This is a genomic window from Parapedobacter sp. ISTM3, from assembly GCF_016533505.1.
GTDB classification, from domain to species: domain Bacteria; phylum Bacteroidota; class Bacteroidia; order Sphingobacteriales; family Sphingobacteriaceae; genus Parapedobacter; species Parapedobacter luteus.
Map to the genome: position 1 here is coordinate 461,371 of NZ_JAENGN010000001.1, position 214,222 is coordinate 675,592.

Here is a 214,222-nt window from a genome sequence, read left to right on the forward strand (position 1 = left end):
GGATTAATAGCCATTATTTCTACGTTCGTGGGCGCTGTAATGACCATGCAGATTGCCTTCCAGCTGGTCTCGGACTTGATTCCGAACTCGGTCATCGGGCAGATCAATCGTGATTCGAGCATATTGGAACTGAGCCCTACGATCACGGCGTTGGTGCTTGCAGGGAAGGTCGGTTCGTCCATCTCATCGCAAATCGGATCCATGCGCGTGACCGAGCAAATCGATGCACTGGAAATCATGGGTATCAATGCACCGGGATACCTGATTCTGCCTAAAATTTTGGCTGGTATCACCATGATTCCGGTGTTGGTTATTATATCTATTTTTCTCGCGTTGACGGGCGGTTTGGTAGGGGGCGCGTTGTCCGGCGCAGTCACGCCGGCCGATTATATCAGTGGGATCACAGACGGATTTATCGGTTATACGGTAGCCGTGGCCCTGGTTAAGGCATTTGTGTTCGGATTTGTCATCACCTCGGTATCCGCATTTAAAGGGTTTTATGTGCGCGGAGGCGCGTTGGAAGTGGGGCAAGCCAGCACCCGGGGGGTAGTCATCAGTTGTATCGCTATTTTGGTGATGGACTATATCGTTACGGCCTTGATGCTTTAACCAATTATCCAGTTATGTTATATGATTGAAGTTCAGAATATCCACAAGTCGTTCGGCGACAACCACGTCCTGAGGGGGATAGATGCCAAATTCGAAGCAGGAAAAATCAGCCTGATCATCGGGGGGTCCGGCTCAGGCAAAAGTACACTGTTGAAATGTATGGTGGGGTTGCACAGCCCCGAACAGGGGAAGGTGCTTTATCAAGACCAGGATTTTACACGGATGAATTTCGAAGATCGCATACCGATTCGAAAAGAAATCGGCATGCTGTTTCAGAATTCTGCCTTGTTTGATTCTATGACCGTCGAGCAGAACATCATCTTCCCGTTGGAGATGTTTACCGATATGAGCCGGGCGGAGAAGATCGAGCGGGCAAATTTTTGCTTGGAGCGCGTCAACCTTGCCGGCCGCAACAAGCTGTACCCTGCGGAGCTGTCCGGAGGGATGAAAAAACGTGTGGGGATTGCCCGTGCCATCAGTATGAGTCCGAAATATCTTTTTGTGGACGAACCCAACTCAGGGCTTGATCCCGAAACAGCCATTCTCATTGATGAGCTGATAGCTGAACTTACGGAGGAATATCAATGCACAACCGTCGTGGTTACGCATGACATGAACTCCGTGATGGGCATTGGAGATTATATCCTCTTCTTGTATAAAGGCCAAAAATGGTGGGAGGGGTCAAATAAGGAAATTGCCCATTCGGACGTGGAAGAACTAAATAATTTTGTTTTCGCTAGCCCATTTATGAAGGTGGCCAAAGAGCGGTTTTAATCGTTATCTTTGCAGCAAAAATTTTTACCTTGTCTGTAAACAGCATCCAACTCCTGACCCCGCAACATTGGGAAGACTACGAGCTTATTGATTGCGGCGATTTTGAAAAGCTCGAACGTTTTGGCAATATGATATTGATTAGGCCGGAGCCCCAGGCCGTATGGCCCAAGGGGCTGCCGGAAGCGGAATGGACTCGGCGACACGACATCCGTTTCAAGGGTCGGTCCGCCACGAGCGGCGACTGGCATAAGAAACGCCCCGGATTGCCCGACCGCTGGCATGTCAGCTATCGGAATAACGATGTGGCCGTCAAGTTTCGGCTGGGGCTTACCTCATTCAAGCACGTAGGGATTTTTCCCGAGCAGGCGGTCAACTGGGACTACGTCGCTGATACCATCAGGGCATTCCAGACCAAGCAGCCCAAAGTGCTCAACCTGTTTGCCTATACCGGCGGTGCCTCGCTGGTAGCCCGTGCCGCGGGAGCTGATACAACGCACGTAGATTCCATCAAGCAAGTGGTTACCTGGGCAAATGAAAACCAGGAACTGTCGGGGCTGTCAAATATCCGCTGGGTCGTAGAGGATGCGCTGAAATTTGTGAAGCGGGAACTGAAACGGGGCAACCGCTATCATGGTATCATCCTTGACCCCCCGGCTTATGGCCATGGCCCGAAAGGAGAAAAGTGGAAACTGGAAGATCACATTGCCGAGATGATGCGCGATGTGGTTGGCCTTTTGGATCCGAATGAGCACTTCCTGATTTTAAACACCTACTCGTTGGGCTTCTCCTCCGTAATCGTAGAAAATCTGATCAAATCGGCGATGCCGACTGTACAAAATCTAGAAACCGGCGAACTGTATTTACAAGCGACCGCCGGCAGTAAGCTGCCCTTGGGTGTTTTTGGTAAATTCCGGACCGTGGGCTAACGATACCGGCGCGGTTTCAAGGGCATGTGGTTTCTTTCGATTGGATGAATGCGCATTGCAGTTTAGCCTGTTCCAGATGGCGGTGCATAGCTGGTGAAAAGACAGCGGTGATGTTTCCGGCATAGTCAAACAGCTTTTCATAATAAGCAATCCCTTCGTTTAGCCGAGCTTTGAATCTTGCCACATATTGTTCTTTTTTGCCAGTTATGTCATGGCAGTTGTCTTCAATGAATTTTTTAATATGCTGGATATAGAGATTCAGTTCATTGATGAAGAGGTTGGGGCGCTGCGGCGCATGTTCGAGCAGATTTGTACGCCCATAAATGTGGTTAATCATTTCCTCCAGCGTATACGTGCGGTTGAACCAGGCAAGGTTTGGCCCAGGGCAGATCGCAACGGCACTGTTTTCCCTGGGTTTAAGCAGGTTGTTTTTGACGTATGCACTGGCGGCAAGACCGTCACAGAGGCAGGTTTTTTCCATCACGGCATCTAATTGGCGGATGTATTCGCCAGGTGGGAGGTCCATCGCCTTCAATTGTTTTATTTTTCTGCTTTGATATTGCCTCGATGCGGTGCAGATGGGCCTGTCGGTAAATTCGGTATTGGATACCAGGTACTTTTTCGTGCAGGGGCTACCCGGACGATTGACCGCTATGCGCTCCATGCGCAGCTGTTCGGCTGGGCTTTTCCTGAAATTATTGAAGGGGACACCTAACGGGGAAGCCCCGCTGACGTAAAAATCTTCATGGTCTGCCTGCACCAGTTTAGCCAGCGTGTCGTCATCGACGGTTGTAGCTTCAGGTACCAGCAGGAAGGGGCTCCCCCATCCAGCGCCATCCAGTTCGTAATAGTGCAACAGGAAATGGTGTTCTGCCGCCGTGCCAATGCCCCCCTGTACCGTAAAACGTGTTGGGGGAACCCCTTGGTGCTGTTTGCCGAGGGCGGAGATACGCTCGGTATACAGTTCAGCCAGTTCGGCGAGGAGCTGTTCTTTTTTCGCTTTAAACTCTTCCAGTATCGGACCTAAGAGAAAACCTTCGGTCGCAAAGGCATGTCCGCCGCAGTTGAGCCCAGACTCAATACGAAACTCCGAGACCCACAGGCCTTTCTTGGCAAGAAATTTGGCCTGTATCAGTGCCGATCGATAGTCACTTACTTTAAGGATAATCCGCTTTTTCAATTTTCCCGTCTTGTCGGGCATGAAATCGGGAAATTCGCTCAAGTATGTATAGAGCTTTGGATTCATTCCCGCCGAAAGTACCACCGAGGTGCACAGTTTGCTGTTGGCCGCTCCCCGTAAGGCTGCCATCGCATCCGTATATTTTTCATCCAAGGGGTAGCCATTATCTGCGAAGTTTAATTTGTCGACCTTGGCCATGATGTTGACGTCCACGGCACCCGGCTTCACGTACGCGCGCAGCACCTCCTGCAGCTGTTTTTTCTGCCGCTCATCTTGTTCCCGAAGCATGGCACGGTAGACCGTTTTAAGTTTGGAGTGATTCGGCAGCCACGTGAAATACCGCTGGATATCCGTGCCGTCTTCGAAAGATTGCTGTTTTACTAAATTCGTACGGCGAGTAACCAAGTCGTCGATTAAGTCAAGGTATGCCGTAATACGTAGCGCCCGCGAATCAGGCGTCTTTTTATTGATGGCGAGATAGGGTATTCCGGATTGTTGGCAGTGGAACCGCCGCATCCGTTCGATAAGTTCGTCGTCAACGATGGAAACCACGGAAGAAATACCATAATGGGCCACCTTAAGTGGGGTGTCGATGGAAAAAGCCAGTCCCAGTACGGGAATATGGAAGGAATGCGTCATGAGTGTTACCTATACAGCGGCAAAGTACACGATATTCTGGTTGCCTTTTCGTAATTAGCGTAATAGAAAAAAGTGACTGCTATTATTTTTTTGGGGGAGCTTACACGGATTTATTCGAATACCACTGTTTTATTGCCCGTGATGATCACGCGATCTTCGATGACCAGTGCAAGCGCTTTGCTTAATACTGATTTTTCCACTTCTTTCCCCGCCCTTACCATATCCTTTACGGTATGGCTGTGATTGACAGGCTTGATGTCCTGCGCGATGATGGGGCCTTCATCCAAGTCATTTGTAACGAAGTGGGCTGTTGCCCCGATAAGTTTGACGCCGCGTGCGTGCGCTTGCTTGTAGGGATTAGCTCCGATGAATGCAGGCAGGAAAGAGTGGTGGATGTTGATGATCCGGCCGGGGTACCGGGCCACAAATTCCGGCGAGAGGATACGCATGAATTTCGCGAGTACGACATAGTCGGGCTGATAACGCTCAAGCGTATGGGCGATTTCAGCTTCAAACTGTTCTTTGCTTTTCCCTTCATGGCTTACATGATGGAAAGGGATGCCAAAGCGTTCGGTAAATGTGCTGAGGTCGTTGTAATTGCCTGCCACGCAGCAGACTTCGGCGCCCAGGGTGCCGAAGAAATGCCGGACAATGATATCGCCAAGGCAATGGTGTTCTTTGGTGACCAGTACGGCCAGCCGTTTTTGTTGCGGAGGGTTTACGGTCACGGTGGCCCCTTGTGGCAACGCGGCCGTTAAGTCGTACGCCAGTTGCTCATTATCATTGGCTTTTCCAGCGCATACAATGCGCACGTAAAAACGATTGGCTGCCTCGTCCACGTATTCGCGCATGGTTACGATATTGAGCTGATGCTCCGCTACCGTATTGGCAATGAGTGCCACCAGCCCAACAGCATCACGGCATTGAATGAGGATGAGGGTTTGATTTGTCATTTCCGTTTCAGGCCACCAATTCCGCTGCAGCTGTTTTCTGCTCTTCGGCAATATCTATCTCGATGCGCAGGTTGTCTACAATATGGCGCTGCCTGTCCGGCGTGTTTTTGCCCATGTAGTATTCAAGCAACTGGATTATCTTCTGGTCTTTCGAAAGGATGACGGGATCGAGCCGCATATCCTTGCCGATAAACAGCCCAAACTCCACCGGTGAAATTTCCCCTAATCCTTTGAAACGGGTGATTTCCGGCTTGCCGCCCAATTTTAAGATAGCACGCTGGCGTTCTTCATCGCTGTAGCAATAGATGGTTTCCTTCTTGTTGCGCACCCGGAATAGCGGTGTCTGCAAAATGGATACATGCCCTGACTTAACCAAATCAGGGAAAAACTGCAAGAAGAAGGTCATCAGCAGCAAGCGGATATGCATACCATCTACATCGGCATCGGTCGCAATGACGATGTTGTTATACCGCAGGCCATCCAGTCCATCTTCGATGTTAAGCGCATGTTGCAGCAGGTTGAACTCTTCGTTTTCATACACAACCTTCTTGGTGAGGCCAAAGGCGTTTAAGGGTTTGCCCTTGAGACTGAATACCGCCTGGGTGAGCACATCACGCGATTTGGTAATGGATCCACTGGCTGAATCACCCTCGGTGATGAATAAGGTCGTTTCCTGTGCGAGTTCGTGTTTGTCGCCGTAATGGATTTTGCAGTCCCGTAGTTTGCGATTGTGCAAGGATGCTTTCTTTGCCCGTTCATTAGCCAGCTTTTTGATACCGGCGATGTCTTTGCGTTCGCGCTCAGATTGCAGGATACGTTTCAGCAGCGCATCAGCGGTGTCGGGCGATTTATGCAAGTAATCGTCAAGCGCCTTCTTGACAAAGTCGTTGATGAATGTCCGTACGCTCGGACCTTCAGGTCCGATATTCTGCGAACCGAGTTTGGTCTTCGTTTGCGATTCAAAAACAGGCTCCTGCACTTTAATCGCGATGGCACCGATGATGGATGCGCGGATGTCGGATGCGTCGAAATCCTTTTTATAAAACTCGCGCACGGTCTTCACGACCGCCTCCCGGAATGCCGCCTGGTGGGTGCCGCCTTGCGTCGTGTGCTGTCCATTGACAAAGGAATAATATTCCTCTCCATACTGCTGGCCGTGTGTGAGTGCTATTTCGATGTCGTCTCCCCGGAGGTGGATGATGGGATAGCGCATCGATTCGGCATCGATATTACGTTCAAGGAGATCCTTAAGGCCATTTTCCGAGACGAATTTTTTGCCGTTGAAGTTGATGGTCAACCCCGAATTAAGGAAAACATAATTCCAGATCATGTTTTCTACAAACTCCAGCCGGTAGTGGTAATGCCTGAAGATGCTATCGTCCGGATAGAAAGTCACTGCCGTACCATTGCGTTGGGTAGTGGTTTTTTCCTCGTCCTTAAGAAGCTCGCCCTTGCTGAATTCGGCAATGCGTGTTTTTCCGTCCCGGTAAGATTGGACCGTGAATGACGTAGACAGGGCATTCACTGCCTTCGTGCCTACACCGTTGAGGCCCACTGATTTTTGGAAAGCTTTGCTGTCATATTTGCCGCCGGTGTTGATCTTCGAGACCACATCCACCACGGATCCCAGTGGGATACCCCGGCCATAGTCGCGCACAGCCACTTTGTGTTCATTGACGGAAATTTCGATCGTCCTTCCCGCACCCATCACAAATTCGTCAATGGAGTTATCTACTACCTCCTTGAGCAGTACGTAGATGCCATCATCATATGCTGAGCCGTCGCCCAGTTTACCGATATACATGCCGGGCCGCAGCCGGATGTGTTCCTTCCAGTCTAGCGAGCGTATGCTGTCTTCGTTGTATGCTGTCATAAGTGAGTACTTCCTACGTAGCCATTAATCATGTTGATTACGCATTGCAATATTACGCAATTTTTGTTTATCCCGCCACCTGTCACTCACCGGTCACCTGTACCCGTATCCCCGCACTGTGACTGCCGAATTCCGGTGCATATAAGCATTGTATCGTGCTGACGCCGTTGGAAAAATCACCGGCTTGTGATACCACCACCGGGTATTCAAACACATAAGTGCCTTTCCGGAGGTAGTCGAAGAAAAAGTTGGTTGCCACATCGCGCGTGCTTTCGTAGTACCCCAATCCAGCTTGGTATCGGTGTCCGCTCAGCACATTGGCGGGCTCAAAACAAGCAGCCCGCATATCTTTCAGGTGCACATAAGCCATGTCCCGGTCTACACGAAGCTCAATGCGCACGTTGACCTTGTCGCCTACGCGCAACATATTGGTTTCGTTTATTTCCTCCAACACCGGGCCATGGGCCGTATTCCGTTCAATGAAAAGCTGTTTACGGAGACTTAGTGGCGTCCCCGCCTCCTGAGCGTTGGCAGTGGCGCTTATTTTATCGAGATCTTCGAAATATTGCCAGTACACCGCACCCCATGCCACGCCTTCGTTCGTTGCCTTGTTTACCGTTGCGGTTATTTTGCCCATATCCGGCGTTATGGCATCGCCATCGAAGCGTTTTTTGAAATAGCCCGTGCCGGTCTCGGTGTTGACATCAGCGGTACGGATAGTCTCTTTGCCAAGGGCGATGGTCACCGCTGGCTCATTCACCAGCCAATCGCTGCCTTGGAGCAATAAGGCATAGATGGCGTCAGCGGTTGCCTTGGTGGTATTCCAGTGCTGTGTTTGTTTTTGCTTGAGCAGCCACACCTTCAGGTCGTCCACGGTTTTCGTGTCACGGTCTACCTCCCCAAAAGCTTCGATAAGCAACGCCTGTGCTTCTATCGGAGCTTCATGCCACCAGTATCCGCGAGGCATGGATTTCCAGTACATGCCGAGTTCGGGGTGGTTTATCGCTGTTTCGCGGAGGGACGTGATGATCTCGGCTGCGGCTCCAGCGTTGTCACGACGGCTCAGCACAAGGGCCACTTGGCCTTTTAAGTAGGGATTGAACTGCGGCCAGTACGTCACGGCCTGTGACGCATAGTAGCCGTATGCCGCCTGGCTTTCGGTAGGGATCGCAAGGTCGCTGAGCAGGCTCCGTAAATAGAGCTGCTGAATGTGGATAGGGGCAATGTGCTGGCTTTCCAGGTTGGCTTTTTTTGCCAGCAACGTGTCGTAGTTAGCCTTGAGTTGCCGATCAAGGAAACCTACCGCGCGGGTAAGTATTCCATCAACCACCTCCGATTGCGCAGCAGCTATACCGAGGTGCCGAAGGCGGGCAATTCCCGTGGCGATGTACTGCGTGATGTAGCGGTCGCTCTGCATACCGCGGAACCATGGGAAGCTGCCATCGGGCAGCTGCATGTCGGCCAGCTTAACGGCATTTTGCTGCAGCCCCTGCGCCAATTGGTGGCTGTCGAATAACTGTGCGATGCGCCGCTTTTGTTCGCCTTCGTCCTTCGCCTCCATGACCCACGGTGTCTCCTCAAGCAATGCCGATTTCAGCTCCTGGTTTTTCTCCAGGTTGGAAAGCAGGGCAGTCGTATCGCTTCCTTTCCATTGGTCAAAGATAGCCTTCACCCGCGGTGCCTGGGCCACGATGTGGGCCGCCAGCGCATTTGCATAGAGCCGGTTGAAGACCTGCTCGGCACATTCCAGCGGATAATCCATCAAGTAGGGGAGCGCCTGTATGGCATACCAAGCGGGGTTGCCCGTAAATTCCACGGTCAACGCATGGTTTGTGTGCGTGTCGCTTGCAGGCTGTTGCAGCTTTTCCAGTTCAAAAGTCCGGCTTTCATTGCCTCGGATGGGCAACGGCAATGTTTCGGTTACCAACATGCGATTCGTAAGGACCGGTAAGGTATGTTCCTCGCCGTCCGTGAAATTGCCCGCCTTCGCGGTGACGCGTACGACTATCGGGTTGAAAAGGTCTGCCGGGATGTGCAGCATCCAATCTGCTGTACTGCTTTGATTGGCGTTCACAACGAAGTCCTTTGGCGGGATAGTATCGCTCAAGCCCGTTATCGGCTCAAAGGTCGTGGCGTCCAGGAGCACGAGGCTGGCTGTGCCTTTGAGGTCCGCAGCGCTGACATTGCTTATTTTTGCGCTGATGCGGACGGCATCGCCCTGCCGGACGAAGCGAGGTAAATTGGGCATCACCATTAAATCTTTCTGGGTTTTTACCTTTCCTTCGAGGTAACCGGTTTTCCAATCGGCGGTATGGGCAAAAGCCATCAGTTTCCATTCGGTGAGTGCCTCGGGCATGGTGAATTTGAAGGACACATTACCTTCAGCATCGGTCTGCAAGTGCGGGAAAAAGAAGGCAGTTTCCTGGAGGTTCGCGCGCAGTGGAATCGCTTCAGCCTGCGGAGAGGGAGAAGCTTCGCCAGGAATGCTGTCGCTATAGCCGATGGTGTGCTCTTGGCCGGCTGCTGCTACTTCTTCGACAGCTACGCCGTCAGCCGCTTTTGACTGCAGTGCAGGCGCCGCCGCCATTTCAAAGGCGCCGGCCATACCGCGCAAGGCCATTCGTCCACCAGGATAAATGGAGCGTGCCAGGCCGTCAAGCTCATCATAGCGCTTGGTATATCCGTCGGGAAGGGGGGCTTGCAGGTCGTTCTGCCAGCTGGAACCCAACGATTGGCCGAATCCTGAACTGGTATTCCAATAGCTGGTTAAAAACGTCGTTTCCCTCAGTGTGTTCCAATGCCATTGATGGTGATTTAATGCATCAAGTGAGGCGTCATAAAGTCCGGCCAGCAGTTCCGCTGCTACCTGTTCCTTTTTATCGCCCTTAATCGTCAGGTGCCATTCTTCCGCTTCACCGGGCAGCAGCTTGTCCCGGTGGGTGGCCCATTCCAGGTGGAGGTCGCGATCGGACCAGGGCACCATAATCTGCTGAGACGCCGTGTATACGCGGTTATTGTATACATAGAGCCAGGAGAATGCTATGCCGCCCCGATCTTTTTCCGAAATCCGGCGGTCGATGAGCCTTGAAGTGGAGAAAGCCGTAATCGCCGGGGCAGTGTCCGTACCGGTCTCCAACACGTAAGTGCTGTCGCTACCTGTCTTTACGGCTATCCGCAATGACTCTCCAGGTTTCAGCGACGTCTTATTGCTAAACACCAACAGGTTGGCCTGTGTCCGAGCTTGCTTGCCGGTGTCGACCGCGTAGATGTACTTCTTTTCGGTGATGGCATTGCCCAGGGGATCAGACGTTGTCAGTTCAATGACATGCCAACCCTCCTGTTTCCAAATCTTGGCGGGCAATTCCACCATATTCGTCTTTTCGGTATTTAACGAAGCCGACCACAACGTATCACCGGGCGCCCATTGCAGGTAGTCGGCTTCATCGTTATATTCATCATCGGGAAAGGCAGCGCGAAATTCCGCTTCGCTCATGAGGTGCTGGTCTGGTTTTTCCCAGAGCCGTTTGCGATACAGCTTCCCCGGAAAGCGCAGCGGCCGGACGGCGATGGCCACTTCTGCCGGAGCAGGAATCCCATTGAGGTTTTGGGTATGAATGTGCAGTTGCTGCTGCTGATGCAGGTCCAGCTGCTCATCGATCGAAGCCGTCAATTGCAGGGATCGGTAGCCCGCGTTCACACCGATGGAGCTGCGCTGTGTCTCGCCGTTGATATCCGTCACATCGGCATATACCGTGTAGGTAAATACCGGGAATGTCTCCGGATTAAGCTGCTTATCGGGTATCGTGGTGAAAGCCACGTCAAAAGTTCCTTCTGCATCGGTAGTCGATGTCCCGCTGGCAATCTCCATATCAGGCGAATGTGGTTGCCCCCAACGGTAAAATGTCCAGAAGTAAGGGAAGCGGGCGCGCCGCACCACCCGATAGCGGACTTCGGCCCCGCTTACGGCGTTCCCGGCATATGCCTGAGCCTTGCCGCTCACCATAACCTCCTGATTAAGGGCTATACCGGTCTTCAATGTATCGAATGAGACTTTAAATCTTGGCCGTTTGTATTCTTCAACGGCAAAATAGGCCGAGCCCTGATCGTTTCCCAGACGCATCTGGCCGGTGAGGCCATGTTCAGGCGCGGTGAAATGGCCTGAAAAAGAGCCGTAGTCATTCGTCGTTACATCCAATGTTGTTACTTCCTGCCCGTTTACATCGTAAAGGGTCACCTTGGCTTGCTTATTGGGTAAGACATTAGAAATCTTCTTTGCGGTATTATATGCTACCAAAATTCCTTTGAAGTAAATGGACTGTCCTGGGCGGTATATTGATCGGTCGGTGAAGAAAAACGCATGTTCACGGTTTTCAGGCTGTTTGTTGTTGTCTCTGGTGAAGTGATAATAGCCTGGCAGCTGGAGCGAGTCTGCGTGATGGATGAGTGAAATCCCCGTCACCCGTGTATGGCTTGCGCCGTATGGTGCAGCTTGCTTTGTCCCCGCATCGGGTATCGCAGCTTTGCCGGTATCGTCCGTCGTGGTTTCCCCCAGCTTCGTATGTTGGTAAGCTTTGCGCTCGTTGTTCCAGTTGCTTGTCCAATAGACTACCTTGGCACCATGCAGCGGCATGCCCGATTTGCGGTGTAGGGCAAACAACCAATTGCCGTCCGCACCGGTGTTGGTGACCGCACTTAGTGACGACACCTGGAATGGAGCCGCATGTACGATGTTTTTCGAGGTTTGCGATATCGGTGTGGCCGAAGCTACCAACACATACGAGCCGGCGGGCAGGGGTTCGATTTTCAACTCCGCGCGATGTTCATCGTGGTCGGCTGCTGCTGGCAAGGCTTGCTCCCATGATCGTAATGGCTGTTTCTGGCGTATTTCGGCTTGTTCGGCATCACTCAACTGGCGCTGGTTCGCGTCTATCGGTGGGGTGATGCTATACAGATTAAAGTAGACCTTATCGAGGTTCCGATAGGTTATCAACGCTTTACTATTTTCTGCGGGCAATACCACTTCTTCGGTTTGTAGACTTAGGGAAGGCGTGGTCAGTTCATGGCGTAGCCTGGTCGCGTTCACGGCGCCCTCCGAGCCGGGGAAACGAGCAATCAGCGTGCCTAATCTTCTGTTGAGTACGCGCAAATCCGTTGTTTCTTCAGTATGGCGAAGCCGGTTGTTGTACAGCCATTGTATGATTGAAAAGGACGCTTGCGCGGCCGCAGGGTTGTTCGGATAGCGCTGTTCCAACAACGTCAGCGCGCGTAAGTATAAGCTGTCTTTTTGAGGATGTACGGAATATCGGTGCACAAAAGCCAGCCGATGAAGGTCGGCGTCGATGAGTGCATCGGGCTGTTCGTCATGCCGATGAAAATCGAGCACTTGTTGATAAGTGTGTAATGCGCGGAAATGCAAGGAAGCTGGTTGCGCGGGGTTTACTTTGACCTCGGCAAAGCGGTCAACCGGTTCGAACCACAGTGTGCCGTCAATCTGGAATTGATATGCCGGTTGAGTAATGTCTTTTTCTTCGTTTTCAAAAAAAGCGATCGCGCGGAACGCGAGGAAATCATACAGCGTCGGCCGCAGATGCCGTGTATTTTCGCCTTCGGCAATGAGCGGCACATATTGCGCTATCGGTATAGCTTTCAGTGGTTCGCTGTCCAGGATCGACGCTTGGTACAAGTCGCTCGCTTTGGCGATAAATGTACCTGCATCCCATACGGAGATATCTGCCGGCGGAGCTCCGGCAATGGGTGTGCGGCCAAGAATGGTCCAGCGGTTGCGTTGATAATATTGCCAATACAATTCGGCATTGATGCTTTGCCAGATTGCTTTTTCGGCGCCCTCGCTGATCCGGATGATAGAATCAATACGCTGGATATTACGAATGGTGGAATTTTCCTGAATACGCTCATCCGCGCCCATCAAGAAGAGCTGTGCTTTAATGGCATGAGGGGCGAGGCCTTCCTTTTGTGCTTCGGTCAAGATTTTCCGCGCAATTGCCGCTGCCGATTCCGGCCGGCCTTTTTGCACAAGGCTATCGATTTGTTGCCATTTTTGCTGGATTGACGTGGTTTCGGGGGGGCGTTGTGCCATGCTGGCCATGGTAGAAAAAAGTAGGAATGACAAGAATATGCTACGAATCATGATACTGGAATTAGAGTCCCTCATTGCTTTGCAAACTTAGCGATAACGTGTGATATGTTGTAATGACGCGTTGTGATACACAGATGCTACAAGCATGCCAAATCCATAAGTCTTTTCGCGCCGGTCTGCGCCGGTAATTTGGCGGCGAAAAAAAATGAATTGCATAAGATTCAATATTTGGCACAAATAATGCATACATTCGCCATTATTTAATTTTATTTTTAGATTACCCATGCAAGAAGGTGTAGTAAAATTCTTCAATGAGACCAAAGGTTTCGGATTTATCACTCCCATAGGTGGAGGTGAGGATGTTTTCGTTCATGTATCTGGTCTGATTGACAAGATCCGCGAGAAAGACGATGTGTCTTTTGAGATCGCTAAAGGCAAAAAAGGCCCCAACGCAGTGAATGTCAGGCTTATCTAACGGAAATTCCAGCAAATCAATTCGATTGGTTTTCGTTGAAGCTGCCCCTCAAGGCAGCTTTTTTTATGGGCGAATACGTAGAACAAGACCGCCGTGAACCGGAAACACCACGGCGAAAACCGAAATGTGTCTGCGCCACGGCCTGGCGGATAATGTCGAATAAATTTTGTATTATTGAAGGCTAAAATAAAGTGATCAGCTATTATGAATCGTAGAGCGGCAGTTCGTACATTGTTATATATTGCCGGAGGCACGATGGTCCTTCCAGCGTGCTTCCGTGAATCGCGCAAGGCCAGCATAGCATTGGCTAACCTTTCGATCAGTGAAGCCGATGAAGGGCTGTTGGAGGAATTGGTGGAAACATTGGTTCCGGCCACGGACAATCCGGGAGGGAAAGACCTGTTATTGCACTTTTTTGTCCTCAAGATGGTCGACGATTGCCACAGTCCCGACGATCAGCAGGCGTTTACCAAGGGCTTAGCGGCATTTAGAAATTGGTCGCAAAAAGAATTGGGGAAGCCTTTTGCCGAGGCCGATCTTGAACAACGTACGGCGCTGTTAAGCAAGGTGGCTGATAGTGGCGACGACGAGCTCACATCTTTTTATGGCATGGTCAAACGCAGAACCATCCAAGGATATATGAACTCCCAATACGTCATGACCAATCTGGTAAAATACGAGCTGATCCCCGGTAGGTATAATGGATATTTCCCGGTGTGACACCAAACCAAACTAAACAACTGAAATAACACATGGCTAATATAGCGATAGATAGTGTGAAGGACCGGACATTTGATGCCATCGTCATCGGATCCGGAGCCAGCGGCGGATGGGCCGCCAAGGAATTTACTGAGAAAGGCTTGAAGACCTTAGTGTTGGAGCGGGGGCGTGACGTCGTGCATGTCAAGGATTATCCCACGACCAACCTTTACCCGTATGAGCTTGAGCATCGGGGGGAAATGACTTTTCAGGATAGGCAACGGAATCCCATAGCCAACCGTTGTTATGCCTACCGTGAAGATTCGGCGCATTTTTTTGTGAAGGATGATGAACACCCCTATATCCAGGATAAAGAATTTGATTGGCTACGGGGATATCAAGTAGGTGGAAAATCGCTGCTCTGGGCGCGCCAGACGCAACGATGGAGCGAGTATGACTTCGAGGGGCCGGCCCGTGATGGCTTTGCGGTCGATTGGCCGATACGTTACGCCGATATTGCGCCCTGGTATAGCTATGTCGAGCGGTTTGTTGGCATAGCGGGCAATAAGGACGGGGTGGCCACATTGCCCGATGGCGAGTTTTTGCCACCTTACCCGCTTAATGCTGCAGAAGACCATTTTCGGAAAACCGTAGATAACCGCTATAAAGGACGCCATGTTATCAGTGCCCGGTGCGCCCACCTGTCCCAGCCACAGCCTATTCATATTCAGCAAGGCCGCGTACAGTGCCAAAATCGTACTTTATGCCAGCGCGGGTGCCCCTTTGGCGGGTATTTCAGCACCAATTCGTCTACCTTGCCCTGGGCACAGAAAACAGGTAACCTTACCTTGAGGCCCTTTTCGGTTGTGCATTCCATCCTGTATGATAAGGAAACAGGCAGAGCTACCGGCGTGAAAGTAGTCGATACCAATACCAAGGACGAACTGGAGTTCTATGCCCAGGTCATTTTTGTCAATGCTTCAACCTTAAACACCAATTTGATATTGCTGAATTCCGTTTCCGAACGTTTCCCCAACGGGTTGGGAAATGACAACGGGTTGCTGGGCAAGTATATTGCCTTTCACAATTATACGGCCCGGATCAGTGCCGAGTACGACGGGCTGTTGCAATACAAGACCGACGGCCGGAATCCGGCGGGCGGCGGTTACATCCCGAATTTCAGGAATGTAACGCGGCAGGAAACGGACTTCTTACGCGGGTGGGCTGCTGCCTTCGGCGCAAGCAGGCAAGAACTGCGGGATACCGGCGGTGTTGGCACGAACCTTAAAGACGGTCTGTTGCAGCCAACGCTCAGCAACTGGCGGATTCACTCGCACATGATGGCGGAGACCATCCCCAAGGAAAGCAACCGCGTGTGGCTCGATAACAATAAGAAAGACGCCTGGGGTGTGCCGCTTTTGCACATCTCGGTAGCCTACGATGACAGCGATTGGCAGCGCCGCCAAGACTACTACGATCAGATGAGTGAGATGTATGAAGCGGCCGGCTTTACTAATATCCAAACGGCAGACGACAATCGCCGGCCCGGCAACGACATCCACGAAATGGGTGGGGTACGCATGGGTCACGATCCGAAGACCTCGCTGTTAAACAAATGGCATCAGTTGCATCTGTGCAAAAATGTCTACGTGACCGACGGCGCTTGCATGACCTCTACAGCCACCCAAAACCCAACACTTACCTATATGGCGTTCACGGCGCGAGCGGTTGATCACGCCGTGAACGAGTTGAAAAAGGGAAACTTATAGATCCAGCGATGTCAACGATTCATTTTGCCATGCAATGCAGGTACTTACAACGTAAGGTGTTATGGGCTGTGGTGTTGGTTGTTGGCTGCATAAGCCTGTCCAAGGCGCAGACCTATGGAGATAGCATCCTTACGCTGCGGAAAAACCGCGTGGCCGCTTTTCTGAAGGATCCATCCACACCGCTAAACGAAGGGGATGCTCAGCATCTCCACCATTACAAACCGGATGCCGCATATCGCGTACATGCGGCGGTAGAGCTTCTCCATAGCGAGCAGCCGTTTAGGATGCCTACATCCGACGGCACGAGTAAAGCTTATGTGCGTTACGGTAAGGCCCGCTTTGAGATAAACGGCGAGCCGCTTGAATTGACAATGTATCGAAGTGCCGATCTGTTTGTCAGTCCCGCCTATCGGAATCAGCTGTTTTTGCCCTTTACCGATGCAACGAATGGCGATGGTACCTATGGTGGCGGGCGGTACCTTGATTTGTCAGTTTCGGATATAGACGGCGGTTATATCATTATCGACTTTAATCTTGCCTACAACCCTTACTGCGCATATAGCAGCGGCTATCGCTGTCCGGTACCTCCCAAAGCGAACAACCTGCCGGTACCCATTCCCGCAGGCGAAAAAAAATACACTGGCCCCATGAAGCAACGACCACGCCCCGATAGCCCGCCGAACCCCTTGACGGAAGCCGAGCGAAACCTGATTCTCTCCGGAGACACCGCCCAACTGTTGCGCGTCATTCAGGATACCGTGCCCGATGAGGGGCGTATACTCAAGGCCCTATCGGATGATATCGATCCGCAGGACGGGTTAGTGCCGTTATTGGCTAAGCGGATGTACCAGGCAGTGAGAGATTCGACGCATCCTGGTGTGGGCATTGCAGCGCCGCAGGTTGGGATAAACCGAAATCTGATTTGGGTGCAGCGCTTCGACAAGGCAGGCGAGCCATTCGAACTCTACCTGAATCCCAAAATCACGTGGCGGTCCAAATTGCTGCGAAAGGGGCTGGAAGGGTGCCTCTCCATCCCGGATACCATGGGTCAGGTATTGCGCAACTACGCCATACGCCTCACTTACCAGGACATCGATGGAGCTGAGCATGAGGAAATGGTAGAAGGCTTTACAGCTGTTATTTTCCAGCATGAAACCGACCACCTTTATGGTATCCTTTTTACCGATCGATTGGCCGAGCAGGCAGCCGCGACCTACCACCGTGTCAACGAGGAGGTCGAACTATACGTGGAGCAAGCGCACTAACCTGCCTTATCTTCCAAAATCGTCCTGTACCCTTACAATATCGTCTTCGTCCGACGGATTGGAAGCATCCGTATGCTGCCAGATTTCAGCCAGTACCCCCCATTCATCAAGTCCTACGAGGCGATGGCGCTCTCCCTGGTCGAGCCGGATGACGTCTCCTGGATTCAGGATTTGCAATTCGTGCTCTTCATCGGTGTCACTGGTCACCACGCCGACGATACCGCGTACCACCTGCCAGATTTCGGCGCGGCGGTGATGGTACTGCCAGGAAAGGCGCTTTCCGGGGGCTACGATGAGGATTTTGGGGCTGAGCTTTCCCGAGATCTTGAGCTCCTGCACGTCAAGCCCATTGAAATAGGTATTCGCAAATTCCTGGGCTTGGGATTCCTCAATCACGAAAAAACCACCCCACGGACGCGTCTGGTCCTGTTGTACGATTTGGAATCCTTGGCCTGTAAGGACCCCTGCTATCTCGTTGAAAAGTTCTTCCTTCGTTTGGTAAGTCATTGGTTTTTTTTATTTGAAGCGGCTAATATAATAGAAACCCGACAGGTTTTCAATATCCTATTCGGTTTTCAGCGCTTTTGTTTTCTCACTAAATTCGCACCCGCACCCTTTTGAGCACCCCTTGTTTCCATTGAAGGAGCGTCTGGTTCGCCGAATCAGGTAAACCAGTGCTGCTAAAAACAGCGCACTAATGGCTAGGTATTGAATCGTAATCGCATCCATTGATCATTTCAAAAGTTGGTATGCCATCAAAGCTGCAAGATACGCAAATCCGGTCATAAATGTCAATTGTATCAATGTCCATTTCCACGAATTTGTCTCTCTTCTGACAATAGCGATGGTACTCATGCATTGCATGGCAAACGCATAAAATAATAATAACGATATACCCGAGGCAAAATTGTAGGCCGGACGGCCCGTGTTGGGATTGATTTCACTCGCCATACGCTCGCGAATGGTCAGCTCATCATCCGTGCCACCCAAGCTGTAAACGGTAGCCATGGTACTGACAAATACCTCGCGGGCCGCAAACGAAGATATCAGGCCAATACCCATCTTCCAGTCGTAGCCCAAGGGCGTTATTGCCGGCTCGATGAACCGGCCCATTGTACCAAGGAACGAATATTCCAGCTGCTGCGACTGTACTTCATTTTCAAGGGCTTCATCACTGAGCTCCGGACGCTCGGTACGTACAATATCTTCGGCATTGGTAAACCGATCGTCTACCCCAAACGAGCCCAATACCCACAGGATAACGCTGATGGCCAAAATGATCTTGCCTGCACCCAGTATAAAGCCCATGGTTTTGTCCCATACGTTCAGCAGTACGTTGCGTACCACGGGATATTTATAGGTGGGCATTTCGAGGATCAGAAAGCTCTTATAGTCGGTTTTCATCAATTGTTTCAGCACCCAGGCACTTCCTAAGGCCGCTAATATGCCCAATACATACATACCAAAGAGCACCAGTCCTTGTAAGTCCAATCCCCAGAAACGCTCTTGGGGGATGACCAAGCCGATGATGATGATGTAAATGGGCAGCCGCGCGGAGCAAGTCATAAACGGTGTGACCAGTATCGTGATCAATCGCTCTTTATCGTTTTCAATGGTGCGGGCAGACATCACCGCCGGAATGGCGCAGGCTGCGCCCGACATGAGGGGTACGGCACTTTTACCACTGAGCCCGAAGGGGCGTAGCCACCGGTCCATCAGGTAGACTACCCGGCTCATGTAGCCGGATTCCTCCATCAGGGAAATAAACACAAATAAGATGGCAATCTGCGGGATGAAAATGACGATGCCGCCGATACCGGCGATGATGCCGTCCGTCAGCAAGCCATTAAGCGGGCCGTCCGGCAATCGTTCGCCGGCACTGGCTGCCAGCCACGCGAAGGCGTTATCTATGGCATCCATGAAGGGGCCCGACCATGTGTATATGGCCTGGAAAATCAGCATGAGCAAAGCGAAGAAGACAACATACCCCCAAACCGGGTGGATCAGCAAGTCGTCAAGGCGAGCCGTGAGGTTTTCACGCTTTTTGGCTGGATCCTTCAGCACATTGGCCAGCTGGCGATCCAGCGTGCTGTGCCTTGCCATCGTTTCGTGTATTTGCAGCCGATGATAATTAATCTGGTTTTCTTGCCGGATGGCGCTGATTTCGGAAGACGCTGTGGCATCCAAGTGTTTGCTGCGTTTTTGCGACAAATACAACCATGCGATGTAATCGTTGGCAGGTGCCAGCTGCTCCTTCACCTGTTGGGTGACAGCGGCATACTCATCCGGAATGCTGAATGCGGGAGTGTAGCCGTTGGGTTTGTATTGCAGGGCGGCTTTCAGCAAATCAATGCCTTTGCCCGAGCGCGCATCCGTAAGCACAACCTTGGTCGAAAGCACCTTTTCGAGCCGGTCTACATCAATGGAAATTCCTGCCCGTTCGGCCTCATCAATCATATTCACCACAAAAATGGCCGGTAATCCGATCTCCCGTATTTGCTGATAAAGCAGGGCCGAGCGCTTCAGGTTGAACGGGTCGCCCACAACGACCACCAGCTCGGGGTGGTTCGGATTGTTTTTATCAACGAGTACCTCATAAACGATTTCCTCGTCCAGCGAAGAGGGGTGAATGCCATAGGCTCCGGGGAGATCAATCAGCTGATATTTGGTATGCTGATAAGTAAAGCTTCCCGTTTTCTTTTCCACAGTGATGCCCGGATAGTTGCCCGCCTTCTGGCGCAGGCCAGTCAGTTTATTGAATACCGTGGATTTACCTACATTGGGGTTGCCCACCAAGGCGATTTTTGTCTCGGTCATGTTTTTATGATAGGGTTTCGATTAAAATAAGGGCTGCCTCAGACCGGCGCAACGCTATGGCATTGGGGTTGTCCCGGATATGGATGCAAACCGGTCCATTGAATGGCGCCTGCCGTTTCAAGGTTAGCACGACCCCAGGTAATAATCCCATTTCGTAGATTTTAATGGGTATCTCATCGGCGAGGTATCCAACGATGGTTGCTGTTTCTCCCTTTCTTAATTGGTTAATGGATTGATGTTGTGACATTACATGGACTTTGCTAACAAGGGTACAAAGGTACTAATTATAATGAATCTAAACATCAGGAAATTGTTTCGGTGTATAAACGGCAGCTGGAGACAACCGGAAGTTTATCGTATACACCGGCCGCAACTATCCAAAAAAATAGTACTTTTGTTTGTTTACCTGCTGTTTAACATTGACAGTAAACCTTCTTCAGCATTATGGCCGAACTAGACGTGCAAAATACGGCATTCATGCAAGCCGTATCGTTTGTGAACCAGACGAACCGCAACATTTTCCTTACCGGTAAAGCCGGCACGGGGAAAACAACGTTTCTCAGGTATATCCGGCAGCATAGTTATAAGAAAATGGCTGTTGCCGCGCCAACGGGCGTGGCAGCCATGAACGCAGGCGGCACGACACTGCATTCGTTGTTTTGGTTGCCCTTCGGTCTGTATATCGAAGAGTATGAGCTCGCGTGGAACGATGATGATAGCCATATATACAACCGCCGCCGGCTATTCGGGAAAGTGAAGCTGACCAAGCAGCGGCGAGCCCTCCTCCAGGAAATCGATTTGCTGGTGATTGATGAGGTATCCATGCTGAGGGCCGACACGCTGGATGCCATTGATGCCATCCTGAAATCGGTACGGCGTGATGCCCGTCCCTTCGGCGGTCTACAAGTGTTATTTATCGGCGATATGTACCAGCTGCCGCCGGTGGTGAAAGAGCGGGAGTGGGCGATCATGAGCCAGTATTATCCGACTCCCTTTTTCTTCGATGCAAAGGTGTTGCGAGCGCATCCACCGCTATTGCTGGAGCTCAAGAAGATTTATCGGCAAAGCGAACAGCTTTTTATTGATATCCTCAACGATATCCGCAACAACTGTTGTTCGCCTGCACAGCTGGAGTTGCTCAATCGTTATTACCGCCCCGATTTCCTGCCATCCAGCGATGAGCCTTACATCACGCTGACGACCCACAATCACCGGGCCGATGCCATCAACCGGAGAGAGCTTGACGCGCTTCCGGGCAAACCCATCGCATTGAAGGCTAAGGTGTCAAACGATTTTCCCGAAAGCCTGTATCCCGCGGAAGTGGAGCTGGAACTGAAAATCGGTGCGCAAGTCATGTTTATCCGTAACGACAGCGGGGATGAACGGCGCTATTACAACGGCAAAATTGGTTATGTTAAGCATATCGACGCTTCGGGGGATGCGTTGATCGTTGATTTCACCGACGGCAGCGACGCGGTGGAGGTGAAACGCGAAGCTTGGGAAAATATCCGGTATCGTTATGACAAAGCGGAAGATAAAATTGAGGAGGAGGTGTTAGGCACCTTTGCCCAGTTCCCCTTGCGGTTGGCATGGGCGATTACCATCCACAAAAGCCAAGGGCTAACGTTTGACAAAGCCATCATCGACGCGGGGGGCTCCTTCGCCGCCGGCCAAGTGTATGTGGCCCTGAGCCGCCTTCGCACGTTAGAGGGGTTGGTGTTGTATTCGCGCATCCCCGCGCATAGCATTCGTACAGACCAGCAGGTGGCCCGTTTTTCGAGCAACACGCTGGCAGATGAGGAGGTGCCCGCCTTATTGGAAGCCTCCCAACGCCACTACATCGGGCATATGCTCCTTCAGGCCTTCAGGTGGGACGCCGCTGTCGAAGCATTGGCTGCATTGAAAGCCGATTTAGCCAAACGCAATATCGCCGATCTGACCGAAGCTATGCAGTTTATGCAGGCGCAATGCCACACCTGCGAACACCTGCGGGAAGTGGCCAATCGATTCAGGAACCAATTGAATGGCTTGCTCAACAAGCAAGAACATGCCGACTACGCCCAGATCCACGAGCGTACCGCCAAAGCCGTAGATTGGTTTTTGCCCCGCATCGACGACGAATTGGTGGTGCCATTGGAAGCGCATATACGCACTTGGGCGGTTAAAAAAAGGACGAAGAAGTACGTGGAAGCGCTGAAAGAACCGCTCATTGATTTCAAGCGCAAGCGGGAGCAGTTGCGGCAGTGTGCCTCCATTACGGGAGCATTGGTCAAGGGCGATGATCTGCAAGCGATAATGACCCAGGCGAACGGATTGGCAACCATTGCAATAGACGCATCGGAATTGCCCGACATGGCCGCGGCGCGCAAAACAAAAAAGGGCGAAACGAAGCGCATCAGCTTTGAGCTGTTCCGATCGGGCAAATCCGTTGATGAGATTTCAGCAGAGCGGGGGTTAACCGCCGGCACGGTGATCGGCCATCTCCTTGAATTCATCGGCAACGGTGTCGAAGCCACCCAATTGGTGGATGCAGCCAAATTGGAGACCATTTTAGATACGTTGCGTAAGCACCCTGGAAAGTCGTTTTCAGCCATCAAAAACATGTTGGGGCCTGACGTCGGATACGACGAAATCCGCGTTGCCCAAGCCGCTATCGCGCAGTAAAAATGCCGGATGGCACAAGTCTTACGGAAGACAGCGGGATTATTGCGCAGATTTCCGTATCTTTGATGCCTTTTTCAGATACCACAGTTGTTAGATGCAGCAAGTCGATACTACACAGCCTTACGAGTTGGTCTATTCCCTTTGCGAACACCCCTATCTGGGTTATCTCATCGAACCGCACGTCGTGCAGCTCAATCCCAATGGTGGATATTCATTGACGCATAGACGGGTTTTCAGCAATACATCAGCAGACTATGCGGGCGTGTTGGACGAGACCGACCACAAGCTCATTAAACTGCTGGAAGAAATAGAACAAACCAATATCATAAAGCGCTACCACAAGAAGCCCGTCAGGCCGGTAGATTTTTTCGCCAAAATATTTGATCAAAAGTTTTTCGACTACATCCGGCCCAAAATCGAGCGGCGCCTGTTGCAGGCATTGGAATTGCTCAAAGAAAAACCTTTGTTTTTGATGAGCAAAGACGGATATGCCGCGGAGCAGCGGATTGAAATCGCTCCGCACGCGGCGTCGGTGTTATTCCACTTTCGCCGCAACGGCGAAGAAACACGCTATTTCCCAACCATAAAGTATGAGGGGCAGCGTATCGAGTTTATGTATAAAGACGCACAGGTGATCATCAATCAGCAAGCCTGGCTGTTGCTCGAAAATGTGTTGTACCATTTCGACCAACCGTTGGAAGGAAAAAAGCTGTCGCCGTTTCTTCAAAAGCGGTATATCGCTGTAGCGCGGTCGACCGAACGCAAATATTTTGAAACATTCGTGCGAGGGTTGATTGAAAAGCACCACGTGTATGCAGAAGGATTTGCCATCGAAACACATCAGCACAACGCGGTTCCCGTCATCAAGTTGCTTTATGTTGAAAACGGAACCTCCCAACTGCAGTTGGATTTCCGCTATGGCCCATACCTTTTTGCGTCGGGCGGCGAGAATAAAGTGACCGTGCGGATGCAATACGATGAGGCGGCAGATCAATACACCTTTCACCGTATCAAGCGCTCACTGCACTGGGAGGAAAACCGCTTGCAGGAGCTGCTGCACATGGGCTTGCACAAGGCCAGTGCGCTTTTCAGCAACCTCGAGCCTGAGCCCAGGGGCAACGAGGCGGTATCGGCGATGGACTGGCTGCGGGATCACAACGAAGAACTTCTTCGGTTGGGCTATGAAATTGTGCAAGAGGACCCCAACAAACGGTTTTTCTTTGGCCGTACGGAGTTGGATCTATCCATCAATGAAAATAATGATTGGTTTGATGTGCAGGCTGTTGCGCGTTTTGGCCAGTACGAAGTGCCGTTCACACAGTTGCGCAACCATATCCTGAACAGTGTCAAAGAATTTGTCCTGCCAAATGGTGAGGTCGCCATTATTCCCGAAGAATGGTTTGCCCGCTACAATCAGCTGTTCCATTTTTCGGAAGATAAGAAGACTATTCGACTGAGTAAGTACCATGTGGGATTACTCAGTGATATCTCCGAGCATACGGCCTTGACGATGGACCGCAAACTGGCCCAGTTGGCCGGGTTTGAAGCGATTGCAGATATTGAAGAGCCCCAGCAATTCAAGGGTGCCTTACGGCCCTATCAAAAGGCAGGCTACAATTGGTTCCACTTTTTGCAGCAATACCGCTTTGGAGGCTGCCTGGCAGACGATATGGGCCTGGGGAAGACCATCCAGACGTTGGCGTTTCTGCAGAAACAGAAAGAGGGGATGACCCAGGCGGAAGGCCCCAAGACGTCGCTCATTGTCATGCCCACTTCACTCGTGTATAACTGGCAGAACGAAGCAGACAAATTCGTGCCCGATCTCCGCATCTTGGTGCATACCGGTATAGGCCGGCATAAGGAAGCAGCCGCATTTGAAAACTACGACCTCATCATCACCACCTATGGCATTGTCCGCAGTGACGAGGAACTGCTGAGTGCCTTTTATTTCAACTACATCATCCTCGACGAAAGCCAGATTATCAAGAATCCGACGTCTAAGTCATTCAAGGCCGTGAAAAGTCTCAAGAGCAAACACCGGCTGGTGCTTAGCGGTACGCCTGTGGAAAATTCCGTGGCCGATTTGTGGTCGCAGATGGCTTTTCTCAATCCGGGCTTGCTGGGCAGTTACCATTATTTCCAACAGGAGTTTGTACAGCCCATCGAAAAAAAGAAGGACGAAGAAAAGGCCCGGCGTTTGCAGGCCATCATCAAACCGTTTGTCCTGCGGCGTACCAAGAGCCAGGTGGCTACTGAACTGCCCCCCAAATCGGAACAGATTTTTTATTGCGCGATGGGAGACGAACAAGCCGAGCGCTATGAGCGGATAAAATCAGAATACCGCAATGCCATCTTGGAAAATTTGGGTGACGAAAAGCATAAAACGCCGCAAATCACGTTGTTGCAGGGGCTCACCCGGCTACGGCAGCTGGCTAACCACCCGCGTATGGTCGATAGCACGTTCAAAGGAGAATCCGGCAAGTTCGAGAGCGTCATTCACACCCTTGAAAGCGTATTGCAGCGGGGGAATAAAGTGCTGGTATTTTCGCAATTCGTGAAACAGCTGGTGATTTTTAAGCAATATTTCGAAAAACACGGCATCGGCTACGCGTACCTGGATGGCGCAACTAAAAACCGAGAAGAAGTAGTCAAGCAGTTCCGGGAAAACGAAGATACCCGGCTTTTCCTTATCTCCATCAAAGCGGGGGGCGTGGGGCTCAACCTGGTGGAAGCCGATTATGTGTTCATCCTTGATCCATGGTGGAATCCGGCGGTAGAACAGCAGGCCATAGATAGGACCCACCGCATCGGGCAGACACGCAATGTGTTTATCTATAAATTCATTACAAAAGATACGGTGGAAGAAAAAATATTGGCATTGCAAAACCGCAAAAAAACCATTGCCGACACACTTATCACTACCGAGGAAAGCTTCATTAAGTCGCTCACGCAGGATGATATCAAGGAGTTGCTTGGGTAAACGCTTCCAGGCCTTTCTTCATGCGCGCTACGGTCTCTTCGCGACCAAGCAGCGCAGCGATGTCAAACACGTGCGGGCCAAATTTGCCGCCCACCAGCATGACACGGAATGGGAGCATTAATTCACCCATTTTCATGCCTGAAGCATTAATGGCCAACTTATAAAAGCTCTCTAACTCGGCGCTATGCCAGGGCGCAAAATTTTCCAGCTTGGCAATCATATCGGCGAAGAACGCGGTCTTTTCCGTATTCCACTTGGGCTGTATGGCGGCAAGGTCGTATCCCTCCGGTTGTTTGAAGAAATACGAAGCCTGCTCCCAAAAATCGGTGGTGAACGTGAGCCGGTCTTTTACCAGCGCCAGCACTGCTGAGAGGTATTGCTCATCGGGATCGATGACGCCGTTGGCCGCCAGCAGGCTGCGAAGCTCGGAAAGCAGGGTGTCGCCGTCGCTCCGCTTTATCCACTCGTGGTTAAACCACTTGGCTTTTTCGAAATCAAATTTGGCGCCAGCCTTGCTGATGCGTTCTACGGAAAATTTGCTTACCAGCTCATCGCGTGTAAAAATCTCCTGGTCGGTGCCATCGTTCCAGCCAAGCAACGCCAGCATATTCACAAACGCTTCGGGTAGGAAACCCATTTCGCGAAAGCCCTTCGTGAGAATGCCGGTCTGGGGGTCAAGCCAGTTCATTGCATATACCGGGAAGCCGAGCCGGTCGCCGTCGCGTTTGCTGAGCTTGCCGTTACCGTCGGGTTTAAGGATGAGCGGCAGGTGAGCCCACTTGGGCATGGCGTGGCGCCAGCCAAGGTATTCCCATAGCAGGATGTGTACAGGCGCGGAGGGCAGCCATTCTTCGCCGCGGAAGACATGGGTGATGGCCATCACGTAATCATCGACCACCACAGCCAGGTGGTAAGTGGGCATGCCATCAGCCTTGAGCAGCACCTTGTCATCCACCAACGACGAGTCGAAGCTTACCATCCCCCGGATAAGGTCTTCGAAACCTATGGTTTCGCCTACTGGCATCTTGATGCGGATGACGTGCGGATGGCCTTCCGCGAGCAACCGTTCGGTTTCGTCAGCGGGTAGGCTGAGTGAATTGCGCAGTTGCTGCCGGTTTTCATGGCTATACTTAAAGTTGGGATGTGCCGCACGTTGGGCATCCAGTTGCTCGGCTGTGTCGAAGGCATAATAGGCATAGCCATTGGCTACGAGTTGTTCTGCATATGCCCGGTAATTGGCTTTGCGTTCGCTCTGGCGATAGGGGCCGTGCTCGCCACCATGGATGGGGCTTTCATCGGGCTCAATGCCGCACCAGCGGAGGCAATCCTGGATGTATGCTTCGGCACCCGGTACAAAGCGGGTCTGGTCAGTATCTTCAATGCGCAGCACAAACGTACCGCCATGCTGTTTGGCAAACAAATAGTTGAATAGCGCCGTGCGCACACCACCCAAATGCAGCCCTCCCGTGGGGCTCGGTGCAAAACGCACCCTTACGTTCCTGTCCTGATCCATGTCGCAAAGATAAAAAATGCGGCACCGAAACCACCATTTAAGGCAGAATTATGTATTTTGGCGGTGGATTTAAGATCCGCTTATATGATGCGCAGTTTGTCCATTTTGTTATTCCTCGTTGTACCGGGTTGTTTTGTTGGCTTTTGTAGACCGCAGGATACCGTGGCATTCAACCGGGGGGGCACGCAGCACGCCGGGTACTATGAAGAGATTCCTTATGAAGGGGTGCGTAATAAAATCATTGTGCGCATAGCCATTCAAAATAAGGAGAGGCGATTTATCTGGGATACCGGTGCGCCCTTGTTGGTTTCTCGTCGGCTCGCCGCGGAATTGTATGCGGACACGTTGGCCAAAAAGCGAATAACTGATGTAAATGCGCAACGCGATTCAATGTATGTGGTCAATATCGATGGAATAAGTATCGGTGCGACGCGTTTTGATGGAATTCCTGCTCTGGTGGCAAGCGAGGACAACCTGATATTGAAGTGCTTTGATGTCGAGGGGCTTATTGGGAGCAACATGACCAGAAATTCCATCGTCCATTTTGACGCACAACGGCAGGTGATTGTGCTTACCGACGATATCCGGCACGTGGCAGTCGATGCAGATTTTCGGACCGGCCTCCTGTTGGATAGCATACAAAGCCTGCCATTCGTGGAGGTGCATCCAGCAAAACAGGCATCAGAGCGTGTGCTTTTTGATACCGGCGACGGCAATTTTTATAGTTTAAGCGAGCGCAGTTATGCTGTTTTTTCCAGAAAAAGGCGCAAAGCATTCCGCTTGAAAGAACGTGGATTTGGGAATGCGCAGATTGGGTTGCATGGCGAAGGGGTAGGCGGCACGCGCTATCGTGTGTTGCTACCGGCATTGAAAATCGGTGGCGTCGAATTTGCTGACGTCAGTACCACCACACAGGATGGTTCGAATACAAGATTGGGAGCGGGACTGCTACGTTACGGTAATGTGACCATAGATGGTATAAATAAACATTTTTATTTTGCGCCTCACGATGTGACGGCCATGAAACTTACCTATCAAAAGACAATAAAAGATTGGAGCCTCTCTCCAACGATACCTGGGGATAAACTGGTAGTCGGGATTATCTGGGGAAACGGTGATCCGGGTGTACGGGTGGGCGATCGCATCATGGCGATCAACGATGTTGATATCTCGCAACGGGAGACCTGTAGTTTAATTCTTGAAAGCTTGCTGGATATTGAGGAAAATCAGGCATACCTGACCATACAGGCGGATGATGGGATGACAAAACGAGTGAAAATTACGGCAGAAGAATGAATCTCACTCCTTACCAATATAACCAACAACGTTGGAAATTTGCTTTGTTAATCTTTGCGGCGCTCATTGCAGGGGCGTCGCTGCTGTACACAAATTACCTGGTAAGGAACCTTTCCAAATCTGAGCGGACCAAGGCCGAGGTATGGGCGATGAGCACGCGAAACATCATTACGATGCCCGATTTAGACGATGAGGCCATTACATTCATTTATGCCGTTCGTGATAGCCTTTCGCTTCCGGCCATTATCGCCGATGCTCATGACAGCATCATCTATTGGCGTGATCTGGATTCTACCAAAACCAATATTTTAGCAGATAGCAACGATGACAACCTCCAGTATGACCCGGCATATTTCAATCGGCAACTGGCTATCATGAAGGAAAGCCATCCACCGATTATCATCAACCTCCCCAACGGAGGTCAATGGTTTGTCTATTACAAAGATTCGCTGCTGTTAAACCAACTGCGTTTTTTCCCCTACGTTCAGCTATCGCTGATTGCGATTTTCCTGGGCATTGCCTACACCGTATTTAACTCCATCCGTAAATCCGAGCAGAATCTCGTCTGGGTGGGGATGGCCAAGGAAGCAGCCCATCAATTGGGTACGCCGATATCGTCGCTCATGGCTTGGCTGGAATTGGTCCGTGCCAAGTTTGATGCCGAAAACGATCCCTTACTCATCGAAATGGAGAGCGATGTGAAACGGCTGGAAATCGTTGCCGACAGGTTTTCCAAAATCGGCTCGGCGCCGGTGCTACAAAGTCATGCAGTATATAAAGTGGTGGTCGATTTTGTCAGCTATTTCAAGGTACGGACGAGCGACAAGATCATTTTCAACGTTTCAGGCGATACCAAAGTCGAAGCCATGCTTAATGTGCCGTTATTCGATTGGGTACTCGAAAATCTGTTGAAGAATGCGGCAAATGCCATTGAGTCCGCAGGTCGAATCGATATTGTGATTTCAGAGAATATTGCAAAAGAGCAAATTTTTATAGACATTAGCGATACCGGAAAAGGGATTCCGCGCGCCAAGTTCGATGCGGTATTCCAGCCGGGCTTTACCACCCGGAAACGGGGTTGGGGACTGGGATTAAGTCTTACCAAGCGGATGATCGAATATCATAAAGGGCAGATTTTTGTAAAAGAGTCTGAGATAGACAAAGGAACCACATTTAGAATTGTATTACCAAGTAGCCAAACGTATGAACCCGCTCAAATCTGATGAATATCCGGCAATTTACACCGCCTACATAGAGACCATCTCGGGAGATATCATGGACTTGCTCAATGAACAAGTCAAGACCTTTCCGATGTTCCTGGCCGGCATCCCCGAGGAAAAATCCGAATATGCGTACGCCGAAGGAAAGTGGACGATCAAAGAAGTGGTGGGCCATATCATTGATACGGAGCGAATTATGGCCTATCGCGCGTTGCGGTTTGCACGCAACGATACCAAAGAACTGATTGGTTTTGAACCGGACGACTTTGTCGCTAATGCGCGGTTCAATGAGCGGTCATTGAAAAGTCTCTCCGATGAGTTTGCGTTGGTCAGGGAATCAAACGTAATGCTTTTCAGGCATTTAAACGACCACGAGTTGATGCGCAAGGGGCTTGCTTCCGAGCGGCTTATCAGTGTTCGTGCCTTCATGTACATTATTGCAGGCCACCTTAATCATCACCGCAACATCATCCGCGAACGGTACCTGGGAGAATGATTCACATCGCTGCGTCCGGGGCTTCATTCCAGCCACCTGAACGGGTTTAATTGGGGGCAGCGACCAGCGGTGGAACAGGAGCCGGTCGACGGTGTCGGCAGCGTGCACTTATCAAGCGATAAAAAATAAAAAAACAAAAAAACCTTTTTAACGCTCTTTTGTAATTAAGATATCTACGAAACCATTTCCATGGTTTTATGATACGGTTTAGGTGTAGGAAATGCCCTGATAATTCAGGGCGTTTCCTATTTTAGAAAACCTTATGCCGGTCGTCGACCATCTGCCATCTTTGCCGGCCACCGCTCATCGAAAACTAATCAACCGTTTGCATAATCTTTTTTATTCCAATTGTAGATTTAATTTCATAGTCTTGTAAGTACAACAACATTTAACTACTAACCCGACATGAGTGTCAATGCTACTACTCCTAAATCCACCGTCGGACCTATGGTCATCATCGGTGCACTTTTTTTTATTTTCGGTTTCGTTACCTGGATCAACGGTCCGCTGATTACATTCGTGAAGTTGGCCTTCAGCTTGGATACCTATTCCAAAGCATTCATGGTCACGACAGCGTTTTACATGGCTTATTTCTTTTTGGCGCTGCCGTCGTCCTGGATATTGGAGCGTACCGGCATGAAGAAAGGCATGGCCCTGGGGTTGCTCGTCATGGCTGTGGGGACCTTCATTTTCGGTACTTATGCTACCCAACGAAATTACAACATTTCCCTTGCGGGGCTGTTCGTCATTGGCTCCGGCTTGTCGTTGCTGCAAACAGCGTCAAATCCATATATCAGTATTCTCGGGCCCATTGAGACTGCCGCGCGCCGCATCAGCATCATGGGGATATGCAACAAGCTTGCGGGTATTTTGAGTCCGATTGTCATCAGTGCACTGGTTTTTAAAGATGTGCGTGATCTGGATAAACGTGTTGCCGAGGCGGGGTCGCATGAAGCTGCCGAAGCCATACTCAACGAGTTTGCAGCCAAAATATACGCGCCTTACATGGTGATGGCCCTCATACTGGTCGTTCTGGCCATTTGGGTGGCCAAGTCGTCCCTGCCCGAGATCAATGCGTCGGAGATAAACGCTGAACCGGTAGGCGATGCGTCGTTGGCCAGGGAAAAGACCAGCGTGCTCCAATTCCCGCATTTATTGCTTGGGGCATTGTGTATTTTCCTGTATGTCGGCGTGGAGGTAATGGCCGGGGATGCCATCGGTGCCTATGCACAGGGATTCAATATCCCGCCCGAGGAGACGACCGTCTACACCTCGTTTACGTTGGGCGCCATGTTGGTAGGGTATATCATCGGCCTGTTTACGATACCGAAAGTCATGAGCCAAGGGCAGGCGCTGAAGCTATCGGCCGTTTTGGGGATTGTTTTCACAGCAGGGGCGTACCTGACTGCCGGTTATGTTTCGGTTGCCTTTGTGGCGCTTCTGGGCTTGTCCAATGCGTTGATGTGGCCAGCGATTTGGCCGTTGGCCATCGCCGGTTTGGGCAAGTTTACCGAAAAGGGATCCGCGCTGTTGGTCATGGGCATAGCCGGTGGGGCCGTTATCCCGCAGTTGTTCGCCACATTGAAGGATAGCTACGACTTCCAGTTGGTGTTTCTATTGCTGATGGGCGTATGCTACCTCTATATCCTGTATTACGCAGCAAGCGGCCATACGGCTGGGAAAAAATAGGCTATCGGAGGGCTTGTGCCTGATTTTCCTGCGCCATGCGTCAGCACAGCACAGGAAAACAGGACTTTGTGAAATAACACCTTTAAAACGTGTGGAATGAAGGTGTATTATGCACGAATTGTAATATTTCGGTAATGTTGCCGGATATTTCTTAATTTCGGACCATTGTAAACGAACAACAGAAACATGAAGAAACGACTTTTTGCATCGGCAATCCTTGCCATTGCGGTTGCCATGGGATGGCAGCCAGCAAACGCTCAATTGAAGTTGCCTCCTGCCAGTAGCGCGCAGACCATCACGCAGGGTCTCGGTATCGGTACGGTGACACTTACCTATAGCCGTCCTAACTTGAACGGGCGGAAAATTTTTGGCGGGCTGGAACCTTATGACGCTATATGGCGTACGGGAGCCAACAACATTCCATCGCTCACGTTTGATACCGAAGTGACCATCGCGGGAAATAAAGTGCCGCCCGGTACGTACGGGCTGCTCACCATACCGGGGGCGGACGAATGGACGGTTATTTTTTCAAAAAACAGCAAACAATGGGGCGCCTACTCCTATAAGCAGGAAGAGGATTTATTCCGCTTTAAGGTTAACCCCGAAAAGTTGAGCAAACCGGTGGAAACCTTCATCATGACATTTTCCGATGTGACCGCGCAAAGTGCCAAATTGAACATCGCCTGGGAAAATACACAAATCGGCTTCGATTTGATAGTCGATCAAGATGCCGAAATTATGGCCTCCATCGATGAAGCCATGAAAGGTGAAAAGAAGCCGTATTTGCAAGCCGCACAATATTATTATACGAATAACAAGGATATCCAAAAAGCCTTGGCGTGGATCAACGAAGCCGATAAGGCACCTAATCCCGCACCGTATATCAAGTATTGGAAAGCTCGCATACAACTCAAGGCCGGAGACAAAGCCGGAGCGGCTGCTACCGCTACAGAAGGTGTTGCGATTGCAAAGCAACAAAACAATCCCGAATATGTGCGGCTGAACGGCCAGGTGCTGGCTGAAGCTCAGCGATAAGCACGCGCCAATATATCCGAAATTGTCGTAAAGGCCCGGTCTGCGCAAAGCGGCACGGGCCTTTGCTTACAAGAGAGGCCTACAGATTGACGTTCAACAGCTCCTCCAGCTCTTCATGGCTGATATTCATGTTTACGTTGCCGTCTTTGGCAAATGAAATTTCCCCCGTTTCTTCGGAGACCACCACGGCAATCGCATCGCTCACCTCCGTCACGCCAATGGCTGCACGGTGGCGCAGCCCAAAATGGAGCGGTAAATCTTCACTGTCCGACAGCGGCAGAACACAGCTGGCGGTCATGACTTTAAAATCAACGATGACCACGGCGCCGTCATGCAATGGGCTGTTTTTTTGAAAGATGCTTTCCAGAAGCCGTTTTGACAAATGAGCGTCCAGGTATTCGCCGCTGGTTTGGTAATATTCTTCATCATAGTATTTGGCAAAGACCATCAATGCTCCCGTATGAGATTTGGATAGGCTCCTGCACGCATCGATGATGGGCTTGAGGCGCAGGCGATTATCTTGTGTGGCGGCCTTTTTGCTCACAAAGAACGACCAAAGGAAGTTCTTTCGCTTGACGGAGATATTTTTGCCGATATGGATGAGGAAACGCCGGATTTCCTGCTGGAAAACCACGACCAAGGCCAATGACCCTACGCTGATGAACCCGCCGAAGATGTTGGTAAGCAGGTGCATGTTGAATTGCTTGACAAGGATATAGATGATGTATATCAGTCCCAATCCAATCAGGATATTGACCGCAATCGTTCCCCGGATAAGGCTGTAGATATAGTAAAGGATGACAGCTACGAGAAAGATGTCAATGATGTCCAGTAACCTAAAACTAAAGTCGAGACTCTCCATAATTCCCGCAATTTAGGAAATTTCCACTATAAAAAACGCTCGATGGCTGAAGAGCGATTGATAACTGCGCAGCAATTTAACTAAGTTTATACCTTTGTAAAAAAAATCATGGCAAGACTTTCCGTCAATATCAACAAAATTGCAACACTCCGCAATTCCCGGGGTGGAAATAACCCGGATGTACTCCAGGCCGCGTTGGCCTGTGAGCGCTTTGGTGCGCAGGGTATCACCGTACATCCACGGCCGGACGAACGGCATATCCGGTATCAGGACGTTTACGATTTAAAGGCAACCATCAAGACCGAGCTCAATATCGAAGGCAATAGCCAGGAGGAGAAGTTTGTCCGCCTGGTGCTGGATACGCTACCTGCCCAGGTGACGCTGGTGCCGGATGATCCGGGGCAGATTACGTCCAACCATGGATGGGATACCATCAAACACCGCACCTATCTTCAAGAGACCTGTGCGCAGTTTAAAGAAGCCGGCATCCGTGTCTCCATCTTTGTTGACGCCGATCCCCAGCTGGTAGAAGCTGCGGCACAGACCGGCACCGATCGCGTGGAATTATACACCGAATCTTATGCACGGTTATACCATCAAGACCGGGAGCGCGCCATCGCGCCTTATATTGAGGCGGCTAAGGTGGCGCAGCAGGCAGGCCTGGGCCTTAATGCCGGGCACGACCTTGATTTGCACAATTTGCGGTATTTCAGCCAGCATATACCGGGATTGCTGGAGGTGAGCATCGGCCATGCCCTGATTGCCGATGCATTGTATCTGGGGCTGGAAACGACGATTAAGCGGTATTTGGAGCAGTTGGCAGGCGGTGATTAGCGGTCGGTATTGGCCGCTAATCACTGATCGCCATCCCCAATCCCTACTTAATCCCCATGAAAATCCGGTTCCACCGGATTTTGCTCAGGAAAGTGCCGTGTTTGTCCCAGCTCAGCCATACAAACAACGCTTTGCCCACGATATGATCTTCGGGTACAAACCCCCACGTGCGAGCGTCCTCTGAATTATGGCGGTTGTCGCCCATCATCCAGTAGTAATCCATCTTAAAGGTGTAGCTGTCCGCTTTGCTGCCATTGAGGTATATGCCGTCCTCGCGGCTTTCCAGTTCGTTGCCCTCGTATACGCGGATGGCGCGCTCATAGAGGGGCATCGTCAGACTATCGAGTGTTATCGTCCACCCTTTTTTGGGTACGATAATCGGCCCGAAGTTGTCGATATTCCAGTGGTACAGCGGATTGTTTGGGAATACGCCGGGCTCAGCCGTGTCACGGTGCCTGATATTGGGTGCGATGCGGCTTACATTGGCCCAGCCCTTCACCTCCTCATAAGCCTTGTCGGTAAGGAAGAGTTGGTAAGGTTCCCGCGCGTATGGATTGGATTCGATGCGCATATCCAGCAGGCGCTGCGGGTTCAAGCCGGTACCATCGGTGTATACGTAATAGTCCAATTGGCCGTTGGGTGGCTCAAAAGCCCGTTTGCCGTTGACATAGAGCTGCGCTTCGCGCAGCGAAATCGTATCACCGGGGATGCCTACGGCACGTTTGATATAATTTTCGCGCTTGTCGATAGGCCTGTTGAAAGGCGGATCAGCTTCCATGGGGTAGTTGAATACGACGACGTCATTTCGTTCAATCTCTTGGAAACCCGGTAGCCGTTTGTACCCTAGTTTGATGCCTTCCCAGTAGGCCTTGCCACCGGTCAGCGGCATCGTATGATGCGCGAAGGGAAAAGCAACAGGCGTCATGGGTACCCGCGGACCATAATTCAGCTTGCTGACAAACAGGAAGTCGCCTACGAGCAGGCTTTTTTCCATGGAGCCTGTCGGTATCATGTAAGCCTCAATAAGAAAGCCGCGGATGAGCGTTGCTGCCACCACGGCAAACACAATAGCATCTGCCCATTCGCGGGCAACAGACTTTTTATATGGATGTTTCTCCCTAAACTCCGGCGTGGCAGATTGGCCGAGGTAAACCACCTTGGGATCGTTGCCCCACCATGGGAGGACTACAAAAGGGAATAACACTGTGGCCGCATATTCCCAGAACCGGCGTTTGCCGAAAGCCTTGACCAGATCAAGGTACAATCCGAAAAAAATGAAGATATTCACGATGGGGATAAGCAACAATGCGATCCACCATGCCGGGCGTCCGGTAATGTGTTTGGCAATAACGAATTCTCTGTAAACCGGTATGAGGGATTCCCAGCCCGCGCGGCCGGCCTTAATGAAAAGCTTCCATAAGCCGAAATGGACGAGGACAAGAATGATTGCAAAAACGATATATCCCATAATAGGTTTTTATTAAAAATATGTCTGTTTGATGTACTACACTTGCCCGCCAAAGTTAAACATTTCGGTCACTTGGTAAAATCCGGTTTTACCATTGAGCCATTCAGCAGCGATTACCGCGCCCAAGGCGAACCCCGCGCGGCTATGAGCGGTATGCTTGAACTCTATTTGGTCAACCTCCGAGCTGTATAACACCGTGTGTGTGCCAGGCACGTCCTCGATGCGGTGGCTCTCAATGAGTAATTGATTGGGTTTTGGAATGGATTCTTCGCCATCACCGATCAGGTTGTTTATCCACTCCGTTTTGGCATCCGTATGTTCGATGATGCCTTCAGCAATGGTGATGGCCGTGCCGCTGGGGGCGTCCAGTTTTTGGGTATGGTGGATTTCCTCTACCTGCACATCGTATTGCTTGTATGGATTCATCGCAGCGGCCAGTAGCTTATTGATATAAAAAAAAACGTTTACCCCGATACTGAAATTAGAACCATAAAGCAGCGTTTTGTTACCGTCCAGGCACCTTTTTTTTACCACGTCAAGCTGGTTATACCAGCCCGTGGTGCCGACCACGATGGGTACATCGGCTTCGAAACATAAGTCGATGTTGCTCACCGCAGCTTCAGGCCTGCTGAAATCGATGGCCATGTCAGCGCCGTCCAAATCTTCGGCACCGATGCTTTCCCGATTGCTTTCGTCCACGATGAGGTGGATTTGATGACCACGTTGCAGGGCAAATTTTTCGATAAGCTGCCCCATTTTGCCATATCCGAGTAATGCAATATTCATGTAACTAAATCGCTAATCCGCAAACTTAGCATAAAATGCGAAGCAATTTTAGCGGAACATGATTTTTTTTAAAATCTAAAGCCTACCTTCAGGCCGATAGCATAAGGGCTATGTTGATAGGCCAATGATGTAGGCGGCTGTTGCAGCAGCGTCGGTGAGATCCGGAAGCCCAAATCATCGCCGATATCCCAGCGGTGTTTGAGCATGGAAGTGACATAGGCTTCCACGGCTTGTATACCCCACCAGCCGACGGTCACCAGCACCGTCAGGTCGCGGTTACGCCGGTAATAGTCTTTGGCCGCAACCAAGCGGTCAGTGGCTTGGCTACCGGCGGCAAGGTAGGGGAATTTGGTGTTGGGCGGGATGGCGTGGTTGTTGTTGATGCGATATTGCGCTTCCCGCAATACATCGTGGTAATATCGGTTGTTGAACTCAAATACAAGCACCGCACCCACGAACCCGCCGTAAATGACAGGTACCTTGAGCCACCACCAGCCGCCGTTGGTGATTTGCCCCCAGCCCGGTACCATGAGCGACTGCTTCCATGGCCGTACAGACATAGCCTCCAAAGCGAGCCTGGCCGAATCTTTAAACACCGTTTGTTTTTGTTCCTGCGCTTCCCTTTCGCGCCGTTCCCGCTGCCGTCTTTCCCGCCGGGTTTCGTCGGCCTGCCTGCCGGCGGTATCCACGGCAAGGGTGTCGGCCATCTTGGGTATGGTGTCCCTGCGTAGGCTGTCAGGCTCCTGGGCATGTAGGCCGCCTACGGTCCCCAGAACCAACAAGACGATAACAAGCCAGCGGTTCATCACCAATCGAGTAATTCAAGGATCCTGTTGAGGTCGTCTTCCGAATGAAACGGAATTTCGATCGCGCCGTTTCCTTTCTTGCCTGAAACTTTCAGTTTTACCCGAGTGGCAAATTTGGAAGCAAGGTCATCTTCCACCTTCTGGTATTGGAAAGATAAGGCCGGTGTTTTTTCCCGCTTGTCGGCTTGCCTATTGGCGTGTTGCTGGACGTCCCGCACCAACTCCTCGGTTTTCCTGACGGAGAGCCCCTTCTTGACGATTTCCCGGAAGATATAAAGCTGTTTGTCGATTTCGGAGACGTTGATCAATGCCCTGGCATGCCCCATGCTTAGCTGCCCATCGCGTATCGCGGCCTGTATAGCAGGCGGCAGCTTCAACAGGCGCAGGTAGTTGGTTACCGTAGATCGGTTTTTGCTTACCCGTTCGCCAAGTTCTTCTTGCTTGAGGTTGCATTCCTCGATCATCCGTTGGAAACTCAGCGCCACCTCGATGGCATTGAGGTTTTCACGCTGGATGTTTTCGATCAGGGCCATTTCCAGCATCTGCTGGTCATTAGCCGTACGGATATACGCAGGTATTTCGGTCAATCCAGCCAGTTTGGCTGCCCTAAGCCGCCGCTCACCACTGATCAGCTGATAGGTGTCGCCATTGGCCTGCCTCACCGTAATGGGCTGTATCAGGCCTTGTAGTTTGATGGAGTCTGCCAGTTCGCGCAGCGCTTCTTCATCAAACTCCGTTCGCGGCTGGAAGGGGTTAATGGCTATTTTCGAAATAGGTACCGCACTGATGGTGCCCGGGGCTTTCCGCGGGGAAGGCACTTCCGTGACGTTATTTTCGGCTGGCCGCTTGATTACCTCTTCTGAGTCGTCGAGCAATGCACTCAATCCCTTACCCAATCCTATTTTCCGTTGTTGTGCTGCCATGTTGTTTTATACGCTTACTTGTTCTTTTTCTTCCTTATTGAGGTTGTTTTTTTCGAGAATTTCGCGTGCCAGGTTCAGGTAGTTGATGGCTCCTTTGCTATTGGCATCATGCATAATCACCGAAATGCCGAAGCTTGGTGCTTCGCTGAGCCGGGTATTGCGCTGGATGATTGTATCAAAGACCAGTTCGTTGAAATGCGTCTTCACCTCTTCCACGACCTGGTTGGAAAGGCGGAGGCGGACATCATACATGGTCAATAAAATGCCTTCGATTTCCAAGGCCGTGTTCAGCCTGTTCTGTACAATCTTGATGGTATTGAGCAATTTGCCCAACCCTTCAAGTGCGAAGTACTCACACTGCACCGGGATGATGACCGAATTGGACGCAGACAGCGCATTGATGGTTATGAGGCCCAGGGAAGGCGAACAGTCGATTACGATGAAATCATATTCATCTTTGACCTGGTTCAGTATCCCCCTCATTTTATATTCCCGCTCATGCAAGTTAATCATTTCGATTTCTGCACCGACCAAGTCAATGTGTGCGGGCAGGAGATCAAGGTTCGGTGTCTCCGTGTGCTGGATGGCCTCATGCGGGTCAAGGTCGTTGATTAGGCATTCGTAGACGCTGGCCTTAATGGCGCGCGGGTCAAATCCGATACCCGAGGTCGAGTTAGCCTGCGGGTCGGCATCCACCAGCAAGGTTTTATATTCCAGTACAGCTAAGCTCGCTGCAAGGTTGATGGAAGTGGTCGTTTTGCCTACTCCTCCTTTTTGATTGGCTATTGAAATGATTTTACCCATGGGTGATGAAAAATTAACGCTCCGTTGCTTCGCATCCCAAAAGTATTCATTAATTTGTACTTTTGGGCATTTCAGCAATGCTGAATCAGAGGGGCTAAGATACGCTTTTTAATTTAATCCATTATGATTACCATTATATCCGGTACAAACCGTCCTCATAGTAATACGTTTAAGCTTTCCAGTTATTATCAGCACCAGCTTTCGAAAAGGGGGGTGGCAGCTCATATCCTGTCGTTGGCGGATTTGTCGGCCGATTTCATATCGGCCGATATGTACAAAAACCGGAGTGATGCATTTCTCCCTTATCAGGAACGCATCAGCGCGACGGAGAAATTTCTTTTTGTCATCCCGGAGTACAATGGGAGTTTTCCGGGGATTCTGAAAACGTTTGTGGACGCCTGCAAGTTTCCCGATAGTTTTTTTGATAAAAAAGCCGCGTTGGTGGGATTATCCAGTGGCAAGTATGGCAATATCCGGGGAGTGGATCATTTTACGGGCGTCTGCCACTATGTGCGGTTGCACGTGTTGCCGCTGCGCATCCATATTCCCTATATTCTCAGTGAGTTTGATGCCGAGGGCAACCTGTATAAGGACGATACTGTCCGGTTTACCAATGAACAGATTGAGGCGTTTATACGTTTTTGATACAACTAAAAAAAGATGGTTACGGATGCCTTGCGGCCCGTAACCATCCCTTATGACATCGATCCAATTAGGGATTCAGCTCGTCCTCACTGATTTCCCCGTTGATGACCACCTCCTTGGTGACAGCCTTTAGCGGCAACGGTACCATTTGGTTCACGATGGTGATGGTTTCCGGCAGCTGGATGCCTTCATAAGTGGCGTAGTTGTTCATGGTGGTTTCGCCGGCCAGCTCGCTTTCCGTTTTCAGCTTAAGCCCTGTTGCCACGCTGAAATATTCGGTAGAGACATTACTGCCCGAGGTTACTTTTACCTTATAGGCATCCTCGTCATTGACTTTGGTGATGCCATCCAACTCCAACTGAGCACCTTTTTCTTGATAAGACAGCTCCGGGAATATATCCAATAGAGCTTGGTAGGCGGCGGCAGCATCGGCAGGAAGTTGCTGTGACTGCCCCTGGGCCGATACGGTCACGGCGTCCTTGGTGACACGGACGCTCGACAGCAATTGTGCGCCGAGCTTGGTGTTTTGCACCGCAACACCCTTGTTTCGGTCAACCAGCTGTTCAATGGAGACAGTCATTCCCTGTATCTCCGCTTCGCTTACCAACCGGATGCTGTTGACGGCCGTCAACTTTTCGCGGCCGCCTATCGCCTCGATATACTTTTCAATGACACCTTCAGCCGTAACGCTGGCATCCGTGATGGCCATGTTTACTTCCGGATCGCCGGTGACGGTATAGAATTGCACCTCGCCAAAGGCATTCATCTTGTCCGCAAAATCATCCGCTTTTCCAACGATGGTAATTTGCAGGTCATCGCTTCGCACATAGTTTGCAGCAATATTATTAATTTGATCCAAGGTGAGCCCATCCATGTTTTTGAGATAATTTTTATAATAATCTTTCGGCAACTTATGCATTTCGGTATTGATGGCAAAGCTGGCGATGGTCGAAGGCTGCTCCAATGAACGACCGAAGCTTCCGGCGAGTGCTGCCTTTGCCAGATCGAGCTCTTCTTGGGTAATGGTTTTTTCGTGCAGCCTTTTCAATTCATGGATGAATTCGCGCGTGGCACTGTCGGTTACCGAATTGCGCACTGAGGCGCTGGCGTTCAGTGTGGCCACCAATTTGTCTGGTGTGATACCGCCGTAGGCCCCATAAGTATACCCCTTATCCTCCCGAAGGTTAAGGAACAGGCGCCCAGACGAGCCACCGCCCAGTATACGGCTTATCACGTTGACGGCAATGACGTCCGGGTTGTTGGGCTTCAGATCAAGGGGATAGCCGATATTGATGACCGACTGGGCACTTACCGGGCGGTTGGCCACGACAACCCTGTTACCCTGCGTTTTTTGAGGGGCGGGCCATTCGTGCTTGGGTACGTCCGCACGTTGCCATCCAGCAAAGTACTTATTCACGAGTTCCTTCGCCTCGGCTGGCGTGATGTCGCCCACAATGGCAAGATAGGCAACATTGGGTCTGAAATAGGTGTTGTAATAGTCTCTGAAGTCATCGACTTGCAGGTTACCTACCGTCTTTTCTGTCTCGATTTCGCCGTAGGGATGGTCTTTGCCGTACATAGCGGCGTTACGCACCACGCCGATGATGCTGTTGGGGTCATCTTTAGCCGCTGCAAGCGATGAGATTAACTGCTTTTTGAGCTTATCGAGTTCTGATTGCGGGAATGCCGGGTTAAACAGTACATCGGCAAACAGTTCGAGCAGTTGGTCGTTGTACTTTTTTAACGACGAGGCACTTGCTGAGGTGGATGACACGCTGATGCGTGCGCCGATACGGTCGATGGCCTCGTCGAGCTCGTCTTTGGCACGTGTCGTGGTGCCCCCCATGAGCATGTCGCCGGCGAGGGAAGTAAGCCCCGCTTTGTCACCTTCGAGGATGGCATCGCGGTCCAGCACGAGCGAATAGGTGACCCGTGGTAACTTGTGGTTTTCCACGACAAACACTTTCAGGCCGTTATCCAGTGTGAAGGTGACCGGATCGCCGATGTTGATTTGCGGGGCGGGGCCAGGTTCGGGATACTTGCTGCGGTCTACCTGAGCGAAGGCTGTGGTACAGGCGCCTACCAAAGCCAATAGATATATGCTGATTTTCTTCATATTGTTGATTCGTTGAAATAAGCGGTTATTGTTTTGGTTCTTCAGATTTCGGCAGGTAATACAATACAACGCGGCCAGATTTGGCCAAGTACTGTTGCGCTACCCGTTGGATATCTTCGCGAGTCACCTTATTGTATTTTGCCATCTCGTGGTTTATCTCATCGGCGTTGCCGAAAAAGGTCTTCGCTTCGGCAAGGCTTTCCGCAATGCCGGCAACGGACGCATGACGGCTTACTACGGAGTTTTCCACTTGTGCTTGCAACTTCTGGAAGTCGCGTTCGGATATGCCATTGGCGATGACTTTTTCAATCTGCCCATCCAGTGCATGCTGCAACGAGTCTGCCGATACGCCCATATTGGCTATGGCATAGGTGAGAAACACGCCACCGTCTTCCAGGTCGAGCGGAAATGCGGCTACGCCCACAGCCTTCTGTTGTTTATCCACGACCTCCTTGGTCAGCAGCGAGCTGTTACCTCCGGTGAGGTAGGTCGAGAGCATACTCAGCGCATAAGAATCCTGGTGTTTCTTGGGCGGTAGGTTATAGGCCAGGATGACCGCAGGTAATTGGATATTGTCGTATACAATGTCGCGTATTTCTTGCGTGCGTTTAGGTTCGGTCACATTGGGTCGGTTGATGGTGCCGGTACCGGCCGGTATTTCGGAGAAGTACTTCCGCACCCAAGCTTCGGTTTGCGCATAGTCGATGTCGCCAGCGATAGAAAGCACCGCATTGTTGGGTACATAATAAGTCCGGTAAAACTGCATGAATTCGTCCAATGTAGCGGCATTCAGGTGATCAAGTGAGCCGATGACCGGCCAATTATAGGGGTGCACCTGGTGCGAACGTTTGAAGGTTTCGCGCAGGATGGTGCCATATGGCTGGTTGTCATAACGCTGCCGCATCTCTTCTTTCACCACGCTACGCTGGGTTTCCACGCCGACGGTGTCGATTTTGGCGTGTAGCATGCGCTCACTTTCCATGTAGAGTGCAGTTTCGAGGTAGTTCGCCGGTACAACTTCATGATAATACGTGATGTCGTTTGAGGTATAGGCGTTGAGTGTACCACCAATGGACTCGATTTTTTTCATGTATTCGCCGCGTCCGATGTTTTCCGTGCCTTCAAAGAGCAGATGCTCAAAGAAGTGCGCAAATCCGGTCCGTTGGGGGTCTTCATTTTTGGAACCCACATGGTACATGACTGAGACTGCTACAATTGGTGTGGTATTGTCCCGGTGCATGAGCACGGTGAGGCCGTTGTCAAGCTTGAATTCCTTGAATTCAATGCGGTTTTGCGCATCTGCTACAACTCCGTTGCACAGCAACAGGCCGACAAGTGCGGTGATTGATAGAGCTTTCTTCATATGTGATTATGTGGTTAAAGAACTTATTGCGTCGACTAACGTCATGCAAGTTTACCATTCTTGGATGAAAAAAGCAGGCTTGTTGTTACATTTTTTGTATAACTACAGGTTTTAAGTACTGGGGGTCAATAGGCTGCTTACTGCTGTCTTAGCAACGATACGGATGAATCCGGGTTTAGCCACCTATGATCCACGTATGCGCCACGTATGATCCACCTATCTGCCACGTTTCTCAAGGCTTCGTCGCTTGGAGCATGGGTGGTCTATCCCTACCCAAAAGGCGGCTGATTAGGGGTGTGAGGTGTTGCTGTCACGGGCAGTTGCCCTGTTTGTCCGTTTGGTGTACCACCATTGGCGAATGCGATGTACCAACGGTGCGAGAGATGGCACAGATTGGCGGCGGAGATAACAAGCTAATTTACAACCTTAGTTTTTATTTATTTGCTATTGGTTATTATCTTCGAGTACTTCTGACCCTCAGATTGACACGTTGAACCATTTCATACATCTATTTCGCTCCAACGCTTAAAATGCTTTAAAGCAGCGTTCGTCCACTGGAAGTTTGTTGTTGTGCAGGTTTTGCTTGTTATTTTTACATCATCATTCCCTTAATAAATTGTAATCTATTGGTGTGCCTTTTTTCAGGAAAAGTGCTGAAAGGGCAATCAGCAGGCAGCGCAGCTTACTATGTGGGGAAGCGCAGGAAACCATGGCCCCACCCTACCGGAAGTAGAATTGAAAATTAACATCTTTTGAACTAAGTTTGTCAACAATAACGCTTCAACCAAAGATGTCCAAATTTTCGCGATATACGGAAGAGCAGCTGGTTAACCTAATAAGAGATGGCGATGAGGCTGCATTTACGGCGATGTATGACAAATACAAGGAGCGGTTAGCGGCCAGGTTATTGCAGTTGGTTTGCAACGAGGCCTATGCCGAGGAGCTGCTGCAAGATGTGTTCCTGAAAATTTGGGAAGGACGTGCGCAACTTAATCCCGGCCTGTCGTTCAAGGCTTACCTCTACCGCATCACGACCAATACGGCCTTCAACTTCATGAAACGGGCCAGTAAGGAGCGGGACATTCTGGCGCAGATTATCCAGTCGTCTACTGAATTATACAATCACATAGAGGCTGATTTATTCCGGAAGGAAAATCAACGTCTGATCGATCGGATCCTAACTGGGTTATCTGCCCAATGTAGACAGGTGTTTGTCGCCGTCAAACTGGATGGGCTAAGTCACAACGAAGCCGCCGAGCGCTTTGGGATATCAACGCATACCGTAAATAATCACCTGCAGAAAGGCACACGCTACCTGAAGGGTTATCTCAAATCATCCGGTGGCTTACCGCTGCTGCTGGTGTTGTATTTATTTTCATCTGTCTAAATTTTTCTTCAATGGCGATGAAGCTGTCATGGTTTAATCATACCATCGTGTGATTTTTGAAAACCATGACGGTTTCATAAAAAATATTTGGGTTCGAGTAGCTGTTTTTTCCGTGCCACTTGTATTAGGACAAAACAAAGAGGGCGTTGGCGATGGAACAAGATATCAAGCACCTATTCGAACGGTACCTTAAGGGCGAGTGCAGCGCGGACGAAATTGCGCGTCTATATGCATATTTTGGCTTAGAAGCCAATGAGATGCTGCTGAAAGCGTACATTACACGTATGCTCGACAGCGACGACGATACCCCGCGGGCCTTGGCATACCAAGCCCGAAAAGTTGCCGATCGTGCGGGCATCCGGTTACAGGAACGGTTGGCCCGTCAATCAACCCCGACTTCCAACCGCAGTCGACGCGTGCGCTGGTGGCTCCCCTATGCCGCGGCTGTGGTAATCTTCTTTGTTGTCGGGTGGCTAATGATGAATAGCCGTTGGTCGTCAGACAGTGCTCACGTCATTGTTTCTAATGAAGATATTCCGCCGGCAGCTAACCGTGCTATATTGACCCTTGCCGATGGCCGTTCGATTGATTTGAGCGAAGCGCAGTCGGGAATTGTTGTTGGAGACGGAATTAGGTATTTAGATGGCTCTGCGGTCTCGGGTTTGGCGCAGGACACCGGCATGTCCCTATCCACTCCCAAAGGCGGAACGTATCAAATCACCTTGCCCGACGGGTCCAACGTGTGGCTCAATTCAGCATCTACGTTAAAATATCCGAAGCGTTTTGATGACGACGAGCGTGTCGTGGAACTGGAAGGCGAAGCCTATTTCTCCGTGGCACAGCTAAAGGAAAAGACGGGTAAGCGAAACATACCCTTCAAGGTGTTGTCTGCAGGACAGGTCGTTGAAGTCTTGGGTACTGAGTTCAATATTTCGTCATATAAGGATGAACCGATGATTGAGACCACGTTGGTAGAGGGGAGTGTCCGGGTAGTCACTACCCTTGGTAGGCGCACATCGTTGGTGCTTGCGCCGGGCGAACAGGCAAGTTTGTCGGGCACAGGCGTGCTAAACAGCGCTAAGGCAAACCTTAAAAAAGAGTTGGCGTGGCAGTCTGGCATATTTTATTTCGAGGAGACCAGTCTCGTCGAACTGATGCGACAAGTTAGCCGGTGGTATGATGTCGATATTCAGTACGTAGGTGACGTGCCGCAGGAATCGTATAGCGGGTTGATGAGCCGCTATGTTTCACTCAAGACATTACTCGAATTCTTAAATGAATCCTCGGCTCAGTTTACCTTACGTGGCCGTACAGTAATCATCCAATCCGAAACTTATTAATTTTTATTTATACGTTAATCAGTAAACCAACAGCTATGAACAGAAAACCTACTTAGTCTTACGGACGAAAAAAACAAACAGGGAAGTGTCGGAACCACCCCCCTGTTGCGTTTGGATAAGTCATTTTAAACCGGAGTTAACAGTTTATCACAAACCTACCCGAACACAAACTTAAGAAAAGTTCTTTGGTTTGCGTGCGCGGTATAAAAAAAGAAGTTAATGCGAGTCACGCCTCTTTCGCGTACCAAAGCGAACGAACAGCTAAGTCTTTTATTCTTGGTTATGAAAATAACTACAGCTTTGTTACTTTTAGGAGCACTGCATGTCAGCGCTCATTCTGTGTCACAAACCATTACCCTCACCGCCAAAGACCAACCTATCAGGCAAATCTTTGAAGCGATCTATGAAAATCAGGCAGCATAACGCTTTTGGGACACCCCGGTAACATTGCATATACCGTAAAACGAGACGGGCAACTGATTATCAAAGTCCCTGATATCACACAAACCGAGCTTGCCGGTGGACACGCGTTTGTTTTTAAGCTGGCGGGATTCGAAATGCATCCAGCTATCCAATCATCAAAAAAGTAATTGATTTTAGCTCTATAACATGACTTATATAAAGATTTCTTTAGGAATAGCACTTGCGTTTTTATTCGTAAACTTCAAAGGAGTGGATAAAAAACCGACAAGCAAAGCAAGTACAGACAAGAACCGCGTCGTTGTCAATCCATATGGCAACGTAAACTGGCAGACCTTTGAAAAGCACCATGCCGCATTGCACGTGCATTCGTTGCAGAGCGATGGTTTCCATAAAGTAAAGGATGTCATCGACACCTTCAGGCAGGCAGGTTTTACCATCCTTTCCATCACGGATCATGACTGGAACTGGCCCAATGAGCGGATTAGCTGGAAGCACCTGCCCGTGGAAGCAGCAACCCCTTATCCTATCGGAAGATTACCGAAAAATTTCCCTGCCAATCCGACTTGGCCGTGGACAAACTACGGTAGTTCCGCACCTGAAGAGCTTGGCATGATCGGTATTCAGGGCAATGAGCTGACGTTCAGGCATCACATCAACAGTTACTTTTCCGATTACGGTGTTTACTACGACAAAACGGGTCCCGAAGCACCGTATGGCGGAATCACCGACGACGAAGGAAGAGAAGTCTGGGAAGACGACATGATCCGGGGAGTCCGGGAAAAAGGAGGGCTGACTGTATTAAACCATCCCGGCGAGCTCGAAACGCACAGCTGGTGGCTGCGCAGACCAGTGGAATGGTATGTCGAGCGGTTTACCAATAATCCGGCCGATGGTTTGGTAGGCATCGAAGTAACCAATAATGACGACGAGCGTGAGAAGTTTGATATCGGATTGTGGGACCAATTGCTGGCCAGACTTATGCCCGATCGTCCGGTTTGGGGCTTTGGAGGTAATGACATGCATGCGTTTGACCATGTCAATTATACGTTTACCGTTTTCCTCATCGACGAATTTACGACCGAAGCGGTCCGTGATGCCATGGAGCGGGGCCAATTCTATTTTTGCAAGGCTCCCGGGCGAACGGACGTCCGGCAATACGATTTTAATGCATTCCCGACCATCGACAATATCGGTATCGACCAACGCAACAATACCATCACGATAACGGCTTCCAATTACGACAAGATCAACTGGATATCTGTCCCTGAAACCCTGGAGATGTTGGCAGATTATAAGACGAGTAACGAACCGTGGGCTTTGGGCAACATTGTCCATGAGGGCAGCACACTGGATCTAAACAGCAATCCGGGTATCCGAAACTACGTTAGGGCCGAGCTCATCCGGATAGATGGTGATAACGTTTACCGGACGTTTACCAATCCATTTGGAATCAGCTCATCAAATTGAGGCATTGGCCAGAAAGCGGAATAGGATGAAAAAAAGCACACACCCCACCGGGGAAATCATGGTGTTTTCCGGAGCCGGACAGCCCCTGGAAGCGCGTTCGTATCAAGTCCCCCGCCTTCAGGCGGGGGAAGTGCTGGTGGCCAATCTTTATACGACACTTTGCGGTAGCGATTTACATAGTTTTTCCGGGAAACGGAACGAAAAAACACCATCTGTATTGGGCCATGAAATTGTGGGGCGTGTCATTGCTATTGATGAGCAGCACGCCGGCAGGGACCATGCAGGCCTGCCTTTAAGCGTCGGAGACATCGTGACCTGGTCAATTTTCGCATCGGACGCAAATTGCCAGTTATCCCGGCAGGGCATGCCGCAAAAGGGGGATAACCTGTTCAAATACGGTCACGAGTTGTTGACCGAGGAGGACGCCTTTCATGGTGGTCTGGCGGAGTACTGCATACTGCGGCCTTATACTGTTATCTTAAAGGTTCCGGAAGGGATTCCCATACCGGTAGCGGCAACGATCAACTGCGCCATCGCTACCGTGGCTGGGGCGTTGCGCATGGCTAGGGATATTCAGGGTAAGCGGGTATTGATCACCGGCATGGGACTCCTGGGGGTTGCTTGCGCTGCTATGTGCAAAGATGCGGGGGCTTGCCAGGTCATCGCTGCAGACGTCAGTGACCGGCGCTTATCGCAAGCCATGTTGTTTGGTGCAGACGCAGTGGTCTACTTAAGTCGAGGTGAGCGCATACCTCCAGCTACGGTCGACATCGCCTTCGACATGAGCGGTTCGCCGCAGGCGATGGAAATGGGACTGGAAACGCTGTCCTACGGTGGAACGGCGATATGGGTCGGCGCGGTGTTTGGTGATCGTAAGTTAGCCATGGATGCTGAAAGCATCGTCAGGCGTTTGCTAACGATCCGGGGGCTGCACAACTATAACTATGAAGATATTCAATATGCTCTCGATTTTATGACACGCAATACGCTGAAATACCCATTTTCAAGCGTGGTGGAAAAAGAGTTCCCGCTTTCGCAGGCCCAGCAGGCGTTTGAATATGCGATTTCTCATAAGCCACTACGTGTGGGTATTAGAATAGGGGAATGATGGCGGGGAATTTCCGAAAAGAGCAATGGAAGATGTTGTTCATCACCATGTTCTGCTACCTGTTTTTTTATACGGGCAGACATAACTTTGGGTGGGCGGCACAGGGGATGGCCACGGCACTGGACATCCCTTACGCCATGATCGGATGGATTAGCTTTTCGATGCTTATCGGATACGGCATCGGTCAGTTTATCAACGGAAACCTTGCCGACCGCTTCAGCCCACGAATGATGATTCCTTTAGGCGCCATCCTGTCGGTATTCGCCAATTTTGCGGTCAGCTATGCTCAGTCACCCACCACCGTGATCCTGCTATGGGCGCTGAATGGGTACTTCCAATCCATGGCTTGGGCACCTGGGGGTAAACTGATTACCAATTGGTGGTCAGAAGCCGAGCACGGCAAGGCGTTCGGCTTCTATACCATGGCTGCCGGCTCCTCTTCCGCTGTTACGTATCTGCTGTCCATCTACCTCCTGCAAGCAGGCATGGAATGGCAGATGCTTTTCCGCATACCTGTACTTTTGTTGCTTGTTGCATCGGTGGTCTTTTTTTTTATTGCGCGCGACAAGCCGTCAGACAAAGGGTACGGCAGTGTCCAAAAAAAAGACGATGGCTCTCCCGCGCCGGCGCCACGCGGCACGTTGAAGTCAAGGTACGCAGCTGTTTTCTCCAACCGTAGTTTTTTGACTGCTTGTGTAGCCATCGGCTTTCAGAGTATGGCCCGCTACGGCCTGATTTTTTGGGTGCCTATCCATTACCTTGGGCATAGCTGGAAAGAAGACTCAACCAATCTGTGGGTCACTTTTTTGATGCCGGTGGGAATGGCATTCGGGGCATTGGCATTCGGCATTATATCCGATACGCTGTTTAAGCACAATAAATTAGCGTCTATACGCTTCGGAATGGTAGCCAGCGCTTTACTCGCGATGCTGATCTATTGGGCACCTATTGAAAACGTTGTGCTCAGTGGCGTGCTGATGTTGCTCACGGGCTTCTTTGTCTATGGTCCGCAAGCGAATTTCTGGGCGTTGTGCCCGGAACTGCTGGGGAGCACGAACACCGGCACCGGTATCGGGGTAATGAACACTACGGCTTATTTTTTTGCCGCAGTTGGCGAACCGATGCTGGGTTATATCGTGGACTGGAGCCAAAGTACGTCTTCCATCTTTGCGGCTATTGCAGTAATCGCGGCTTTATCGGCCATTTCCATTTCGCTTGTCCGTACCGATAATCGTCAAGTATCCGGTTGACCGTGCTGATATAAGCGATAAGTGCAATTGTTCTAGCTATCACATAATCGATAGAAAAATGTACCTTTGTAAAGATAATAGGGTTGTTTTAAGTAAACTTGTGATGATAGACATACGAAAAAGTAGCCGCCTGCTGGAAAACAAAGTGGTACGAATCGGTCTGTTTGCCCTTTCTGCTTATGCCATTTATGCATTTGGTAAAAGTATGGGCGAGTTTATCTACTACCTTCTGCATTAGTACTCCCCATACAGAAGGAGTGCGACGTCTTGCCAACAAGGTGGTCACAGTCCTTCAGTGATCAGCTCATGGTTGACAAACGCACCGGCGGTGGTTCCTGCTGCGACTGCTGACGCTACACTGCGCATCTTTACGGCGTTGTCACCTGCTGCGTATATGCCCGGCACTGTGGTTCGCTGAAAGCCATCCACCTTGACGTGCCCCGAATCCAGCAATTCGCATCCCAACTGCTCCAGCAATGTGCTGTGCTGCACAAAGGGTAGCGCGGCGTACAGCGCTTTTAGCGCGTATGAGCTGCCGTCTGCCAATACGATGTGTTCAATGTGGCCTGATGTATGTACGAGCCGTTGCACCGGGGTAGGCACCACGGCAATTCCCAGAGCTGTGAGTTGCCTGACCTGATCGTCGGCAATTGTCGGCTCACCATTGGTAAATACGGTGAGCTGCTTAGTCCAGTTGTGTATCAACCTGCTTTTTTCGAAGGCCATCTCGCCATTGACCAATAGGCCGGTGGACAGATTGCGGTATTCGTAGCCGTGGCAATAGGGGCAATGTATTGCAGATATGCCCCAGCATGCGGAAAACCCGTCGATTGCTGGCAACTGATCCTTGATGCCGGTTGCAAACACGATTTTTCTGGCCGCGATCTGCTTTCCCGTGGCTGTTTTTAGTTGGAAACTTAGGTTTTCGCCGGAGACATCAATGACCTCGTCATGCACAATTTGTACCGTAGGGTAGGCAAGTACTTGCTCACGTCCGATCGCCGCAATGGCAGCAGGGGTGTTGCCGTCCTGCGTAAGGAAATTATGCGAATGAGGGGTTTGCGCGTTGCAGGGTTTACCGCTGTCAACGATGAGTACTCGGCGTATAGACCGGCCCAGTGCCATACCGGCAGCGAGGCCTGCATAGCTGCCACCGACGATTACGGCGTCAAAACTTGATTGTTGTTGCATACGAAGAGGGTTAAATGTCTCAAAGATGGGACATGGTGGTACAAAAAAATTTAAATTCCGATTCCTTTGCTAAATGAAAACCACGCAAATTGCTTCTGGCTTAACCGGGCTACTGCACCCGTGCTGTCAGCGCTCACTGCCGTGTTCACTACGCCGCTGAAAAAGCAGTATATCCATTCGGCAGTAAGGTGCTTGGTGATGATTGCCTGTTCCTGTAAGTGTACAATGAATTGAAGAAAGCGTCGGTGCATGGCTTCATAGGCCGCGCAATCATCATTGGCGCTGCGGTGGTCGTGATCTTCGCTATGATGCAATTTATGGAAAAAAGCGTATTTCACCCCGCAATCTATCGCGGCATATAATAGCTGCTCCAACTGCCATGCGGGATCGCCCGGATTATCAAGCGCGGCCGTTATTGCCTCGCTACAGCGCTTACGGATGTCTTTGCTACAGGCAGCCAGCAGTTCGCGGCGATCTTTAAAATAACGATGGAGTGTCCGCCGCGTCACGGACGCTTTTTCGGCTACCCTTTCCAATGAGGCCGACTGGTCGTCGTTGAAAATAGCGATAGCCGTATCTACGATTCGTTGTTTGGTGTCTACTAACATATGATGACACAATTATAGGATTAATTTCTCGTTTGTGTGACATTTTAATGTCAAAAGCGTGGAAATCCGGCGGTCATGGTATCAACGATTTCGCATAAACGGAAAAATTGGTTATCCTTGGCAGCGGTTAGATGCTTGCGGATTAACCATGCACCAGGTATACCGTCACCGAAAGTTGAACGAACCATGTACCAATCACGCCGGGAGGATTATATTGAGCGACTGATTAAGCGTTTCTTCGAAGCACTTGAACGGATCAAAAGCAAGGGCAGTCCAGCCCTGGATGACGCTTTGCCCGAGATGCAGGATGATCTCGCGTTGCTTTACGAGGAATACTTTGACATCAGGCGCGTGGATATGCTCCGGTTACCGGACAAGACGCTGCTTGACACGGTTGACCGATTGCATGAACTGCAGCTGCGTCCGCTGGCGTTATTGTTGTATCACGATGCCCTGCAGCAGTCGTCCAATGTAGCGAAGTGCACGCTTTTAGGGCGATCGAAGTGGCTTTTGGAGCGTAGCCACGAAATAACCGGTCAAATCGACTTTGAAGATGTTCAAGTATTGAATCATATCGAGCAGGAACTTGCTGACGAGGCGTGATTTTGCAACATTTTTATAAAAAGATGGGCGTAAGTGCTGATCTTTGTTTAGTTTTAGAAGCAGAAACACAAATAACACCACTATCGACACGTTTTTTATGAATAAAATTGTTATGCCTATCACATTGGGCAGCATCGTGCTGTCAACCGTTGCCGTTTTCGGTCAAACGTACAATGATCCACAAATCAAAGCCAAGGCCGATGCTATCCATGCTTCTGCCTTGACGCTCGATACGCATTGTGACTTGCCGATGCTTTTGCACGCACGGCCGGACTTTGATGTGACCAAGGAACACAACCCCCGCACGACTGGCTCTAAGGTAGATTTTCCGCGGATCAAAAAAGGCGGTATGGATGCCATGTTCTTTGCGGTATACCTCGGGCAGGGACCCCGTACACCGGCGGGCAATGCGGATGCCAAGAGACGTGCGCTGGAGCTTTTTGACATTGTTCATCAGATCGCGGATGACCATCCTGACTTCGCTGGATTTGCAACGACCCCCGAGGAGGCGATGGCACTGGAAAAAGCGGGCAAGTTCGCGGTATTTACCGCAGTGGAAAACGGATGGGCTATTGGCAACGATTTGTCTCTGCTGAAGACCTATTATGATCTGGGTGCCCGGTATATGACGCTCTGCCATACCAGCAATAATGATATTTGTGACTCGTCAACCGATCCCAAAGGGCCCGAACATGGCGGACTTAGTCCGTTCGGCGTTGAAGTGGTGAAGGAAATGAACCGTCTGGGCATGATTGTGGACGTGTCGCATACGTCTGACAGCACCGTGTGGGATTGTTTGGAGCTTTCCGCTGCACCCATTGTGGCTACCCATAGCTCGGCGCGGGCGCTGTTTAATCATCCACGCAATCTTACGGACGACCAGATTAAAGCAATAGCGGCCAAAGGCGGCGTGGTCCAGATGAATATGCTTAGCGGCTACCTGAAAGCGGGCAACGCTGGGCGTGCTAAAGCCTTGCAGGCCCTCCGCGAAAAGTATCCGAGGGGCGCTGAACTATCCGAGGCGCAGCAGCAGGCGAGGGCTGCGGAAATGCAGGAGATCAATAAAAGATTTCCCGAAGAACTTGCTACGCTACAGACTGTGGTGGACCATATCGACCACATCGTCAAGCTTGTAGGTGTCGATTACGTAGGCATTGGCCCTGACTTGGATGGCGGCGGCGGTGTTACGGGTATGTTTGATGTGAGCGAGATGGGCAACATTACCTATGAGTTGGTCAAGCGCGGTTATAGTGAGGAAGACATCAAAAAAATCTGGAGCGGAAACTTTTTCCGAGTGATGGAGGAGGCCCAGCGTGTTGCCGCCGAACTGAACAAGGGGTGATGGCATGGCATTGCGGCGGCTCTTGGGGGGCATCAGGTTGCCCGGGGACGTTGTGCGGTGACCGATTGATAGATATCGAGCAGGCGCGCTTTGTTCCGCTCGGCTGTATAGTGCTGTTCGTACGTTAGCCTGGCACCGTTGCCGATCCGCCGCCTGGATGCCTCATCCAGGTCAAGCCATTGCTGGAGCTTCTGGCGCAGGATGGTTGCATCACCGGCAGGGAAACGCCATCCGTTTTGCCCTTCGGTAATCATCGACCGCATGGCGCCTAAATCGCTGGCAATGACCGGCGTGCCCGCGGCGAACGCTTCCAGCAACGTGATGGGCATACCCTCGTACCAAATTGACGGAAAAACGAGTGCCGTGCAGCTGGCCAACTCGGCGTCGATTGCTGCTGGCCGCAGCGCGCCCAGGTAGGTGATATGGGGTTGCTTTTTTGTCGCTTCCTTGACCAGCTCCCGCAGTGGGCCATCGCCCGCAATCCGCAATCGGAGACCGGTAGTGCTAAACGCATCCAGCAATACCTTTACGCCCTTTTCTTCCGTAAGGCGCCCGACGAACAGGAAGTGTTTTTCCCGTGGTTGCCCGGATTGCCGGCTTCGGGTCACAAAATTCGGCTTAACTACAAATTTTTCCGCCGAGACATTGAACGATGAAACAATAAATAGTTGCCTGGCGAAGTCCGTCAGCGTAATGTACCGATCGACCTGTTGCCAGGTGCCTAATTTTTTATGTAGCCAAGTGGTGCTGGCCAGCCAGCACGTCTTGAATATGGAATGACTATGTACGCCTAACCGGATAGCCTTCCAAGGGTACTGCGCACGCAGGCTTGATGTAAACAGCTTTCCATGATGGAACAATGTGGCCGATGGGCATAACAGCCGATAATTATGCAGCGTCATCACGACGGGGATACCCATCCGTTTGGCAATAACAACCGCAATGGGCCCGATGGCATAGTGCAGGTTATGGATGTGGATAAGGTCGGGCTGATGGCGCTGGATGGCTTGTTTTATCCGTTGGGCAGCCCACACATTCCATGGCGACCATAGTGTCTGCCACACTCCCCGCCACCCCTTTCGGTTCTTGAACGTAAGGGATGACACCGTTTCCGTGGTGGAGAGTAAGATCCGTTCCTGCTCGAAAACCGCATCTTCGCCCCCGGGGTCCTGATAGTGGTTGTGTAGAATGAGTATACGCATAGCGTGAATGTAGGCAAAGCTACGAAATGTAAGGCGTTATCGGGGGGGCGCACGGCAAATTTCGGATTTTGAGCAATCTGCAAACAGCGGTCGTGCACCCGTTATTGCGCCTTGGGGAAAAAACCTTATCTTTAAGCCATCATCTAAGCATATTGTCAAACGTAACCCTCGCCTATGAAAAAAAAATGTTTAGATTGCGGTGAGCCGTTGGCTGGCCGTGCTGACAAGAAATTCTGCGATGACGCCTGCCGTAGCAACTACAACAACAGGCGGAATGCCGAAGAAAACGGCTACCTCCGTCGAGTAAATAGTATCCTGAAACGGAATCGGAAGATTCTCGAAACCCTTAATCCTGAAGGCAAGGTAAAAGTAAGGTGGAAAACGCTTGTCAGTGCCGGTTTTAATTTTGACTACATCACCGACATGTATGAAACCAACAACGGCAGCCAATATCGCTTTTGTTATGAATACGGCTATTTGCTGCTGGATAATGATGAAGTACTGTTGGTGAAACGAAAGAACTAAGCAATACCTTCATTTTTGCTATCTTTGCGGGATGGAGCGGAATACCTTTTCGGATTTCAAATTCAACAGACAAATCCTGAATGCCATCGAGGATGCGGGGTATTCGGCACCAACGCCCATCCAGCGGAAAGCCATTCCGCCGATCTTGTCGGGCCAGGATGTCATGGGCATAGCACAGACAGGCACGGGTAAAACTGCGGCTTTCGTGTTGCCGATTTTGATGAAACTCAATTATGCCCAAGGCAATGATGCGCGGGCACTTATCCTCTCGCCGACACGCGAACTGGCCATGCAAATCGAAGAAAACATCCGTTTGTTTGCTAAATACACAGACTTGCGAACGGTCGTACTCTACGGCGGCCTTGGCCCTAAAACGCAAATTACGGCGCTTGAACAGGGCGTGGATATCATCGTGGCTACGCCGGGTCGGTTTCTCGACTTGTACCTCGCGGGGCATATTGCCACCAAATCCCTGAAAGTGCTCGTGATGGATGAGGCAGATAAAATGATGGATATGGGATTCATCGGTAAACTGCACAGGATATTGGAGGTGGTGCCCCGAAAGCGGCAGAATCTGCTCTTCTCCGCCACCATGAGCGAACTGGTGCACAAAATTGCGGGGGACTTCCTGGCGTTCCCAACCATCGTCGAAGTGACCGAACAGGCCACGCCGGCTCAAACAGTAAGACAAACATTGTATTACGTTCCCAACCTTAAAACTAAAATCAATTTGCTGCAGCACTTGCTTAAGGACGATGAAACACTGCACCGGCTCATCGTGTTCTGCAAGACCAGGGCGGTGGCAGACAACGTATTCAGTTTCGTCGAACGTAGATACGGTGCGGAAAACGTCCGCGTGATCCACGCCAATAAAGGACAAAACACGCGGATAAATTCCATCAACGCATTTAAGGAAGGCGATATCCGGATACTGGTGGCCACGGATGTCGCGGCACGTGGCCTGGATGTAAGCAACGTGAGCCATGTAATCAATTTCAATGTGCCCATCGTCATCGAGGATTATGTGCACCGTATAGGCCGTACGGGCCGTGCATTCCAGACGGGCGATGCCATCACCTTCTGCAATCCGGCAGAGGAATATTACATCCGTAAAATCGAAAAGCTAATCCGCCAACAGATTCCGGTGGCTGATATCCCCGAAGGGGTGGAAATAGCCGAAACCGGATTTGAAGAACGGCAGGCCATAGCACGGGAAATAGACGCACAGAAACGGAAGGATAATCCGGAATTTAAAGGTGCGTTCCATGAAAAGAAGGTAGCCAATCAAAAAAAGAACGGCCGGTCCCCGCAAAAAACTAAGCGGAATACAGCCTATGCAGGCAAACCAAAGTCGATCCGGAAGAAGCGATGAGACAGCTGAGGATTACTCCACTGAATATCGCATCGGCGTTGCTCATGACTTGGTTGCTGTGGCAAATTGTCGCCGAAGGAATCGGAATGGGTACAGCCGGGTGGTTTTTGTTACTTTTGTTGGTATTGGTTGCCGCCGACCAGTTCTTCAGGTTGATGCTCCGCAACCTGAAACGCGTGTGGATGGCCGAAGGCGTATTCGTGCTGCTGGTAGTGGTGTTGGTTTGGATTTTAAGGGCGTGGTAGCGCCTTACAATGGCGAGCCGATTATGGATTAACAAATTATTCTAAACGATAATGAAAAAAGCAGAAATAAAACTAACCATCGAACTGGACGACAATAACGTTCCGGATAATATTACCTGGGAATCGACAGATGGCGAAAGCACGGAGGCCTTGCCGGCTAAGGCTATGTTTCTGGCCTTGTGGGACCACCACTATAAAAATTCTTTGCGCATCGACCTATGGACCAAAGATATGCCGTTGGATGAGATGAAGCGTTTTTTCTATGAAACGTTGCAAACCTTGGGAGATACCTTTATCCGTGCCTCGGGAGATGACGCCATGGCGAAAGCCGTCATCGGCGACCTGCGCGATTATTGCGAGCATTTTGCGGAGAAAATGGAAGTAACGCAGAAGCAGAATTAACCGATAAGCCTAAAGCCCAGACCCCAAAGCAAGCAAAAGCACAACAGTTATGAACTACTTTTTAGTAAAATCAGAGCCGTTCAAATACAGCTGGCAGCAGTTTCTTAAGGACAAGCAAACCTTTTGGGACGGTGTGCGCAATTATCAGGCGCGCAACAGTTTGCAGGCGATGAAAACAGGCGATTTGGTTTTGTTTTACCATAGCAATGAAGGCAAGGAAGTGGTGGGCATTGCTAAGGTGGTGAAGGAGTACTATCAGGATCCGACCACGACTGACGAACGTTGGGTTGTCGTAGATTTGGCTCCCGTGGAAACGCTCAAAAAACCTGTCACGTTGGAAACAATTAAAGCCGATCCCCTACTTCAAAATATAGCCTTGGTACGCCAAGGTCGACTTTCTGTGATGCCTCTTACGAGGGAAGAATTCGACCGTATTGTGGCGTTGGGCGCGGGTTGACAAATTGCGGCTGACGGTATCGGCGGCAGGTATGGGTTCAAATTCAAAGCGAGATCGATGAGTCGGATACAGCTTGTTTTGATCCTGTTGTTCCTGGGCTCGGGACTGCCGGGGCAAGGACAGGTAAAGGAAATAACGGCATTAAGGGGACAAGCTGACGCGGCGACGGACAGTGTCCAACGAATGAAGACGTTCGTGCGTTTGGGCAAGATGTATGTCAATCGCTCGTTGGATTCCTGCTATTACTTCAGTGCAAGCGCCCTGGAGTTGGCCAAGCGCATAGACGATAAGCGAGGCGAAGCGGAAGCGTTGAATATCCTGGCCTTTTACTACATCGAAAAGGGCAACCCGTATCTTGCCTATAAGTATGCCAACGAGTCCTTGGCCATTTTCGAGAAATTGGGCATCGAAGAGAAGGTCTGCGAAGTAACGATGAACATCGGTGTGCTGCTCGGCCGCGAAGGCAAGCCGGATCAGGCACTGTCGCAGTTTGAAAAGGCTTATCAGATGAGCCTGCAGTTGAAGCAGGACTCCATCCAGCCCTCGATCATCCTCAATATGGCGTTTCCCAAATCTTTCCACGCCACACTTCCCGAACTCAACCAATTGTATGACAAAGCGCATGCCATTGCGGCGAAGAATAAGGACGAGCGTGTCATGCTTTCCATCAAGCAAGCGCGTACCGCCATGAAATTCTTCAAGGGGATGGATGTCAGGCAGGTCATAGCCGAACAGCACGAGGTGATCCGGGAAACGCAGGAGAAAGGATATGAGTACCTCACGGCAATGTCCTACATGGAAATGGGCAACATGTTTCTGCAATTGGATGTCGATAGCGCACTGCATTATTATGAAGCCGCGATAGCGCTTGCGAAAAACACGGGGTACGATGTGCTGCACTACCATACGCTGACACAGGCTTATGAAGCGTTGAAACGCCAACGGCCCATGCCCGCCAAAGCCAACGAATATGGGAATATCCTATTGGAAATGTCCAGGCAGAAACAGTTGGACAACCAAAAGGAAGGCATTAGCTTCCTCGAATTGGCCATCAAGGAAAAGGAAGTCGAAATCGCAACTGCAAAGCACCAATTGCGCCGCACATGGCTGATGCTCCTCCTGGCAATATGTGTGCTGGCGGTGGCGTTTATCGTGGCGGTGTATAGGCAATACCGGCTGAAACGTAAGCTGGCGGCGAGCCTCGCAATCACCAATAAACAACTGGAGGAGAAAAACAGGTTGTTGGAGACAAACAATGAATTCCACCAAAAGCTCATTTCCATGCTGTCGCATGACCTTCGTCAGCCCTTTTCATCCATCCTGATGATGAGGGGAGAAGGCATCACGGAATATATGAGCAAGGAAGATTTGCTGTATGTGTTTGACCAAATCTACCAATCGGCCAATACGGGGCTGCAAGCATTGGATGGCCTGCTACACTGGATGAAGCTGCAGGTGATCGGGTTGGCTTATTCCCCTTCGGTTGTGAACCTTAAGAACAACATCGACGAGGCATTGGCATTCAACAGCGGTGTGATAGCGAAGAAATAGCTTGAGGTCATGCTGTTCGTTCCGGAAATGTATGAAGTAAAAGCGCAGCGGGAAATGCTACTCTTTGTCAACCGCAATATCATCCACAATGCCGTCAAACATGCGCCTGAAAAAGGGCAGTTGGCCATCACCGCCACACTGCGCGATGCGGACCATCAGATCACGGTGTGTATTGCCGACAACGGCGGGGGTATTCCTGCAGATGTACTGCCTTATTTGTTCCAGAAAGATAAGCCCGCTGGCCAGCAGGCTTCCGAATCGCGCGGTTCGGGCTTGGCGCTGATAATCTGCCACGAAATGGTTTCAACAATGGACGGTGACCTGTGGGCGGCGAACAACGACGATGCAGGCGCCAGCTTTTACTACAGCCTTCCTCTTGCCTTGGTGGATGGGCATGATGCAGACTTGCCGGCGTCGGCCACGGACGGTAGCGTTACGCAGCCGTAACGAGGTTTGGCGATGGATTACCGTGGTATGCAAGCCGGGATTCGGTAAAATAAAAACATTTTCCCGCAGACTTTGTTGGTTACTTCAAAAAGCAACCATATGGCAAGGACCGTAGGAATTATTTTAGTTGTCGTTGGCGCAATCATGCTGGCCTGGACCGGCTTCTCGTTTACGCGCAAAGAAAAAGTCGTTGATATCGGTTCAGTGGAAATTTCCGCTGACAAGAAAGAACGGGTTAACTGGTCGCCTTACGTTGGCGGGATAATATTGGTAGCCGGTGTGGTCCTGCTGGTTATTCCGCGAAGGAGATAATGATAGATGTCGCGCCGGCGACCTATTCTTTTACCACTTCACGAAACAGGTTCTGAAGTTCTTTCGCGTCTTTCGGTTTGAGCTTACCCGCCAGAATCAACCGGAGCTCTCGCCGCTGCAGTGCCTCATTGTACAATTTTTTCTCCTCATCGGTTTCGGGTATCAGCTGCGGGACAGTAATTGTACGGCCATTCTGATCAATTGCAACGAACGTATAAAAGGCTTCGTTTGACAGGATCTTGGTACCCGAGGGAATGTTCTGCGCCGACACCACGAGGCGTACTTCCACGGAAGTGTTGAACGCGCGGGTGACCTTCGCCTCAATGCTGATGACGTCGCCCAGCTTTACCGGATGTTTGAAGGACACATTATCTACAGAAGCAGTTACTACGATACGGTTGCAATGCTTTTGGGCGGAGATCGCAGCGGCAATATCCATCCAATGGAGCAGGCGTCCTCCCATTAAGTTGTTGAGTGTATTGGTATCATTGGGGAGTACCAATTCGTTCATGATGGTATAGGATTCGCGGGCAAACTTCTGGGTCATGTTGTAAAGATGAAATTATTTTTCCGCTTTCAGTTGACGGTCTACCACTGCCAGCCCTTCCGAAAAACTGTGCGGCTCATATCCAAGCACGGTACGTGCCTTATCCAATAGGAAACCTGTACGTTTGGGCCTGGGTGCCGCCTGGTTCAGCGTAGCGGAGCTTACCTGGCTAATCAGGGACTTGTCTAACCCCCAGAAATCGGCAACAGCCGCTACCAGTTCATCGATTGAAAACATGTCCTTGCCTGAAATGTGATAGAGGCCTTCCGCCTCTTTGGTGGCGGCAAGGAGGCAGGCTTGCGCCAAATCCTCGGCTAAGGTGGGCATGCGCCATTGGTCGTTGACGACCTTGAGCGGTTGCCCTTTTTCCAGTGCACCCTTGGCCCACAGCACAATATTGCTGCGGCTCATATCGGCTACCACACCATATACCAGTATGGTGCGAAGGATGGCCCACTTGCTATGTGACTGCTGGATGATACGCTCAGCATCCAGCTTGCTTTGACCGTAAAGGCTTAAGGGATTGGGGATAGCGTCCTCTGCATAAGGTCCTTCCGCGCCATCGAAAATAAAATCTGTGGACAGGTGGATGAGGTGGATGCCAAACGCTTCGCTTAAGGATGCCAGTTCGGCGACTGCGCCGACATTCAGCTTCCGGCAGCCTTCAGGATCCTGTTCGCAGGCATCCACATTGGTCATTGCAGCGGTGTTTATGATGGCATCCGGCCGATATTCAGCAACGACTTCTCGAAGCCGTTGCTCATTGAGGATGTCCAGATCAATGTATGAATAGCCTTCTTTCACAGGATGGCGGTTTTCCCCCTTGGAAGTGGCTATCAGGTCAATGGCTGGGTCAGCAAGCGCCAAATCCGTAATTTTTTGGCCTAAAAGGCCGTTACTTCCCGTGACAAGGATTTTTTTTGTGTTTAATGATATGCCATTAGTCATCTGCTGAGTTCTTTATGTAATGGTGATCCGTGTGTCGAAACGTTTTGCCCAAAGATAGCAATACTTTTGTGCAACCACTACTGTTGATTGCCTAAGGGATGTCGTACGCCAGTGTGCGTCATCTTGACCGGCAGGATATAGCCCTCTTCATCGAAGTGCATTTCATCGATACAGGTAACCCGCTCGTTTGCACCTTTTTTATCCAACGGACGGCGATGGTATACGATGTACCACTGGTCTTGGCCGGGGACTTGGATGACCGAGTGGTGCCCCGCGCCCGTAGCGATTTCGGGATCTTGTTCTAAGATGGTGGCTACCCGTTCAAATGGGCCAAAGGGGGAGTCCGCGATTGCATAAGCTACCTTGTAATGCGGACCGCCCCATCCGCCTTCGGACCACATGAAGTAGTACTTGCCGTCTCGCATAAACATAAACGGCCCTTCTACGTACCCCTCGGGGGTGACTTCTTTATAAAGTTCACCGTCTTCGAAAGGTACCAAGCCGGTGAAGTCGTCGTTCAGTTTAACGATGTTGCAGTGCTTCCAGCCACCGTAGTACATGTAGTATGAACCGTCTTTATCTTTAAATACAAATTGGTCAATCGGTTGTGCACCATTGACAATTTCGTTGATCAGTGGTTTCCCCAATAAATCTTTGAACGGACCTTCGGGTTTGTCGGCTACAGCAACCCCGATGCCGCCCACCTCACCTTCGTGGACGTCGTTGGCCGCGAAAAAGAAGTAATACCGGCCATCTTTCTCCAGCACGCCGGGAGCCCACATGGCCCGTTTGGCCCATTTGACTTCGGCTGTATCGATGATGCGTGGATGTTTGGTCCAGTTGACAAGGTCCGGAGAAGAAAAGGCATCGAAAAACACCTGCTCCTCGTAAGGAGCCGAATACGTAGGATATACCCAAAAACGGTCGCCGTAGACAATGCCCTCCGGATCAGCGTACCAACCGGGGAAAACAGGGTTTTGCTGGGCCGATAGGCGTTGTGAAAGACCAAGCATGAAAAGCGACGTAAACGATAGGATGCAACAAGTACGAAAAATATTCATCAGCTATAAGGGTTTGTTTGCGCTAAAATACACTTTGATTTGCAATTTTGGGTAGAAAATTAGGGAAAATACATCATCCTTGGCGCGCTGCCGGCCGGGAATGCCCCGGCACGGTATCATAATAAAAACATTTTTCTTTTTTTGTCTTTTTTCGTAGTGCTTAAAGTATAACTTTGGGAGCAAACTAATTGGAGATGCGTATGCAAGAAAAATCTGATATAGGCGTCATTGGTATCGCCGTGATGGGGGAAAACCTCATCCTGAATATGGAGAGCAAAGGCTTTCATGTAACGGCCTACAACCGTACCGTGGATAAAGTAGAACGCTTCGTCAATGGCCGGGCAAAAGGCAAAAACATTTATGGGGCCACTTCCATCGAGGATTTGATCCGTTCGCTTAAAAGGCCCCGGAAAATCATGCTGATGGTCAAGGCGGGTAAGCCTGTGGACGACTTTATCGACCTGCTGATTCCGCATTTGGAACCTGGCGACATCATCATTGATGGTGGAAACTCGCATTTCCCCGACACGGAGCGCCGCACCAAATACGTGGAGAGTAAAGGATTGCTGTATATCGGTACCGGCGTCTCCGGAGGTGAAGAAGGCGCGCTTTTGGGACCATCGATCATGCCGGGTGGGTCAGCTGCCGCGTGGCCGGCCATCAAGCCGATTTTCCAAGCCATAGCCGCCAAAGTAGCTGACGGCACGCCCTGCTGCGATTGGGTGGGCGAAGGCGGTGCAGGGCATTTCGTGAAGATGGTGCACAATGGTATCGAATATGGCGACATGCAGCTCATCAACGAAACATACCACATGATGAAAGATGTGTTGGGCATGACGCCGGATGAGATGCATGAGGTATTTAAGGAATGGAATGAAGGGGAGCTTGACAGCTACCTCATTGAAATTACACGCGATATTTTGGCGTTTAAGGACGAGGACGGCCTGCCGTTGGTCGACAAAATTCTGGATACCGCAGGCCAAAAGGGTACAGGCAAATGGACAGGCACGGTGGCCCTGGAGCTGGGGGTGCCGCTGACGCTTATTGCTGAATCCGTTTTTGCCCGGTGCCTATCAGCGTTGAAGGACGAACGTGTGGCGGCTTCCAAAGTGCTACAGGGGCCTTTACCATCGTTTGACGGCGATAGACAGGCCTTTATTGACGACCTTCGCGACGCGTTGTATGCCGCAAAAGTAATCTCCTATGCACAGGGCTTTCAGATGATGGCCGTGGCAGCCAAAGAGTATGGTTGGAAGCTCAACTACGGTAGCATCGCTTTAATGTGGCGCGAGGGGTGTATCATCCGTTCGGCATTCCTGGGGAAAATCAAGGAAGCGTTTGATAAAAATCCTGACTTGCGGAATTTGATACTGGATGATTTCTTTAAAGAGAAAATACAAGCCGCCCAAAGCGGATGGCGTAAAGTCGTGGCAGCCGCGATTACCAACGGCATACCCGTACCGTGTCTCAGTGCGGGGTTGATTTACTATGATGGGTACCGGTGTGAGCGGTTGCCCGCCAACTTGTTGCAGGCACAACGTGATTATTTTGGCGCCCATACTTATGAGCGGCTGGATAGACCCCGTGGCGAATTTTTCCATACCAATTGGACGGGAAGGGGCGGAGAAACCTCCTCCACCACCTATGATGTGTAAGGTGCCGGGTATTAATAAATACCCCCGATAACAAAACAGCAGCGCCAAGTCACTTGACGCTGCTGTTTTGTTATATCGGCTTGTTTGTCCTTACGCGTTATGATCCCTTATTGGCTAGTCTTCCACGTTCTCTCCCCTTGATCAATCTTCCACCACTTCGCTATTATAGCTTTCTGGTTCGACGATTTCTTCCTTGAAATACCGTTTTTGATACAGTAGGATAAGCGCTACACCCACGGTAATGGCGGAGTCCGCAATGTTGAATACCGGACGGAAAAATAGAAAATCTTCGCCGCCCCAAATCGGCAGCCAAGAGGGAAACGTTCCCTTGATGATGGGGAAATAGAGCATGTCTACCACTTTGCCATGCAGCAAACTGGAATAGCCGCCTTCGGGCGGGAAAAGCCTTGCTTTTTCAAACCAGGTGCTCTCGCTGAAGATAAGGCCATAAAAGGTTGAATCAATGATATTGCCCATTGCCCCCGCAAATATCAGCGCCACATTCAGGATAAACCCGCGATGGTATTTGTGCTTGATCATGTAATGCAGGCCATAACCGATACCGGCCACTGCCGCGATGCGGAATAGGGACAGCGCCAACTTACCGGATTCGCCACCGAATTCAAGGCCGAACGCCATGCCATTATTCTCGGTAAAGTGAATGATAAACCAGTCGCCTAATATATTATATTCCTGTCCAAGCGTCATGTTGAGCTTTATCCATAGCTTGGAGAGCTGGTCTACCAGAAGCACTGATACAATTAGTATAAGGGGTTTAGTATAACCTTTCATGCTGTTAGCTGTCCGGCCGTCGGCTTGCCAGCTGTCGACTTCTCACCGGCGTAAAAAGCCGATTTCCGATAGCTGATTTCCGATAGCTGGTTCTAATATTGTTTCAATTTGGCTTCCATGCTCAAGGTCGTATGCGGTACTGCACGAAGACGCTCTTTCTGGATAAGTTTTCCTGTCTCGCGGCAAATACCGTACGTCTTGTTTTCGATACGCACCAATGCGGCCTCTAAGTTGTCTATGAATTTCTTTTGCCGGGCTGCCAATTGGTTGGTCTGTTCCTTTTCCAATGTGGCAGAGCCATCTTCCAAGGTTTTGAAAGTTCCTGCCGTATCGTCAGTTCCGTTGGCATTGCTTGCATTCAACGATTTGGTCAGGGCCGACAGCTCCTCCTTGGCTACACGGAGCTTTTCCAAGATAATTTCCTTGAATTCTTGCAATTCTGCGTCACTATACCGTGTTTTTTCGCTGTTGTTTGCCATATTTTTATACTTTTTCGATTAATACGTTCAACTCCCTTTCCGCAATTTCTATGGTATCACCGTTGGCAAGGGTATCCTCAAACATCAAAGAGTCTGCCAATATCTCGGTGCGAATATAAGATAAATTAATCTTTGCTGCTTCGGTAATATCGGGGATATCGGTCAGGCGCACGCTAATCCGGTCGGTGACCTCGAACCCGCGTTCTTTACGGAGATTCTGGATGCGATTGATCAGCTCACGGGCGATACCTTCGTTTCTCAGCTCCGGCGTGATATGGACGTCCAAAGCTACCGTAAGTTTACCCAAATTGGATACCTGCCATCCGGCGACATCCTCGGCAATAATCTCCACATCGGCTAACAGCACGACATAGGGTGTGCCGGGTATTGCGATTGCTCCTTCACGCTCCAACGTTGCAATTTCTTCTGCAGTGAACGCCTGGATGGTAGCAGCCACGGACTTCATGTCTTTGCCTACTTTGGGGCCGAGGGCCTTGAAATTCGGCTTGATTCTTTTTTTGATGATGCCCGAAGTATCCGTAATAAATTCAATTTCCTTGATATTGGTTTCAGAAAGGATAAGGTCCTTTACTTTTTCGACCTGCCTGCGGAAGTCATCGTCCAACACGGGAAGCAGGATTTTGTTAAGCGGTTGCCGGACGTTGATGCCGGTTTTTTTGCGTAATGAAAGGGTAAGTGACGATATGTCCTGCGCCAGGGTCATGCGTTCCTCCAGTGCTTTATCTACCAAGTCTTCGTGGTATGCCGGGAAATCAGCTAAATGTACGGATTCGGCCTGTTCTTTGCCTGTGGCATTGTTCAGGTCCAGGTACAGCCGATCACTGAAGAATGGCGCGATGGGCGACATCAGCTTCGCAATCGTATCAAGGCACGTGTAGAGTGTTTGATATGCTGAAATCTTGTCTTCAGTATATTCCCCTTTCCAGAAGCGCCTGCGGCAGAGGCGAACGTACCAATTGCTTAGGTGCTCATCTACAAACGTCTGTATGGCGCGGGCGGCTTTTGTTGGCTCGAAATCCGCATAGTAGCCATCTACTTCCTGTGTCAGGCTGTTGAGCAACGAGATAATCCAGCGGTCTATCTCCGGCCTGCTGGCAATGGGCAGGTCAGGCTCTTGGTAGGCAAATTTGTCGATATTGGCATATAGGGCAAAAAACGCATAGGTATTGTACAACGTGCCGAAAAACTTGCGCCGTACCTCGTCCAGCCCTTCCTCATTGAACTTAAGGTTGTCCCAAGGGGATGCATTGCTAATCATATACCAACGCGTGGCATCGGCGCTGTATTTTTCGATGGTAGCGAAGGGGTCAACGGCATTGCCCAGCCGCTTGGACATTTTATTGCCGTTTTTGTCCAATACCAGGCCGTTGGATACCACGTTTTTGAACGCTACGGAATGCCTGAGCATCGTGGAAATGGCATGCAAGGTAAAAAACCAGCCGCGCGTTTGATCGACGCCCTCGGCAATGAAGTCTGCCGGGTATGCCCCCTCAAAACCAGTTTTGAAAGGCGCATCGTCGCCTTCAGCAAGCTTCTCCTGATCCAACCCCCACTGCGCAAAGGGCATCGCTCCGCTGTCAAACCAGACGTCGATGAGATCGGGTTCGCGGTAGAGTTTCTGCCCAGCGTCAGAGACGAGCACGATATCATCCACATACGGCCGGTGGAGGTCCAGCTCATCGGTGCCGAATTTGCGCAAGTATTCCTGTAGCGTTGTTTTTTCAGCGTCGTTGAGCACGCCCGACGCGAGGCTCTTTTCGATATGGGCCTTCAGTTCGCTTATGGAGCCGATGCAGATCTCTTCGTTCTCGTCTTCACTGCGCCAAATGGGTAGGGGAGTCCCCCAGAACCGCGAACGCGAAAGGTTCCAGTCAACAAGGTTCTCCAGCCAGTTGCCGAAGCGGCCCGTGCCCGTGGCTTCAGGCTTCCAATTGATGGTTTTGTTGAGCGCCACCAGCTCATCTTTCGCCGCTGTCGTGCGGATAAACCAGCTATCCAGTGGGTAGTAAAGTACCGGCTTGTCCGTACGCCAACAATGCGGATAGCTGTGTTCGTATCGTTTGACTTCGAAAGCTTTGTTTTCTTCTTTGAGTTTGATGGCGATGAGCACATCGGTGGGCTTGAAGCCCTCGGCTGCGCGCTCTTCATCGCTGTAATATTCTTCTTTGACGAAGCGTCCGCCAAATTCGCCGATTTCTTTGACAAAGCGGCCCCGCTTGTCTACGATGGGGACATCCTTGCCGTTCTCGTCTTTCACAAAAACCCCCGGTACATCGTTTTCTTTGCTTACACGGAAGTCGTCTGCGCCAAATGTCGCAGATGAGTGTACGATGCCCGTGCCGTCTTCGATGGTCACGAAATCACCTGCGATGACCCGAAAGGCCTTTTGCTCCAATTCTTCGCTGGAGACATAGGGCAGCAGCTGATGGTACCGGAGATTAAGCAGTTCGGCTCCTAAAAACTCGGCCCTGACTTCCCAAGGAATGATTTTGTCTCCTTGATTGTAGTCTTTCAATGAAATCGCCTGCCCTTCAGGCTTGAAATACCGGCTTAGCAGTTCCTTCGCCAATACAACGCTCACCGGCTCAAACGTATAGGGGTTGAAGGTGCGCACTTTGACATAGCGGATATCCTTGCCCACAACCAATGCACTGTTGGCAGGCAACGTCCACGGTGTGGTGGTCCAAGCCAGGATGGCGGTATCCTCGTTTTCATCCTCAAAGAGCATGGCCATGGCCGGGTGTACTTGATCTCTTTTGACCCGGAATTCGGCTACAATGGTTGTGTCCTTCACTGGTCTGTATGTGCCGGGTTGATTGAGCTCATGCGAGCTAAGGCCCGAACCGGCAGCGGGTGAGTAGGGTTGTATGGTATAGCCCTTGTAAAGTAGCCCTTTTTTATACAGCTCTTTTAGTATCCACCACAGCGTCTCGATGTACTCGTTCTTGTAGGTGATGTATGGATTTTGCAAATCCACCCAATAGCCCATTTTTTCGGTAAGGTCATTCCACACATCGGTATATTTCATGACTTCCCGACGGCAGGCCGTGTTGTAATCGGCTACGGATATGGTCTTGCCGATATCTTCTTTGGTAATGCCAAGGGTCTTTTCCACAGCCAGCTCGATGGGCAGGCCATGCGTATCCCAGCCTCCTTTGCGCTTTACCTGATAACCCTTGAGGGTCTTGTAGCGGCAAAAAATATCCTTGATGGCCCTTGCCATGACATGGTGGATGCCCGGCATGCCATTCGCTGAAGGCGGGCCTTCGTAAAAGGTATAGGGCTTGTTGGCCGGACGCTGCGTGATGCTTTTTTCAAAGATGTGTTCCGTCCGCCAACGATCCAATATTTCCTTGCCGATTTCGGGTAAATTGAGCTGCTTATATTCCTTGTACATCAATTGTTTGTATTCGAAAAATGAGGATGCAAAGATAGCGAATTAGTATGAAAGGAAAAAGAAAGGTTTGATTCGCGCGGTTGCTCCCCAGCTGGAATCGTTCGCTTTATTCTCTTTCTTAACGTTTGTCTGTGCTAGCCTGGATAACCGATGGATCCGGGTTACCGTTGGGTTACCGCAGCGCTACCTTTCCGTTACCCTGTTGGTAAGGAAAAGGTAAGGAAAAGGTAAGGAAAGGGTAAGGAAACGGTAAGGAAAAGGTAAGGAAAAGGTAAGGGAACGGTAAGGAAAAGGTAAGGAAAGGGTAAGGAAACGGTAAGGAAAGGGTAAGGAAAGGGTAAGCCAAGTGTAAGGAAGAAATAAACAAGAGGTAAGGAACCGGTAAAAGATGGGTAAAAAAAACTAACGATCGTGTAGCCCGTTATATGACAAAACCGCCAAAAGGTGCTATGCAAGCTGTATTGGCGGTGGTAGTTTCAATGGTTAAAGCGGCGGTATTACGCCGAAAAAGACGACCCGCAGCCACAGGTGCTTGAAGCATTCGGATTGTTGAAGGTAAAGCCACGGGCATCCAAGCCACTCCGGAAGTCAATCTCCATGCCCGCGAGGTAGAGGCCATGTGCTTTATTCATGAAAATACGTATCCCTTCGATATTGTATTCCGAATCGCCTTCTTTCTTTTGGTCAAATCCCAATATATAATTCATTCCGGCACATCCACCGCCTTCAACGCCTACTCGCAATCCGAAATCATCCGAGATTTCCTGTTGTTCTTTCAACTTTTTAAGCTCCTTGATAGCGCCTGGTGTCAAGGTCAATGGTGCCGTCGGTGAAAGTGTTGCTGTGCTCATCTTCGTTGCAATTAATTAAATTCAAACACACAAAAATACATAAAATTCTACACTTTTGCGGGATGATGTGGATTTTGACGTTCCATAAACAAACGACAACTCATGGATATTGCACTATTCTTAACTGATCTCACCAAATACGTCTTGGCCGGATGCTTGGTGATGGGCGTAGCAAACTGGATGTTTTGGACGAAATACAACAGTCATGTTTTTCGGCTTAAAATGTTGGAGGCAGGGCATGCGGCGAGGAAGGAACTACAGCCTTTGCGGCTGCAGGCCTATGAGCGGCTGGTGCTGTTTGTCGAACGCATCGCGCCGGCGAATATGTTGCTGCGGCTGCACGAACCCGGGCTGGATGCCGAAGCTTTTCAGCACCTGTTGGTCAGCGAAATACGTGCCGAATATCAGCACAATATCACCCAACAGTTGTATGTGAGCACTGCAGCATGGGCGGTCACCAAGCAACTCAAGGAGCGCACCGTGGCACTCATCCGCAATGCGGCAGCGGGACTGCCAGCTAACGCGGACGCAAAAGAACTCAGCACGGTAATCCTTGAACACATCAACACCCTGGACGAAAATCCGTATGACCTGGCACTTAAAGCCATCAAAAGTGAGCTCGAACGTTGAATATTGGATGCAAGTTTATATCTTTGCGCAACTTTTTAACATTCAATTCTTTGTATCATAATGAGAAGGGACGAAACCATTTTTAATTTAATCAACCGGGAGCTTACACGCCAGGAAGAGGGTATTGAACTTATCGCTTCGGAGAACTTTGTAAGCAAGCAGGTGATGGAGGCAGCCGGTTCGGTGCTGACCAATAAATACGCCGAAGGCTTGCCTGGAAAGCGTTACTATGGCGGTTGCGAGGTAGTCGATGAGGTCGAGACTATTGCCATCGAGCGTGCGAAGCAGCTTTTTAATGCCGAATGGGTAAATGTGCAGCCACATTCCGGCGCCCAGGCCAACGCTGCCGTATTTTTGGCACTGTTGCAGCCTGGAGACAAGATTTTGGGTTTCGATCTATCCCATGGAGGGCACCTTACGCACGGCTCTCCGGTCAATTTTTCGGGCAAGCTCTACCAACCGTTGTTCTATGGGGTGGATAAAGAGACCGGCTTGATTGACTATAAACAACTCGAAGAAGTCGCACTGCAAGAAAGACCGAAAGTAATTATTTGCGGAGCTTCTGCTTATTCGCGCGATTGGGACTACGCCTTCATCCGCCGGGTGGCTGATGAAATCGGCGCGCTGGTTGTAGCTGATATTTCCCATCCGGCAGGGCTGATCGCTCGTGGGCTGCTTAGTGATCCGCTTCCGCATTGTCATGTGGTAACGACCACCACGCACAAAACCCTGCGCGGGCCTCGTGGAGGTCTCATTATGGTAGGTAAGGATTTTGAAAACCCCTGGGGCATTAAGACACCAAAAGGGGAAGTTCGTAGCATCACATCCTTGCTGGATTTGGCGGTGTTCCCCGGCACCCAGGGTGGGCCTTTGGAGCACATCATTGCAGCTAAGGCTATTGCATTCGGTGAAGCGCTTAGCGAAGAATACATGGAGTACGTCATCCAAGTGAAGAAAAATGCGGCCGCTTTAGCGAAGGTATTTGTAGATAAAGGTTACAGCATCATTTCCGGTGGCACAGACAATCACCTCATGCTGATTGATCTCCGCAACAAAGGTATCAGCGGAAAGGCCGCTGAAGCAGCACTGGGCAAGGCAGGCATCACTATCAACAAAAACATGGTGCCCTTCGACGATAAGTCGCCATTTGTAACCTCCGGCATCCGCTTGGGTACCGCAGCTATCACCAGCCGGGGCCTTAAAGAAGAACAAATGCTGGAAATTGCCGAAATGATTGACGTGGCGCTGATCAAACATGACGACGATACGGCGTTAGGCAAGATTCACAATAAGGTCAAGCTGTTGATGGCTGAGTACCCGCTATACAAGTAAGCCATTCTGCAGGCATTCGAAAGGTCTCGGTCTTAAACGGGGTCTTTTTTTGTGCAAAGCTGTCTTTGATAAACAGGAAGGAGGCAAAACCTGCATGAATTGTCCTTCACGGACATGTGTCGGCAATTCATGCAAGCTTCATTGCCGATAAAACCGCCGAAGGCAGCATAAATGCCTTTAAAAACAAACAAGTAATGAATAAACAAATTATTCTCATGAAAAATCAACAAAGGCTTTGAAATACTGAAAATTTTGCTTTTTTTTGGCTTGATTAACGAAACCATTGATAGGAGAACGGCTATAGGAGATACGACTACAAAAAGAGAATTACTTATTTGTTGAAAATAGTAAAAGTGAGCGTAGCGTATTATGAAGCTTGAACAACGAACAGACCAAGAACTCATCCGTCTGTATGTGTCCGGTGATGAGCGGGGTCTGGAAACCTTGATAGACCGGTATAAATCTAAAATATACACATCCATTTACTTGCTGGTGAAGGATGAATACCTGGCAGAAGATATTTTTCAGGACACGTTTATCAAAGTAATCAATACCCTTAGGGGCGGCCGTTATAACGAAGAAGGTAAATTTTTGCCTTGGGTGATGCGTATCGCGCACAACCTGGTAATTGATTATTATCGGAAAGAACGCCGTACACCTGTGGTGGTCAACAGCGAGGGATTTGATATTTTTGATGTGCTGCATTTTGCGGACGAAAGCGTTGAAACGCGAATGATCCGCGAGCAGACCTACAAGGACCTGAGGAAAATGATTCAGCTGCTTCCGGATGACCAAAAGGAAGTGCTTATCATGCGTCATTATGGCGAAATGAGCTTTAAGGAGATAGCTGATGTAACACAGGTAAGCATCAATACCGCGTTGGGCAGAATGCGCTATGCACTGAATAACTTGCGCAAGATGATGTATGGCAAGGAGCTCGCGCTGAAAATCGGATAGCCTCAGGCGAATAGTTTCCCTTGGACAACCGCAGGTAGTAAGCCCAGGAAATCGAATTTCCGGACGATGGTATAGGGAGACCGGATGCCGGCGATGCGCTTCAATAACACCATGTTCTTGGCGCTGAATGTTTCGTTGTAGCGTGTCCTTTCCCAGATAGGCCATATCGCCTCATTTTGGGACGGAGTGAGATTTCGCGCGATGGTAATGTGTGGCTTCGTTGCAAAATAAGGGGCAACATGCTTAGGTCCGTTTATCAAGGGGCGAAGTTCGTGCCTATGCATGGCAACGACCTGAAGGATGGGATCCGCCGATTTGATATCAATAAATAGCGTGTGACCAAAACTGCCGAAATTCTGTAATTCGACCTGGAAAGGTTGCGTGCAATCCGCAAGTTGCTGGAGCTTTTGGACTATGCGCTGCTCACGGTGTTCGTATTGAAGGAATCTCGCCAGGGTGATGTGGCCTTTTGAAACGATGGCATTCTGATAACGGTGGCATTTTATAAAATACTGCTTGAACGCTTGTATCTGCTTCTTCGCCTGGTCCGTGGGCTCAATGATGAGCAAATACTCACACAGCCGGTACCCTCTTGGAATGTATGCTTTCATTGCGACTAATTTTTTTAGTAAAAATAAAACAACATTTGGGAGTTTCCAAATTTAATTGAATTTCTTACTAAAATTATTAACATTCATATAATGCCTGCGGCGGCGTGGTGGAAGGTTTAACGCATTGCGAGCAGCTTCGGCTATCGCGACAATGGAAAAGGAAGGTTGCCGCCTGCGTAATGTTCCTTTACAAAGCGTGCAATTATCGAAAAGGCGGTGGTCATGATGCCCTGATGCTGGTATGCCGGGATAAGGGAGCCTTCAAATGCCAGCTCGTTATTGCTGGTCTTGTCGCGATAACGTATAGCGCAGTCGCCGATAATTGTATCGGGGTAGTTTTCCGGGCGGATTGTCCATACCATCTCATAGGTGGAAACAATACGTTGTGCAAAGGTTTCCGATGTGTCGTCGTTGCGAATCAGCTGGCGCCGGCAGCCGGTATCATCAGCTGAGCGAACATGCAAGTTGAAGAATGCGTCTGCATCGGCACTTGTCAGGACCTTTAGCATGATGCCGCTGCCCCTGAGTTGGTGACCGTCATCGCTGCCTTCGGTGTCGGCAGTCGCCCTATGCGGCATTAACCTGTCAATGATAAATAACATGGATCATTCAGAAGATGTGGCCTCCGGCCGTGTTGCTTGGATGTTTTCCTCCACACGTTTTTTAATGAGCTGCGTGATCAGCGTTTCGGAAAGTGGCTCTTCCCAAGGAAATTGGATGGCGCCTTTTGTCTGTTTGTAGTCAGCCAGCTTATCCTTGAATGCCTGCTGGATCGTCGCGCTGGCGGGATACAACCCCCAATGGTTTTTCCATGCGGCAAAGTAGACGAGCGTACCGTGATATTTGTAAGCCGGCATTTGATAGCTGATGGTTTCCTCGGCGTCGGGAGCTGCCTGTCTAATGAGGGATCGTACGCGTGCCAACGTCGCTTTTTGTTTGTCGTCAGTAATGGTGGCAAGGTATGCATCCACAGAATTGAAACTCGATGTTTTTTTTCGTTCCATGTCACTTGCATATTTTAATGCAAACATAATCCATGGCCATGGACGAGCAAATGGGAAAGTATGACAATGTAAGGGGGGAGATGCGACAAGTTGAGGTATACATTGTTTTTGCCACGGCATCTCCTTATTTTAGCCGGATATAATCACACACACTATGAGCCATATCGAAACGGATTTAATCCATTCGGGGAAAGCTTTCAACGAAACTCGTTCAGTTATTCCCCCAATATACCAAACGGCGACCTATTTTGCTGATGCCAATCCGGAGGAATACCTGAAGGCGGCCACGGAAGCCCGCCATCCCTATTTTTACCACCGGCACGGCAATCCGGTAAGCAGTCAGACGGCGGAGTTGGTGGCCAGGCTGGAAGGTACCGAAGCCGCGCTTCTGACGGCTACGGGGATGGCCGCAGTCAGTACCGCGGTGCTATCCATCGTAAAGGCCGGCGACCATGTGGTTGCGCAGCGATCACATTATTCGGCGGCAAGCGTGTTGCTGAAAGAGGTATTGCCGCAATTCGGCGTTGAAGTGTCTTATTTTGACCAAAGCGATAATTCTTCGCTTGATGCCGAAATAAGGCCCAACACGGCATTAATTTATGTCGAAACACCTTCGAACCCTAATCTCGCTATCACGGATTTGGCCTACGTGGGCGCATTAGCGAGGGAAAAAGGCATTACCACGGTTTGTGATAATACATTCGCCAGCCCCATCAATCAGCGGCCCGGGGATTTCGGCATTGATATTATTGTGCACAGTGCCACCAAATACCTGGGCGGCCACAGCGATTTGACCGCAGGTGTCATCTGTGGTACGTCGGCGGCGGTGAATAAAGCATGGAAAAAAATGCTTTCATTGGGCGGGGCCTTAGCCCCATTTGATGCTTGGCTGCTGCTGCGTGGACTACGTACACTGTCTCTCCGCGTCAAGCAAATAAACGCAAATGCCTTGGCGCTTGCCCAATGGTTTGAAACCCATCCGCTCATCAAGCGTGTGCTTTATTGCGGTTTGCCCTCGCATCCGCAGCATGAGCTGGCCCGGCGGCAAATGAATGGTTTCACGGGCATGCTTTGCGTGGAGATAGCCGGTAAAGATGAGCAAGAGCAGTTTACGCGTGCCCAAACAGTATTGAATAGCTTACAGCTCTTTGCCAATGCGGCGAGCTTGGGTGGTGTAGAGTCCTTGGTCGTCCATCCGGCAAGCATGTGGGGGCTACACCACTCGCCAGAGCAGAAGCTGAAAGCGGGCATCAATGATGGCATGTTGCGCATCTCCGTGGGCATTGAGCATGAGGAAGATTTGATCGGAGATTTTGAGCAGGCCCTGGGGCGGATTTGAGACAAAATTCTTAACTTAGCGCAGCCATGATTAAACACAAGATACTTTCATTTGGAGAATTGCTGTTAAGGCTGAGCTCCTCGGGCGAGTCGTTTTTGGGGGCGGACGGACAGGTGGTGGTTTTTCCGGGCGGCTCGGAAGCGAATGTGGCGGCATCGCTGGGGCAGCTGGGAATCGCTTGCAGCTACCTCAGCCGTGTGCCTGGCAACGAGCTGGCCCTGCAAGCTCTTTCTACCTTGAAAACGCTTGGTGTGGACGTTTCGCCTACCTTACTCGAAGGCGATCGGATGGGCCTGTACTTTCTCTTGTCGGCCAATGGCCTTAGCAAAGGCGAGGTTGTGTATGACAGGAACTATTCGGCTTTCAGCGAACTTAAGCCCGGCACAATCAATTGGGATGCCATACTGGAAGACTTTACGTGGTTGCATTGGAGTGCGCTCACACCTGCCTTGAGTGCGCCGCTGGCAGACGTTTGCCTGGAAGCACTGGAGGTGGCGCACCGCAAGGGGTTGACGGTATCCGTCGATCTCAACTACCGCAACAAGCTGTGGAATTATGGTAAACAGCCCATTGAGGTCATGCCGGCATTGCTGCAGTATTGCGACGTTGTCATGGGCAATATTTGGGCCGCAAACAAAATGGTTGGCAGTTCTGTATTGGAAACATTGACGAGGGATACCCCCCCTGAAGTGTATTTCGAACACGCCAAGGAATCTGCGGGGGAAGTATTCGGCTTATTACCCCGATGCAAGCACATTGCCTATACCTTCCGTTTCATGGACTCGGCTACTCACAACCTGCTGTATGGTACATACCATACACGTGAAGCGGACTTTATCTCCCCTGTTAATGAAACAAACGGGGTGATCGATCGTATTGGCAGCGGTGACGCCTTTATGGCGGGATTAATTTATGCCCTCGTGAATGAGAAGGGCGGGCAGGACATCATTGATGCGGCCACGGCCGCAGGATTTAAGAAATTGTTTGTCAAAGGCGACTTTGGCAATGGAGCGATTTGAGTATATGAAAAGCACACTTGACCATATCCTGAAGTATCCGGTACTGCCGGTATATTATAATGAGGATATTCATACCTGCACGGAAGTGGTAAACGCCTGCTACCAGGGCGGCATCCGAGTGTTTGAATTTGTAAACCGCGGCGAGAAGGCGCCGGAGAATTTTTCTAAGCTCCTCACCTATCAGCGGGCGCATTGGCCGGATCTGTTGCTTGGCATCGGTACCATCAAAACCGCAGCCATGGCTACCGCCTATATCGAAATGGGCGCGACGTTTATCGTTAGTCCGGTTGTCAAGGCCGAAATCGCGGCGGTCACGCTTGAACAAGGTGTCCTCTGGGTGCCGGGCTGCATGACGCCGACAGAGATTAGCCACGCTGAAGATCTTGGGGCGCCATTAGTTAAACTTTTTCCTGGTGATACATTGGGTACTGGTTTTTTGAAGGCCATTAAACCGTTATTCCCCGCCATGCGGTTCATGCCGACAGGCGGCGTAAATCCAACGGCCGATAGTATCGCCGGATGGTTCGGTGCCGGCGTGAGTGCGGTAGGCTTAGGGTCGAAGTTGTTTGCTAAACCCGAGGGAGCGATAGGGTACGATTGGTTGGTGCAACGAAGCCGCGAAATGATGGATTGGGTAGGTAGGTATCGCTAACTATAGGCCAGCAGCAACAAATAATAGCCCATCGAACACCATAGCAAACGCTGATTCTTTAGCAGGACTGCACTGCCCAATGCCGCGAAAGCGATCGTCAGCGCAACCAGATGCCACAGGCGATCCCAGCTGCCATTGAAATATGCATAGATGATATGTATAAGATTGATGTTGAGCAAAAAGAGCGCAGCGGGCACAAGATAGTGCTCGATAAGTGCGTGATAGTGCTTTTTCGTATGTTTCATTTTTAACTAATGTATACCCGCCTGTCGCTTTCCCCGGCATCGCACAATAACATAGCGTACCAAGGAATAAGCGATTAGCGTGATTAACAATACATTGATGACAATGCCTGCCACCAAGGCTGCTTGTGTATAGCCAATGAACAAGCTAATCAGTGCGATCACAATCAAAAACAGCAGCACCAGCATGCTGTAGACAAACGTGGTTTTCCAGGGGCTGGTTGGAGCGGTCGAATTGCCTTTTTTCTTGTTGCGCCGAAAAAGAAAAATGACGAAGCCGCTGATGGATAGAAAGCCGCTGGTAAGGCCAAGTATGGCGTAGACCGCTTTGAGCAGTAACCCGCCAAAATCGCCAAAGTGCACGGCTTCCTGAATAAAGTAGAACTTGTGGCCAAAAGACTGTTCGCGGACATCATATTTGAAAATAGGCGTGTAACCACTTTTTGAAATAACCAACGTATTGATGTTCCGCTCGTAGATTTGTCCAGCTATATTACCCCGGACTGTGATGGATGCCGAGCCATTGGTCGAGGGGGCCAGGTGCCGGGGAATCAATTCGGGGAATTCCGTTTTTGTTGCGGCTAAGACCGCTTGCCAATCGATATACTGCGTTTTGTCCGCATCGGCTTCCATGACGATCGGAGCTTTAAACGTGTTGGGGGTTTCGATCTCCAGCCACCGCATCAACCAAGGTTGTAGCCCCAGCCACGCACCCGTGAGCGCTATGACGAGGTTGAATGCCATTGCGCTGATACCTAATAATTTATGCCAATCAGCCAAGATGATGCGCATGTCGAGCGTCTTCCGCAGGTTAGGCCATGCCTGTTTTTTCATAAAGTTGCCGTAGATGAGCAGCCCGGTGATGGCGACCACGGCTAAGGCTATCCCGCCGAGGCCTACTAATTGCCTGCCCCAGTAGCCTTCATAAAGCCGTACATGCATCTGCCTTAAGTAGTTGGCCAGCGAATTCTGTTGGTTGCGTTGTCCGACGATACGGTCCATGCCAGCGTCGATAAAAAAGTCATAGCGTACCAATCCGTCTTGGTCAGGCGGACGGATGGTCATGTCGGCCTTTGCGGTTTGACCGTCTTGGTCGGGCAGGTTGATCGTCAATGAGCTGTAATCGGGATACCGTTTGATAAGCGAATCGATGGATTTGCCAAATTGCGGTATCCCGGAGGGTGAAGGCACTGATGCCGCATGATAGTAATGTTTGACAATCAGCTCGTCAATTTCCGGAATGAATACAGCGATTGCCCCCGTAAGGCTCAGCACACCGATGAGTATCCCGGTATACAATCCCACCCAGTGGTGGAGACGCCAAAATAGCTTTTTGTTGCTTTCTGCCTTGCCAGCGCGCTTGGACATCTTAGTTGGATAATTAGAAGGTGTAACCTACGCCAATCAGGAAATTCCTGGGCGTACCTGGAAACAACCGGTTGAAATCGTAACCGCCTACCCAGTGTGTTTTGTTGAATACGTTATTGAAGTTGGCCGAAAGCTTGAACTTGTCGATGGTATAATAGAGCGCCGCGTCGGCAACGACATATGATGGCAATGTGAGGATATCGCTGAGCGTAGCCCGGGAACTCACGTAGTTCGCTCCGGCGCCCACGCCTATGCCATCCAGGGCGGGGATGGTAAAGGTGTATTTAGCCCATATGCCGCCTTGATGCTTAGGTGCGTTGGGTAGCGTATTGCCTATTTCATCCGGATCATCGCTTTCGGTGATAATGGTTTCGTTGATGGTGAAGTTGGCTGTGATGCTGAGGTTGGGCCTGATCTGGCCGTAGGCATCTAACTCTATCCCCCTTGACCGTTGCTGGCCGAGCTGCCTAAGCAGATCCGGATTGCCGGGGTCATTGGCATTGATGAGGATGTTATTTTGCTCGATATGGTAGATGGCAGCATTGATGCTTAATTGCTTGTTGATAAATTCCATCTTTGCTCCACCTTCGTACATCGTGCTGGTAAGCGGGTCAAACGGCCCGCCGAACCGTCCAGGGTCACCAATGGTGCCTGCGCCCTGAGGTTGATAACCCTGCGCGTAAGTGACATATACGCTGACGGGCTCGGCAGGCGTGTATACAAGGCCAAACCGAGGAATGAACTTTTGCTGTTCCACGGTTTCTTCGTTATCCCGCTGGTAGTTCAGGATATCTGTATAATATTCTTGCCTGAAGGCCACCAAAGCCTGTATCGGTCCCCATGTAATCTGGTCTTGGAGGTAAAACCCATTGACATAGTATTTGGTGACGGCTTGAGGGCTGGAGACGTTGAAATATCCCGATATCTCGGATATGGAATAATCGGGATTTGTCAAATCGAAGTGGGGTACATTCGGTACCGGACGGCCATTGCGAATCAGGTAGTCGTCGCGATTTTCGGGCTCATACGTATTAATAGCCCCATTATTGGCAGCGTTGCGATAGCCGAGCGCATTATAGTTTGAACCGCCTACAGGCGAAACATTCTGGATATAATCATATCCTACCAGTAGCTTATGCACCAAGGGGCCGGTATGGAAGTCGTTGACAAGATACAGCGTAATGTTGTCGTTATAGTTTTTGCGCTTACGGCGAATGGTTTGCATTTCCATCAATGTAGGAATCTGCTGTCCGTTGGCATCCACGGCATAGCGGTTAGATGTACGATGCTCGAGCAGGTCCTCGTCATACAGAAATTTCATGTAGGAAGCATTGAACGAAATGTGGTCGGTAAGTTTGTGCTGCAGCGATGCCGTGGTATACAAATTCAGCTCGTTCTCATAGTCGTTTTCCTTACCGATGGCAAATGATACCGGCGTGGAGTATAAGTCCGTCCCGGCTGAGGCGCCAAAGATGGGTTGGCCGCGGTCCAGCCGTGAATTGGTTTTGGAGTAAACAAAATCGACGTTTACTTGCGTACGGTCGGTAGGAACGAAGGAGATGGAGGGAGCAATTACCATGTCTTCGCCCCCCTGCAATACGCGGAAGGACTGCGCATTTTGATATGCCAGGTTCAGCCGGTAAAGTAAGGTCTTTTCTTTGTTCATCGGGCCGGTAAAGTCGCTCGTTATCCTGTATGTATTGTAGCTGCCCGTGGCGAAACTCACTGATTTACGGTCTACATCCAACGGTTTTTTCGTCACCGTATTTACCGTGCCGCCCGGATCCGTATTGGCAAACAACGCGGAGGCCGGCCCCTTTATTACCTCAATACGTTCTATGTTTGGAAGCAGTGACTGAGCCCAACTGTTGGTGGCGTCGCGCAGGCCATTGATTAATGCGTTGCTGGCCCGGAAGCCGCGTAGCGTAAAGTCATTGTTGTAATAGGAAAAGACATTGACGCCGCTTATGTTTTTCAGTACATCGCTGGTTTTGAATGCTTGTTGGTCTTCGATGACTTCCTTGGTCACATAGCTGATAGCTTGCGGGACAAACTTGATAGGCGTCTCGGTCTTGGTGCCGGCAAATGAGGACGTGTTTTTATAGGTTTGCTCTTTTCGTCCCAAGATCTCCACCGCTTGCAGCTGATTTTCGATGGGACTCAAGGCGACCGTTAAGTTGCCGCTGTTTGGAGAAGGGAGCGAAATACTGACGCGGGCGGCCTCATACCCAAGGTATGAAAATGTCAAGGTGTATTGGCCATTAGCAAGCCCTTCAAAAGAAAAGACGCCGCGCTCATCCGTGACCCGGCCATTCGGAATGCTAGATAAACGAACGGTAACACCTGCGATCGGCTGCCGGTCGGCAACCGAAACGACTTGTCCAGCCAACGATAAGTTTTGGCTGAAACCACTTTGATGCACGCCGGCAAGCAAAAGTGATATGAATAGATAGGTTAATTTATTAGCCATGTTATTTGGACTTAATTTAAATAAAGTGCAATGTTAAAGCAAATAATCATCAAAATCAAAACTCACTAAAAAAAGAAGGTGCATTTTTTCTGAAAATTGCTCAATCGATTGCGCGGGATATTATGCGCTTGGTTCGCTATGTTTGTAGGATAGATATACCGATTATGAATAGCATTGCCAAAATTTCCATTGTCTTCGCATTGTTGACCTCAGCGAGATTGTGTGCCCAGGAACAGCTTTCCATTATTCCGAAACCGCTGGCGCTGGAACAGAAACAGGGCACATTTGTATTCACTGAAAAAACAGTAATTCAAGTGGACGGCAGCCAACCCGAATTGAGGGCGCTGGGCGAATTACTGCTACAGGGGCTGTTTGAGCGTACGGGAATACGTGCCTCCTTATCTTCGCCGCATGCGGAGCGTGCAGAAACTGCCATAAGGCTGCAATTAACTGCTGATACGCTTGGCGACGAGGGCTATCGCCTGTTTATAGATAACGATAACATTACGGTGCGTGCCGAAAAAACCAATGGCCTGTTTTATGCCATACAATCTATCTATCAATTGCTGCCGGTCGGGCAAACCGCTAACCAGGCCGTATTGATCCCTGCCGTGGAAATTGTTGATAAGCCTCGGTTCGGCTGGCGAGGGCTGATGCTTGACGTAGGTCGCTACTTTTATTCGGTAGACTACATCAAGAAATACATCGACTACCTGGCTATGCATAAAATGAATGTTTTCCACTGGCATCTGGTGGAAGACCATGGATGGCGCATTGAGATAAAAAAGTATCCCCGGCTTACCGATGTGAGTGCTTGGCGGCCCAGTACCAATTTTCAACGCGGGCCGTATATCAATCATCATCCACATGGCGGATTTTATACACACGAAGACGTCAAGGAAGTGGTAGCCTATGCACAGGAAAGGTACGTTACGGTGATTCCTGAAATCGAACTTCCCGGCCATGTGCTTTCGGCGCTGGTAGCCTACCCAGAGCTTTCGTGTACAGGAGGGCCTTTCGAAATCCCCGAACAGTGGGCTATCCAAAAGGATATTTATTGTGCAGGTAAGGAAGAAGTTTTTGTTTTCCTGGAGGGCGTACTCGCTGAAGTTGCTGAACTTTTTCCCAGCCAAATCATCCATATCGGTGGTGACGAGGCCCCGAAAGACCGTTGGAAAGCCTGCCCGCATTGCCAACAACGCATAAAGGACGAAGGGTTGAAGGACGAACATGAGCTACAAAGCTATTTCATTACACGTATCGAAAAATTCCTCAATAGTAAGGGCAAACGCATCATCGGATGGGATGAAATCCTGGAAGGTGGCTTGGCGCCCAATGCTGCCGTCATGTCGTGGCGGGGTACGAAAGGAGGGATTGAAGCAGCCCGGATGCACCATCCCGTAGTAATGACCCCCACCACCCACATGTATCTTGACTATTTTCAAGGCGAGCCTTATCTGGAGCCCAATGCTATCGGAGGGCACTTGCCCCTGCGCAAGGTGTACTCGTTTGAGCCGATACCGGAAGAGCTGGAAGGTAAGGAACGCGAATTTATCCTGGGTGTACAAGGTAACGTGTGGGGTGAATATATCCATTCGCCGGACAAGGCGGATTATATGACCTATCCCCGGGGTGCGGCGGTAGCGGAAATTGGCTGGAGCAGCCCCGAAAACAAGAATTGGGAAGATTTTATCCGGCGGATGGAGACCCAGTACGTACGCTATGAACGCGCGGGTATCAACTATGCAAAAAGTGCCTATCAGGTCTATTTTGAGGTAGAAGACAACGTTGCAAGCAATACTTCGACCGTAACACTGAAAACCGATAGCTACCGGCCGCTGATACATTACACCACGGACGGTACAGAACCATCGGCCAATTCACCGCGCTATGAGGGACCGTTTGAAGTCGCTGAATATACGACCGTGCGCGCTGCAACATTCAGGGATGGTCAGCGGATTAGTCCGGTAAGCATACGTTCGATGGTACATTTCGAGCAAGTAGATTGATTTAAGCCCGATACCGGGCTTACCGGCTAAACGTGAGCAATCAATCTCCGGTAATCTGTGTTGACGATTTTGACGAACGACGCCACATAAATCAACGCAACGGTTATCAGTACGGACATCCCCGGATGGCCCAAAAAATGGACGAACCCTTTCGTCAGCTGTGTACCAGTTTCTGAGTCGCTGGTAAACAGCGTAAGCAGTTGGGGTATGCTGAAAAATCCGGCATAAAAGCCCAACGCGGCGGGTTGTGTGAGCCGTATCATCAGCGTATTGACCAACGATGTTTTTCGCTTATGGGTGATCGTCCGGAAGTATCCATTTTTCGTGCCGACAACCAGCAGATAGCAAAACGGAAGTGCCAATACCCCGGCCAATACGATTAAATGCCAGCGCAAATCAAGCTGCAGGGATTGCATTGCCGTAAAATATGCGACGTATGCAGCGCACGCCCAGAGTATTTTTGCCGAATCAAAGTAACTTTTAAATTCCTGTTTAAGTGCCGTCAACAGATGTTCCTTCAATAGCGCTTCACGATCTTCCGTCATCCATGCAATGCCCTTGTGGCTGCCGATATCCTGATCCATCGCCTCCTGGAAAAGCGAAAGAATTGGACGATTGTCGCCCGATTGGCGTTTGTGTTCGCACGCTGATACCATATGATCGTATACTTCGTTGTATATTTCAGCATACTTTATGCTGTAAATTTTCAATCGTTTTGCAATCCATCGCTTTTCATAGGGCATCAACGTCTTCATGATACGGTTGGTTTAAGGTTCAACACCAGTTGCAGTTTTTCGATAAACGTGGCGGCTTCGCCCATTTTTTCCTTTACTTCGCTCTTTCCTTCCCGCGATAGTGAATAGTACTTGCGTATGCGTCCGTCCACCAGCTCGGTACTGGTTTCCAGTAAGCCATCAGCCTCCAACTTGTGCAGTGCCGGATACAACGCACCTTCGGTAAGTTTGAATTCACCGCCGCTCAATTCCTTCACCTTCTGGGTGATTTCATAACCGTACATTTTTTCGTGGTCATCCAGCAGTTTCAGGATGATGGTCTGAAGTGTACCTTTTAATAATTTTGCCGAGCTCATGGTGCAAATATATAACTTTTCGATATACATAAGTAAATTATGTATATCGAAAAGTTACCAATCACCGTATTATGTCGTTACAACGTTCGTTCCGTGCTCCCGTCCTTAGGCTATCACCGGGTACTTTCGCGTATTACCCATCGATTAGCGGTATGGTCGGCAGACTCCAACACCACCTTGTAAAAATCAGACGGATACTCACTGATGTCTATGATAGCTCTGCCAGCAGCTACGGGTACTTCCATCAACGACGTGTATACGTCGGTTCCACCCGAAGCATGGTTGTTGGTTGTGGCCAGCCATACGGTGAGATTTCCCTCGGTATTCAATGCTTCCCATGCCAATGATAAGCTATCGCCCTGCAATGTTGCTGTTTTGAAAACATGTGAAACATTTCCCGAAAGCGGAATGCCATCCCACTCAAATTGGTACTCCCGTGGTGCTTTCACATCCAAGAACCGCAAAATCGTTGGAAGCACATCCACCGATGCAGGCTCACGTTCGTGGAAATAAGTATTTAGGTTTTTATCATTGGTGGCCAACCAGATGCCCCGTTCGCGGGGTGTTTGCCCACCATGATGGTAGCCCTTGTCATCGCGGCCATGGTCAGTGACGATGTACACCAGCCAATCCTCATTGAAGTTATCCTTACGGTATTGGACTGCTTGCCACAATCGCCCCACCTGATGGTCAGCGATGACCACCGCGCTGTCCATCTGCGGGCTGTCGCCAAACTGGTGGCCGATATCATCTGTGTATTGCAAATACACCCATGAGAGGTCCGGCGCATCATTCCGGATGGCTTGTGCGGCCTCTTCCGATACGCGTTCGTCAATCAGGTGGATATAATGGCTTGCTGGATCATGTGGGAATGCCGCCGTGTCCAACTCATACCCATCTACATGAACGTCCATTTTGATGCCCCCTGTTTCGGACTTGCCTTCTCCGACAAGCTTCGTGCGGTTATCCTCCCATGTGGAAAATATTCCGATTTTCTTTTCCGGATACTGCTGCTTGAGGTACCAAAAAAAGGTGGGGTAGTGGTAGTTGATGGCGGCAATGCCATTATCCCATACGTTGTGCTTATTCGTCCACGTGCCGGTCACAAAATGGGTGTAACATACCGCCGAAATGGTGGGCGACTCCGAATAGCTCCCTTTTTCGCCACCGGTGTATGCGCGGGTATACCCGCCTTGGGCCGCCACGCTATCTATCCACGGTGTATTTACCCGCTCGATAACATCTGCGGGGATTCCATCGACAATCGCGAACAAAACTTTCCGAACTGGCGGAGTCTTCGCTTCAGGCGATTGGCAGGCGGCGACCCAAAGTGCCGCCAGCGCCAATGTCAGTAATTTTGCTGTTTTTTTCATTGTTTTCAAAGTTATTTACCAACCGAATAGTTGGTCCCCTAAATTAGGATTTAGCTGGATCTGGGATTGGGGTATCGGCCTGTAATAGTATTTCGGTGTTTCAAAAGTTCCTGCATTTTCCACTACCTGCACATTGCCGGACGTGGGGCTGCTCAAAAATACAGAAACATCCGGATTGGCAAACGTGCCCACGCGATAATAGATAAACGGCACGCCCAGGCTGTTGGTTTCGCGTTGCGCGGGAATGGATTCGGATGCCGGCAGCAGGATGATGTCGGGTACGCCATCGCCGTTGAGGTCGTGCTGCCCTAAACGGGAAAAGTAAATGCCCTGAGGCTCTTTTTCAAGCAGTTTCCCGACTTCCCACCGCATCAGATCATCATGCCGGAATCCTTCGAAAGCCAATTCGATTCTTCTTTCTCTGCGGATTTCCAGAATCTCCGCCCGCTGTGGGGAACTCACGTTCGGGAATTTAGCGGCCTGTACCGGATCTACCGGCGGGTTGAGCGTCATGCCGGGCATTCCCGCCCGGGCCCGCAACATGTTCACCGAGATATCCAGATCTCCCTGGGTAAGCTGCCCGAGCTCGGCCTTTGCCTCCGCATAGATGAGCAGGGTTTCCGCAAACCGGTACAATGGCAAATCGATGTTGTTTCGTTCCTGCAAATTTGTCGTGTTGTACAGGCCTTTGATTTGGTGGTATCCCGAAAAGTTTTTGGCCAATTGCTGTACATACAACCCGGATCCTTGCAAATAGGTGCCTGAGCGCACCAGTTCCCAGCCCGGGTAGGCAAGGGTTTGGTACATCCTTGGGTCACGGTTTTTAAACTCGTCTACAAACTCATTCTGCGCATAGTTCGGTTGCGCACTATAGAAGCTGCCGTCCTCCATCAGGTAAGCCTGTACCAGGTCTTTCACCGGGAAAACCTCGTAGTTGCCAAATACGCCGTCGCTGGTATCCCATACATCACCGTTCAACAGTTCATGGGCGTAGTCACGGGCAAAGATGATTTCGCCAACGGCAAAGAGGTTGGTGTTGAAAAACAAGCTGCCGTAATCTTCCCGGGGATTACCGGTGTTATGGATGAAAAATCCGCCGTTCGTGATGATATCCTGCGCTACTTCCACTGCGCGCTGCAACAGCGCATCTGCCGATGAAGTCAGGTTCAGTTCGGGATGGTACTTGCGGAACGTGCCTTCGTACAACAGGAAACGGGCATAGTCGGCTTTGGCTACCCAACGGTTGACCGCGCCGTTTGGCGCTGTCTCGTCGATGTTGTTAATCGCAAAATCGTAATCCTCCAATATCTTACCGACGACCAGCTCGCGGGGGTCGCGCGCCGCAAAGAGGATGCCTTCATTATCCGTGGATACGGTTTGTTCAATCCAGGGTACGTCAGAATAGCGTTTTACTTTCTCCACGTATGCCCTGGCTCTGAAGAAACGGCCTAAACCTTCATAATGGTTCAACCGTTGTTCGCTTACGGCCGCTCTGCGGAAATTCTCCAGAAAGAAATTGCAGTTGCGTACCTTTTCCCAATCCCATCCGCTGGTTAGTGATTCCGCACTTGGCGTGGAAACCATCATGTTCTTCAATTCGGCACTGCCGGTTGTCCAGGCATTGTCGGTAACGGCGTCCGAAATATAATAGCCTCCTACTGACGGAAAGTCATAAAGCCTTAAAGACGCCAGATTCAAATCCTGCTCATTATTGAAAAAGCTTTCCTGCCCGATCTCCGTTTCAGGGTATTTCTCAAGGAAGCCGTCATTGCAGGACGAGAGGAACAGCAGTGCTGCTGCGGCAAAGGTATGATAGTTTGAAATTCGTTTCATGGCTTGTATATGCTGGGGTTAAAAAATAAGGTTGAGGCCAAATGAATAACTGCGCTGGAAGGGGTATGTCATCCCGTTGCCCCTACGGCCGATATCTTGGGTGGGGTCCGTATTAATGTTGGCATTGGTCGTTTCAGGGTCAAAATATTTTTTTACCTCTGAAAACTCGAATACGTTTTCGCCGGTTGCGAACACCCGGATCCGCGAGATACCCGCTTTGCTTGTCCACCGCGCAGGAAGGGTGTAGCCGATGGTGAGGTTCTTCAGGCGCAGATAAGCGGCGTTTAGCAAGTAATTGGTCTGTGGAATGGCCAGCCCCCGTGCGCCGTCAATGCGGGTGCCGAGGTTGGCATCGGCCAGCCAGCTCTGCAGGTGGGGAAAACGTGCGTTCAAGTTTTGATCAGCTAGGCCCAGGTCCAGATAGGCCTGCGAATGCCGTGCCCGCTCGGCCTCAGTTTCGTTTTCGGCCCGGTAAAAGTCAAGCAGGTGTTCGAACGTATTGCCGTAAGGCTGCTGGTAATGCCCCCAGTACAGGTAATCCAGCGGGTAATAGTCGCGCTTGCCGACGCCCTGCCAGAACATGCGGAAATCGATGTTTTTCCAATTCATGTTGAGATCCAGCCCGAACTGGTAGCGCGGTGTGGTGTTGCCGATAACGGACAGGTCTCCCGTGTCGCCCAATGTCAGGTTTCCTTTATTGATGACGTTGTCGCCATTCAGGTCTTTGTACTTGGGCCAGCCGGGCACGATGGCCAGGGCATCCCACGGGATGATTGACGATTGGTCAAGCCGGGCGATCTCTTCCGCGTTGGTAAAGAAGCCGTCGCTCTGCAGGCCCCAGATTTCACCCAGTTGCATGCCTTCGTAGTACTGCAGGATGTCGTTCGAAGGGTTGGTGAAACGGGTAATCTCGCTCTTTGAGTCGGAAAGGACAAAACGGGCTTCCAGATTAAACGGGCTTCCACCGACGGTGTAGTTGTCGCGGTAGCCTAAGGAGAGCTCCCAGCCCCGTGTCTTCAGGTCGGCCGCATTCTCAAGGGGTTCAGCGGCACCCAGTACGCCAGGCAGCCGTTTACCCAGCGTCAGCATATTCAGCGTATTCCGCGTATACATATCAAATGTGGCCGTAAGCTTTTCCTTCATTACTCCAAAATCAACACCGAAGTTCAGCGTATTGACCTTTTCCCAGGTGTAGTTCGGTGAGACCAGTAAAGGCGGTGAGATGTGGTTGGGGCGGGCACCGCCGATCAGGTAGTCCGATTGCGCTGTTGCCATCGACGGAATATAACCATAATTGGATACGTTTTGGTTACCCAACGAGCCGTAAGAGGCGCGCAGCTTCAGGTTGCTCACGGTGCCGCGGATGGACTCCATGAAAGGCTCCTGATCCAGGCGCCAGGCCACCGATCCCGAAGGGAAAAAACCGAAGCGCTTATCTTTGGGAAAACGCGAGGAGCCGTCATACCGGCCATTGAACTCCACGATATAGCGGTTGTCAAATATATAGTTGAGACGGAAAAATGCACCCCGTAGCGCATAGGTATCGATGCGTTCCGTACCGTTGGCTTGGCCCGTGGCAAGTTCAAGTGTGGGAAATGCGCTGGAAATAAGTCCTGTACGGCTGACTCTGAAGAGTTCACCGCGGTAGCTCTCCTGGTTGTAACCGAGGATAGCCGAAAGGTGATGTTCTCCGATTTCCTTGTTTAGCGTGCCATAGATGTTTAATGCTTGGTACGTGTCGAACAGACCTTCTCTTGTGGCTTCATTGTCGCCTTCTTCCCTGACATCATCAGGGCCGAATCCGATAAGGTAGCTTGTCTTGTAGGCATTGTAGTTTTCATTTGTGCGGCGGTAGGTGTAGTCCGCATTGACTCTCAACAGCCGATCCCAAAAGGAAAGTTCGGTGGTAAACTGGGTTTGGAAAGCCTCTGTAGCCCGGGTTGATTCACCGCCATCGGTGATGGCGGCCGCTTGGCGGCCGACGGACGTATTTGCCCATGTGCCATCTGGATTGATATCCCAAGCCGTGGGGAAAAAGTTGTAGATTTCAAAAATATCCAGCTGCGTTGGGGTTTTACGCTTGGCATTGGTCATCGATGTATTGTTGCCCAGCGTAAACCAGTCCGTCAACGCATAGTCTACCTTTGTCCGCAGGCTGAACCGGTCATAATAATCATCGGCAAGGGTGAGCGGGCTATTCTGCCGGTTGTAACCGCCGGAGAGGTAATAGCGGGCTTTCCGGTTTTCGCTCATGCCGCTGATGGCCAGGTCATGGTTGGTCGTGAAATTGAAATCATCCAGAAAGTAGCGGGCCCAGTCGCGGTTGCCCATATACTCCCATTCGCCGGTGGCGGAGGGATTGATCCGCACGCCGGGGATCGATGGATCATTTGAACGATCGCGGGCATAGGTGTAAAACTGGTCGTTGTAGTTGACGTTGTTCCAGGGCGTGTTGTCCGTAGAGGTTTGCAATAACCGGGAAAATACATAAGGATCGGTGATCTTCCTGGCCATTACCGTCGGTGTATTAAACGTTAGGTTATTGGAATAGCTCACCGTTGTTCCGGCGACCGATCCGTTCTTTGTGGTGATCAGGATGACACCAAAAGCAGCCCGTGCGCCATAAATCGCTGCCGCGGATGCATCCTTAATGACTGAAATGCTCTCGATATCCTGTGGTGCGATGAGGTTCAGCTCGGCCGAACTCACCTGAACGCCATCAACCATGATAAGCGGCCCGCCCCCGTTGATGGACGTGATTCCCCTGATATTGATATCTGCGGCGGCTCCCGGCGCTCCCGAATCAAACCGGATGTTTAAATTGGGCACTAAGCCTTGTAAGCCCTGTGCGGTATTGGAAATGGGGCGATTTTCCAATACTTTCGCGTCCACCTGGTCAACAGCACCCGACAGATTCACTTTCCGTTGCGTGCCGTATCCGACCACGATAACTTCATCTAAGTCACTGGCATCTGCTTCCAATACGACATCCAATTGATTTTGACCTGTATACTGCAATTCCAGCGTTTTGTACCCTACCATACGGAATACCAATATCGCGCCTTGCTCAATATTGTCGAGTGCATACTGGCCAACATCGTCAGTTGCTGTGCCTGAGGTAGTGCCTTGCACAACTACGCTAACGCCAGTCAACGGCTGGCCGGACGGATCCGTTGCCTTACCGACCAGGCGGCTTTGCGCCAATACATCGAAAGGCTTCAATAATACCAGCGCCAAAAAGATGGTGCCCCAGCTTTGGGAAACCAGCCTCCAAGCGTTGTCCCAATGTCGTTGTTTTTTCATAATTTACCTTTTTGATTCTTGTATATATTAATTGAACATTTAGTCAATAAACAAAAGTGATTTTGTGCTATGAACTGGCTTTAATCGAAATGTTATCTATTCGTTAAATGAATTGATTGGAAACGGAAAACGCTTGTTAGCCGTGGCCAAAGTTCGTTGTACAGGAACACTGGCTGATGGCTGGTTGAAATTCTGTGGTTTAAATATTGAATGAATATGCAATTAATAAAAAATAGAAGTAGGGTAAGTCCAAATTTTGTATTTTCGTAACGGCTATTAACACCGTTTTATGGGAAGGAAAAGCTTAAAGGAGATTCGACAGTTAGAAATCATCAAGGTATTCTATAAGGTTGCCAAAAAAGAAGGGCTGGAAAATACATCGATTGCCAAAATTGCGGCGGTGATGGAAATCAATCCAAGCTTGATCATTCACTATTTTAAGACCAAGGACGAATTGACCTATGCGTTAATCGACTACACGCTGGAGAAATACCTGACCATTTATCGGGCTGAGAAGGGTACGAACCCGCCTTCGGCAGATACCCTGGCTGTGGTTATCGATGATCTTTTTTCCAGAAAATGGAACAAGCTGTTCGACGATGGCTTATTTTACAGTTGTTATGCACTCACCTTCCGGGAGAAAAAGGTGAAAGAAATGTACCGAAAGCTCACCGATTCGCTGCGGTTGCGGCTTACCGCGCTTATTCAACGCTGCAACGACGCCGGATTGATTGAAGTGGACAATCCCCGCCTCACGGCCGACTTGATCTTCGCCCTGGTCGATGGTGCCTATTTTTATCTGAGTGTGTCGGCAAATGCCAAAGCGTTCGATGAAAAAATCAAAGATTACAAAGCCGAAGCGTACCGTCTATTAGGCATTCCTGACGTGATCCTTTCGTCGTGACCTGGATAGCGCCTTCGAATAACGAGCGACGCCGAACAATGCGATGAGTACCCATACGCCGTTGGCCGCAAGATTGGGAGTGTCGTCAAAATAAAATGCACTAATGACCAAACCCACACCGCCTATCACGTTCAGCGATTGATAAATGGGATGGTCAAACCGGAGCACTTTTAGGTTGAGGAGTAGGTAGGCTACCGTACAGAAAATAAATCCAAGCCATCCAATGATGGTAACCGTTGATTCTGTCATTGCTCTTAATAAATTGATGAAGGCTAATGTACCGAAACCTTTACCTCCCTCCAAAACAAAAACTCCACATCGGGGAGGCGATACTATTTTAACGTCAAACTTTAGTGTTATCTTTACCAAGCTTGACAAATAAGCGTTTGTTTTGCAGCGGATACGATTAACCATTTGATAAACGTTAGAAACCACAACAATGAAAAGGAAAGCATTTATTAAAAACATGGCTTTGGGGACGGCAGCTTTTACGGTGCTGCCAAGGCATGTGCTTGGCGGTAAGGGATTTTTGGCGCCAAGCGATCGGATTACGCTGGGGTATATCGGCGTTGGCAAACAGGCCATGAGTTTGTTGGGCGATATCAATCGTTGCCCCGAAACGCTTGTGTTGGCCGCCAGTGATGTGGATACCAAAAGGCTTGCCCGTTTTGTCGAGCGTGCAACCGGGGCCAATGCGGAGAAGGTGGCGACATCGGTAACGGGCTATGCCCAATACCGGGAGTTACTGGAGCGAAAGGACATTGATGCCGTGGTCGTGGCGGCGCCAGACCACTGGCACGCGCAAATGTGTGTTGATGCAGCAAAAATGGGCAAAGATATTTATTGCGAGAAGCCGCTGGCACTGACCATCGCCGAAGGGCGGGCGATAGTTGATGCCGTCAGAAAATATAAACGGGTGCTGCAGACCGGCAGCATGCAGCGTTCATGGAAGCCTTTCCGTCAGGCGTGTGAATTGATCACAAATGGTTACATCGGCGATATTAAGGAGATAAACGTATCCGTCGGCGGGCCAGTGCGGCAATGTGATTTGCCTTCCCAATTGATACCGGATTACTTGGATTGGAACGCTTGGATCGGGCCGTCGCTCTATCGCGGATATCACCCCTTCTTGGCCCCGCCTATTGAAAACGACAAAGATTGGGCTGGCTGGCGGAACTACCGTAATTTCGGTGGGGGATATGTGACCGATTGGGGTGCTCACATGTTTGACATCGTGCAGTGGGCTTTGGGTATGGATGAATCCGGCCCGGTGTCTTTCCGTGCACCGCAGGATCCCCTGGCGCAAGAGGGTGCGTCATTTCAATATGCCAACGGCGTGACGGTATACCACCGGCAGTGGGGGCCGGGTAATGCTGTGCAATTTATCGGTACTGAGGGAACCATCGAGGTATCCCGGGAGTTTCTGCGATCAACACCAACCGCATTAGTAGCGCAAACACTTAAGCCTACAGATAAGCCACTCTACCAAAGTGACAACCATTACCAGGATTGGGTAGACGCCATGAAAAAAAGAAGCCGCCCGGTTGCTGATGTTGAGATAGGCCACCGCACGGCATCGGTATGCAATGCGGTGAATATTGTGTATGAATTGCAGGCCGATGTAAAGTGGGATCCGAAGAACGAAGTGTTTGACCATGCTTCGGCAAACCTATTGATATCACGACCCTATCGGACACCATGGAATTTCTCGGATTTTTAGGGGGTAGAATGCCCCAGTTAATTCTTTGTTAAGCTTTTTTTAATGGGAGCGCCTATTTTAGCAGCAGTTAACGCCTGTTTAAATTTATATGGCAAAAATTGGTAGATGAATTTTAAACAGGCTCTTCATTATAAACACAGCTATGGTTATCCTATTGAAATTAAAAGCGTATCTTTTTATTGGCTTGTTTTGCTTCAGCGGTTTAGGTGTAATGGCGCAGGTGGCCCCTGCCAGTTCACGCATGGGTGATATCCGCGCTGAATGGCTGGACAGGGCTTCCTTTTCCAGTGCAGGCGAGCGCCCATCCGGCCGCAACGTGCTATGGTATAAACAATCGGCGAAGGTGTGGGAAGAGGCATTACCCATTGGTAACGGTCGATTGGGAGGCATGGTGTTCGGTGGAGTAGCCGATGAGCGGATTCAGCTCAATGAAAGCACGTTGTGGGATGGCTATGCACTGGATCCAAATAATCCGGAATCGCTGGAAACACTACCTGAAGTGCGCCGCTTATTATTCGCAGACAAAAACAATGAGGCTGTGAAGTTGGCGGAGCAAACGATGATGGGGCGCCCTCGGGGAGTCAAACCTTATCAATCGCTTGCAGAGTTGTGGTTCGACACGCGGCACCTTTCGGCAGACGCTTATACGCGGAGCCTGGATTTGGCCACAGGTGTTGTGACTGTACGCTACAAACATAATGGCATTTGGTATACCCGCGAAAGCTTTGCTTCGGCTGAGCTCAATGCCATCATTGTCCGGTTTACTGCGAGCGGCGGCGGAAAAATCAGCAATTCGTTCACCTTGCGGCGCCAGCAAGATGCCGAGACGACGCCTCATCCAACAGATGCAGCATCGTTGCTGTTAAAAGGTCGATTGCCGGTGAAAGATAGCGATGGCAATGCCCGCGGTCTTCGTTTTGCGGCACAGGTGAAAGCGGTGGTCAGTGGTGGGCACACCCGGTTTCATGACCACGTACTGTCGGTGGAAGGCGCCGACACGCTGACTTTGTATATTGCCGGTGCAACCAATTATCCCGGCTTGGAACATGTCTATGACGGCGGGCTCGATTTTCCCGGTATTCCGGAAGATACATGCGCTGCCATCATATCCAACGCGACGAGGCAATCGTATGAAGCCGTAAAAGCGGCTCATATTCGCGAACATCAGCGTTACTATAGTCGTGTGGAGCTTGAACTGGGCGCACAGGACGGGAAGAATTGGCATTTGGCGACAGACGAATTACTGGAAGAGGCAAGAACAACGGGTCAACCCGATCCACTGCTGGTGGAGACATTTTTCCAGTATGGACGCTACTTGTTGATAGCCAGCTCGCGGCCGGGCACGATGCCTGCCAACCTGCAAGGGCTGGGGGCGTGGCAGATGAACCCGCCGTGGAACGCGGATTACCATACCAATATTAACCTCCAGATGAACTATTGGCCTGCGGAGATTACGAATCTTTCGGAAATGCATTTGCCGCTGGTTGACCTGATGGCGTCGCTGGTTAAGCCCGGACAGCGTACCGCTAAGGTGTTGTACGGTGCCGATGGCTGGGTGGTGCACCACCTAACAGACGCTTGGGGATTTACTGCACCGGCAGATGGGCCACAGGGGATTTGGCCTATGGGAGCCGCATGGTTGGCACAGCATCCTTGGGAGCACTATTGCTATACACTGGATACGGCTTTTTTGCGGCAACGGGCGTACCCTTTGATGAAAGGAGCGGCTGCATTCATTCTCGATTTTCTGGTGGAAGCCCCGTCCGGAACACCTGTAGCGGGAAAATTGGTGACAAGTCCTTCCTATTCACCGGAGAATGCTTTTATATTGCCAAATGGTGAACATTCAGTCTTTACATACGGTGCTACGATGGACTTTGAGATTATCCATGATTTGCTGACCAACTGTGTTGCTGCCACGAAGATTCTGAATATCGACAAAGATTTCCGGAATACTTGCTTGAAAACACTTTCCCGCTTGGCGCCCATCCGCATCAGCGAGACCACCGGGCGGGTTATGGAATGGGTGGAAGACTATGACGAAGTGGAGCCCCACCACCGACATACTTCCCACTTGTTTGCCCTCCATCCGGGCAACCAGATATCGGTGACAGGTACGCCCGAACTTGCGGCGGCTGCCAAAAAGACGCTGATAGCGCGGGGAGACGACGGTACGGGCTGGGGCTTGGCATGGAAAATCAACATGTGGAACCGCTTGCACGATGCCGACCATGCTTTCAAGCTGCTAGGGGTACTCCTGTGCGAGAAGACGTTGCCCAACCTGTTTGACAACCACCCGCCGTTTCAAATTGATGGCAACTTCGGCGCTACCGCAGCTATCGCCGAGATGTTGGTGCAGAGTCATGTGCCGCTAAAAGGCACTCGCTTTGAGGTGCACTTGCTGCCGTCGTTGCCCACGGCGCTCATTCAGGGCTCCGTCAAGGGATTGCGTGCGCGCGGTGGCTTTGTCATTGACCTGACTTGGGAGGACGGTATCTTGCAGGATGCACGCATTGTAGCCGAAAAAGGTGGCCGCTTAACATTGAGACTTGGCGATCGAACCGCAAATTTCAAAACAAAGGGGGGTGAGATATTGCAATTAGACAGTCACTTGAAGCGGAAACGTACTTAATTTCGGAAAACGCAGCCCCGAAGGGTATCCATAATATTATACCGCATATTGGTTGAAATTGCCTATTTTTGGATGCAATTTATAAATCTATAATAGGCGTTGAGATCGTGGACTCTTCATATGATTTTGTGGTGCGTTGTGGGGTGTACAGGTATATTCCCGCTGCGTCTCAATGCGCAATATGGATTAGGTTTTGCGAGCCATGAGACCGTACTGGATCAACGGACGGGACTGGACCTAAGTGACGGAGGGCAAATCTGCTTCGAAGATGATGTCGAATTGTCATTTGACCTCTCCTTCGTGCCAAACCGCTCAGATTACTTCGGTTATGTCGTACGAATCATCGTCAATGATCAGACGAATATCGATTTGTTATATGATCGGCTTGACAACGTAGAGAAACATTTTAAAATCGTAAGGGGCGAGAAATTCTCCAACATCGCATTTAATATCGACTCTAACACATTGTTCAACAAATGGGTGCCAATAACGGTCAAGTTAGACGCGGTTTCGAAACAACTCACACTGACCTGTGGCGGCAAAGTGTTCAGCGAACAGCTGGCAATTGAGGCACGTGGTTGCCTAAAAATACTATTTGGATACAACAACTATAAAGAGTTTAAGACCACTGACGTGCCAGCCATGAAAATCCGGGATGTTCAAGTCCGCCAGGGCGATCGTCTTACCCATCATTGGCCGTTGGATGAAGAAGAGGGTACCGAGATTAAAGATGTCGTGAAGGGTATGACCGCAATAGTCAGAAATCCGCAATGGATTAGACGGTTGCACCACGAATGGGGGCTGCTCCAGGATGTTAAAGTGGGTGGACAGGCAAGTGCGGCCTTTGATCCCCGAACTGAAAATGTATTCATTGTTGGCAGGGATTCCTTGCTGCAAATCCATGTGCCGACCGGGCAGCGTAGTGTTTTCAAATATGCCTCGGGACCCTTGTTGTTGATTAATGGTAATCAGTCTTTTTTTGATACGGTACACAACAGACTGTTGAATATATGTATTGATCAGCGTACGGTTTCGGTTTTTGATTTCGCTTCGCTGCGTTGGTCGGAAAATTTCAACTACCCCGGAGTGGGGACGAGCTACCTTCATTTCAATAAGTTTTATTCGGCGATAGACAGCAGCTTGTATTTTGTTGGGGGATATGGACATTTTCTATTCAAAAATGAAATCCATCAATTCAGTTTGAGGGGGACATGGCACCGTATCGAACCGACAGGCGATCCGTTGATTCCACGGTATCTCGCGGCCTTGGGAGCCACTTCAGATGGGGCGTACATCCTCGGCGGCTATGGAAGTGTCTCTGGCCAACAAATGCTCAATCCCCGCAACTTGTATGACCTACTTTTTTTTGATGCTGAAAACCGGACACTCACAAAAAAATACGAACTCGAACCCGGGGAGGATGATTTTGTGTGGGCTAATTCGTTGGTGATCGACGAAGCTACCAATCAATATTATGGACTGATGTTTCCTAAGCACCAATACAATGCAAATCTGCAATTGGTTGCGGGCTCATTGGCTAAGCCGAAATTAAAGAAACTCGGGGGAGCGATACCCTATCTATTCCACGATATTCGCTCATTCTCAGATTTGTATTATTGTCCGGATAGTAAGCGGTTTGCGGCAGTAACATTATACCATGATGAAAAAGACCTTACCACAGCTAAAATCTATTCCTTATACAGTCCGCCGCTTCCTCATATTATGGCGAAGGATGGTTCGCAAAAAGATTGGTTTTCCCAAAATATCGCCTATCTTGGACTTGGACTTGGCCTATTGACGCTAGCTGGTATATACCTGCTGAGGCGCAAGAAGAAGACTCCTCCTGTCGGTTCTAAATCGACAGTTGATCGACCTTTTGAAGAACAGCTGCGCCTATCCACACCCCTGGAAAGACAACGGTATGAAAACAGTATTTTCCTTTTTGGAGGCGATTTGCAATTGTTTGATACTGAAGGGACCGATATTACGCGTAATTTCACGCCGCTTATCAAAGAGCTGTTTTTGGTGGTCTTATTGCACACTATTCGTTGGGGGCGGGGTATTAGTTCTGAAAAATTGACCGAACAATTTTGGTTTGATAAATCGGCCGAAAGTGCCCGGAACAACCGATCGGTCAACATTGCCAAAATCAATGCCGTACTAGAACGTATGGGGCGTGCGAAAATTTCTAAAGAGACGGGGTATTGGCGATTCGATGCCGATGATGACATTTACATCGACTACAAAGATTATTTGGCTATCGTAACCAGCAAAAGCACATTGGATAAGGAACGTGTCAAGGAGCTGTCGGTTATTGTCCAGCGGGGTGGTTTCCTTTCCGAAACGGATTACGAATGGCTGGACTCATTTAAGGCGGAAGTCTCCATTCAAGTGATAAATACGTACATGCGGTTCGCCGAACGTGTACAAGTTTCAGAAGACCCAGAGTTTATGGTCGAGCTTGCCAACTATATTTTCTATTTTGATCCCGTCCACGAAGAGGCAATGACCATCAAATGCAAGGCACTGGCGTGTATGGGCAATCACTCATTGGCTACCCAGACATTTGAAAACTTCTGCAACGAATACCGCCAGATCTATGGTGAAGAGTTCGGCAAGGACTACAGGATGGTACTTTCCCAGCTGCAGTAAATTGTTGCGTTGATTGCGAAAACCTATCGCAGTCTGCTGGTGCAATAGCCCAGCATAAATCCGGAAAGATTTAATGGCATATTAATGCAAAAATGAATTGGTGTTTATGGTGCTGATAATGAGTTTTTTGTGTTTGTGGTAGCCGTTTATATGGGTCTGTTAATGCTTTGTTAATGCTTTATTATGCCTTCGGGATTAATCTTGAAATGAATTTGAATGACCAATTAAATCAGTTGGCTTAGCCAAGTGCCCAATGATCTGAATGTAAAACCAAAGCAATGAAACTAACCAACAATGATCCACCTCCGACATAGGTCACTATTGACGATGTAAGACTTTGCCGGATAATTGCCGACATGGATGTCGGTGTCCAGGTACTACCTAATCAGCAATTATTTAACCAATTATCTATTTTGGGATGAAAAAAATAACATACCTATTTTTATTTATCATGCTTGCTGCTATGCATGGGCTTGCGCAAACACGGACCATACACGGCCGGGTTACCGATGCGCAAACCGGCGAAGCACTGGCTGGTGTGAGCGTTACAGCCAATACGGCCGCCGGACGCGAACGCGCCACATCAACGGATGACCAAGGCGCTTATCGTATCGAAGTGTCTGCTGAAACAACGACGCTTGTCTTTCAATATGTCGGTAGAATGACGCTTACCGAAGAGATTGACAACAGAACTGCCATAGACGTTCAATTGGAAAATGACGAAGGGCAACTGGACGAGGTGGTTGTGGTTGGGTATACCAGCCAGAAAAAGGCAACGCTGACCGGCGCGGTGTCTACGATTAGTGGCGATGATATGATTCGTACAAAAAACGAAAACGTGCTCAACATGCTTACGGGGAAAGTTCCAGGGATACGTGTGGTTCAGCGCAGTAGCGCACCAGGTGCATACGATACGCAAATTGACATTCGTGGGATGGGTGATCCGTTGTTTGTAATCGATGGGATTCCCAGAGATAGAGACTACTTCGCGCGCATGAGCGCGGAAGAAATAGAAAGCGTCTCGGTACTAAAAGACGGTACAGCGGCTATCTATGGTTTGCGCGCTGCCAATGGGGTTGTTCTTGTAACCACCAAAAGCGGCACGGCACAAGATGGAAAAGTAGATATAAATTTCACGACCAGCAGTACCATGCAGCAGTTTCTTTATGTTCCTGAAAGTGTAAATGCGATCGATTACATGACGTTGAGGAATGAGCAAAATTGGCAGGATTTCGGTAAAAACTATTTGGTTCGTCAAAATCCGATGTTTGCAGAAGAAGCTTTTCAGCCCTACCTTGATGGTACCAAACAGTCATACAACTGGATGGATCAGGTATTCCGAAAAACTACACCCCAATTTGAAAACAACCTCAGCGTGAATGGGGGTAGTGAGAAATTGCGTTATTACTTCACTTTAGGGTATTTAAAACAGGAAGGCTCGTACAAAAGCGGCGATTATCATTCAGAACGCTGGAATATGCGCGCCAATGTGGATGCCCAGATTACCAAAAGACTGACTGCAAGGGTTTCGTTGGGCGGGATTATGGATAATACCACGCAACCGAACGGCACAGGTTGGTCAACGTACAAGCTATCTTGGTTGGCTCGGCCCGATGCAGCTTTTTATGCGAACGATAACCCGGCTTATCCCAACGGCGATTCACAGTACCTGAATGAAGGCGCTAACATGATTGTTCAGACTGATGCCGATTATGTGGGGTATAATTTAAACCGAAATCGCCGATTCAACGGAACGTTAACGCTGCAGTATGATATCCCAGGTGTAGAAGGGCTGTCTGCAAAGGGATTATACGACTACACGGCCGGACTACCTGATTATAAAAATTACAAACGTGCTTACACCTTGTTCCGTTACAATCCGGATGATGATACGTATGCGCCTATCCAGCGAAATACCCCTTCAGACGTGACAAGAGGCGCAAATTTCAACTTTGATACGGACATGCAGTTGGGGTTGTTCTATAATCGATCGTTTGGTGCCCACAACTTCAATAACTTCCTGATTTATGAAGAAATGTACAACAGTTGGGATAGCTTCAGCGCGTATCGCGAGCTAATGGTTGATTCGGAATATCTATTTGCGGGAGAAGATAAAAATCAGCGTGCTGTTGGTGGAGATATAGGCGACCGGGCCAGTAAATCATTGATAGGCCAGCTGGATTATAACTATGCAGGAAAGTACATGTTTGCGTTCAAATTCCGTTACGATGGCTCATCCCGTTTCCCAGAAGGAAGTCGTTATGGTTTTTTTCCAAGTGTTTCCGCAGCGTGGCGTATCAGCGAAGAGAACTTCATAAAAGATAATTTGGCATTTCTTAGCGAGTTTAAGTTAAGAGGCTCCTACGGTGAGATGGGCGATGACAGTTCGGCAGGTAACTACCCGCCAAGAACGGGTTATAACTTGAATGGCAATGAAATCGGATGGTTTTACGATGGTACGTTGACTGGTGGTGTCTCACCGTCCAGTATTCCAAACCCCGATTTAACCTGGTATCGCATTAAATCCTATAACCTTGGTTTAGATTTCGGATTGCTGCAAAACAAGTTGAATGGTACGATTGACGTGTTTAGGCGTGATCGTTCAGGCCTATTGGCGACTAGTGCTGCTGTAATTCCTGGCACGGTGGGCGCAAGCTTGCCACAGGAAAATCTGAACAGCGACCGTAACTTCGGTTATGAAGTGTCACTGGATTACCGAAACCGGTTCAGCGATCTTTCGTACTACGTCAGGGGACAGGTTTCCGCTACCAAACATATGCGGACGGATTGGCTTGAGACGCCAGCAGGTAATTCATATGATTATTGGAGAAACCGCACCAGCGGCCGATACACCAATATCTGGTGGGGGCAGGAATCGGGCGGAATGTTTACCAATATTGAAGACATCCGTAATTTCGAACGTCCGATGGGACAGAATGCGTTGCCCGGCGACTGGTGGTTGGTTGACTGGAACGAAGACGGTGTAATTGATGGTAACGATGAACATCCCATTGCCACGTACGGACTTCCCGTTTTTAATTACGGTATTTCATTGGGCGCTTCGTGGAAAGGCATTGATATCGCATTGGACTTTCAAGGAGCAAATGGTGTTTACGTACAATATGCGGAGGTGCTTACTGAAGCCTTACCATTCGGCGGACAAAATACATTGAGCTGGTTCATGGACCGGTGGCGTCCTGCTGACCCCAACGCGGATTATTTTCATCCGGATACTGAATGGATTCCCGGGTATTATCCGGTCACCGGTCGTGATGGCCGACGTACGGGAACGAATGGTATTCAAAATGCATCCTACATGCGTTTGAAAACTGCTGAAATAGGATATACATTCCCGGATAAATTGCTATCAAGAATAGGCGTGAAGAATTTGAGAGCTTACGTGAGTGGCTATAACCTGCTGACGTTTACCGGTCTCCAAAATGTCGATCCGGAACGCCCGGGTGCATCCGGCGGCGCTTCGACAAGTAGCATCGACTTCTATAATTATCCGGTAAACCGGACCTTTACGATTGGGGCAAGCGTTAGATTCTAAAAAACTACAACGATGAAGAAGACATTTTTAACATACATTACACTTTTGGGAGGACTTCTTTTCTCTTGTCAGGATCTGAACCTGGAACCAAAAGGTATCTTGGGTGAGCCTGAGCTTTTCGGAAACGAATATGGAGTGAAGAAGTACTTCGCAGGTATCTATAATTATCTACCCATTGAAGATTTTCTGTATTATGGAACAAATTCTGATAATGCCTACCGCCCCAATAATTACTGGGAAGCTGGGAAATTTAGTCAGGGTAATATGAGTGGCGAATTTTTCAATACTTGGGTAGGTGTAGACAATGATGGATTTGCCTATTGGCCCTATGACCGCATTCGTGACGTCAACACGTTTATCGAAAACTTTCCAACGTATAGGGACAACTATACCGATGCCGATTTCAATAAGTTAATGGGGGAAGCGCATTTTTTACGTGCATTCTTCTATTTTGGTTTGGCCAAACGTTATGGCGGTATTCCGATTATAAAAGAAGTGCAAAATCCACTTGCTGGCGCTGAGACGTTGAACGTATCACGTAGCACGGAATATGACACTTGGAAATTTATTTATGAAGATTTGAAGTATGCGGTCGACAACATGACCGAAAGCAGCGAGTCAGGTCGTGCAAACAAATATGTGGCCGCGGCCTTGCTCTCCCGTACGATGCTTTATGCGGGCTCAATCGCAAAATATTCACAATACCTTGGATTCGAAAGTGAAGCTGCGACGCAATCCGGTCTGGCCGGTATGGATCCCGCTCAGGCCAATGAATTCTTTCAGTATTGCGTAGATGCTGGAAAAGTGGTAGAAGCTGGCCCTTATTCGTTGTATACCCGGGGTTATCCGGACAAAGCCACCAACTTTGCCAATCTATTTCTGGATCCGGCGTCCTCTGAATCAATTTTCATAAAAGACTATGATATGACAAGTCCAGGAAACAATCGTTTGCGTCATAGCTACGATGCGCTTATGTCTCCACAACCCGATATGTCATCATTTGTAGGTGCAGAAAGCTATCCGCCGCTTGACTTTATGGAATTGTATGAAATGCCGGCATACACCAATCCTGACGGCACTCCGGTTCGTTTTGACAGCCGTGGCGATATCCGTAATGGAATGGAGCCGCGCATGAGGGGTACAATGTATTTTGATGGCGATGAATTACGCGGAAAAACGTTCAGCATCCAAAAGGGTATCTACCAAAGCTATAACGGACTGGCAGCAGATGCACAAGGGGGGAGCAACGGCGCGCCAATCAACAGTGGTGGCAACCGTATTTTAGGTGGACGAGGCTGGACTACCGAGATTAATGGCGCAACATATAACATTACCGGAGCGCATGGGCATTTCGATGACCAGGGGGGTGAAAACAACGGTTGGGGAGCCGCGTTTGTTCGCAAATACATCAACCCTGACATGGCTACAAGCGACGTTCGCGAGTACCGCAGCGACCAGCATTGGGTGGTTTTCCGTTTAGGCGAAATTTATCTAAATACAGCGGAGGCGCTTTACGAATTGGGTAACAGGGATGAAGCGTTCGATTACATTGAAAAAATTCGTGACCGTGCAGGTGCCCAGCTCGTCCGCCCGGCAATTGATGTGACAACAACAAATAGAGGTACCATCAATAATGCCAATTATCCTTATGCGGTTGAAAAGTCATTGCAGTTCATTCGCGATGAGCGCGCACGTGAACTTTATGGCGAAAATCACTGGTGGTGGGATCTCCGCCGTTGGCGAACTGCTGATCAGGTGCTCAACCAATTCCGTCACCGCGTGTTGAGCTGTTATTATGTCGCCGATGAAGGAAAATATATTTACCTGGATGAAGATAATCGCTATAACAGGAGCTGGACAGCCTCCAAGCAATGTTATTACGAACCGATTCCATGGGGCGAAATTGGCAAGAACGGTAATTTGCTGCCACAGAACCCACTTTATTAACTAACCTATTGATGCTAATATCATGAAGAAGATAAGATATATACTTTTAGGGGTGACCTTGATGTCGGTTACTTCTTGTTTGAAGACAGACAACTGGGATGCACCGGATGTACGGGTTCATGGGCGCGTAATCGATTCGTATACCGGAGAGAATTTACTTTCATCGCAGGGTGACTGGGGGATTCGTATATGGGAAAGGACATGGACAGCGTCAACTCCTAACCCCCAATCGTTGTCTGTAAAACAGGATGGTTCGTATAACAACAGTAAATTATTTGCCGGAACCTATGATATGCTTCCTTATGGAGGCCCTTTCTGGCCTGTTGATACTGTAAAAGGCGTGGTTTTGAACGGAAATACGGAACAGCATTTCACCGTTACGCCTTATTTGCGATTGACTGACTTCGAAGTTTCGCTGAATGGTTTGAACTTGGTAATGAAGTGTCGCCTTAATGCGCCTATTCGCGTCGATCTGCCTAACCTCGTTGAAATCAAGCCTTTCTTAAGCCTCACGACGTTCAGTGGCGCAACCAATTTTATCGATATCCCAGAATATAATAATCAAAGAAGACAGATTAACAAATCCTGGGAGGAAGAAGTGGGTGATGCTGAGACGAGCGATGTATATACGATTGGCCCGCTTCCTGTCAAAGCAGGTTATACGTACTACGTTAGATTGGGGGCTAATGTAAACGATGCTAACCGGAAATATAATTACACGGAGATTATTAAAGTGGAAGTCCCTGCTGATGCACAGAACAATCCAGATGAAGTTCCTGATAATTACCTCTCCAACGCACAATGGCCATTTAGCCGTGCTGACTGGGATGGTAATCGGTGGGGTAATTTGGCAGGTGGCTGGATTACCAACGAAGCGATGCGTACGCGCGGTGGCATGGGGGGATATGACGGTGGCTGGGAAGGCGCCGACAACGACAAGCAAAGTTTGGGTTTTGAACGGTGGGGGGAAGGAGAAGCGCCTATCGAAAATGGTAAACTTTATCAAACCCTCGATCTTCCCGCTGGCCAGTTTAGGTTTACGTTGAGTTTTGCCGGCGACAATCCCATTATCAGTAATCAAGGTAGCGATCCGCGATATCTTGCCGTAGCTGTCGGAGAAACCCTTCCTGATGTGGAAGACATATCGTCAGCACTGGCATCGGCTAATTTTACAGGTGTCGATAACGCCGGAAATGTTAGTGTCGAATTTTCATTGGCGGCGCCGACAACCGTATCTGCCGGTTTCGTGGTTAACTTCACCGGAACAGAACAAAACGTAAGGCCTTCTTGGATTAAACTTGAAAAGATAGATTAACGGTATTTTTGGTTGTCCAGCACCGCCGTGGTGGACAACCTTTTTTAATGAAAATCATGAAAGACGAAGAACCAATGTAGCATGAAAACAACCGATCCCCGCGGCAAGATATACGGGGCGCGGCTCCATTACGGAGCTAATTTAATGCGGATGGCACTATTCAGAAATAAAACAAACCAGCACGAAAGCGAGATAAAGAGCATGATCAGTATACACAGCTATGTGGCCGTCGTGATCACCGAATCCATACCGTGGTTTTGCAACGGTTCAGCCCTTACGGGGTAGAAGGTGCTATGCCGGAGGCCATCATGGCAATGGTCCGTACGAGTGCTGAGAATGATGACCAATCGTACCCAATCCATAAGCAATTCAAATTATCATATACTCGAATATTCTTCAATTATCATGAACGTTCAACACATCAGATTTTTCAGCCTTATCCTACTAAGCTGTTTACTTTTTTCAGTGACTGCATGCAACCCAGAAGACGCGGGCCACGGCAGACAGCCCGTAGACTATGTAAACCCCTATATGGGCAATATCAGTCACCTGTTGGTACCTACCTATCCTACTATTCATTTACCGAATAGTTTTTTGCGCGTTTATCCTGAGCGTGGCGATTATACCGGAGATCGACTACGGGGGCTTCCTCTTATCGTGACGAGCCATCGGGGCAATTCGGCTTTCAATCTAAGTCCCTTTCACGCGGAAGGGGGTGAATTGGAGCCCATCGTTTCTTATAGCTATGATAACGAAGAAATCAAGCCTTATGCTTATTCCGTTTATTTGGATGAACAGCAAATAGCGGTCTCCTTTGCGCCGTCCCATCAGTCTGCATTGTACCAGTTGGATTTCGAACAAGATAAACCGCTATTTTTATCCATTAACTCAAGAAATGGAACGCTAAAATGGGACGGACGGGCACTGTCTGGTTATCAAGATATTGGCAATCATACGAATGTATATATTTACCTGGAGCCGGAGGTTACGCCCAGCCATGCTGCTGTCCTACGTGATGGAAAACTGGAAGACGGGACGGTAGCCGAAGGAACGAATGCCTGTTTGGTGCTCGGCTTTGGGACAAGCACGAAGCAATTACGCATGAAGTATGGCATTTCGTTCATTGATACGGAACAAGCCCGGGAAAATGTGTTGCGGGAAATCAAAGGCTATGACTTAGCTGCATTGCAGGAGGCCGGCAGAAAAGCATGGAATGACGCGCTCGGCAAAATTGAGGTGTCTGGCAGAAATGAAGAGGATAAAGTGGTCTTTTACACGTCACTGTATCGAACGTTCGAACGACCGGTGAAGATATCGGAAGACGGTCGGTATTTCAGTGCGTTCGACGGACGGGTGCATGATGACAACGGGATACCGTTCTACACCGATGACTGGATTTGGGACGCCTATCGGGCACACCACCCGTTGAATGTGTTGATCGATCCAAAAAAGGAAGAGCATATACTACACTCCTTCGTGACAATGGCTGAACAGATGGAACATTTTTGGCTGCCTACATTTCCCGAAATCAACGGCGATAGCCGCAGGATGAATTCCAACCATGGTGTAGCTACATTACTCGACGCTTATGTAAAAGGGTTGGGGGGATTCGATTTGGAAAAGGCTTATGAAGCGGCAAAGGGTGCCATCACCGAAAAAACACTGGCACCGTGGTCTGGTGCGCCTGCGGGAGAGCTTGATGCCTTTTTTAAAACGCATGGATACATCCCGGCGTTAAGGGAAGGAGAACAGGAAACTATTCCCGAAGTCAATGGATTCGAACGGAGGCAACCGGTCGCCGTGACGTTGGGTACATCCTATGATACCTGGTGTCTGGCACAACTTGCAAAGGCACTTGGGAAAAATGAAGATCATGAGTTTTTTCTTAAGCAATCGTTTAACTATCGGAACTTGTTTCATCCTGAGACCCATTTTTTCCACCCAAAAGATGTCAATGGGAAATTTATCGAGCCATTTGACTACGTGTTTTCGGGAGGATTAGGTGCGCGTGAATACTATGGAGAAAACAATGCGTGGATTTATCGATGGGATGTACAACATAATATTCCTGATCTCATTCAGCTAATGGGTGGCAATGAGGTGTTTGTAAATAATCTGGACGATATGTTTAACCGCCCATTGGGTAGGTCAAAATTCGATTTTTATGCCCAGTTGCCTGATCATACAGGTAACGTAGGTCAGTTCTCCATGGCCAATGAGCCATCGCTCCATATTCCATACCTGTATAATTATGGCGGCCAGCCATGGAAAACGCAGAAGCGTATCCGTGCGCTGCTTAAGCAATGGTTTCGCAACGATCTCATGGGGGTGCCCGGAGACGAAGATGGCGGTGGGATGTCGGCTTTTGTCGTGTTCTCGAAATTAGGGTTCTATCCGGTTACGCCGGGAACCCCGTTGTACTCCATTGGAAGCCCGGTATTTGAGCGGGCCCGGGTTAATCTTCCCAATGGAAAAATATTTGAAGTGATTGCCCGGAACACCTCCCACGCGAACAAATACATCCAAAGCGCCAAACTGAATGGAAAGGTGTTAGACGTACCCTGGTTATCGCATGAAGACCTGGTCAATGGAGGGGTGTTGGAATTGGAGATGGGCGAGAAAGCTAATAAATCGTGGGGCGTCAGGGCACCGAAGGGATAACAATAATAAGGATGATGAGCAGGTCATGCCGGATAGCCGCATCATCACCGGAGCCGAAACAAACCGATCCCTGGCGAATACACAAGGTCCGGATTGCCCAACAGCAGAAGTCAGGAAAACACGATTAAAATATCTGGAAAAACATCAATTAATTAACTATCAGATCCATGAAACACACACGTTCCGTATTCGTAATGCTTGCACTGACGGTGGCGATGTTGCCAACCGCGTACGCACAGCTAAGAAGTATCCAAGCGTTTGGCGTATTGCCCACCAATGATGCTTCTGTAAATGCAAAAAACCTACAGAAAGCGATTGATTGGGCAACCAGCAGCGGTGCCGCGCTGTATATTGAGCCGGTGGAGGTTCCTTATCCCATCGACGGCGGTATTATATTGAAAAGAAATGTCTCGCTGATAGGCGCCAATGGACCTACACCCCGAGGTACCCGACACCCTGATGCCAAGCGCCCGGTGGGCAGCGTCTTCAATATTACCGACGATAGCAAACCTTTTATCGTGGTCGAATCCGGCACTCGTATTGAGGGGGTCCAATTTTGGTATTCGAAGCAGGAGCTGGAAGACCCGACTAAGGTCATTCCTTACCCGCCGACGATTCAGTTGAATAAGGCAGCATTTACGCAGGGGGTGAAATTGTCCGACTTGACATTCTACGGCGAATACATTGCCATGGACTTCGATGCCGACCCCAAATTTAAGTGTGAATTGATCCTCATCGAGCATTGCTATGGCTATCCGTTGAGTGGCGAATTTATTCGTATCGACTACTGCTACGATATCCCGCGTTTTCTTCATTGCCATGTCAATCCGGCCATCATGCGTGAAATTGGATATCGTTTTTCAAAAGCAATCATTGATTCGGTTGTGAATCGCAAAACATTTGCCTATAGCGTAAACCACACCGATAATGCGCAATTAATGGATGTCTTTACATTCGCCACGTGGGGTGGTATCCATCTCGGTAGCGAAAGTTATGGTCAATTGACCAACTTCAATTTAGATTGTGTTGCCGTGGGTATTTATAAAGAAGGTTCGAACGCCAAAAACCGGAATTGGCAGATCGCGCAAGGCTCCATTATCGCCAATGCCGGAAATACGTTGGAAGAGACCCGTCCGATTATCATTGAAGGACAAGGCCATACGGCTATTTCAAACGTGGAGGCCTTTTCGGGGGACAATGGAGCGCTTACCAATCTTGAGAGATCTTATGACTTCCTTTGGGTAAAAGGGGATAAACGGCTTACTGTTTCACTTTTCGGATGCCGGATGCGGAATTATACAGCAGCAGATCCGCTGACCATAGACAATCCGAATGCTGTCATACAGGCGGTTGCGTGCGTAGATCATGGTGAAGCGTTATATAATCGAATTATCCAGCCTAAACAATAGCTATCATGAAGAAGGGATATATTGTCTACATGACGGTACTTGTCGTTGTGTTGAAAAGCTTGCCAGCCATGGCAGGCGACATTGCAAAGCCGATCTACTCATCCTACACCGGACTCGTAATGGCTGGCTACCAAGGATGGTTTGCAGCCGAAGGCGATAGCTCCAATCGGGGCTGGTATCATTATCGGGGTAGCGGGGGCGTTTTCGAACCGGGGAATACCAATGTGGATTTTTGGCCGGATATCCGCGAATATACCAAGACTTATAAGTCGCCCTTTAAGTTTGCCGATGGCTCCGATGCTTACCTATATAGTCCTTACGATGAAGAAAGCGTGGATCTGCACTTCAAATGGATGAAGGAATACGGCATCGATGGGGTGCACATGCAACGCTTCGTGAGTGAAATCAAAAATCCATCCGGGAAAAGGCATTTCAACAAAGTGCTTGAAAATGCACTCAAGGCTGCAAAAAAATATGGCAGGGCTATCAGCGTCATGTATGATCTGAGCGGATGCCGCAGTGAAGATATCGCACTGGTTGAGACGGATTGGAGAGAGCTTGAGCAAACCTTCAAATTGACCGATCCAGCGGTCAACCCGACCTACTTATGGCATAGGGGCAAGCCCATGTTGACCATCTGGGGTGTCGGGTTCAATGATCGGCGGCGTTACACCATTGCAGATGTCGACCGGTTGGTTGATCGGCTAAGTACTGCGGAGTATAACGTCGCTATCATGCTTGGGGTACCCTACTATTGGAGCACGCTGGGCAATGATACCGAACCCTCGGCTGCTTTGCATGAGCTCATCAAAAAAGCAGACATCGTCATGCCATGGGCGGTAGGACGGTATGATAGCAGGACATTTCAGCCTGCGGTAGTTGCAAGCGATATCGCCTGGTGTGCTGCCAATGGCGTTGACTACGTGCCATTGGTCTTTGCTGGATTCAGTTGGGGCAATATGCACCACAACCCCAGCATATACCACCAGATTCCACGCTTGAAAGGCGACTTTTTCTGGCAACAGGTTGCGGCAATCAAACGGGCTGGGGCGAAGACATTGTACATTGCCATGTTTGATGAGATCGACGAAGGAACAGCCATTTTCAAATGCGCCAAAGAAAAGGATACCCCGCTCAATGGGAACGGAGGACTCCGGTTTGTCGGTATCGAAGACGATTTGCCCACTGACCATTACTTGTGGCTTGCCGGTCAGGCTGCGGCGTGGTTTCATGGAAAAACAGGATTCAGCAGCGAGCGGCCAAGTCGGCGATAGCCCAGGCGACAGCGGTGCTACCTGTATTTTGCCCTCGGCGGTGGGCTTCAAAGCAAGCGATTGCCCAACATTCCTGTGTTGCGGCCTATCGCGCCTTTTCAAAAATTGACAATAAGTTTAAATCAAAAACAGTTTTTTTGGTTATCTTCATCGGCTGTTTTGCAAATACTGGAATCGGCAAAACAATTCGTATAATCTATCCATAATGAAATGAAGGTAGGCATAGCGGCGGATCACGCCGGTTTTGAACAGAAAAAACTACTGATGTCCGAACTGATGGGTGCAGGATATCAGGTACAGGACTACGGCGCGTTAGCGTATGACCCGGCAGATGACTATCCGGACATCATTATCCCGTTGGCGCGTGCGGTAGCAAATAAGGAAGTGGAACGGGGCATAGCCGTATGCGGCAGTGGGGTGGGTGTCTCAATCGCGGCTAACAAAATACCGGGCGTGCGTGCGGCCTTGATTACCGATACGTATTCTGCCCATCAGGGTGTGGAGCACGATGATATGAACTTGCTATGCGTAGGTGGGCGGGTTATTGGCCCCATGTTGATCTGGGAGCTGGCCAACGCATTCCTGCAGGCAGAATATGACGGCGGTGAGCGCTTTGAACGGCGACTGCAGAAGGTGCTTGCGCTGGAGAAACACGCATTGATGGGAACGAAACAATAAAACAATCAGCCTGCGGATAGCAGGTTCATTGATGCCGTTACAAACAGACAAAATCAATAATTATTTCGAATGAAATCAGGTAGAAAATTAGCCCCAACCATCATTGTTATTTTTGGTGGTACAGGCGATCTTACCAAAAGGAAGTTAATCCCCGCATTCTACAACCTGTATATAGACGGCTGGATGCCCGAGCGGTTTGCCATTATCGGTCTGGGTCGCACGAAGCTCACGGATGAGGCTTACAAAGACCATCTGCATGAAGGTTTGGTGGAATTTTCGCGGAAAGGGAAACCCGACGGTGCGCAATGGCAACAGTTCAATGCTGCGATTTCGTATTTTGAGTCAAACATCAACGACCCAGCTGCCTACCAGGGGTTAGCTGCTAAACTCGACGCGTTTGATGCAGCATGGGGGATACGCGCCAATCGGTTGTTTTACCTATCCATTGCCCCGCAGTTTATCGAAGCCGCGACCGTGAATATCAGTAAATTCGAACTGGCGAATATACCAGCTTCGGATCGCATCATTATTGAAAAGCCGTTTGGCTACAACAAGGAAACCGCCGTAGCGCTTAATAACCTGCTGAGCCAAACCTTCCAAGAAGAACAGATTTATCGTATCGATCACTACCTTGGCAAGGAGACTGTTCAGAATATTCTGGCTTTCCGTTTTGCAAATGCGCTTTTTGAGCCACTGTGGAACCGCAATTACATCGACTATATTCAAATTACAGTCGCTGAGCAGGTAGGTGTGGAAGATCGGGGCAACTATTATGAGCATTCGGGGGCGTTGCGGGATATGATTCAAAATCACCTCTTGCAGGTACTGTGCATGATTGCCATGGAAGCGCCCATATCCTTCCAAGCGGAGGAAATACGCAACCGCAAGGTCGATGTGATGCGCGCCATCCGGCGGTTGCGGCCCGAGGAGGTCCATAAATATGCCGTAAGGGGGCAGTATGGTGCCGGCTGGATTAACGGCAAGAAGGTGCCCGGTTATCGGGAGGAAGTGGGCGTCGAACAAGACTCCAATACCGAGACGTATGCAGCCGTCCAGCTATATATAGACAACTGGCGGTGGCAGGGTGTGCCCATTTATCTGCGTACGGGAAAACGGATGCAGGAAAAAACGTCTTCCATTACCATTCAGTTCAGGCCAGTGCCTCACTCTACTTTTTCACCGAGCCAGGCAGGCAACCTGATGCCTAATCGATTGACCATCAATATTCAGCCTGCGATGGATATCAGGCTGCGCTTCACGGCAAAAAAACAAGGGTTGGAAATGAGCCTTAATCCTGCGGAGATGGTCTTTAACTATGACACATGCTCCACACAAACGCCGGAGGCGTATGAAACGTTGTTGCTGGATGCAATGCGGGGCGATGCAACCCTGTTTATGCGGTCGGATCAGGTAGAAGAGGCATGGGATGTGATTACGCCGATATTGGAGGCGTGGGAGAGCAGGGATTCGCTGGATTTCCCTAATTATGCAGCTGGAACTTGGGGCCCCGAAAGCGCGGAAGCGCTGATTGCAAGACAGGGACACGTCTGGGCATTAAACTTACATACATAAGACCATGGTCAAAAGATTCAATGACTTGCAGCAGCTCAACGGGGAGGCGGCCGAGCTGTTTATCCAAACGGCGAACGAAGCCATCGCCGCCAGAGGGCATTTTACGGTAGCATTAACGGGAGGCTCTTCGCCAGCCGCTTTATATCAATTGCTGGCCACAGTGCCTTATCGCGACCAAGTGCAATGGGAGCATGTATATATCTTTTGGGGCGACGAACGTTGGGTGCCGTTGAGTGACGACAGAAGCAATGCACGGATGGCATTTGAGACCTTGCTGACGCACGTCCCCATTCCGGAGGAACATATTTTTCCCATGTGGGCCGATGGCGTATCGCCCGAGGAATTTGCCCGCGAATACGAACAAACGTTGAGGCTTCATCTACATCCGGAAGGCCGGTTTGATTTGATACTCCTTGGTATGGGGCCTGATGGTCATACCGCTTCGTGGTTTCCTCATACGGATGTGCTGCACGAGCAACACAAATGGGTCGTCGGGTATTACCTCGATGCCCAAGATATGTACCGCATTACACTCACGGTGCCACTGGTCAATCGTGCAGCCCGGGTAGCCGTCATTGCGTACGGTGCCAACAAAGCCGATGCCTTATATGAAGTGTTGAAGGGAGTGCGTAATAGCGAACAATATCCCGCTCAACTTTTGGATATCGCCGATGAGCGGATTACTTGGTTTGTTGATGAAGCCGCTGCCGCGCGTATTTAGTCTGATTTGTTATCTGGCTAAAAATGAATACTTTTGGCAAAACAATTAGAAAGGCAGTATGGCAAAGTCAAAAATTACAGAAAGCGAAGTCCTCGCTTATCTTCAGCAGCGCAAGTATTTCTTGCAAGAAGAGCTGAGTCAGATCGAGGCTGCACTAACTTTTTTCGGTGAAGACGTCAAGTCAAACGGGAAAAAAGATAAGAAAAAAGGCAAGAAAAAGAAACTGGAAAAGGCTATCCGGAAGCGGGTGGCCAAAGCTGCTGATGAAGTGGACGAGGTGAAAACAGCGGCTCCCAAGCGGGGAGCTAAGCTCCCGAAATCGGCGGCGACACCCGAGACTGTTGCTACGGTTGCCGCAACGCTGGAGGACGAGTCGGAAGGGCGCCGCGCACGTCGCGGTAGGGCCACGGCAGCCAAGCCCGCGTCAGATTCACGCAAGATAACTGCTTCGCTTGATTCCGTGTCGACGGCCGTAGCGCCTGTTGCCAAGAGAAAAGCTGCTGGCAAGTCCAACAAATCGGTATCGGAGCCGCCGATCGTGGTGGTACCCTCATTGCCAAAAGATGCTGCAAAGGATACGCGCCCATCGCGCAGGACTAAAAAGGCTTCCGCCGCAGAACCGGCTTTTGACACCACAGCTACCATCGACGAAAAAATACGATTTGCATTGGCACAAAAAAATGGTCGTACCAAGGCGGAGTTGATAGACTATCTCAACGGGCTGGAACCAAGCTATGGCCTCACGAAACTAAAAAGAGTAGTGGCATTCCGGCTGAACCACCTGGTGAAGACCGGTCAGATAAGCGCGCAGGAGAGCGATGGAGGTCCCAGTTACGCGATTTGACACTTCCGCGTTCCTCCGCCTTGCGGCCGATTATCCGGTTTTCAACAAGCCGGATAATCGAATCAGTCATCTTCGGTGAGCGTTGCCAGAAAGCTAACCACATCCCGTATTTCCCGAGTGGACAGTACCCCTTTCATATCAATCATGCTGGATGGTGCAAAGGTTTTTTTCGCAACATGACTTAAAGGGATCTCTTGGTCAGGCCCTTGCCACTCTTTAATTTTGATAGCGGTATCATTTTCCGAGACAAAAACGCCTGTGATGGTTTTGCCGTCCTTCAATTCGAGAGTGACCATGCCGTAGCCCGGCGCCAGCCGTGCGCTTGGGTCGATAAGCGACTCCAGCAATTGTTCGCGGGAAAGGCGGTTTCCGATACCATTCAGGCGTGGGCCTGCGTTCCCTCCCCGGTCGTCATAGGCGTGGCATTTCATGCATTGCGCCTGTGCATGCTGAAAAAATACCTGCCTGCCCCTGTTCGGATTGCCGCCTTGCAATGCACTGGAATACGAAGCCATCAGTTCATCGCTCGAGGATTTACTGCTAATAGCTTTGTAGCGTGCAATTAACGACTCGGCGCGCGTACTGTCTATTGCTTCACCCAATTCCAGATAAACTTCGGGGCTCAGGCGCCCGCGTTCCATATTGTCCAATAGGTTGCTGAATAACGGCGCAGCGTTTTCAATGGGCATTTTGCCAAGAGTTATGATAGCGGCCTGCTTTTCTTCCACGGTTTTGGTGGCAATGACATCTGCCAGCAAATCAACCATTAGTGGCCGCGGAATAGTCATGTTTTCCAGCAGGTCAAGCCCTGCTACACGTACAGATTTCTCCCCGTCAGCAAGCGCCAGCTTGATGGCTTGCTCCTGCTGAGGATCGTTCAACGCGACGAGTGCTTTCAGACATTCCGCGCGCATCGCCGCATCGCTATCTTGCCGTAGTCCTGCCAGTAGTGTGGACGACGCTTGTCTGATGCCTAATCTATTGACGGCTCTGGCAGCACTTAGTCGTACGGCAAGGTTCTGGTCGGTAAGTAATCCGATGAGAGCACCGGTAGTTTCGCTCCGCAATTCGGCGGCATCACGCTCGACAACCCCGCGATAACGGCCATCTACCCGGTCTAAAACGGATGGCTTTGCCCATGTGCTCAATGCATCTACTGCTTCTGTGCGCATTGCTGCTGGATGGCCGTTGCTTTGCGCGTAGCGGATGAGGTTTTTTAAATTAGCCGGTTTGCCTACCCTTAGGTTCGCGTTGATAACCCGGCGAATTAGCGCTTCGTTGGTAAACCGCGTTTTATTCAGCAGGTCAGCCAGCACAGGCAATGCGCCTTCGATAGACAGGTCGTCATTGATAGCACGCGCGGCTTCGGTGACGACAAACTCATCCTGGTCTTGGAGAAAGTGTGCGATGTCTGCATGGCCCATGCGCCGTAAAGCCACCACCGCCGCGATGCGGAGTGCGCGGGAAGGACTATTGGCCAGGGCAGCTATCGGTTCGGCTTTTCCGATACGTGCCAGGGCGAGTGTGCCGGCATGCCTTAGGTAGGCGTCTTGGTCATCATTGGCCTCCAGCATGGAAATAATCGGTATGATGGCAGGTTCATATTCGATTCGCCCCAAAGCCTCAGCTGCGAAAAAGCGTATCCTGCTGTTTGTATCTGTTAATAATGGGACGAGGTCCGCACCAGCGTCTGCATAGCGGATGTCACCCAGCCACTTCGCTGCTTGAGCCCGTATCTCGGGGTCAGCATCTTTCAGCAGTGGCAGCAATACCGTCGCATGTTGCCGGTCTTGCCGTGCTAACTGGCTGATGCCCCATATGGCATGTACGCGGGCCAATTGGAGATCGGTCTGCGCCAGTGCTTCTTTGAAGATTTGCATTCCCTTTTCACCGCGTTTAGCCAATGCAAACTGTGCTTTTTGCCGGATGCGCATATCTTCATGCCGCAACAGGCGACCCAATTCGCTATCTTCCTTGGCCCCGAAATCGGTAGCCAGTAGCGTTTTTACTTCTTGACGGATTGTCCGGTTGGCACCATCCTCATCATCCATCTTCCAGATGCGGCCATAATCATGTGTTCCCCATCCGTCAATCCAGTCGGCCACGTACAAGGCGCCGTCTGGCCCGAAGTCCAGGCCGGTGGCCAATATACCCCCTAAGACTTTTTTATGTTCGCCCAGTTCGAATGTAGCGCCTTTGGGATTTAGTTTGAAGCTATGGATGCCCGAACTGGAGGGGTTGCCTACAAACTCTGCCACAAAAAAGGTGTTTTTGTGCGCCGGGCCCAATGCGGTGCCGGGATTGTAGACCAGGCCAGCGGGTCCGCTGACAAAATTGCTGATACACGGCGTGATATAGGCGGCCTGTCCCTCGAACCGGGGTAAGTAAAGCTGCTCATCCATCCATACTTTATAGCTGTTGTTATCCGGGTCGCGATACTTGCCGTACTGCCAGTTACTGCGCCAGCCCGCATCCGATCCGTTCACGATGTAGACCAACCGCTCTTTTTCGCCGGGATGATCGCCATCGTTGTCCTCGCTGATAATGTTGCCATATTCATCAAATACAAATTGGTGGGTGTTGCGTAGGCCATACGCGAAAATCTCAAAGTCGCTGCCATCGGGGTTGGAGCGAGCGATCACCCCACAATTCGGATATTCCCACTTTTGTCCATCGGGTCCAGTGCCGTTAAAGCCAATGTCGCCGATTTGCCAATACAGGCGGCCATCAGGTCCCATTTTGACACCGGACATGCCATGGCCGCTGAAACCGATATGTACGCCGTAGCCATGGGAGATGGATGTTTTCTTGTCTGGAATGCCGTCTGCGTCTGTATCGGTCATCCGCCATAGGTCAGGGGCTACCGCGACATACAGATCGTCGCCATCGGCAAACACCCCGCCGGCCACATCGGTCACCTCATCGTGGAAATCATCGACGACCAATTGCGACCGGTCTGCAATCCCGTCGCCCGAAATGTCCTCCACACGGTATACTTTTTCTTTCTCCACGGTGAGATCGCGCCAGTCGTGCGAGCCATCGCCATTCAGGTCGGCCAGCCAGGTATTGCGCGCACTGTTTTCAGGAGACAATTCGCTGCGGAGGAATTTCCGCCTATCTTCAACCGTTTGCAGGCTGATGGAAGGTATTTCCCATTCACGGTGGCCGCGGATATCAAATTCAGAGTTTTTCTGCCTGTCCGTGGTGGTATAATACAATCTTCCGTGGTCATCAATATCAATAGCAATGGGCGAAATTACCAACGAGTCAATACCCCATAATTTTAACGTGAGGCCACTATCAAGTTCGGCATGGATGCGATCCTCAATAGTTGCCGCGATTTGGGCGGTTTGGGCAGGATCCATCTCTTTGATAGGCAAATCAACTTGTTTGTTTCGGCAGCCCGATACGAAGGCAACGGCAGTTAATGTGATAATGATTTTATTCATAATAATTGTGGGTCTAACATTTCTCCGGTTAGTGGCGTTAAATATAATAAGGATTATCGAATTTAGGCGGTTGAGAGTTGGTTTTTTTCGATGTTTTGCCATTCTCCTGAAATGGGATATCTTTGCTTGTTATAACGGTCAGATGAAAGAAGACATTCTCATTCAAATCGGAAACCAAATCCGGGAGCGCAGAAGGAACAAGGGGATTACTGTGCAGGAGCTTGCGGAGCGGGCATCGGTAAGCAAAGGACTGATTTCTCAAATCGAAAATAGCCGTGCGGTCCCATCTTTGATGGTACTGATTGAAATTATCAGGGCGCTGGACATTGACTTGAATGTATTTTTCAAAGAAATCGATACCGAACAATCGACGAAGACCGTCTTGGTAAAACGAAGGGATGAATATGATTTCTTTGAGAAAGAACAAGCATCGGGCTTTCGGTACCACCGCATATTTACCCAAAACATCGATAAATCTACCGTAGATATTGTCTTGCTGGAATTGGAACCCAATGCCAGTCGTCCTATGGTGGAGACCGAAGCTTTTGAATACAAATATGTCCTGTCGGGTAAGATTGAATACCAGTTTGAGCAGGAAACGATTCTATTGGATGCCGGTGATTCCATGTTGTTTGACGGACGTATACCCCATACGCCAAAGAATATTGGACGAGATAAGGCGATTATGTTGGTCGTCTATTTCTTTGAAGACTAACGGCCACTTGCACTCCATCAATTTAATGATTATTTAATTTTCCGTACGAAATGCGTTAATAAACTTTGTTTAGTATTGCTTAACTTTTAGCGTAAAGCAGTGTTAGACAAATGACATCAGTAAACCCACATTCGCGAGCGGAAGGTGATGTAAACAATACCGAATTTCGGAAGTATTGGGACAACACGCATAACAACGAGACTGCATCAGTACTTTCCAGGGATGCAAAAGCGTTTTTGCACCAGTCGTTATCTACCCCTTGTTTGGACGTTTTGGCGTCCAGTGATGGGGCGTTGGTGACTAATCTTCAGGGTAAAACCTATATCGATTTCCATGGCAACAACGTGCACCAATTAGGTTATCATAATCCGTACGTTATCGAACGCGTAAAACGCCAATTGGACACCTTAGCATTCTGTCCGCGCCGATTTACGAACCTTCCAACGATCGAATTGGCTGAACGGCTATCCGCGCTTGCCGGCGGTCAATTGACACGCGTGCTTTTCGCGCCTGGTGGCACATCGGCTATCGGCATGGCATTGAAGTTGGCCCGTATTGCTACTGGCAACTACAAAACCATTTCCATGTACGATTCTTTTCATGGGGCGTCCATGGATAGCATTTCCGTAGGGGGGGAGTATATTTTTCACCAGGGGTTAGGGCCGTTGTTGGTGGGTAGTGTACATGTGCCACCCGTGGATCATTATCGGGGGATGTGGCATATGGCTGACCAACCGTCCGGAGACATGGCTTATGCCGATTATATCGAGTATGTTATCGAAAAGGAGGGCGATATCGGAGCAATATTGGCTGAAACTGTACGGAGTACAACCGTGCATGTGCCATCCGAAGGGTATTGGAAACGGATTAGGGAAATATGTGATAAACATCAGATCTTGCTCATTTTGGATGAAATTCCCACGGCCTTAGGGCGTACGGGAAACACATTTGTTTATGAACATTATGGTATTGTTCCAGATATCGTGGTGTTGGGGAAAGGTCTTGGGGCTGGCGTTGTACCTATGGCCGCTATCTTGTGTAAAGAATCGTTAAATGTGGCTGCCCACGTGTCCCTTGGGCATTTTACCCACGAGAAAAATCCATTGGGCGCAGCAGCGGCGCTGGCTGCGCTGGACTACATGGACGAATACCGCGTCTTGGAGCATGTTAATACGCTTTCAACGATTGTCAACCAACGTTTGAAGGCAATGAAAGCCTCGTATCGTGAAGTAGGCGATGTAAGGGGCATTGGATTACTGTGGGGAATAGAATTGGTGCAAGATAACGACAGCAAAACCCCACATCCGGTGTTAGCCGAACAGGTTTTATACCGCTGTCTGGAAAAAGGAATGAGCCTGAAAGTATCAGGAGGCAATGTGTTGTCGCTTTACCCACCACTGGTGATAGATGAGCAGCAATTGGGCGAAGCATTGGATGTGCTTGAAGAGGCCATTCAGGAAAGTATACAGTCATGATTGAAAGGAGGTACATGTCAGGCAGTCAGAAACCTCAGCACTAAACTATCGGAATTATGCAGCTAAATCGGGCCCAAATCGACCAAATCCAAACCCGGAATGCTGCAAAACTATAAGGTATAATTTATTTGCGCAATATATGAACATGCAACGAAAATTGCTCGAAAATTTATTGAAATATACCATCTGCCTCATGCTGATGGTCATCACGGTTGGCGTTGTCTACGCAGCCAACCACCAATCAATCGAAATAACAGGCAACGTGGTGGATCGGGAAGGCGCAGGCCTTGCCGGAGTAACCATCAATCTAAAAGGCACAAATCGGACAACGGTGACCGGTACAGACGGCAGCTATCGGATAGGCATTTCAAGTGATCGGGATGTTTTGGTATTCAGTGCTGTGGGATACCAAACGCAAGAGATTCCAGTCAACGCTCGTCAAACCATTGACGTGGTTATGGATGCCGATGTGCATGGGCTTGAAGAGGTGGTCGTGACGGCGTTGGGTATTTCCCGGCAATCCAAGTCACTCGGCTATGCCGCGCAGGAGGTAAAAGGCGACGAACTGACCCAGGTACGCACGAGCAACTTTGTGGATGGGCTGGCGGGAAAAGTCGCAGGAGTGACCATCGTAGGAAGCCCTTCTGGCATCGGGGGGTCTTCACGGATAACCATCAGGGGCGACAAGTCGCTTAATATCAACGCTAATCAACCGTTGTTTGTTATCGACGGAGTGCCGATCACCAATGACTTATTTGGATCTTCAGGAAGGAGCTTTCAAGAAACTGACTACGGCAATGGCGCTGGTTTGGTCAATCCGGACGACGTAGAGTCGGTCTCTGTGTTGAAGGGAGCCAACGCATCAGCGTTGTACGGCTCACGGGCCGCAAATGGTGTGGTACTCATCACCACTAAATCGGGGCGCGGTCAGCGCGGCATTGGCATCAGCGTAAACTCAAGTGTAACGTTTGACAACGCTTTGGTGTTACCTAAGTTTCAAAATCGCTACGGCCAGGGTATTAATGGCGAGTTTAGTTTTGAAGACGGTGCTGGAGCGGGCTTAAACGATGGGGTCGACGAAAGCTGGGGACCGCTACTGGATGGCCGGTTAATCAAACAATTTGACTCCCCGACATCAAATGGCTACCGCGGTGGAGACATTAACCTCGTGGATGACGGCCAAATAGGGAGCGCTGCGGATTTGGCAGCACGGGGTGAGATTACACCTACGCCATGGGTTGCTCGTCCGGACAATATCAAGAATTTCTATGAAACCGGGGCAACGTATATTAACAACGTTGCGTTATCGGGCTCCAATGAAAAGGGCGATTTCCGGTTTTCTTACACCAATTTTGATCAAACAGGCATCGTGCCCAATACCGATCTGCAACGCAATACCTTTTCGCTGAATGCCGGTTATAACTTGACTGACAAACTGGATGTGCGCGTGTCGGCCAACTACGTGAAAAGTAACAGCGATAATCGTCCAAACCTTACCTACGGTACGGAAAATATTAATTATTTGCTATATGGCTGGTTGGGACGCCAGGTAGACCTTGAACCGAAGAAGTCGATCTGGATGATAGGCAGGGAAGATATTGCGCAATTCAATTCCAATTACAACTACCATGACAATCCGTATTTCAACCTCGGCATCAATACCAACAGTTTGGACGACAATCGGCTTTATGGCAATGTGACGGTTAACTACCGGTTTAACGATTGGCTTAAAGCATTTGCCCGTATCGGTACCGACTATACGAATCAACTGCGCAACCGGCGTCGGGCATTCAGCACCCAACGGTTTCCGTTCGGGTCGTATCGTGAAGCGCGGATTGCCAACGAAGAGCGCAATATGGATTTCCTCCTGACGTTTTCAAAACCCCTCGGGTCGATAAATCTGGCTATCAATGCTGGGGGCAGCCAACGTGATGTCCGGGGCAACTCCATCGACGTAAGTGCGCCTCAGTTAATTATACCTGGCATATATTCCTTGGGTAACTCGCGTGTGGCATTGGTATCCGACCAATCCAACGTGCGGAAAAAAGTAAACAGTTTCTACGGTTCGGCGCAGATCGACTACAAGGATTTTCTCTTTCTGGAATTGACCGCTCGCAACGATTGGGCCAGCTCGCTCACCGTTCCAATGGGCGTGATGGCTGCGGCCACGTCTACCAACTCCTACTTTTATCCATCGGCTTCACTAAGCGTGGTGTTTAATGGGTTCGTCAACCTGCCCAGTTGGTGGTCATATGCTAAACTGCGTACCGGTTTCGCACAGGTGGGCAACGATACCGACCCTTACTCCTTTGCGCAACCCTACAATACGCTCGACCCTTTCGGTCCTTACCGGGCGTTTTCGGAGTCGGGCCGCCTTCCGAACTTCAATTTGAAGCCGGAGATTAGTGCGTCCTATGAGGTGGGTACCGAACTTCGCTTCTTCGACAGTCGGATCAACCTGGACTTTACATATTACACCATTACGACACGCAACCAAATCCTGACTAATGTGCCGCTTACGGAAGCGAGCGGTTACACCAGCATGGTGTTGAATGCTGGAGAAATACGCAACTGGGGCTATGAAGCCATGCTGAATACCGTACCGGTGCGGTCTGCAAGGGGGGGGCAGTGGGATTTGAATTTCAACTTTTCGGCCAACCGGAGCAAAGTCCTGGAGCTGGCCCCCGAGATGGGGATACGTAACTATCAAATGGCAGGGCGCTATGTATCTATTGAGGCCCGCGAGGGTGGACGTATGGGGGATATGTACGGATTGGGATACCGCCGGGTGGATGATCCCAACAGCCCCTACTATGGCGAAGTCATTTTTAATAGTGAAGGAAAGCCTTTGCCCACCCCCACCATTGTGAAACTCGGTAATTATAACCCCGACTGGTTGTTGGGGATACGCAATGGATTTACGTGGAACGGGATCAATTTAGGTGTTTTGTTTGACATCCGGTATGGTGGTGAGGTATATTCTCATACGCAAGTTATTGGTCGTGAGACCGGCTCAATCATTGAAACGTTAGAAGGACGCGCCGATGGCTACGACCTGAATGTGGCCGGCAACGGCGTGATCGGCAAGGGTGTTGTCCAACATGCAGACGGGTCGTATTCGCCTAATGAGGTGAAGCTGCCAGCCAGAGAGTGGCACACTTCGTACACCTTGGGAAGAAGTCTGTTGGAAGGCGCCATCTTCGATGCGTCTTACATTAAATTGCGGGAAATCAGTATGGGCTATACATTGCCTACGCGCCTCATGGGAAGGATGCCGTTTCGCGATGTACGCATATCGGTAATAGGTCGCAATTTAGCTGTGTGGTCCGATGTCCCCCACATCGATCCCGAAACATCGGCCATGAGCGGTGGTACGATCGTTCCAGGCGTGGAGGATATGGCTATGCCCTCTGCGAGGAGCTGGGGATTGAGTTTGAATTTCAGGTTATAATCACAAATGGCTCAAAAAATCAACGATCATGAGACGTAAAATCCTATTATTCGGCATCATGGCACTGCTTGTTTCAGTGTCATCATGCGATAAGAATTTCGAGGCGATAAACGAAAACCCCTATGCGATATTGAATGTGACGCCAGATCTGCTTCTCCCAACTGTTATCCGGGGGTCGGTAAACCGTGTGATGGACGATGGATGGTCCATTGGTAATATTGTCATCCAACAGACGGCCAAGATCCAGTTTGTCAATGAAGATCGGTACATATGGGGCGACCGGTCCGGCTTGTGGAGCAGCCTATACGGCGTATTACGAGATGTCAACAACCTTTATACCTTGAGTGATGCATCGGGTTTCAACAACTATAAGGGCGTGGCGCTAGTGATGAAGTCATGGATTTTCTCCGTACTGACCGACGCTTATGGCGATGTGCCTTATTCGGAGGCAATTCGGGGCAAGTCGGACGGGATTCTTACTCCAGTGTACGATCCGCAGGAGCAAATCTATGCTGGTATCTTGGCCGATCTGACCACGGCCAATGAATTGCTAGGATCCACAGAAGAAGCGATAAATGGAGACATTCTCTTCGGTGGCAATGTACAAGCTTGGAGAAAACTGGCCAACTCCCTACGCTTACGGTATTTGATGCGCATTTCCGGCAGGACGGATGTATCTACGGCGATGCGCAGCATTGTGGACAATCCCAGCCAATACCCGATTTTCGAAAATAATGCTGACAACGCCACATTAGAGTATCTCGCGGAGGCACCCAACCAATTTCCATTGCATACCACACGCGTTGGGTCCTTTGATGAATTTCGGTTGAGCAAGAATCTCGCAGATAAGCTCCTGGCATTTCAGGATCCGCGCATCTCCGTATTTGCACGGCACACGGCTGCAAGTGCAGGTACTTCCAATCCCATATATGTGGGTATTCCCAATGGGTTGAGCGACGTGGATGCCTTCAATTACAACGGTGGTGTGCAAAATGTATCACGGCTAGGAAGTTTGTATTTTGAAGATGCAATTACCGTCCGTGGAAGACGAGTGGCGAGGGGTTATATCATGGCTTATCCCGAGCTTCAATTCATTCTGGCAGAAGCCGCACAAAAAGGACTCATAACAGGCGCCGCCGCAGCCTATTATCGTGAGGGTGTCACTGCCGCGTTTGCGTATGTAGATACGCCTATGCCGACAGACTATTTGTCGCGCGGCGGCGTCGCTTTCCAACCGGATAGCGCGCTGGAACTCATTGGTACGCAAAAATGGATTGGCTTGTTTTTTACCGGGCTTGAAGCTTGGTTTGATTGGCGGCGAACCGGTTATCCGGAAGTGATCGCCGGCCCATCGAACCAAAATAACGACCGTGTACCGGTGCGTTATGCCTATCCATTGTCTGAACAGTCGCGCAACGCCGCAAACCGGGAAGCCGCAGTAAGCAGACAAGGGTCTGATGACATCAATACCAACGTTTGGTGGGACAATTGATTGCGAAGCACGACATAGCTATGGGAAAACCAACTTCAGAAAAGCGGGGCATTATGCTCATCGTCATCATGTCCTGCTATTTCTTACACCTGCATGCGCAGCAAAGCGATCACGTCGTAGGGGATTGGTGGTTTTGGCCCGACTATACGTTGGGCGAACGGGCAAAAAACCCGAAACAACACCAGTTGTTGTATCCAAGTGCCCGCTCCGCTACGGTGGCCTCGGAATCTCAATCCTACAGCTTTCTTGGCGCACGACCGACCGACAGGATTTCAGGAATTCTGCCGGTTGGATATTTCGCTAGACAAGCATTCACCCTGGAGTTGTGGATGGTCAATCACGTTAACCGCCCGATTGGCGCCGCGGTGTTGATGCGCAATCAGCAGTCACCTTTGGGACTGTCATGGCTGCTGGGATATCACCATGATCGGCTGGTCTTTTCGTTAGACCCCCAAAAGGCAGACGCCGCAACAGCGTCTGCCACTATTGGCTACACGATTGAAAGGCAGAGATGGAAAGGCCGTTGGTTGCATGTGGTGGGCGCGTATGATGGCGAGAAACTAAGCCTCTTCATCAATGGGGAGTTGGTAGAGGCGCGTGATGGAATGGTGCCTTTGCCCTCCGGTAGTGGCGATTTGGAAATCGCCGCTTATATGGAAAACGAACCGTACATGCAGCTAGGCGATTTGGTCAAAAATGTCCGGCTGCTTGACCGCGCGGTTGATGCGGACGAGGTGGCTGCACGATTCGACATATTGAAGAATATGGTAGAAAATGGCAAGCTATTGCCGGCGCAATTTCATTTTAATGCAGGCCCCTACCTAAATGCTGTTACAGCCGAAAGTATCCAGCTGGTATGGGAAACAGACCGGCCGGCACGGGCAATCATTCGTTACGGCGAGTCGTTGCCTTTGACGGATAGCCTTGTATTGTCCATGCAAGCAGGCGAACCCCACGGGGGCGGGGTGAGCAGCCACATCCGTAAAGTAAAACTGGATAACTTGAAAGCTGCAACGCCATATTTTTATGAGATTGAGGCTATAGATGCCGATGGTGATACCATCCGATCGGGTATCTGCACATATAGCACAGCCAAGCCTGCTGCAGCACCTTATGCTTTTGCGATAATCGGTGATACGGAGGGAAGGCCCCATATCAACAACCGGATAGCACATTTGGTGTGGGACGAGCGCCCGGACTTCGGTCTACATCTCGGTGACATCACCGATGGAGGCGACAGGGGTAATAAATATGAATGGAATTACGAATATTTCACCGGTATGGGGCAACTGGTGGAACGGCTTCCATTTTTTCCGGTATCCGGCAACGGTGAGGGTGACCTTTATTGGTACCTCCGGTATCACTCCTTGCCCGACACCCAAGCGTATTATTATTTTTCCTATGGTAATGCAGACTTTTTCATGTTGGATAGCAATCGGCCTGAAGAGTTTGCGCCTGGCGGCAAACAATACCAATGGCTTGAAGAAAAACTGAGCGCTTCCACAGCCCGGTGGAAATTTGTCGCACACCATCACGCGGTGTACTCGGCCGATGAAGATGACTACGGTAACTCATGGAAAGGTAAGGCTGCTTTGGGTGACGCCCAAATACAACGGATTGTGCCGCTATACGAAAAATATGGCGTGGACATGGTGTTTTATGGCCACCTACATACCTATCAGCGGACTTTCCCGCTGATAGGTAACCAAGTCGACAAGCAGGGGGTCATCTACATCCAAGCCGGCGGGGCGGGAGGCAACTTGGAAGACTTCACACCGACCCGTGCTTGGTACAATGCCAAAACTTATAGGGGGTACCATTATTGCACGATACACGTCACGGGGGGTGACCTGAACTTGAAAATGTATGATATCGATGGGCGATTGCGCGATTATCTTGATATTCATAAAGGGGAGATCCAATGAGCATACAGAATACTTCCGAATCCGTAGTATCACGCGAACAGGGTGATATCAACGGCAGCGACCTGCGGAAAGATTATGTGAGCGGGTTGGACGGCGATACCTTAAAGTGGATAACAGAAGATACAGACGTGTTTTTGCATCAAGCACTTTCCACCCCGGTGATGAATGTGCTGACAAAAACCGATGGCGAATACCTCTATGATTTACAGGGACAGCGTTACCTCGATCTGCATGGTAACGGTGTGCACAACGCCGGTTTTTCCAATGCACACGTCATCAACGCCGTTATCCGCCAATTGCAGGAGAAATTGGCTTTTACCCCCAGACGGTATACCAATATCCCGGCCATTCAACTGGCGAAAAAGCTGGTTGACATCTCACCCGAGGGGCTGTCGCGTGTCTTGTTCTGTCCCGGTGGTTCCGAAGCGATCGAAATGGCTGTCATGCTGGCAAAACAGGTGACCGGGCGGTGGAAGACCATTTCATACTGGGATTCCTATCATGGCAATGGTTTCCAGGCATCAAGCATTGGCGGGGAGGAACATTTCGCTACCGGAAATGGGCCCATGGTGCCGGGTGCGTTCCACATTGAATTTCCCAACTATTACCGTAACCCCTGGGGATTGCAGGATGAGGAAGCCATTGATGAGCAATATATCCGCCAACTGGAGCTGATCATCCAGCGTAACCCGGATATTGCTGCATTGGTCGCCGAGCCGATATGCGCCACACCCGTTGTGCCGTCGCGGTATTATTGGGAGCGGGTCAGAGCAATCTGCAACCAACATGATATCGTATTGATTTTTGACGAAATTATCGAAGGCTTGGGCCGGACGGGTAAGTGGTTTGCCTGCGAGCACTATATAACGCCCGATATACTGGTACTCGGCAAATCGCTCGGCGGCGACCTGCTTCCCTTTGCGGGCATCGTGGCGAGGGAGTCGTATAACGTCTTGCAGCACCGCTCCATCGGCCATTATACGCACGAAAAAAATCCGCTTTGTGCTACGGCCGGGCTTGCGGCTGTCCAATTCATCGAAAAAGAAGGTTTGGTGGAAAATGCAGCTGCCGTGGGTGCTTACCTCAAGGAACAATTGACGATGCTGAAAGCACGGTTTCCGGTGATTGGCCATATCGCGGGAAAAGGCCTGCACCTCGGCATTGACTTGGTGAGCAACCCGTTGACCAAGGAGCGTGCCGTTGCCTACGCGGAATGGGCGATGTACGAATGCCTCAAACGCGGTGTGGCGTTTAAAATCATTGAAGGAAACATCCTCACTATCCGCCCGGCGTTAACCATCAGCCAGTCCCAATGCGATGAATTGGTCAATGTATTGGCCGAAGTGTTTTCGATTCGCACAGACATCACATAACTTATACATAACAACTACAGCTAAATGGATATTGCATTAATTGTTTTTGACATCGCAGGAACTACCGTAAAAGACGACAACAAAGTAGGCGACGCCTTTCGGGCAACACTTCAGCATTTCGGGTATGATATTCCGCTTGAGCAGATCAATCCTTACATGGGCTACGAAAAAAATAAAGCTATCAAGGAGATCCTGAAAACCTACCAAAATGGAAATGTTACAATGGACGACGCACAAATTTCGGCTATCCACCGCTCTTTTGTAGGCCGGATGATCCGGTATTATGAGACATCCGAAGAAATAGAGGCACTGCCTAACGTGGAGGAGACCTTTGCAGTGCTTCGCCAACAGGGTGTGAAAATTGCCATCAATACAGGCTTCTCCCGTAACATAGCAGATGTCATTGTCGAAAAACTGGGCTGGTACGAACGCCAACTCATCGATTACCTCATTGCATCCGATGAAGTACTGCGGGGGCGGCCATATCCAGATATGATCCAGCAGTTGATGGCAAAGACCGGGATAACCGATCCCTTGCAGGTGGCTAAAGTAGGTGATACCGAGGTTGATATCAATGAAGGGAAAAACGCGGGCTGCCAATACGTTATCGGCGTCACGACGGGAGCATATACGCGCGAGGAACTTGAGAAATACGACCCTACACATATTATAGATGACATACGTGAGGTTGTAGGTATCATCGAAAAATGACATCGTTATGCGACGAGCTGCCCTCAGCCAATACCTAAGCCGGATGCCTTTCAGTTATATGACCGTCATTACGGCTTTGGCGGCTTTTGGATGTTATACCAGCATGTACGCCTTCCGTAAGGCTTTTACGGCAGGTACATTTGATGAGCTGTCCGTCTGGGGCATAGATTACAAGGTATGGTTGGTCATTGCACAGGTATTCGGCTATATGCTGAGTAAATTTTATGGAATTAAATTCATCGCCGAGCTGGGCCATCAAAAGCGGGGGTATAAAATTCTGTCATTGGTAGGCATTGCCTGGATAGCGCTAATGGGGTTTGCCGTAATTCCGGCTCCTTTTAATATCGTGTGCTTGTTTATCAACGGTTTACCCTTGGGAGTGATATGGGGGCTGGTGTTTTCATACCTTGAAGGACGCCGCACTACGGAGTTTCTCGGCGCGGTGATGAGCGTAAGCTTGGTATTTGCTTCAGGTTTTGTTAAGACGGTCGCGCGGACACTGATGGAACGGGTCCACGTGAGTGAGCACTGGATGCCGTTTTGCACCGGTTTACTTTTTGTTATTCCGTTGGTATGCTGCACGGTACTGCTGGAAGCTGTACCGCCGCCTGACGCGCGGGATAAGGCGTTGCGGACGGCAAGGGAACCAATGGGCGCACATGAACGGCAAGCTTTTCTCAAACGGTATTTGCCGGGTTTGTTGCTCACCATAGTTGCTTATCTGTTATTTACCATCATCCGCGACGTGCGGGATAACTTTGAGGTAGAAATCTGGGCCGATATCGGTGTGACTGGCGCAGCCATTTATGCGCAGACGGATTCAGCAATCGCTTTCATGGTGCTCGTGATGATGGCGTTGCTTATTTTTGTTAAAGACAACTTACAGGCTTTTACATTGATTCACCTGATGATCATCCTGGGCTGTGTACTTGCAGGGGTATCGACCTGGTTATTCCAGCAAGGGCAGCTGGGCGGTATCGCCTGGATGAGCATCGCAGGGCTGGGACTATATATGGTCTATATCCCTTATAATGCCATTTTTTTCGAGCGGCTCTTGGCGAGTTTCCAACATCGCGGCAATATCGGTTTTGTGATGTATTTGGCCGATGCCATTGGCTACTTAGGCAGTGTGGCTGTGTTGGTCGTGCGCGAATGGGGTTTTGTTCATTTAAGCTGGGGAACGTTTTTCCAGCAGGCGGTGCTGATAGCGGCCATATTAGGTGGAATTTGCGTATCCTTGTCATTATTGTATTTTCGGCTGAAGCGAGCTCACCAGCTTAATAAACAACGGCAAGCATCGATAGACGGAACAATGACTTATTCAGGAATATGAACATCAAAAATAATAAAACAGCGACTGTCATCGGAGCCGGCATCGTCGGACTGGCCACAGCGCGGACACTGATTCAGCAAGGTTACTCAGTAACCGTGTACGAGCGGCATCCAAAGGCGACAGGTGCCTCGGTGCGCAACTTCGGAATGGTCTGGCCAGTCGGCCAGCCGGAAGGTATCGCCTACGAGTGTGCCATTCGCTCGCGCGACGTATGGAAAGCAATCGGTACGGCCGCAAAAATGTGGCACGAACAGGTCGGTTCCTTGCATGTGGCCTATCACCCGCTGGAACTGGCGGTACTCGAACAGTACGCTGCACAATATGGACACACGCGCGATTGCGCGATGCTTACACCCGACCAAGTGCTGTCAAAATCGCCTGCTGTCAATCCCGCAGGTTTGCTTGGCGGGCTTTGGAGTGCGGATGAAGTGATTGTAGATCCGCGTGAAGCCAGCGCTAAGGTGGCTGGCTATCTTGAAGAACAGCACGGCGTCACATTCAGATGGAACACCAACATCAGCCGGATCAACGGTACGACCGTATGGACCGGCGATGGCACATCTCACGAGGCTGATCTGGTGGCCGTATGCAGCGGTGCTGATTTCGAGACCTTGTACCCCGAGCTTTATGCGGCTTCCCCCATCACCAAATGCAAGCTGCAGATGATGCGCCTCGTTGCCCAATCCGGCGCCTGGCGTATTGGCCCCGCCCTCTGTGGTGGGCTTTCCCTGCTTCATTACGGCTCCTTCCTGGCGACCCCCGCCAGTGCAGCGCTTCGGCAATGGGTCGAACAGGAGATGGCGGAATACCTGCGGTGGGGCATTCATGTGATGGCCTCCCAGCAGGGCAGCGGCGAGCTGACAATTGGCGACTCTCATGAGTACGGGCTGGCACCCGATCCCTTCGACAGGCAGTTCATTAATGACATGGTGATGGACTACCTGAAAACATTTACCCGTTTTAAGGACTACCGGCTCACACAGTCGTGGAACGGCGTGTATGCCAAAATGACCAATGGCAGTAATCACCTGCTGGCCCAGCCCGAAGAAGGCGTGTTTGTGCTAAACGCGCTGGGTGGTGCGGGGATGACGCTGTCCTTCGGACTGTCGGAACATGTTTTTGGCTCATAAATACGCTATACGCAACTCATAACACCGTAAAACAACCATGGAATCCAGAAGAACATTTCTAAAAAAAGCTTCCCTGCTTGCAGGAGCAGCGGCGGTGGCCGACGTGCTGCCGCCGTCTATCCAGCGGGCGCTGGCCATCGACGCGGCTGAGGGCAGTACGTATTTGGACGCTGAACATATTGTCTTCCTGATGCAGGAAAATCGATCGTTCGATCACTGTTACGGCACGCTGCGCGGGGTTCGTGGGTTCAATGATCCCAGGGCTATCTCGCTTCCCAATGGCTTGCCTGTATGGGTGCAGGCCAATGCGAATGGTGAGTGTTATACGCCTTTCCGTTTGGATATCCAAAACACCAAAGCTACCTGGATGGGCTCATTGCCCCATGGCTGGCGGGATATGGTACATGCCCGCAATAACGGCAAGATGGACACCTGGTTGGAAGCCAAGAAGGCCGGAAATCCGGAATACCAACATATGCCATTGACCATGGGCTACTATGACAGGGAGGATATTCCATTTTATTATGCGTTTGCAGATGCGTTCACGGTATGCGACCAGCACTTCTGTTCATCACTTACTGGTACCAGTGCCAATCGGTCGTATTTCTGGGCCGGGACCGTCCGTGAAGAACCCCGCAATGGCAACTCGATAGCCCATGTCGACAACGGGCAAATCAATTATAAAGACGTCACCTGGAAAACGTACCCCGAGCGGTTGCAGGAAGCGGGCATTTCCTGGAAGGTGTACCAAAACGAACTTAGCTTGCCTGTAGGTTTCGATGGTGAGGAGGAAGATTGGCTGGCCAACTTTACGGATAATAACTTGGAATTCCATCAGCAATATCACGTGCGCTTCCATTCAGCCCACCGGGCATACATGGAAAAACGTGCCGAACAACTCAGAAGCGAGATAGCTGCGCTTGAGCCGGACACGGAGGCGTTGGCCGATAAGCAAAAGGAACTGACCCGGCTGCAAGCGGACTTGGAACGGTATAGCACCGTTAATTTTGATGCATTGCCTGAACGGGACCGCGAAATCCATCGACGGGCTTTCGTCACCAATACGGCTGATCCGGACTATGGAAAGCTGGAGACTATCCAGTACACCGATGAGGAAGGTGAGAAGGTGGTACGGGTGCCAAAGGGCGATATCTTCTACCAGTTCCGGAAAGATGTGATGGATGGCGTGTTACCCACCGTTTCATGGCTCGTGGCTCCATGCAACTTTTCTGATCATCCTGGAGCCCCATGGTATGGTGCATGGTACGTGTCAGAAGCGTTAGATATCCTCACCCAGCATCCGGAGGTATGGAAAAAGACCATCTTCATACTCACATACGACGAGAATGATGGCTATTTTGATCACATTCCGCCCTTTGTACCTCCGCTTACCGGGCGGTCCGATCAGGGGGCAGTAGCGCGTGGAGTCGACACGTCGGATGAATATGTGACTGCCGAGCAGGAAAAAATACGTACAGGCAATCCCGAGGCTACATTGGAAAGTCCTATCGGCCTTGGTTTTCGGGTGCCAATGGTGGTAGCTTCTCCGTGGACCAAAGGGGGCTGGGTTAATTCGGAAGTATTTGATCATACGTCTACCTTGCAATTTTTGGAGCATTTTCTCGAAAAAAAGACCGGAAAGCGAATTCATGAGCATAACATCAGCGCTTGGCGAAGGTTGGTCTGCGGCGACCTGACGTCCGTATTCCGCCCAGCCGGCACCGCCGGCAAGCCGGAGTTGGAAGCTTTGGGACGTGATGCCTACGTGGAGCGTATCTATTCGGCTAAAACCAAAGGATTACCGGGAAACTACCGCCTCTATGATCCTGCGGTGCCGCTATTGCCCCGCCAGGAGACGGGTACTAAGCCTGCTTGTGCCATCCCTTATCAACTCGCCGTTACTGCCGGCCTGGATAACGAACGTGCAAGCCTGGCCATGCAATTCGCTGCAACGGGCGATTTGCCAAAGACCAAAGTCATCGGCGTACCATTCCGTGTTCAGGCCATTGTGCCTTATATGGCGGACATGCCCGGGCGCACATGGGATTTCGCGGTGCGTGAGGACGAACCGTTGAGTTTTCATTGGCCGTTGCAGCATTTCGCGGGGGGTAAATATCATGTGCATGTGCATGGCCCTAACGGTTTCTTTCGGGAGTTTAAGGGTGGTATGGACGATCCGCCGCTGCAAGTCAAGGTCATTCCAGACACCAAAAGCGGCAGACTGAAAATAACGTGCACCGCCGATGAAGAGCTTCAGGTAACGGTGAAAGACCTGTCATACAGCAGACTGGAAAAGAGCTTCCAAGCGGGCACTGGCGAGCTCTTTTGGCCGGAACTGGCCGATTCAGGCGGTTGGTATGATTTATCGGTGCAAGTAGCAGGCTATCCCAATTATACGCAGCGCTTCGCCGGCCACGTAGAAACGGGAAAACCCAGCATAACCGATCCTCTGATGGGCGGGCAGGTACAGATATAACAATTTGATAATATCGGTGACTGAACACGGGTAGTTTTTTTGAATAATTTTGATGCCGAAAAGTACCTAAGGCATAAAAAGGGTGAAAACGAAAAGCACGCTCACCGAATTGGAAGAAGTGGCCGAGCTGGCCAATGGCAATATCGGTGCCTTCAACCAACTGTATGAGCGGTATCACCAACGCGTCTACGCCAACATCCTGAAAATGGTTAAGGCCCCTGAATATGCCGAAGAAATTCTTCAGGATGTTTTTGTTTCGCTTTGGCAAAACCGATTCAACATACGTACCGGCGAATCCATAGGGGGATGGTTATTTGTCGTCAGCTTCAATAAGTCGCTTACCTTCTTGAAGCGCCGCCTAAAAGATTCCATCGAATTCGTGGCGACCTATCCTTTTGAAATCGCTGAGCAGGACGATACGGCGGTCGACGAAACCTATCGCTTGCAGATAGCTATTTTGGAGGAAGCCATCGACGAATTGCCGAAGCGAAAACGGGAAGTTTTCAGGCTTTGCCGGTATGAAGGCAAATCCAAGGAAGCCGTGGCCGAGCAACTGGGCATTTCACCCAAATCTGTTAAGGACTACCTCAAGCAATCCAATAAAGCCATTAAGGCTTATGTTTCCATGCGCTACCCCTATGCTGGTGAGACGACCTTGCTGTTGACATGGTTGGGTATGTGGTAATACGGGCGCTGCATAGCCGTCATTCCGCCTCCATATTTATTTGCAATTAATTGATGATTTCTTAATACGGCGAACATCCCCTTTGGGCGGTCCGCCGTGTATTTATTGGTGTATATGGACAGTATTCGCAAAGCTATCGCAGCCTTTTGGAATGGAACGGCTACAAAAAACGAACAACAGCAGCTGTTGTCGGATTTGATAACCCGCCACAAGGAATGGCGATCAGCATTAGCTGAGGAGTTTGACGATGCGGCAAATCATGCGGAAGCTCCATTAGGCGAACAGAAATCGGCAGAATTGCTGCAACATATCCATGCCCGGCTTGACGTGCGCCGGGAACCTGTACACATCCGGTGGTGGAAAACCAAGTGGGCAGTGGCAGCGATGGCCATCTTGTCGTGTGCCGTCTCTTGGTACTTGTTGGATGTCACCGGGCAGGTGAAGGAAAGTACGCCTGGCTATGCCGAAGCCGTTACGCGCCAGGTATCAAATCCGGGATCGGACACCTTGCATTTTAAGATGCCGGATGGTTCCAGTATCTCCCTGTCGCCAAGCAGCACCGTATCGTATACTGATGACTACGGCCTGACGGCGCGTGCGTTGACATTGGAAGGTGAGGCCAAATTTACGGTCGTGCGCGATACGGCACTGCCCTTTGTCGTATCAGCAAACGGCTACACTACAACAGCGCTGGGCACCGCATTTGTCATCGATACTCGGCAGACGGGTAAGACGCTGGTGCGGCTTCTTACCGGCAAAGTGGTGGTGCGTTCCACCAAGGCAAGCTTAGTTGCGATGGAAGATACATTTCTCTTGCCGGGGGATGAAGTCCAAATTAATGGTATCGAAGGCGCAGTAGCGGTAAAACGTAAACCCAAAGCAGCGCAAGCGCCGAAGAGCCCCATCAAAGCGCTGCGGCCCGCAGTCCCTTTGGATACCACCGGAGCGCTGCAATTTGAGCAGACGCCGCTGGCCGCGGTATTTGATCACGTGGCGGCCCGAATGAAAACCACCATTGTCGTGACGAAAACCGACCTGAAGGGGCTCTCCTTTACCGGTAGTTTTGAACTTACCGACTCGTTGGAGGTGATGTTGTCTGTTATCTGCCAAATGAACGATTTGGTTCACGAATATCAGGATGGTCAGGTTATTATTCGAAAAAAGCAGACCGGAACCCAATAAAAACTTGTATGACATGCATTTTTAATAAATAGAATATGAAACAAAACAGACTAATTTTAAACGTTCGGTGGTGGGTGACGATATTGGCGCTATTCGCCACCATATCGGCCAGCGCCCAAAACGGAGGACAGGTTCGAGGAACAGTTATGGACAATAGCGGTATGCCGCTAAGTGGGGTCACCGTCGCAGCGCTCGGTGCTGACGGTACACAGGCTGCTACCACAGCCACGAACACTGATGGCATGTTTGTGTTGCAGGGGCTGCAGACTGGCGCCAACTACACCATCCGCTTCAGCTTGATTGGTTATGAAGTGCATGAGATGGCTGATTTTACAGTGCGGCCGGGCGACAACAACTCTATCCTGGTGCGGATGGCCGAACAGACATCGGCGTTGGATGAAGTCGTGGTGATCGGCTATGGCGAACGGCAACGGGAAGACTTGACCACCGCTATTGCGTCGTTGCCCAATGTGGCGACCAACGTAGCACGGCCATTGACCAACGTCTCTGATATCCTGCAAGGAAACATTGCCGGTGTAACCGTGGTATCCGGGGGAGGCGATCCGTCATCTTCACCGCGGGTGCTGATACGGGGCATGGGTACGTTAGGGAGCGAACAGCCGCTGTACGTCGTTGATGGAGTGCCTTATTATGGCGGCCCCATCAATCCCAATGATATTGAGCGCGTAGACGTCATGAAAGACGCAGCCTCTGCGGCTATCTATGGTGCGCAAGCGGCGTCCGGCGTCATCGTAATCACCACCAAGAGCGGCAAAATTGGTAAGCCTCGGTTTGCGGTAGATCTTTACCAGGGTTGGCATCAGGCCAGTAACCTGCCTTCCGCCCTCAATGCGGCGCAATATGCGCAGGCTTATATCGATGCTTCTGCCCATGCGGGCGTTGTTCCGGCAGACGGTCACAACGCCGAACTGAACCCATGGGGGCAGGTAACCCGCACCAACTGGATGGATGAGATCTTTCAGACCGGGTCAATCACCAACCTGAATTTACAGGTTTCCGGAGGCACCGAGCATGCTCGGTATTCATCGTCGTTTGGCTACCATGACAAGGACGGTTTGCTGATCAATACGAACTACAAGCGCTTTGCCTACCGATTGAAGTCCGAATTTGATCTATCCGACCGCATCACGGTAGGCCAGAACTTCTATGTCAATCAGATGCAATCGCGGGGTATCAATACCTCCAGCAGCTATAGCGGAGCTATCATCAATGCCATCTACATGAACCCTGCGGCTCCTATATATGACGAAAATGGGCGGTTCCACGGTACCGTTCCCTTTGATTTAGCGCAATTTTCGGCGGCATATGGCGATACGTACAATCCAGTGGCATTGCTAAAAAGGCCCAACATCTCCAATCCGGCGTTGAATTTAAATGGAAACGTGTTTGGAAAACTTGAGATTATCGATGGATTGACCTTCAAATCCAATTTTGCCATTGATTTGAATCGTTATTCGTATAAACGGTTTGACCCCATCGCTCCCGAAATCGGAAGACCGAGTTCGGAGAATTACTTGAATCAAACCGAATCCCGGACCAACCGGTGGATATGGGATCAACAGTTAAGTTATAACAAGCGGTTTGGCCGCCATGGTCTGGATGTGCTTGCTGTCTATTCGGCGCAGAAAACCGCCTACGAATCCTTTAGCGTAGAAGCCCGGGGTTTTGAACGTGAGGACGACTGGTACCAGTATATTGGTAATGCGGGCTCAACGCCAAACTTACCAACAAGTGGTGTATACGAAGATGCCCTGACGTCCGCGATTGGGCGGGTCAGTTATGATTTTGATGACCGCTATTTTGTCAGCGCCAGCATCAGGCAAGACCGTACATCAAGACTGGCAAAGGAAAACCAATCCGATGTCTTCCCAGCAGTATCTGGCGCGTGGAAAATATCCTCGGAACCCTTTTTTAACCTTCCAGCAGTGGATCTGCTGAAAGTGCGTGCGTCTTGGGGGCAAATCGGCAATATTCAGTCGGTTGGTTACTACGCTTATAACATACCGCTGTCTACGGGTACCGTCACGCCTATCGGAAGTTCAGGACAATTGGTGCGGCATTTTGCATTGACGCAACAGTCAAACCCTAATTTAATGTGGGAAACATCAGAAACATTTGACATCGGCTTGGATATCACCTTATTCAACCGGTTAAATATCACCGCAGATTATTATACTAAGAAGACCTTAGGACTGATTCAGACTAACGATGCTGATCCGCACGTCGGTGTCAATCAGGGTCCTACGATGAATGTTGGCGATGTGTCGAATCGCGGATTTGAATTTACCGCTGGTTACGAAGGCCAATTCGGCCATTGGAAGTTGGCGGCTACGGGTAATGTGCAGGTCAATCGCAATGAGCTCCTGAACCTTAACAGTTATTCCAATGACTTTATCCAGCATGGTGATAATGTGCGTAGCGTATTGCTTCCCTATCGTTCCGAGCCGGGTCAGCCGTTATACTCTTATTACCTGATTCAATCGGCAGGTATTTTTAATTCTGAAGAAGAGATACAGAATCACCGGCAAGGCGATAGGCTGATACAACCCAACGCCCGCCCAGGCGATCTGAAATTTGTGGATCAAAATGGTGATGGACAAATCAATGATGAGGATCGCGTGTTTATGGGTAGCGCCATTCCAGACTTCACCTACGGCTTTTCGTTGCAGCTCGAATATAAAAATTTCGATCTCAGTATGTTGACCTACGGCGTTGCGGGGGTTAAGCTGTTCAACGGCTACAAATACACCGCATACAATGCGGGGCTGCAAGGGTATAACCTGGATAGCCGTGTGTTGAATGCCTGGCGCCCGGACAATACGGGTTCAACCATTCCGGTGCTTTCCCGTCAAGATCCGAATGCCAACTTCGGCACGGCCTCAGACTGGTATCTGGAAAGCGGTGATTACTTCCGGATAAAAAATATCGCATTGGGCTATACCTTGCCCGGCCGGCTCTTGTCAAGAATTGGTTCCCAGCTAAGGTCTCGGATCTATGTTTCTGCCGAAAATCCATGGACCATCACTTCCTATTCCGGAATTGACCCTGAAGTGGGTTCAGTGGGTTTGGATGTGGGTAATTACCCCTTGCCAAAAACGTATACGATAGGTTTAAGTGTAAATTTCTAAAAGTGTAAATGAAGATCATGAAAAAGATAATCATCAATAAGGTAATAGGTGCCGCGCTTATCGTACTTGCCGCACAGGCTTGCTCCGAAAGCTTCACGGACTTGACACCTAAGGGGAGCGTGACATCCGGCAACTATTGGAGTACGGAGTCCGATGCGGTTTCTGCAGCCAACGGTTTGTACGAGCACTGGCGCGACGATAACATGTTCGGCCGGGGGCTATTTTGGTTCGTCAATGCGTCCGACGATATGGTCACAGGGCGTACGGATGCTGGTTCGGCTGCCGCGCGTGACTTTGTCGCGACAGGCAATGAAAGCCGCATTAACAGCATGTACAAGAAATTTTACCAGATTATCCAGCGTGCCAATAGCATTTTGGTGAATGTGCCGGATATGACGATCAACGAAGAGGTGAAGCGCCGGGTGTTAGGAGAAGCCTATTTCATGCGGGCCTACGCTTATTTTTACCTGACCCAATATTACGGTGATCACCGCGCGGGCTTGCCCATTGTCACCGAGGCGAATATGAATGAAGCACGGTTTACCCGGCCAGCCCATGTCAGCGAAAATTACCAGCAGATGGAGCAGGATCTGCTTACAGCAGCCGAATTGCTTCCCTTGGTCACCGCTTATGGTGCTAATGATCTTGGGCGTGCACATCGGGATGCAGCCTATGCTTATTTGGCCAAGATGTACCTGCACTGGGCACGCTACGATGCCAGCAAGTGGGCTGAAGTGGTACGGTATTGCGATATGGTGACCAGTTCGGGCTCGGGGCGTGCCCTCATCAACACCGGCAATCCACAGGAAGATTTCGCCAGCGTATTTTACGTGGAAAATAATTTCTCTCCTGAGTATATTTTCTCCGTCGTATCCAACAATGTACGTGGATGCATCCTGCCTGCTGTGTTGTTTGAAAACACCGGCTATGGCCTGTATAACGGCTGGGGGTATTTCCACCCTACGCTCGAGTTGTACAACCACTTTGAGGAAGGCGATTACCGCAAGAAGGCGACCATCTTGGAGTTTGGCGATACCTTTACCCTATTCGGGGAAGAGCGGCAATACTATTCGTCCAATTCGTGGACGGGATTCCAGTTCAACAAATACATGCAGCCTTTCCGGTTCCCGCAGGAGGTCCACCTCAATCCGAATGGGGATTACCCCACGTCTAACCTGAACGTGCCCTTGGTGCGGTATGCCGATATCCTGCTGATGAAGGCGGAGGCGTTGATTATGCAGAACCAGAATGCCGATGCGCCGATTAACCAAATCCGGAACCGCGCCGGACTCCCATCGATTACCGGAGCTACCTTGGCCGACCTGAAGCGCGAACGGCGCTCGGAGTTCGCCGCGGAATACACCGACCGTCACGTCGATTTGGTGCGTTGGGGTGACGCACAGGAGGCGTATAGCAAGCCAGCCACCGGCAGGCAACATGCGAATAGGGACAACCCCAATTCGCCATACACCGTTACGGAAGTGTGGCCGGCCCGCAATTTCAATCCGGCTATCCATCATGTGTGGCCGATCCCGCCGGCAGATATCACCAACTCCGGAATTAGCCAGAACGAAGGGTGGTAAAATTGTTCAGAGCCATGTTCCCGATTAAGGAGCATGGCTTTTTCATTTCGGTTTGTACGTTTTATCTATTGTCCACTAATTTATATCGCTATGAAACGTTTTTCAAATCTTGTTGTCTGTTACCTCGTTCTTTTGGTCGCATCATCCTGCCAAAAGGGGGGCACTCCAGCTGAACAACTTGCTGCCGAATCGTTGGCAGCCGGCCTAAGTGACGCGTTGCTACTGTCCTACAGCTCGTCCAATTGGATGGGTGCATTGCCTGATCAATCGATGCTCCATCACCTCAGTATTCCCGGAACACACGATAGTGGAGCACGGCATGAGCCGTTTCCGGGCACGGCCAAAACGCAGAACCTGAGTATCGGCGATCAGCTTAATGCCGGTGTCCGTTTCCTGGATATTCGATGCCGTCATTTTAATGATGCCTTTACTATCCACCATGGAGCCGTCTACCAGCACCTTAATTTTGACGATGTGATCAACGCTTGTAAGTCTTTTTTGGCGGCCCATCCGTCTGAAACGATTGTCATGAGTGTCAAGCCTGAGCATACTGCTGAAAATAATACGACCACATTTGAGGAACGGTTTCTTGCCTATGTAGCTCAAGACCCGGCGTTGTGGTACTTGGAAGATGAGATTCCATCGTTGGGCGACAGCCGTGGAAAGATTGTACTGTTCCGTCGATTCGGATATAGCGGAGCACTTGGAATAGCAGCTACCCCAGGCTGGGCAGACAACGCCACGTTTACCATCAATCGGCCAGGTTACCAGTTGGAAATACAGGATGAGTATCAAACAACCCCTCAAAACAAATGGTCGCGGGTCTCTCAGTTTCTTGAGACCACAAAGTCGACCGGTTATCCGGCGAATAAAGTGCTTTATGTCAACTTCAGTAGCGGCTATCGCAGTATTTTAGGAATTCCCAACATTACTTCGGTGTCCAACTACGTCAACCCAAGGTTAAACGATTACTTAAACGCACAATCAACTGCTAAGTTCGGAATTATCGTGGCGGATTTCATCAATGAAGATCTTTCCAAGGCGATATATGAAACCAATTTTTAACCAATAAAGCCGCATGGCTTATCGGCATCAGGGGGATACAACCAGTGCTCTCCCTGGTGCCGATTAAATAAGCAATCACTTTATCGTTCACCGTTGTTCCCCCTCACGGTATCAAGATTTTCAAAGGTAATATTGAGGTAACATCACGGCCTTATTTTTGCACGGGATGAAACAGGTTTATTCCATGCATAAGGCGACACCGGGCATACCACCTGATGCTTATCTGCTTGCTGAGCTCGCAAGGGACAATCCTGTAGCCTTGGAATCGTTGATGGTGCGGTACGAAGCGCGCATCTACCAGTTTGTGCTGAAGTTGCTCAAATCAGCTGAATTGGCCGAAGAGATTACCCAAGATGTCTTTATCAAGCTTTGGGAGTCCAGGGCGATGCTTGGAGAAATCGATTCGATAGCGGCGTGGATGTACACCATCGGTCGTAACAGGGCATTGAATAGCCTCAAGGAAATTGCGGCAAGGCATCTTCGGGAAGAACAATTTGCGGCATTGGCTACACTGGAAGCCGACGGTGAACACGATATTTTGTGGAAAGACTACCAAGGGCTACTCGCTTCCTTCATTGAACAGTTGCCTCCCAGGCGGCGGGAAATCCTGAAGTTGAAAATAGAGCAGGGACTTACTACCGAAGAAATAAGCAAAAGCCTCAATATCTCCCCACATACCGTAAAGCATCAGCTCGGCAAGTCATACCTCACCCTACGCCGGTGGGTGGATGAATTTGTCTTCTTCCTGTTGCTTGGCGTATTGCTGCATCCTGTTTCGTAACGATTACTTCATATAAACTTAATGTAATCCGATAGCCCGTTCGGGGGGTTGGCGTTGTCATCAACATACATGAATAAGCAGCAGTTCGATGCACTCTTCCGGCGGTATATCGCCGAGGAATTATCAGACGAGGAACGCAAGGCCTTTTTTGCGCTTTTGGGTGACGCAGCGAAGCAAGATGAAATCCATGGTGCCATGCAAAGGTGGTGGGATGATACCGAGCGTTTCCAGGATATGCCGGTAGACGCCGATGGACGCCGCCGTATTCGCCAAGTGATGGAGCGTATTTCGCCTTCTCCGCCACGGAGGCTCATCAGGCCGTGGTGGCAGTGGGTAGCAGCGGCATGCTTGGTCTTGGTTGGTTTCTTCCTGTTTAGGAACAACTCCCCATCCGATCGCGAAACTGCATTGCAAACGCTGGCTGTACAAGAAATCACGGCATTACATGGCCAAAAGAAGCAGGTGCGCATGCCGGATGGTTCAGTCATCCACCTCAATGGAGGTAGTACCCTGCAGTATGACGATGGCTTCAATAAGTCTGTGCGCATGGTAAAACTGGTTGGTGAAGCATTTTTTGAGGTGACCCCGAATCCAGACAAACCATTTATCGTCAGCACAGCTCCACTGTACACCACTGTGGTGGGTACTTCATTCAATGTCCGCGCCCGGGAAGGCGACAGCGCCATCCACGTCGTGGTGACCGAGGGTTCCGTTCGGGTTGGTCAGCGCCCGGATTCGTTGGCCGATGAAAGGTCCCAAGTAATACTCTCCCCAAGTGAGCGATTTACGTACAAGAAAAAAAGCGGAGACGCAGCCATCGATCGGGTCAATGCATTGGCTGAATGGACAGCCTGGAAAGACGGCGTGTTGGTCTTCCAAAACCAGTCGTTTGAAGAGGTTGCCCAACTATTGGAAAGGTGGTACGGCGTCCAGGTTCGGTTCCGAAACGAACGGTTGAAGCGTTACCGGTTTACCGGTGAGTTTGTTAATCTGCCTATCAATAAGGTGTTAGACCTATTGCAAAGTAGCTCCGGGTTTACCTACACCTTGGAAGGCAAGCAAGTGTATTTACAATGAGTAAGGTATAAGTCAATGTTTAAGTTAACCAAAATAGAAAGACATGTACGGATGACAGGTTTAGCATAAGCAAAAAAGCCTCCGGCAAAGTGCCGGAAGGCCATGTGGTGAGGTGATGCCTGCGGTCTGGACAACGGTAGGGCACCACCCAACGATAAACGAGTTGAACAATAACCCATTAATCATTTGTCAAAAGTAATGAAAAGGAATGCATATATCCTTACAAAATATACGTTAATCATCATGAGATACAGTTCGCTGTTTGTCTTAGCCATCACATTGGGCAGTACGATGATACAGGCGCATCCGGTAGAGGCGCAAGGGCTTCATACGACTTTGATAACGTTGCAGGTAAGAAACAAAACGCTGCAGCAGGTCTTCAAGGAGATCGAACGGCAAAGCGATTATCGTTTTGTGTATAATAACGGGGCAATTCCCGAAAACCAAAAAGTAACCATCCAACAGGAGGCTACCATTGACGAGGTGTTGCAGGATCTAGCCCAACGCACACATACCCGATACAAGCAGGTTGGCAAGAACATTGTCGTAACCTACCAGCCGCCGCAGCAGCCGGGGCGCATATCGGGTAACGTGTCCGATGCAGAAGGCCAGCCATTGGGCGGAGCTAACATCAATATTGTAGGGCATGATCGGAGTTATCAAACCGATGGCGATGGTCATTATACCTTTAACATCGCTCCTGGCACGTACACGTTAGCTATTAGCTATATTTCCTATTTGACCAAGCACGAGCAAATCGAGGTTCAGGAAGGCCAATCCGTGCAACTCAATGTTGCGTTGCAACCCTCGCTCGACAACCTGGATGAAGTCATAGTCGTCGGATATGGAACACAACGCAAAGAAAGTTTAACAGGAGCAGTATCACAGCTGTCGTCCGCAGACTTGGAAGGCCGCGTGACGCCCAATGTGGTACGGTCAATACAGGGAATGATTCCTGGAGTAAATGTCTCCTTTGCGGACGGCAAACCCTCAAGGGGAGCGGTTCCCGTCATTCGGGGGGTGACTAACAGTATTGGTGCAGGAGGCAGTGCATTGGTGTTAATAGATGGTGCGGAAGGCAATATGACTGACGTTAATCCAGCCGATATCGAAACGATATCGGTATTGAAAGATGCTTCTTCTGCTTCGGTATATGGCGCCCGTGGAGCTTTTGGGGTCATTTTGATTACCACCAAGAAGGCCGATCAAGGAAGCACAAAAATCACTTATGATGGCAATTATTCGGTTAACTCCCGGACCGTGGTGCCGGAATTGGTCACTGACGGCTACCTTTGGACCACCAAGTTTTTGGAGGCTTATATCGGGAGCCGCGGTGTAGACCCCAATGCGATAAACAACGTGTTCCGGTTTGACCGAGCTTGGTATGAAGAGTTGGGCAGACGTTCACAAGACCCTAATGCCGAAACGGTGGGCATCGGTACCGACGGTTTGTACGATTATTACGGTAGTACCGACTGGCATTCGATAATATTCAAGGATAGTCATACTTCGCAGCAGCATAATCTGAGTGTATACGGAGGTAATGACCGGGCGAATTTTTACGTTTCGGGTAGGTTCTATGGCCAGGACGGCATATACAATGCCGGTAATGAAAATTTTAAGCAATACAACATTCGAGCGAAGGGCGAAATCAAAGTAAAACCATGGCTGACAATCGGGAATAATCTAGACGTTACAAAGATCAAATACCACCAGCCCATGGTCATGTATGACCGGCAACTTATTCAGCGACAGATGGAGCACCAGGCGTATCCCGTGACCGTAGAAAAGAACCCGGACGGGACGTGGACAGAAACCGCGGTCTACATCGGCTGGGCCGGATTTGTGGAAGGTACATCGTACCAGTATAATGATCGGCTCAACCTGCGGAATCGGACTAATTTCGAGTTGCGAGCTATCCCAGACGTGTTTACCATACGTGGCGACTTGACCTACGCCGCCGGAGCGTCTTTTAGGGACCGCTTGGAAAATCAGTATAATTTTTTTACGGGACCTCAAGCCATGGGTACCAGAAATACATTCAGCTCATTGGAAAACTGGCGATATGATGAAAACTATGTCGCAGGTAACCTGACGTTGGACTATACCCCGAACTTGGGAAGTGTCCATGACCTGAAATTGATGCTGGGCAGTAATATCGAAGAGCGATTGTACAAAACCCAGCAAACGTATAGAAGGGGATTGCTATATCCCGATTTGCCCAGCTTCTCGATGATGGATGGCACTTTTTACACAACAGCAAGCGGCGGCAATGAATGGGGGTTCTTGGGCGCTTTCTTCCGGGCGAATTATGGTTACCAGAATAAATACCTGCTGGAGTTGAGTGGCCGCTACGACGGGACATCCAAGTTTCCAAAAGATCAGCAATGGGGGTTCTTCCCTTCCGCATCGGCTGGATGGGTGCTTTCCAATGAGGAATTTCTGGCAAACGCTTCCTGGTTGACCAACCTGAAAGTCAGGGCATCGCTTGGCACGTTGGGCAATGGTCTTGTGGCACCGTATTCTTACTTGTCTACGATGGGCATTTCCCGGTCTTCAGTGCTCATCGGTGGAACACAGCAAAGCTACACGTCAGCGCCTAACCTTGTTCCCACAGGTTTGACCTGGGAAAAAGTAACCACCTATGACGTGGGACTTGACTTTTCGGCATTGAACAACCGATTGGATCTGGTCGTTGACTATTACGAAAAATACACCACCGATATGTATACGGTAGGGCCGACACTTCCCGCAGTGCTGGGCGTTACCGCGCCGAGAGGAAACAATGCAGATATGAAGACACGAGGATGGGAAGTGTCTATAGGTTGGCGGGACTCGTTCGGCCTCGCCGGAAAGCCATTCAACTGGAGTGTTAGAGGGATGCTCTGGGACAACCGCTCCTGGATTACCAAGTTTTACAACGCTACAGGACTCATTACTACGTACTACGAAGGGATGGAGTTGGGCGATATCTGGGGATTCAGGGTGGAAGGCTTGTTTTTTAATCAGCAAGAAATTGACAATCACGCCGACCAATCGTTTTTCTACAATACGGATAGCCGCATCACTGCACCAGGTGATTTAAAGTTTGCTGACCTAAACAATGATGGAGTCATTAATAGGGGTAACCAAACCCTTGACAACCATGGTGACATGGAGGTGATCGGAAACACAACTCCACGTTATCAGTTTGGCCTCAACCTTGATGCCAACTGGAATAACATCGGTTTCAGTATATTCTTGCAGGGAGTAGGCAAACGCGATTGGTACCCCGCAAGGGAATCGGCTTATTTCTGGGGACAGTACAATAGGCCTTACAGTTATCTGTTACAGGCCCACATGGGCAATAATGTGTGGTCGGAAGAAAACCCCAATCCCAACGCGTATTGGCCACGGTATCGGGCTTACATCGCGCAAAACAGTGTGGGTACGATGGCCTTGCCTAATGACCGGTATCTGCAAGACGTTTCTTATCTCCGGATCAAAAACATCACCCTCAGCTACACCTTGCCCAATCGAATTGCAGGGAAGTTAGGCCTCGCGGGGCTAAAGTTATATGCTACTGGGGAAAACCTATTCACATTTTCAAATTTGTTTAATGTGACGAAAAATTTCGATCCGGAAGTTATCGAGCCTGGAGATGCGGATTTCAGGAGTACAGCGGGCGCTGACGGCGATGGGTATAGCTACCCCATGCTGAAGACCGTGACCGTTGGTTTGAACATTACACTATAAATCAGGAAGACGTATTATCATGAGACATCTAATAACTATGCTTGCCGTTTGTGTTGCGACAAGTTCCTGTACCTCGGTATTGGAGAAAGACCCCTTTGATTCGATCAATTCGGATAACTTTTTCAAAACAGAAGCAGACCTCGAACTGTATGCCAATGGTTTCATCCAGCGGATGATTCCGGCCTGGGATGCCATCGTTTTTGGCGATAATTTTTCGGATATCGCTGCCACGAATGCATCCACGGTATACCTTACCGGCGCATGGACTGCGGACGACCAAGGGGGGTGGGGTGTTGGCAATTGGCAGGACCTGCGAAACATCAATTATTTTCTTGATCATATTGACAGGGCTGAAGTAAGCGATGAAATCAGGCAGCACTACGAAGGTGTGGGGCGATTTTGGAGGGCGTGGTTTTATTATGATAAAGTTCGCACATTCGGTGATGTGCCGTGGTATGAGCATGCATTAGATCCAGCCGACGAAACATTGTATAAGGGAAGGGACGCGCGCGAATTTGTCATGGCGAAAGTCCTGGAGGACCTTACGTATGCCGCTACCCATTGCGTGGCTACAAAGGACGCCAGTGCGTCCAACATCACGAAGTGGGTAGCCTTGGCGTTCAAAAGCAGGGTAGCGCTTTTTGAAGGTACCTACCGCAAATACCATACTGAACTCGGCTTAACGGCCACTGCCGATGGTTTACTGCAGGAAGCTGCCGTAGCTGCCAGGACGCTGATGGATGCAGGCGTATATACCTTAGTCAACTCATCCGCTAATTTGGAATCACAATATCGTAGCTTATTCACCAGTGAAACCATCAACAGTATGGAAGTGCTGTTGGCAAATAATTTTAATGATGCGTTGTCCCGTTGGCATAGTGCCACGTGGCATTACAACTCCGGTTCGGCTGCTGCGAGGACATCCTTGACTAAGCAATTCATCAATACTTACCTATACTTGGATGGATCACGTTTCACGGACCAACCCGATTATGATCGTATGGTGTTTGATGACGAGGTACACAACAGGGATTATCGGCTGAAGCAAACCATCAGGACGGCGGGCTATACCCGGACGGTCGGTGGCGTAGCCGGCACGCCTGTGGCACCCAACTTCGCTGTTACACTGACGGGCTATCACCCCATAAAGTGGAGCTTGGATCACGATCGCCATGATGGGAGTGCGAATAGCTATAATTCGCTGCCCATATTGCGATACGCCGAAGTATTGCTTAACTATGCCGAAGCGATGGCCGAGCTTGGCCAAATGGATGAAAGTGTCTGGAATACCACAATAAGGCCGTTGCGCGAACGAGCTGGTGTCGATGGAAGTGCCCCGGAGACCTATGACCCATACCTGCAAGCCTATTACTTAAATCAGACCAACGATAAATGGATATTGGAAGTGAGAAGGGAGCGAGGGATAGAGTTGGTGCTCGAAAGCTTGCGTTATGACGATATCATGCGGTGGAAGCTGGGTGAGTTGCTAACCAGACCGTGGCATGGATTATATGTTCCGGCGCTGGATCAACCCCTTGATTTGAATGCAGACGGTACGTATGATGTGGTCGTTTCCGCGGCTCCCTTGGCAGGAATCAACTACTATAATGTTGTCTTGGCCGATAGGTTTACGTTGACAGACGGAACACACGGTAACCTCATATATCATGTGGTGCGAAACTGGGAGGATAAGAAATACCTTCGTCCTATCCCTACATCTGCCATTACCGATAATTCCAATTTGTCGCAAAACCCGGACTGGTAGGGCTTTGCTAGCGAAACTGCTTCGCAGTTTCATGCTAAAGCAGTTTCGCGATTTTTGTTTTAAATTTACAACGATGCATCTATTAAATAAAATCTACTTGCAGCCAGGGCTACACATGCTCCTGACGGGCTTGGGTATGATCGCCGGCTGTGCCTGCGGCCAGAAAAGCGATGATGAACGGCTACGGCCACATTATCTCGAATTTTCTACCTCAGCGGAGTTGCATGCCTTTTTTGCTTATCGCCAAGACGCTGCACCGATTATCTCCGGTCACCGCGGCACCATTGAAGGGGGGATGCCCGAAAACTCCATCGCGGGCATGGAATATGTGTTAGCGCATACGCCAGCTATATTCGAGATTGATCCCCGGCTCACCAAGGATAGTATGATAGTGGTACTGCATGATGCAACGCTCGATCGGACAACCAATGGCACCGGCAACGTAGCAGACTACACCTGGCAAGAGCTGAAAAAATTGCGTCTGAAAGACCGAGAGGGGCGTATTACGCCTTATCGCATTTCAACCTTGGCTGAAATGATTCAGTGGGCAAGGGGAAAAACGGTACTCAACCTCGACAAAAAGGACGTTCCTTTGGCCATGACAGCCGATATCATTCGCCGATACCATGCCGATGCATTTGTGATGGTCACCGTGCATAACGCTGAAGATGCCAAGTTTTTCTATGATGACAACCCACAGCGTATGTTTTCTGCGTTTGTAACGACGCCAGCTGCTTTATTGGCTTACGAACGTGTGGGGATACCCACTTCCCAAATGATCGCATATATCGGCCCTGAAATCAAAGCATCCAACCAAGCGCTTTATCGCGTGCTCCACAGCAAGGGTATCCGTTGTATGATATCGGCTGCACCGAAGTACGACAAAATGGAGACTGTCGAGGAGCGCGCCAAAGCCTATCGGCAGATTAGGGAAGATGGCGCTACCGTGCTGGAATCCGATCTACCCACTGAAGTGGCGGAAGCTTTGCAAAATTAACCGCCACTTAACATTCGCATCGTAGCTTTGCTTCCGAAGCGATGGAAGCAATAGACGCCATATTACTTAGCCGCTTAGGCCAGGGAGATGCACATGCCTACACGGTATTGTTTGAGCGTTATTGGAAATTCCTCTATGCGGTAGCCTACCGTCGCCTGCAAGACGAGGAGCTCGCGCAGGACATTGTGCAGGAAGTGTTCATGCAAGTATGGGATAAGCGGGATAAACTTGCGCTGACGCCGGAATATATTGAATACTACCTGCTTAAGGCCGTCAAAAACAGGGTTATCAATCACTATACCTCCCAGCGGGCAAAAGCTGAAGCCTTGCAACGCGTCATGCACCGCATGGAGGCGGTCGTTGAAGAGTCGGCCTACCAGCCGAGCCGTTACCTCGAACTGGAACGCTTTCTTGACGAACAGGTGGAACAGTTACCGGACACCATGCGGGCTGTTTTTTTGATGCGGAGCGATAATCGTTCTATCCAAGAAATAGCCCAAAAACTACACATTGCTGAACAGACTGTAAAGAATCATCTCACGGAAGCCTCCCATAGGCTGCGTAGATCACTGCTTAAAAAGTTTTCGGACGAAGAGCTTGCAGGATTGATCATAGCTGTCGCGGTCTTAACAAACAATTAACATATTGTTCTTGCAAAATTAAGGTACTCGCGGCTGGTCGACTTGTATTCCATATAAACACGCGAAAGTAACGTCTGTGGACAAGAAACAATTTAGACGACTGTTGCGGGACTACCTCCACGACAAGTTAGATAGGGACCAAAGGAAGCGGGTAGACGAATGGTTTGATTCATTCGGGTACGGGCAGGATGTCGAACCGCTTCGTGATGAAGAAAAGGTAGACCGTATACACCAGGCGCTTGCAAGTCGTCTCCAAACGCACATAAAACCGCCACGACGGACAACCCGGCTTTATGGTTGGTTTCCCAAAGTAGCCGCAGCTCTACTGCTGACGCTCATGGCTGCTTGGTGGATATGGCGCCCGCACGAGCGACTTGAAAACCTTCAGGAGTTAAGTGCTGACCTGCCGCCATCATTTGACACCATACGCACTGATGCTGGCAGAATGAAGCGTGTGGTCTTGCCCGACCAGTCAGTGATATGGCTGAATGCCAGTACTCAAATCCATTACTCCAGCCGACACTTCGAGCAACACCGGGAATTAATCATCGACCATGGCGAAGCCTTTTTCGAGGTGACGAAAAATCCGGATAATCCTTTCATCGTACATTCGGGCGCTGTAAGTACCGAGGTATTAGGTACGTCGTTCAACGTAAAGAGTTACCCGGAGCTGGACTACGTCAGTGTACACGTTAAGACCGGACAAGTATCGGTTTCTGCACAAAACGGTAACCTGCTCGATACGGTTGCCGCCGGCCATGGCCTGAAATACCAAAAAGAAGGGAAAGCCTTCCAGGCAGACGATCGCTTTGCAGCCGATGCGGGAAGCTGGATGGAAGGGCGTACATTGCTGGATAATGCAACGTTTGCAGAGTTGGCCTTAGTCATGCAACACCGTTTTGGTGTGACGTTGCAGACCCGATTGCCCGAGGCTTCGCACTTTCGTTATACCATGACTATCCTGCAACAAACTCCGCTTGATGAAACCATGCGGCTCATCTGTGATATTCACCAAACTAATTATAGGAGGCAAGGAAATGAAATAACGATATACTAACTATCCACTAATTAAAAAGGGGGCAATGCCCCCCAAAAGTTTGCTGCCAGTCAACAGACCGCTAAATCAAGAGACTGGCCACAAGGAATCCGAATAATTAACTTAATCGAATGTACAAATATATGAATATAAGTGATAAGCTATTCCAGTTCATGATGAGAACATTTTTAATCATGGCTTCTTTCCTCACTTGCACACAGCTACTCTGGGCCTCCTATACCAGTGCTCAAGGGATGCAAGACAAGGTCAGCATCAACTTCAATACCGAAAGTCTTTCTGATGCGCTGCTGAAACTAAGCAAAAGCCTATCTGTGCAGATGGCTTACGATGCGACGGCATTGAAGCTGGCCGACCACACGGTACAAGCAAAGCGCTTCAGGGATACGGAAGCAGAGAAAATACTTCATTACTTATTGGCCAATACCGATATCACCTACATCGAAAGCGAAGCAGGGATCGTGCTCACCACCCAAGCGGCTGTACAGCAAATGGGCAGCATCAGTGGCCGCGTCACGGACGACCGTCAAGAGCCGCTGGCGGGAGCGACCATCCGGGTTGTCGAATTGGGCCGCAGTACGGTCTCCGATGCCAACGGTTACTTTTCCGTCAACGTCCGTCCGGGTACCTACACCGTGGAAGTCACTTACCTGGCCTACGGCAAAACCAGCCGGTCAGGCATCGTCGTCACTGGCAATCAACAGGTGGCGGTCGACTTTAGGTTGTCGGCTTCGTCGGATGAATTAAACGAAGTCGTGGTGACCGCGTTGGGCATTAAGCGGGAAGAGCGCTCATTAGGATATGCGGTAGGCCGGGTGAAGGGCGATGACCTGAGCCGGGTAGTCAATGACAACGTGCTTACCGGCATTGCCGGTAAGGTGCCGGGTGTTTCGATCAGTGCCACTGGGGGTACAGGGTCTTCAGTAAGCATGGTTATTCGTGGCGCCACGTCGTTAAACAACGACAACCAGCCCCTTTTTGTCATTGATGGGGTACCCGTGGCGAACACACTAAACAACATCGGGCAGATTGGTAGCGATAACCGGGTGGATTATGGCAATGCGATTGCCAACCTGAATCCGGACGATATTGAAGAAATTTCCATCCTGAAAGGACCGAGCGCCGCGGCGCTGTATGGGTCGCGTGCAGGTAACGGTGTGGTGCTCATCACCACGAAGTCCGGAAAGCATGCAGACAGGATGACCATTTCGGTGACCAGCAACACCGTCTTTGATGTGCCGTATAAATTCCTCGACATGCATTCTAAATTTGCAACGGGTGTGCTGCCGCTGACACCGGACAATCCATTGACGGGGGGTAGGCTCGTCATTGAAGAAGGATCTGCTGCCGGCATGGGGCCGGAACTCGATAAAGGGTACCTGGCTGTGCAATGGAACAGTCCGGTAGACGAAAACGGGAATAAAATTCCCACGCCACTGGTTTCTCATCCAAACAATGTCCGAAACTTTGTGCAAACCGGCATTACCTCCACAAATGGGATTTCGATTGCAAACAGCAACGGCCGGACAGACTACCGCATCTCCTATGCAAATATGAGCAACCGCGGCATCATCCCCAATTCAGACCTTTTCCGCAACTCGTTAAACATCAACTCTTCCGTTAAGCTCCATGAAAAAGTCTCGTTGGGCGCACAGGTAGATTTCAGCCGGAATAACTCCAATAACCGTCCGGCAAATAACCGAGGCGCCAATCCGATGGAATGGGCATATAAAGTGTCGCCACATATCGATATTCGGGATTTGCGAAACTATTGGGTAGAAGGCAGCGAAGGCGTGCAGCAGCTTTCGCAGGCGCCTGGAAACTACAACAATCCCTATTTCCTCGCCTATGAGGTCAACAACGCATTTGTACGTGATCGCGTGTTTGGAAACCTGCGTGCTGATTGGCAGATCACGCCCGAGCTGAGCTTCATGGCTCGCTATGCGCTGGATCTTTACAGTGAAGAGCGCGAATCTAAAATTCCGTTCAGCTACACGAACGAACCGCGGGGAGCCTATGGCATCATCAACCTCAGCCGCCAGGAGCAGAATGCCGATTTCCTCGCGTCATATAAAAAGACATTCAACACGTTCAATGTATTGGCTTCCGTGGGTGGAAATTTGCGTTACCAGCGCAATAGGGATGTCATGACGAAGACGAAGAATGAATCGGGATTGATTACCCCCGGTCTCTATGCGTTGAGCAACATCGCGCCGGCGAGCCTGGATTACAGCAGCTACCTCGCGGAAAAAGCGGTAAACAGCGTGTATGGGTTGGTAAACGTGGGATATCGCGATATGGTGTACCTGGATCTAACGGCCCGAAACGACTGGTCAAGTACGTTGCCGGTAGACAACCGTTCTTACTTTTATCCATCGGCCTCGCTGAGCTTATTGCTGGACAGGATGTTGAAGCTGCCCAGCCAGGTAAACCTGCTGAAACTGCGCGGTGGCGTTGCACAGGTGGGCAATGATGCGAATCCTTATCAATTAACCAATGTGCTTGGCAATGCCGGTGCATGGGGCGGAGAAGTAATTCAGCTCACGAAACCGGGTACCATGCTGACACCCACCTTAAAGCCGGAAAAAGCCACCTCCTATGAAGTCGGCTTGGACATTGCCGTCTTGCACAATCGGCTTCGGTTTGAAACAAACTATTACAAGGTGGAAAATGAAAACCAGATCATCCCAACTTTACTGCCCGGATCCAGTGGCTCTACCTCGATGAATGTCAATGCAGGGTTGCTCGCCAGCAGGGGCGTGGAAGTGGTCCTCGGCGGTACGCCGGTAAAAACGGCCAATTGGATGTGGGATATCAACCTCAATTGGTCGCGCAACCGTACCCGGATTGAACGGCTGAGCGATGGCATGGAGTTTTTTACCTTTTGGACAGAGGGGAGGGGCGGCGCCCGTACGTACGTCGGTGAGGAAATCGGCGACCTTTATGACTCCAAGCTGGTGACGGTGGAAGATCCCAACTCTCCGTACTATGGTTATCCCATTTTGAATGACCGTGGTTCATGGCAAGCGATACGCATCAACAATACCCGCAATAAAATCGGTAACTTCAATCCTGATTTTGTGATGGGTATACAGACGGCATTGACCTATAAACGCTTTACCCTCAATGCAGCATTTGACATGCGTTTCGGGGGTGACTTTATGTCCCAGACCTATCGGTACTCCGAGTCGGACCTTAAAACCCAGCGGTTTCTGGATAACCTGATTAACCCCAATGGACTCACAGGAGACGCCTTGCGCGACTACTTGGTAAACAATGATCTGGTGCGTGTCAAAGGCAATCGGTTCAACATCGTCGGCGGACCGACAGCCGAGTACGGCGCTTTCCCTTTAGTCATGGACGGAGTCAATTATGGCAATTTCGCCGTCTTCAATCCGGGTGTCATCGCCGTGTACAATGATGCAGGCGAAGTCGTTGACTACATAGAAAACCTTGGCGGCCCGGATACGAGGTATCTGCCATATGCAGATAATTATCCGTGGGACTACATGTTGGCCTCCACGTTTGACGCTTCCTATATCAAACTGCGTGAACTTTCGATCGGCTATGCTTTGCCCACCGCTTTCGCACAGAAACTGGGTATGCAAAACGCATCGCTATCTGTTTACACCCGCAACCTGATTTTGTGGACGAAGGCGAAGATAGGCGTCGACCCGGAAATGGCGTTCCAGCCAGAAAGCGGTGTGCAGGGCGGCGGTATCCAGTTTAAGCAAGGCATAGAACGGTATAACGTAACACCGTGGGCGATGCCTATCGGATTTAGGCTGGCGGTTACATTTTAAGGTTAATTACTTGGTTTAAAAACACAGCAATGAAGAAAATAATAGCTATCGTAGCACGATTTGGATGGGTGGTTGCACTGGTAGTCATCAGCGGGTGTAAGGATCTTACTGAATTGAATATCAATCCCAATGGAACCGATGAAGCCACGGTAAACCCCAATTTGATTATGCCTACGGTATTGACCGAAGCAGCAAAGCGGTACCTTGATTTAGGATTTCAGGATATCGCCGGTGTCGTGCAGCATACACAAAAGGACGCATGGGCGGGCTCGCACAATAATTATGAATGGCTGGGTAGCCAAAGTTGGAATGGAGACTACGGCATTCTGCGCAACAATGCGCTGCTGATGAAGCGAGCAGAAGAGGAAGGGATGGACTTCCATCGGGGAGTAGCGTTGGTGATGAAGTCATTTATGTTTGGTTTGATTACCGATTTATGGGGCGACGCACCGTATACACAAGCATTAAAAGCCGAGGAAGGAGGCGTGGTCAACCTATTGCCAGCCTACGATAGCCAGGAAACAATTTACCAGGGTATCCTTGCCGATTTGGAAACCGCAAACACCTTGCTTTCGAAGCCGGCGAGTGAATACCAGTCCGTATTGAGCAGCGCAGATGTCTACTTTGGCGGAGACCCCCATCTTTGGCGGCAGTTTGCTAACGCCCTCCAGCTGCGCTATTACATGCGCATCTCCGAAAAACTCCCGGAGGAGGCCAGGGCCGGTATTGAACGTATTGTGGCAAATCCCACACAGTATCCGCTCATTTCGTCGAGCAACCACGACGTCGCGATGTCGTACCGAGGCACATCCGCACTCGACTCATGGCCGTCCAACACATTTACGGATGTCAGTGGCAGCAATTACCGCCGTGTGAAGATGTGTGCCACACTGGTGGAGTACCTGCAGCAACGGCATGACCCACGCTTGGCCATTTGGGCAAAACCAGTGGAGATTCCTTTGGTGGTAAGCGACGCCTTCCCTGCCGGTACGGATGAAGTGGTCAACGGGAGACGGCACCTTTCACCCGACGTGGTGGCGGGAATCACAATAGATACAGACCCGGATTATGTCGGGTTGCCGCCGAGCCATTCGGCACTGCCGTCGGCATACAACCTCAATCCTACGCCTGGACAGACATCTTATAATCCACACGTCTCCTACCTCAACGAAATGTATATGGATGCGAGCGGCCCGTTGCTGAAGGCGCGGTTGCTCTCTGCCGCCGAAGTTTCGTTTATCCTGGCCGAAGCGGCGTGGAAAGGTTGGAATGTCGGCGATGCAGAAACGCATTATAACAACGGCATCCGGGCATCGCTGGAAAGCTGGACGGTAGGCAGCGCTTATGCAGACTACATCGCCGGCGCGGACGTATCGTACAACGGTACGCAACAACAGATCTTGGAGCAGAAATGGATAGCCAGCTGGACAGCTGCCACTGAAGCTTGGTTTGACTACCGCCGTACAGGATACCCGGCGCTCCAGGCAGGCCCGGCAGCCCTGAGATCCGTACTGCCCGTGCGCTTTTATTATATGCAAGATGAACTGAATATCAACCGGGCAAACGCCGAACAAGCATTGCAACGTCTCGAACGGACGGGATACTCACAAGCCGACGGTGAAAACAGTGCTTGGTCTAAGCCGTGGTTGCTTCAAGGTACAGGTAAACCTTGGTAATTGCAATATTCACATTATATTTGTTTGGCCGATAGGTCAGGATACTAAAAGAGAATGACACGAACGCATCGCAATAATCAACCTATCTGGATGGTCGCCCTGGCGGCCATCCTTTCATTTTCGATCACGAACCTTTTTGCGCAAAGCGCCATAACTCCTGAGACGGCGCTGCAACATTATGTAGATAAGCCAGATGCGACATACCGGTGGGAAGTCAAGGATTCGGTGCTCAACCCGTCAGCGACGGTTTATCAGCTGCTGTTGGTCTCCCAAACTTGGAAAGATACGGTGTGGACGCACCAGCTTTCCGTTGTCGTGCCGGAGCACGTGGAGCACAGCGGAGCACTGCTGTTCATCACGGGTGGCTCGGTGCGGGACGGCTTGCCACGTTGGAATGACAACCCCGAAGACCGGCAGCTGGCCGCTATGCGCATGATTGCTACAGCCAATCGCGCGGTCGTAGCTATACTGCGGCAAACGCCCAATCAACCGTTGTACGGCGGCCGCACCGAAGACGAGCTTATTTCCATGACCCTGCACCGGTATAAGCAAGACAAGGATTATGAATGGCCGCTGCTCTTCCCGATGGTGAAGAGTGCCGTCAGGGCCATGGATGCTGTGCAGGCGTTCACCGCTGGAAGGCTGACTGTGCCGGTGGATAAATTCATTATTTCCGGATTTTCCAAACGGGGATGGACCACATGGCTTACGGCCGCCGCCGATGGGCGTGTGGTTGCCATAGCGCCTATGGTTATCGACGTACTCAATATGCCGGTGAGCCTGCAGTACCAGATAGAAACCTGGGGCGACTACAGTGTGCAGATTCAAGACTATGTACGCTTGGGGATCCCGCAAAGCGCCACTACTCCCGATGGTCAGGAAATCACCACGATGGTAGATCCTTACGCCTACCGCAAATCGCTCACCATGCCCAAAATGCTGTTCATGGGCACTAACGATCCGTATTGGGTCGTCGATAATGTAAAACATTACCTGGACAGCATCCCCGGTGAAAACCGGCTCCACTATGTGCCCAATGCGGGGCACGATTTGGGTGATGGCCAGCAGGCAATGAAGGCATTAAGTGCGTTCGTAGGAACGACGTTGGGGAACTTGCCCTATCCGGAAACCGATTGGACGCTGAAGGCCAGACGCCGTAGGGCAAAACTCCGCGTGGCGGCCACCCCAGGGCAGCTGACCGATGTGGTGTTGTGGACCGCTACGTCTACCGATAAAGATTTCCGCGATGAGCAATGGACGAGTACGTCATTGGGGATCCAGGGCAAACCGGCCATTAAGCTTAACCTCCCCGCGCCGTCCGAAGGATACCAAGCGTATTACGTAGATCTCAAATACCAAAGCCCCGTAGGCGGCGAATACACCCAGAGTACGCGGGTGTTTGTATTCGGGCCGAACGGGATATTATAAAGACATATAAACTAAACGTTCACCATCATGAATAGATTCGTAAAACCGTTGACCCAATTGGCGCTGACTTTTGCGCTTGGATACGCCTGGCTTCCCGGCGCTTGGGCACAGCAATTTGAGCCGGGTGCATACCCTGATCGGGTGGTACTCACCTGGTCAGCCGACCCAACAACCACCCAGACGGTCACCTGGCGTACGGATGCATCGGTCACAGGTGCCAAAGCGCAGGTGCGGCTTGAAGACGGAACACCCGATTTAGAAACCGACGCCGTGGAGTACCCCGCCGAAACGCGCCCGTTCACAGGACAGGAAGGGCGGGAAGATCGCTACCATCATGTAACGTTCACCGGACTGAAGCCCGCTACGGTATATGTATACCGCGTGGGGGATGGCACGCACTGGAGTGAGTGGTTTCAATTCCAGACAGCCGCTGCCGGCCCTGAGCCGTTCTCGTTTATTTATCTTGGCGATGCCCAAAATGACATCAAATCAAGATGGTCCAGGGCCATCCGCCAGGCGTTTCGCCAGCAGCCTGATGCGCGGTTTATCATCCATGCGGGCGACCTCATCAACCGGTCGAATACCGATGCTGAGTGGGGCGAGTGGCACTATGGTGCAGGGTTCATCCATTCGATGATTCCAGCCCTGCCCGTCCCGGGCAACCATGAGTATTTCCGGGATGCCCAGGAAAAACCCGCACTTGATCCGCATTGGGCCGCCCAGTTTACGCTACCGCGAAACGGTCCAGCGGGACATCAGGAATCCGTCTACTATGTCGATTATCAAGGCGTGCGGCTCATTGGTCTTAACTCACAGCAGATGGGCGTAGAAGAAGGCTCCTTTGATACCCAAGTAGCCTGGCTCGAAAAGCTGTTGCAAGACAATCCGCAGCGATGGACGGTGGTTTTCTTCCATCATCCGCTGTATTCGACCTCCAAAAACCGCAGTGATGATAATAAGGAAGCGAAAGCACGGCTTAAGGCATTGTTTGACCAGTATGGGGTCGATCTGGTATTTCAGGGGCATGACCATACCTACGCGCGTGGCAAGGGGCCAAACGCAACAGCGTCGGGACCCGTTTATGTCCTGTCTGTCGCTGGCCCTAAAATGTACAAATCAGACTCCGAACGGTGGATGGATGTCTCCTTGGTAGATACCCAGCTTTACCAAACTGTACAGGTGGCTGGCGACAAGTTGCAGTACAAAGCCTATAATGTGGCTGGCAAGCTTGTAGATTCGTTTGAATTGACCAAATAAAAACGAGATGAATAAACTCAATTATCTTTGTTTGGTTGCGCTTGTGCTGTTGGCCTTTTCGGAAACAGGTGTTGCGCAGCAATCACGCGCAGACTCCATACTGACGGTCTTCCACACACAACCTCAAACCGTGCTGGTAGCCGCTCATCGTGGAGCCCATCACCAGTTTCCCGAAAATTCATTGGCGGCCATGGGAGCGGCTATTAAAGCAGGGGCGCACATCCTTGAATTGGATGTACGTGAGACGCAGGACGGCGAGCTGGTCGTTTTGCATGACAAAACCGTAGACCGTACCACTGACGGGAAGGGGGAAGTGGCGTCGCTGACCTACGACGACGTGCGGCGATTGGTGCTTACCCATCGCGGGACGCCTACCGAACATCGTGTGCCAACATTCAAGGAGGCGCTGCTCCGGTGCAAAGATTCCATCCTGGTGGATATTGACTTCAAGGCAGAGAGCGAAGAGGCTGCCATGAAGGTATGTCAGGTAGTAGCAGAACTGGGCATGGAAGAGCAAGTGCTTTTCTTTCTGTACGACTACAGGCAGATGCCACGCCTGCACGCTTTTAATCCACGCATAAAGGTGATGCCGAGGGCGTATAGTCCCGCAGATTTGGCTGCGATATCAGCCATGAATATCGCGACCATCATCCACATCGACGACAGCTATTACGATGCTGCGCTGATCGAGCCGTTGGTAAAAAAAGGAATCCGTATATGGGCAAACACGTTGGGGCAAGTCGATCAACAGAAAGAAGAAGGCTATGCTTTGTTTTTTAAAGATATGGCCCTGGTCAATGTCGTTCAAACGGATCAGCCGGAAGCGATGGTAGCATTCCTCCGAAAAAACCAAACCAATTGATTCACGTATGTATCAACAAAAAAAACAGCCGTTATGTCGGGCTATTACATTGCCCGTTGTCTTGTTGCTTTTAGTAGGGGCGTGTAAGTCCCCCATACCGGACCGCTCAGTGGCTGAGACGATGGATGCCATCGTCTCCCGGCTGTACGCCCAATACGAGGCCGATAAGCTGGACACCATCGGGGAAGCGTTTGTCCTGGATTTTATCACCCCGGAAGAACGTGACGTATTGGCCACGAATTATTGGCAATTTCAGGTGAATGTACCCGTCGTGGTATCGCTCATGCGTGACACCGCCCAATCGCGGCCGCCTTTTTGGTTGGAATCATCGGGCTTCAAAAAGACGGACATGCTGGTTAAGAATGAATTGTACACCTACGAGGTTTGGCAAAAAAAGTTTCCAGCAGGAGAAATCAAGCTCGGCATCAACGGCTTTGATAAGCATAGACCGGTATATTTTGTGAGTGTGGCGCCCCAGGATGCCACGGTACAGCTAACCATTGAACCTGTTTTTCCCGCGGTGCAGCATATCGATACCTTGGGTATCGGTTCGTTTACGTACCACGATTGGGACGGGCTTACGCTTGCAGCGGTGCCGGAGGTGCTCCGTGGCCAGTTGCTGCTGACCACGATCCGCGGCCGTGCACGTGAGGCCCACCTCGTCCGGGCATTCCGGAAGACGGATTTTCCTGCCCGTGGTGAGGCCGATCAGCTCGCGTTGACGTTGGGCGAAGACCCATCGTCAGCCATGACCGTACAATGGCGTACCGACACCACCATAAAAAGCGCGTGGGTAGCTTACTGGCAGACTAATTACGGCGATACCGCCACGCAACAGGCTGTGGTAAACCGGCTGGAAGATCGCTTGTTAATCAACGACCGCTACAATCACCGGTTCATGGCCGAGCTCAAGGGCTTATCGCCCGGTAGCAGCTATCAATATCAAATCCACAGTGAATCGGGCGCTATATCGGATGTATTTCAGTTTGCGACGGCACCCTTGGAGGATACTTTTTCCTTCAATTGGTTCGGCGATACCCACAACGACCCCGCAGCAGGCGATCTGATTAAGCTTGCGTATGGACAGGATTCGACCGCCGCATTTAGCCTTTGTTCGGGCGATTTAGTCAATACGGGCCTTCACCGCAATGATTGGGATAAGTTCTTCCATGTTGCGGGCCATGTGTTTGCCAAACAGCCATTGATGGCCGTGCCAGGCAACCACGACAGTCAAGACGGTCTCGGCGCTTCGATGTTTCAGGCATTGCTTGATTACCCGGCTAATGGACCTAAAGGGTTCCCCGCCGGGCTCACGTATTCCTTCAACTATAAAAACGCCTTGTTTGTCATGATTGATGCGGCAAGTTTCCCGGTAGCCGAACAAACCCGCTGGCTGGAGGAGACCCTCGCTTCATCGGCAGGGACATGGAAATTCGTTGTGTTCCATTTTCCGCCTTATAACGAAGTGGAGCCCTATCCGGAAATCGTCAGCCAATGGGTGCCCTTGTTCGAGAAATATAAGGTGGATATCGTGATGGGCGGCCATTTCCATTATTACCTACGGACGCAACCGCTGAAAGGAAACAGGCCTGATGAACACGGTGTGACCTACTTGATTTCGGTAGCAACCGCGGCGGCCCGCGAAGCGAAAGATAAGCAGCCGTTCGTGGCCAGGCGTATCGAAAATGGTAATTTTTATCAACATTTTCGCATTGAAGGACGCCAGCTTACGTATACCTGCCATGGTGCGGATGGCTCAGCACAGGATAGGCTGATCATCAAAAAGTAGACCGCGGAAAGGTTGTGTCGCCCATCGTTCAGGGATAGGATTTAGCTTCATCATACGTTAATAAGGACTTAACGCAACAACAATAGCTTTGTAAAAAAGCGATTAGTATGCGTTATATCTTTACATTCATTATCACATTGCTCCTGCTTCCGGCGGCTTGTATGGTTTGTTATGCGCAGCAGCACAGCGTTTCGGGCCGCGTTGTAGACGAAACGGGAGCTCCCCTGGTCGGAGCGACCGTTGCTTTGGAGGCCACTAATTTCCAGGCCACGACGCAATCAGATGGCACATTTCAACTGGTTAAAATCCCCCCGGCCACCTATCGGCTGGTCATTTCTTATCAAGGGCGCGTCAATTACTCCCAATCGGTAGATATTAGCGGTGGAGACGTACAGCTTGACGAGATACGGCTTCAGCCGGGCCAGATTGCCCTGGGTGAGGTTGTTGTAAGTACACAGCGCCGTACACAGACAAGCATAGAAGTGCCCGTTACGGTAAGCGCCATGTCTGGCGAGACGCTTAGCCGGCTCAACATGCGCCAGATGGATGAGATGTCAACATTTATCCCCGGGATGCAGGTGCAGCTGCAAAGCCCAAACAATCCGGGATATGTGATCCGGGGTATTACGTCGGATGATGGCGACTCGCGCACGCAGCCGCGTATCTCCATTTTTCAGGACGGGATTTCCATATCCCGGTCACGAGCGTCGGTGGTCGAACTGTTCGATATCGAGCGGGTGGAAGTAGCGAAAGGTCCACAGGGTACACTCTTTGGCCGAGGTGCGCAAATCGGAGCGCTGCACATTATTCAGCATAAGGCACAAGATCGCTTTGGGGCGGAGGTCTATGGCGGATATGGAGCCTATAACCATCGATTTGTCAATGGCTATATCAACACCCCCATCACTGCGGGTAAGTTGGCCAACCGATTGGCATTCAGTTACGAGGGAAGGGATGGATTTATCAGCAACCTCTCCGGCGGAAGGCTCAACGGAAAGGAAGTGATCGCACTGCGCAACAGCACCCGCCTGTGGGGAGGTTCGAACACTACGGCAGATCTCATCCTGAACTACCAATACGACAACTATCCAGGTACAAGTTTCAAGAGCAGGCGCTTTGCGCCGGCGGGTGGCGATACCGATCCCACTACCTCTGCCGATCTGGAACAGGGAGAAGACCTGTATATCAAACGGCATGTAGGCGGGGCAACGCTACTGGTGGACCATCGCTTGGGCAATGCATGGCGGTTGTCATCCCTTTCAGGGTTCCGGGCCTTTGACAGCGATGAGTCCTTCGACGCCGACGGTACCCCGGCCCAGTTATTATGGGTTTCCGAACGGGCGAAAGGCACGCAGTACAGCCAGGAACTGCGGTTGACCTATGAAAACAACAGCCGTTTCTCCGGATTCATCGGGGCCGGCTATTTCTATGAAAACTCTTCACAGCAGGTGCCGCTGCGGGTAGACGAGCGCGCATTGTATCCAGCTTATATTGCCCCGATACTGAGTGCCCAGCTGTCTGGACAGCTTGGTCAACTTGGGACGTCGCTGGGTTTGCCCGACGCACAAGTACAAGCACTTACCCAACAGGTACAGCAGCTTTTCCATACGGAGCCGGTCATCGCGAACGGGCAACCCCAACTTGTCGAAAACCTGCCCAACTTGCAACCATTAGCGCTGGGCTTAATCAGCCAGCTGGTTCCGGGTGGCCTGCCTCCGGGTATCACCTGGCAACAACTCCTTCAATCCGGCATGTTGCCTCCCGCGCTCCCCGAGGAGCTCATTGCATTGGTCACCTTACTGGATGGCAGCCCCATCAATCGTTTGCATACCGAGTCATACACCAATTATGGAAGGAATCAGGCCGTGGAACTATTTGCAGACGGTACGTTCGATTTGACCGACCAACTGAAGCTAACGGCCGGCCTCCGCGGCACGTATGAGGCTCAGCGTGGAGGCTATCGGGCCGATGCCGCTTCGCCGCCAAGCGTATTTGGTATGATTGCCAACAACGGATCACCGAATTTGCTCAATCCGGTATCAAATGGTACGATATACGCCAGCAAAAACTACTACTCGTATGTGGGGCGGTTGGCGCTGAACTACCTTTTCGCCCGCAACAACGTGTATGCCAGCGTTTCGCGGGGTAGGAGGCCGGGTGTTATTTCGATATTGCCGGCCGAGACGACTTACCTGAAACCCGAGGTGGTGTGGAGTTACGAGGCAGGCGTGAAAGGGTTGGTAGCCAACGGTAAACTGGGGTATGAGTTGAGTGCATATTACTACGACTGGTACAATTTTCAGACGCTGTCGTTGCAGCAAGTGCCAGGAAGCATTGCGCCGATGTTGCTGGCTGACGATGCGGGCAAAGCCCACAGCTTCGGTATCGAAACCGGCCTGCGGTATTTCTTCACGCCCACCGTCAATGTCTTTGGTAACTATGCCTACATTGATGGAAAATTCAATGATACGGATGAAAATGGCAATCCGCAGGAATACGCGGGCAATCGTTTCCGCCTGACGCCTGAACACAGCTTTGCCATCGGGCTGGATGCCGATATCCCCGTCAACGGCCGTTCGTCCATTTACCTGCGACCTTCGTACGCTTACCAATCGGGGATATATTTTGAAGACAGCAACCGCGAAGATCTGCATCAGGCAGGGTACGGGCTGGTCAATTTCACGGCCGGGTATCGGTTTTTGGTCAATAATATACGCTATGACATAGGCGCTTACGGCAAAAATGTTTTTGATACGCGCTATCTTATTGACGCCGGGAATACCGGAGACACCATTGGATTCCCCACCTACATTGGCGGCAGCAGAAGTGTTATCGGTGCTCAGGTGAGGATAACGTTTTAATGGATACCCCCATGAAAATAATCATCCGGATTGCGGCAGCTATCCTCCTGCTTGTCCTGGGCTTTGCCACCGCGTTTTACTTTTGGGGGCAGCAGCCCAACCGCTCTACGACGGAGCATGTGTTATTGCGTACGGACAGCCTTCGTGCCGGGGCCAACAGGGAGGAAGTGGATACCGTGTTTTCCATCATGACCTATAACATTGGCTACCTCAGTGGGATGACCAATAACGAGCCGGTCAAACGGGATGAATCCTTGTTTTCAGCCAATCTCCGGCAGGCCGCTGATTTACTGGGACACCTGAAACCTGATATCGTGTGTTTGCAGGAGATTGATTATGGGAGCACACGAAGTTATTCGGTCGATCAGGAAGCCGAGTTAGCAGATACCATTTACCCGTTCGTAGCCCGGGCGGTCAATTGGGATAAGCGGTATGTGCCCTTTCCATATTGGCCGCCCAGCGTGCATTTCGGCAAAGTCCTCTCCGGCCAGTCGATCTTATCTAAGTTTCCGGTGACGGAACACGTGGTGGATACGCTGGCCGAAGTTGTCTCCGCTCCTTTTTACTATCGGGCATTTTACCTTCACCGGTTAGCTCAAGTGGTTAAGCTCGTGGTACATGACAAGGAGGTCATGGTCATCAATGTGCACCTGGAGGCCTTTGACAGGGATACGCGCGAAAGACATACCCAAGCTGTGCTGCGCTTGTACCAGCAGTACAGTGCGCAGTATCCTACGGTAATGGTGGGCGACTTCAACAGCAGTCCGGATGAAGCCGAGCCGACAATCCTTGAGATTCTCCAGGCCAATTTAAGGTCGGTCGATTTAGGCAGCACAGCCGAAATCCCGTATACCTATGACAGTGAACATCCTACTTCAAGACTCGATTACATTTTTTATAACAATGCACTTGAGCTGGTCGCAGGCCGGGTGGTCACAGAAGCTGGTCAGGTATCCGACCACTTGCCTGTATGGGCGGCCTTCCGCTTTGCTACTTTACGATAAGTTGTCATAAAGGTCACCATTGGTTTTCTTTTGTTTAACAATCTGTTATTATCCTAATCATACATTCGCTGTATGAATGTTACCAAGGCGAGTCAGCTGACCGGAGGCGGTGTTTCGGCCTTTTATGCCGCCTATCCTGCGTTTACCATTTCCGTTCTCCTGTTGATGCTGGCAGGCGGAGCATTGATGCTTTTCGTCCCGCAAAGCGAACAGTTTTTGTTTGTCAACCAATTGCACCACCCAATTGCAGATGCCGCATTTCAATACATTACCTATGGCGGTGATGGCCTGCTGATGGTGCTGTTGGCAGCAGTCCTGTTGTTCGTGCGCTTCAAGTATGCGGTCTATGCGACGGCCTGTTTTATAGTGACTGGGCTTTTGGCGCAGGGTATCAAGCGGACACTTGGGTTTCCAAGGCCGGCCAAGGTCTTTGAAGGTGTTTATGATATCCACATACCGCCGGACCATGCGGTCCATTTCCACAACAGTTTTCCGTCAGGGCATACCACCACCGCCTTTGCGATGATGGCCGTGCTCTATTACTTTTTTCCCAATCAACGAAATTCGCCGTTTCTGTTTGTGATGGCCCTGCTTGTCGGGTATTCTCGCATCTATTTGGCCCAGCATTTTCCCCAGGACGTCTTCGCGGGTGCCCTGATTGGCAGTTCAACGACCTTTCTTTTGCTCTGGTGGTTTGATAGCAGTAGGCTGTTCAAGGCGGATTGGGCCAATAGGAGGTTGCACGTATCGATCGCTAAATGTGAGGGAGCCAGCGCCGTTTCTGTGCGTACCAATCCTGCTGATTAATCTGCCGTCACTTCAGGCAGTATCGGGCAATTATCTGTCACCTTAATCAACCAGCATCATTGACGGGTGCCGATTATATTCATCATGGCGTAATGTTGACTTAATACCGTGAATATAGCTTTGTAGAAAGTTATACATCATGGAGCCATTGATCACCAAGGGGGCATTCGCTAAGGCAACAGGGATCCACCGATTGCCATTGCCGGGTATCGACAGCTTGTTGATGTCTTTTATGCAACTTGATCGGTTTAATACCGAATTTGACAAGGTGCGCCACTTGGAGGGGGCGGAATTTGTGGATGGCGTACTTGAGCTGCTGGGTATCCAGGTCCGCATAGACCCTTCCGATCTGGAGAAAATACCGAAAAAAGGTTCATTTATTGCGGTGGCCAACCATCCTTACGGTGGCATCGAAGGACTGATATTGCTTAAAATACTGTGCGCGGCGAGGCCGGAAACCAAGGTGGTGGCCAATTTTCTATTGCAGCACATCCCGAACCTCAGCGGCTATTTCATCGGAATCAATCCATTTCATGAAGAAGCGCATCTTTCCAATGTCGCCGGGTTAAGGCAAGTGCTGGCAGCCGTCAAGCAGGGCATGCCGGTAGCGATGTTTCCGGCGGGCGAAGTGTCGGCCTACCAACCGGCATTGCAGCAGGTCACGGATAAGCGCTGGCACCCGGTAGTCGGCAAACTCCTCGCCAAGGCGGGAGTGCCCATCGTACCCATTTATTTCCACGGGCACAACGGTTTGCTGTTTAATCTGCTGGGGATGTTGCATCCGAAGTTGCGTACGGCACGGCTGGCGGCAGAACTATTCAATAAGCACGGACATGAAGTGCACCTTCGGATAGGTATGGCGATTAGTCCCGAAAAAATAGCCAAGGGAAAGCAGCAGCCAAGAGAACTGCTCGACTATGTAAGGGCACGCACGTATGCATTGGGAATGGACATGCCTAAAACCAAATGGGAATGGTTGGAACGGGGAAGATTCACGCTGCCTAAAAGGCCGGAAGATATTGTTTCGCCGGTACCTGTCGCAGATTTGGAGCAAGAACTTGCCCAGTTGCAGTCCAATCGCATATTGACTGCGGGACACTTTGATGTATTCTTGTCAGAGGCCCAGCAGATGCCACGGCTCATCCGTGAAATCGGCCGGCTCCGTGAGGTGACCTTTCGCGGAGTTGGCGAAGGAAGTAACCGCTCCATCGACTTGGATGTCTTTGACCTGTATTATCGGCACTTATTTATTTGGGATCGGCGCGAAACAAAAGTGGTGGGCGCATATCGTGTGGGAATGGGGGCTGAACTGCTATATGGCCAAGGGAAACGGGGATTCTATCTTTCCCAATTGTTTAAAATGGACAAGGCCCTCACGCCCGTGCTGAAGGAGAGTATGGAATTGGGTCGTAGTTGGATCCGAGAAGAATACCAACAAACGGCTATGCCGTTGTACCTGCTGTGGAAAGGTATCGCCTGGTGCTTGGAAAAATACCCGCAATACCGTTACCTCATCGGGCCGGTAAGCATCAGTGGGGATTTTTCGCGGTTTTCCCGTTCGGTGATCGTCGAGTTTATCCGGCGCAACTGTTATGACGAAGAGCTCGCCGCGCTGGTACGGCCCAGGAAGCGGTTTAAACCCAGCCTGATGAAGATGGACCTGGAAGCGTTGTTGGACGACCCGACATCCCTCAATGCGCTGGAGCGATTGGTCTTGGACATCGAAAAACCAAACCGGCGCTTTCCGGTACTTTTACGCCACTACCTGAGCTTGAAGGCAAGTATCATCGCATTTAATGTAGATCCCAAGTTCAACCATTGTTTGGACGGGTTTCTCGTATTTGACCGCCAGCAATTGGACGAAGCCATGGAACGACGTTTTTTCGGCAATCGTTCCTGACAAACGCTACTCTTTTTCCTGCCGTCCTCCGTGCGCGATGCGGGGACTTATCCGAGGCGTATCCGTGAAATCCTTACATCCGCGCCGCATACGGCACGTATCCGGTATGCATTAAGGCAGCTTGCGTGAAGGCAACAGCAAGGATAGCGCCTGGGCGGTGTAGCAAAATTAATGTTAGCATAATATAAGCTGGTTATCTTTGCTTGTATGCGCATTAAGGCAGTTATCACGGAGTCCGAATTGCTCACCGGTATCAGGAATGATGTGCCCGGTATGTTTGAGGAACTCTTCAATACACACTGGGAGGCGCTATATCGCCAGGCATACCATCGCCTGCGTGATCAAAGTGAAGCGGAAGACGTCGTACAAGACATTTTTACCGACATTTGGGAACGGCGGCATTCGCTTGCCATCAACACCTCTTTTGGCGCTTACTTACATGCCGCATTAAAGTACCACCTCATTAAACGGGCGAGCAAGGCTGATTTGCAGCAACGGGCCATGGAACACTTGCTGCACCGGATGGAAGTCATTGAGCGTTCTGTATTGGATATAATGGCAGCGGGTGAAATCAGCAGCACACTGCACAACGCCATCCAACGGTTCCCCAAAAATATGCGCCGAATTTTCGTGATGCGAACGGAGGAGTTTACGGTGGCAGAGATTGCCACCGCCCTTGGGCTATCCGAACAGACCGTCAAAAACAATACAACGGATGCTTTGCGCCGGCTACGCGTGGTGTTGGCTGAAAAGCATCCTGATATTCCCCCCTCTTTCTACCTGCTTTTGGCGCTGTTTATCAAAAGTTAACAATTTGGCAACGGTTTGTTGAAGTACCTAACTGCCTTATGCTGCACTATGTAGATGTAACAAGGTAAATCCGTGAAGTTAGCTACATTACAAAAGTTATTGAAGCGATACCATGATGGTATAGCGACGAAGGCCGAACGATATGTCGTGGATCAATGGTACGAATCGTTTGGCGGGGATCCAGAGGCGGTTCCGGGCCTGCAAACTGAGGCCGAAAAAACAGCCTTGAAATCGCGTTTATGGCAAGCTCTTCCCAAGCAGCGTAAGCCAATACGATGGTATAAACAGCACGCGTTTAGGATTGCTGCCAGCCTTACACTATTGTTGGGCGCAGCGGTTTGGTTGTATCTGGTTCGTGATCCCGCGGGGCAGTCGGCCGCCCAACTTGCGAAAACCAACAATCGGTGGCATGTGATTACCACCGGTGGCCGCCAACTTAAGCAAGTGCAATTGCCAGATAGTACGCAGGTATGGCTCAATGCCAATTCCAACTTGAAGGTATTACCGGGCTACGGTGTTGATGCGCGGCGCATCAGCCTATCCGGTGAAGCTTTTTTTGAAGTGACGCGCGATACCGTCCGTCCGTTCGTTGTGGAGGCGGATGGCATTACCGTCAAGGTACTGGGCACGTCTTTCAACCTCCGATCATACGAAAGCCTTCAAGAAATCAAAGTAGCCGTAAGCACGGGTAGGGTGCTGGTGACGAACGCAGCGGCGCAACAGCTTTCAGAACTGACCGTTGGCCAAGAATTAGCTTACCGCAGGGCTGATAAGACATTCCGTGTAGGCAACGTGGCTGTGGCCGATAGCCGTTCGTGGCGCGAGGGCCGCATTGTGCTTGACCGGGCAAGTTTTGATGAGCTGGTTCAGGGGTTTTACAACCGCTATGGCGTGCGGTTGACCACGGCAGATCAGGACGTGGCATCCTATCGGTACAACCTCACGTTGCAACCGACCTACAGGCTGGAAGAAGCGATAGCGCTTGTCTGCACGACACTGCATAAAAATTACAGAAAGGAGGAAAACGGAACGATAAGGATTTACTGACGATAAAAAAACACAGGTACTGCAAGAAGCAGCCGCCTGTGCCTTTGAAACGGCCGTAGCAGAAGTTTGGTCGCTGCGCTACAGCCCACGAGCAATTAACAGCATTAATCACCCATTGCCCAAAGTTAGGAAATAGGAATGGAAATACTTCATTCCAAGGTGACATTCCAGCTTATTGGGCCGTACAATAAATCAAATGAAGTCACAGCAAGCATTACTACATCATATCATGCGGATTACCTTTGTTCTTGCCTTTGCTTTGGTTGCTGCCACACAACTGTTGTGTGCCGCAAATTCCTTCGGGCAGGTCCTAGATAAGCGGATTGATTTATCCTATCGCCGTGCAGATGCCTATACCGTCATCAAGGACATCCAGCAGAAGACTGGCGTCGACTTTGCTTTTACCGACAATCTCGGCTTGGATAACATCACGTTTACAGACGTCCATTATAAAAACAGGCGTCTGGAGGAAGTACTTAAAGCGTTGTTAAACACCAACCGGATTGCATTTAGAGAACAATCGGGAACGGTGATACTCTATAAAATGCAAGCCCCGGGGCGCATCACTGGCCGCATCACGGACACCCAAGGCACGCCGCTTTCTGGTGCCAGCATTAAAGTGCGCGAAATCAATCGCAGTTACAGCGCCGATGACGACGGGCATTATTCCATCAGTTTGCCGCCGGGTACATACACCCTTGAAGTGACTTACATTGCCTTCCGGTCACAGCAGAAAGGCGGCATCGCGGTGGAGGAAGGCAAAGGCGTGAGGGCAGACTTTACACTGGATGAAGAGCAGGGGGCACTGAGCGAGGTGGTGGTCACGGCGCTGGGGATAAAACGCGAAGAGAAATCATTGGGATATGCTGCCCAGACCGTCACCGAGGAAGCCGTGACCGAGGCTAAGAGCAACAACTGGGTAAATGCCTTGTCAGGAAAAGTTGCAGGGCTCACCGTACAAGGGGCTGGGGCAGGGCCAATGGGATCTTCCCGCATTACACTGCGCGGCGAATCGTCACTCAACCTGGATAATAACCAAGCGTTGGTCGTGATTGACGGTGTGCCGGTCAGCAACCGTATTACGGGTACGGGCTTCAACTCCCACCTTTCGCAAGATAGTCCGATTGATTTTGGATCGAATGTAAACGATTTGAATCCGGATGATATTGAAAATATTACCGTATTAAAAGGTCCGGCAGCAACCGCACTGTATGGAAGCCGGGCGGCGGGAGGCGCGCTGATTGTGACAACAAAGTCAGCGTCCCGTAAGCAAAACGGAATAGGCATTACATTCAATTCCAATACCAGCATCGAGCAAATCAACCGTTGGCCGGATTACCAGTTTGAATACGGAGAAGGGCGCACGGACGAATATTATTCGTATGGAGCTACGGAAGACGGCCCCAATACGAGCATGAACGTCGCTGCCGGACGGGCATGGGGGCCACGGTTCGAGGGGCAACAATATTACCAATATGATCCCCTTAACCCCGGCGGCATTCCGACGACGCGGACACCGTGGGTGGCTTATGATGACTACATCTCCGGCTTCTTTCAAACGGGGATTACCACGACCAATGGGCTGGCTATAGCGGGAGGCAATGAAGACAGCGGAGCGCGTTTGTCGGTGACACATCTTACTAATAAATGGATTTTGCCAAACACCGGGTTTAACCGGATCAACGCTTCCTTATCTGCGCAGCAAAAAGTATCCGAAAGGCTGCGGTTGAGCGGCAAATTTAACTATGCGATTAAGAAAAGTGACAACCTGCCGGCGGCCGGCTACAACAACCAGACGATGATGTATTTCCTCATCATCGGCACGACGCCCAATGTACGGCCTGAGTGGTTCATGCCGTACTGGGAGGCGGGGAGGGAAGGTGTAGAACAATATAAACCGTTTAACGCCGGGCCCGAAAATCCCTATGCGATTATGTATGAAATGCTCAACAAAATGAATAAACATAATATCATAGGAAATGTCAGCGCAACGTACAAGGTAACCGACAATATGGATGTGATGCTGCGGTCGGGATTGGATTTTGCTGCGGAGGATCGATCCCAACAACGGCCTTTCAGCATGACCAAGTACCCGAGGGGCATGTATCGCGAACAGGGTATCACCAATTACGAAAGCAATACGGATGTGCTGCTTTCGTACCGGAGACAGGTCAGCAATGCCTTGCAATTGTCTTTATCTGCGGGAGGGAATTATATGTTCCAGTCGTACAAATTTTATGGGATGTATGCCGATCAGCTTGCCCAGCCCGGGATTTATCAATTGTCAAACAGCTTGGACCCCGTCGTGTCAGAGGCAGACCAGCAGCGGAAAGCGATAGCGAGTTTATACGCCTTTGGGCAATTGTCTTATCAAGATAAAGTTTTTGTAGACCTTACAGGAAGGAATGATTGGTCAAGCACCTTACCGGTGGCCCAGCGTTCTTTCTTTTACCCATCCGTCAACACCAGTTTCGTGCTCAATGAGCTATTGGCACTACCGAGGGCTATTTCGTTCGCCAAGCTTCGCTTATCATGGGCGCAGGTTGGGAATGATACCCGGCCATATCAAACGGCTCGCTATTATGACCAGATTTACGGCAACAGCCTAACCAACTCTTCTATTTTATACAATCCCAACCTGAAGCCCGAAATTACGACGAGCTACGAGGCGGGCCTTGATATCCGGTTTTTACGCGGACGTATAGGAGCAGATATTACCGCCTATACCAACGACAGCAGAAACCAGATCCTGGCAACTCCTGTGGATCCGGTATCGGGGTATTCCAGCGCACTGATCAATGCAGGGCTTATCAATAGCAAAGGCATCGAGGTTGTACTCAATGGGCAGCCCGTTATGAGTCAGGCGTTCAAATGGGATTTAGCCCTCAATTGGTCATTGAACCGAAGCTATGTCAAAGAACTGGCCGAAGGCATCACCAACCAAATTATCTATAGCCACAGCAACAACGTCAATATCGAAGCACGTGTGGGCGGAAGGATGGGCGATTTGTATGGCCGCGGGTTTCAACGGTCGCCCGAGGGCGAAATCATTTACAATATTTCCGGATTACCGGAATCGTTAGATCCCGAAATGAAAAAGTGGGGCAATGCATTTGCCGATTGGAAAGCCGGATTGTCCAACCGGTTTAGTTATAAATCATACGGTTTGAGTGTGTTGCTGGATGGCCAGAAAGGGGGAAGTATTTATTCCCAGACTAACCACAAGAACAATACACTGGGAAAAACAAAAGTGACGCTCCCAGGGCGTGATGAGGGTATTGTTGGCCAAGGGGTGGTACGGCAAAGTGACGGCTCGTTTGTACCTAATACGACCCGGGTGCCCGCAGGCACGTACTATGACAATTATTACCAGATATCCAATGCGGAAACCAATGTCTTTGATGCTTCTTTCCTGAAAATAAGGGAAGTGCGGTTGTCTTATACCTTGCCCCCCGCGCTATCAGCCAAACTAAGGCTGACGAATGCATCCATCGCGCTCTGGGGCAGGGATTTGTTCAACTTCACGTCATTTCCGGGCTTCGACCCCGAGGGAGGCAATTTAAATGACGGTACGCTCACGCCGGGCGTAGAGTTGACCCAATTTCCATCCACCCGTAGTCTTGGAATGAATATCACACTTGGCTTTTAAGGATAAAATAATGAATGTATTAATTTTTCTGAAAATGAAGATAAGAAACCTCGGAATACTCGGGCTGTTTACAGGTATGCTGACGCTCCTGGTGTCCTGCGAAAAACAATTCAACGACTTGAACCTGGATCCCAATCGGCCGAAAGAAGCAACACCCGGCGTCTTATTGGGCCAGCTCCAATACCGTATTGTTAACGCCAAGATGAGCGATGCTAAAAATTTCACACACGAAATTATGCAGGTACATGCACCACGGGCAAGCACCAGCTTGAATAGTGTCATGCGGTGGTTTATCGCACCGAGGGATGGCATTTGGACCAATTATTACCAATGCTTGCTGGATGTGGACGATCTTTATACCATCGCAGACCAGCTGGGCGAAGACAACTACAAGGCGATTGCGCTAATATTGAAGGCATACATGTTTACCATATTGACTGATTTATATGGGGATATTCCGTGCTCGGAAGCCACCAAAGGTGAAGATGGCAACTTTCTGCCAGCCTTTGATACGCAAAAAGCCGTATATGAGCGTGTATTAGCATGGTTTGACGAAGCGAATGCACTCATCCATACCGATGAAGCCTTGCTATATGGTGGAGATATGATTTACTATGGGCATAACAGTGCTGCCAATATGGTCAAATGGAAGAAGCTTTGCAACGCGTTGAAGCTGCGATCATTGCTGCGGATACGGGAGCGCGATGGTGAAATCGACGTAACAGGCCAAATCAATGAGATGCTGGCTAACCCAGCCCAATATCCCTTGTTTGAGTCAAACGAGGATGAAGCCATTTTTAGGTATACCGGCGTATTTCCCTACTACAATCCTTTTTACAATGCACGTACATTGGACTGGCGTGATGGTAGCTACTTTACGACGTTTTTCTTAGCTAAACTGAATGAAACCAGCGATCCACGCAGAACCATTTGGGCACGTACGGTGACCGACAATGGCCAGCAGGTTTATCGGGGGATAGAAAGCGGTTACCCCGTAGGCGTAGAATATGATGTCGATGCTAACTCAAATTATACGGATATCCTTAAGACATTGCCACAATTGGGTATTATCATGTCGTATGCAGAGGTCGAGTTTATCAAAGCCGAACTGGCTTTAAGGGAATTTTCAAGCGGCGGGACGCCAAAAGAACACTATGATAAAGCGATCAGTGCTTCCATGGAACAATGGGATGTAGCGATGCCTGCGGACTTCTTAGGCCGCCCGGGTATTGTATACGATAGCGACCAGTCTTTCGAACGACAGCTTGAGCAGATCATGCTGCAAAAATACTATGCATCGTTTTTCGTGGACTACCAATCATGGTTCGAAAAACGTAGAACGGGATATCCCGTCTTGCAAAAAGGGAGTGGTATTCCAGCAGACCGCGTATTTCCACGTAGGACGCCGTATCCGCTGTATCTTCAGTCCTTGAATGCGGAAAACTTGGCCAGGGCCGTAGAGCAAATGGGCGGGGACGATTGTTACATCCGCGTTTGGTGGGACACCGAGTAATCGATAGCTAATCACTTATCTAACGTATTTTATAAAATGAAACCCCTTAAAAAAGTCACCTTGTTGATGGCGTCGTGCCTGATGATGTCATCCATGGTATGGGCACAATCCGAAATGAAAACGGTGATCGTCATTTTTGACGGACTGCGTCCGGACTACATCACACCGCAGTTGATGCCCCGTTTGTATCAGCTCAAACAGCAGGCTGGTTATGCCAATAATAATCACAGCGTGTTTCCCACGGTGACCCGTGTAAACTCAGCTTCCTATGCCACGGGATCGTATCCTGCTCGGCATGGCATTCTGGGTAATTCCATCCACGTGCCTACCCTCGGCAATACCGAAATTTATGACACCGGTTCGATGGCGGATTTACTCGCCGTGGATAGCCTGTCGGGGCATCGGTTGCTCACAGCTACCTCGGCCGGCGAGCTACTGGCAGAAAATGGTAAGCAGCTTTATGCGTTCAGCTCCGGGACATCCGGACAGGCATTTCTTCAGAATCCGCAGATAAAAGGAGCCATCATCCATCCCGGATTTGTCCTGCCTAAATCTCTTGAACCGAAGGTGAAAGCAGCGATAGGCGAAGTGAAATCACAGCAAGGAAACGGCTATGCCAAGCATATGTGGATTACCGATGCTTTCATCCATTTCGGGCTGGCAACTGACGGACCGGAAGTCAGTTCCATTTGGTATTCCGAGCCTGACGCCACCCAGCATGCCACAGGCATTGGCTCTCCACGTTCGCTGGAAGCTGTAAAAGTCATGGATGCGCAACTCGGCCGGATACTGGATACATTGGAGCAACGGAACCTGACGGGTCAGGTAAACCTTATCGTAACGTCCGATCATGGATTTATCACCTATGAGGGCGATCAAACCTTGCGCGACTTTTTAATTGAGGAGAAGCTCAAGAGCGATGTGCAATCGGATGATATTATCGTTGCTGATGGCGCCATATTTGTAAAAAACCGTGATGCGGCGGTGATCGCGGATATCGTAGCCAAGCTGCAGGAGCAGCCCTGGGTAGGTCCGCTATTTACCGCTGCTAAGGCCCCGGGCATGCCGGAAGGTATTGTCGCAGGCACCTTGTCATTTGATATCATTCACTGGAATCACCCAGATAGGGCGGCCGATATTTTGGTGGCATATGCTTGGGATGACAAGGTAAACGAATATGGTTACCAAGGCGTACAGCATAGCAAAAGCAGCATTGCGGCAGGCCATGGTGGAATCAGTAAACACGAAATCCGGACACCCATGGTATTGTTTGGCCCTGCCTTTAAAGCAGGATATGTCTCTGAGCTGCCTTCGTCTTTTATCGACATCATGCCCACCGTGCTGGCATTGCACGGTATCGGACGAGCCGGGCAAATGGACGGCCGGGTACTTTCGGAGTTTTTTGCTGACGAGCGTGGAGGTGCCACGCCCAAGGTTAAGATAGAAACCGTGAAAAGCAACGCGGCTGGTACATGGGGATCATACGAAGTAGAAGCACAACTGTCTACGATAGATGGTCATCGGTACCTCGATTTTGGCAGGACAAGACGAACCGGGCCGCAATAACCTTCGCTTTGCCTCCCCATTCGGGAGGCAAAGCTCCTTGCCTTGAGCCAGCTAACGCGCTATCTGACCGCCTGTGTCTGCCATGCCGCTGAAGATAACACTGACGGGAGGCTCAAACAGGTCTTTTTCCTTGGCCAGCAGTTTTATGGGGATACCGGTCAGTGCTTCCAGTTCACGCGCTCTTGCAATGACTTTGGCTTGCGGCGATCGGGATAGCAGTTCCTGAAGAGCCACTTCATCGTGCAGGACGATAATCGGTTTGTTCAGATAGAAATTGAAAGCCGGATTATACAGCTTATAGGCGTACAGCTGCTCGTCGGGGTCAAGAAAGGGGGCCATCTTGGTCACGGGGTTCTGTCGGCAAATCGCGGGGTAAGCCACCTGGATAGCCACGAGGTTGAATACGATATAGCCGCCAGCAAGCACGTAAAGCACGAACTTGACACCAATCCTGTGCAGCAGGAAAAGACCAAGAGCCACCGCGATAACCGGGATGAGAAAAATCAGTGGCAGAAAGCGTACACCTATCAACGTTTGCTCCACTGACAGCGCTATATGCGCGGCACCAAATAAACCAGCGAAAATCACAAGCAAGGGCCAGAGCACATACCGTACATCAAAAGTCTTTACATGGAGCAGCGATGAGATGCCCGTACCGATGATAATGGCTACGAATGGGTAGCAGGGCATCGGATAGTTGGGTAGTTTGGTGCCCGATAGGCTGAAAAACAGGATGGTGAGTATCGCGACACACGCCGACAGCAGCACGAGCGGGTTGCGATGATCCACTGCCCTTCGCCTGAAGGCGCTGGGTAGGAATACGGCCATGGGCAGTAATCCCACGAAGACAAATAACGGGATAAGCAGTGGGCTGCCGCCATGGCCTTCCATTGGTTTTCCAAACCTTTCCAAGTTATGGGTGAAAAGAAATTCTCGTGTAAACGCCCCCTCTGTGGCTCGGTGCACGGCGATATACCAGGGCAGCGCAAGCGCCAGGATGAGCAGCCCGTAGCCCAGGGTCTTCCATGACCAAAGGATCGCAAACCTTTTGCCGACCAACGTCCAGCAAAGCACTGCGCCGCCGCCGAGCAACAAAGCGACAGGACCCTTTGCCAGCACAGCCAACGCCATGGCGATGGCCGACAGCAGGAGCCATTTGATACGCTTTTCAATGGCATAAGCATAAAAGCATAGCATCCCTGCCGTAAAAAAGAAAATCAAATATGGATCCGGAACGGCAAGGCGGAATTCGAATACAAAGTGGGTGGCGAGCAACAGCGTCATCGCAGTCCAGCACGCCGGACGTTTTCCGATGAACCTGCGTACGAAGTACCAGGTTATCCAGATAGTGAGCCATCCCATCACCGCAGAGAAGAACCGGGCACCAAAAGCGTTGACGCCAAACATCGCATACGAGACACGCATGAAATAGTAGTGCAGTGGCGGTTTGTGTAACCGGGGCTCAGCGTTGAACGTAGGCACGACCCACTCGTCCTGTTCCAGCATTTCCCGTGCTGCCTGGGCGTTTTTTGCCTCGTCAAGGATGTAGAGCGGGGGCGTTCCGAGGTTAAACAGCAGCATAAAGGCGGCTGTCAAAAATAGGAGCGGCATACCAGCACGTTTCAAGGGGTCTGTTTTTTCCAGCATCCTTAAACTTATTTCTTTGATGCTACCGAAATGTTATCCAGATGCTATCTTTCGGTTAAAAATCAATGTCCGCTTCACAAAAAAGGCAAACCGCCGTCCCCTTTTAATAATTTGTTCTTTTTAGTTTCGCGTTGAATAAATATCCAATGCTATACTTTGCTGGCGTGAAGACAGCGAAGCAAGGGAGTATACAAATCGAAGCACCTGCATCTGCTGAACAACTTTTTGAGCAGCTGCATGAAAGATTCTGGCCGGTATTGTTTCGTTTGGCCTGTAAGAAATTGGGTGATCGGGACGAGGCCTACGATCTGTTGCAGGAGCTGTTTTTGGAGCTCTGGAATAAGCGGGATGTTTTCCCTTTGCATCAGTTGTCACTCGCCTGGCTTAAAAAGCGGTTGTGGTATAAGCTGATCACCTATTTCCGGACACAAGGATTTCAGCAACGGCATCTGGAGAATTTCAGGATATTCATGGCGTGCGAACAACCGGTGGTCCAGCCCGGTGAATCGATAGATCAGGTGTTTGAAAGTCAGTTTGAAACCGTCATGGATGCCATAGCCCTTGCGGTTGCACAAATGCCGGATAGGATGCGCGAAGTTTTCCTGCTTAACCGCGAACAGCATTTTACCATCGACGAAATAGCCGATCACCTCAACCTTTCTCCAAATACGGTGCGCAACCACCTTCACATTGCCATGAAGCGCCTCCGTAAATCCCTGGAAGCACAAAACCTGTCTACGTTGAGTATCGCCCTGCTTTGGTGGATCATATCGGGCTAGTGTTAATAAATCATTAATCAATATTCATGGAAGCTTAATGTCCAGGCATTGGTATGTTTTGGCTTTTGGTGCTTTACTATAGTATAACTTGGGGCTTAGTGCGTATGGTGATCTGCGCGGGCAGTAGTTGCCCCGGCAGTTGGAGGAAACCAGTGATGAAAGACAACAGCAAATTAGAGGTGTTATACCAAAAGGTAATGGAAGGAACGGCATCGCCTGACGAACAAGCGTTGGTGGTGAAGTGGCTTGACCAGTTGGACGCCGGTGAAGGAATGGATAAGCAGACCGTTGACGAATGGCAAGAGCGCTCCATGAGTGAACTACGGAAAGTGACGCAACCTCCGATGCTCGGGAGGTCACGGAAGGTCAAATTTGTTTGGGCAGCGAGCGCGGCAGCGGTATTGGTATGTGTTTTTACGTTTTGGCTTAGCCGGCCTCATAGACCAGCCGACCAAGCGCAGGTGCAGGAAGTCACTTACATGACGCATAGCACCACTGCCGGGCAGCGTAAATTATTGACCCTCGCCGACGGCTCGCGTGTATGGCTGGGCAACGTCAGCACAATCCGCTACCCGAGAAATTTCCAGTCGGATAGGCGGGAGCTATTTCTTGAAGGCCAGGCGTTCTTCGAAGTAAGGCCTGATTCAACAAAACCTTTTTTGGTTCATACAACTGGGCTGGATATAAAGGTATTGGGTACATCATTCAATATAAAAAGCTACCAAGGCGAAACGGAGCAAGCGGTCACCGTTGCCACTGGAAAGGTATCGGTAAACGCCGTACATGACAGCCTGGGATGGATGCTGGAAAAAGGCGAGCAGGTGATTTATCACGCAGTAGATAAAACGGGTGTCAAGCAAATGACCGACGCATCGCTGGCGATAAGCTGGAAAAACGGTGAGCTTATTTTCAGGAATGAGCCCCTGAAAGGAATAGCCCGCCAGCTTGAGCGATGGTATGGAGTAACCATTGAAATTGCGTCTCCTTCCATCGCCAACAAGCAGCTGTCGCTTTCCATAAAGGACGAACCCCTGCAACGGGTGCTTAAAATGTTGTCCCTGGCCGGAGATTTCCACGCCGACATAAACGGCAGCCACGTAAAAATCCGGAAATAAATAAGCCGCTGGGCCATGGCTATTTTTCTAAAGAAAGGAGGAGTATGACGCAACCGTAAAGTACACAACCACGACACAAGGACTATTCAAATGAACAATAAAATAGAGCGGAAGCTTCTCACCACCCCGCTCTACATGTTTTCACTCGTTTTACGGAATGAACCATTAAACAATGAACAATATTATCAATAAAAATGCAATAAAAAGAATTTGTGCTATGTCACGATTACTGCTTCTGCTTGTGGCCATATCCTGTACAGCCACGGGCGTCATTTCGGCATCGGATGCGATGTCGCAAGATCTTCGCAAGATCAACGTGATGCTGGCTCATGATGATAACAGTAACCTTGGCCATATTTTCCAGAAACTGGAACAGCAGTCAGGGCTTCGTTTTTATTATGACAAGGCCGTAGGGGAAATGCCTGCGGATAGGTTTGCAGATGCGGGAAAGGCCAACCTGTATGACTTGCTGGTAACCATATCCAACAACTACAACCTGAAAATTACACAAAATAAAAACATTATTGCCGTGGCTAAGGCCCGTATGCAACAACCGAGCCGTATCAGCGGGCGGGTCACTGATGCGGAAGGCATTCCGCTCTCGGGCGCCAATGTCCGTATTGTCGAGATCGATCGTACGGTCAGCACAGACGAGAACGGGAATTTTTCCATCAACGTACAGCCTGCCAGTTATACCGTGGAGGTCAGTTACATTGCTCATCTTGGTCAACGGACGGAAAACGTACAGGTAGAAGCCGGCAAAACGACGTTACTGAATTTCGAACTGGAAACAACAGCCGAATCATTGGAGGAAGTGGTTGTTGTGGGGTACGGCAACGCGTCGAGTAAAGAGATCTCGGGATCCATTGCGTCGCTCCCGGCGGATAAGATCAATAAAGGGCCGGTCACTTCGGTAGGCCAGATGCTGCAGGGCCGCGCGGCAGGCGTCGTAATCACAAGGGATGGTAATCCCAACGGAAGCCCGTCGATCACCATCCGCGGTACGTCAACCCTCCGTTCGGGGGGGATGAATGTGCTGTATGTGGTCGATGGGATACCCATGCAGGAAGGGGCTGTAATGCCCGCACCTAATGATATCATCGCTATCGATATCCTAAAAGATGCGTCGGCGGCAGCCATCTACGGTTCCAGGGCGGCAAACGGCGTGATACTCATAACGACCCGTCAAGGACAAAAGGGCGAGGGCAAGTACATCAATGTGGACAGCTGGGTAAACATCGAGACGGTTGCCAAACGCTATGAGATGATGAATGCCGATGAATACCGTAAGTACGTACAGGACGCTGGTGCGGCCATCGTCGAGGGGTGGGACCATGGCGTGGACACCGACTGGCAGAAAGAAGTGATGCGCACGGCACAGTCGCACAACCAATACCTCAATCTGGGCGGTGTTTCGGGCGGCACGAAGTATGACGCCAGTGTAAACTTCCTTTCGCGGAACGGCTTGATCAAGACTTCCGGTGTTCAGCGGATCACGGCTAGGGCCAACGTCGATCAGTCGATCTTAAACGATCGCATCTCGATCGGACTGACGCTGAACGGCTCCATAGCCGATAGCGACCCCATCTATAACCAAGGGACCTTTCTGAGGAGCATGCTCACCTTTGTCCCCACGATAAATGCCCAAGATGAGAACGGCGTGTACATGGAAGACCCGTCTCGCCGCGATTTCAATCCCATGGCCATGCTCGAACAGGTCAATATCGACAGCAGAGATGAAAAGCTACTGGGAAGTATTCGTGCCAAGGCATCCATTATCAAGGGACTGGACTACAACCTCCACCTGAGCTATCAAACTTCGCGCAATAGTTACGGTTCCTACGCCATGAAGGACTATTTGCCGGAGTACACCCGAAACGGGGAGGCCGAGCGCAGCACCTCCACCATGAACAGCTTGGTGTTTGAAAACTATTTTTCATATAACACCCAGATCGATCGCCACCGCATCGGCGCGATGGCGGGTTATTCATGGCAAGAAGACAACACAGGTGACGGCTTTCAGACCACCAACGTCAACTTCGTGAGTGACGCCACGGGATATTACAACATGAATCTCGGTGCTCCCCCCGCGGGTTACTTGGTCGACTACGGCAACTATGCGATCAAAACGCTTCGAATGATCTCATTCTATGGTCGGGTCAATTACAACTTCGACCAGCGTTACATCCTGCAGGCATCGCTCCGTCGCGACGGGTCGTCGGCCTTCGGCAGGGACAGTCGATGGGGCTTCTTTCCCTCCGTTTCAGGGGCTTGGCGCATCATCTCGGAGCGATTTATGGAGAATCAGTCGATCTTCGACGACCTTAAACTCAAGGTGGGGTGGGGCATCAGCGGCAACAGCCATGGCTTTGACCCGATGATCTCGCGTTTGAGGTACGGTACTTCCGGCAGGTTCTACGACGCAGGTACGTTTCAGACCGGTATTGTCCCCGTTCAGAATGAAAACCCCGACCTGAAGTGGGAAAAGACTTCGATGATCAACGTGGGTATGGATATGGCTTTTTTCAATTCGCGGTTGATCCTCGGTGTGGAGTATTACAACAAACTCACCAGCGACCTGATTTGGAACTATTCCGTGCCCCTCACCGAGTATTTATACGGCAGCATGACAGCCAACGTAGGCAAAATCCGCAACGACGGGATTGAGGCGACACTCACCGCAACACCCGTATCGACCAACATATTCCAATGGAACACCACCCTCACGATGGCCCACAACCGCAACGAAGTGGTGTCGTTGTCGAACGACAAGTTCGCCATTGACAACGATATTCGCCGTGGCCCCGCAGGTGCCGGTCAGTCGGGCGGTTCATCGCTGATCATCCGCGAAGGCTATCCGCTGGGTACGCTCTTCACCCACAGGTTTGCTGGTTTTGAGTACGAGGACGGGAGCACGACCAGAGGCCATTCCCTCTTCTATGATAAGGACGGTAATATCACGGCTGTGCCCACGGACGTTACCGATTATCACTTGCTGGGCAACACGCAGCCTAAACTAACCTTTGGCTGGAATCATAACCTAAGCTACAAGAACTGGTCGCTCGATTTGATGTTCACCGGTGTGTTGGGGCACAAGGTACTCAATGCCACGTTGGCCCGGCTTACCTACGTGTCGCGCACGACCCACTTCAACCAACCCAAGTATGTGCTCGAATCCGGTCAGCCTTTCGGCGATACCCGCTCGCAATTTATGTCTGACCGCTATATCGAAAACGCTGACCACCTCAGGCTCCAGAACGCCTCGCTGGCCTATACATTCGGAATCAAGCCGGCGGCCGGTGTAAGGACAATTTCAATCTACGCAAACGTCAATAACGCTTTCGTAATCACGAAATACCGGGGCATCGACCCCGAGGTAAACATGGGGGGCATCGATCCGGGTGTCGACAACAACAACTTCTATCCCATGCCCAGGGCTTTCCAGATCGGGGCAAAGCTGGGTTTTTGATGCGATAAAAGAGTAAACGATTAAAAAAAAATAAAATCATGATAAAAAAATTGTTTTCACGTGTGGCGCTCCTTGGGGGGACGCTGATGGTCGGATGTACCAATTTGGATATCGATGTACTGTCGGATATTACGCCTGATAACTTCCCGAAAACCGAAGAGCAACTCAGGGCCGCTTCGGGTGCCATTTATACCGCGTTTGCATCCGAATATGGAGGCGGATGGTGGCTGACGGCCGAAATTTCGGGCGATGCAGCGATACTCCCGGCCAATGGTGGTAACTGGTATGACGGGGGCATATATATGCAATGTGCGCTTCACTCATGGACTCCCTTGACGACCGGCCGGCCAGGGGGGATGTGGGCGTGGCTCTACAACACAATTAACACATGCAACAGTGTGTATGAGTTGTTGATAGCGGCAGCCGACTCGGAGGCGAAGGAAACAGCCATTGCGGAACTGCGGGTGATGCGTGCCTTGTGTTATTTCTACCTGATGGACATCTACGGCGGTGCACCGCTTGTTACGAAGTTCGGTGAAGCGGTCAAAACCCGCAACAGTCGCCAGGAACTCTTCGACTTCGTGGAGAAAGAGGTAACAGAATGCGCTCCGCTGCTGAACCCAAAAAACGACATTACGACTTATGGTCGCCCCAATCAGTTGACCGCATACACGCTGCTGGCCAAGTTGTATCTCAACGCCGAGGTGTACACCGGCCGGCCCATGTGGAACGAGGCCCTGCAAATGTGCGACAGGGTGATTGCATTCGAAGCGGATAACGCCGTGGAATTGCACGGGAATTATCTGGATATGTTCAACTATGACAATGGTCCCCAGATTCGGGAGTTTATCTTTGCCGTCCCCTATGACGAAAACAACCTCCGCGGTTTTACCCCCTCCCGCTTTTTCCTGGGGCGTTATACACTTCAGGCGCTGGGTGGCTATCAATTTGGTGCGAGCAGCTGTCTGCGGGTGATCCCCGGCTTCTACGACCTGTTTACGGAGGATCCGAACGACGTACGCGAGAAAACCTTTATGAAGGAACAATTGTATCGGGAGGATGGCGTCACGCCGCTGAGCATCCAAGGATTTTTGTTGGCTCACCCTAAGGAGATTACGTTCGTAGACGAAAGAACTTTCGATGTGGGCGACACCGATGCGGATTTTTACAAGGGGTATCGCAGCAACAAGTTTACCGTCAGCAAGTCCCAGCCTACTACCAGCCACAGCAATGACTTGCCCGTGTTCCGCTATGCCGACGTGCTGTTGATGAAAGCCGAAGCGATCCTACGTGGCGCAGCGGCGACGAATGGCGACACACCGGTCAGCTTGGTCAACCGTGTTCGCGAACGGTCGGGCTGTGCCCCCTGGGCGTCGGTCGATCTGGATGGCCTGCTCGACGAGCGCGGTCGTGAGCTTTGCTACGAAGCCTGGAGGCGCAACGACCTGATCCGTTTCGGTAAGTACGAAGATGACTTCATGGATTTCAACGTGATCAAGAAAAATACCGACCCGGCTTACCGGCTCTTCCCCATTCCTCAGACGGAAATCGACAAAAACCCCGAATTGACACAGAATCCCGGCTATTGAGTCTAATGGGCCAACGACATGCCCGCATTTAATTGACAATTGTAATATGATAGTTAACAATAATAAAAACAGGACAAGGTACATTGCAATGCTTTGTGCCATATTAATGGCTTGTCTCCATGGCGTTGCGGTTGGTCAGCCGGCAAGCCGCACGAACCCGTGGGAACCGAAAGCAATTGGCGAACTGCCCCCCATAGCGAGCCTTACGGACGGGATGTGGCTGAAAGGTGAGCTCCACATACATTCCCGCCACAGTAAGGATGCCAGCAACAATCCCATCGCGAAGATCGTGGACTTTTCCAAGGCAGTCGGCATGGACTACCTGGCCATCACCGACCACGACAACCACGTGCAGGGAGATGTGGCAAACCACACCTGGGCCGACCCGGAGTTCAAGTCGGACTCCATCTTGATGTTATATAGCTCGGAGTGGACGACAAGCCGTGGCCATGGCAACGTGTTTTCGGCGACACCCTATGACAACCAGCGGCTTTACGATGTCCGCGAGCAGCGCGATGTGGTGGTCGAAGCCGTAAAGAAAGGTCTTGGCGTCCATCTATCTGCCAACCACCCAGCGGGCGGGAACCCCTGGGGGTACTCCTACGATATGGTCGAGTCCATCGAAATATGGAATTCTGCGCTATGGCCCAAAAATGCCAATGCCGTGGTCATTTGGGATAGGGTGATGCTTTCGGCAGGCCGCATGGTGACGGGCCGGGGCGGTAGCGATACGCACCATGGCATACCGGATCCGGAAAAAGGCGAGAAAGAAGAGCAGAACACCAGGCAGGCGGCGTATAATTACGTCGGTACGCCGACGACCTGGGTATTTGCGACATCCCGCACTTCGCAGGCCGTGATCGATGCGCTCAACAACGGGCGGGTCTCCATCAGCCTGAATCCTTACGCCCCGCGCGTGGAGTTCTACGCGGACTTGGACCAGGACGGTACGATGGACATGATGATGGGCGATAACGCCAAGTCAACGGGCAAGCCCGTCAAGTTCCGGGTGCAGCTGGCAGGAAGCCTGGTCCCCGGAGGGACATATACGATCAGCGTTGTGAAGAACGGCCGGAAGTTCGAAGCATTTGAGCTCAGCGACGGCACGGCCACGGTCGAGTTTACCGATACGCCGGCGGCGCTTGGCAGGACGTATTACCGCGTGGAAGTGCAGGGGCCGCCCACACCCTATCCGGAAGTCCCCAAGTCGGTAGAAATCAGCGACAATATGGTTGGGTTTTCAAACCCTATCTATTTCAATTTCGATCCGAACTTTTGAATAGGCAGTAAGGGCAGTAAATGAAATCATAACACAAATTATTTTCTAATGAACGTATCTCTTTTTTTGGCAATCGCATTAGCGGTATCGGGCGGAAATCAGGAAATTCCAGATCATCTGCCGATTAACAAAATACAGGTCATTGGTTCGCACAATAGCTACAAAAGGGCTATTGATCCCGCACTCTTTAAGGTATTGGAAAAACATGATGCCGAGCGGGTTAAGGGATTGGCTTACAGTCATATTCCGATTCTTGATCAGCTCGAAATGGGTTTGGGAAACCTCGAAATCGATGTCTACCGGGACGAAAAGGGCGGAAGGTATGCCCACCCCAAAGGACTGGACTTAGCACCCAACCAAGAGCCTTATGATCCGGACGGTGAAATGCTCAAGCCCGGCTATAAGGTATTGCATGTGCCGGACTTTGATTTCCGAACGGATTCGTATACATTAGAAAGCTTGCTGAAAAAGTTAAGGACGTGGTCAGAAACGCATCCAGACCACTACCCGGTGTTCATCACCTTGGAAACGAAAGGCGGAAGCCCCAGCGCGCCCGGTATGGCGGCTACTGAACCGTTGACCGTGCAGGCCTTTGATGAGCTGGACCAATGTATCGTAGAACATCTGGGAAGAGAACATCTGATCACGCCCGATGACGTCCGTGGGCATTACTCCACCTTGGAAGAAGCGGTATTGGCCGGCAATTGGCCTACCGTAAAGGCAGCCAAAGGAAAATATCTTTTTGTATTGGACGATAGGGGTGCCAAGCGGGCTACTTATATGGAAGGGCACCCTTCCCTTAAAGGTCGTATTTTGTTTATCAATGCCGATCCGGGAACACCGGAAGCTGCTGTGCTGATAAGGAACAATGCCAAACTGCCGGAGATCAAAAGCCTTGTACAACAGGGCTATATTATCCGTACCCGGGCAGACTCCGACACAAAAGAAGCACGTGCAAATGATAAGTCCAATTTCGAAGCTGCATGTAATGCAGGTGCGCAGATCATTACAACAGACTATTACCTGAAAAGTACGTACTTCGATTCGGATTACCGTGTATATTTTGAGGGAGAAAAATACATACGGGTAAATCCGGTATTTGTAACGGATCATTAGTTTTTATCACGCATTGATACCGGTTCAAGGAAACTGAACCGGTATCAATTGTCCGCTGGCCTTAAGGCCCCATACCTGCTGCCAGACTGCGCTTAGACTGCTGCGCGTGACATCGCTGTCCACCTGCGGTGAGCGAGGTGTCAGCCAGCTGTTTTAAACACCCTTACGGCAAGCTGACCGCAGCCTGATTGCCCGCTGATCCGACTGAGCTGCGGCGCCTTCTTGCGGCGGACAGGCACCATGGACCTGCGCAATGGCTGACCTTATGAATATCGATAGATAACATTCGCTTAACACTGCTTTACTACTTTTGCTTCAAATGCCACAGTCCGCATGACAGATGCAGCCTTAGTTAAGTCGTTGAAGCAAGGGGAGCCCGAGGCCTATCGCCTGTTGTATGATCGGTATTGGAAGCTGTTGTACAGCAAGGCGCTGAGCCGTGTGGTTGATGAAGAAGCGGCCCAGGACATTGTCCAGCATATCTTTATCAGCATCTGGGACAACCGGGAAAACCTGGAAATCCATACGACCTTGTCGGGTTTTCTTCAAAATGCTGTAAAATATCAAGTATTCAATCATTTTAGATCGACGCGCATCACACGGCGAGTGCTTGACCAGGCGGCTTATGAAGTGAAACAAATCCTGGAAGAGGCAGATGTGCTGCAATCTCAGGAAGTGCTGGAGCAATCCCTGACCCGGGCATTGGAGGGGATGCCTGAAACCATCAGGCAAACGTTTTTATTGCGCCGTGACAACGTCAGCATTAAAGAAATATCCGCCCGGCTCAACCTCGCCGAGCAGACCGTATCCAACCATTTGACCGAAGCCATCAGACGGTTGCGCAAGAAACTCACCAATCAATCTATCTCCGACGAATACCTCTTTGCGTTGTTTTTGCTGCTGCTTAACAATTAATTCATGAATTGTTAACCAAAACAGAAGGTAGTTTATCCCTGGTCATGTTACTTCATGGCAAAACAATCAGTAACTGTGGATGGTGAAAAATTTCAAAAACTACTCCAACGCTATTTGGACGGTCAGGCTACCGATAACGAAAAACGGGCATTAGACCAATGGTATGATACCCGTCGTGAGCTGGGTAACCATGAACTTTTTAGCGATAAAGAACACGAAAACCGTGTGAAAATGCGAATGGCCCAAAGGATTGAACGCCATTGGACAACACCCAAACGGTCTCGCATATGGCGGCTTCTGCCCTATGCTGCCGCCAGCCTCATCATCATTGCCGGGGTGGCCTCTTCCTTGTTTTACAAATCCCGGACACAGGGCGATGAGCCCCATGCGTTGGCCGCCGTCCAATACCGGGAGGTAACCACCGCCGTCCATCAGGTCAAGAAAATTATGTTGCCCGATAGCTCACAGATTTGGATCAATGCACAGAGCCGTATACGCATTCCCGAACCATTTGAAAACGCGCAGAAACGTGAAATATTCCTTGATGAAGGAGAAGCTTTCTTTGAGGTGGCTCCCAATCCGGAAAAACCTTTTATCGTACATCACGGAACCATGCATACCGAGGTGCTTGGTACGGCTTTCAACATACGGAATTATCGGCAGCTGGAGCATGTCATCGTAGGGGTGCAGCACGGTAAGGTCAGCGTGACATCAAGTGGCCAGCATGCGTTTTACCAAGAACTCACGGCCCTGCAGCAACTGGTATACGATACCAAAGCCGCTGCATTTTCCCGCGGGACAATAGCGTCGGAAAACCTATTGGCGGGATGGCGAACAGGGGTAATCGATCTGTATGAAGCCAGTATCGATGAACTGGCTCTGGCACTGCGGAATCTTTATGGAGTGGAATTAAAACTCGGTGCCGAGCATCTCCGTGACCACCGGTATACCTTGACTATCCGTAGCACACATCGTCTTGAAGAAACCATGAAAGTAATTTGTTCGGTTCATCACAATCAGTATAGGAGGAAAAATAATGAAGTAATTATTTATTAAAACAAGAAGCGGATTTGCCCCCATGGGCAAATCCGGTGTGATTGACAGTAAACATAATGAGTTTGGACGCTTACCTGTTTATTGCCAAGATACGCTACCAACAGCGGTTATTAACGTATCCTTTCAAAGGTATAAAATTGAGAGGGTATAATTTCAATTTTATCAGAATAATTAGTCAATATGAATAATAATACACTGCATCTGCAGCGAATTATGCGTATATCCATTTTAATTTACACGGTTACGTTATCATTTACACAGTTGTTGCTGGCCTCCAATAGCAATGGCCAGGCGCTTCAGAAAAAAGTAACCATCTCAATGGCTGAGCAATCCCTGGTTTCGGCAGTCCAGCACCTCAAGCGTGAACTCCAGGTGGATTTTGCATATGATGTGCACAGCATGGATATGGAAAATATCCGCGTCAAGAAAATGAATATTCAAGGGCAGACCCTGGCTGAGGTATTGCAGCAATTGCTGGCCAATACCGGAATCGGCTATAGCGAGGCTATTCCGGGCACGGTAACGCTCTTTCGCGTGCAGCAGCCAGGCCGCATCGCGGGGCGAATCACCGACGCACAAGGGCAACCGCTGGCTGGTGCCAACATCCGTATTGTAGAATTAAACAGGAGCGCCAGCACCGATGACGAAGGCCGTTTTTCGATGACCATACAGCCTGGCAGTTATACGATCATAGCCAGCTACATCTCTTATGATCCGCAGCGCAAATCCGGCATCATGGTAGGTGAAGGGCAATCCCTGACGGTCGATTTCGCGCTGGCCGAGGCACTGGGGGAGCTCAGCGAAGTGGTGGTGGTAGGCTATGGCAAAAACGTCCGGAAAAACCTGACTACGGCAGTAGGTAGCGTCACGCCGGATAATGTCGCGCAGCGTAACGTGGGCAGTGCCAACCAACTGCTGCAGGGCCAGTTGGCGGGTGTCAATCTGACCGTGACCAATGGGACACCGGGCGGTAAGTCGCGGGTAAGCATCCGGGGGATAAGCTCCATCAACGGCGACAACGAGCCGCTCTACGTGATTGATGGTATCCCGCTGTCGAAATCCACGGCAAGTTATAACTTCTCCGGCGAATACCAGCAAGACCCCCTCTCGCTCATCAATCCGAACGATATTGCCACCATTGATGTATTGAAAGATGCCGCAGCAACAGCCATATACGGCAGCCGGGGTACCAATGGGGTTGTTATCATTACCACCAAACAAGGTAAGCAAGGCACTACGCAAATAACGGTCAACCAGCAAACCGGTATCGGCGTAATGCCGAAAAAATTAAACTTGCTTACCCCAGAGGAGTATATCGCCATGCAGCGCGAAGCGGTGGATACCTACAACAGCGACATGGGGTACGCACCGGGCCAAACGGGTTATATCGATATCGACAGGGTATTGGGCGTCGTGCCTTCCGACCCGTATGATGTCAATTGGCAGGATATGATTATCCGCGATCGGGCGCTTACCTCGCAGACAGATTTGGCATTTAGCGGGGGCACCGATAAGGTCTCCTATTTTACATCGGGCGGGTATCAGTTTCAAGAGGGGATGATTAAGAAAAGCGCACTGAAACGTTACTCTTTGCGGAGCAACATCGACTATAAAGCAAAGTCTTATCTCAATTTTGGCATGCGCCTAAACGGTAACTATACGTTGAGTGAGTCAATACCGAACGGCAATCAAGGGACGGCATTGTTTCAACGGTCGCTTGAACAGCGGCCGTATGACCGCCCGTTTTTACCCGACGGGTCGTATGCCGTAGGCGGTAAGGATATCCTGCGGCATAATGCACTGATCATACTGGACAAGGACGATACCGAAGATAAGAATTTTCAGGGATTGGTCAACCTGTATGCCAACATCAACTTCTTGAAATGGTTTACGTTCCAGAGCAGCTACAACACGGAAGTGCGTCTGGGCAACGGCCATCGCGTGCAACGGATAGGACACCCGTATAATGGAAGCAGGGGGTGGATCAACGACGTGCGGAATTACCGTTACTCGGGCACCTTTGACAACACGCTGACGTTTGCCCGGTCATGGGTAAATGGCTTGGATGTGGAAGCAATGGCCACGCACTCCTTTTACCAAGACGCATATACCTTCAACCAGGCCACGGGCACCGAGTTTCCGTCAGATGATTTTAAGCACATCACCGCAGCAACCATCAAGGTGGGCGACGAAGATGCGTCTTATTATAACATGGAATCGTATATCGGTCGGTTAAACCTGGCCTATAAAAACCGGTATTTCCTGATGGCATCGGCACGCTACGATGGATCATCGAAATTTTCAAAAGACAACCGGTATGCAACGTTTCCGGCATTTTCACTGGGCTGGGTCTTTTCTGAAGAACGTTTCATGGATGGGATAGATTGGCTGGAGTTCGCCAAGCTGCGGGTCAGCTGGGGGAAAACGGGCAATCAGGACGGGATAGGGAACTACAGCTACCTGCCGCTGGCCAGGGGCGGCTACAACTACAATGCGCTGACAGGATTGAGTGTGACGAGCATCGGCAATGCCAACCTGATGTGGGAGACGTCTGTGCAGACCAATGTGGGGACCGACCTGACATTTTTGAATGGAAGGTTGTCGCTCACCTACGACTATTTCGTGAAGAAATCGGATAATCTGCTCTATGATGTGCCTGTCCTGGCGACCAGCGGATTTAACACCCGTACATCCAACATTGGTGCCATGGAAAACAAGGGACATGAACTGTCGATTACCTCGCGGAATATCGAACGGGACGGCTTAAGCTGGAGTACGCAGTTCAATATCGCCTTTATCCGGAACCGTGTGACGAGCTTGTTAGGTGATGCACCCATCACTTTTGGTGGATGGAATGCCATCATCGTGGGGCAGCCGCTTGGAACCATATATGGCTATAAACAGCTGGGTATCTACCAGACATTGGACGAGATTCCGCAGCCGTTGCGAGACCAGGGCGTACGGCCGGGCGATATGAAGTTTGCTGATTTAGACGGCAACGGCATCATCAACTCGCTGGATCAGACCGTTATTGGCAACTCGCAGCCCAAATTTAGTGGCGGATTGACGAATACGTTGCAGGTTAAAGATTTTGATTTCTCCTTGTTTACCACTTTTTCTTTTGGCAATGACGTGGCGGCTGCATGGCGTACCGGATTGGATCACCTTGGGGCAACAGACTATGGCGGGCTGGCTGATAGCTATTATGGTCGGTGGACGGGCCCCGGTACGAGTAACACCGTGCCACGTGCCACCAAAAGCTCGTTCAACCTGAAGAATAGCAATTATTTCGTGGAAGACGGCTCTTACCTGCGTATCAAAAGCCTGACCGTGGGATATCGGCTGCCAAATCGATTTGTGCAACAAATTGGACTCTCCGGGCTCCGCGTGTATGCTACCGGCGTAAATCTGTACACCTTTACAAGCTATAGCGGCTATGACCCCGAAGCATCGGCTACCAGCGACGCGCGCGATTTTGGGATGGATAACCTGGTAACCCCCCAGCCACGGAGTTATATGTTGGGTTTAACGATTAATTTTTGACAAAAAGCAAATGACACCGATGAAAAGTTTTTCTAATATAAGCGCGAAATTCATGCTGTGCATGGTGGCGATAATGGCCTGCTTGGGATGTGCCCAGCAATTGGATCAACTGCCTGAAAGTGGCGTGTCTCCCGACCAGATCAGCGAAGCAAACATCCCGTTCTTTTTGAACGGACTATATCGGCGCGCTACCCCAGACCGCGATAACTATGTGCTTCACGACACAAGGGGCGGCAATTACACCTGGACAGCACTTTCCGGGAATTCAAGCGCTTACGGCGCGTTAATCACGGGTAACAACGTCGATGATCGCCTGAGCTATTCGGCCAATATCTGGAGCCACGCTTACCGCAACATTTATAATGCGAATATCCTTATCGAGGCATGTGATAGACTGGGGGGCAATCTGAACAGCATTAAAGCCGAAACAAGCTATCTTCGGGCATGGCTTTATTACCAACTGGTTACCACTTTCGGAGGTGTGCCGCTGGTCTTGGTCAATACGACGGAAAATATCCCACGCAATAGTGATGCGGAGGTATGGAATCAAATCATCGTCGATATTGACTATGCCATTGAAAATGCGTTGCCTTATGCGCAGACCGGTAATAAAAAGGTTTCCCAAGAAGCGGCAAAGGCACTGAAAAGCCGCGTATTACTTGCCTTGGGGCAAACGGCTGAAGCTGCTGAGCTTGCCGCTTCGGTCATTGAATCGACCGGTCTTCAGCTTGATGCCGATTATGGCGGGATATTCCGTGAAACCGATGGCTCCACGGAAGTTCTCTTTGCTTTCAGTAACCTAAAGACCGAAAGTAATATCCGAATGTCAAGTCTTTTCTGGCCATATGGCACGGCATGGGCCGGTTCGTATTTCGTACAGCCATCGGACTACGCATTGAATACGCTGTATCCGGCGGGCGATGTGCGCAAAGACGTGAACATCCTGCGGATTACCAATAGCGATGGATCGTCCAATGTCATCGTGAGCAAGTATTGGGATGTGCAACCCATCATCATAAGCCGGCTATCCGAACTTTACCTGATTTGCGCCGAAGGGTTCGGAAGAACACAGGGGCTGCCCTACTTGAATGCCGTGCGCCAAAAAAGGGGGCTCTCGCCATTAACCGGGGGCGACTTTGCCGGCGACGAGCAGTTTATTGATGAAGTGTTGGAAGAAAGAAGACGGGAGCTTTTCAGCGAAGGTTTCCTCTTCTACGATTTGGTACGCACGGACAAGGCCATCGATCTGCCGAATGTGCAAAACAGAAACCAGTATGTACTGCCTCTTCCGGGCCAGCAAGTCCGGCTTTCCGAAGGGGTGCTTAAGCAAAACGAAGGTTATTAATGAAAAGGCAAATTGTGATGCATCATACACGGAAAAAAAATAGGATTCAAGCGGTGCTTTTGGTATTCATCTTCTTTGCTTACGCCTGTTCGATGCAACAGCAGGAACGCGGGGCGTCCGGTGCCGCAACAGCGGTATTGAAAGACACGGTAGGCTGGGCAACAACCCTGCTGGATGACGGACTGGTGCGGATGAATTATGAGGGGTATTATGCCCCTTATTCGTCAAACCAAAACGTAAACGTGCTATCGGTGGATTTAAAGCGCTATGCGCTGGCGTTTGAAGACATCCGCCCATCGGATTCGCTGTCGGCCGTGGCGGATGAAGTCGATGGTGCCGTGGCTGGAATCAACGGTACCTATTATGAAATTGCGCGAAACGAAGCAGGAGACAGCGTCTCCTCTTCGTTCTTCAAGACGGCCGGCGTGGTAAAGTCGCGGGTGACTGTACCGGAAGACCATCGCCTGTACTGGAAGCATGAGGGTGCGTTTTTCTATGACAATGCCACGGATAAATGGGGAATCGTGTATGGCGACGCTGATTCATACGAAAAGATGCCTTATGCCAATGTGCTCTCCGGTGCTCCGGTATTGATTCACCGCGAAAAACCCGTTGGTGCAGCGTTTGCAAAAGCGCGGGAAATGCCACTGGATAGCCTTGATTACGAGGACCCCGACCGGCATCAAGGCGTACGGCACCCCCGTACAGCGTTGGCCATTACAACAAAAGGACAGCTTTTGCTCATTACAGTTGATGGCCGTAGGGAAGAAACGGCAGGCATGTCTGCCAAAGAGCTTACCCAATTCATCACGCGCTACTTCGAGGTGACGGACGCATTGAATATCGATGGTGGTGGATCCACCACGTTATGGGTTCGGGGAGCTACGCCTCCCAACGGCGTGGTGAACTATCCCACGGATAACAAACGCTATGACCATTTCGGACAGCGGAAGATTCGGAATGCGATTTTGGTGGTCAAGAAGGATGGTATATGAAACGCATGTCGAACCTATTCATCTGGGGCGTCATTCTACTGGTGGCCCCCTGTTCAGCGCGGTGCCAATTCCGTGTGCTGCCCTACTTGTTGCCTGCAGACGCTGATGCAAACTACCGGCTGACTTGGTTTACCGAAACGGCTGCGCCGGGTTGCCTAGCCGTATGGGAAGACGGTGGCGCGGATACACTGGTCTATACCTCCAGTCCGCTGTATGCCCACGAGCTGGGCTACTCGGCCTTGGAGGAATCCGAACGGGAGAATTATCCCGATATGTTCGCCGGAACCAATTGGAAACATGCCGTCTACCTACGAGGGTTGGTGGGGGAGACGACGTATCGTTACCGTGTGGTACAAGGGCAGGATACGGCGCATAATACTATTAGGACAGCCCCGGAAACAGGCAAACGAACACCGATACGGTTCATCGCGATGGCTGATAGTGAAACTGACCCGGATGGTCGGAAAATATACCGTAGCTGGCCTGCAGGCCCGCAGCATGAACAAAGTACCGGCAGGCCCGATACCGTGAAACACTACCTCCTGACCGAGACGGAAGGGTTTATCGAAAATCTCAAACAGGTAAGGAAAAGCCAGCCTGACTTCGTGCTTTTGGCTGGCGACCTTGTGCAGGGCGGCGGATACCAGCGGGCATGGGATGAGTTCTTTTTCCATACAGCGGGGAAATTTGATGATATACTCGGGCAGGTACCGCTTCTGCCAGCCATCGGCAATTGGGAAAACTATGGTGCCCGCAATGGCGGATACGCCCCTGAAGCGATCCGTTTAGCTCGGGCGAAGTATAAAGCGTATTTTTCGCTGCCGCCCAACGGCAGTGCCAGTTATCAGGATTGTTATTACCGGGTAGACTACGGGCCGGTGACGATTATTACCCTCGATTCGTCAAACGGGCTTCCCGACAGTACGGATGACGACACAAACGTCAACATCAACGTAAGTACTTATCCGTCAGATGACCTACCCGACATTAATCCGGGGTCAGCCCAATGGGAATGGGCGGTAAGTCAGCTCAAGGATGCACATGAAGCGGGTCAGGTGATTTTTGTGCAATTTCACCATGTGCCCTATTCAAGCGGGGGCCATATCCTGCCATTGACCGCTGAGGGCAGCTCCGGGCAAGCCGGTGTTCCTATGCGCAAATACACGCCGATATTTAAGCAATATGGCGTTGTTGCTGTGATCTGTGGACATAATGAGGCACTTGAGCATTCCGTTGTGGATGGCGTACACTTCTGGGATGTCGGCATTGCAGGGGATGGGCTCGGCGCACCGAATGACGATGTAGACCCAAGGCGCAGAAATGAATATAGCCAGTGGAGTGCCCATAAGCATGCTAAAGAGTATTGGGACGGCAACCGGTTAGTTGAGGGAGGAAAGCACTATGGGCATTTGTTGGTAGACGTGAGACCGCATGAAGAAGGGTATACGATAACGATGACACCTCAGTATATTTTCCCTGTCAGGAGTGAGGAGGGACGTGTGCAAACCGTCGAAACGAGAAGGTATAACCACGTTGTGCATGCCAAGTTTCCAAATGATTGAAATTAACAACAACTTAATACTACGTTAGTTTAACCTAATCGTTGTATTCATAGCTTTGCTCCCTGAACGCCAAGGTTTCATCATGGACTCACCGGCCCAGGAGGCAAAGCTTTTCCGGTTTACGGAAGAAAATTACACCACTATCTTCAACAGCTATTGGAGAAAACTCTACACGATCGCCTACCGGCGGTTGCGTGATACGGAGCTCGCCAAGGACATGGTGCAGGAGGTGTTTGTCTATTGCTGGCAACAGCGGGAAGCCATCCGGATCACCACTTCCGTGGAAGCGTATCTCCGATCAGCGTTGCAATACCAGCTCGTTGCCCATTTCAGAAAGCTGGACATCAATGACCGGGCATTTGCCTACCTGTATGAGCGGATGGTGGAAGTGGAAGCCCACATGCGGGATATGCTCACCGAGCAAGACTTAGCAAAGACGCTGAATACCGAACTCGAACTAATGCCTGATACGATGCGGGAGATTTTCAAACTCCGTATACGGGATTATACCGTCGTCGAAATTGCCCAATCGCTCAACTTGGCGGAAAAGACCGTCAGAAACAACATCGCCAAGGGATTGCATCGGCTGCGTAATGCGGTATCCAAAGATTTTCCCGAGGATTTCTCAGCCATCTGCCTTTCGCTTTACGTTTTACTAACCTAAACATCAAGATTTCTTAATCGGTTCCGTAGGGACAAATCATCACGTAGTGCTACCTGTTTTATAGTGGCGCATGGTGTGCCATATTGTACGGACAGGCTATGGATAAAAATAAATTCAGGCAATTGATGGACGGGTACCTTAATGGCAGCTTATCTGCCGAGGGCCTGGAACGCTTGCAGCGCTGGTACGACTCATTTGGCGAATCGGAAGCAGGCGTGCGTGGACTGGAAAGCGAACAGGACGCACAGCAGTTAGGTGAGGAACTCCATACGCGGATACAGCAAGTAGTCGGACCTATCTCCCCCGGTACGGTAGCCGAATCGCAGCGGGTGTCTTGGTGGCGGATGGTAGCTGCAGCCGCCGTCCTCGTGGTTATACTTAGTGGAATGGTTTGGTGGACGGTGCAGCGGCACGATGACGAAACAGCGGCGCAAATAGTAGCAGCACAGTCCATTTTCCGGGAAGTGAAGACCGGCGTCCGACAGATTAAGAAACTGACCTTGCCCGATGGCAGCGTCATCCACATAAACGCCAATTCGACCGTCCGGATTCCGGAACAACATGGTCGTACCCGTGAAGTGATTCTTGATGAAGGCGAGGCCTATTTTGAAGTGGCACGGGATACGCTGCGACCTTTCGAAGTGCAAACACCCGTCGGTTTACGGGTAGAGGTATTGGGTACGGCGTTTAATGTCAAGGCATATGATGCATTGGATGATGTCACCGTGGCGGTGAACCGCGGGAAAGTGCGGGTGAGTGATACGGCGCGGGTACTGGGCGAGTTGACACAAAATCAGTTGATTACTTATCGAAAATCGGACGGGCAGACCGTTTTGGATCGTTTGGGTACAGCCGCTGCCAATGACTGGATACACGGGGTGTCACACCTTGAAAAAGCTGCGTTTGACGAACTGGCTCTGGCGATGTACAACCTGTACGGCGTACGATTGAAGAGCAATGACCCCCGTACGGTACGCCACCGTTATAATTTGAATTTACATGCTGATCGTTCGTTGGAAGAAACAATGGAGGTGATTTGCAGTATCCACAACACATCATACAGGAGGACAGACGATGAAATAACGATATACTTTTAACGAAAAGAAACAGGCATCAAAGTGACGCCTGTTTAAGTGAGTATCAGCTATGCGATAGTTTGAGACCCTGGAGCATAGCTGCTTAGCAATTATTGAACTACTAAGAATGCAAAAATATGAATAAAAACACATTGTTCATACGGCTTATTATGCGTACGACAATTTTGATTTACTGTGTGACCATCGCGTTTTCACAACTGCTGCTGGCTTCACCATCAAAAGGGCAACCCCTCGGAAAGTCGGTGGATATCTCCTTTAAAAGAACCACATTATATGCAGCAATCCAACAGCTTCAACACCAAAGCAAGGTGGAGTTCGCATTTGACGAGGCACAGTTAAGATTGGAAAACATCGAGGTGGCAGCGGTAGACTACAGGAACGAATCGATTGCCGGTGTCCTCGATCAACTGCTCGCCGGCACGGGGATCACCTATACAGAAAATGGGAGGCACACCATCGTGCTGCGCCACAAGCAACAACCCGGCCGCATCATCGGTCGGATTACTGATGTGGCAACTGGCGAACCGTTGCCTAATGCGACGGTCCAGTTGCAGGGTTCGTCATCCGTTACCGTAACGGACAACCGCGGTCTTTACCGATTGAATGGTGTGCCGGCTGGACGTGCGGAATTGGTAGTGCGCTACCTGGGGTATGTCGATCAGCAAGTTTCTGTAAACGTGGAGGCTGGTCGTGCAATACAGGCGGATATCGCGATGACGCCGCAGCTCACCGAGCTCGAAGGCATCACGGTGTCGGGTATCCGCAGAGGAGAAGTCAAGTCGTTGAACACCATGAAAAACGCAGAGAACATCAAGTATGTGCTTTCGCAGGAGCAGATAGAGCGGTTTCCGGACAATACCGTCGGTGAGGCGTTGCAGCGTGTACCCGGAGTAGCTGTCGGTTATAGCTACGGCTTGGCCAGAAACGTCATCATCCGTGGTCTTGGACAGGATCAGGGTTCAATAACCCTGAATGGAAACCGCTTGCCTTCGACCTCCGCGGGCAGCCGTACTACGGATCTCAATGGCATCCTTTCCAACACCGTGGAAGCCATTGAGGTGATAAAGACGTTGACACCTGATCAAGATGCAGACGGTACGGCCGGAACGGTCAACATCATCACCAAAACACCACCTGAAAATTCCCGGTCGCTGGATGGTAAGGCGTCACTGGGCAATAACCTGCTGGTTGGCAAAAACCTTTACGAAGTAGGCCTCAATTATTCGGAAAGGAAAACCAAATGGGGGTATCAACTGGGAGGAAGCTACATGCGTTCGTTGCGTGGGGAAGACCGTATCCAAAAAAGTTACGGCAATTATACCGTCGCAGATGTTGAACAACAAAATTGGCTCCGCGTCATTTCACTGGAAGATACCCAGCTTAAACGCGATAACGTGGGCATACAGGCCGAACTGAACTTCTACCCCCATACGGAAACCAGTTTTTACCTGCGCGGCAATTACAATAAATACTACGAGATACAAGCACGGAATAACAGGAACTTCGTGATAGGCCAATACCAAAATACCAGCGAGGTAAGTGGGGTTACTGTGGAACATGCCGGTAACGATCGTGATTATAACCGCGACCTGCTGATGTTTTCTTTGGGCGGTAAAAAGGCCGCGGGCAATTGGGAACTTTTTGGTGATCTCACGTACAGCCGTGGCGTTTATGACCAGCCGATTTATTACAGTGCCAATTTTACGCGGCGGGGATTAAGCGGTACGGTAGACCTTTCGGAATTACGGACGCCATTGATTTCCCTGCAGGGGGATGATGTCTATAACCCCGACCAATATACTACCAACCAGTATGTTAACCGGCATGATTCGGCGTTGGATCACGATGGACAGGCCACCGTCAACGCCACCCGGTCGTTCCGTTTCAATGAGCGCGATCGCGGAATCATCAAATTCGGTGGACGCTTCCGATATAAGTACAACGAGCGGAGCAGGAATTATTTCCGGCATGTGCTGAGAGACGGGAATTTCTCGTTGGCCGACTTCAATACAGGCATCGAGCGGAACGATTACTACCAAAATAAATACCGTATCGGTATGTTCCCCGATGTGGAACGCATGGAACGGTACTTTTGGGATAACCCGGAGTTGTTCATAGACGACGTGACCTATACCCGCCAGAATACCGATCCGGATTCCTATACCGGAACGGAATACCTGGCCGCAGCTTATGCCATGACGCGCTTCAATGTGGATAAACTGGAAGTCACTGCCGGTGTACGGTATGAGCAGACCGGATTTGACTATAAGGGCAATGAAGTGGTTCTGGATGAAGACGGCGTATACGTGCGTACCAACCCGGTCAATACCAGTAAAATGTTTGATGGATTTTTCCCAAGCATTAACCTGAAGTATGCGCTGACCCCGCAAACGAACCTCCGTGCTGCGGCCACACGTTCCCTTTCACGCCCAAGTTATTACGATTTGGTGCCATGGGAGGAGGTGCTCAATCGCAATCACCGGGTAAATAAGGGTAACCCTGATCTTCAGCAAGCAACGGCCACCAATTTGGACGTTCTGTTTGAACATTACCTCAGCAAGATCGGACTACTCTCCGGTGGGGTTTTCTACAAACGAATAAACGATTATATTTATAGTCGGTCATTCCAGCAGGTGGGCGGAGAATATGACGGCTGGCGCATCGATCAGGCAACAAACGGCGCGGCGGCTGATGTCTATGGTTTTGAGTTGGCGTGGCAGCAGCAGTTTACCTTTTTGCCGGGCTTTTTAAACGGTTTTGGTATCTACGCCAACTATACCCAGATCCAGTCCAGTTTTGATGTGCCGGGTATTGAAATGGACCGGACGGTTCGTTTGCCGGACATGCGTCCAAAAGTAGGTAACCTGGCACTATCGTACGAGAAATACGGTTTTTCAGGCCGGATATCGGCTTATTTCTATGAGACGTTTACCATGGAGTTGGCGGATACGCCCGATAACGACTTAATTGAAGCGGGCCGGATGCAACTGGATTTCTCTGCTTCCCAGCGGATCAACCCGAAAACCAGAATCTTCATTGGTGTCAGCAACCTCACCAACGCACCGGTACGCAATTACTACGGCGACGGCCGGCCGGATAACGATCGGATTTATTCCGTATGGGGTAATGTGGGGATACGGTATAGCCCGTTTTGAGTATAGGATGACAAGATAACGATTCATCAATAGTGATGGTCGGCAAAACATATACGGAGTTTTGCCGGCCATCACTGTTATATAAAAAACATTTAAATGAATGACGATAATAAATCAGCACGAGTGCGGCAACCGCTTTTTAAAACCTGACTTATTAACAAAATGGTAACACCTTATACCACATAGGATTATGTTGCTGCGCTAACTTTGTAATGTGGAAAACTTCATTGATAGCGAATTGATAGCCCGTATCCGACGTTCGGATGAACAAGCGTTTTATCTGTTTTGCAACCGGCATTGGAAATCACTATATGTTCAGCTGCTGAAGGAGAACGGCAGTAAGGATGAAGCATTTGCGCAGGTAAAGGAGTTATTTGCAGAAGTTTGGAATAGACGTCGGCGATTGCCCGACATTACGTCAACAGTGGAGGAGTATATTGTTGCCAATGGGTTGGGTAGGCAGCATCAAGATCGCTTAAATTGGAGTGTTATGCATTTCGCGGACGAAATGACATTATACGTAAAGAAACTACCGGGTTTGCTTGGCATTCTTTTGGGTGATAAGCATTTACATACAAATGACTAAGCGCAGATTAACCGACCAATCCAGAACGGCGAAACATACTTGGTCCGATGGCAAGGAGGAACTTCAATTGGCTCATCAACTGTTTATTGGCCTTCGATATCATATCCAGACGCAACACCTGCTGTCGTCGCGCAGGACCAAACAGCGTATCATCATAGGAATTGCCATAGCTGCGGTGGTACTGACTCTTATCTTTGCAATAATGTAATAAATCAGCCAGTTAAAAACATAACGTTGTCTTAATACTACTTTGATATTTTTGTCGCGACACTGCTATGCTGACAACAGACGAGGCATTAATCGATGCATTAAGACTGGGTACCCCCGAGGCTTACAGCCAGTTGTATGACCGGTACTGGAAAATGCTCTACAAAAAGGCGTACAGCCGGGTTGCAGACGAAGATGCAGCTAAAGATATCGTGCAGGATATCTTCATCAGTCTGTGGCAAAAGCGAGAAGAACTGCTCATCAGGACTTCGTTGGACCAATTTCTTTTGGGAGCTGTCAAACTGCGCGTACTCAATCATTTCCGGTCGGAGCGCGTGAAGCAACGGGCAATTGACCAAGCCTTGTCACGAATGGAGCTGTTTGTTCCGGAAGAGCATGACCGCGTCTCACGTGACGTGCTGGAAGCGGCCCTTGATGAGGCATTGCACGGTATGCCCGAAAACATGAAGCAGTCTTTTTTGCTCCGCTGTGACAATTTGAGTATCCGGGAAATAGCTGAAAAACTGGGGCTGGCCGAGCAGACCGTATCCAATAACCTCTCTGAGGCTATAAAACGGTTGAAACAAAAATTGTCCCATCAACATCAAGGCGAATTTTTGATTGGCCTTTCCCTATTCCTGAGTCTAATTCACCATTAATTCATAAACAATTAACATTAAATCAAAGTAGGTTCGGCGGTCTGAGGTTACTCCCTATTAAAGACGCATAATCTTGGATAGCGATAAATTTAAACAATTGTTGCATCGGTACCTGAATGGTATGGCAAGCGATGCCGAAAAAGAAGTGATTGACGCTTGGTACGATTCGTACCGAGAGCTGGAAGACCCCGAAGTATTCGGCAGTAATGGCGACGAATCACGGATAGCATCGCAGATGCGCCAACGGCTGTCAGGCTATTGGAATCCACCGCGCCCACTCGGTCTTCCGAATTATTTGTCCTACGCTGCAGCCATATTGGTGTTGGTCGTTATAGGCTGGTTGGTATACCGAGTACAGGACAACGACGGTGCAATTGACCACCGCCAAGCTGCCGCGGCCACCGATGCCGCATACTATGAGGTAGCTACCGCCGTGAGGCAGGTAAAGAAGCTTATATTGCCTGATAGTTCCACCGTATGGGTAAACGCTTCCAGTAGGCTGCGGGTTCCCGAATCATTCGGCAAAACAAGCCGCGAACTTTACCTGGATGAAGGAGAGGCATTTTTCGAAGTGGCGCCTAATCTGGATAAACCTTTCGTGGTATACAGCCGCGATATTGTGACCAAGGTGTTGGGTACGGCCTTCAACATCAGCAATTACCAGCGACTAAATCAAATCACTGTAGACGTACAACATGGCAAAGTTCGGATTACCGACACCAACCAGCAGTTGTTGGTCAATGAACTTACTGCCACCCAACAATTGGCCTATAACACACGCACGGGTGATCATGAGGTAAGCGCTTTGACAACCGGATCGGCTTCCGCTTGGCGTGAGGGAGTGGTCCGGCTGAGGAATGCTACTTTTGAAGAGGTCGCGCTGGCTGTGTATAATATTTACGGAATAGACCTGAAGGCCGGCAATAGTCAGATTCATGACCATCGCTATAACTTAACCATCCGCACGGAGCACCAGTTGGACGAGGCCCTGCGGATTATTTGTTCAATTCACCAAAATCAATATAGGAGGGAAAATAATGAAGTAATTATTTATTAAAAAAATCGGATTTGCCCAAGGACAAATCCGGAAGTCGTACAATAATGAGATTAGCTTGGACCCTCATCCATTACTGTACAGCTACTTCATCAACAGGAGTTAATCAAGTAACTTTTTTTCAAAGGTATAAAATTGGAACAGGATAATTTCAATTTTATCAAGCAATATTGAGTATGAATAATCATATACTGCATTGGCAACGAATCATGCGTATATCTATTTTAATTTATAGTGTTCTTTTATCGTTTTCACAGTTGTTACTGGCAGGAAACAGCAAGAGTCAGACGCTCAGCAAACCGGTGAGCGTGTCGATGGAGCGGCAAACATTGGACGAGGCCATACAATTATTGGGGCATATTGCCAAGGTCGATTTTGCTTATGACACAAAAGGGCTTGGTATGGAGACCGTTTGGGTGAGCCCCGCGGACTACCAACATGAGCCGTTAGAAAATGTGTTGGCCCAACTACTGGCAGGTACCGGCATTGCTTACAAAGAGGAGGTCAGGGGTACGGTGACCCTTTACAAGCAACAGCAGCCGGGCAGGATAGCTGGCCGGGTCACCGATGGTCAGGGCGAGCCATTGGCCGGGGCGACCGTAAAGATTACCGAGCTGAACCGTACCACTTTGACAGACGGCGAAGGAAATTTTTCGATCTCGGTACAGCCAGGTGCCTATTCGGTGGAGGTGACTTACATCGCTTACGGTACGCAACGTAAGGAGGTGACCCTCCAAGCGGGGCAACAGGTCGAAATCGGGTTTGTCATGCGGGATGCGGAAGGAGCGTTAAGTGAGGTGGTCGTGGTAGGCTATGGTACACAGAAAAAGGCTACCTTGACAGGAGCCATTACAGTGGCCGACATGGATAAGCTGGCCAACCGCCCGATTACCACCACATCACAGGCCTTACAAGGGATGAATGGACTATATGTGAATCAGAATACCGGCCAGCCGGGAAATGATCAAGCCACGATACGAATCCGTGGGGTGGGAACACTCAATAATAACGATCCCCTGGTGTTGGTGGATGGCATTTCTTATCCAATGATAGACATCAACCCAAATGAAATAGAAAGCATATCCGTCCTGAAAGATGCCGCGTCAACGGCCGTTTACGGCTCGCGGGCCGCGAACGGCGTTATCCTCATCACGACCAAAGCGGGTAAAAGAGGCGCAGGATACAAGGTGGATTACAACAACTATTTCGGGATAGAGGAAGCCATCCAACTGCCGGATGTCGAATTTGATCCCATCAAATTCATGCGCTATAAAAATATTGCGCTCGCTAATGAAGGCAAGGCCCCGGAATATACGGATGCGGAGATTGCAGAATATGAGCAAGGGATGGCTACCGATCCCCATGGTTACATGTATCCGCGCACCAACCCGTACGAAATCGCTTTGAAAAACGGATTCATGCATGAGCATAACATCACGGTATCGGGGGGCGGTGATAAGCACAATTTGGCACTGACATTAGGCGCGCTCAACCAGGATGGTATTTTGAAATATGATAAATCAAAAGCCAGCAAATATTCGCTTGGTTTGAATGGCAAAGTAGACGTGACGGATTTTCTTTCCATCGGTGCCAAACTATCGGGGATTTATCGCAAGTATGATGAACCTCAAATCACCATGGGCAGCTATTGGGATCAGGCGATGTTCCGTACGGTTCCCATTTATCCGGTTTTGATTGAAGATGGGCGATATGGCAATACGTGGCTGCGTTCCACCGGCCTGAATAACTGGGCAAATCCGCTGGCGAGGCTGAGGGAGGGAAGCCGCGATTATGTAAGGACACGCATTTTGGGAAATGTTTTCGCCGATTTGAAATTACCACAGAACATCACCTATCGTGTCAATTTGGCGGCGAATACCTACGATTATATCCAACATGTTTTTCAGCCCTATTTGGAGAACGTCAACCCGAAAACACTCGTTCCGTTCGTCGCTTCCAACACGACACGGGGGTATCGCCGGTATGAAAAGGAACTCAACCTGACCGGCTTTCATACCTTAGATTGGCATACCAGCATTGCCGGAAAGCACAACGTCAACGTGTTATTGGGGAACAGTGTTGAGACCTTCTCCTGGGAATATTTCAACGCGCAGAAAGACGGATCGATGGATAATCAACTCACGGATATGGATGTTTTCCTGACTAACCCGTCAGTTGCGGGCAATAGTACTCGATCTGCGCTGTTGTCGTATTTCGGACGGCTAAACTATAATTTCGATGAAAAGTACCTACTGGAGGTTAACTTCCGCTCCGACGGTTCCTCCCGTTTTGCCAAAGCACATCGTTGGGGGCTGTTTCCTTCGTTTTCCGTGGGATGGCGGATGGACAAAGAATCCTTCATGCAGGATATTGAGTGGATAGATGGCTTGAAACCACGCTTTTCCTGGGGTAAAATCGGCAACCAGGAAATCGCCCTTTGGAGCTATGTCAATTCCGTGGGTTTGAATCAAAACTATTCTTTCGGAAACACCGAATCTATAGGAGCCGCAGCCACAGCGATGGCCGATCCAGAATTAAGCTGGGAAACTACCACCATGTCCAATATCGGCGTTGATATCTCGTTATTCAAAGGTAGGCTAAATACTACCGTAGAGTGGTACAACAAAGACGCAGACGGTATCCTACGTCCCATTAACTATGCCTCGCAAGTCGGCAATATGGCCGGTCCTACAACCAACGTAGGCTCCGTGAACAATAGGGGCATTGAGGTAATTTTAAATTACCGAGATACCAAAGGTGCGGTGTCTTATGAAATAGGGGGAAGCTTTGCATACAATAAAAACAGGGTGACTAACCTCAACGGGCAGCAGATCATTTCGGGACGTTACATCACTACGGAAGGGCACCCCATACAATCTTATTACATCTATGAAGCCGAAGGGATCTTCCAGTCCGAAGAAGAGATCGCCAACCATGCTTTCCAGAATGCAGCGACCCGGGTAGGATTTTTGAAATACAAAGACCAGAATGGCGATAATGTGATTAACGCCGACGATAGGAAAATCGTTCACGGCGTGGTGCCGGAATATACGTATTCGTTTAATCTCGGCGCAGGCTATAAAGGCTTCCAAGTGCTTGCATTTTTCCAAGGTGTAGGTAAGGTGTTTACCTACCCGCAGTCTAACCTGGCTTACCCCTATTACAACGGTGCCGGGGTAACGAAAGAGTGGCTGACCGATTCGTGGACGCCCGAGAATCCCGATGCACGCTTACCTATTCTGACCACAAGCACAGGCAATACGTTGAATTTTGAGAACTCGACTTTTTGGTTGCAAAATGCAGCTTACCTGAGGCTGAAAAACCTGCAGGTGAGTTACACGATTCCCACGCACTTGGCTCAAAAAATGTCCATGAAAGCGGTGAGGATCTTTGTCAATGGTCAGAACCTGCTTACGTTTACGGATATGAAGATTACAGATCCGGAAAAAAATCTAACCCAAGACAACATTTTTGCATACCCTCAGGTGAAGACGTATTCTGCGGGCGTTAATATCACGTTTTAAAGAAGAAGACAATAAAAATGAAGAATTCTATTTTGTTTGCGATTGCAGCATGTACGATAATTGCGGTAGGTTGTGAAGATTTACTGGATACCAATCCTGAAAATAGGTATACCGAAGATACGTTTTGGCAATCCGAAACGCATGCGGATGCAGGGTTGACAGCCTGTTACCAGACGCTACGCAAAGAAGGTATATACGGCGGCGGGAGCTGGGCTACCCCGCTTTGGGAAGATGCCGCTACGCCCAATGCTACAGACTACAACAGTGCATCTGGCTTTTTTCGCATAGCGGAGGGTATCCATGACGCTTCAAATAGCGGAATTATTAATAACCGGTGGGCGCATGCCTACGAAGGTATCGGCCGATGCAATACGTATCTGGCGAAGGTTCGGGATATCCCGATGGATGAAGGGAAGAAAAACCAGGGAATCGCCGAGGCGAAATTCCTTCGGGCCCTTTACTATAGCTTGCTGATCAATTATTACGGCGATGCACCCCTTATTCTGGATCCTCCTGTCAAGGAGCATAATACCTTGCCCAGGACGCCTAAAGATCAGATCGTTGCGCAGATTATCAACGATCTGAACGAAGCCGCAGAGGTGCTGGGTGTGGATGCTACAGAGACAGGAAGAGCGACCAAGGGCGCTTGCTATGCGCTTAAGGCTAGGCAATACCTTTACCACGGCTATTATGCCGAAGCTGCGGCAGCTGCCCAGCAGGTCATGGATTTAAGAAAATATAGCATATTCCCTGATTATCGTGGACTGTTTATGCCCGAAAACGAGAACAACAGCGAGGTCATCTTTGATGTGCAGTACCTTTTTCCGAATTATTGCCATTCGTTTGACTTGATTCGCCGTCAATTCGATACCAGCGCGCCCCTGCGGGATCTCGTAGACGCTTACCTGATGGACGACGGTGCGGACATCGCAACTTCTTCAAGATACAATGCAGAGCGGTATTGGGAAAACAGGGACCCGCGTTTCCGGATGACGTTGGTATGGCCCGGCTCGCAGTATCGGGGAACGACAGTAACTCATAGCACTTTCGCTCAGACCGGCTATACCTATAAAAAATACAGCATCTACGACGAGGATAATGCCTATAACAATGTGATCAAAAATGGCAATCAATCGGATATCAATTATATCGTATTGCGCTACGCCGACGTATTGCTGATGTACGCCGAAGCCAAAACCGAATTGGGCCAGATTGACGAAAGCGTATACGAAGCCATCAATGCCGTACGGGGCAGGGGTAATGTCCGGATGCCGCCAATACAGCATTACGATCCATCCGATGTGGCCAACTATGTGGCAATGAACGACCAGGCCCGGATGCGGGAACTAATCCGTCTGGAAAGGCGAATCGAGTTTGCAGGCGAGGGATATTATTACATGGATATCATCAGGTGGCGAACCGCAGAAGTGGTGATGAATGCGCCCATCCATACGCATAATTATACGCAAAAGCTGATCAGGAGGTTCAATAAGGACCGGGATTACCTTTGGCCGGTGCCTGCATACGAAATACAGGAAAATCCCGCTTTGGCACCTAATAATCCAAATTGGTAGATTTTGAATGATGAATAAGATGTTTTTCATAACCCTGTTCGTTGGCCTGTTCATCCATATTTCCTGCATAGCGGGCGATGGCGTATTGCAAGCCGGCGACCTGATTGCATGTGGAGATGATCAAGTGTTCATACTTGACGGTAAAGCGGCTGAGAAGAATGTGGTGGAATGCAAATGGACCTGGCGGGCGAGCGAGTCGAAAAATCAATTGCCAGCCGCATACCAACCGTTGTTGGCCACGTTGGATGAATGCAAACCGGTTGATGGTAACACCAAGCTGCTCATTACTTCATCGAGTGGGGCCACTGTGCTGCTTGATATTGCGTCCAAGAGGGTACTTTTCTATGCAAAGACGCCTATGGCCCACTCAGCAGATCTACTGCCTGGCAATCGCATAGCGGTTGCCAATTCAACCCATGAGCTGGGCAATAGTCTGGAGTTCTATGACATTGGGACCAGCGAACGGGTCATCTATAAAGACAGCTTGTATTCGGGGCATGGGGTCGTTTGGAACGAATCAAGAAAGCAATTGCTGGCGCTCGGCTTTGACGAGCTGAGGGCCTACGAGTTGGTAAACTGGTCGTCTGAAAAACCAGCGTTGAAACTGGTGAAATCGTATAAGTTGCCAGACGATGGCGGCCACGACTTAAGCAAAGTGGATGAGTCGCATTTTATCGTCTCTACACATCATCATGTATGGCTCTTTCATGACACCGACGAAGGCTTTTTCGAACCTTTTACCCCGTTGGCAAACCGCGTGAACGTGAAATCAGCGAATTATAACCAGGAGACCGGCAAACTCGTGTATACCATTGCCGAACAAAGTTGGTGGACATTTAATATCTATGGGCAAACCCCAGCGTTTACGCTTCCCATCCCATCCATTAGGTTATACAAGGTAAGGGTGGCGCCCTAGATCCCGAAGGGCAGGGCGTACCCATTCAATACGATGTACCCGAAGGCCGCCTATCATTGCTTGGGCGGCCTCGTTAATAAACTTTTTCAACAAAATCATAACATGCCGTACCTGATTTGGTTGCGTTGCTCCGCTAACTTTGCGATGTGGAAAACTTCATTGATAGGGAATTGATAGACAATCGTCGCGCAAGGCCAAGCAACGCGCCATTATCTGGATAGCCGTAGTCACAACGGCGTTGACCGCTTTTTTTGCGGTGACGCGTTAATTTTCTGTCGATGTCTCTCCAATTAGCCAAGTATCGAAAAACTGGGATTCCGGAGATTTTATATATAAACTTAACCAATTCATAACACGTCTTCTGCCATCGGTACGCCGTCTTTGGATTAATTTTGCCCACCACCATGGAAGTCGTCGCCAACTGGAGCAATGAACAGTTATTCACTCAATTAAAAGAAGGCAACCACATCGATGCCAACCTGACGAATATGATGCCTCAAAATCCTGGTTTTAATTAAATTTGGCATATGAATGTTAGACATTTTATCAGCTTCTTGCTGGTTTTCGTTGGAACCTTAACATCCGGCTTCGGCCAAGCTGACGCGGTGGGGAAAACGGACTTTTCCTTTGTGTTCATGACGGATGTGCATATCCGGCCGGATTCGGCGGTGGTGGCTGCTTTTAACCGGCTCGTCGATACCGTCAATAAGCTCGATGTCGATTTTGTGATTTCAGGCGGTGATCAAGTGTTTGACGTCATGCGTGGCAATAAGGCCAAGGGTGATTCGCTATTTACGTTGTACAAAACCCTGAGCAGCCGGATAAAGGTACCGGTGCACAACACGGTAGGCAACCACGAATTGTTTGCCATCTATCCGGAAAGTATGGAGGATTCTACCCATGCGGACTATAAATACGGGATGTTCAAGCGTTATTTTGGCGATACGTATTACGCATTTGATCATAAGGGCTGGCATTTTATCGTATTGAATGCATTGGACGTGGCTGGGCAAAAGTACTTCGGGCAAATTGGGGAAGACCAGCTACGTTGGCTACAACGTGATCTGGCTGGCGTATCTCCAGAGACTCCTATTGTTGTAACCCTGCACATTCCGTTGATAACGGCGTTCAACCAGGTGTATCCCAGACCGGACCAAAACAACGATGCCGGACCCGCCATCGTCGATCGGGATGCATTGCTGGCGGTATTTAAGAAGCATAACCTCAGGCTGGTCCTTCAAGGGCACCTGCATTGGCTTGAAGATCTAAATGTGGAAAACAGGACACATTTCATTACGGGCGGCTCGGTCGCCGGACGCCCGACATGGCGGGGAACCAATTTCGGCCCCCGGGGGTTTCTTCTTTTCGATGTTAAGGAGGAGGGCTTTAAGTGGAAATATATCGGATTTTAACATCCGTTAAACTGACGCCGACCTGAATTGACGGTGATAATTAACCCATCCATGAGCTGGCATGGATGGGTTTTT

General features: G+C 50.3%; 156 protein-coding genes (1 of these 156 cut by a window edge). 116 read left to right on the top strand and 40 right to left on the bottom strand.

The annotated features are described in order from the left end of the window. The 3 genes in view from JHJ32_RS01980 to JHJ32_RS01990 are tightly spaced (at most 29 nt apart) and all read left to right on the top strand, a layout consistent with a single transcriptional unit that may run on beyond the window. Positions 1-609, top strand: the 3' portion of a protein-coding gene (locus tag JHJ32_RS01980) for an ABC transporter permease (RefSeq protein ID WP_079714961.1). 126 nt of this gene lie to the left of the window's left edge; the window shows 609 of its 735 coding nt (coding positions 127-735); its start codon lies off the left edge, out of view; it ends in the stop codon at positions 607-609. A 21-nt stretch (positions 610-630) separates the two neighbouring features. Further along, positions 631-1,383, top strand: coding sequence for an ABC transporter ATP-binding protein (locus JHJ32_RS01985; RefSeq protein WP_200119516.1), 753 nt, complete (start codon positions 631-633; stop codon positions 1,381-1,383). A gap of 29 nt (positions 1,384-1,412) precedes the next feature. Next, a complete protein-coding gene (locus tag JHJ32_RS01990) occupies positions 1,413-2,309 on the top strand; it encodes a class I SAM-dependent methyltransferase (protein WP_200119518.1) in 897 nt (298 codons plus the stop codon). A 16-nt stretch (positions 2,310-2,325) separates the two neighbouring features. Here the strand turns inward: JHJ32_RS01990 and JHJ32_RS01995 are convergent, their stop codons facing one another. The 4 genes from JHJ32_RS01995 to JHJ32_RS02010 all read right to left on the bottom strand — a co-directional run bounded on the left by JHJ32_RS01995 (position 2,326) and on the right by JHJ32_RS02010 (position 13,102). Then, a complete protein-coding gene (locus JHJ32_RS01995; RefSeq protein WP_200119520.1) occupies positions 2,326-4,128 on the bottom strand; it encodes a hypothetical protein in 1,803 nt (600 codons plus the stop codon). 110 nt (positions 4,129-4,238) lie between these two features. Beyond that, positions 4,239-5,081, bottom strand: a complete 843-nt coding sequence (gene purU, locus JHJ32_RS02000) for a formyltetrahydrofolate deformylase (RefSeq protein WP_200119522.1) — start codon at positions 5,079-5,081, stop codon at positions 4,239-4,241. Between the two features lie 7 nt (positions 5,082-5,088). Then, on the bottom strand, positions 5,089-6,954 hold the full coding sequence (locus JHJ32_RS02005) for a DNA topoisomerase IV subunit B (protein WP_079714966.1): 1,866 nt from the start codon (positions 6,952-6,954) through the stop codon (positions 5,089-5,091). A gap of 82 nt (positions 6,955-7,036) precedes the next feature. Further along, positions 7,037-13,102, bottom strand: a complete 6,066-nt coding sequence (locus JHJ32_RS02010) for an alpha-2-macroglobulin (RefSeq protein WP_200119524.1) — start codon at positions 13,100-13,102, stop codon at positions 7,037-7,039. Positions 13,103-13,334: 232 nt separating this feature from the next. On the opposite strand from JHJ32_RS02010, the gene JHJ32_RS02015 reads away from it, so the two are divergent. From JHJ32_RS02015 to def, 4 genes are all read left to right on the top strand, one after another. Further along, positions 13,335-13,526 carry a cold-shock protein gene (locus tag JHJ32_RS02015; protein ID WP_079714969.1) on the top strand — a complete coding sequence of 64 codons (192 nt, stop codon included), beginning with the start codon at positions 13,335-13,337 and terminating at the stop codon, positions 13,524-13,526. Between the two features lie 204 nt (positions 13,527-13,730). Further along, positions 13,731-14,246 carry a gluconate 2-dehydrogenase subunit 3 family protein gene (locus JHJ32_RS02020; protein WP_079714970.1) on the top strand — a complete coding sequence of 172 codons (516 nt, stop codon included), beginning with the start codon at positions 13,731-13,733 and terminating at the stop codon, positions 14,244-14,246. 32 nt (positions 14,247-14,278) lie between these two features. Continuing rightward, entirely contained in the window at positions 14,279-15,994 is a 1,716-nt protein-coding gene (locus JHJ32_RS02025; RefSeq protein ID WP_079714971.1) for a GMC oxidoreductase, read from the top strand. Between the two features lie 8 nt (positions 15,995-16,002). After that, positions 16,003-17,259, top strand: coding sequence for a peptide deformylase (gene def / locus JHJ32_RS02030; protein ID WP_200119526.1), 1,257 nt, complete (start codon positions 16,003-16,005; stop codon positions 17,257-17,259). 6 nt (positions 17,260-17,265) lie between these two features. On the opposite strand, the gene JHJ32_RS02035 is transcribed toward def, so the two are convergent. From JHJ32_RS02035 to JHJ32_RS02045, 3 genes are all read right to left on the bottom strand, one after another. Then, entirely contained in the window at positions 17,266-17,766 is a 501-nt protein-coding gene (locus JHJ32_RS02035; RefSeq protein ID WP_079714973.1) for a phosphoheptose isomerase, read from the bottom strand. A 225-nt stretch (positions 17,767-17,991) separates the two neighbouring features. Beyond that, positions 17,992-20,076 (bottom strand): ferrous iron transport protein B, encoded by a 2,085-nt coding sequence (gene feoB, locus JHJ32_RS02040; RefSeq protein ID WP_200119529.1) that lies wholly within the window; start codon positions 20,074-20,076, stop codon positions 17,992-17,994. Positions 20,077-20,080: 4 nt separating this feature from the next. Then, positions 20,081-20,323: a FeoA family protein gene (locus tag JHJ32_RS02045; protein ID WP_079714975.1), complete on the bottom strand. Its 243-nt coding sequence runs from the start codon at positions 20,321-20,323 to the stop codon at positions 20,081-20,083. A gap of 197 nt (positions 20,324-20,520) precedes the next feature. On the opposite strand from JHJ32_RS02045, the gene JHJ32_RS02050 reads away from it, so the two are divergent. Together JHJ32_RS02050 and JHJ32_RS02055 are read left to right on the top strand one after the other, a co-directional pair. Beyond that, a complete protein-coding gene (locus tag JHJ32_RS02050) occupies positions 20,521-22,740 on the top strand; it encodes a helix-turn-helix domain-containing protein (protein ID WP_200119531.1) in 2,220 nt (739 codons plus the stop codon). 94 nt (positions 22,741-22,834) lie between these two features. Then, complete coding sequence (locus JHJ32_RS02055) at positions 22,835-25,720, top strand: DEAD/DEAH box helicase (RefSeq protein ID WP_200119533.1); 2,886 nt, start codon at positions 22,835-22,837, stop codon at positions 25,718-25,720. Here JHJ32_RS02055 and gltX read toward each other — a convergent pair. After that, positions 25,701-27,233, bottom strand: a complete 1,533-nt coding sequence (gene gltX, locus JHJ32_RS02060; RefSeq protein ID WP_079714978.1) for a glutamate--tRNA ligase — start codon at positions 27,231-27,233, stop codon at positions 25,701-25,703. The genes JHJ32_RS02055 and gltX overlap by 20 nt on opposite strands. 84 nt (positions 27,234-27,317) lie before the next feature. On the opposite strand from gltX, the gene JHJ32_RS02065 reads away from it, so the two are divergent. The 5 genes from JHJ32_RS02065 to JHJ32_RS02085 all read left to right on the top strand — a co-directional run bounded on the left by JHJ32_RS02065 (position 27,318) and on the right by JHJ32_RS02085 (position 32,969). After that, on the top strand, positions 27,318-28,529 hold the full coding sequence (locus JHJ32_RS02065; protein WP_200119535.1) for a retropepsin-like aspartic protease: 1,212 nt from the start codon (positions 27,318-27,320) through the stop codon (positions 28,527-28,529). Further along, positions 28,526-29,752: a HAMP domain-containing sensor histidine kinase gene (locus JHJ32_RS02070; protein ID WP_079714980.1), complete on the top strand. Its 1,227-nt coding sequence runs from the start codon at positions 28,526-28,528 to the stop codon at positions 29,750-29,752. Before JHJ32_RS02065 ends, JHJ32_RS02070 begins: the two co-directional genes overlap by 4 nt. After that, positions 29,733-30,245 carry a DinB family protein gene (locus tag JHJ32_RS02075; protein WP_079714981.1) on the top strand — a complete coding sequence of 171 codons (513 nt, stop codon included), beginning with the start codon at positions 29,733-29,735 and terminating at the stop codon, positions 30,243-30,245. The genes JHJ32_RS02070 and JHJ32_RS02075 overlap by 20 nt, the downstream gene beginning before the upstream one ends. Positions 30,246-30,650: 405 nt before the next feature. After that, positions 30,651-31,934, top strand: coding sequence for a sugar MFS transporter (locus JHJ32_RS02080; protein ID WP_233632433.1), 1,284 nt, complete (start codon positions 30,651-30,653; stop codon positions 31,932-31,934). A gap of 186 nt (positions 31,935-32,120) precedes the next feature. Next, the gene (locus JHJ32_RS02085; protein ID WP_200119537.1) at positions 32,121-32,969 is read left to right on the top strand and encodes a DUF2911 domain-containing protein; all 849 of its coding nucleotides are present in this window, start codon (positions 32,121-32,123) and stop codon (positions 32,967-32,969) included. A gap of 79 nt (positions 32,970-33,048) precedes the next feature. Here the strand turns inward: JHJ32_RS02085 and cdaA are convergent, their stop codons facing one another. Next, complete coding sequence (gene cdaA, locus JHJ32_RS02090; RefSeq protein ID WP_079714984.1) at positions 33,049-33,831, bottom strand: diadenylate cyclase CdaA; 783 nt, start codon at positions 33,829-33,831, stop codon at positions 33,049-33,051. Positions 33,832-33,939: 108 nt separating this feature from the next. Between cdaA and JHJ32_RS02095 the strand changes: the two genes are divergently transcribed. Continuing rightward, complete coding sequence (locus tag JHJ32_RS02095) at positions 33,940-34,665, top strand: pyridoxine 5'-phosphate synthase (protein WP_079714985.1); 726 nt, start codon at positions 33,940-33,942, stop codon at positions 34,663-34,665. 43 nt (positions 34,666-34,708) lie between these two features. Here JHJ32_RS02095 and lepB read toward each other — a convergent pair whose 3' ends face one another. The 5 genes from lepB to JHJ32_RS02120 all read right to left on the bottom strand — a co-directional run bounded on the left by lepB (position 34,709) and on the right by JHJ32_RS02120 (position 39,452). Beyond that, entirely contained in the window at positions 34,709-36,133 is a 1,425-nt protein-coding gene (lepB, locus tag JHJ32_RS02100) for a signal peptidase I (protein ID WP_200119538.1), read from the bottom strand. Positions 36,134-36,169: 36 nt separating this feature from the next. Beyond that, a complete protein-coding gene (gene dapB, locus JHJ32_RS02105) occupies positions 36,170-36,919 on the bottom strand; it encodes a 4-hydroxy-tetrahydrodipicolinate reductase (protein WP_200119539.1) in 750 nt (249 codons plus the stop codon). Between the two features lie 68 nt (positions 36,920-36,987). After that, positions 36,988-37,725, bottom strand: a complete 738-nt coding sequence (locus JHJ32_RS02110; RefSeq protein ID WP_200119540.1) for a DUF5683 domain-containing protein — start codon at positions 37,723-37,725, stop codon at positions 36,988-36,990. Beyond that, a complete protein-coding gene (locus tag JHJ32_RS02115) occupies positions 37,725-38,648 on the bottom strand; it encodes a ParB/RepB/Spo0J family partition protein (protein ID WP_079714993.1) in 924 nt (307 codons plus the stop codon). Before JHJ32_RS02115 ends, JHJ32_RS02110 begins: the two co-directional genes overlap by 1 nt. A 6-nt stretch (positions 38,649-38,654) precedes the next feature. Beyond that, on the bottom strand, positions 38,655-39,452 hold the full coding sequence (locus JHJ32_RS02120; protein ID WP_079714994.1) for a ParA family protein: 798 nt from the start codon (positions 39,450-39,452) through the stop codon (positions 38,655-38,657). A 123-nt stretch (positions 39,453-39,575) separates the two neighbouring features. On the opposite strand from JHJ32_RS02120, the gene JHJ32_RS02125 reads away from it, so the two are divergent. Then, on the top strand, positions 39,576-40,097 hold the full coding sequence (locus JHJ32_RS02125; protein ID WP_079714995.1) for an NADPH-dependent FMN reductase: 522 nt from the start codon (positions 39,576-39,578) through the stop codon (positions 40,095-40,097). A gap of 67 nt (positions 40,098-40,164) precedes the next feature. On the opposite strand, the gene JHJ32_RS02130 is transcribed toward JHJ32_RS02125, so the two are convergent. Next, positions 40,165-42,213, bottom strand: coding sequence for a pitrilysin family protein (locus JHJ32_RS02130; RefSeq protein ID WP_200119541.1), 2,049 nt, complete (start codon positions 42,211-42,213; stop codon positions 40,165-40,167). Between the two features lie 25 nt (positions 42,214-42,238). Continuing rightward, on the bottom strand, positions 42,239-43,576 hold the full coding sequence (locus tag JHJ32_RS02135; protein WP_200119542.1) for a pitrilysin family protein: 1,338 nt from the start codon (positions 43,574-43,576) through the stop codon (positions 42,239-42,241). A 790-nt stretch (positions 43,577-44,366) separates the two neighbouring features. On the opposite strand from JHJ32_RS02135, the gene JHJ32_RS02140 reads away from it, so the two are divergent. From JHJ32_RS02140 to JHJ32_RS22985, 7 genes are all read left to right on the top strand, one after another. Further along, positions 44,367-44,963: an RNA polymerase sigma factor gene (locus JHJ32_RS02140; protein WP_079714998.1), complete on the top strand. Its 597-nt coding sequence runs from the start codon at positions 44,367-44,369 to the stop codon at positions 44,961-44,963. 152 nt (positions 44,964-45,115) lie between these two features. Next, positions 45,116-46,303, top strand: coding sequence for a FecR family protein (locus tag JHJ32_RS02145; protein ID WP_200119543.1), 1,188 nt, complete (start codon positions 45,116-45,118; stop codon positions 46,301-46,303). 282 nt (positions 46,304-46,585) lie between these two features. Next, on the top strand, positions 46,586-46,726 hold the full coding sequence (locus JHJ32_RS02150) for a hypothetical protein (protein WP_200119545.1): 141 nt from the start codon (positions 46,586-46,588) through the stop codon (positions 46,724-46,726). Positions 46,727-46,912: 186 nt separating this feature from the next. Next, a complete protein-coding gene (locus tag JHJ32_RS02155) occupies positions 46,913-48,193 on the top strand; it encodes a PHP domain-containing protein (RefSeq protein ID WP_200119547.1) in 1,281 nt (426 codons plus the stop codon). A gap of 25 nt (positions 48,194-48,218) precedes the next feature. Then, on the top strand, positions 48,219-49,301 hold the full coding sequence (locus JHJ32_RS02160) for a zinc-binding dehydrogenase (RefSeq protein ID WP_200119549.1): 1,083 nt from the start codon (positions 48,219-48,221) through the stop codon (positions 49,299-49,301). Then, positions 49,298-50,551 (top strand): MFS transporter, encoded by a 1,254-nt coding sequence (locus tag JHJ32_RS02165; protein ID WP_233632434.1) that lies wholly within the window; start codon positions 49,298-49,300, stop codon positions 50,549-50,551. The genes JHJ32_RS02160 and JHJ32_RS02165 overlap by 4 nt, the downstream gene beginning before the upstream one ends. A 103-nt stretch (positions 50,552-50,654) precedes the next feature. Beyond that, a complete protein-coding gene (locus tag JHJ32_RS22985) occupies positions 50,655-50,789 on the top strand; it encodes a hypothetical protein (RefSeq protein ID WP_255539679.1) in 135 nt (44 codons plus the stop codon). 44 nt (positions 50,790-50,833) lie between these two features. On the opposite strand, the gene JHJ32_RS02170 is transcribed toward JHJ32_RS22985, so the two are convergent. Next, entirely contained in the window at positions 50,834-51,742 is a 909-nt protein-coding gene (locus JHJ32_RS02170; protein WP_200119551.1) for an NAD(P)/FAD-dependent oxidoreductase, read from the bottom strand. Between the two features lie 50 nt (positions 51,743-51,792). Continuing rightward, the gene (locus tag JHJ32_RS02175; protein ID WP_079715006.1) at positions 51,793-52,350 is read right to left on the bottom strand and encodes a TetR/AcrR family transcriptional regulator; all 558 of its coding nucleotides are present in this window, start codon (positions 52,348-52,350) and stop codon (positions 51,793-51,795) included. 186 nt (positions 52,351-52,536) lie between these two features. Here JHJ32_RS02175 and JHJ32_RS02180 point away from each other — a divergent pair, with 186 nt between their 5' ends. Then, a complete protein-coding gene (locus JHJ32_RS02180; RefSeq protein WP_139378478.1) occupies positions 52,537-52,953 on the top strand; it encodes a hypothetical protein in 417 nt (138 codons plus the stop codon). Positions 52,954-53,050: 97 nt separating this feature from the next. Then, positions 53,051-54,295: a dipeptidase gene (locus JHJ32_RS02185; protein WP_200119553.1), complete on the top strand. Its 1,245-nt coding sequence runs from the start codon at positions 53,051-53,053 to the stop codon at positions 54,293-54,295. A 32-nt stretch (positions 54,296-54,327) separates the two neighbouring features. Here JHJ32_RS02185 and JHJ32_RS02190 read toward each other — a convergent pair whose 3' ends face one another. Next, entirely contained in the window at positions 54,328-55,497 is a 1,170-nt protein-coding gene (locus JHJ32_RS02190) for a glycosyltransferase family 4 protein (RefSeq protein WP_200119555.1), read from the bottom strand. Positions 55,498-55,671: 174 nt separating this feature from the next. On the opposite strand from JHJ32_RS02190, the gene JHJ32_RS02195 reads away from it, so the two are divergent. The 8 genes from JHJ32_RS02195 to JHJ32_RS02230 all read left to right on the top strand — a co-directional run bounded on the left by JHJ32_RS02195 (position 55,672) and on the right by JHJ32_RS02230 (position 60,808). Beyond that, positions 55,672-56,022 (top strand): hypothetical protein, encoded by a 351-nt coding sequence (locus tag JHJ32_RS02195; protein WP_079715010.1) that lies wholly within the window; start codon positions 55,672-55,674, stop codon positions 56,020-56,022. A 31-nt stretch (positions 56,023-56,053) separates the two neighbouring features. Further along, a complete protein-coding gene (locus JHJ32_RS02200; protein ID WP_079715011.1) occupies positions 56,054-57,394 on the top strand; it encodes a DEAD/DEAH box helicase in 1,341 nt (446 codons plus the stop codon). Further along, positions 57,391-57,639: a hypothetical protein gene (locus tag JHJ32_RS02205; protein WP_079715012.1), complete on the top strand. Its 249-nt coding sequence runs from the start codon at positions 57,391-57,393 to the stop codon at positions 57,637-57,639. The genes JHJ32_RS02200 and JHJ32_RS02205 overlap by 4 nt, the downstream gene beginning before the upstream one ends. 51 nt (positions 57,640-57,690) lie before the next feature. Beyond that, positions 57,691-58,041 (top strand): gliding motility protein GldC, encoded by a 351-nt coding sequence (gene gldC / locus JHJ32_RS02210; RefSeq protein WP_079715013.1) that lies wholly within the window; start codon positions 57,691-57,693, stop codon positions 58,039-58,041. Positions 58,042-58,090: 49 nt separating this feature from the next. Then, positions 58,091-58,498, top strand: a complete 408-nt coding sequence (locus tag JHJ32_RS02215) for an EVE domain-containing protein (RefSeq protein WP_079715014.1) — start codon at positions 58,091-58,093, stop codon at positions 58,496-58,498. 57 nt (positions 58,499-58,555) lie between these two features. Further along, positions 58,556-60,049 (top strand): tetratricopeptide repeat protein, encoded by a 1,494-nt coding sequence (locus JHJ32_RS02220; protein WP_200119557.1) that lies wholly within the window; start codon positions 58,556-58,558, stop codon positions 60,047-60,049. Positions 60,050-60,058: 9 nt separating this feature from the next. Continuing rightward, positions 60,059-60,496: a sensor histidine kinase KdpD gene (locus JHJ32_RS02225; protein ID WP_200119559.1), complete on the top strand. Its 438-nt coding sequence runs from the start codon at positions 60,059-60,061 to the stop codon at positions 60,494-60,496. A gap of 99 nt (positions 60,497-60,595) precedes the next feature. Beyond that, entirely contained in the window at positions 60,596-60,808 is a 213-nt protein-coding gene (locus JHJ32_RS02230) for a hypothetical protein (protein ID WP_079715016.1), read from the top strand. A gap of 22 nt (positions 60,809-60,830) precedes the next feature. Here JHJ32_RS02230 and JHJ32_RS02235 read toward each other — a convergent pair whose 3' ends face one another. From JHJ32_RS02235 to JHJ32_RS02245, 3 genes are all read right to left on the bottom strand, one after another. Next, positions 60,831-61,355: an acyl-CoA thioesterase gene (locus JHJ32_RS02235; protein WP_200119561.1), complete on the bottom strand. Its 525-nt coding sequence runs from the start codon at positions 61,353-61,355 to the stop codon at positions 60,831-60,833. 15 nt (positions 61,356-61,370) lie between these two features. Next, positions 61,371-62,303, bottom strand: coding sequence for an SDR family oxidoreductase (locus JHJ32_RS02240; protein ID WP_200119562.1), 933 nt, complete (start codon positions 62,301-62,303; stop codon positions 61,371-61,373). Between the two features lie 77 nt (positions 62,304-62,380). After that, entirely contained in the window at positions 62,381-63,316 is a 936-nt protein-coding gene (locus JHJ32_RS02245) for a glycoside hydrolase family 43 protein (RefSeq protein WP_200119563.1), read from the bottom strand. Positions 63,317-63,564: 248 nt separating this feature from the next. On the opposite strand from JHJ32_RS02245, the gene gnd reads away from it, so the two are divergent. Then, positions 63,565-65,019 (top strand): decarboxylating NADP(+)-dependent phosphogluconate dehydrogenase, encoded by a 1,455-nt coding sequence (gene gnd / locus JHJ32_RS02250; RefSeq protein ID WP_079715379.1) that lies wholly within the window; start codon positions 63,565-63,567, stop codon positions 65,017-65,019. Positions 65,020-65,160: 141 nt separating this feature from the next. Here gnd and JHJ32_RS02255 read toward each other — a convergent pair whose 3' ends face one another. The 4 genes from JHJ32_RS02255 to JHJ32_RS02270 form a co-directional block, all read right to left on the bottom strand. Next, a complete protein-coding gene (locus JHJ32_RS02255) occupies positions 65,161-65,811 on the bottom strand; it encodes a lipoprotein signal peptidase (RefSeq protein WP_079715020.1) in 651 nt (216 codons plus the stop codon). A gap of 92 nt (positions 65,812-65,903) precedes the next feature. Continuing rightward, on the bottom strand, positions 65,904-66,290 hold the full coding sequence (locus JHJ32_RS02260; protein WP_079715021.1) for a TraR/DksA C4-type zinc finger protein: 387 nt from the start codon (positions 66,288-66,290) through the stop codon (positions 65,904-65,906). A 4-nt stretch (positions 66,291-66,294) separates the two neighbouring features. Further along, positions 66,295-69,708, bottom strand: coding sequence for an isoleucine--tRNA ligase (gene ileS, locus JHJ32_RS02265; RefSeq protein ID WP_200119568.1), 3,414 nt, complete (start codon positions 69,706-69,708; stop codon positions 66,295-66,297). A 497-nt stretch (positions 69,709-70,205) separates the two neighbouring features. Beyond that, on the bottom strand, positions 70,206-70,559 hold the full coding sequence (locus tag JHJ32_RS02270) for an iron-sulfur cluster assembly accessory protein (RefSeq protein ID WP_079715023.1): 354 nt from the start codon (positions 70,557-70,559) through the stop codon (positions 70,206-70,208). A gap of 102 nt (positions 70,560-70,661) precedes the next feature. Between JHJ32_RS02270 and JHJ32_RS02275 the strand changes: the two genes are divergently transcribed. The 3 genes from JHJ32_RS02275 to JHJ32_RS02285 all read left to right on the top strand — a co-directional run bounded on the left by JHJ32_RS02275 (position 70,662) and on the right by JHJ32_RS02285 (position 73,478). After that, entirely contained in the window at positions 70,662-71,189 is a 528-nt protein-coding gene (locus JHJ32_RS02275) for a hypothetical protein (RefSeq protein WP_200119569.1), read from the top strand. Between the two features lie 60 nt (positions 71,190-71,249). Then, positions 71,250-72,521: a serine hydroxymethyltransferase gene (gene glyA, locus JHJ32_RS02280; protein WP_079715025.1), complete on the top strand. Its 1,272-nt coding sequence runs from the start codon at positions 71,250-71,252 to the stop codon at positions 72,519-72,521. Positions 72,522-72,890: 369 nt separating this feature from the next. After that, positions 72,891-73,478: an RNA polymerase sigma factor gene (locus JHJ32_RS02285; RefSeq protein WP_079715027.1), complete on the top strand. Its 588-nt coding sequence runs from the start codon at positions 72,891-72,893 to the stop codon at positions 73,476-73,478. A gap of 2 nt (positions 73,479-73,480) precedes the next feature. On the opposite strand, the gene JHJ32_RS02290 is transcribed toward JHJ32_RS02285, so the two are convergent. The 3 genes from JHJ32_RS02290 to JHJ32_RS02300 all read right to left on the bottom strand — a co-directional run bounded on the left by JHJ32_RS02290 (position 73,481) and on the right by JHJ32_RS02300 (position 75,093). Next, on the bottom strand, positions 73,481-74,089 hold the full coding sequence (locus JHJ32_RS02290) for a 2'-5' RNA ligase family protein (RefSeq protein ID WP_200119570.1): 609 nt from the start codon (positions 74,087-74,089) through the stop codon (positions 73,481-73,483). Between the two features lie 140 nt (positions 74,090-74,229). After that, positions 74,230-74,691 carry a GNAT family N-acetyltransferase gene (locus JHJ32_RS02295; RefSeq protein WP_139378479.1) on the bottom strand — a complete coding sequence of 154 codons (462 nt, stop codon included), beginning with the start codon at positions 74,689-74,691 and terminating at the stop codon, positions 74,230-74,232. A gap of 3 nt (positions 74,692-74,694) precedes the next feature. Next, complete coding sequence (locus tag JHJ32_RS02300) at positions 74,695-75,093, bottom strand: iron chaperone (RefSeq protein WP_200119571.1); 399 nt, start codon at positions 75,091-75,093, stop codon at positions 74,695-74,697. A 154-nt stretch (positions 75,094-75,247) separates the two neighbouring features. Between JHJ32_RS02300 and JHJ32_RS02305 the strand changes: the two genes are divergently transcribed. The 3 genes from JHJ32_RS02305 to JHJ32_RS02315 are packed head-to-tail and all read left to right on the top strand — an operon-like array spanning position 75,248 to position 78,103. Continuing rightward, the gene (locus JHJ32_RS02305; protein ID WP_200119572.1) at positions 75,248-76,432 is read left to right on the top strand and encodes a PLP-dependent aspartate aminotransferase family protein; all 1,185 of its coding nucleotides are present in this window, start codon (positions 75,248-75,250) and stop codon (positions 76,430-76,432) included. Between the two features lie 26 nt (positions 76,433-76,458). Continuing rightward, complete coding sequence (locus JHJ32_RS02310) at positions 76,459-77,451, top strand: sugar kinase (RefSeq protein ID WP_079715031.1); 993 nt, start codon at positions 76,459-76,461, stop codon at positions 77,449-77,451. A gap of 4 nt (positions 77,452-77,455) precedes the next feature. Beyond that, a complete protein-coding gene (locus JHJ32_RS02315; RefSeq protein ID WP_200119573.1) occupies positions 77,456-78,103 on the top strand; it encodes a bifunctional 4-hydroxy-2-oxoglutarate aldolase/2-dehydro-3-deoxy-phosphogluconate aldolase in 648 nt (215 codons plus the stop codon). On the opposite strand, the gene JHJ32_RS02320 is transcribed toward JHJ32_RS02315, so the two are convergent. From JHJ32_RS02320 to JHJ32_RS02330, 3 genes are read right to left on the bottom strand one after another with little or no spacing between them, the layout of a single operon-like run. Continuing rightward, positions 78,100-78,348 carry a hypothetical protein gene (locus JHJ32_RS02320; RefSeq protein WP_079715032.1) on the bottom strand — a complete coding sequence of 83 codons (249 nt, stop codon included), beginning with the start codon at positions 78,346-78,348 and terminating at the stop codon, positions 78,100-78,102. The genes JHJ32_RS02315 and JHJ32_RS02320 overlap by 4 nt on opposite strands. A gap of 6 nt (positions 78,349-78,354) precedes the next feature. Next, positions 78,355-79,713 (bottom strand): PepSY domain-containing protein, encoded by a 1,359-nt coding sequence (locus tag JHJ32_RS02325; protein ID WP_200119575.1) that lies wholly within the window; start codon positions 79,711-79,713, stop codon positions 78,355-78,357. A gap of 13 nt (positions 79,714-79,726) precedes the next feature. Next, a complete protein-coding gene (locus tag JHJ32_RS02330) occupies positions 79,727-82,183 on the bottom strand; it encodes a TonB-dependent receptor (RefSeq protein ID WP_200119577.1) in 2,457 nt (818 codons plus the stop codon). A 164-nt stretch (positions 82,184-82,347) separates the two neighbouring features. On the opposite strand from JHJ32_RS02330, the gene JHJ32_RS02335 reads away from it, so the two are divergent. Beyond that, positions 82,348-84,192: a beta-N-acetylhexosaminidase gene (locus tag JHJ32_RS02335; protein ID WP_200119579.1), complete on the top strand. Its 1,845-nt coding sequence runs from the start codon at positions 82,348-82,350 to the stop codon at positions 84,190-84,192. Positions 84,193-84,218: 26 nt separating this feature from the next. Here the strand turns inward: JHJ32_RS02335 and JHJ32_RS02340 are convergent, their stop codons facing one another. The 5 genes from JHJ32_RS02340 to JHJ32_RS02360 all read right to left on the bottom strand — a co-directional run bounded on the left by JHJ32_RS02340 (position 84,219) and on the right by JHJ32_RS02360 (position 91,791). After that, positions 84,219-84,947, bottom strand: a complete 729-nt coding sequence (locus JHJ32_RS02340) for a hypothetical protein (RefSeq protein ID WP_200119581.1) — start codon at positions 84,945-84,947, stop codon at positions 84,219-84,221. Further along, positions 84,944-85,282, bottom strand: a complete 339-nt coding sequence (locus JHJ32_RS02345; protein WP_079715382.1) for a PadR family transcriptional regulator — start codon at positions 85,280-85,282, stop codon at positions 84,944-84,946. Before JHJ32_RS02345 ends, JHJ32_RS02340 begins: the two co-directional genes overlap by 4 nt. A 113-nt stretch (positions 85,283-85,395) precedes the next feature. Continuing rightward, entirely contained in the window at positions 85,396-86,655 is a 1,260-nt protein-coding gene (locus JHJ32_RS02350; RefSeq protein WP_200119583.1) for an alkaline phosphatase family protein, read from the bottom strand. A 15-nt stretch (positions 86,656-86,670) separates the two neighbouring features. Beyond that, on the bottom strand, positions 86,671-88,488 hold the full coding sequence (locus tag JHJ32_RS02355) for a RagB/SusD family nutrient uptake outer membrane protein (RefSeq protein ID WP_200119585.1): 1,818 nt from the start codon (positions 88,486-88,488) through the stop codon (positions 86,671-86,673). An 18-nt stretch (positions 88,489-88,506) separates the two neighbouring features. After that, positions 88,507-91,791 (bottom strand): TonB-dependent receptor, encoded by a 3,285-nt coding sequence (locus JHJ32_RS02360; protein ID WP_200119587.1) that lies wholly within the window; start codon positions 91,789-91,791, stop codon positions 88,507-88,509. A 289-nt stretch (positions 91,792-92,080) separates the two neighbouring features. Between JHJ32_RS02360 and JHJ32_RS02365 the strand changes: the two genes are divergently transcribed. Next, the gene (locus JHJ32_RS02365) at positions 92,081-92,695 is read left to right on the top strand and encodes a TetR family transcriptional regulator (protein WP_200119589.1); all 615 of its coding nucleotides are present in this window, start codon (positions 92,081-92,083) and stop codon (positions 92,693-92,695) included. Here the strand turns inward: JHJ32_RS02365 and JHJ32_RS02370 are convergent. Then, entirely contained in the window at positions 92,663-92,944 is a 282-nt protein-coding gene (locus JHJ32_RS02370; protein WP_079715041.1) for a hypothetical protein, read from the bottom strand. The two genes, JHJ32_RS02365 and JHJ32_RS02370, sit on opposite strands and share 33 nt — an antisense overlap. Before the next feature lie 190 nt (positions 92,945-93,134). Between JHJ32_RS02370 and JHJ32_RS02375 the strand changes: the two genes are divergently transcribed. From JHJ32_RS02375 to JHJ32_RS02440, 14 genes are all read left to right on the top strand, one after another. Continuing rightward, the gene (locus tag JHJ32_RS02375; RefSeq protein WP_200119591.1) at positions 93,135-94,415 is read left to right on the top strand and encodes a Gfo/Idh/MocA family protein; all 1,281 of its coding nucleotides are present in this window, start codon (positions 93,135-93,137) and stop codon (positions 94,413-94,415) included. 142 nt (positions 94,416-94,557) lie between these two features. Further along, positions 94,558-97,047 (top strand): glycoside hydrolase N-terminal domain-containing protein, encoded by a 2,490-nt coding sequence (locus tag JHJ32_RS02380; RefSeq protein WP_200119593.1) that lies wholly within the window; start codon positions 94,558-94,560, stop codon positions 97,045-97,047. A 120-nt stretch (positions 97,048-97,167) separates the two neighbouring features. After that, the gene (locus JHJ32_RS02385; protein WP_200119596.1) at positions 97,168-99,699 is read left to right on the top strand and encodes an LPXTG cell wall anchor domain-containing protein; all 2,532 of its coding nucleotides are present in this window, start codon (positions 97,168-97,170) and stop codon (positions 99,697-99,699) included. A gap of 418 nt (positions 99,700-100,117) precedes the next feature. Beyond that, positions 100,118-103,252: a TonB-dependent receptor gene (locus tag JHJ32_RS02390; protein ID WP_079715045.1), complete on the top strand. Its 3,135-nt coding sequence runs from the start codon at positions 100,118-100,120 to the stop codon at positions 103,250-103,252. A 12-nt stretch (positions 103,253-103,264) separates the two neighbouring features. Then, positions 103,265-105,199 (top strand): RagB/SusD family nutrient uptake outer membrane protein, encoded by a 1,935-nt coding sequence (locus JHJ32_RS02395; RefSeq protein WP_200119597.1) that lies wholly within the window; start codon positions 103,265-103,267, stop codon positions 105,197-105,199. Positions 105,200-105,221: 22 nt separating this feature from the next. Continuing rightward, positions 105,222-106,514, top strand: a complete 1,293-nt coding sequence (locus tag JHJ32_RS02400) for a DUF5013 domain-containing protein (RefSeq protein WP_176146053.1) — start codon at positions 105,222-105,224, stop codon at positions 106,512-106,514. An 81-nt stretch (positions 106,515-106,595) separates the two neighbouring features. Further along, complete coding sequence (locus JHJ32_RS02405; RefSeq protein WP_079715047.1) at positions 106,596-106,799, top strand: hypothetical protein; 204 nt, start codon at positions 106,596-106,598, stop codon at positions 106,797-106,799. A 120-nt stretch (positions 106,800-106,919) separates the two neighbouring features. Then, positions 106,920-109,175, top strand: coding sequence for a GH92 family glycosyl hydrolase (locus tag JHJ32_RS02410; RefSeq protein ID WP_200119599.1), 2,256 nt, complete (start codon positions 106,920-106,922; stop codon positions 109,173-109,175). 167 nt (positions 109,176-109,342) lie between these two features. Further along, a complete protein-coding gene (locus JHJ32_RS02415) occupies positions 109,343-110,584 on the top strand; it encodes a hypothetical protein (RefSeq protein ID WP_200119601.1) in 1,242 nt (413 codons plus the stop codon). A 5-nt stretch (positions 110,585-110,589) separates the two neighbouring features. Further along, complete coding sequence (locus JHJ32_RS02420; RefSeq protein ID WP_200119603.1) at positions 110,590-111,858, top strand: glycoside hydrolase family 71/99-like protein; 1,269 nt, start codon at positions 110,590-110,592, stop codon at positions 111,856-111,858. A 210-nt stretch (positions 111,859-112,068) separates the two neighbouring features. After that, positions 112,069-112,536 carry an RpiB/LacA/LacB family sugar-phosphate isomerase gene (locus tag JHJ32_RS02425; protein ID WP_079715050.1) on the top strand — a complete coding sequence of 156 codons (468 nt, stop codon included), beginning with the start codon at positions 112,069-112,071 and terminating at the stop codon, positions 112,534-112,536. A 69-nt stretch (positions 112,537-112,605) separates the two neighbouring features. Next, positions 112,606-114,108: a glucose-6-phosphate dehydrogenase gene (zwf, locus tag JHJ32_RS02430; protein ID WP_079715051.1), complete on the top strand. Its 1,503-nt coding sequence runs from the start codon at positions 112,606-112,608 to the stop codon at positions 114,106-114,108. A gap of 4 nt (positions 114,109-114,112) precedes the next feature. Beyond that, positions 114,113-114,829 carry a 6-phosphogluconolactonase gene (pgl, locus tag JHJ32_RS02435; RefSeq protein ID WP_200119605.1) on the top strand — a complete coding sequence of 239 codons (717 nt, stop codon included), beginning with the start codon at positions 114,113-114,115 and terminating at the stop codon, positions 114,827-114,829. Positions 114,830-114,887: 58 nt separating this feature from the next. Then, a complete protein-coding gene (locus tag JHJ32_RS02440) occupies positions 114,888-115,673 on the top strand; it encodes a hypothetical protein (protein ID WP_200119608.1) in 786 nt (261 codons plus the stop codon). Between the two features lie 62 nt (positions 115,674-115,735). Here JHJ32_RS02440 and JHJ32_RS02445 read toward each other — a convergent pair whose 3' ends face one another. After that, positions 115,736-119,122, bottom strand: a complete 3,387-nt coding sequence (locus JHJ32_RS02445; RefSeq protein WP_200119610.1) for a HEAT repeat domain-containing protein — start codon at positions 119,120-119,122, stop codon at positions 115,736-115,738. Positions 119,123-119,264: 142 nt separating this feature from the next. On the opposite strand from JHJ32_RS02445, the gene JHJ32_RS02450 reads away from it, so the two are divergent. From JHJ32_RS02450 to JHJ32_RS02630, 37 genes are all read left to right on the top strand, one after another. After that, positions 119,265-119,837, top strand: a complete 573-nt coding sequence (locus tag JHJ32_RS02450) for a helix-turn-helix domain-containing protein (RefSeq protein WP_079715055.1) — start codon at positions 119,265-119,267, stop codon at positions 119,835-119,837. A 110-nt stretch (positions 119,838-119,947) separates the two neighbouring features. Beyond that, complete coding sequence (locus JHJ32_RS02455; RefSeq protein ID WP_200119612.1) at positions 119,948-121,312, top strand: aspartate aminotransferase family protein; 1,365 nt, start codon at positions 119,948-119,950, stop codon at positions 121,310-121,312. Between the two features lie 139 nt (positions 121,313-121,451). Then, positions 121,452-124,763, top strand: coding sequence for a SusC/RagA family TonB-linked outer membrane protein (locus JHJ32_RS02460; RefSeq protein ID WP_200119614.1), 3,312 nt, complete (start codon positions 121,452-121,454; stop codon positions 124,761-124,763). A 28-nt stretch (positions 124,764-124,791) separates the two neighbouring features. After that, positions 124,792-126,255 carry a SusD/RagB family nutrient-binding outer membrane lipoprotein gene (locus JHJ32_RS02465; protein WP_200119616.1) on the top strand — a complete coding sequence of 488 codons (1,464 nt, stop codon included), beginning with the start codon at positions 124,792-124,794 and terminating at the stop codon, positions 126,253-126,255. 20 nt (positions 126,256-126,275) lie between these two features. Further along, positions 126,276-128,180, top strand: coding sequence for a metallophosphoesterase (locus tag JHJ32_RS02470; protein ID WP_200119618.1), 1,905 nt, complete (start codon positions 126,276-126,278; stop codon positions 128,178-128,180). Next, positions 128,177-129,553, top strand: a complete 1,377-nt coding sequence (locus JHJ32_RS02475) for an aspartate aminotransferase family protein (RefSeq protein WP_200119620.1) — start codon at positions 128,177-128,179, stop codon at positions 129,551-129,553. Before JHJ32_RS02470 ends, JHJ32_RS02475 begins: the two co-directional genes overlap by 4 nt. Positions 129,554-129,577: 24 nt before the next feature. Then, positions 129,578-130,264 carry an HAD-IA family hydrolase gene (locus JHJ32_RS02480; protein WP_079715061.1) on the top strand — a complete coding sequence of 229 codons (687 nt, stop codon included), beginning with the start codon at positions 129,578-129,580 and terminating at the stop codon, positions 130,262-130,264. Between the two features lie 7 nt (positions 130,265-130,271). Continuing rightward, positions 130,272-131,597: a DUF5690 family protein gene (locus JHJ32_RS02485; protein WP_200119622.1), complete on the top strand. Its 1,326-nt coding sequence runs from the start codon at positions 130,272-130,274 to the stop codon at positions 131,595-131,597. Next, complete coding sequence (locus JHJ32_RS02490; protein ID WP_200119624.1) at positions 131,594-132,727, top strand: TIGR03364 family FAD-dependent oxidoreductase; 1,134 nt, start codon at positions 131,594-131,596, stop codon at positions 132,725-132,727. The genes JHJ32_RS02485 and JHJ32_RS02490 overlap by 4 nt, the downstream gene beginning before the upstream one ends. 37 nt (positions 132,728-132,764) lie before the next feature. Next, positions 132,765-135,203 (top strand): phosphocholine-specific phospholipase C, encoded by a 2,439-nt coding sequence (locus JHJ32_RS02495; RefSeq protein ID WP_200119630.1) that lies wholly within the window; start codon positions 132,765-132,767, stop codon positions 135,201-135,203. 82 nt (positions 135,204-135,285) lie between these two features. Next, positions 135,286-135,888, top strand: coding sequence for an RNA polymerase sigma factor (locus JHJ32_RS02500; protein WP_176146055.1), 603 nt, complete (start codon positions 135,286-135,288; stop codon positions 135,886-135,888). Between the two features lie 114 nt (positions 135,889-136,002). Further along, positions 136,003-137,070 carry a FecR family protein gene (locus JHJ32_RS02505; RefSeq protein WP_200119632.1) on the top strand — a complete coding sequence of 356 codons (1,068 nt, stop codon included), beginning with the start codon at positions 136,003-136,005 and terminating at the stop codon, positions 137,068-137,070. Positions 137,071-137,105: 35 nt separating this feature from the next. Next, positions 137,106-140,219: a TonB-dependent receptor gene (locus JHJ32_RS02510; protein WP_079715067.1), complete on the top strand. Its 3,114-nt coding sequence runs from the start codon at positions 137,106-137,108 to the stop codon at positions 140,217-140,219. 17 nt (positions 140,220-140,236) lie between these two features. Further along, complete coding sequence (locus tag JHJ32_RS02515; protein ID WP_200119634.1) at positions 140,237-141,802, top strand: RagB/SusD family nutrient uptake outer membrane protein; 1,566 nt, start codon at positions 140,237-140,239, stop codon at positions 141,800-141,802. 90 nt (positions 141,803-141,892) lie between these two features. Next, positions 141,893-142,867, top strand: coding sequence for a phosphatidylinositol-specific phospholipase C (locus JHJ32_RS02520; RefSeq protein WP_233632435.1), 975 nt, complete (start codon positions 141,893-141,895; stop codon positions 142,865-142,867). 166 nt (positions 142,868-143,033) lie between these two features. Further along, positions 143,034-143,648, top strand: coding sequence for a sigma-70 family RNA polymerase sigma factor (locus JHJ32_RS02525; protein WP_079715068.1), 615 nt, complete (start codon positions 143,034-143,036; stop codon positions 143,646-143,648). A gap of 69 nt (positions 143,649-143,717) precedes the next feature. Further along, positions 143,718-144,725 (top strand): FecR family protein, encoded by a 1,008-nt coding sequence (locus JHJ32_RS02530; RefSeq protein WP_200119636.1) that lies wholly within the window; start codon positions 143,718-143,720, stop codon positions 144,723-144,725. Positions 144,726-144,968: 243 nt separating this feature from the next. Continuing rightward, positions 144,969-148,460, top strand: coding sequence for a SusC/RagA family TonB-linked outer membrane protein (locus tag JHJ32_RS02535; RefSeq protein WP_200119638.1), 3,492 nt, complete (start codon positions 144,969-144,971; stop codon positions 148,458-148,460). Positions 148,461-148,479: 19 nt separating this feature from the next. Then, complete coding sequence (locus JHJ32_RS02540) at positions 148,480-150,225, top strand: RagB/SusD family nutrient uptake outer membrane protein (protein WP_200119641.1); 1,746 nt, start codon at positions 148,480-148,482, stop codon at positions 150,223-150,225. A 73-nt stretch (positions 150,226-150,298) separates the two neighbouring features. Beyond that, on the top strand, positions 150,299-151,222 hold the full coding sequence (locus tag JHJ32_RS02545) for a glycerophosphodiester phosphodiesterase family protein (RefSeq protein ID WP_233632436.1): 924 nt from the start codon (positions 150,299-150,301) through the stop codon (positions 151,220-151,222). A gap of 41 nt (positions 151,223-151,263) precedes the next feature. Next, positions 151,264-151,863 carry an RNA polymerase sigma factor gene (locus tag JHJ32_RS02550; RefSeq protein WP_200119643.1) on the top strand — a complete coding sequence of 200 codons (600 nt, stop codon included), beginning with the start codon at positions 151,264-151,266 and terminating at the stop codon, positions 151,861-151,863. 76 nt (positions 151,864-151,939) lie between these two features. Further along, positions 151,940-152,920: a FecR family protein gene (locus tag JHJ32_RS22770; protein ID WP_200119645.1), complete on the top strand. Its 981-nt coding sequence runs from the start codon at positions 151,940-151,942 to the stop codon at positions 152,918-152,920. A 152-nt stretch (positions 152,921-153,072) separates the two neighbouring features. Then, positions 153,073-156,720 carry a SusC/RagA family TonB-linked outer membrane protein gene (locus JHJ32_RS02560; protein WP_233632437.1) on the top strand — a complete coding sequence of 1,216 codons (3,648 nt, stop codon included), beginning with the start codon at positions 153,073-153,075 and terminating at the stop codon, positions 156,718-156,720. A 29-nt stretch (positions 156,721-156,749) separates the two neighbouring features. Beyond that, positions 156,750-158,396, top strand: coding sequence for a SusD/RagB family nutrient-binding outer membrane lipoprotein (locus JHJ32_RS02565; RefSeq protein ID WP_200119647.1), 1,647 nt, complete (start codon positions 156,750-156,752; stop codon positions 158,394-158,396). A gap of 54 nt (positions 158,397-158,450) precedes the next feature. Next, positions 158,451-159,824, top strand: a complete 1,374-nt coding sequence (locus tag JHJ32_RS02570) for a PhoPQ-activated pathogenicity-related family protein (protein WP_200119649.1) — start codon at positions 158,451-158,453, stop codon at positions 159,822-159,824. Between the two features lie 27 nt (positions 159,825-159,851). Next, the gene (locus tag JHJ32_RS02575) at positions 159,852-161,081 is read left to right on the top strand and encodes a metallophosphoesterase family protein (RefSeq protein WP_200119650.1); all 1,230 of its coding nucleotides are present in this window, start codon (positions 159,852-159,854) and stop codon (positions 161,079-161,081) included. A gap of 7 nt (positions 161,082-161,088) precedes the next feature. Further along, positions 161,089-161,943: a glycerophosphodiester phosphodiesterase family protein gene (locus tag JHJ32_RS02580; RefSeq protein WP_200119653.1), complete on the top strand. Its 855-nt coding sequence runs from the start codon at positions 161,089-161,091 to the stop codon at positions 161,941-161,943. Positions 161,944-162,052: 109 nt separating this feature from the next. Next, entirely contained in the window at positions 162,053-163,732 is a 1,680-nt protein-coding gene (locus tag JHJ32_RS22775; RefSeq protein WP_370584457.1) for a fibronectin type III domain-containing protein, read from the top strand. A gap of 107 nt (positions 163,733-163,839) precedes the next feature. Continuing rightward, entirely contained in the window at positions 163,840-166,593 is a 2,754-nt protein-coding gene (locus JHJ32_RS02590) for a TonB-dependent receptor (protein WP_200119657.1), read from the top strand. An 11-nt stretch (positions 166,594-166,604) separates the two neighbouring features. Continuing rightward, positions 166,605-167,597: an endonuclease/exonuclease/phosphatase family protein gene (locus tag JHJ32_RS02595; protein WP_200119659.1), complete on the top strand. Its 993-nt coding sequence runs from the start codon at positions 166,605-166,607 to the stop codon at positions 167,595-167,597. 72 nt (positions 167,598-167,669) lie between these two features. Continuing rightward, a complete protein-coding gene (locus tag JHJ32_RS02600) occupies positions 167,670-168,404 on the top strand; it encodes a phosphatase PAP2 family protein (RefSeq protein ID WP_200119661.1) in 735 nt (244 codons plus the stop codon). 139 nt (positions 168,405-168,543) lie between these two features. Further along, complete coding sequence (locus tag JHJ32_RS02605) at positions 168,544-170,304, top strand: lysophospholipid acyltransferase family protein (protein WP_079715081.1); 1,761 nt, start codon at positions 168,544-168,546, stop codon at positions 170,302-170,304. Between the two features lie 207 nt (positions 170,305-170,511). Continuing rightward, positions 170,512-171,114, top strand: a complete 603-nt coding sequence (locus tag JHJ32_RS02610; RefSeq protein WP_200119663.1) for an RNA polymerase sigma factor — start codon at positions 170,512-170,514, stop codon at positions 171,112-171,114. 72 nt (positions 171,115-171,186) lie between these two features. Next, positions 171,187-172,161 carry a FecR domain-containing protein gene (locus JHJ32_RS22780; protein ID WP_200119665.1) on the top strand — a complete coding sequence of 325 codons (975 nt, stop codon included), beginning with the start codon at positions 171,187-171,189 and terminating at the stop codon, positions 172,159-172,161. Between the two features lie 196 nt (positions 172,162-172,357). Beyond that, positions 172,358-175,810, top strand: coding sequence for a SusC/RagA family TonB-linked outer membrane protein (locus JHJ32_RS02620; RefSeq protein WP_200119666.1), 3,453 nt, complete (start codon positions 172,358-172,360; stop codon positions 175,808-175,810). A 34-nt stretch (positions 175,811-175,844) separates the two neighbouring features. After that, positions 175,845-177,323, top strand: coding sequence for a SusD/RagB family nutrient-binding outer membrane lipoprotein (locus JHJ32_RS02625; protein WP_079715084.1), 1,479 nt, complete (start codon positions 175,845-175,847; stop codon positions 177,321-177,323). 36 nt (positions 177,324-177,359) lie between these two features. After that, on the top strand, positions 177,360-178,889 hold the full coding sequence (locus tag JHJ32_RS02630; RefSeq protein WP_200119667.1) for an alkaline phosphatase family protein: 1,530 nt from the start codon (positions 177,360-177,362) through the stop codon (positions 178,887-178,889). Positions 178,890-178,940: 51 nt separating this feature from the next. Here JHJ32_RS02630 and JHJ32_RS02635 read toward each other — a convergent pair whose 3' ends face one another. Further along, a complete protein-coding gene (locus JHJ32_RS02635; protein WP_200119668.1) occupies positions 178,941-180,536 on the bottom strand; it encodes a glycosyltransferase family 39 protein in 1,596 nt (531 codons plus the stop codon). A 164-nt stretch (positions 180,537-180,700) separates the two neighbouring features. On the opposite strand from JHJ32_RS02635, the gene JHJ32_RS02640 reads away from it, so the two are divergent. From JHJ32_RS02640 to JHJ32_RS02750, 23 genes are all read left to right on the top strand, one after another. After that, a complete protein-coding gene (locus tag JHJ32_RS02640; RefSeq protein WP_200119669.1) occupies positions 180,701-181,315 on the top strand; it encodes a sigma-70 family RNA polymerase sigma factor in 615 nt (204 codons plus the stop codon). A gap of 155 nt (positions 181,316-181,470) precedes the next feature. Then, complete coding sequence (locus JHJ32_RS02645) at positions 181,471-182,430, top strand: FecR family protein (protein ID WP_200119670.1); 960 nt, start codon at positions 181,471-181,473, stop codon at positions 182,428-182,430. A gap of 217 nt (positions 182,431-182,647) precedes the next feature. After that, on the top strand, positions 182,648-185,899 hold the full coding sequence (locus JHJ32_RS02650; RefSeq protein WP_200119671.1) for a SusC/RagA family TonB-linked outer membrane protein: 3,252 nt from the start codon (positions 182,648-182,650) through the stop codon (positions 185,897-185,899). Between the two features lie 38 nt (positions 185,900-185,937). Further along, positions 185,938-187,488, top strand: a complete 1,551-nt coding sequence (locus tag JHJ32_RS02655) for a RagB/SusD family nutrient uptake outer membrane protein (protein ID WP_200119673.1) — start codon at positions 185,938-185,940, stop codon at positions 187,486-187,488. Between the two features lie 106 nt (positions 187,489-187,594). After that, positions 187,595-188,767: a CehA/McbA family metallohydrolase gene (locus JHJ32_RS02660; protein ID WP_233632439.1), complete on the top strand. Its 1,173-nt coding sequence runs from the start codon at positions 187,595-187,597 to the stop codon at positions 188,765-188,767. Between the two features lie 48 nt (positions 188,768-188,815). After that, the gene (locus tag JHJ32_RS02665) at positions 188,816-189,883 is read left to right on the top strand and encodes a phosphatidylinositol-specific phospholipase C1-like protein (RefSeq protein ID WP_200119677.1); all 1,068 of its coding nucleotides are present in this window, start codon (positions 188,816-188,818) and stop codon (positions 189,881-189,883) included. 333 nt (positions 189,884-190,216) lie between these two features. After that, positions 190,217-190,798: an RNA polymerase sigma factor gene (locus JHJ32_RS02670; RefSeq protein ID WP_200119678.1), complete on the top strand. Its 582-nt coding sequence runs from the start codon at positions 190,217-190,219 to the stop codon at positions 190,796-190,798. Positions 190,799-190,852: 54 nt separating this feature from the next. Next, positions 190,853-191,854, top strand: coding sequence for a FecR family protein (locus JHJ32_RS02675; protein ID WP_200119679.1), 1,002 nt, complete (start codon positions 190,853-190,855; stop codon positions 191,852-191,854). A 180-nt stretch (positions 191,855-192,034) separates the two neighbouring features. Beyond that, positions 192,035-195,397: a TonB-dependent receptor gene (locus JHJ32_RS02680; RefSeq protein ID WP_200119680.1), complete on the top strand. Its 3,363-nt coding sequence runs from the start codon at positions 192,035-192,037 to the stop codon at positions 195,395-195,397. A gap of 19 nt (positions 195,398-195,416) precedes the next feature. Continuing rightward, a complete protein-coding gene (locus tag JHJ32_RS02685) occupies positions 195,417-196,742 on the top strand; it encodes a RagB/SusD family nutrient uptake outer membrane protein (protein WP_200119681.1) in 1,326 nt (441 codons plus the stop codon). Then, the gene (locus JHJ32_RS02690) at positions 196,742-197,737 is read left to right on the top strand and encodes a phosphodiester glycosidase family protein (RefSeq protein ID WP_200119682.1); all 996 of its coding nucleotides are present in this window, start codon (positions 196,742-196,744) and stop codon (positions 197,735-197,737) included. Before JHJ32_RS02685 ends, JHJ32_RS02690 begins: the two co-directional genes overlap by 1 nt. After that, positions 197,734-199,299, top strand: a complete 1,566-nt coding sequence (locus JHJ32_RS02695; protein ID WP_200119684.1) for a metallophosphoesterase — start codon at positions 197,734-197,736, stop codon at positions 199,297-199,299. The genes JHJ32_RS02690 and JHJ32_RS02695 overlap by 4 nt, the downstream gene beginning before the upstream one ends. Before the next feature lie 82 nt (positions 199,300-199,381). Further along, positions 199,382-199,963 (top strand): RNA polymerase sigma factor, encoded by a 582-nt coding sequence (locus JHJ32_RS02700; protein WP_200119686.1) that lies wholly within the window; start codon positions 199,382-199,384, stop codon positions 199,961-199,963. Between the two features lie 98 nt (positions 199,964-200,061). Continuing rightward, on the top strand, positions 200,062-201,060 hold the full coding sequence (locus JHJ32_RS02705) for a FecR family protein (RefSeq protein ID WP_200119687.1): 999 nt from the start codon (positions 200,062-200,064) through the stop codon (positions 201,058-201,060). Positions 201,061-201,209: 149 nt separating this feature from the next. Further along, positions 201,210-204,215, top strand: a complete 3,006-nt coding sequence (locus JHJ32_RS02710) for a TonB-dependent receptor (RefSeq protein WP_200119688.1) — start codon at positions 201,210-201,212, stop codon at positions 204,213-204,215. A gap of 214 nt (positions 204,216-204,429) precedes the next feature. Continuing rightward, positions 204,430-204,801: a hypothetical protein gene (locus JHJ32_RS02715; RefSeq protein ID WP_200119689.1), complete on the top strand. Its 372-nt coding sequence runs from the start codon at positions 204,430-204,432 to the stop codon at positions 204,799-204,801. Continuing rightward, a complete protein-coding gene (locus JHJ32_RS02720; RefSeq protein WP_200119690.1) occupies positions 204,794-205,009 on the top strand; it encodes a hypothetical protein in 216 nt (71 codons plus the stop codon). The genes JHJ32_RS02715 and JHJ32_RS02720 overlap by 8 nt, the downstream gene beginning before the upstream one ends. Before the next feature lie 67 nt (positions 205,010-205,076). Continuing rightward, positions 205,077-205,667: an RNA polymerase sigma factor gene (locus JHJ32_RS02725; protein WP_200119691.1), complete on the top strand. Its 591-nt coding sequence runs from the start codon at positions 205,077-205,079 to the stop codon at positions 205,665-205,667. A gap of 73 nt (positions 205,668-205,740) precedes the next feature. Next, entirely contained in the window at positions 205,741-206,724 is a 984-nt protein-coding gene (locus JHJ32_RS02730) for a FecR family protein (protein ID WP_200119692.1), read from the top strand. Between the two features lie 173 nt (positions 206,725-206,897). Further along, complete coding sequence (locus JHJ32_RS02735; protein ID WP_200119693.1) at positions 206,898-210,245, top strand: SusC/RagA family TonB-linked outer membrane protein; 3,348 nt, start codon at positions 206,898-206,900, stop codon at positions 210,243-210,245. Between the two features lie 17 nt (positions 210,246-210,262). After that, entirely contained in the window at positions 210,263-211,819 is a 1,557-nt protein-coding gene (locus JHJ32_RS02740) for a RagB/SusD family nutrient uptake outer membrane protein (RefSeq protein ID WP_200119694.1), read from the top strand. A gap of 19 nt (positions 211,820-211,838) precedes the next feature. Next, the gene (locus JHJ32_RS02745) at positions 211,839-212,735 is read left to right on the top strand and encodes a DUF6528 family protein (RefSeq protein ID WP_200119696.1); all 897 of its coding nucleotides are present in this window, start codon (positions 211,839-211,841) and stop codon (positions 212,733-212,735) included. 527 nt (positions 212,736-213,262) lie between these two features. Then, positions 213,263-214,147, top strand: coding sequence for a metallophosphoesterase (locus JHJ32_RS02750; protein WP_079715094.1), 885 nt, complete (start codon positions 213,263-213,265; stop codon positions 214,145-214,147). The last annotated feature ends 75 nt before the right edge of the window (positions 214,148-214,222 follow it).

What these genes read in the sequence shown, in the direction of transcription:
- JHJ32_RS01985 (WP_200119516.1), top strand. Translation starts at nt 631, where the DNA reads ATGATTGAAGTTCAGAATATCCACAAGTCGTTCGGCGACAACCACGTC.
- JHJ32_RS01995 (WP_200119520.1), bottom strand. Translation starts at nt 4,128, where the DNA reads ATGACGCATTCCTTCCATATTCCCGTACTGGGACTGGCTTTTTCCATC.
- purU (WP_200119522.1), bottom strand. Translation starts at nt 5,081, where the DNA reads ATGACAAATCAAACCCTCATCCTCATTCAATGCCGTGATGCTGTTGGG.
- JHJ32_RS02005 (WP_079714966.1), bottom strand. Translation starts at nt 6,954, where the DNA reads ATGACAGCATACAACGAAGACAGCATACGCTCGCTAGACTGGAAGGAA.
- JHJ32_RS02010 (WP_200119524.1), bottom strand. Translation starts at nt 13,102, where the DNA reads ATGATTCGTAGCATATTCTTGTCATTCCTACTTTTTTCTACCATGGCC.
- JHJ32_RS02015 (WP_079714969.1), top strand. Translation starts at nt 13,335, where the DNA reads ATGCAAGAAGGTGTAGTAAAATTCTTCAATGAGACCAAAGGTTTCGGA.
- JHJ32_RS02020 (WP_079714970.1), top strand. Translation starts at nt 13,731, where the DNA reads ATGAATCGTAGAGCGGCAGTTCGTACATTGTTATATATTGCCGGAGGC.
- JHJ32_RS02025 (WP_079714971.1), top strand. Translation starts at nt 14,279, where the DNA reads ATGGCTAATATAGCGATAGATAGTGTGAAGGACCGGACATTTGATGCC.
- def (WP_200119526.1), top strand. Translation starts at nt 16,003, where the DNA reads ATGTCAACGATTCATTTTGCCATGCAATGCAGGTACTTACAACGTAAG.
- JHJ32_RS02035 (WP_079714973.1), bottom strand. Translation starts at nt 17,766, where the DNA reads ATGACTTACCAAACGAAGGAAGAACTTTTCAACGAGATAGCAGGGGTC.
- feoB (WP_200119529.1), bottom strand. Translation starts at nt 20,076, where the DNA reads ATGACCGAGACAAAAATCGCCTTGGTGGGCAACCCCAATGTAGGTAAA.
- JHJ32_RS02045 (WP_079714975.1), bottom strand. Translation starts at nt 20,323, where the DNA reads ATGTCACAACATCAATCCATTAACCAATTAAGAAAGGGAGAAACAGCA.
- JHJ32_RS02050 (WP_200119531.1), top strand. Translation starts at nt 20,521, where the DNA reads ATGGCCGAACTAGACGTGCAAAATACGGCATTCATGCAAGCCGTATCG.
- JHJ32_RS02055 (WP_200119533.1), top strand. Translation starts at nt 22,835, where the DNA reads ATGCAGCAAGTCGATACTACACAGCCTTACGAGTTGGTCTATTCCCTT.
- gltX (WP_079714978.1), bottom strand. Translation starts at nt 27,233, where the DNA reads ATGGATCAGGACAGGAACGTAAGGGTGCGTTTTGCACCGAGCCCCACG.
- JHJ32_RS02065 (WP_200119535.1), top strand. Translation starts at nt 27,318, where the DNA reads ATGATGCGCAGTTTGTCCATTTTGTTATTCCTCGTTGTACCGGGTTGT.
- JHJ32_RS02070 (WP_079714980.1), top strand. Translation starts at nt 28,526, where the DNA reads ATGAATCTCACTCCTTACCAATATAACCAACAACGTTGGAAATTTGCT.
- JHJ32_RS02075 (WP_079714981.1), top strand. Translation starts at nt 29,733, where the DNA reads ATGAACCCGCTCAAATCTGATGAATATCCGGCAATTTACACCGCCTAC.
- JHJ32_RS02080 (WP_233632433.1), top strand. Translation starts at nt 30,651, where the DNA reads ATGAGTGTCAATGCTACTACTCCTAAATCCACCGTCGGACCTATGGTC.
- JHJ32_RS02085 (WP_200119537.1), top strand. Translation starts at nt 32,121, where the DNA reads ATGAAGAAACGACTTTTTGCATCGGCAATCCTTGCCATTGCGGTTGCC.
- cdaA (WP_079714984.1), bottom strand. Translation starts at nt 33,831, where the DNA reads ATGGAGAGTCTCGACTTTAGTTTTAGGTTACTGGACATCATTGACATC.
- JHJ32_RS02095 (WP_079714985.1), top strand. Translation starts at nt 33,940, where the DNA reads ATGGCAAGACTTTCCGTCAATATCAACAAAATTGCAACACTCCGCAAT.
- lepB (WP_200119538.1), bottom strand. Translation starts at nt 36,133, where the DNA reads ATGGGATATATCGTTTTTGCAATCATTCTTGTCCTCGTCCATTTCGGC.
- dapB (WP_200119539.1), bottom strand. Translation starts at nt 36,919, where the DNA reads ATGAATATTGCATTACTCGGATATGGCAAAATGGGGCAGCTTATCGAA.
- JHJ32_RS02110 (WP_200119540.1), bottom strand. Translation starts at nt 37,725, where the DNA reads ATGAACCGCTGGCTTGTTATCGTCTTGTTGGTTCTGGGGACCGTAGGC.
- JHJ32_RS02115 (WP_079714993.1), bottom strand. Translation starts at nt 38,648, where the DNA reads ATGGCAGCACAACAACGGAAAATAGGATTGGGTAAGGGATTGAGTGCA.
- JHJ32_RS02120 (WP_079714994.1), bottom strand. Translation starts at nt 39,452, where the DNA reads ATGGGTAAAATCATTTCAATAGCCAATCAAAAAGGAGGAGTAGGCAAA.
- JHJ32_RS02125 (WP_079714995.1), top strand. Translation starts at nt 39,576, where the DNA reads ATGATTACCATTATATCCGGTACAAACCGTCCTCATAGTAATACGTTT.
- JHJ32_RS02130 (WP_200119541.1), bottom strand. Translation starts at nt 42,213, where the DNA reads ATGAAGAAAATCAGCATATATCTATTGGCTTTGGTAGGCGCCTGTACC.
- JHJ32_RS02135 (WP_200119542.1), bottom strand. Translation starts at nt 43,576, where the DNA reads ATGAAGAAAGCTCTATCAATCACCGCACTTGTCGGCCTGTTGCTGTGC.
- JHJ32_RS02140 (WP_079714998.1), top strand. Translation starts at nt 44,367, where the DNA reads ATGTCCAAATTTTCGCGATATACGGAAGAGCAGCTGGTTAACCTAATA.
- JHJ32_RS02145 (WP_200119543.1), top strand. Translation starts at nt 45,116, where the DNA reads ATGGAACAAGATATCAAGCACCTATTCGAACGGTACCTTAAGGGCGAG.
- JHJ32_RS02150 (WP_200119545.1), top strand. Translation starts at nt 46,586, where the DNA reads ATGAAAATAACTACAGCTTTGTTACTTTTAGGAGCACTGCATGTCAGC.
- JHJ32_RS02155 (WP_200119547.1), top strand. Translation starts at nt 46,913, where the DNA reads ATGACTTATATAAAGATTTCTTTAGGAATAGCACTTGCGTTTTTATTC.
- JHJ32_RS02160 (WP_200119549.1), top strand. Translation starts at nt 48,219, where the DNA reads ATGAAAAAAAGCACACACCCCACCGGGGAAATCATGGTGTTTTCCGGA.
- JHJ32_RS02165 (WP_233632434.1), top strand. Translation starts at nt 49,298, where the DNA reads ATGATGGCGGGGAATTTCCGAAAAGAGCAATGGAAGATGTTGTTCATC.
- JHJ32_RS22985 (WP_255539679.1), top strand. Translation starts at nt 50,655, where the DNA reads ATGATAGACATACGAAAAAGTAGCCGCCTGCTGGAAAACAAAGTGGTA.
- JHJ32_RS02170 (WP_200119551.1), bottom strand. Translation starts at nt 51,742, where the DNA reads ATGCAACAACAATCAAGTTTTGACGCCGTAATCGTCGGTGGCAGCTAT.
- JHJ32_RS02175 (WP_079715006.1), bottom strand. Translation starts at nt 52,350, where the DNA reads ATGTTAGTAGACACCAAACAACGAATCGTAGATACGGCTATCGCTATT.
- JHJ32_RS02180 (WP_139378478.1), top strand. Translation starts at nt 52,537, where the DNA reads ATGTACCAATCACGCCGGGAGGATTATATTGAGCGACTGATTAAGCGT.
- JHJ32_RS02185 (WP_200119553.1), top strand. Translation starts at nt 53,051, where the DNA reads ATGAATAAAATTGTTATGCCTATCACATTGGGCAGCATCGTGCTGTCA.
- JHJ32_RS02190 (WP_200119555.1), bottom strand. Translation starts at nt 55,497, where the DNA reads ATGCGTATACTCATTCTACACAACCACTATCAGGACCCCGGGGGCGAA.
- JHJ32_RS02195 (WP_079715010.1), top strand. Translation starts at nt 55,672, where the DNA reads ATGAAAAAAAAATGTTTAGATTGCGGTGAGCCGTTGGCTGGCCGTGCT.
- JHJ32_RS02200 (WP_079715011.1), top strand. Translation starts at nt 56,054, where the DNA reads ATGGAGCGGAATACCTTTTCGGATTTCAAATTCAACAGACAAATCCTG.
- JHJ32_RS02205 (WP_079715012.1), top strand. Translation starts at nt 57,391, where the DNA reads ATGAGACAGCTGAGGATTACTCCACTGAATATCGCATCGGCGTTGCTC.
- gldC (WP_079715013.1), top strand. Translation starts at nt 57,691, where the DNA reads ATGAAAAAAGCAGAAATAAAACTAACCATCGAACTGGACGACAATAAC.
- JHJ32_RS02215 (WP_079715014.1), top strand. Translation starts at nt 58,091, where the DNA reads ATGAACTACTTTTTAGTAAAATCAGAGCCGTTCAAATACAGCTGGCAG.
- JHJ32_RS02220 (WP_200119557.1), top strand. Translation starts at nt 58,556, where the DNA reads ATGAGTCGGATACAGCTTGTTTTGATCCTGTTGTTCCTGGGCTCGGGA.
- JHJ32_RS02225 (WP_200119559.1), top strand. Translation starts at nt 60,059, where the DNA reads ATGCTGTTCGTTCCGGAAATGTATGAAGTAAAAGCGCAGCGGGAAATG.
- JHJ32_RS02230 (WP_079715016.1), top strand. Translation starts at nt 60,596, where the DNA reads ATGGCAAGGACCGTAGGAATTATTTTAGTTGTCGTTGGCGCAATCATG.
- JHJ32_RS02235 (WP_200119561.1), bottom strand. Translation starts at nt 61,355, where the DNA reads ATGACCCAGAAGTTTGCCCGCGAATCCTATACCATCATGAACGAATTG.
- JHJ32_RS02240 (WP_200119562.1), bottom strand. Translation starts at nt 62,303, where the DNA reads ATGACTAATGGCATATCATTAAACACAAAAAAAATCCTTGTCACGGGA.
- JHJ32_RS02245 (WP_200119563.1), bottom strand. Translation starts at nt 63,316, where the DNA reads ATGCTTGGTCTTTCACAACGCCTATCGGCCCAGCAAAACCCTGTTTTC.
- gnd (WP_079715379.1), top strand. Translation starts at nt 63,565, where the DNA reads ATGCAAGAAAAATCTGATATAGGCGTCATTGGTATCGCCGTGATGGGG.
- JHJ32_RS02255 (WP_079715020.1), bottom strand. Translation starts at nt 65,811, where the DNA reads ATGAAAGGTTATACTAAACCCCTTATACTAATTGTATCAGTGCTTCTG.
- JHJ32_RS02260 (WP_079715021.1), bottom strand. Translation starts at nt 66,290, where the DNA reads ATGGCAAACAACAGCGAAAAAACACGGTATAGTGACGCAGAATTGCAA.
- ileS (WP_200119568.1), bottom strand. Translation starts at nt 69,708, where the DNA reads ATGTACAAGGAATATAAGCAGCTCAATTTACCCGAAATCGGCAAGGAA.
- JHJ32_RS02270 (WP_079715023.1), bottom strand. Translation starts at nt 70,559, where the DNA reads ATGAGCACAGCAACACTTTCACCGACGGCACCATTGACCTTGACACCA.
- JHJ32_RS02275 (WP_200119569.1), top strand. Translation starts at nt 70,662, where the DNA reads ATGGATATTGCACTATTCTTAACTGATCTCACCAAATACGTCTTGGCC.
- glyA (WP_079715025.1), top strand. Translation starts at nt 71,250, where the DNA reads ATGAGAAGGGACGAAACCATTTTTAATTTAATCAACCGGGAGCTTACA.
- JHJ32_RS02285 (WP_079715027.1), top strand. Translation starts at nt 72,891, where the DNA reads ATGAAGCTTGAACAACGAACAGACCAAGAACTCATCCGTCTGTATGTG.
- JHJ32_RS02290 (WP_200119570.1), bottom strand. Translation starts at nt 74,089, where the DNA reads ATGAAAGCATACATTCCAAGAGGGTACCGGCTGTGTGAGTATTTGCTC.
- JHJ32_RS02295 (WP_139378479.1), bottom strand. Translation starts at nt 74,691, where the DNA reads ATGTTATTTATCATTGACAGGTTAATGCCGCATAGGGCGACTGCCGAC.
- JHJ32_RS02300 (WP_200119571.1), bottom strand. Translation starts at nt 75,093, where the DNA reads ATGGAACGAAAAAAAACATCGAGTTTCAATTCTGTGGATGCATACCTT.
- JHJ32_RS02305 (WP_200119572.1), top strand. Translation starts at nt 75,248, where the DNA reads ATGAGCCATATCGAAACGGATTTAATCCATTCGGGGAAAGCTTTCAAC.
- JHJ32_RS02310 (WP_079715031.1), top strand. Translation starts at nt 76,459, where the DNA reads ATGATTAAACACAAGATACTTTCATTTGGAGAATTGCTGTTAAGGCTG.
- JHJ32_RS02315 (WP_200119573.1), top strand. Translation starts at nt 77,456, where the DNA reads ATGAAAAGCACACTTGACCATATCCTGAAGTATCCGGTACTGCCGGTA.
- JHJ32_RS02320 (WP_079715032.1), bottom strand. Translation starts at nt 78,348, where the DNA reads ATGAAACATACGAAAAAGCACTATCACGCACTTATCGAGCACTATCTT.
- JHJ32_RS02325 (WP_200119575.1), bottom strand. Translation starts at nt 79,713, where the DNA reads ATGTCCAAGCGCGCTGGCAAGGCAGAAAGCAACAAAAAGCTATTTTGG.
- JHJ32_RS02330 (WP_200119577.1), bottom strand. Translation starts at nt 82,183, where the DNA reads ATGGCTAATAAATTAACCTATCTATTCATATCACTTTTGCTTGCCGGC.
- JHJ32_RS02335 (WP_200119579.1), top strand. Translation starts at nt 82,348, where the DNA reads ATGAATAGCATTGCCAAAATTTCCATTGTCTTCGCATTGTTGACCTCA.
- JHJ32_RS02340 (WP_200119581.1), bottom strand. Translation starts at nt 84,947, where the DNA reads ATGAAGACGTTGATGCCCTATGAAAAGCGATGGATTGCAAAACGATTG.
- JHJ32_RS02345 (WP_079715382.1), bottom strand. Translation starts at nt 85,282, where the DNA reads ATGAGCTCGGCAAAATTATTAAAAGGTACACTTCAGACCATCATCCTG.
- JHJ32_RS02350 (WP_200119583.1), bottom strand. Translation starts at nt 86,655, where the DNA reads ATGAAAAAAACAGCAAAATTACTGACATTGGCGCTGGCGGCACTTTGG.
- JHJ32_RS02355 (WP_200119585.1), bottom strand. Translation starts at nt 88,488, where the DNA reads ATGAAACGAATTTCAAACTATCATACCTTTGCCGCAGCAGCACTGCTG.
- JHJ32_RS02360 (WP_200119587.1), bottom strand. Translation starts at nt 91,791, where the DNA reads ATGAAAAAACAACGACATTGGGACAACGCTTGGAGGCTGGTTTCCCAA.
- JHJ32_RS02365 (WP_200119589.1), top strand. Translation starts at nt 92,081, where the DNA reads ATGGGAAGGAAAAGCTTAAAGGAGATTCGACAGTTAGAAATCATCAAG.
- JHJ32_RS02370 (WP_079715041.1), bottom strand. Translation starts at nt 92,944, where the DNA reads ATGACAGAATCAACGGTTACCATCATTGGATGGCTTGGATTTATTTTC.
- JHJ32_RS02375 (WP_200119591.1), top strand. Translation starts at nt 93,135, where the DNA reads ATGAAAAGGAAAGCATTTATTAAAAACATGGCTTTGGGGACGGCAGCT.
- JHJ32_RS02380 (WP_200119593.1), top strand. Translation starts at nt 94,558, where the DNA reads ATGGTTATCCTATTGAAATTAAAAGCGTATCTTTTTATTGGCTTGTTT.
- JHJ32_RS02385 (WP_200119596.1), top strand. Translation starts at nt 97,168, where the DNA reads ATGATTTTGTGGTGCGTTGTGGGGTGTACAGGTATATTCCCGCTGCGT.
- JHJ32_RS02390 (WP_079715045.1), top strand. Translation starts at nt 100,118, where the DNA reads ATGAAAAAAATAACATACCTATTTTTATTTATCATGCTTGCTGCTATG.
- JHJ32_RS02395 (WP_200119597.1), top strand. Translation starts at nt 103,265, where the DNA reads ATGAAGAAGACATTTTTAACATACATTACACTTTTGGGAGGACTTCTT.
- JHJ32_RS02400 (WP_176146053.1), top strand. Translation starts at nt 105,222, where the DNA reads ATGAAGAAGATAAGATATATACTTTTAGGGGTGACCTTGATGTCGGTT.
- JHJ32_RS02405 (WP_079715047.1), top strand. Translation starts at nt 106,596, where the DNA reads ATGAAAACAACCGATCCCCGCGGCAAGATATACGGGGCGCGGCTCCAT.
- JHJ32_RS02410 (WP_200119599.1), top strand. Translation starts at nt 106,920, where the DNA reads ATGAACGTTCAACACATCAGATTTTTCAGCCTTATCCTACTAAGCTGT.
- JHJ32_RS02415 (WP_200119601.1), top strand. Translation starts at nt 109,343, where the DNA reads ATGAAACACACACGTTCCGTATTCGTAATGCTTGCACTGACGGTGGCG.
- JHJ32_RS02420 (WP_200119603.1), top strand. Translation starts at nt 110,590, where the DNA reads ATGAAGAAGGGATATATTGTCTACATGACGGTACTTGTCGTTGTGTTG.
- JHJ32_RS02425 (WP_079715050.1), top strand. Translation starts at nt 112,069, where the DNA reads ATGAAGGTAGGCATAGCGGCGGATCACGCCGGTTTTGAACAGAAAAAA.
- zwf (WP_079715051.1), top strand. Translation starts at nt 112,606, where the DNA reads ATGAAATCAGGTAGAAAATTAGCCCCAACCATCATTGTTATTTTTGGT.
- pgl (WP_200119605.1), top strand. Translation starts at nt 114,113, where the DNA reads ATGGTCAAAAGATTCAATGACTTGCAGCAGCTCAACGGGGAGGCGGCC.
- JHJ32_RS02440 (WP_200119608.1), top strand. Translation starts at nt 114,888, where the DNA reads ATGGCAAAGTCAAAAATTACAGAAAGCGAAGTCCTCGCTTATCTTCAG.
- JHJ32_RS02445 (WP_200119610.1), bottom strand. Translation starts at nt 119,122, where the DNA reads ATGAATAAAATCATTATCACATTAACTGCCGTTGCCTTCGTATCGGGC.
- JHJ32_RS02450 (WP_079715055.1), top strand. Translation starts at nt 119,265, where the DNA reads ATGAAAGAAGACATTCTCATTCAAATCGGAAACCAAATCCGGGAGCGC.
- JHJ32_RS02455 (WP_200119612.1), top strand. Translation starts at nt 119,948, where the DNA reads ATGACATCAGTAAACCCACATTCGCGAGCGGAAGGTGATGTAAACAAT.
- JHJ32_RS02460 (WP_200119614.1), top strand. Translation starts at nt 121,452, where the DNA reads ATGAACATGCAACGAAAATTGCTCGAAAATTTATTGAAATATACCATC.
- JHJ32_RS02465 (WP_200119616.1), top strand. Translation starts at nt 124,792, where the DNA reads ATGAGACGTAAAATCCTATTATTCGGCATCATGGCACTGCTTGTTTCA.
- JHJ32_RS02470 (WP_200119618.1), top strand. Translation starts at nt 126,276, where the DNA reads ATGGGAAAACCAACTTCAGAAAAGCGGGGCATTATGCTCATCGTCATC.
- JHJ32_RS02475 (WP_200119620.1), top strand. Translation starts at nt 128,177, where the DNA reads ATGAGCATACAGAATACTTCCGAATCCGTAGTATCACGCGAACAGGGT.
- JHJ32_RS02480 (WP_079715061.1), top strand. Translation starts at nt 129,578, where the DNA reads ATGGATATTGCATTAATTGTTTTTGACATCGCAGGAACTACCGTAAAA.
- JHJ32_RS02485 (WP_200119622.1), top strand. Translation starts at nt 130,272, where the DNA reads ATGCGACGAGCTGCCCTCAGCCAATACCTAAGCCGGATGCCTTTCAGT.
- JHJ32_RS02490 (WP_200119624.1), top strand. Translation starts at nt 131,594, where the DNA reads ATGAACATCAAAAATAATAAAACAGCGACTGTCATCGGAGCCGGCATC.
- JHJ32_RS02495 (WP_200119630.1), top strand. Translation starts at nt 132,765, where the DNA reads ATGGAATCCAGAAGAACATTTCTAAAAAAAGCTTCCCTGCTTGCAGGA.
- JHJ32_RS02505 (WP_200119632.1), top strand. Translation starts at nt 136,003, where the DNA reads ATGGACAGTATTCGCAAAGCTATCGCAGCCTTTTGGAATGGAACGGCT.
- JHJ32_RS02510 (WP_079715067.1), top strand. Translation starts at nt 137,106, where the DNA reads ATGAAACAAAACAGACTAATTTTAAACGTTCGGTGGTGGGTGACGATA.
- JHJ32_RS02515 (WP_200119634.1), top strand. Translation starts at nt 140,237, where the DNA reads ATGAAAAAGATAATCATCAATAAGGTAATAGGTGCCGCGCTTATCGTA.
- JHJ32_RS02520 (WP_233632435.1), top strand. Translation starts at nt 141,893, where the DNA reads ATGAAACGTTTTTCAAATCTTGTTGTCTGTTACCTCGTTCTTTTGGTC.
- JHJ32_RS02525 (WP_079715068.1), top strand. Translation starts at nt 143,034, where the DNA reads ATGAAACAGGTTTATTCCATGCATAAGGCGACACCGGGCATACCACCT.
- JHJ32_RS02530 (WP_200119636.1), top strand. Translation starts at nt 143,718, where the DNA reads ATGAATAAGCAGCAGTTCGATGCACTCTTCCGGCGGTATATCGCCGAG.
- JHJ32_RS02535 (WP_200119638.1), top strand. Translation starts at nt 144,969, where the DNA reads ATGAGATACAGTTCGCTGTTTGTCTTAGCCATCACATTGGGCAGTACG.
- JHJ32_RS02540 (WP_200119641.1), top strand. Translation starts at nt 148,480, where the DNA reads ATGAGACATCTAATAACTATGCTTGCCGTTTGTGTTGCGACAAGTTCC.
- JHJ32_RS02545 (WP_233632436.1), top strand. Translation starts at nt 150,299, where the DNA reads ATGCATCTATTAAATAAAATCTACTTGCAGCCAGGGCTACACATGCTC.
- JHJ32_RS02550 (WP_200119643.1), top strand. Translation starts at nt 151,264, where the DNA reads ATGGAAGCAATAGACGCCATATTACTTAGCCGCTTAGGCCAGGGAGAT.
- JHJ32_RS02560 (WP_233632437.1), top strand. Translation starts at nt 153,073, where the DNA reads ATGATGAGAACATTTTTAATCATGGCTTCTTTCCTCACTTGCACACAG.
- JHJ32_RS02565 (WP_200119647.1), top strand. Translation starts at nt 156,750, where the DNA reads ATGAAGAAAATAATAGCTATCGTAGCACGATTTGGATGGGTGGTTGCA.
- JHJ32_RS02570 (WP_200119649.1), top strand. Translation starts at nt 158,451, where the DNA reads ATGACACGAACGCATCGCAATAATCAACCTATCTGGATGGTCGCCCTG.
- JHJ32_RS02575 (WP_200119650.1), top strand. Translation starts at nt 159,852, where the DNA reads ATGAATAGATTCGTAAAACCGTTGACCCAATTGGCGCTGACTTTTGCG.
- JHJ32_RS02580 (WP_200119653.1), top strand. Translation starts at nt 161,089, where the DNA reads ATGAATAAACTCAATTATCTTTGTTTGGTTGCGCTTGTGCTGTTGGCC.
- JHJ32_RS02590 (WP_200119657.1), top strand. Translation starts at nt 163,840, where the DNA reads ATGCGTTATATCTTTACATTCATTATCACATTGCTCCTGCTTCCGGCG.
- JHJ32_RS02595 (WP_200119659.1), top strand. Translation starts at nt 166,605, where the DNA reads ATGAAAATAATCATCCGGATTGCGGCAGCTATCCTCCTGCTTGTCCTG.
- JHJ32_RS02600 (WP_200119661.1), top strand. Translation starts at nt 167,670, where the DNA reads ATGAATGTTACCAAGGCGAGTCAGCTGACCGGAGGCGGTGTTTCGGCC.
- JHJ32_RS02605 (WP_079715081.1), top strand. Translation starts at nt 168,544, where the DNA reads ATGGAGCCATTGATCACCAAGGGGGCATTCGCTAAGGCAACAGGGATC.
- JHJ32_RS02610 (WP_200119663.1), top strand. Translation starts at nt 170,512, where the DNA reads ATGCGCATTAAGGCAGTTATCACGGAGTCCGAATTGCTCACCGGTATC.
- JHJ32_RS02620 (WP_200119666.1), top strand. Translation starts at nt 172,358, where the DNA reads ATGAAGTCACAGCAAGCATTACTACATCATATCATGCGGATTACCTTT.
- JHJ32_RS02625 (WP_079715084.1), top strand. Translation starts at nt 175,845, where the DNA reads ATGAAGATAAGAAACCTCGGAATACTCGGGCTGTTTACAGGTATGCTG.
- JHJ32_RS02630 (WP_200119667.1), top strand. Translation starts at nt 177,360, where the DNA reads ATGAAACCCCTTAAAAAAGTCACCTTGTTGATGGCGTCGTGCCTGATG.
- JHJ32_RS02635 (WP_200119668.1), bottom strand. Translation starts at nt 180,536, where the DNA reads ATGCTGGAAAAAACAGACCCCTTGAAACGTGCTGGTATGCCGCTCCTA.
- JHJ32_RS02645 (WP_200119670.1), top strand. Translation starts at nt 181,471, where the DNA reads ATGAAAGACAACAGCAAATTAGAGGTGTTATACCAAAAGGTAATGGAA.
- JHJ32_RS02650 (WP_200119671.1), top strand. Translation starts at nt 182,648, where the DNA reads ATGTCACGATTACTGCTTCTGCTTGTGGCCATATCCTGTACAGCCACG.
- JHJ32_RS02655 (WP_200119673.1), top strand. Translation starts at nt 185,938, where the DNA reads ATGATAAAAAAATTGTTTTCACGTGTGGCGCTCCTTGGGGGGACGCTG.
- JHJ32_RS02660 (WP_233632439.1), top strand. Translation starts at nt 187,595, where the DNA reads ATGGCTTGTCTCCATGGCGTTGCGGTTGGTCAGCCGGCAAGCCGCACG.
- JHJ32_RS02665 (WP_200119677.1), top strand. Translation starts at nt 188,816, where the DNA reads ATGAACGTATCTCTTTTTTTGGCAATCGCATTAGCGGTATCGGGCGGA.
- JHJ32_RS02670 (WP_200119678.1), top strand. Translation starts at nt 190,217, where the DNA reads ATGACAGATGCAGCCTTAGTTAAGTCGTTGAAGCAAGGGGAGCCCGAG.
- JHJ32_RS02675 (WP_200119679.1), top strand. Translation starts at nt 190,853, where the DNA reads ATGGCAAAACAATCAGTAACTGTGGATGGTGAAAAATTTCAAAAACTA.
- JHJ32_RS02680 (WP_200119680.1), top strand. Translation starts at nt 192,035, where the DNA reads ATGAATAATAATACACTGCATCTGCAGCGAATTATGCGTATATCCATT.
- JHJ32_RS02685 (WP_200119681.1), top strand. Translation starts at nt 195,417, where the DNA reads ATGAAAAGTTTTTCTAATATAAGCGCGAAATTCATGCTGTGCATGGTG.
- JHJ32_RS02690 (WP_200119682.1), top strand. Translation starts at nt 196,742, where the DNA reads ATGAAAAGGCAAATTGTGATGCATCATACACGGAAAAAAAATAGGATT.
- JHJ32_RS02695 (WP_200119684.1), top strand. Translation starts at nt 197,734, where the DNA reads ATGAAACGCATGTCGAACCTATTCATCTGGGGCGTCATTCTACTGGTG.
- JHJ32_RS02700 (WP_200119686.1), top strand. Translation starts at nt 199,382, where the DNA reads ATGGACTCACCGGCCCAGGAGGCAAAGCTTTTCCGGTTTACGGAAGAA.
- JHJ32_RS02705 (WP_200119687.1), top strand. Translation starts at nt 200,062, where the DNA reads ATGGATAAAAATAAATTCAGGCAATTGATGGACGGGTACCTTAATGGC.
- JHJ32_RS02710 (WP_200119688.1), top strand. Translation starts at nt 201,210, where the DNA reads ATGCGTACGACAATTTTGATTTACTGTGTGACCATCGCGTTTTCACAA.
- JHJ32_RS02720 (WP_200119690.1), top strand. Translation starts at nt 204,794, where the DNA reads ATGACTAAGCGCAGATTAACCGACCAATCCAGAACGGCGAAACATACT.
- JHJ32_RS02725 (WP_200119691.1), top strand. Translation starts at nt 205,077, where the DNA reads ATGCTGACAACAGACGAGGCATTAATCGATGCATTAAGACTGGGTACC.
- JHJ32_RS02735 (WP_200119693.1), top strand. Translation starts at nt 206,898, where the DNA reads ATGAATAATCATATACTGCATTGGCAACGAATCATGCGTATATCTATT.
- JHJ32_RS02740 (WP_200119694.1), top strand. Translation starts at nt 210,263, where the DNA reads ATGAAGAATTCTATTTTGTTTGCGATTGCAGCATGTACGATAATTGCG.
- JHJ32_RS02745 (WP_200119696.1), top strand. Translation starts at nt 211,839, where the DNA reads ATGTTTTTCATAACCCTGTTCGTTGGCCTGTTCATCCATATTTCCTGC.
- JHJ32_RS02750 (WP_079715094.1), top strand. Translation starts at nt 213,263, where the DNA reads ATGAATGTTAGACATTTTATCAGCTTCTTGCTGGTTTTCGTTGGAACC.